We start from the raw sequence: 230686 nt of genomic DNA on the forward strand, positions 1-230686 counted from the left end.
GACGAGTTCACCCTCGCTGCAGCCGCTCAGAACCTTCGTAAGATGGCCAAGCTGATCCCGATGCCCGCGCTGACGCCCGCGTGAACCACAACGCGCCAATTCGTCCTCGAAACAGATGGCGTTCACGACGAAACTACTGCCGACTTTTTCAACGGAATCGGCTGAATGCGGACGCCGGTCATTCGGTCGCGAAGGTCTGCAGTTGACCAGTGGCAAGCTCGTCAACACGGGTCGGAAGTCAATCGTCTTCATCCGGCTCGCACGGTGAAGCGTCGAGCAGCCACGTGCGGCGAACGTCGCGGACGTCTAACGCCCAAGATCATCTTGCCGCGACATCTCCGCAGGCGTGCACGCCGCGCGCGAACCGTCCGAAGCGCAGCGCCAGCGTCGGCAGCACCAGCAGGTTGAGCGCCATCGAGGTCAGGAGACCGCCGAGGATGACCACGGCCATCGGCCCCTCGATCTCGCGGCCCGGCTCGCCGGCGCCGAGGGCGAGCGGCAGCAGGCCGAGGCCGGTCACCAGCGAGGTCATCAGGATCGGCACCAGGCGGTCGGCGGCCCCGGCGATCGCGGTCTCCAGAGTCCAGGCGCGGCCTTCGGCGACGACCAGATGCTCGTAATGCGAGATCATCAGGATCGAGTTGCGCAGCGCGATCCCGAACAGCGTCACGAAGCCGACCATCGAGCCCAGCGACAGCACGCCGCCGGTCAATGCGACCGCGATGACGCCGCCGACGAAGGCGAACGGCAGGTTGATCAGCACCAGCACCAGGTTGCGCCAGTGCCCGGTGACGAAGGACAGCAGCAGCACGATGCCGATCGTCGCCAGCAGCGAGTTCACCAAGAGGTCGCGGCGCGACTTGGCCTGCGCCTCGGCCGCGCCGGTGAACTCGACATGCGCGCCCGGCGGCAGCTTGACCTCCTTGGCGATCTTCCGCTTGGCCGCGGCGACGAAGGATTCGAGATCGCGCTCGGCCACGTTGGCGGTCACGGTCTGGACGCGCTGCCCATTGCGATGAAGCACGACGTAGCGCCCTGCGGTGCCGTAGACGTCCGCGACCTGCTTCAGGAGGATGTAGGCGCCGCTCGGCGTGCGGATCGGCATGTTGCCGATCTCGGTCGGGCGTGCCGTCGCATCGGGATCGAGCTTGACGATGACGTTGAAGACCACGTTGCCTTCATAGGCCTGGCCGACCACGTCGCCCTGATAGGCGGTGCGGATCAGCTCCAGCACCTCGACCGCATCCAGGCCCCAGGATTGCAGATCGGTCGGGCGCAGGGTCACGTTGACCTGCGGCATGCCCGGCGGCGACTGCTGCTGGATGTCGATCGCGCCCCGGACCTCGCCGAGTTCGCGCGCGATGTCGCGCGCCGCGCGCTCGAGATCGTCGAGATCGGGGCCGAACACGTTGATGACCACGGCGGCGTTGAAGCCGGACAGGGTCTCCTCGATGCGCTCGGTCAGGTAGGTCTTGATCGACAGGTTGATGCCGGCGAAGTTGGCGAGCGCGGCGCGGATACGCTGTTGCGCCAGCTCCTGCTGTTCGCCGGACAGGCCCGGCTTCAGGTCGACCTCGATCTCGCTCGAATGCGTGCCCGCGGTATCGACGCCGGCTTCGGCGCGGCCGGCATGCTGCGCCACGCTGCGGACCTCCGGCACGCCCTGCAGGGCTCCGGCGATCAGCGTGCCCAGCCGCAGCGATTCGTCGAGCGAGGTGCCCGGCAGCGTCGAGACGTGGAGGATCAGGTGACCTTCCTTCAGGTCGGGCAGGAAGGTGCCGCCGAAGAACGGAACCAGGCTTGCGCCGCCGGCGGTCACCAGCACGGCCGTCAACATGACGGATTTGGGAAAGCGGCCGAGCCGCCGCAACAGCATCTCGTAGGAGCCGCGCGACCAGCGCACCAGCGGCGGCTCGCGTTCCTCGCGCGGCTTCCGGCCGGCCAGCAGCAGCATCGACAGCGCCGGTGTGACCGTCAGCGCGACGATCAGCGAGGCCACCACGGCGAGGATGTAGGCGATGCCGAGCGGTCCGAACAGCCGGCCGGCGAGGCCCGGCAGCGCGAGTATCGGCACGAACACCAGGAGCACGGCGAAGGTCGCATAGGCGACCGCGCCGCGCACCTCGAGCATGGCATCGTAGATGACGCGCGCTTCGCTGCGCGGCGACGGCAGGCCTCGGTTCTCACGCAGCCGGCGCACCACGTTCTCGACGCCGATGACGGCATCATCGACGACCTCGCCGATCGCGATGGCGAGGCCGCCAAGGGTCATCGTGTCCAGGCTCTGTCCCATCCATTGCAGCGCCAGCACGGCCGATAACAGCGACAGCGGGATCGCGGTGCAACTGATGACGGAGGTGCGCCAGTCATAGAGGAACACGAACAGCACGATGATGACCAGGGCGCCGCCGATCAGCAGGGCGAACAGCACGTTCTGCGTCGCCGCATCGATGAAGGTCGCCGGACGGAACAGATCGGCGTGCAGCCTGACCTTCTCGCTGTCGAGCGCCGGCCGCAGCTCCCGCAGCGCGGCCTCGACGCGCGCCGCGACGGTGCGCGTGTTGGCGCCGAATTGCTGGCTGATCATCATCATGATGCCGGGCCGGCCGTTGATCAGCGCGCCCCCGATCGGCGGCTCCGGCGCGTTCACGACCGTCGCGACGTCGCCGAGCACCACGCTGGCGCCGCCCTGGTGCAGCAGGACCGTGCGCGCCAGCTGCTCGGGTGTGAGCGACTGGCCCTGCGTCTGCAGGATGACCCGTTGATTGGCGGTGTCGACGAAGCCGGCACCGCGCACGCCGGTGGCCTTGCGCGCGGCGGCGACGACGTCGTTCATACCGACGCCGAAGCGGACAAGGTCGTCGGATCGCACCTGCACCTGCAGCGACCGGATGTCCCGGCCATAGGTCGTGACCTGCGCCACGCCCGCGACGGCCAGCAGCCGCCGGCTCACGGTCCAATCGGCGATCGTGCGCACATCCATCAGCGAGCGCTGCTCGGAGGTCAGCCCGATCGCCAGCACGGTGCCGGCCGCCGGCACCAGCGGTGTCATCGATGGCGCCCGCACGCCCTGTGGCAGGCTGCCGGCGACGACCGCGAGTCGCTCGGTCACCAATTGCCGCGCCCGGAAGACCTCGGTGCCGGGCTGGAAGATAACCGAAATGACGGACAGGCCCTGGATCGACGACGACCTCATGCTCTCGACGCCGGCGAGACCGTTGATCGCGATTTCGATCGGCTGCGTGACCAGCACCTCGACCTGTTCCGGACTGAGCCCGGGGGCCTCGGTCTGGATCGAGACCTGCGGCGGCGCGAATTCGGGAAACACCGCGTAATTGGCGCTGCCTAGCGAGAAGATGCCGTAGCCGAGAATGGTGCAGGCCACCCCCAGCACGATGCCGCGGAAGCGGATGGCAAACGAGATCAGCGCCGCCTGGGGGCCGGTCGCGGCGCCGCGAACGCCGTCAATCATCGTCACCGCCGCCGCGCAACTCGCTCTTGGCCTCCTCCGACAACAGCACCTGCGCGCCGCGCAGAACGATCTCGGAGCCCGACGGAATGTCCTGCACGACATAGTCGTCGTCGGACACTGGCTGGTCGGTGCGGATCGGGTGGCGCTTGAAGATCTCGGGACCGGCGCGCAAATAGACCCACGAGCGGCCCTGCCATTGCACGATCGCGGTGTCCTCGATGAAGACGCCGTCGAACGACTTGCCCGAGGGCACGTAGGCGGTGGTGTTCATCCCCGGCAGCAGCCCGCTGTCGCCGGCGGCGACGAAGTAATAGCTCACGCCCTGGATGCGCGGATCGGTTCGCGGCGCAGCCGACAAATAGCGCAGATCGATGTTGGCGCTGCGGGTCGGCGCCTGCGCCAGCGCGCCGCGCGGCGGCCCGGCCAGAGTCACGCCGGGCGGCAGCGTGACCTGCACCAGCAGCTGCTCGCGTTCGATCAGTTGCACGACCTGCGGCGAACGCTCGATGATGCCCTTTCCGATGACCGCGCCCCATTCCTGCCGCGCCGTCGCCATCAGGGTCTTCACTTGCGATTCGGCGGCAGCCAGGCTGGCTTGATCGGTCCGGAACGTGCCCTCCGCCGCCTCCGCATCCTTCCGCGGCATCGCCGCCGACTGCACGAGGTCGCGGGCGCGCTCGAATGCGAGTCTTGCGACGTCGAGTTTCGCTTGTGCCGTCTGCAGCTGCGCCTGGGCATTGGCGTAGTTGTTGGTCAGGTCGGTCAGCCTGGCGACGTCCAGCACCGTGCCGTAAGCGCGAAACTGTTCGGGATGGGATTCCGCCGCCAGGACGGCGGTCTGGAGTCCGATCTGCTCCTGTTGCGTTGCGGAAAGCCTGACCGTTGCCGGCTCCCGGCCTGCCGCGCCGTCAGACTGCGTCTGCGCGCGCGACGACAGGGAAACCACCGTGAACAGCACGGCACCGCATGCGGCCGCAGCTCTCGTCCGTTGCCTCACCATGCAGTCCCAGCCCCATCGATCGGGGAAACGTCTGGATGACGTTGATGTCTCTACAACAACAGCTACTTCAGCTTCGAGGGTGTTTCAAGCAGCGCTCGCTGCAGGACGGTCGCGTCGGATCCGGCAACTCCCCGGGCTCTGTCCGGCTATCGCTTGCCAGCGCCGTTTCCGTCGGATGCGAGCCCGGTACTTGCGGAGGGGAGCGCGCAGCGCAATGCACGCAGTCGCCAATGCTTGTGGCGCCTGCCTTGCAAGCGAGCCGCATGCGCGGCGGGTTCGTGGCCGAACATGGACCGCAGCCGCGCTGCGGCGTGGAGATCGGGCGTTCGGCATGCGTCGGGATATTTCTTCTTGAGCGTTAGAAGTATTCTTAGACACATTCCAGCGTATTCGTCCGCAACCCAAGCTTGTTGCCGGCCACGCGCGCCGCGCTACACAAAAAGCCCAGACTAACAAACTTGTTAGGCACGATTTTCCTCATCGAATGACCCGGGATTTTTTCCCGATTCCCCGACAGGGGCGAGAATCGTCACATTCATCTACCTGTCGGGTCATTGATGTGACCTCACTTCGCCATACCCCTCCGCAACGAGTCGGGAGTTCCGTCGACGTTGCAGCGAGGCAAGCTTGTCCACTCTGAACCCACCCTTCGATCGCCCGGCGCACCGCAATCACGCGCAGGGCCATCCTTGTCGGTCAGCCTCTCGCCGAGCTCCCGCCGACGTCGCGGCCGACTTCAGAGAAGGATCTGTGCGATGAGCCAGCTGGTGAATGTGCGGCCCAACGAGGCCGGCGCGGGCGATCGCAAGGCGCAGAGCAGTGCAGCCGATCACGGCATGCGGCTGCTTGGTGCTATCGGCGCGGCGGCCCTGGAGCCGCAGTCGCCGACCGACGCCTGGGCGTTCTCGACGAGCGAAGCGCTCGGCACGGGATCGGTGGTCGAGCCGTTGCAGGACGTGCTCGGCAGTCTGACCGAGATCATTCGGGCCGAGGGCTCCCCGGCGGAGCGGCAGCCGGATCATCCATTCGCCGACGATCATGGCTTCGCGCTCGACCAGGAGGAGCTGGCGGGTCTGCCGGGCGTGGTGCTCAATACCTTCGATGTTGACGGCCCGGTGTGGCTCGCCGTCGAGGCGCTTGCTGCGACGCAGCCCCCCGCCATCGACTACGATCTCAAGATCTGGGTCGAGCCGTCGTCCGAGCCCGACCGTCGTCCATCGCCGTACGAGAGCATCGTGGTGACGGTCGATGAGATCGAGAAGAACCGCCTCACCTTCGCCCGCCACGCACGGCCCGAGGATTTTTCGCCCGCCCCGGCGCTGGGCGCCTGGACCGGACGGCTGCGTCTGGAGCAGCGTCCTGACCTCGTGCAGCGGATCGAGCGCTATATCAGCGGGCCATGGACCGCCTGGGCCGACACCGAGCGCATGCGCCGCCGGACCATGGCGATCCATCAGCGGCTGCGCGACATGGCGGCCACGGCCCGCGACGATCAGGCGATCGAGGTCATGTGGGGCATCGCGCTGTCATCGTGGCGGCAGGGCGGGCGCGAATTCGAGTTGCCGCTGTTCGAGCGCGCGGTCGAGATCGAGATCATTGCGCGTCCGGATGCCGAGGTCAGGGTCCGGCCGCGCTTCGTCGGCGCAACCGTCAATTTGAGGGCGCTCGATGCCGTGGCGCCGGACGTGGCGCTTGCTGTGCGCGACAAGCCGGATCGCCTGGTCGAGGCGCTCGAGCAGCGCGCAGAGCTGTCGCCGTTCACGCCGATCGGCCTCGATCAGATCCTGAGCGCCGCAGGCGCGCAATCCGGTTACAAGACGTCGCGCAAATTCGCGTCTTCGGACGATGCGCCGGCCATGGAGGCCTCGGAGGCCGCGCTCACGTCGGGACGCTGGGTCATATCCGCGCGGCGGCGGCCGGAGAGCCTCGCCCTGCGCGACATCGACCGTCTCAAGAACGCGATCGAGCATGCGCCGCAGAGTGAGTGCTGCCTGTCGGGAGCCGTGAGCGCGCTGCTCTCGCAGCCGGATGGACGTGGCCACGCCAATGCGCGCCGGCACCTGTCCGGCATCGTCGGCGGCCCGATCGACCTTGCGCCTGCGCCCAAGCCTGCTGCGGTCGAGCAGGGCGATCTGTTCTTCCCGCTGCCCGCTGTCGCGGAGGATGTCGAGGTCGTACGCGAACTGTCGCGGTCGGATGGCCTGATGGTCCAGTCTGTCGAACGCGACGATCGGATTACGGCGCTCGTCAACGTCGTCTGCCATCACCTCGCGCTCGGCTCGCGCGTCCTCGTCGTGTCCAGGGACGAGGCTGCACTTTCGCTGCTGCATCAGAAGCTGCCGCCGGCCATTCGCGAGCTGACCGTCAGCTCGACCGGCTCCGACAAGGACGTGCTCAGGAAGGCCGAAGCCCTGGCGGGCCGGCTGCAATCGATCCTGGATACGCCAAATCTGCGCGATCAGGTCGGTCAGATCGGCCGGCTCGAACGCGACATCATCTCGAAGCGCACGCAGATCGCATCGCTCGACGACGAGATCGCCGAGATCGTCCGGCGCAATCTGCGGCTCGCCGGCGGCTTGCCGGAGCTGCCGTTCGATCTGTTCAAGGCGCTGATCGGCGAGCAGGACGCGCATGCCTGGTTCACCGACCGGCCGAAGCACCTGCTCGCGGCCACCGACTCGCTCGTGACGGCGATCGACAAGGCACGCGAGGCGCGGCTGCGGCTTGCCGCTGATCTCAAGCACATCGATGTCGAGTTGCCGGAGCTCGCGGCGCTTCCCGACACCGCCGCTATCCTGCGTCTGCACGCGGAGCTGCAGCACCAGGCAGGCCTGACGTCGGACGCTGGCCGCGACGAGGATCTCGCGCTCGACGCCATCGCGACCTTCGGGCTCGACGCAACCAACCGCCTGGCGGCCGATCTCGATGCGCTGGTGGCTGGCCATCGCGCCATTGCCGAGGAGACCTGGCTTGCACGGCTGTCGCCGCTCGGCGCCGCAAAGGCTGACGCTCCCGCAGGTCTCGACAAGGTCGTGGGGTGGGCGCGTGATGCGTCGTTCCAGCTGTCGCGGAGTGCCGAATTCGCGAGGCGCCAGGTGCAGGCGCCGGTCGAGGCGTTCACCAGGAAGGACGCGATCCGCGTGGTCGAGCGGCTTGCGGCCGGCGAGAAGCCGTTCGCGCGGTTCTCGCCCTCGCGCCGCGCGCTGAAGGCCGCCGTCGAAGCGATCACGGTGGACGGTGCCTCGCCGTCGAAGCCGGCGGACTGGCAATATGTCGGGCGCTTCCTGCTGTGGCGCCACGACCTGCATGCGTTGCGCGCGCGCTGGACGTCGATCGCAACGCAGATCGGTGCACCCGCGCTTCAATTGGAATCGGCGCGGGCGTTCGATGACCTCGAGCACATCGTCAAGAGCGTCGAGGCCGCCATCGTGACGGCCGCGCTCGCCGTCCGCAGCGTGGCCGATGCCTGCTCCAAGCTGTCGGTGCCGGACGGCGACGTCAGGGCGATGCTGGCCGATGCACAGCGGCTGGCCGCGTTCGGCGCGGCGATTCGGACCGTCATGACGCGCGTATCGGGACCGCTGATCGAACTCGCTCGCCTCGGCGAATTGTTCGCCCGGGCGGGAGAACTCGCTGTCTCCGTTCAGGAGAACGTGCTGTCGCGGGTCGGTGACGCCGAGACGGAGCCGCAGGAGCTCGAAACGCGGTGGACAGGCATTCTCGCGACCATGGAGAAGATCCGCGAGGCCAGCCCGGACTACGAACTCGTCAGGACCGCCTGCCGGATGGTGACTGCAGCGGGCGCGCCGAGTCTGGCGCAGCGGCTGCGGTCCGCGCCGGGCGCGGGCGAGGCGAAGGATGCGGCGACGCTCGCGGAATGGGTGGCGGCCTGGAATTGGGCCGTGCTGATGCGGATCGAAAGTCCGGAGGAGCGGCAGCTGCTGCATGACCTCGCGGCTCAGCGCGCGCGGCTGGAGACGCGGTCGCTGGCCTTGTTCGAAGCGGTGATCGGCGCCCGCATGTCGCTGGGCATCGCGCAGAATGCGGGCGTCGCCGTCAGGCAAGCGGTGAGGCGGTTCAGGGACTCGATGCAGAAGATGGCGTCGGCCTGCTCCGGTCCGACCGCACGCCGACTTCGGCTTGCTGCGCGCAGGTCTCTCGACGGCTGGCTCGAGGAGATTCCCTGTCACGTGATGCCGGCCTGGCGTGTCGCCGAGTTGCTGCCGGCCCGGATCGGCACCTTCGATCTTCTGGTCGTCGACCACGCCTCGCGCTCCGATCTGCGCGAACTGACGGCGATGCTGCGGGCCCGCAAGGTTCTGATCAGCGACGAGCGTCACGACGACGGAGCCTTGGTCGAAGCCGGCCGCAACGATCCTGTTGTCAAACGCACCGAGACGAACACGCTGCGCCGCGTTCCACCAGCTCTGCGGCGGCTGCTGATGCCGGGTGCCTCGCTGCGCGATCTCGCCGCGATCCTGTTTCCCGATCGCATGATCGAGCTGCGCGCGCGCCCTGCCGGCGTCGAGGCAGCCTCGGTCACAGCTGCGCTGCTGCCCGCCGATACCTCCAGACCGGCCGATGCACCAGCCGCCGAGCTGCCGCGGCCGGCCCGCGCGGCAGCGCCCGCGCCGAAGCAGCGGCCGCAGCCACGGCAGGTCTTCACGACGCACTCGCTCGAAGAGGAGATCGCCACCGTCGCGAAATATCTCTCGATGGCTCGCCGCTCGGGGACGGACATCGTCACGGCTGCCGCCGGCAAGCCGGGCGCGCCCGCTATAGCGCAGCGTGCCGAGAGCCGCGCGGCTGCGCCCAAGCCCTCGCCGGAGATTCGCGTGCTGCGCCGGCGTCCGCCGCGCGATCCGGCCGCGGACATCGTGACGCCGGTTGTGACTCCGGCTCCGCCTGCGCTGCCGACCGTCGCGCAGCCAGCCACGGTCGAGCCGACCCAGCCGAGCGCGGCCGCCGTCGCTGAAGCGCCGGTCATCGTCGCCGATCGGGCTGCGGTGCCGCAGCGCCCTGCCGAAAAAAAGGTGGTCACGGCGGAGATCGAGGCGGAGTCCACGGGCGCCGCGCCGGCAGAGCCCGTGAAGCCTGCCGTCGTTGCGACACCCGCTGCGGCAGCGGCTTCTGCCACCACTGAGCCCGCCGCCGCTGCTGCGGCTACAGCCTCTGCTGCGACTTCTGCAGCGCCGGCGACCGAGATCAAGATTCATCCCTCCCTCGTCGCGATGGCGTTCAAGGCGACGGAGAACGCCGCGGCACCGCACCGCCGCCGGCCGAGCCGGCGGGTGATGGCGTTTGCCGCGGCCGGATTGCTGGCAGTCGTCGGTGCGGCAGTGTCCTGGGAGCGCGCGTCGGAATGGATCCAGCTGTCCCTGAGCGGTGCGACGGCAGCGTCGGCTCTGCCGAGCGAACCGGGCGCCCATAAGGTCAGTGCAGAGCGGATCACGCCGGAGGCCAAGCCGGTGGTTGAGGCCAAGCCGGTGGTTGTCGCCGCGGCAGAGGAGCATGCCACGGTCGGCATGAGCGTGCCGGTCAGCACGCCGGCGCAGGCGTTCCTCTATCATGAGGATCCGCAGGATCCGAAGGGCAAGCGTTATCCTGGCAAGGTCACCTGGTCGATCGAGCAGACCAAGGGGCCGCGACTCGATACGGCGCCGGCGATCAAGGGTGAGATCGAGATCGAGAACGGCACCAAGGCCACGATCTCGCTGCGGCGGAACGCCGACATGGAGATGCCGGCGAGTCACATCATGGAGCTCAAGTTCGACTGGCCGGATCAGTCGGTCAGCGGCCTGACCAGCCTGAGGGGCATCGGCCTGAAGGGCGAGGAGGCCGAGCGCGGGACGGCGCTGGTGACCCAGACCGCCCGGGTGACACCGAAATACTTCATGGTCGCGCTGTCGGCCAACGAGGTCGATACCAAGCGCAACCTGATGCTTCTCAAGGGCAAGCAGTGGTTCGACATTCCGATCGTCTACGAGGGCGGCAACCGGGCGCTGCTGTCGATCGAGAAGGGATCCGACGGCGACCGCGTGTTCAAGGACGTGTTCGCCAGCTGGGGTCAGTGACGGGGTTGGCGGGCATCACGAGCGAGGACAGCATGAGCGAGAGTTCAGCGTTGCAATGGCTGCGGGCTCCCAAGCTCGCCGAGGATGCGCTGCCGGAGGATTCCCGCGCGGTGGCCTGCCGGCGCTGCGGCCGCACGGTGCAGGTCTCGCTCAGCCCGATGCGTCCGCCGAGCTTCCTGCGCGTCGAGGATCAGGTCGAGTGTCCCGAGGTGCAGGAGCGCTGGACCGGCAAGAGCGAAGGCGGGCTGTTGCTGATGATGTGCGGCGCGCTCGAGCAGTCGCTCGATGCCGAATGGGAGATCGCAGAGCCGGAGAGTGCGGCTCGACGAGAACCTGCACCAGTCTCTCCGGTGCGCCCGTCACCCGCGCCGGCGGCGTCCCTTCCAGACAGATGGGACGACGGCAGCGACGGTGATCAGGAGGAGGCGGGTGAGGGCGGCCGGCTGAAGGCCGTGTTCGCACCGGCGGCAGGTGCGCGCAAGAAGCTGATCCGCGGAGCGCTCGGCGTCGTGGTCCTCGGCATCGTCTTCCTCGGCGGCGTGCTGTTGCCGTTACGCGAGATCAGGCTGCTGATTCAGGCGCCGCCTGGGTCGGCCGGATCGTCGAGCTCGCAGCAGGAGGCGCAGTCCGCCGCGCCGCTGCCTCCGCCGCGCCGGATCCTGCTGGAAGCCGCCGGCGCGCGCCAGGACGCCGCGCGATCGCCGTCCAGCGCCTTCATCGCGCCGCGCCAGGATGCTCCGGCACTCGAGGCGACGCTGGCGCGATCATCCGACACGGCAGCCATTCCGCGGCCCGCGCCGGCGCCGGAAGCCGGGCCGAAGCTGCGCGTTCCTGAGCTGGTTGCGATCGCCGGTGGCAGTTTTGCGATGGGCGGCGACGACGAGTCCGAGCAGCCGGCGCATCAGGTCAGCGTGCGACCGTTCTCGCTCGGCAAGCATCCCGTGACGATCGGCGAGTGGAAGCAGTGTGTCGCCGCGGCAAGCTGCGCCGACATCGCGGCCGGTGCGGATGATCGTCCGGTCACCAACCTGAGCTACGACGACACGCAGGCCTATCTCGCCTGGCTGTCGAAGGCGACCGGCAAGTCGTTCCGGCTGCCGACCGAGGCCGAGTGGGAATATGCCGCGCGCGGCGGCCAGCGCACCCGCTATTGGTGGGGCGATCGCATGCGCCCCGGCATGGCCAGTTGCAAGGGCTGCAACGGCACGGGCGACGCCGAGACCGACCAGCCGCCGAAGATCGGCAGCGTCCAGGCCAATCCTTACGGCCTGTTCGACATGGGCGGCGGCGTCGGCCAGTGGGTCGCCGACAGCTGGCACAAGAACTACAAGGGCGCGCCGGCGGACGGATCGGCCTGGCTCGAGGAAGGTAGCTATGCCCGCGTCATCCGCTCGGGATCGTGGAAGAACGGCGCCGCCGATGCGCGGGCCGGCAGCCGCGACCGCTATGACGGCCGCATCCGGCATCCGACCCTGGGTTTCCGCATCGCGCTCTCACCATAGGGGATTTGCATGCTGCCGAGGTCTGCGCGACTCTGCCTCATCCTGACCGCATCGCTCGTGCTCGCGCCGTCATTGGCGCCGGCCAAGGGGACGAAGGCTGCGAAGGATGCCCGCGTCTATTTCATCTCTCCTGCGGACGGGGAGACGGTGACCGGGCCCTTCATCGCTCGCTTCGGACTGCGCAACATGGGCGTTACCCATGCGGGCGACGATTTCGCCGGCAGTGGCCATCATCATCTTCTGGTCGACGTCGACGAGACGATGCAGGCCGGCGAGGAGATTCCGCGCGACAAGAAACACGTTCATTACGCAGCGGGGGAGACGGAGGCGCGGATCGAATTGTCGCCCGGCAAGCACACGCTGCAGCTCGTGCTGGGCGACACCAGGCATCTCAACTTCGATCCGCCCGTGATCTCCGAGAAGATCATGATCACGGTGAGCAAGCCGAACGGAGGCGAGCAGGAGGCGCGCGCGACGCGCAGCGTCACCGTCCGAAGCCGACCGCAGATCCGATCCGTACCAACCGAGCCGCCGGCCCAGCCCGAGCCGTCGCCGGAGATGACGAAGTCGCCCGAGAGCTCCGACTTCATCAGCCGCGTCTTCTCCGGAACGAAGTGACGAGCCTTCCATTCCCGACGGCCGGGCGCGTGATGCGCGTCGCCTTGCGCGCGACCGTGGGACGCAAGCTCGCTCGCTCCTCGAGGATCCATCGCTGAGGGCGGCGCTTGTCGCGCGATGGCGGCAAGGACGATCCATCATCATCCTGCCCCTGCCGCAGCGATGGAGTGACGCATGTCGAAATCCGCGCCAGGGCTCGCGAGGCATGCGCCGCACTGGGCGGCGCAAGCGCAGCTCACCCGGCAATGGCCGCTCGTCCTGGCGCGCGTCCATGGCAGATCCCGACGCAAGCGGGGACGTCGTTGCCGAGGCATCCGACACGTCGTTTTCCTGCAACGACTCGCCATCCTGGTCGGCAGTCAGTGTCGGCAAGGGCATCGCCCGCGCCCAGGATCAGGATGGCTGCGCCGCTGTCCGCACGGATGTGCGTTTGACGGCCGGACGATGCGTGCGCAAGCAGCCGCATCGTCATCATCCACCATCGATCTCGATCCGGTCGTGCGAACGATGGCGACGCTCAAAAAAAAATTTCTGAGGCTTAAGGTCGCAGCCTTGTAGCTGTCGGTTCCTTTCTCGCCTCACCATGGTCACAGCGGCAATCGGGCAGGAGTGTGGTCCCGCACACAGCGCCGTCCACGCCTTGTGCGGGAGCAAAGCGCATGCGCCTCGCGATGATGCTGCTACATCCTTGCGAATCAATATCAGTTGCAATGCGCGGGGAACCGCGCGCGTTGTCGAGTCCTGAAAAGATCAGCAGTCTGCCGACACGGTTCGATCCTGACGGGACCGCATGTGAGTTCGCATCTCAGCGACATTGCGGCCGGATGCGGAACGTTTCGAACCGCGCCTGCGTGATCGAGGCCATCCGCCGCGGATGATGATGTCCAAGTTTCGTTGAAATCTCCTCCCCTTTGTAGCCTGCGCATCGAGCGCTGTTGGCGCCGATGGCGCAGTCTTCGAGGAGGGATTTGATTATGAAGGTCATCAAGCTGATGGGCGTGGTCTTGGCTGCGGGTCTGGCGTCGGGCTCCGCGGCGCTCGCCGACGGCTACAAGGATTGCACCAAGCTCGACAAGGCGTCGTGGAAGACCACCGCCGAGGCCGAGGCAAAGGCGAAGGCCGCGGGCTACGAGGTTCGGCAGACCAAGATCGAGGGCACCTGCTACGAGGTCTACGGCGTCAAGGGCGGCAAGCTCTATGAGCTGTTCTACAGCCCCGAGGACCTCGCGCTGAAGCACACCAAGGCGAAGTGATCTGATGGTCATGCGTGACGCAGGCCAGGCACAGCGGAGCGTCTTCTCCGAGACGCCGGCGAACTCGGGTTCGGGGACCGTAGCGGTCTGGGATTTTCCGCTGCGCGTCTGGCACTGGTCGCTCGCGGCCTTCGTGCTCGTCGCCTGCGTCACGCCCAACACGTTCGATCGCCTGCATCGCCTGGCGGGCTATGCCGTCATCGGTCTTCTCGCCTTCAGGCTGATCTGGGGACTGATCGGCAGCCGTCATTCGCTGTTTGCGCGGATCAGCCTCAAGCTGCGGGCGGCGCCTCAGTACATCGTGGGCATGTTGCGCGGAGAGACGGGACGCTATCTGGGCCTGAACCCGGCAGGGGCCGCGATGCTGGTCGTGATGCTTGCGCTTCTGATCGTCTCGACCATCAGCGGCGTCATGCAGGTCTCGATCCGGTTCTTCGGCGTCGGCTGGATCGAGCAGGCGCATGCGCTGTCGTCCAATGCCATCATCGCCCTGATCGCCGTGCATGTGCTCGGCACGGTGTGGATGAGCGTGCTGCAGCGGGAGAATTTGATGCGCGCGATGGTGACGGGACGCAAGCGCGTGCCTGGCATCATGCGCGCCGCGCCTGCGGTGGCGCGCAGCGTCGCACGCCAGAGCCCGGAGCCCGAGCCGATGGCGGACGAAGAGCACGTATCCGTTGTACCCGATCTGCCGCCCCTGCGCGTGAATCCGGCCCCCGGCGCCGCGAAGCCTGCGCGTATGCCGCGATCCCTCAGCATTCACGACAGGCGGCTGGGGGTCGGCAGGTGAGACGGCGGGCATCGGTCGTGTGCGCTCGCCGGCGATATGTGCGTGCAGGCCCGCGCCTGATTTCATTTCTAGTGCGCGCAAGGCTTGTCCGCGCACGGCTCGAACTGGATGGACGCACACGCATATTGCGGTCCATGCCGCGTGAGACCAGCACGAGCGTGTCCCTTCGTGCATCTCGCTCGCACTCGTCTCGATGAGCGGGCGCATGAGGATCATGCATGTGCTGTGCGCAGCGTAGGCGGTCGATCGTGAGTCTCGTGTGGTTCGCGGCGCGCGACGGCGCTGCATGACCTGTCGTGTCTCATATCAGCACAGATGCGAACTAAGGCGATTGTGCTGCTACCGACCGCAGTGACCGCCGATTTTCGTCGTTGTCATTCGGCGCTGTGCATCGGCGATGATCGAGCCCACGCGTCTGCGCGGCGACTTGACGCCGTACAACTAATAAATTCGCGCGCTTTGTCGCACACACAGATGTTGTCAAATTTCGACACGGCAAATTGCCGCATTCGGGACTTTATAGTCGTTCTATGAAGTGTCGAAGACTCGTCGAAACAGGCGAGCGCGGGAAGACGTTCGGCACATTCGGGTGAATTCGGGACAGGGACATACAGCATGAATCTCTTTGGGAAGGTACAGGCAGCAGGAGCCGCCGTGCTGTTGATCGCGGCGTTCGCGCTGCCGGCAGGGGCGGCTGAGACGACCATCGAGATATCGGTCAAGGACAACAAGTTTCAGCCGGCGGAGATGAAGGCGCCGGCCAACACGCCGATCGTGTTCAAGGTCAAGAATCTGGATGGCGCGCCGGTCGAGTTCGAGAGCGAGCCCCTGGAGTTCGAGACGGTGATCAAGCCCAACATGGAAGGCGTCGTGAAGGTCAAGGCGCAGAAGCCGGGACGCTACGAATTCTTCGACGACTTCCATCAGGGCAACAAGGGCGCGCTGATCATCGAGTGATCCGACCTTCGACGCCGTGATGCCGGGATGCGTCACGCCGCGGGCGCCGCGCTTCGCGGGTTGCCGAACTCGACGGAGACGAGGCTCTTTGGAACGGGCAGCACGAGAGACGGTCGCTTCCAGACGTGGCATCGGTCGCGACGTCTCACGGTGCCAGCAGGAGACGGTTGCGATCACCGTGCTGCTCGTGACGCTGTTCGGAGTCGCGCCGTCCTACGGTCAGACCGTCACGCCGGGGAGCCAGGTCAGGGCCTATGCAGATCCGGGGACCAACGACGCCGGACCGGTGGTGGTCGTACCCAATCGCCGCCGCCAGCCGGTGAGGCCGGCGAACAGCAATGGACCGCTGGTCATTCCGCAGGTGATCGTTTCGCCGGGCGGGGTCGAGCCGGAGCCGAAGGCGGCCACGCAGGTGGAGGAGGCTCCACCGCCGCGGCCGCGGTCTCCGATCGATGCGGGCGCGGGCGCGCTCCCGCAGGCCGCGCGCCGCGAGCCGGCGCCGCGTCTGGCTCCGGTTCGAAACGGCTTTTTCGGTGCACCGTCCGCCGGCCTCCTGGTCGGCGGCTGCCTGTCGACGCCAGGCCGGCTGTCGGTCACGAACGTGCCCAATCGCTGCCTGGACGCGCTGGCGTTCGCCGTCAGTCCGCCGCCGGCGACGCGTGGCGTGCTGCCGCGTAACCTGCCGCCGATTCCGCGACAGGATGCGCAGCCGATTCCGCCCGTTCTGGCGGACAAGCCCAAGATGCGGCTGCCGCCGGTGAACAAGGGGCAGAAGCCGCAGGAGCAGCCGCAGCCGCCGATGATGGCGGAAGACCCCTATGAGCCCAAGGGCATCACGGTGGGAAACTTCATCCTGAAGCCTGCGTTCGAAATGTCCTCAGGCTTCGACAGCAATCCCGGCCGTGTGCCGCAAGGCAAGGGCTCGGCCTTCGTCAGCGTTGCGCCGGTCCTGCTCGTGCGCTCTCAGTTCGAGCGGCATCTGCTCAACGCCGATGTGCGCGTCGGCTACATCGACTATGCGAAGCTCCGGCAGCTCAGCAGGCCTACCGTCGACGCCAAGGTGAATGGGCGCTACGACATCACCGATACGTTTGCGCTCAACGGCGAGGGCCACGTTGCCGTCGATGCCGATGATCCCGGCACGCCGCGCTTCGCCGGCCGGTTCGCCAGGATTCCGCTCGCCTCCACCGTCGGCGGCTCGGCGGGCGTCACCAAGCGGTTCGAGGAGGTCGAGGTCTCGACCAAGGCCGCCATCGACCGCGTCGCGTTCCAGAACGCGCCGCTCGTCGACGGCCAGATCGTCAGCAATGCCGATCGCAACTTCGTCCAATACGGCTCGCAGAGCCGCATCACCTACAATCTGACGCCGGAGATCCGTCCCTTCGTCGACGTCGCCGTCGATCGCCGCGTTCACGACATCGCGGTCGATGCCGAAGGCTTCCGCCGCGACTCCACCGGGACGGCGGTCGAGGCCGGCGTGACCTTCAACTACGCCGACAAGCTGACAGGCGACGTCGCCGTCGGCTATCTGACGCGCCGCTATCAGGATCCGATGCTCAAGCCGGTCAACGGCTTCATTGCCGACGCCAATCTGACATGGCAGTTCGCCAAGGAGACGGCGATCGCGCTGGGGGCCAAGTCGCAGGTGGTGGAGATCACCGAGCCCGGCATTTCCGGCGTGCTCAAGCGCGACGTCACCGTCGGCATCGAGCATCAGTTCGAGCCCTGGCTCGTCGGCACGTTCCTCGCCGGCTATGGCGAGGACGCGTTCACCGGCACGACGCGGGTCGACAACCGCTATCTGGTCGAGCTCGGCATGCTCTACAAATTCTCACGCCTGCTGCAGCTCAGGGCCAGCGTCCGGCGCGAGGAGACGCGCTCCAACTTCCGCGAGAACAATCTGTCGGCGACCGTGGTGCAGGTCGGCGCGCGGGTACAGTACTAGACGAACGTTTCCATCCAATCGGCACGCGCGGTGGGCTGAGCCCTACAGTCTCCAACGCTGTCATGCTCCGCGAAAGCGGGGCATCCAATACTCCACGGCAGCAGATGCCGAACCGAAACGTCACGGCGTGCTGGATCGTCCGCCTTCGGACGATGACGGCGAGGATACCCGTCTTCGTATGAATATGAGAGGAGACGTTGGAAAAGGTCGTCCCGCGGGAATTCCGGCCGGATATGGAAAGGTCTCGGGTTCCTTCGTCCGCGCGACCTCGGCCCAGCAGACGCAAAAAGCAGCGCTCGCGCCATTGCGAGCGCTGCCAAGTCTTCAAGATACACGCGTCGAACGACGCACGGTCTACTTCTTCTGGTTGAAGTTCACGTCGAGGCTGAAGCTGAACTGATCGTCCGTCAGTCCGGACGGCGGCGCAGGCACAGGGTCGGAGCGGCGGATCATCGCCAGCGCGGCATCGTCGAACATCGAGTCGCCGGACGACTGCATGACGGACGCAGACACCACCTTGCCGGCCCGGCTCAGCACCAGCGCCACCTTGACCGTGCCATTGTGCTTCTTGCCTTCCGGATAGCGCTTGTGCAGCTCGAAATAGGCGCTGATCTTTCGGCCCCAATCGTTGGTCAGCTTCTGCTTGTCCTTGCCCATTCCCGGATTGGGGGCCTTGGCCGTCTCGGCCGGCGGCGCGGCCTCGTCCAGCGCCTTGCGGGCCGATTCTTCCTGCGCAGCAGATGCGACCGACGCCTCGGCCTGCTGGGTCGCCTGCTGCTGTTCCTCCTTCTCCGGCTTCTTGGGATCGTTCTGCGTGACGACCCGATCGGCCTCCTCCTCTGTCTCAGTCGGCTTGTCCTTGACGGCGTCGGACTCCTTGACTTCGGCGGTCTGCTGCATCTGCTCCGGCGCAGCTTCGGCCGCGTCGCTGTCGGGACCCGGCGGAAGATCGTTGTCCTCGACCTGGGGCGAGGCGATCTCGAGCGCGAATTCGGCGCCAGCCGCGCCGAGACCGCCGTCCGCGTCATTGCCGCTGAGATGGACGACCGCGAGCGCGGCGCCGCCACCGTGCAGCATGAGGGCGCCGATCGCGGCTGAGATCCACAAGCGGCGCGACGCTCCCTGATACTTGTGTTCGACCATTCTTCAGTTCCGTCGTTTCACTGGTTTCAATGTGCAGCCTGGGCGGCGGCCTGTGAGACGCCTTCGACAGTCACGAGCTTGATCTTCGGATAGCCGCCGGTCCGCAGCAGCTCCATCACGTCCATCAGCTCTCCATACGCCACGCCCCGGTCGGCGCGCAGGAAGATGAACTTGTCCTTCGCCGCCTCGGGGATGTGCTCGAGCGTGCTCACCAGGCTCGCCCGTTTCACCTGCTCCTCGCCGACGAACAGTGTCAGATCCGGCTTGATGCTGACATAGATCGGCTTGTCCGGCTTCTTCTGCGGCGTGGCCGTCGATGTCGGGAGATCGACCGGCACGTCGACCGTCGACAGCGGCGCCGCCACCATGAAGATGATCAGCAGCACCAGGATCACGTCGATGAAGGGCGTGACGTTGATGTCGCTCGTCTCACCGAGATCATCGTCGCCATCGCCTTCCGAGAGAGAGACGGCCATGGAGCTACTCCGCCGCCAGCGCCATCGGAGGCGCAGAGTGGACGTGGATGGGCTCGAAGCGCTCGCCGTGATGACTGCTGTGGTGGCTCTGGCCGCGATCCAGATCGCGCGACAACATCCGGGCGGTGGCGCCGGAGGACCGGTTCACGAGCTCCATGTAGCCCTTCGTCACCCGTGTGAAGTGATTGTAGATGATCACGGCCGGGATCGCGGCGACGAGGCCGATGGCGGTTGCGAGAAGCGCTTCGGCGATGCCGGGCGCGACGACCGCGAGGTTCGTGGTCTGCGACTTCGAGATGCCGATGAAGCTGTTCATGATGCCCCAGACCGTGCCGAACAGGCCGACGAAGGGCGAGATCGAGCCGATCGTGGCGAGCAGGCCCATGCCGGTCCGGCAACGCCGGCCCTCGGCACGTACGATCTCGGAGAAGCTCGACGCGGCGCGCTCGTTGACGCCGTGAGACGGCAGTTCGGACGACATTCTGATCTCGTGCATGGCGGCGTCGATCAGAGCCGTCAGCACGTTCTGGCGTGATCCCAGCGCGAGCTTGGCTTCCGACAGCCAGCGTACGTCGTCGACCTTGCGCAGCGCGCCGCTCAGCTTCCGGCGCAGGATGGAGAACTCGATGGTCTTGGCGATGAAGACGGTCCAGGTCGCAAGCGAGGCGAGCGCGAGCCCCATCATGACCGACTTCACGAGAATGTCGGCGGCCAGGAACATCGACCATGGCGACAGATCATGCGGCACGTGTGATGCCGCTTGCGCACCGCCTTGTGCCGCGCCCTGGGCCGGCTTCTCTGCCTGGTCCTTCGCCTTGTCGCCCGCTGCCGTGTCCGTGACGGCTTCGGTCGCGGTCGACGGTTGGGTGTCGTTCGTTGCGGCGGCCGGTGCCGGGTTCGTTGCACCAGCTTGCGGCGTGGTCGCGGCCGGAGCCGGCGAAGGCGCGGCCGCCTGCGCCGTGGGCGCGGGCTGGGCAACGGCGGGGGCTGTCTGCGCCTGTCCGACGGTCATCGGCTTCGGAGCCGCGCCCTGAGCTTGAGCTGCGTGCGCGACGGGAGCCGGCGCACTGGCGGCGTTGGCGAGCGCAGCTGCAGGCGCCTGCGTGGCGGCCGCCGTCGTCGGAGCCTGAACGGATTTCGCGCCGGTCGGAGTCGTGGGACTCGGTGCTGTGGTCTGCGGGGCGGTGGCAGCCTGGCCAGGTCTCGGCGACGTGGCCGGCTGCTCGGCATGCGCCATGGCGCCGGCCGAAACGGCTGCGATCACCGCTCCTACATGAAGAACGATCCTGAACATGTTGCTGCGTACCCCTTGGTAGTTATCTTCTCTGTAATGCTTCTAGTCGTAACCCGGCTGTTTTGAGACGGCGCGTTGACTCAAAGCGGGAACATCAATGTCGGCAGTCACTCCGGTGAGTGCGATGCCAGATGAAAAATCGAATCGTGTGATCTGCGTAAGAGCTCGCGATGCTGCCCATCGCGTCATAACTCCCTGAAAGTCCTGACCTGGGGCGCGACGAGCCGTGCACGGTTCCGCCAACGCGGCTGCCTGTCACGCAAATGCCGCCGTTCGGTCTTCCATCAATTCTAATTAGTCGGCGCCGGCGTGATGGTCCCGTTCGGTGGGAGCGAGGGCATCACGCGCGTTCTTCGAGACGTGATGCCGCCGGAAACGGCTCGAAAGCGTCGAGATCCGAATCAGGGTGCGGTGGAATCAGGTTTGTTTGAAAAAACGGGCCCCGCGCGATCTGGTCAAGCCGCGAGCGGTGGCTGAAGTTCGCGAATCGCACACGCTTGCCGGCGTAGAAAGATCGTGCTGCTCGCAAGCGGCGGTCTGCCGGCAGTCAAGGACGTGTGACAGCTCAAGGAAGAGACAGGCGGCCGCTTGTGAGATTGGACGGTGGTCCATCGCGAAGGCTGAGAACGGCTCCGCAGCGATGTGGTCATCGTCCGAACGAATGAGCCGGGCTGCATGTGTGCAACCCGGCTCGTAGACGATCGAAAACAACGTGAGCATGGCGACCGAAGGCGGATATTGAGACGCGCGTTTCCTTGGAAGCAGCGGTCGATGCCGGGTCTATCGCTTGCCATCTCGACCGCTGTCATGCTCCGCGAAGGCAGTGCATCCAGCAATCCGCGAAGATGATGAACCGAGATGTCACGGCGTACCAGATCGTCCGCGCTCGCGGACGATGACAGTGAGGGTCTACATATCTGCATCAATAGGGCTGGAACGTTGAAAACGGTCGTCTAGTTCTCGGCCCAGTAGCGGATCAGGTTGTGATAGAGGCCGGTCAGCCGCACCATCTCCGGATCGTCGCGTCCCATCCGCTGCGACAATCCCTGGATCGTCGTGTCGAGATCGAAGATCATGCTGCGCGCGAGGGGATCGCGGATCATGCTCTGCAGCCAGAAGAACGAGGCGACGCGGACGCCGCGCGTCACCGGGGTGACCATGTGCAGGCTCGAGGCGGGATACAGCACGAGGTCGCCGGCCGGCAGCTTGACCTCGTGCGAGCCGTACAGATCCTCGATGACCAGCTCGCCGCCGTCGTAATCCTCCGGCTCGGACAGAAACAGCGTGACCGAAAGGTCGGTGCGAATGCGCAGGCCGGTGAGCTTGTCGCCGCGGACCGCGTTGTCGACGTGGATGCCGAAATGGTGGCCCGACTCCGCGCTGTAGCGGTTGAACAGCGGCGGGAAGATCTGCTGCGGGATGGCGGCGGCGAGAAAGCGCGGATTGGCGGTCATCGCCGAAATGATGCGGTGGCCGAGCTTGCGCGCCACCTCGCTGTCGGGCGGCAACTGCTCGTTGCGCTTGACCATGGCCGACTGGGCGCCGGCCGTCGAGCGGCCGTCCTCCCAGTCGCTGTCGTCCATGATGTGGCGGAAGTCCGCCACATCGTCTTTGCTCAAAACTCCGGGGACACAGATCAGCATGAACTCATCACTTGATGTATGCCCAGGTTTGGGTGTGCGATCAGAACCGCCCGGACAGGACGATCGACGCGCTTCGTCCCGGACCGACGAGCACGAACGGGGTGGCACTCTGATAGAGAGCGTCGTAGTAGAGCTTGTCGAAGATGTTGGCAACAAACAGCTTCGCCGTCCAGTTCTTGTCGAGCTTGGCTTCCGCGAACGCATCGAAGCGCCAGTAGCTCGGCAGCTCCGTGCCCTGGTTGGCCGCCAGCCAGGTGCCGCCGAAGATCTTCGAGCGGTACACCGCCTGGCCGCCGATCTCCCAGGTGTCGTTGATCTGGTACTTCGTCAGCAGGCTGAACGACTGGTGCGCGGTGTTGGCGAGTTGCAGGCCGACATTGCTGGTGAACAGCGCGGTGTTGGCTGGCGGGATGTTCGACTTCGTCACCTCCGACTGCATCAGCACGATGCCGCCGAAGATGCTCCATTTGTCGGTCAGCTTGCCGCCCGCCTGCAGGTCGATGCCGCGGATGCGGTAGGCGGCACCGGCCGAGAGACACGGCACGGAGCCGATGGTGCCTGCCGGATACGGGCAGTCCGCGGTGGCCTGCGCGGCGCTGGTGATGTTGCGTGACTCGCGGGCGTTCTCCTTCTCGGTCTGGAACAGCGCTCCGGTGACCAGCAGGCGACCGTCGAGCAGCTCCCACTTGGTGCCGATCTCGATCGAGGTGTTCTTCTCGGGCCCGAAGATCTGGTTGGCGCCGCCATTGGTGACCGCCGACAGGCCGCCATATTGCGGGCTGAGGCCGTCGAACTCCGCGCCGACCGGATTCGACGAGGTGGCGTAGGCCGCATAGAAGCTGGCGTAGGGCACCGGCTTCAAGGTCATGCCGACGTTGAAGTTCGGCATGCCGCTGGAGGCCGCCGTCGAACCCGGCGTGTTGGCGACGCCGTTGACGGTGCCGAAGCCGTCGACCCGGACGTCGTATTTGTCGTAGCGCACGCCGCCGTTGAGGATGACGAGATCGCGGTAGTTGACGCTGTCGAGCGCGTAGACGCTCGCCGAGTCGATCTTCACGTTCGTCGGGAATTGTCCCAGCGACGGAATGCCGAACGGTAGGTTGGTGAACTGCGGGTTGAACACGCTCACGCCCGAGAGCGAGCCGCTGCCCGCGAACGCCAGGCCCTGCTGCTCGGATGTCAACCCGGTGTAGCTGTTGATGCGCGCCTTTTCCTGCGAGACTTCGAGCCCCGCGAGCACGGTGTGCCTGAAGTTGCCGGTATCGAACTTGTAGGTCGCCTCGAGCTGGTTGGCGAGCACGTCGGTCTGCTGGAAGCGGCTCTGCGGATTGGCCCGGATCGTCGAATTCGACAGCGGGTTGGTGAGCGTCGGGCCTTCCGGCAGCGTGCCGATGTAGTTCAGGGTCGAGCGCGACACCCGGATCTTGTCGGAGATAGTCAGGTCTGGGGTGACCTTCACCTCGGCATTGAACGTACCGATGTCCTGTCCGACACGCGAGAAGTCGCGGTTGACGAAGCCGTACCAGGCGTTGCGCGGCGAGCCGACCTCGGGGAACGGCGCGCCGGCGGTGAGCGTGCTCGGCCGATAGTAGGGAACGCCGAAGTCCGGACGGCCGGTCACCTCGTTGTGGATGTAGTTGGCGGACAGGGTCACGGTGTCCAGCGGCGTCCACTTGGTGGCGACGAAGCCGCCGTTGCGGTTGTCGGTGACGTAGTCGCGGCCGGCCACGCCGGCATCCTGGAACAGGCCGCCGACGCGGGCAGCGAAGGTCGGCGTGATCTTCTGGTTGACGTCGATCACCACGCGCTTGGTCCTGTCGGTGCCGAGCGTGGTGTCCATGTTGTAGAAGCTGTTCTCGGTCGTGGCCTGCTTGGTCACGATGTTGATCGCGCCGCCGGTGGTGCCGCGGCCGGCGAAGGACGACGCCGGGCCGCGCAGGATCTCGACCTGCTCGGTGAAGAAGTTCTCGCGCACGGAGACGCCGGCGTCACGCACGCCGTCGATGAAGACGTCGTTGCGGGCGTCGAAGCCGCGGATGAAGAAGCGGTCGCCGAACGCGTTGCCGCCTTCGCCGGTGCCGAGCGTCACGCCGGCGGTGGAGAGCACCGCGGATTTGAGGCTGGTGGAGTTCTTGTCCGCCAGGATCTCCTTGCTCAGGACGGTGACGGTCTTCGGCGTGTTGAGCAGCTTCTCCGGAAACTTGCCGGAGGCCTGCAGCCGCTCGCCCTTGTAGTCGGAGGCGGGGCTGGAATAGGGGTTGCGGTCGGGCGGCAGATTGCTCTTCGGCGCCGCGGCCTGCTGCTGTTGTTGCTGGCGGGCGGCGCGGCGCATCGCGTCGCGGGCGCGGACCTGGTCCGCGGTCGGGCGCGAGGCGGCCGGCTTGGGGCGCGCCACCGGGGCTTCGACGGTGACGGACGGCAGCGGCGCCTGTTGGGCTTCGGCACCGGAGAACGAGGCAACCGCGATCAGGCTCGCGACTGCCGAGACTTTCACACCGGAAATCTCGGGAGATGGATCCCACTCGTGTCCGCTTGCCCCTCGCAAGCTCCTTGGAAAGACTGCCTTACCCATACTCGACCACCCCATTCGTTACGCAAAACTTTGACTTGGGTTCGTTTCAACGCCCGCAACCGGCGCGCGCTTGTTGCGAATGCAAGTCAAGAAGCGGGGGAAAGCGGCCCAAAGCTGGTTCCGCCGGTGGCCGGAATGCGAAAAGTTTCCATCCATTTCTGAGAATGAGAGTTGTTTGCAGACTGTCGCCCCGTAGCAACAGTTGAAACCTCCTGGTTGAACCGATCTCCGTCATTCAATTGCTGATGAGAGAATTGGTGGTCTTTCACGTCGTCTCGCGAGGTGGATCGTTCGCTTGACGATCACTTCGGTCGATCTTCGGTTCGAGCTGCTCCCCGCCGCGTCGCGAGATGCGGCGGGAATCTGGCAAATCTGTTGCCTGATCGGGGCGCGTGTGCGGCTCGGAACTTCGCCGTGGTGATCAGGTAGAACGCGGCGCCCGGAGCGATCTGGGTGAACGGGACGTTGCCGCGGTGGCAGGTGTCGGAATGGAGCGGTTGGTGAGGTTCCGAGCGTAGACCTTCATGCGGGGGCCGGCATCTGCAGCGGTCTCGACCGTGAGATCAGCGGCGCTCGGCGATGATCGCGACCGGCCCGCCGCCGTCGGGACCCTGATGCTCGGCGCCGCCTGAGACGAACAGGTCGGTGAAGCCGAACAGCCCGGCCAGCGCGCCGCCGACGAAGGCGCGGGCATGGCGGGTCGAGGAGACGTCGCTGTCATCCAGCATGGTATGCCGCTGGCCGCGCAGCCGGCCGCTCTGCGCCGCCTCCGCCTTCGCGAGCACCGCGGCGATGCGGCTGCGATCGGCCGCCGCCACCTGGCCCGGCACGTTCAGGCCGAGCCGGGCGAGCGCCTGCCGGGCCGGCTCGATGTCGATGGCATCGCCCATGACGGCATGATCGATCGCGAGCGGCCCGCTCCACGTGGCCGACATGCCGGCCACCATGATCTCGTGGTCGAGCAGCTCGACGCCGCCCGAGGTGGCCGCGCGCGCGCTGTAGCGCGAGACGTCGGCGCAGATCGTCGCGTCGGAGACATCGGCGGCGGCGAGCTCGCCGAGCGCGATCGCGACACCCAGCGCCGAGGCGCCGCGCGAGAAGCCCATCGATTTCAGCGTATCGCGCACGGCGGTGCGCTGTCCCCGGGCCTCGACCGCCTCGATGCGCTCCATCGTCAGCAGCGGGCATTTCACCTGCACATAATGGACGTCGGAAGGATCGCTGATACCGGCGTCGGTCATTGCCGCGCGCACGCCGGCGGCCACGAGCTCGACCTGCGGCATGCGGCCGAGATGCTCGCCCGGCAGCGCCGGCGTGCGCGCGCGCCCCAGCGCCAGCGATGCCGGGAACGCGCGCGGCGCCGCGGCGTCATCCCCGTCGCGTGCCTCGAACACGATCATGTGCGGCGACAGCGCGCCCTCGGTGCCGCCCGACATCACCATCGCGATCTGCCGCACGGCGTCGGCTGCGAGATAGCGGCCGAGCAGCGTCTCCAGCGAGCGCACGGCGAAGGCGCGGGTGAAGTCGTTGACGCAGCCATTGCCCTCGGTCTTGCCGAGAATGGCGACGATGCCGGCGGGATCGATCGCGCCTTGCGCGATTCCGGTCTCGAGCGCGCCGACATCGTCCGGGCTCCGCATCGGCAGGCGGTGAACGTAGGCGCGGCGCAGCGTGGTCGGCATGTCGAGAACTCCTGTCGGGCGTCCGGCGACACTAGGCAATCACGAAGCCGCGCGCGACGGTGTTCCGGGATGGTCCGCGTGCTATCCTCCGCAATCCCATCTCGACGACCGGTGATCCATGCCTCTCTGGACCTGCTTTCAATGCGGCGCGCAGTTTCCCGATACGGTAGCGCCGCCCGGCCATTGCGTCGTCTGCGAGGACGAGCGGCAATATGTGAATTGGAAGGGACAGAGCTTCCTCAGCCGCGACGACCTTGCTGGCCGGCATCAGGTCATCTGGCGCGAGGATGACGGCCTGACCGGCCTCGCTCTGGACCCGAGCTTTGCGATCGGCCAGCGCGCGCTGCTCGTTCCCGAGCCGGACGGCTGCGTGATGTGGGACTGCATTCCCTTGGCGACCGATGCGGCCATCTCCCGCGTCCGCTCATTGGGCGGCCTGAAGGCCATCGCGGTGTCGCATCCGCACTACTATGGCGCGGTCGCCGATTGGAGCGCCGCGTTCGGCAACGCGCCGGTCTATCTCCATGGCGACGACCGCGCCTTCGTCACCCGGCCGCATCCGGCGATCGTGCCATGGACGGGCGATCGCCTCGCCATCTCGGATGACGTCGTGCTGCTGCGGACCGGCGGGCATTTTGCCGGCGCCACCATCCTGCATTGGCGCAAAGGTGCCGGTGGCAAGGGCGCGCTGTTGACCGGTGACATCGCGATGGTGGCGATGGATCGCCGCCACGTCAGCTTCATGTACTCCTATCCGAACTACATCCCGCTCGGCGCGGCCGCCGTGCGCCGCATCGCCGATGCGGTCGCGCCGCTGGCCTTCGATCGCATCTACGGCGCCTGGTGGCAGAAGAACATCGCCGACGATGCGAAGGCGGCGTTCGATCGCTCGGTGCGGCGTTATCTTCAGGCGATCGCTTGAGCCGCCAGCTTTGCGGAATCCCCGTAAAGTAACGGGGCATTAGGCACAACCAGAAGGTTGTTTCAGGGCATCTTGCAGTCTTTGGTCGGATGGTATCGAAGTATCCCGGGCGGAATGGGGTACCTCAATGCATTTGCCATCGTGCTCGTCGGCGACCGGCGCCATCGTGCCGGCCGGGCTCCTCGTGCATTCAGACCTCCGATCAGCTCCCCATCATCCGGTGTCCGCCTCCAGCGCCGGCGACCTGTCCTGGCGCTGGATTCTGTTGGCGCTGGTGCTCGCCATCGTGCTCGCGGTGCCGTTCCTGCTGGTCGATGTCCCGCCGGTGCTCGACTATCCCAACCACCTCGCGCGGCTGTTCGTGCTGGCGCATCCCGACGATCCCGTGCTGTCGCAGATATACGCGCCGAATTGGCGCATCCTGCCCAATCTCGGCATGGACGTGATCGGCGTCGCGCTGCTGCGCGTCACCGACGTTCATGTCGGCGGCCGCATCCTGCTCGCGCTCAGCCTGTTCGCGCCGCTCGTCGGCGTCATCACCTATCACCGCGCGGTGTTCGGCCGGCTGTCGTTGTGGCCGCTGGCGGCCGGCATCGTCGCCTATGACGGCGTCTTCCTGCTCGGCTTCATGAATTTCCAGCTCTCGCTCGGCTTGGCCCTCGGCGGCGCCGCCGGCTGGGTGGCGCTGCGCCGTCGGGGCGGCTGGCTGCCCGCGATCGCCTGGGGCGCCATCGCCGCGGCGGCCGCCTTCCTCTGCCACATCTTCGGCCTGCTGTTCTTCGCGGTCCTGATCGGCGCCGGAGAGGCCGACCGGCTGTGGCGGCTGCGCCGGTCGCCGGTCCTGGCGCGGGAGTTCGCTGTCGCTGCCTGTGCGCTCGGAGTCACGCTCAGCCCGGCCGTGCTGCTCTATGGGCTCTGTCCGCTGGGCGAGGGTGGATTGCAACTCGGCGACTGGGACGGACCGCCGAAGCTGTGGCGCATCATGACGCCGTTCCTGACAACCAGCGCCGAGCTGACGATCATCACGACGGTCGTGGTGATGTCTGTGTTGGTCCTCGTCCGGCGCCAGCTCGTCGTCGCGCCGGGCGTTCCGCTGGCGCTGGCGGCGCTGTTCGTCGCCTTCGTCGCCGCGCCGTGGACGGCGCTGGGAGGAACGTTGATCGACATGCGCTTTGCCGCGATGTGCGGCCTGCTGCTGTTCGCCGGCTTGCAGCCGGTCGTGTCCGGCAGGAAGGCGGTGCTCGTCGGCATCGTCCTCTCGGGGCTGATGTTGATTCGGACCGCGGATATCGCATCGGCATGGATCGATCACAGGGTGGACCTCGCCGAACTGCGCGCGGCGATCGCGCATGTGCAGCCCGGCGCGCGCGTCATCGCCGCGCATGGCCACGAGCAGCCCGTCTCCAGCCGGCGCGAGCGGATACTGCCCGGATTCCGCTACGTCGATTCCCATATGGCGGCGCTGCTCGTGATCGAGCGGCGGGCGTTCTGGCCGCTGATGTTCGCCCATCCGAACCAGCAGCCCATCACGGTCCGTCCCTCTTTCGCTCGTCTTGCGCAGCCGCTGGCCGAGCCCGCCGCGTGGCGCTGGCTGCAACCTGACACGCCGCCCGCCGACGTGTTGCCGCTCGCGCGCTATCTGGCCGGCTGGCGGTCGAACTTCGATGCTGTCCTGTTGCTCGACCCGCCAGTCCCTGAGCAGCCGGTCGCCGGACTCACGCCGCTCTATCTCGGCAGCTACATCCAACTGTTCCGCATCGGGCAGGGCACCGGCACCACCGCTGTGCAGGAGCCTCAGCCCGCTCCGCCGGCGGCCTCACCTTCGTGAAACCGGAACGACGGCCGCCGCTCCCCATCCGTCTCCGGTGATCCTTTGTCTCCGTTCGGCCGTTGCCTTGCGCTGGCCGGTCGCTAGGCGCGGTCGGTGGCGCCACAACGGAGAAGCGACATGCAACGCATCGTGCCGGGGCCGGGCCAGGAATCGGTATGGGACTATCCGAGGCCGCCGCGGCTGGAGCGCTGCATGGCGCGGCTGCGCGTCGCATTTGCCGGCGTCACCATTGCCGACACGCAGGATGGCCATCGCGTGCTCGAGACCAGCCATCCTCCAGTCTACTACATCCCGCCGCAGCATGTCGCGATGCAGTGGCTGCGGCGCGCGCCCGGCCGGTCGTTCTGCGAGTTCAAGGGCGTCGCCGGCTACTGGACGCTGGAGGTCGGCGGCCGCGTGTCCGAGCAGGCCGCCTGGAGCTACGAGCAGCCGACGGCGCCATTCGCGCCGATCGCGGGCCATCTGGCGTTCTATGCCTCGCGGGTCGAGGCCTGCTTCGTCGGCGACGAGCGCGTTGCCGCGCAACAGGGCGATTTCTACGGCGGCTGGATCACCTCTCGTGTCGTCGGACCGTTCAAGGGCGGGCCGGGTACGCGGCACTGGTAGACAGGCTCCCGTCCCGATGCATGATCCGGCCGCCGATCCTGATCGTATGGATGGATGGTGACGGCAGCCTGTGCATGCAGAGTGGCCTGACTTGGCAGGGGCCGCGATCCCTGCCGGACCAGATCTCATCTTCACGACGCCGGGGGAATGCCATGCGACGGTTGATGAAGTTCCTGCACACGATGGGCGCGATCGGCATGATGGGCGCGATGGCCTGCCTCGTCGTGCTGCTCGGCTTCATCCCGCAGCCCTCGGTGTCGCTGGCGCACTATGCCGAGATGCGCGCGGCGATGGGCGCCATCGTGCGCTACGTGTTCTTCCCCTCGCTCGGCCTGACCCTGGTCGCCGGCCTGCTTGCCATCGCCGTCAACCGCGCACTGCACAGCGCCGGCTGGGCGCTCGCCAAGCTCGCTTCCGGCATCCTCGTCTTCGAATGGGGCTTTGCCGCCGTGCAGGGGCCGATGCAGGAGGCCGCCGAGGAGGCCGCGCGCGCCGTCGCCGGCCAGATCGATCCGGCGACGCTTGCGCCCAACTTCGGCACCGAGCAGGGCGCCATCTGGGTCATGCTCGGCGTCGCCACCGTGAACGTCATCCTCGGCGTCTGGCGGCCGAGGTTTACCAACCTGCCTGATTGATTGAAGCAGGCATTCATCGGCGTTCTGCATTGAAGCGTGTCAGCATTTTCCATCGACACCACCGCTCTCTCCTTTCCCCTCCCCCTTGCGGGGAGGGGTCGGGGGTGGGGGTCCCCTCGGGCGGTGTCGATAGAAACTCGGGACCTTTTGAGCCGACGAGCCCAAACGAAACTCCGCGCCCGCGGACCCCACCCCCAACCCCTCCCCGCAAGGGGGAGGGGAGCGCACCGCCGCCGCCGCGTGATCTGCGGATTTTGCGAAATTGCTCTTGCTATTTTTCCGAAACAATGCTTATCTCCTCCCATCCCGCCTCGTGCAGAGGGACGTACGCGTCGTCACGAACGTGGAGGTGGGCTGCGATGGACGTGACGGCTGCGCCAGACGAGCGCAGTTCGGCGCGGACGGCGAAGTCGTGTGGTCCTGGCCTCTCGACGCTGAGGTCAAGTTCGCTTTCGATGCTGTGACGGCTCGGGGCGGGCGATGGGGGCAAGAACGCCGATCCCCAGGGAGAGCGCGAAGGACACCGTTAAAACCGATCGCGCGGGGGAGGCCGGTTGTCAGGCCCGACCTGTGGTGACTGCCGCCTGCTTTCTTGTTGCAGGCGGGCCATGGGCCGCGGTCAGCACCCGGCCTTCCCCGCGCCCTCTCATTTTCAGAGGGACGACTGCCGCATCACTCGGGCACCGATCGTGCCGCGGGATCGCGAACACGCATGCAAGATCACATGTTCAGGATGTCATCAGGGGGCGGGCCCGCAGCCTCCGACGACGCGCATTGTCTTCAGCTGGTCATGCCCGACGCCAGCGCCGCCGCGGCGCTGACGCCGGCCATGTCGACGTTTTCAGAGCTGCGTCGCCCGCAGCTCGATCGTGAGCGGTACGGTCGTGCGCTTGGCGGCCGGATCGGCCGGCATCTGCAGCACGCGGGCGCGCTGGCCGGTGGCGAGGTCGGTGACCTTGACGATTCGGCCATTGGAGAATTCGAGCGCATCGTGATGTTCGGTCGGCTTGTTGGTGTCGACCTGCCGGAAGCGGGCGAGATGGGCGCCGACCTTGCGCCGGAAGAAGAAGCCCTTGATGCGGACATCGTCTTCGAAGGCGAGCTCCGTGCCCGGCCGCAGGCAGACGGCGGTCAACGGGTCGTCCTTGGTGCAGAAGCCGCGGGTCTCCGTGCCGGGAAATCGACAGGAGACCAGCACGTCGGCAGTTTTGGCATCGCGGGAAGCAACAGTATGGAGGCTGTAGTCACACATGGGGAGCTCCTGAAGGCCGCCAGCACTGAGGCCGCAACGGCGCAGCAGGAGAGTTGTTCCATGTTGTTGCAGCCCGTCTGCTCAAGGACTCCCGCCGCGGGACCGGCCGGCGGCGGGAACTCGCGATCAGGTGAGATGCGCAGCTTCTTCGGCCTCGTCCTCGGCGGCGCCCCAATGCGAGGCGTCCTTGATGGTTGGATCGATCAGCTCGCCGCGCAGCAGCGCCAGCGGCGACTTCCAATACAGCGCGATGTTGTGGAACGGGTCGGTCAGCACCTTGAAGGCCCAGATCAGGCCCGTCGAGACATCCTGCATTGCAAACAGCTGGATGACGCGAAACAGGCCGCCGCCGATGCCGACCGCGAGCCAGAGCAGGCCGACGTGGCGGACGAAGTCCATCCGGCCGGTCGGCTCGGCGAACAGGCCGAACAGCGTCGGAAACGCGAACAGCGCCACCGGCACCAGGCCCCACACCGTCAGCAGCACGATCTTGCGGGTCTGATTGTAGCCGACCTTGACCGCTTCCTTGTAGTCGTTGCTGACGCCGTTGACGTGGTCATAGCCGTTCGGTTCGAAGAAGAAGTGCCCGGTCTGCCGCGTCAGCATCGCGAGCCAGCCGACCAGGCCGGCCATCGCCGGATCCTTGAACAGCAGCGCATAGCACACGAGGAAGATCACGGCGCTGACCAGGTGCAGCGTCTGATTGATCCGGCTCTGATGATAGTAGCGATAGTCGTCGAAGCGCTGCGTCTGCAGCGTCTTGTAGTAGCGCGACATGCGAATCCCCGTGCCGTTGTGGAACGAGGCGAAGACGTAGAGGGCCTCGGTGAAGGTGGCGTGACATTATGATGTTGTCACAATGAAACCGACCGGGATCGGATCGGGAGCCGCAATGTGCGCAAGCGAGCGGACTCTGCGCCGGCGCACGACTCGCCGGCTGGTCTCTCTGTCTGCCGCAAAATGCGGAGAAACGGCTTTGATCCGGATCAAAGCCGGCTGCCGATGTGACGTGTTGCGGCCTGCGTCAGCCGGCGGGCGACCTTGCCAGCCGGATCGCCTCGCTCAGGATCGCCCGGTCACCGATATGGTTGGCGAGCAGCAGCACCAGCCTGGCGTTCATGCGCAGCGCCTCGTCCTCGCCGAGGTCGCGCTGGCCGCCGATCAGCTCGGCATAGAAGTCGTCGGGATCGCTGATGTTCGGGGTGAGGGTCAGGCTCATGCTGCAAGCTCCTGCTGGACCGCGCCGCGCCTGCCGCAGGCGCGCCGAACCGCGTCCGTGATCGCGTCCCCGTCGAACTGCGGCCAGCGGGCGGTGACATATTGATCGGGACGGAACAGATAGGTCGTGCCGGCCGAGGCGCCGTATCGTGCCGCGAGCAGGCCCGTGGCATCGGCGATGTCGCGACCGACGACGATCACCTGCGCCGTGATGCCGTCGATGGTGAGCTGCTCGGCCGTCACGGCGGGGTCGAACGTGACCACGGTGAAGCTGGAGCCGAGACAGTTCAGCAACCAGCCGGGCTCGCCCGCGATCGTCACCGGTGCATCGGCGGCATTGGTGCCAGGCGTCATCGCGCCGGGGACGTTGCCGCCGTCAGGCGTATTCAACGACGACGCGACATAGGGCGTCGGCGTCGACAGCCGGCCGCTGTTGACCAGCGGCCGCGCAAAGCTGTGGTTCTGTGCGAGGTCGAGCACGGCGTCGCGGTAAAGGCGACTCGCTTGCGTCTTCGGCGTGATGAAGTCGGTCGCGCGCGTCGAGTTCAGGATGTTGTCGTCGGCGGCAAAGGCGCGCTCCTCGTGATAGCTGCCGATCAGGCTCTCCGGCGCCTCGCCGCGCAGCACCATTGCCAGCTTCCAGGCGAGGTTGTCGATGTCCTGCACGCCGGTGTTGGCGCCGCGGGCGCCGAACGGCGACACCTGGTGCGCCGCGTCGCCCGCGAAGAGGACGCGGCCGTGACGGAAATTGTCGATCCGGCGGCAGGCGAACTGATAGATCGACACCCATTCGAGCTCAAATTCGGTGCTCTCGCCGAGCATGGCCCGGATGCGTGGGATCACGCGCTCGGGCTTCTTCTCCTCGTCCGGATTGGCGTCCCAGCCGAGCTGGAAGTCGATGCGCCAGATGTTGTCGGACTGGCGATGCAGCAGCACCGACTGCCCCGGATGGAACGGCGGATCGAACCAGAACCAGCGCTCGGTCGGAAACTCCGCCTTCATCCTGACGTCGGCGATCAGGAAGCGGTCCTGAAAGAACTGGCCCGTGAACTCGGCGCCGACCATGCGCCGCGTATCGGAATTGGCGCCGTCGCAGGCGATCACCCACTGCGCCTCCATGGTGAAGATGCCGTCGGGCGTCTCCACCGCGAGCACAGCGCACTCGTCGGTTTGCTTGAGGCTGACGAGCCGATGCTTCCAGCGCAGATCGATCAGCGGAGTCCTGTTGCAGGCATCGACCAGAATCTCCTCGAGATAGTATTGTTGCAGGTTGATCATTGCCGGCCAGCGATGGTCGGGCTCGGGCAGCAAATCGAATTGATAAGAGAGCTGGTCGCGGAAGAACACCTTGCCGATGTTCCAGCTCACGCCCTTTTCCACCATCGGCGCGGCGCAGCCGAGCCGATCCCAGATCTCGAGCGGGCGCTTGGCGTAGCACACGGCGCGAGAGCCGATGCTGACGGTGTCGTTGTCGTCGAGCACGACCACCGGCTGGCCGCGGGCGGCGAGATCGAGCGCCGCCGTCAGGCCGATCGGCCCGGCGCCGATCACGACGATCGGATGGCGGCGGGTCTCGCCGCTGCGCTGCTCTACCGAGCAGACATAGGGAAATCGCGGATAGACATAGTTGCTCATGGCTGCCTCGCCTGGCGCGTTGCGGTCGGGACTGTCGGGACGAGCAATCGCTCAGTCGCTGCCTGCGAATTCCTTCTCGTGCATCCAGGCGGTGTGCCGCGGCGGCTTCTTGGTGGTCGCCCATTCGTCGACCATGGCGTGGGCGACCGACTTCATCCGCGCGATCTGCTCGGGCGTTGCAGTCCAGGCCGCGATCTCCAGCCGATGGCCGCTCGGATCATGGAAATAGATCGACTTGAAGATGGTGTGGTCGGTGATCCCGACGACGTCGAGGCCGGCGGCCTCGGCGCGCGCCTTGGCTTCTTCCAGCTCCTCCATGTCCTTGACTTGGAAGGCGATGTGCTGGGTCCATTCCGGGGTGTTCGGATCGCGGCCCATCGGCGGCGAGTTCGGCAGCTCGAAGAAGGCGAGGATGTTGCCGTTTCCCGCATCGAGGAAGATGTGCATGTAGGGATCGGGCGCCTTGGTCGAGGGCACCTTGTCCTCGGCGATGGCGCCGAGCAGGTCCATGTTGAGGACCTTCTTGTAGAACTCGACCGTGGCCTTGGCGTCGACGCAGCGATAGGCGACGTGATGGATCTTCTCGATCTGCATGATTGTCCTCCCGTTGTTGGCAGGATAGTAACGAATGATACGATTGCGCGGCATTGATCCAGATCAACCCGACCGGGATCGGATCGAGGTCGCCAGGGGCTGGAAGGACGAGGACAGAGACGCAATGACGAAGCCGGCCACCGACATGCGCGACCGCGAGCAGGGCGAGGCGGCCACGGAGCGCGAGCTCCGATTGCAGCGCTATTTTCCCTACCGGCTGGCCCGGCTCGCCGAACAGGTGTCGCTGGCGGTGGCGGAGGTCTATGCCGACCGCTTCGCGCTGTCGCGCCAGGAATGGCGCATCTTGGCGGCGCTGGGCGAGCAGCCGCAATTGCCGACCAAGCAGATCGGCCGGCTGACGACGCTCGACAAGATGAACGTCAGCCGCGCCATGCAGAGCCTGGAGGCGCGCGGGATCGTCAGCCGTAGCCGCGATCCCGAGGATGGACGGGAGCGGATCGTGGCGCTGACGGCCGCCGGGCGGGCTCTGTACCGCAGGATCGTGCCTCATGCGCTGGCGCGCGAGGCCGATCTGCTCAGCGTGCTTTCGGCCGCCGAGATCGCGACCCTCGACACGGTCATCGACAAGCTGCTCGCGGCCGCCGAACGATCGCTCGATGATCCTCCCGGCCGAAAGGCTTGATCGGTGCCGCCGCCGCGCTATATCGACGGTCTCTCTCCACCCCTGATAGCATGGGCCAACGTACGACGATGACCGACACCGCCACCGTTAGCCATTCCTTCCAGGCCGAAGTCTCCGAGCTGCTCCATCTGATGGTGCATTCGGTCTACTCCGAGACCGACATTTTCCTGCGCGAGCTGATTTCGAACGCCTCGGACGCCTGTGACAAGCTGCGTTACGAGGCGATCGCCAGACCCGATCTGATCGGCGACGGCGAGGCGCCGCAGATCCGCATCATCCCGAACAAGGCCGCTGATACGCTGACCATCGCCGACAGCGGCATCGGCATGGAGCGCCAGGAACTGATCGACCATCTCGGCACCATCGCCCGCTCCGGCACCAAGGCGTTCGTGCAGAAGCTGGCCGAGGCCAAGGACGGCACCGGCCTGATCGGCCAGTTCGGCGTCGGCTTCTACTCGGCCTTCATGGTCGCCGACCGCATCGTCGTGATCAGCCGGCGCGCCGGCGGCAGCGAGGTCTGGACCTGGACCTCGTCGGGCGGCGCGGGCTTCGAGGTGGCGCCCGCGTCCGAGGAGGATGCCAAGCGGGTGACGCGCGGCACCGAGATCGTGCTGCACCTCAAGGACGACGCCAAGAAATATCTCGAAACCTATGAGATCGAGCGCATTGTCACCGCCTATTCCGACAACATCCAGTTTCCGATCATGCTGGTGCCGGAGGAGGGCGAGCCGCGCCAGATCAACTCCGCCAGCGCGCTGTGGCAGCGCTCGAAGTCCGAGCTGACGTCCGACGACTACAGCAAGGCCTACAAGTCGATTGCGCACGCGTTCGACGAGCCGGCGATGACGCTGCACTACCGGGCCGAGGGCCGCTATTCCTACGCGGTGCTGCTGTTCGCGCCGTCGACCAAGCCGTTCGACCTGTTCGAGCCGGCGCGCAAGGGCAAGGTCAAGCTCTATGTCCGCCGCGTCTTCATCACCGATGACGCCGACCTGATGCCGGCCTATCTGCGCTTCATCCGCGGCGTGATCGACAGCGAGGACCTGCCGCTCAATTTGTCGCGCGAGATGCTGCAGAACAATCCGCAGCTGGCGCAGATCCGCAAGGCCGTGACCACGCGCGTGATCGGCGAGCTGGAGCAGCTCGCCGACAAGGATGCCGAAAACTTCGACAAGATCTGGGATTCGTTCGGCGCCGTGATCAAGGAAGGCCTGTACGAGGATTTCGAGCGCCGCGACAAGCTGCTGGCGCTGTCGCGCTTCACCACGACATCGGGCGAGCGGCGCTCGCTGAAGCAATATGTCGAAGGTCTCAAGGAGAACCAGACCGAGATCTATTTCCTGGTTGGTGACAGCATCGAGCGGCTGAAGTCCAATCCGCGGCTCGAAGCCGCCAAGGCGCGCGGCGTCGAGGTGCTGCTGCTCACCGATCCGGTCGATGCGTTTTGGACCTCGGCACGGCTGGAGTTCGACGGCAAGCCGCTGAAGTCGCTGAGCCAGGGCGACATCAACTTCGATCCGATCCCGGTGACCGAGCCGAAGCCCGAGGACGAGGCACAGCCGGCGGCCGACGAGGCCAATACGATCGCGCTGATCAAGGCAAGTCTCGGCGACCACGTCACCGACGTGAAGGTCTCGACCCGGCTTACCACCAGCGCGTCGTGCCTGGTGGCCGGCAGCCATGGTCCGGATCGCGAGTTGGAGCGCATCCTGTCGCAGCAGGCGCGCGGGGCGCGCACCAAGCCGATCCTCGAGATCAATCTGCGCCATCCGCTGGTCGTCGCCGTCGCCAAGGCCGCCGCCGACAAGGCCAAGGTCGACGATCTGTCGTTCCTGCTGCTCGAGCAGGCGCAGATCCTCGACGGCGAACTGCCGGAGGATCCGGCCGCCTTCGCGGCCCGTCTCAACCGGCTGGTGCTGCAGGGCGTCGCGGGGGCCTGAGGCAGGCGGGTCGCCGGGCGCGGAGGTCAGTTCTTCGCGCTCACCTGCGGGACCAGCTTGCGCCAGTGCATGATCTCGGCGCGGTAGGTCGCGGCATAGACGCCGACGTCGCCGGTGAGCGGCGTGGCGCCGACCTCGGCGAACTGCCTGCTGATGTCGGGATCGGCCAGCGCGGCGTTGATCTCGCGGTTGAGCAGCTCGACGATGGCTTTCGGCGTGCCGTGCGGCACCGCGACGCCATAGAAGCCGGAGGTTTCGAACGCCGGCAGCACGTCGGCGACCGGCGGCAGATCGGGGAAGGCGGCGGCATGCTCGCGCGTCGTGACGGCCAGCGCCCGGACCTTGCCGGTGCGCAGGAGGTCGGCGGCGGAAGCGGCGTTGTCGAACATCGCGTGGATATGGCCGGAGGCGAGGTCGGTCAGGGCCGGCCCCGAGCCACGATAATGCACGACGGACCAGGTGATGCCGCCGAGCGTCCGGAACAGCTCGGCCGACAGCAGCTGGACGGTGCCAGGACCGGCGGAGCCGACGCTGAGCTTGCCCGGGTTGGCCTTGGCATAGGCCAGGAATTCGGGCAGCGTCTCGACCGGCAGCTGCCGGCTGACCAGCAGCAGCAGCGGCATGCGCGCCATGCCGGCGACGGGGATGAGATCGCCCTCGGCGCCGGGCGAGCGGTCGGTCGAGGCCGTAATGACGTTGGCGGTCGAGGTCGCAAGGATCGTGTAGCCGTCCGGCGCGGCGCTCGCGACGCTCTTGGTGGCGGTCGCGCCGCCCGCACCCGGCCGGTGATCGAGCACGAAGGGCTGGCCCAGTCGGCGGGTCAGCCGATCGCAGATCAGGAGCGACAGCCGGCCGGTGGCTCCGCCCGGGGCAAACGGAATGACCCAGGTGACGGGCTGAGCCGGATAGGGCGCATCAACTCCGGCGAACGCCGTGGTCGAGGTCACGGCTGCAACGCTGCTCCAGGCGGCGCAGCGCAGCAATGCGCGTCGTGTCATCGTGTCCTTGGGCATGCCGGCCTTCGCGTTGGCATGTTCTGGGAGCGGTAGGATAACCGGCATTTCCGAGAACTTCGTAAAGGATCGCATTCGCATCAACAGCGACGCACTCTCGGCCGGTTAACCCTCCCGCTTAACGGCCGGTCAGGCCACCCGGCCTATAAGCACGCCGAATTGGGGTGAGGGCGTTCATGAACTCCGGGCAGTCGGATCGATCTGTGGAACTCAGCACGGCCCCTCGGAAGCCGTCGGCGGCGAAAATCTGGCTGAAGGCGATCGAGCTGACCTCGCGCATCGAGGCAGAGCCGGCGCGGCTGTTCGCCGACGTGGTGGACGACTGGGCCGCGAAGCAGCCCGAACGGCCGGCGCTGATCTCCGATCGCGAGACGCTGAGCTATTCCGCCCTGTCTGGGCGCATCAACCGATACGCCCGCTGGGCGCTGGCCAATGGCATCGGGCCTGGCCACACGATCGCTTTGATGATGCCGAGCCGGCCCGACTACCTGGCCGCCTGGCTCGGGATCAGTCGCGTCGGCGGTGTGGTTGCGCTCATCAATGCCAATCTCATCGGCCCGTCGCTTGCGCATTGCATCAATGTGGCTCGGCCAGTCCATGTGATCGTCTCCAAGGACTTCCATGAAGCCTATACGGAGGTTGCGCCGTTGATCGCGGGCGGGCCGCGTGTCTGGATTGCCGGCGGCGGCGATCTCGACGTCGCGATCGCCGCGATGGATACGCACGCGCTCGACGCGACTGAGCGCCGCGCCGTGACGATTAACGACCGCGCGCTGCTGATCTACACCTCCGGCACGACGGGCCTGCCCAAGGCCGCCAGTATCAGCCATCGCCGCATCATGAACTGGGGCGGCTGGTTTGCCGGCCTCACCGGCGCAGGTCCCGACGATCGCCTCTATGACTGTCTGCCGGTCTATCATTCCGTCGGCGGCATCGTCGCGCCCTGTAGCATGCTGCGCGCCGGCGGTGCGGCGGTGCTCGCGGAGAAATTCTCGGCGAGCAATTTCTGGCGCGACATCGTCCGTCACGATTGCACGCTGGTGCAATATATCGGCGAGCTCTGCCGCTATCTGCTGGCCGCCGCGCCATCCGATTTCGACCGCGCCCATCGGCTGCGGCTCGCCTGCGGCAACGGAATGCGCGGCGACGTCTGGGAGGCGTTCCAGGCGCGCTTCGCCATCCCCCAGGTGCTGGAATTCTATGCCGCGACCGAAGGCAACTTCTCACTCTACAATGTCGAGGGCAGGGTGGGATCGATCGGGCGCGTGCCGTCGCTGCTTGCGCATCGCTTTCCCGCCGAAATCATCAAGCTGGATGCCGACCAGCGCGCACCCTTGCGCGGACCCGACGGGCGGTGCCTGGTCTGCGCGCGCGGCGAGATCGGCGAGGCCATTGGCCGCATCGGTACGGCGGACCAGGGAGGCGGCCGCTTCGAAGGCTATACCGATACGGGCGAGACCGAGAAGAAGATCCTGCGCGACGTCTTCGCCAAGGGCGATGCCTGGTTCCGCACCGGTGACCTGATGCGCCAGGACGACCAGGGCTTCTTCTATTTCGTCGATCGTCTCGGCGACACCTTCCGCTGGAAGGGCGAGAACGTCGCGACCAGCGAGGTGAACGAGGCGATCCTGCAATGTCCCGGCGTGTTGGAAGCATCGACCTATGGTGTCGTCGTGCCCGGCAGGGACGGACGCGCCGGCATGGCTGCGCTCGTCGTCGGCGACAGCTTCGATCTCGATCGCCTCTCTCTAGAACTTGCCCGCCGATTGCCGCCCTATGCTCGGCCGGTGGCGCTCCGCATCACGTCGTCGCTGCAGTCGACCGAAACATTCAAGCAGAAGAAGCAGGCGCTGATGCGCGACGGCTTCGATCCGTCGATCGTGCATGAGCCGCTCTACGTGCGCGACGCCGGGACGGGTGCCTATTGCCTGCTCGATCGGGATCTCCATGCGCGGATCCTCGCCGGCGAGGTTCGTTTGTAGATGATTTTAATCATAGGCCATGATGGGTATTTACCAACGGTCCCGAAAGATGGCTGGCAAGTCCGGCTTCCTTCACCTTCTCGTCCTATGGTCGGTTTCATCGTTTGAACAGTGAGCGGATTGGCCCATGTCGGTACGGTTAAGAATCATTGCAGCGATCAAGCAGATTGCGGACGAGCAGAAGGTCAAGCTGCCGCCGCTGACCGACGAGCTGACGTTGCACGAGACCGGCTTCGACTCGCTCGCTTTCGCCATCCTGGTCGCCCGTCTCGAGGACGATCTCGGCGTCGATCCGTTCACCCTGTCCGAGGATGTGACGTTCCCCAACACGATAGGCGACTTCATCGGGGCCTATGAGAATGTCCCCGCGTGAGATCTTCGCCCTTCGCGACCATCTCGGGGCGGCGCTGACCGAACGGACGATCTCCGATCCGCGTCACGTCATATCGCTCGCCGAGCTGTCGCGCGGAAGCTGCCTCGGCGGCCGCGCCGCAGAGCTCAACGGACGTTCGGTGCTGCTGGCGACCTCCGGCCAGCTCCTCGCCGGCCTCGCGCTGATCGAGATCGACGGCGTCGCACGACGCATCCTGTTGTGTCCGCCGGATCTCAAGGGCGAGCATCTCGCCAGCATCATCGCCGATGCTGAAATCGACGTCATCGTGACCGATGAGGTCCAGCGTTTCGGCGCTTGCGGCGTCGATCTCGTGATCGAGGTCGCCCTGCCGCGGCCTTCTGCCGTGGTCGTGCAGACGGTGTGCGCCACCGAATGGCTGATGCTGACATCAGGCACGTCGGGCGTGCCGAAGATTGTCGGGCATACTCTGGATGGCCTGTGCGGCGCGATCATCGGCGACCGTCCGGGTCCTGGCGAAGCCATGCCGGTGTGGGCGACCTTCTACGACATCCGCCGCTATGGCGGCCTGCAGATCTTCCTGCGCGCCATCGTCGGCGGCGGCTCGATGGTGCTGTCGGATCCCGGCGAGGGGCTCGCGGACCAGATCGCGCGTCTCAACGCGCGCGGCGTCACTCACATGTCCGGAACGCCGTCGCATTGGCGCAAGCTGCTGATGAGCGGATCGGTCGAAGGCTTTGCGCCGCGCTATGTGCGTCTCTCCGGCGAGATCGCCGACCAGGCCGTGCTCGACGGATTGAAGCAGGCATTTCCCGACGCTTCGATCGGTCATGCCTACGCCTCGACGGAGGCCGGCGTCGGCTTCGCGGTCAATGATGGGCTGGAGGGTTTTCCTGCGACGCTGCTCGGCGAGGGCCGCGGGGCCGTCGACATGAAGGTCGTCGACGGCTCGCTGCGCATCCGCTCCAAGCGTGCCGCGCACGCCTATGTCGGACGCTCTGCCGCCGCCCTGACCGACACGGATGGCTATGTCGACACCGGTGACATGGTCGAGCTGCGCGGCGATCGCTACTACTTCGTCGGACGCCGCAACGGCATCATCAATGTCGGCGGGCTCAAGGTCCATCCCGAAGAGATCGAAGCCGTGATCAATGGCCATCCCGAGGTGCGGATGTCGCGCGCCAAGTCGCGGCGCAGCCCGATCACCGGGGGCATCGTCGTCGCCGAGGTCGTGCTGACGGCGGATGCCGATCCGGTACGGAGTGAGACGGTCCGCAATGAGATCCTGGCCGCGTGTCGCGCGCGTCTCGCGGCCCACAAGGTGCCGGCGATGATCCGCGTCGTGCCAGCGCTCGACGTCACTCCGGCCGGCAAGCTGGCGCGCGCCGATGCATAATGTTCTCGTCACCGGCGGCAGCCGTGGCATCGGGCTCGCCATCGCGCGCAGGCTCGCGGGAGCGGGCTATGACGTCATCGCGGTGGCCCGCCGGGAGAGCGACGAGCTGCGCGCCGCGATGGCCGAGTTCAGCGCCAGCAGCGCCGGCATTCATTTCCGCGCCTGCGACCTCAGCATCGTTGATGAACTACCGGCCTTCGTGAAGTCGGTGCGCGACGAGTTCGGTCCGCTCTATGGTCTCGTCAACAATGCCGGTCTCGGCACCGAGGGCCTGCTCGCGACCATGCATAATTCGGAGATCGAGGCACTGGTGCGGCTGAACGTGCTGGCGCCGATGATCCTGACGAAATACGTCGTTCGTCACATGATGGCCGCGGGCGAAGGCCGGGTGATCAACATCTCCTCGATCATCGCCTCTACCGGCTACAAGGGCCTGTCCGTCTACGGAGCGACCAAGGCGGCCGCCAACGGCTTCACGCGCTCGCTGGCGCGCGAGGTCGGCAAGGTCGGCATCACCGTGAACGCGATCGCGCCGGGCTTCATCGCCACCGAGCTGACGCAGAGCATGGACGAGGAGCAGCAGCGACGCATCGCCGGCCGCAGCGCGTTGCGGCGGCTGCCGGAAACGGATGACGTGGCCGCGATGGTTGAATTCCTGCTCAGCGACGGCGGGCGCAATGTCACCGGTACCGTGCTGACGGTCGACGCAGGCAATACCGCCTGAGGCCATTTGCGGCGATCGGTCGCTCTCGCCGTTGATTTCGCTCAAGCGTCCGACGCGCGGCAGCAGCGATAGTGCCGGCGCAATCCGGAACCGGTATCCATGTTCGAGCGCATTCTGCGGTGGACCCTCGTCGTGATCGCAATCGCGGGCCTCGCCGCGGGCGGCCTCGCGCATGTGCTCGGTCGCCCCGATCTTGCCGGGATCGCGTTCACGGCCTCGACCGTTCCTGTCATCCTGGGGCTGATCGTCTCGATCGTCCGCGATTTCCTGGCCGGCCGCATCGGCGTCGACGCGATCGCGCTGGTGTCGATGAGCGCGGCGATCATCCTCGGCGAGCCGCTGGCCGGCGCTGTCGTGGCGCTGATGTATTCCGGAGGCAACGTGCTGGAGGACATTGCCGTCGCCCGCGCCGAGCACGATCTGCGCGCGTTGGTCGATCGCGCGCCGCGTGAGGCGCATCGCCGCCGTGGCGACGAGATCGACAACGTTCCGATCGCCAGCGTCGCGGTCGGTGATCGCCTGATGGTCCGCGCCGGCGAGATCGTCCCGGTCGACGGCATGGTCGAAACAACCATCGCCGTCGTCGACGAGTCGGCGCTCACGGGCGAGCCCATCCCGGTGATGAAGACGCGCGGGATGGCGATCCTGTCGGGATCGGTGAACGCCGGCGACACGTTCGAAATGGCGGTCACGGCGACCGCGGGCGAAAGCACCTATGCCGGCATCGTCAAGCTGGTGACGACGGCCCAGACCGCGAAAGCGCCGTTCGTGCGGCTTGCCGACCGCTACGCGCTGATCTTCCTGCCCGTAAGCCTCGCTATTGCGGGGGCCGCCTATTTGGCCTCGGGCGATCTGATCCGGAGTCTTGCCGTGCTGGTGGCGGCAACGCCGTGCCCGCTGATTCTCGCCGCACCCGTCGCTTTCATTGCGGGCGTGGCGCAGGCGGCCCGAAGCGGCATTCTGGTCAAAGGCGGCGGCAAGCTCGAGGCGCTCGCGCGTGCCCATACCGTGCTGTTCGACAAGACGGGCACGCTGACCGTCGGCGGCGCGCGGCTGCTCTCGGTCGACGCCGCACCGGGCGAGGACGCCGATGCGGTCCTGCTGCTCTGCGCATCGCTCGAGCAGGCCTCGCACCACGTGGTGGCGCACGCGATCGTTCAGGCCGGCCAGGCCCGCGGGCTGAAGCTGAAGGTGCCCGAACAGGTCAGGGAAACCATGGGCTCGGGCCTCGAAGGTCTGATCGATGGCCGCCCTGTGATGGCCGGCTCGCGCGACCTCGTGCTCGGCAGCCGCACGCCGCCGGCTTGGGCGGCGCGCGCGATCCGCCGGGCGTCGTGGCGTTCGGCCCTGATCGTCTTCGTTGCCGTCGAGGGGCGCCCGATCGGGGCGCTGCTGCTGGCCGACGAGTTGCGCGCGGATACGCCGCGGGCGATCCGCTGGCTGCGCGAGGCCGGCATCGCGCGCATGGTCATGGTGACCGGGGATCGCGCCGCGGCCGCCCAGGCGATCGGCGCGGCGCTCGACCTCGACGCCGTGCTGGCGGACCGTGTCCCCTCCGACAAGGTGGAGGCGGTCAAGAGCGAGCAGCGGCTGCATCCCACCATCATGGTCGGCGACGGCATCAACGATGCCCCGGCGCTGGCCTCTGCCGACGTCGGCATCGCGCTCGGCGCCCGTGGTGCCAGCGCCTCGTCGGAAGCCGCCGACGTGGTTATTCTCGCCGATCGGCTCGATCGCGTCGGCGAGGCGATCGTGATCGCGCAGCGCGCCCGACGCATCGCCCTGGAGAGCATCTTCGTCGGCATGGGCCTGTCGTTCGTGGCGATGGGCGCAGCGGCCTTCGGCCTGCTGCAGCCGGTGCCTGCGGCCCTGGTCCAGGAGGCCATCGACGTCGCCGTCATCCTGAACGCGCTCCGCGCTCTGTTCCCGGCCAGGCGCGGCAAGGCCGGCCGGATCACGGCCGAAGACGGCCGAGGGCTCAGGCATGATCACCAGGCGCTGCTGCGCGGCCTCGACCGCCTGCGCTCGATCGTCGATGCGCTCGACGAAGCCTCGCCGGACGGCGCCGTGGCGCTGATCATGGAGGCAAACGGCTTGGTGCAGGACAAGGTCGTGGCGCATGAGCGCGACGACGAAGGATCGGTCTATCCGAAGCTCGCGCGGCTCCTGCAGGAGAGCCATGGCCTGTCGGCGATGAGCCGGGCGCATCGCGAGATCCTGCATCTGGCGCGCCTGCTCGGCCGGCTGGTCGAGGATCTGCCGTCCGAGCATGTGGACCGCTATCTGATCCGCGATGCGCAACGGGTGATCGAGGCGATCGAGACGCTGGTGCGCATGCACACGGCGCAGGAGGACGACATCTATGAGGCCGTGGTGGCGCGCTCGGCCGCCTGAACCGTTCGCGTCAGCCCGGATGCCGCGGCAGGTCGATCCGTTCGTTGGCGAATTCCGCAGGACCTTCGATCAGGCGGCGGATCCGCCGCTGGCGCTCCTCGGCCGACAGACTCGGATCGAGCATCCGATCGATCAGCCGGATCGCATTCTGCTCGATGGCGACGGGATCCCGCGACGTGGGCTGCCCGGCTGCTGCCGGCCGCGATGCATGCAGGCCGATCGTGAGCAACTGGCCGATGGCGTCGGAGCGTGTCATCTGGTGAGCCTCCGCCCAGGCGTCGATCTCGGCGGTGAGCTCCTGGGACAGCTTCACCGCACTCACCGCATCATGTCCCAGCCGGACGGCCGGGCTGTGATCCCTGCGGACGTCGGAGAATGGCGTCATGTGTTTGCCGGACGTCATCTGCCTGTTGATCATATCAGCCTAAAGTATGCGGGAGGGACTGGGATTTGATTTCGATCAAGGACGTCCTAAGAAAGCGGCCTCTCGCGGCGGTTCCGCCGCCGGATGCCACGCGTGTCGCTGCTGCCAGGCAGGCCACGGAGCTTAATACTGCAGACAGTCAGCAAGCCCATGCGATTCCTCCACACTTTCCAAGTCTATGATTTCCTCGACACGCTCGTCAGCCTGTTCGCAGCTTTCGTGCTGGGGACGCTGATCGGCGCCGAGCGGCAATACCGGCAGCGCAGCGCCGGCCTGCGCACCAACGTGCTGGTCGCCGTCGGCGCGGCCGCCTTCGTCGATCTCGGCAACCGCCTGACCGGCGCCGACGGCGCGGTGCGGATCATCGCCTATGTGGTGTCGGGCATCGGCTTCCTCGGCGCCGGCACGATCATGAAGGAGGGCATGAACGTCCGCGGGCTCAACACCGCGGCGACGCTGTGGGCGTCCGCCGCGGTCGGCGCCTGCGCCGGCGCCGACCTGATCGCGCAATCGGTGGCGCTGACCGTGTTCGTGCTGGCCGGCAACACGCTGCTGCGGCCGCTGGTCAACGCGATCGATCGCATCCCGCTCAATGCGCAGACGTCGGAGGCGCACTACGAGATCGTCCTGACCACCGACGGGCCGCGCGCCGCCGAGCTGCGCGAGGCGCTCGACGAGCGGCTGGAGGCGGCCAAATACCCGGTGCGGGAGACCGAGGTCGTCTATCGCTCCGAGGACATCGTCGAGATCGTCGCGACGCTGGTGCCGCTCGCGGTCGATACGGTCGATCTCGACCGCGTCGTGTCCGAGCTGGCGAAGCTCGCCGGGGTCCGTCATGCGACCTGGAACGTCAGGGCGTTGGTGTGACGGCATTGCCGGACCAGCATCGCCGCACCGGCGGCGGGGCGCTCGCCACACCTCGTGGCTGCCGGCCGCCGGCGGCCGTGGCAAGCTCCCCACCCACGTCATGGTTCGATATCCCCTGCATCGCTCATCGCGCCCATGCGAAAGTTCCATGTCGCGCCTGAACCATCGCTGAATGCAGCGCCGTCAGTCGTCAGGCGCGCGGCAGCTCCATCGTCAGTGCCCGCCGCGGGCGAAGATCTCATAGAAGCCGAGCACGATCTCGCAGGCGATCAGGATGACGACGATGACCTCGAGCCGCAGCGAGCGCTTGGTGTCGATGATGTCGGCGAGCGTGGTCGCCGTCTCGGCGATCACCGCGAGCTTGCGGTTGAGGGTGTCCTCGCGCTCTTTCAGCTCATACTCGTCCTCGAGCCGCGCATAGAGCCGCTCCAGATCTGGCCGGTCCCACAACACGTCCGGCTTTTCGCCGACGGCCACGCGGCCGGAGACGCGGTGCTGCACCAGCAGCGCCTCGCCGAGCAGCTTGAGCATCGCCACCCGGCTCTTCGATGTTCGTCCCAGCATCGCCAGCTCGCGCGCGAACGGCTCGATGGTGTCGAACACGTTGGCGATCTCGCGCTCGCTGCGGCCGAGCACGACGCTCTTCGCCAGCGCATCGGCGACGATGAGCAGCCGCTCCAGCGACAATTCCTTGACCAGGACCGGGCCGCCGACCGGGATCGGCTCGTCGGATTCGCGCGCGACCTGGACCTTGGCCGTCTCTTCCTCGTGGGGGGCGATCGGGCCGAACAGCCGCGCGCTCAGCCGGTCGAGGAAGTTGATCTCCTCGGCCACCGACAGGCCGATGAAGACGACGACGCCGTAGCGGAAGACCACGGCTACTCCCGTCTCGCCGATGCGGACCGCGAGCGGCGTCGCCGACAGCACCTGGCCTTCGAAGCCGGCGGTATTGATGCGGTCCGCGATCTGGAGCGCGCGGGCGGCGAGTTGTGGAACGGGGGAGGAGTCGGCCATGATGGTGAAAGGCTAGCACGTCGAGCCCGACAGAACGATAACGCGGCGCAAGCCTGGCGACACGTCCGTTGCCGAATATCGCTGCCTGAACCCGCTTGACAGGAAGGAACGTAGCTCCTCATTGGACGCGCACCCCGGATGGATGCCTCTCGATGTCGAAGACCAGTGCTGCGGACTACTATGCCTCGATCCCGGTGTTTCGCGGCTTCGCGCGCCTGATGGAGCCGCAGCTCTACCAGCCGGTGCCGGACGACTGGCTGATCGGCACGGCCGACATCGTCGAGTCGACCAAGGCGATCGCCGACAGGCGCTACAAGGCGGTCAACATGGCCGGGGCGGCGGTCATCGCCGCGGTCACCAATGCCTTGGAGGGGCGCGAATTCCCGTTCGTGTTCGGCGGTGACGGCGCCAGCTTCGCCGTCAGCCCGGATGACGAAGCGGCCGCGCGCGAAGCCCTTGCCGCCACCGCGACCTGGGTCAGGGAGGATCTCGCTCTCGCGATGCGCGTCGCGCTGGTGCCCGTGACGGCGATCCGCGCGCAGGGGCTCGACGTCCGCGTGGCGCGCTACGGTCCGTCGGCCAATCTGTCCTATGCGATGTTCGCGGGCGGCGGAGTGGGCTGGGCCGAGGCCGCGATGAAGCGGGGCGAGTTCGCGATTCCCCCGGCGCCGTCCGGTGCGCAGCCCGATCTGTCCGGACTCTCGTGCCGCTTCGAGGAGATTCCGGCGGCGCGCGGCGTCATCCTGTCGGTGCTGGTGCTGCCGGCTCCCGGCGCGGATGCGCAGGCCTATCGCAAGGTGATCGAGGAGATCATCACCCTCACCGAGCGCAGCCCCGATGCCGGGCGGCCGGTGCCGGCCGGCGCGCCGGCGTTGCGATGGCCGCCGCAGGGATTTGGCTACGAGGTCCGCGCCGCGCGCGGACCGCTGTTGTCGCGCTGGGCCCGCGTGCTCGGACGTACGCTGTTCGTCTATGCCGTGATGCGGTTCAACATCAGCATCGGCGGCTTCGTGCCGGATCTCTACAAGCAGCAGGTGGTCGAGAATTCCGACTTCCGCAAATATGACGATGCGTTGCGCATGATCCTCGACTGCACCGACGAGCTCGCGCAGGAGCTGGAGCGCCGGCTCGGCGCGGCGGCTTCGCGCGGCATCGTCCGCTACGGGCTGCATCGGCAAGATGCCGCGATGATGACCTGCTTCACGCCGTCCGCGATCCGGCCGGATCACGTCCACTTCATCGACGGCGCGCGAGGCGGCTATGCATCGGCTGCGACCGCGTTGAAGGCCGCGGTCGCCTGAGAGTGATCAGCGCGCGCGGGTCCAGGTCTCGCCGCCGCACAGCGATCCGACGCAGCCTTCCACCTTCAGCGTATCCGGGCCGGAGACGGAGATGTGGCTGGTGTAGCTCTGGCCGTCATCGGCGTTGTAGATCTTGCCGGACCATTTGTTCGGCCCCTCCGAGTGAACGCCTTCGAACAATTGCAGGCCGATGATCGGGCGGTTGGCCAGCGCGCGATTGGGATTCTTGTTGTCGACGGCCGGCTTGCCGGTGTCGGTGTCCATCGGCTCCTTCAGCCACACGACGGTGCCGCAGAGATTGGCGCCGCATTTGGCGACCTTGATCCTGGCGTCGCCCGCCTGGGTCAGCCAGGTGCCGGTCGGATCATCGGCGGCCAAAGCGGGCTGCGCCATCACGACGGTCGCCAGCGCAAGACCAGCCAAACGCAATTTCCAAATCATCTTACCCCCCGTTGAAGCCGCGTTTCCATAACAGCAAACGGCGCAGTTGCAATCGCAGAGGAGCGGTTGTCCAAAGCGGGATCATCACGATCAGGTGCATGGCTGCCGAGCCGTCTCAATTCCTTGTTCGGTTGTCTCATGCATGTGCCGGGAAATGGTTTTGATTGCGGCAACAAACTCGGCTGTCGTCCCGGCCCTTGAACCGGGATCCATACCCCCAGGGAGCGGTTCGAAACGCGCCGGCGATTGGCTTTTCGCATCTCGCGTCGCCGCCGCGTATGGGTCCTGGATCGGCGCCATGCCGCGCTGGCGCGCGTCACGGCTTGTCCGGGACGACGACGGCGGGTGAGGCGGTTTCACGGTTCAAACAGCGATGGACATGGCTTTGCAGTCTCGCGGCGCATCGCGCCCGAGGTCTGCGATCAGTTCGTCCCTCTCGAAATGCAGAGGGCGCAGGGAATGCCGGGTGAAGGCCTCACCCATGGCCCGCCTGCGAAAAGAATGCAGGCGGCAGGTACCACAGGCAAAGCCGATTCAACCGGCATTCCCTGCGCGACGGTCTTCACGCTTATACGCAGTCTCCCTGGTGCGCCGGGCTTGTTGGCCACCATCCCCAGCGCCATGCGTGAGCATTGCGCCAGGTTGACACCAGCTTCGGGGTGTCAGGACGCTGCGACTTCACGTCCGCGTGCTACCGTTCGTCCGCACGCCGAGTAAGCATGCTGCGGCAGCAACGCGGCCATCGCATCCCCACCTCGCGTGTCGTGACGATCGCGCGCTACGCCCCTCTGCGGTGAGGCGGGATGCCGGGATACAAGCATGATTTCTTGAAAAACGCAAGAGAATTATTTTTTTCGGAATACGGGCCATGTGATCCGCTGTCGTCCCGGCCTCGAGCGGGGACCCATCCTCCGCAGCGGACATCATGGGCAAAGTGCCATGACCAGCGTGCCTCAAACGTCTGCCTGGGGGTAGGTCGTCCCGGATCTGCGCGCGCGTACCGCGCGCTTGTCCGGGACGACAGGGGAGAGCGGCCTCACCACGGCAATCCGCAGAGGTCGATGGTGCCGCGGGTCGGCGCAGTGCGCTTGACGTCGTGCACGAGCGCAGACAGCGTGTCGAAGCGGATGCGGCCCTGGTCGGGCTGCTCGGCGTAGACGTCGCCGTCGAACGGGATGAAGCCCCTTGCGCCGTAGAAGGCGATGCGATCCGGCGCGCAGAACAGCACGGCGTAGTTGATCGAGTCTTCGTGCCGCAGGGTCTGGATCGCGGCGTTGAGTCCCACGGTGGCCAGGCCACGATTGCGCACGTCCGCGCGCGTCAAAACGCCGCCGATGCCGCCGATGTTGACGTTCTGCCCGTTCCATTTCACCAGGCGGCGATAGATGCCGACGTGGCAGAGCAGGTCGCCGCTCTCGTCTTGCACCAGCACGCGCAGATCGGCATGCGCAAAAGTGATACCTGCCCAGGGTAGGCTCGCGACCACCTCGGGCGGCCAGATCGCGTCATACAGCGGCTTCGCCAGCGGCCAGGACGTGTCTCCATTCAGGACCTCGATCTCGATGCTCATCAAATCGGCTCGCTTTTTCCAGAATCACGGTGTTTTACGGCGTCGGAACCTTCTATAAGGAGGTCCCGTTAAATCCCGTCTTCTCACAAGTTGCGGAACCGACCCCATGACCTTTACGCTCCCCCCTCTGCCCTACGCCTATGAAGCCCTCGGCCCCTACATGTCCAAGGAGACGCTCGAGTACCACCACGACAAGCATCACCAGGCCTATGTGACCAACGGCAACAATGCGATCAAGGGGACCGAATTCGAAGGCAAGTCCCTCGAGGAGATCGTCAAGGGCTCGTTCGGCAAGAACCCCGCCGTGTTCAACAATGCCGGCCAGCATTTCAACCACATCCATTTCTGGTCCTGGATGAAGCCGAACGGCGGCGGCTCCAAGCTGCCCGGCCGGCTCGAGAAGAAGATCGACGAGGATCTCGGCGGCTTCGAGAAGTTCAAGGCCGACTTCGCGGCCGCCGGCGTCGGCCAGTTCGGCTCGGGCTGGTGCTGGCTCTCGGTCAAGAACGGCAAGCTCGAAATCTCCAAGACCCCGAACGGCGAGAACCCGCTGGTGCACGGCGCGACCCCGATCCTCGGCTGCGACGTCTGGGAGCACTCCTACTACATCGACTATCGCAACCGCCGTCCCGACTATCTGAAGGCGTTCGTCGAGAACCTGATCAACTGGGATTACGTCGACGAGCTCTACGGCAAGGCGATCTGATCGCTGACGCAAGCAAGTGACCAGGGCGGCGGCTTCGGCTCGCCGCCCTTTTTCATGGCAAGGCTTTTGACGAGGGCGATCCTTGCAAGAGCGGCGCCCTTGCGGCAAGAGTTTTGCTCCATTCGCGACGAGGGCAGGGCATTCCGTCTCTCGATGCGGTCTGCAGGTAAGGTCCCGTGAATCAACTGGTCGGATTTCTTCTCGTCTTCTTCGGCGGCGGCTGCGGCGCCTCGCTACGGCACGCGATCAACATGGCCAGCGCCAAGGCATTCGGGACGGACTTCCCGTACGGCACCTTCATCATCAACATCACCGGCTCCACCGTGATGGGTCTGATCGCCGGGTATCTCGCCTTCAAGGGCGGCGCGCCCCAGCATTGGCGGCTGTTCCTGATGACCGGCATTCTTGGCGGCTACACCACGTTCTCGGCGTTCTCGCTCGACACCGCGCTGCTGTATGAGCGGGGCGCGTTGGGACTGGCTGCGGTCTACGTGCTGGGGTCGGTGGGGATCTCGATCGCCGGCCTGTTCGCCGGCCTGGCGCTGGTGCGGTATTTCAGCTGACGCGCTGGTTGACGCGCGGCGGTCTGTCTCCGCCGTCATTGCGAGCGCAGCGAAGCAATCCAGAATCCCTCCGCTTGGGCAGCCTGGATTGCTTCGCTGCGCTCGCAATGACGGGGTGAGAACCACGACCTCCGATGCCACAAACGCCCCGCCTGCGGTGGACAGCGGTGATGTTATAATGTAACATCATGACGAAATGACGCAGTCTGCCCTCGATAGCCACGGCCATTCGCATGCGCATGCGCACGCGCACGGGCATGGTCACGGCCATGCCCACAGCCACGGTCCCGCGGCGCCGCATCCGGCGCAGCCCGCGCCGTGGTCGATCCTGCGCATGCCGGTGACGACGCGGCTCGGCGCGGCGCTCGCGGCGAGCGCGGTGCTCTGGCTGATCGTCTGGCTGGCGATGCGGTGATGACGGTCATGGCCCAGCTGCAATTCCGCGACGTGACCCTGGGCTACGACCGCCACCCCGCCGTGCATCACCTTACCGGTGAGGTCGCGACAGGGGCGCTGCTCGCCGTGGTCGGCCCCAACGGCGCCGGCAAGTCGACGCTGTTTCGCGGCATCGTCGGGCTGTTGAAGCCGCTCGCCGGCACCATCGCCGCGGCCGGCCTGAAGCCGCGCGAAATCGCCTATCTGCCGCAGATCGCCGATATCGACCGCTCCTTCCCGATCTCGGTGTTCGATTTCGTCAGCACCGGACTGTGGCGCAGCACCGGCATGTTCGGCGGCATCGGCGCGGCCGCGCGCGAGAAGATCGCGCAGGCGATCGCGGCCGTCGGCCTCACCGGCTTCGAGGGTCGCGGCATTGGCACGCTCTCGGGCGGCCAGATGCAGCGCATGCTGTTCGCGCGCGTGCTGCTGCAGGATGCCCGCGTGATCGTGCTCGACGAGCCGTTCAATGCGATGGACACGAAGACCTCGGCCGACCTGTTGCAACTGATCGAGCACTGGCATGGCGAGCGGCGCACCGTGCTGGCGGCGCTGCACGACATGGACATGGTGCGCGCGCATTTCCCGCAGACCCTGCTGCTGGCGCGCGAGGCCGTGGCCTGGGGACCGACGGCGGAGGTGCTGACCGCCGATAACCTGTCGCAGGCGCGTCGGATGTGCGAGGCGTTCGACGATGCCGCCGCGCCCTGCGTGCCGGCGCAAGCCTCCAAGGCGGCATGATGCTGCGCGAGGTGCTGTTCGCTCCGTTCTCGGATTTCGAGTTCATGCGCCGCGCGCTCGCCGCGGTCGTCGCGCTGTCGCTCGGCTCCGGACCGATCGGCGTCTTCCTGATGCTCAGGCGCATGAGCCTGGTCGGCGACGCCATGGCACATGCGATTCTTCCCGGCGCGGCGATCGGTTTCCTGCTGTCGGGTCTCAATTTGTTTGCGATGACGACCGGCGGCCTGATCGCCGGCTTTGCCGTGGCGCTGCTATCGGGCCTCGTCTCGCGCTCGACCGGGCTGAAGGAGGACGCGTCGCTCGCGACCTTCTATCTGGCGTCACTGGCGATCGGCGTCACCATCGTCTCGGTCAAGGGCACCAACGTCGATCTCTTGCACGTGCTGTTCGGCAACATCCTGGCGATGGACGACCCGACCTTGCTGATGGTCGCGACCAACGCCACCATCACGCTCGTCGTGCTCGCCGTGATCTACCGCCCGTTGGTCGTCGAGAGCGTTGATCCCTTGTTCCTGCGCACCGTGAGCCGGGCGGGCGCGCCGGCGCATCTGATCTTCCTCGCCCTGATCGTCGTCAACCTCGTCAACGGCTTCCAGGCGCTCGGCACCTTGCTTGCGGTTGGCCTGATGATCCTGCCGGCGGGGATCGCCCGGTTCTGGTCGCGCGACGTCACGCCGATGATCTGCATCGCGGTCGCCTCTGCGATCGTCTCCGGCTATGTCGGGCTGGTGCTGTCGTTCCAGACCCGCATTCCCTCGGGGCCTGCGATCATCCTGGTCGCGTCCTTGCTCTATCTCGCCTCGGTGCTGTTCGGACGCGTGGGCGGCGTGCTTCCGCAACTGTTTCCGGGACGTCACCTCGAAGCCTGAAGTCGATGCCCATGAAACGCCTGTTGCCCACCCTGAGCCTGCTGTTTGGCCTTGTTCTGATCGTCCCCGCATCGGCCGAGACCCGGCTGAAGGTCGTCACCAGCTTCTCGATCCTCGCCGACTTCGTCCGCCAGGTCGGCGGTGACAAGGTCAATGTCGCCTCGCTGGTCGGGCCGGACAGCGACGTGCACGTCTACACGCCGACGCCGCATGATGCGAAGGATGTCGGCGCCGCGCAGCTCCTGATCGTCAACGGCCTCGGGCTGGAGGGCTGGCTGCCGCGGCTGCAGCAGGCCTCCGGCAGCAAGGCGCCGATCGTCGTCGCCACCCAGGGCATCACCCCACGCAAGCGCGGCTCGGATGCCGATCCGCATGCCTGGCAGTCGGTCGGCAATGCCAAGGTCTATGTGAAGAACATCCGCGATGCGCTGGTCGCGGCCGCCCCCGCAGACGCGGAGGTCTTCAAGGCCAATGCGGAACGCTATCTCGGCGAGCTCGATGCACTCGACCGCGAGGTCCGCGCCGAGATCGACAAGATCCCGGCCGAGCGGCGCAAGGTGATCTCGACCCATGACGCCTTCGGTTATTTCGCCGATGCCTATGGCGTCCAGTTCATCGCCCCGCTCGGCGTCTCCACCGAGACCGAGCCGTCGGCCCGCGACGTCGCCGAGATCATCCGCCAAGTGAAAAAAGCCGGGATTCCGGCCGTCTTCCTGGAGAATTTCAACGATGACCGGCTGGTCGGCCGGATCGCCGCCGAGACCGGCGCGAAGATCGGCGGCACGCTGTATTCCGATGCCCTGAGCGAGGAAAAGGGTCCCGTTCCCACTTACATTGCCATGGTCCGGCACAATATAAGGGCTCTGACGAGCGCGCTGGTCCGTTAGGGTTCTCGAGCCCTCGCGGTAGTGCGCTTTTGAGCCATTTTCGACGCGATCTGAGGTTTTCGGAGTGAGCATGTCCGACGCGAGCAAGACACCAGTGACGGTCCTGACCGGCTATCTCGGGGCCGGCAAGACCACGCTTCTGAACCGCATCCTCTCGGAAGACCACGGCAAGAAGTACGCCGTCATCGTCAACGAATTCGGCGAGATCGGCATCGACAACGACCTCATCGTCGGCGCCGATGAGGAAGTGTTCGAGATGAACAATGGCTGCATCTGCTGCACCGTGCGCGGCGATCTCGTGCGCATCATCTCCGGCCTGATGCGCCGCAAGGGCAAGTTCGACGCGATCATCGTCGAGACCACGGGGCTCGCCGATCCGGCGCCGGTGGCGCAGACCTTCTTCGTCGACGAGGACGTGCAGAAGAACGCGCGGCTCGACGCGGTCGTGACGGTGGCCGACGCGAAGTGGCTCTCGGACCGGCTCAAGGATGCGCCGGAGGCGAAGAACCAGATCGCGTTTGCCGACGTCATCGTGCTCAACAAGACAGACCTCGTCACCAAGCCGGAGCTCGCCGAGGTCGAGGCGCGCATCCGCGCCATCAACCCCTACGCAAAGCTGCATCGCACCGAGCGCTGCCAGATCGCGATCTCGGATGTGCTGGAGCGCGGCGCGTTCGATCTCGACCGCATTCTGGAGATCGAGCCGCAATTCCTCGAAGCGGGCGACGATCACGATCATCACCACCATGATCACGACCACGGCCATGATCACCATCATCATCACGATCACGGCCTGAAGCACTATCACGACGAGGAGATGCAGTCGCTGTCGCTGCGCTCCGACAAGCCGCTCGATCCGTCGAAATTCATGCCGTGGCTGCAGAACCTGGTGCAGACCGAGGGCGGCAAGATCCTGCGCTCCAAGGGCATCCTGTCGTTCCAGGACGATGACGACCGCTACGTCTTCCAGGGCGTGCACATGATGCTCGAAGGCGATCATCAGCGGAAGTGGAAGCCCGACGAGGCGCGCCAGAGCCGCGTCGTCTTCATCGGCCGCGAGCTGCCGGAAGACGCCATCCGCGAAGGCTTCGAACGCTGCATCGTGACCTGATGACGTCGTTCGACCAGGGCGGCGAGGCCGCATCGATCGTCTCCGTCACCGACAAGGTGAAGCCGGTCTCGCTCGGCATGGCCGTCACGGCCGTGCACTATCTCGGCGATCGCGCCGCCTTCGTCGGCACCGAGGAGAGTGTCGCTGTCGTCGACGGCGACGGCGAGATCAGCAAGGTGGATGTCACCGGCGGCGGCATCCTGTCGGCGGTGTCGGACGGATCGCGCATCCTGATCGGCGGCGATGACGGCAAGGTCTCGTCGCTCGACAAGGCGGGCAGCGTCAGCGTGCTCGTGACCGATCCGAAGCGGCGCTGGATCGACAACGTCGCCCTTCATCCGGATGGTGCGATCGCCTGGTCGGTCGGCAAGACCGCGTTCGTGCGTCAGCCCAAGGGCGAGGAGAAGTCGCTCGAGGTGCCGTCGACTGCGGGCGGACTTGCGTTCGCGCCGAAGGGCCTGCGGCTCGCGATCGCGCACTACAACGGCGCCACCTTGTGGTTTCCCAACATGGCGGGCGAGCCGGAATTTTTAGGCTGGGCCGGCTCGCATCACGCCGTCACCTTCAGCCCGGACAACAAGTTCCTGGTCACCGCGATGCACGAGCCGGCGCTGCATGGCTGGCGGCTCGCTGATAGCAGGCACATGCGGATGACCGGCTACCCCTCGCGGGTGAAGTCGATGTCCTGGGGCAGCGGCGGCCGTTTCCTGGCGACCTCGGGTGCCGACATGGTCATCCTCTGGCCGTTCGTCGGCAAGGACGGCCCGATGGGCAAGGAGCCGGCGATGCTGGCGCCGATGAAGGCCAAGGTCACCGCGGTCGCCTGCCATCCCAAGCAGGACATCCTGGCCTGCGGCTACGAGGACGGCACCGTGCTGATGGTGCGGATGCAGGACGGCGCCGAGATCCTGGTGCGGCGGAACGAGACGCCGCCGATCGTGGCGCTGGGCTGGAATGCCGCGGGAACGTGGCTCGCTTTCTCCGATGAAAGCGGCGAGGCCGGGCTGCTGCGGCTCTGATGAGGCACTGGGGCGCAGACCCCGATGGAACCTCGCAGGCGCGTGACCGTTGTTCCGCACACATAGGATGCGGATGATAAGCCATGGCCTCGATCAACAGCAAACAGACGTTGCGCCGGGACATGCTGCTGGCGGCGGGCCTGTTCGTCCTTGGCGTGCTCGTGGCCGTGGTCTCGCTGACCGAGATCAAGGCCAATCACCTCGACCAGGTTGCGCAGGCGACGCCCTCGGCCTCGCCTGAACCGTCAGCGACCCCGGCCGAGTCCAAGCCCGGCGGCACGCGCCCGACGACGCCGGCGCCAGAGCCCGCGCGCCCTGACGTGGAAGCTCAAAAGGAAGGCGCCAAGCCGGCGCTGCCGCCGGCCCCGGCCGAGAAGATCGCGCCGACGATGGAGCGGAAGTAGCTCGCTGTAGCAACGGCAGAGCGCGAGAGAGTTCGCGTGCTGCTTCCACGTCGTCATGCCCGGGCTTGTCCCGGGCATCCACGTCGTTCAACTGCGCGGCTTCGTGGATGGCCGGGTCAAGCCCGGCCATGACTGAGGAGCGAGTGCGGCCCAGCCAGTCATCGCACCAGGATGTTGCGGAACTGCCACGGATCGGACGTGTCGATATCCTCCGGGAAAAGCCCCGGGCGGTCGTTCAGCGGGGTCCAATCCGTGTAATAGCCCTTCACCGGGCCGAGATAGGGCGACTGGATCTCCAGGCAGCGGCGGAAGTCCATCTCGTCGGCCTCGACGATGCCGGCGGTCGGGTTTTCCAGCGCCCACACCATGCCGGCGAGCACGGCGGATGACACCTGCATGCCGGTCGCGTTCTGGTACGGCGCGATGCGGCGGGTCTCCTCGATCGAGAGCTGCGAGCCGTACCAATAGGCGTTCTTGCCGTGGCCGTAGAGCAGCACGCCGAGCTCGTCGATGCCGTCGACGATCTCGTTCTCGTCGAGAATGTGCCACTTCCCCTGCATCTTGCCGGTGGCGCCGAAGATCTCGTGCAGCGACAGCACCGCGTCATTGGCCGGGTGATAGGCGTAGTGGCAGGTCGGGCGGTACACCACCTTGTCGCCGTCGCGCACGGTGTAGTAGTCGGCGATCGAGATCGACTCATTGTGGGTCACCAGGAAGCCGTATTGCGCGCCCGGCGTCGGACACCACGAGCGCACGCGGGTGTTGGCGCCCGGCTGCAGCAGATAGATCGCGGCACCGCAGCCTTCGCTGTGGCGGCGGCCGTTCTCCGGCATCCATGTCTCGTGCGTGCCCCAGCCGAGCTCGGCCGGCTGCATGCCCTCCGAGACGAAGCCCTCGACCGACCAGGTGTTGACGAACACGTCCATCGGCTTCGGATTCCTGGAGCGCTGCGTGTCACGCTCCGCGATGTGGACGCCCTTGACGCCGAGCTTCTGCATCAGCTGCGCCCAGCCCTCGCGGCTCTTCGGCTCGACGATCTCGGTCTTGGTGTCCTTGGCGATGTCGAGCAGCGCCTGCTTGACGAACCAGGACACCATGCCGGGATTGGCGCCGCAGGTCGAGACGGCGGTGGTGCCGCCGGGGCTCTTGCGGCGGGCGGCGAGCAGCGTCTCGCGCAGCGCGTAGTTGGAGCGCTGCTCGACCCCCATCTGCTTGTCGAAATAGAAGCCGGCCCACGGCTCGACGACGGTGTCGATGTAGAGCGCGCCGATCTCGCGGCACATGGTCATGAGGTCGACCGAGGAGGTGTCGACCGACAGGTTCACGCAGAAGCCCTGGCCGCCGCTCGCGGTCAGCAACGGCACCAGCAGCTCGCGGTAATTGTCGCGGGTCACGCCCTGCTGGATGAAGCGGACGCCATGCTTCTTCGCCAGCGCGCCGTCGTCATGCGGATCGATGATGACGAAGCGGCTCTTGTCGTAGTCGAAATGGCGTTCGATCAGGGGCAGGGTGCCCTTGCCGATCGAGCCGAAGCCGATCATCACGATGGGGCCGGTGATCTTCGCGTGGATCTGCGAGCTCATGAATGGTTCTCCGCGAAAGGTGCGTGGGATGGATGGATTCAGGCGGCGCGCCGCCCTCGGATGCCGCGCCGCGTTAGCGGCTGCGGCGCTTGGCGGTGACTTCGATTTCCACCTTCATCTCCGGCTTGAGCAGCGCCGCGACGACCAGCAGCGTTGCGGCGGGGCGGATGTCGCCGAGGACTTCGCCGCAGACCGCAAAATGGGCATCGGCGTCGTTGACGTCGGTGAGGTAGTAGGTCGCGCGGACGATATCGGCCATCTCGAAGCCGCCCTCCTGCAGGGCGGCGGCGATGGTCTTGAAGCAGTTGCGTGACTGGCTCGTGACATCGGCCGGCATCGTCATGGTGGTGTAGTCATAGCCGGTGGTGCCGGCGACGAAGGCGAAGTCGCCATCGATGACGGCGCGGCTGTAGCCGGCGGTCTTCTCGAACGGTGATCCGGTAGAGATCAGGCGGCGGGACATGGCGGACCTCGTGGGGGGATTTTCGGGGGTTAAAGAGCTTTTGCTGCACCTGCGCAACCCCTGGCGGGGCGGGCAGGGTGCGGCCTGCCGGCATGCCTAACGCGGGCGGGTGACGTCAGGTCCGGCGGGCGGCGTGCTGGACCAGCGCCTGACCACGATGTCGCGGACGATCATGATCCCGAGCAGGATCAGCACGAGCGTCGGCAGCAGTGTCCGCCGCTGCGGCGCTGTCGCCCTGGCCTTCACGCTGCGCATCGCAGCGGCCGCTCGCGACGCGAGCGGCGGGCCTTGCGTTCGGCAGCGCCGGTCGCGACGATCATGCCCGACGCGCCGTCCAGCGCGCCTTCGACCAGTTCGAGCCCGAGCAGGCGCTCGCGCGCGAACGCGCCGGGCAGCTCCAGCGCGGCGGTCTGCGCGACCGAGAAGCCGAAGCGGGCGTAATAGGGCGCATCGCCGAGCAGGATCACCGCGCCATGGCCGCGCGACGCCGCGATCATCAGCGCGGCATTCATCAGCGCAGCGCCAACGCCGAGGCTGCGCGCCTCGGCCGCGACCGCCAGCGGCCCCAGCATCAGCGCGTCGCGTCCGCCGGCGCTGACGTGCCACAACCGCAGCGTTCCCACCAGCGTGCCGCCGCGCACCGCCGACAAAGCGAGGCCCGCGGCGGGCGCGCGTCCGTCGCGCAGGCGCTGGCAGGTGCGCTCATGGCGATTCTCGCCAAAGCACAGGTCGAGCAGCGTCTCGCGCGCCGCGACGTCGGAGGCCCGTTCGCTGCGGATCACGAACGGAGCGGCAGTCCGAGAGGGCGCAGTCGAAGGGATGCAAAAAGCGGTCATGGCACGTCAGTCCCCGGCCTGCGCGGCAAGCCTTCGCCCGCGCGCAAACACGTGATGTCAGGTTGAAGGTGACGGTCTATCGCTCCCTCCCCCGCTTGCGGGGGAGGGTCGGGGTGGGGGAACGCCCCACCCGAGCCTCTTGCCGGTCTCACCCGCGCTCGGGTGGCGAGGGCAGCCAGGTCAGATGTGATAGGTCTTCAGTGGGGGGATGCCGTTGAAGGCCACCGACGCGTAGGTCGACGTATAGGCCCCGGTCCCCTCGATCAGCACCTTGTCGCCGATCGAGAGCGTCACCGGCAGCGGATACGGCAGCTTCTCGTACATCACGTCGGCCGAATCGCAGGTCGGGCCGGCGAGCACGCACGGGGTCATCTCCGCGCCCTCATGCGGGGTGCGGATCGCGTAGCGGATCGACTCGTCCATCGTCTCGGCGAGGCCGCCGAACTTGCCGATGTCGAGATAGACCCAGCGCAGCTCGTCCTCGTCGCTCTTCTTCGAGATCAGCACCACTTCCGACTCGATGATCCCCGCGTTGCCGACCATGCCACGGCCCGGCTCGATGATCGTCTCCGGGATCTGGTTGCCGAAATGCTTGCGCAGCGCACGGAAGATCGAGCGGCCGTACTGCACGACCGGCGGCACGTCCTTCAGGTACTTGGTCGGGAAGCCCCCGCCCATGTTGACCATGGTCAGGTTGATGCCGCGCTCGGCGCAGTCGCGGAACACCGTCGAGGCCATAGCCAGCGCGCGGTCCCACGCCTTCACCTTGCGCTGCTGCGAGCCGACATGGAACGAGATCCCGCACGGCTCCAGGCCCAGCCGCTTGGCCAGGTCCAGCACTTCCACAGCCATCTCCGGATCGCAGCCGAACTTGCGCGACAGCGGCCATTCGGCGCCGGCGCAATCGTACAGGATGCGGCAGAACACCTTGGCGCCGGGCGCTGCGCGCGCGATCTTCTCGACCTCGGCGGCGCAGTCGACCGCGAACAGGCGGATGCCGAGCGCATAAGCGCGCGCGATGTCCCGCTCCTTCTTGATGGTGTTGCCATAGGAGATGCGGTCAGGCGTCGCGCCGGCGGCCAGCGCCATCTCGATCTCGGCGACCGTCGCCGTGTCGAAGGAGGAGCCGAGCGAGGCGAGCAGCGACAGCACTTCCGGCGCCGGGTTGGCCTTGACCGCGTAGAACACGCGGCTGTCCGGCAACGCCCGGGCGAAGTTGGTGTAGTTGTCGCGCACGACATCGAGGTCGACGACGAGACAGGGCTCGTGGTCCAGACCTTCCTCGCGGCGGTTGCGCAGGAATTCCCGGATACGTTCGGTCATAGCACCCTCCAAACGGCCCCAGCGACGGAGACCCGTTCAAAATGATCCCGACACGGGTGCCTTGGCGTTGCCGCCCGATGGAAAGGCGACAAAACCTCGAACCCGTAGCCGAATTGTGCTGCCGTGGATTGGTTGGGAATTTCCCGCCCGCACACCTGGCAATGAAGGACAAGCCTTTTCAGTAGCCCGCGCCGGCTTTGGACTGCCGGTAGAGACCAAAAAAGCCCGATCCGTCGTTGCTTTAAGTCGCGTCCCCCGTTGAGAGCGGGGTGCGCCGGTTCGCCTCCGGCTGCCAGTCACGGTTGCAAAAGATGGGGTGACCTTCAGCGGCATCTCTTGAGAGAGATGCTGGGCTCTGGAGCATGACGATCTCGATCATGGTGATCTTGATCGCAACGATCCGAGGGCCCCTCGGTTCCTCATCCCTTGGCGGCTGTCCGGCCTCTTGTCCGGATACCTACCGACTGACACACGACCACAGGCACGTGCGAAATTGGGCAGAAGCGGAAATAAGCGTTTTGAATTTCGTTCGCAAGGAATTTTTGGGCGCCGGGAAAGATTTCCCTAATCTGTGCTTACGCGACACACATGCTGCGCTGATGTCTGAACGAGCGTTAAGCGAGCTTAAACTTTCGTAACGCGCTCACGCTTGCAGGACAGTGTTTTTACGCTGTTCACGCGCGCCTGGTGAACGGCTCGATGCGCTGCGCGCCGCGGATGAAGCCGATCATCACGAACACGCCGATCGCGAACAGCACGGCCTGAACGATGTGCGCGCCGCCATCGCCGAGCCCGAACAGAATCGCGAGCGCCCAGCCGCCGGCGAAGGCCGCACCGAACACTTCGGCACCGATCAGGATCGCCGCCGAGATGACGGTGATCACGGTCGGCCAGGCGATCTGGCGGCCGGCTTTGGAGGTGGTCTCTGCGTTCATGGTCCAGGGTCCTGTTGCGGGCCGCAATCTCTCCGAAAAGGCCCGGCCCTTCAAGGGGAAATGACCCAAAAAGAGCCAGCTCCATGATATGAGGGGCGCATCGAACTTCCGGGAGAGGACGGACCCCAGCCGATGTCAGACACCACCGCTGTGATCGACGCCCAGACCAATCCGCTGCTCGTGGCCTGGGAGACCCCGCACCAGACACCGCCCTTCGACGCGATCAAACCCGAGCACTTCCTGCCGGCCTTCGAGCGCGCCTTCGCCGACCACGCCGCCGAAATCACCGCGATTACCCATGATCCGGCCGAGCCGGACTTTGCCAACACCATCACGGCGCTGGAGCGCTCGGGCAAGCTGCTGTCGAAGGTCGCGGCTGTCTTCTACGATCTGGTGTCGGCGCATTCGAACCCGGCGATTCTGGAGATCGACAAGGACGTGTCGCTGCGGATGGCGCGGCACTGGAACCCGATCATGATGAATGCCGTGCTGTTTGGCCGCATCGCGCTGCTCTACGACAACCGCAAGGACCTCAAGCTCACCGGTGAGGAGCAGCGGCTGCTGGAGCGCACCTACACCCGCTTCCGCCGTGCCGGCGCCGGCCTCTCGGACGACGACAAGGTGCGGATGGCCGAGATCAACGAGAAGCTCGCCCAGCTCGGCACCACCTTCAGCCACCACGTGCTCGGCGACGAGCAGGACTGGTACCTCGAGCTCGGCGAGGACGACCGCGCCGGCCTGTCCGAGAGCTTCGTGGCTGCCGCCAAGGCTGCGGCGGATGAGCGCGGCATGCCCGGCAAGGCGATCGTGACCCTGTCGCGCTCGTCGGTCGAGCCGTTCCTGCAGAGCTCAGGCAGGCGCGACCTGCGCGAGAAGGTGTTCAAGGCCTTCACCGCGCGGGGCGACAATGGCAATTCCAACGACAACAACGCCGTCATCGGCGAGATCCTGTCCTTGCGCGAGCAGGCCGCCAGGATCATGGGCTTTCCCAACTTCGCCGCCTATCGCCTCGAGGATTCCATGGCGAAGACGCCGGAGGCCGTGCGCGGGCTGCTGGAGCGCGTCTGGAAGCCGGCGCGCGCCAAGGCGCTGGCCGATCGCGACCAGCTGCAGGAGATGATCACGGCGGAGGGCGGCAACTTCAAGCTCGAGGCCTGGGACTGGCGCTATTACGCCGAGAAGTTGCGCCAGGCGAAGGCGAACTTCGACGACGCCGCGATCAAGCCGTATCTTTCGCTCGACAACATGATCGCGGCCGCCTTCGACTGCGCCACGCGGCTGTTCGGCATCACCTTCGCCGAGCGCAAGGACATCCCGGTCTGGCATCCGGACGTCCGGGTCTGGGAGATCAAGGACGTGGGAGGCCGCCACAAGGCGCTGTTCTATGGCGACTACTTTGCCCGCTCGTCGAAGCGTTCCGGCGCCTGGATGACCTCGCTGCGCGACCAGCAGAAGCTCGACGGCGACACCGCGCCCTTGATCATCAACGTCTGCAACTTCGCCAAGGGGGCCGACGGTCAGCCCTCGCTGCTGTCGCCGGACGATGCCCGCACGCTGTTCCACGAGTTCGGCCACGGCCTGCACGGCATCCTGTCCAACGTGACCTATCCGTCGCTGTCGGGCACTGCGGTGTTCACCGACTTCGTCGAGCTGCCGTCGCAGCTCTACGAGCACTGGCAGGAGCGTCCCGAGGTGCTGCAAACCTTCGCGCGCCACTACCAGACGGGCGAGCCGCTGCCGCAGGACCTGCTCGAGCGCTTCCTGGCCGCGCGCCGCTTCAACCAGGGCTTTGCCACCGTCGAGTTCGTCTCCTCGGCGCTGATCGACCTCGAGTTCCACACCCAGCCGGCGGCGGCCTCCAAGGATGTCCGCGCTTTCGAAAAGGCCGAGATGGAGAAGATCGGCATGCCCCCGGAGATCGCGCTGCGCCACCGGCCGACCCAATTCGGCCACATCTTCTCGGGAGACCATTATGCGGCGGGCTATTACAGCTACATGTGGTCGGAGGTGATGGATGCGGATGCCTTCGGCGCCTTCGAGGAAGCCGGCAACATCTTCGACCCCGCGGTCGCCAAGCGGCTTCACGACAACGTCTATGCGTCGGGCGGCTCGGTCGATCCGGAAGCGGCCTACATCGCGTTCCGCGGCCGCGAGCCCGAGCCCGACGCGCTGTTGCGCCGGCGCGGCCTGCTCGACGTTGCCAAGGCGGCTTGAGATGAAGGGGATGGCGCTGGTCCGGTTCGTCCTCGCTGCGCTGACGCTCGTGCTCGGCGCGAGCGTGGCGAGCGCCCATCCGCATGTCTGGGTCACCGCGACCAGCCAGCTGCTCTATGCGGCCGATGGCTCGGTGACCGGCGTGCGGCACGCCTGGACCTTCGACGACATGTTCGCGACCTATGCGCTGCAGGGGCTCGAGACCAAGCAGAAGGGCGTCTACACCCGCGAGGAGCTGGCGCCGCTGGCGCAGACCAACGCCGAGTCGCTGAAGGAATATGCCTACTTCACCTTCCTCAAGGCCGACGGGCGCAAGCAGAAGCTCGAGGACCCCGTCGACTATTACCTCGAATACAAGGACACCAAGCTGACCCTGCACTTCACCCTGCCGCTGAAGGCGCCGGTGAAGACGAAGCAGCTCCAAGTCGAGGTCTACGATCCCAGCTATTTCATCGATTTCCAGATGGCGGAGAAGGATCCCGTCACGCTGGTCAGCGCTCCCTCGGGCTGCAAGTTCGGCCTGGTGAGACCGAGCGACGGCGGCTCCGTCGCGCAGACCATGAACGAACAGACATTCCTGAGCGGCGGGGCGAACGCCAATTTCGGAATGAATTTCGCCAACAAGATCTCAGTGGAATGTCCATGACGCCTCGCCCCAGCTCTGCCCGACCGCTCCTCACCTGCGCCGCGATCGTCGCCGCGCTCGTTTCCGCGCTCTTGGCCGGCGACGCCGCCTCGCATGCGCTGTTCGCCAAATCGCCATTCGGCGCGCCGGCGGAGCCGCAGGTCGGCGGCATCGTCGGCTGGCTGCTCGCCAAGCAGTCGGAGTTCTACCGGCAGATGTCGGGGGCGATCCGCTCGGCCAAGCAAGATGGCTCGGCGGTCTGGTGGCTGCTGGCGATCTCGTTCGCCTACGGCATCTTTCATGCTGCGGGCCCCGGCCACGGCAAGGCGGTGATCGCGTCCTATCTCGTCGCCAACCAGGAGACGGCGAAGCGCGGCATCGTGCTGTCGTTCGCCTCGGGCCTGATGCAGGCGCTGGTCGCGGTCGTCATCGTCGGCATCGGCGCCGTGGTGCTCAATGCCACCGCGGCCACGATGTGCAGCGCCGAGAAGGTGGTGGAGATCGCGAGCTACGGGCTGATCGCGCTGCTCGGCGCGCGCCTGGTCTGGGTCAAGGGCGCGGCGTTCCTGCGCACCTGGCAGCCGGCGGCGCCGGCATTGGCGCTGGCCGGTGCGCCCGCGGCCGCGGTGGCGCCGTCGACCCATGATCATAGCCATGCGCATGATCACCAGCATCGCGCGCCTCATCATGATCATCACGGTCATGACCATCATGGTCACGACCACCACGGCCACGATCATCATCACCACGATCATGCGCACGCCCATGCTGCGGCGGCGCATGGTTCCGCCGCTCACGATCACGTCCACCACGATCACGTTCACGGCGATGACTGCGGTTGCGGCCATTCCCACGGGCCCGCGCCGAGCGAACTCGCCGGTCCCGGCGGCTGGCAGCGCGGCTTTCAGGCGATCTTCGCCGCCGGCATCCGCCCGTGCTCGGGCGCGATCCTCGTGCTGGTGTTCGCCTTGGCCCAGGGCATGTTCTGGGCCGGCGTCGCCGCGACCTTCGTGATGGGCATGGGCACGGCGGTGACCGTCGCGACCATCGCGGTGCTCGCCGTCGCCGCCAAGAACGTCGCCCGCCGGCTCAGCGCCGGCCGCGAGGGCGGCGGCGCCCTGATCATGCGCGGCCTGGAATTCGGCGCCGCCGGTCTGGTGCTGCTGTTCGGCGCGGGCTTGTTGCTGGGCTACATCGCGGCGGAACGCACGACCTGCTTCTGAGCGGCTCAGCGCTACTAGGGCACCTCCGCTGGAGACTGGCAGAGGATGGTATTTGCTGCTGTTGCTGTAAGTCCGTGTTGCAAATTAATTAGAATCTTTGCAGTGTTTCAACCACAGCGAGCGGGCTGATGTACGGCAGCATCGGTTGGAACAACATGTCTCAACTTTCTCAGTCACACATGAATTTGAATCGTGTGCCGGAAGCTCAGCGTGACCACGTAACGGCGGCTCTCTCAGAGTGGAAAGCAACATCGTTTTACGTGAGAAAAGCTCTTTCGGGCAAGTCAGGAGCATTTGCCCTGTTGGTTGACGTCAAACTGATCTCGCCAAAAGCCTACGAAGGCGTCGCTGTCTTAAAGTTCGGTAGTTCAGTCGATCTGGATCGAGAGCTGAAAAATTACGACGCCGTCCGGCGAATATCGCCCAATGTTTCGGCTTCAATCCCCCAAATAATCGCATCTTGTAACCTGTCGGAATGCACTCTTTGCTTGATGACCGTGACAGCTTGGAGCTTGCTCGAAGTCGACTCGATGATCGATCTTAAGGGGCCCGATCTAAACCTCGCGTGTCAGCTGGTATCAGACTTTCTGCTTACGGCCTTTAATAGGCAGGTCAAGTTCGATCCTGCTACGACTACTGTATCGTCTATTCTGATCAATATGGTGGAGCGTCAAGTAGGCCCCGATAGTCGCATACCCTTGTATCTTCATACCCATACCAATTTATCTTCACAGGCGAACTATTTCCGGTATCTTGGGACCGACTATCCAAATCCTCTTGTTATTGCGAAGAGTGATACGAGACTTGGATCGACAACTTTATGCTGTCCGCGTGGTGCTGTTCATGGCGATCTTCACGCTGGTAACGTGTTGATGAGTCGATACGGTGGAGACCAGGGAAAGAAGGTTTTCTTAATTGATTTTGATACGTTCCAGTCAGAAGGACCCCTTCTATTCGATCACGCGTATCTTGAGCTAAATCTGCTGTTGTCCGCGAGGTCGGAGGCCACGCCTCAGCGATGGAAGGACTTGTGTGATCAAATCTCAGATGCGTTCGAGCCAGCTGATCCGCGCGGAGCTCTTCATCGAGATGATGCTGGCTTGTTGTGGACCTGCAAGATGCTTCGACAGCCGCTATCAACTTGGGTAAAAAACAATCATGCTGGGCGAACAGAAGATATAAAGAAGCAAATACTGCTGGCGAGAATTGCAGCTGGGATTAACTTCTGCAACAAGCGTTCGCTTGGCGAAGACGACGTTCAATCTGACAAACTTAAGTTTTTCTCATTCATTTACGCAGCTACTTTTGCGAGATCGCTTTCGCTCTACTTGAAAGAAGAGGTTCCTTCCGACGGGCCATCTGTGCGCTATAATGAAGAAATGCCGCTTCCGAGTTCCAATGACTGGAGAGAGGCGTGGGACTCTTGTCGGGCGTTTAATGAAACTAGCGCTTCATATATCTTAGTTTCGAGTACCGAACTGGCTGATCAGGGCGAATTTGCAATTAAGATGTTGTCTCGCCTTCCCTGGAAGTTGGTAATAGATGCTAGTCTTGCGGGAATATCATCCCGTTTAGCGAGCATCGGATTGGAGGAGGCTAGGAGAGAGCGGTCAGTATTTCACGCCTTTCCGCATCAAGTTCTGACAGCGGATATTGTTAGTTCGAGCATTTGGATAGCTACTGAAACACAAGACGACAAGACCCAAAACGTTCCGGAGACTATCGCAACCTGGAAGGCTCGCACTCTCGGACCGTTAAGGAAAGTTGTTGCTAGCTTGTATGACAGCATTGTTCCAAGTCCGATTATTTTGCTCGCCATAAGTGATGGCAAGCAGACGGTCAAGCTTCGTAGCATCCTGTCTGCCGTCCAAGAGGCGGTTCCCAGAGGCTTGTCTGTAGTTTGGATTTCAGAGGAGGCCTGCACCGAAGCCCCTGCGTCGATTGGCGAGGAAGTCGAGTCTTTGCGTATAGTAAAATGCAAGATCGATGATCTGATGCTTGGCGCCTATCAGGACATCGGAGATGTCGATGGTCAGCGTTCTATCTGGGTGCCCGCGCGAGGTAATCCCGCGGGGGTGCGGTTCGAGAGATTAACCGATGCTGAGAATGCTCGCTACGCCGCAAGCTTTGAGCTGTTCCCTTCAAGCGTGTCAAATCTTGGCTTCGGCGATTCGGAAGAGGTTGACTCGTTTCTGCACGGAAACACAATAACTTGGCACGGGCTCGATACGCACGCGGATGCAGATCGTGAACTGACAAGGAATGTCGTTTCTGTTCTTAGAGAGCGTTTGGCGGGGTCGCCAAATGACTCGTACAGCATCGAGCACACCCCGGGGGCGGGCGGATCGACAGTAGCGCGAAGGATTTGTTGGGAGCTTCGTGATGAATTTCCGTGTGTGTCGATAGCTCGCGTGAATAGCGACTTGTTCGATGCGCTTGAGTCTCTCTTTCAGCGAACTGGTTTGCCTATCTTGGGAATAGTTGAGGCTGGCCTTGTCCCCGTAAACCAAAGAGACCTTTTGTTCAGTCAGCTAAAGGCTCGAAATGTGCGTTTTCTTCTTTTTGACGTTAAAAGACGAATTAAGCCGACACGTACTTCACATGGCGCTGCACTTCAGGATCCGATGCCGCTTCATGAAGCTCGTCGATTTCTGACAGTCTATTCTGCTCGCGCGCAAAAATCTAAAAGAGAGAGCCTGGCGCTTCTCGTCTCCGAAAGGCCAGAAGATCGATCGCATGCGGCATATAGGTCTCCATTTTTCTTTGGACTCTATGCTTTCGAGCGCGATTTCGTAAAAGTTGATAGCTACGTCCGGGGCTCGATGGAAGGGGCTTCGCAAGACGTTAAGGAGCTTGCGTGCGTCTTGGCTCTCGTATCGCGCTACTCCCAAGAACGTTTGCCATTGTCGGTTGTCAATATACTTGCTGGGCTCGACGCCACTTCAACGAAGGCGGATTTGGAGCGGATTATCGGCGACTCCGTCGCTCGGCTAATGTTCTCAGATGGGCGCACAATCGGTGTGAAGCACCCGTTGTTGGCAGAGGCTCTTCTGAAGCATCTGCTGCAACCTTTAGAGAACAGAAATCCGGACGCGTGGCGGGGGCCGCTTAACGATTTTTGTATGGCGACCGTCAGAAAATTAGTAGCTAAAGGTCTGTCAAAGAATAGTCATGTGCTCGAGATTTTGTATGATCTGTTTTTGGAGCGTCAAACGTCTGAGGGGACGACGAAGCAGCAGTTTTCCGCCCTGATGGAGGAATTTGGTTCGCCGCAAGGCGAGAAAATGATGTTGGAGGCGCTTTGCGAGCTAATTCCCGATAATCCGTATTTTATGAGCCATCTCGCAAGAAATCTGAACTATCGAAAAACTGGTTCTTTCGAAGAGGCGAAATCATTTGCAGAAAAGGCGATAGCTTTAGATGACAGTGATGACGACCATCATCATGTTTTGGGGATGATATACAGGTTTGAAATTGAAAGAAGGATTTCGTCTGATTACGATCGTCCGGCTAATTTAGATAGAATTATTTCGTCTATTGACGATCTCTTTAGTCGCGCCGTTGAGTCGTTTAGTAGGGCTAGGGCGCTGAGGGTAGACAATCAGTTTCCACTAATTACGCCAATACAAATGTCGCTCTACGTTTTGGAGAGTTTGTTTTCATTGTCGGCATGTGAAAATTTTATCGAGTTCATCAACGGGGAGAGTGGTGCTGCCTCGTGGTGTCGGGCAAAGCTAGACTATGCTGATGACCTCTTTGATGAATTGCATCAGCTGGAGGCGGATAGTCAGCCATCTGAACGTCGGGTTCGATGCGATTCTGAGAGGAGTCGTCTTCTCGGGAACGTTGGGCAGATGTTGCAACAGCTCAGGTCGCTCTTGGGTCGCTCGGATGTAAGTAAAGGGCCGGTTCGGCGATTGATATCGAAGTGGCATCTTGAAAGGCTGTCTATTGCTAATAATGTAGAAATGAAACATGTCCGTGAAGCTGTCGCGCTTTCGTTTGATAATTTAAACGATAATCCAGGCAGCGTGCACGATTTGCGCAATTGGTTGAGGGCATACAGAATGATGCCCGATTTTTCATTTTCAACTGCAATTGATCGCGTGACAAGGGCGTCTCTTGTCAGTGATAGTATCGAGCCGATCTACTATCTGATGATAATCAACTTTATGGCTTACCGGGCGGGAATACAGTCGGGTCTGCCGGAAGCGCGGAAGTATTTGGATCTTTGTCGTCGTAGGGCGAGTGCCCTTATATCAAAAAAGTCGTATGAATGGATTTCCACTAGAAAATTGGATCGAACTTTGCAGTTAGCGCATCACTCCGAGCTTGGTGGTTGGTCTAAAAAGGAAGATTTTTTTCGGAAGCGAGGTATGTTGGAAAAAGTAGAAGGTCGGATCGACGAGATTAGATCCCCGCAATCAGGAACTATCATTGTGAGCGGACTGCCCGCGTTTTTTACGCCACGATCAGACTTCAGAAAGATCAGCGACACCAATCGAAATGTCCGAGCTTATATCGGGTTTAGTTATGAAGGGCTTCGGGCATGGAGTGTGGAGCCAGCCTAGGTCTGTCGCCGTCAGTTAAGTCGCTTTCTTCGGGGAATCAGCAATAGATACAGCGCTCCGGCAATTCTGATGGTGCGACCGGCTCGTCGGACGTTGCCTCCAACCGCTCCAAGTGGTCACGGGTCTCGGCTCAACGCTCAAGGCCGGGACGACACCGAGTGGGTGCAGCATCCAACATGGCCGAGAGCTGATGGCCCCTACCCATGCCCCTGTGGCCGCAGCGCGCGGCCCAAGGCCATCAGCGGGAAGTAGTGGCGGTACATGCCGTAGCGGAGCATGAAGGCGCGGGACAGCTCCGGGCCCTGCATCAGCCGCTCCTGCAAAGAGGGATCGGTCAGCTTGATGGTCTGGCCGACGCCGTAGCCGGGGAAGCCGGTGCCGGTGAATTCCGGCTCGTCCCAGGTGCCGGCCGACTGGCGCTCGACCAGCCACATGCAGCCGCGCTCGATCGCCTCCTTGTCATCAGGACGGTTGGCGGCGAGCAGGGCCATCAGCGCCCACGCCGTCTGTGACGCCGTGGTGGTGCCGCGGCCGACCGCGCTGACATCCATGTAGGAGGCGCAGCTCTCGCCCCAGCCGCCGTCCGGCTGCTGATGCGCGACGAGCCAGTCGCAGGCGCGGCCGATATAGGGTTGCGTCATGTCCTCGCCGATCGCGGCCAGCGCCGGCAGCACCGCGCCGGTGCCGTAGACGTAGTTGACACCCCAGCGGCCGAACCACGGGCCGCTCGGCTCCTGCTCCCGTCGGATGTAGTCGAGCGCGCGCACCATGGCCGGATGATTGCGCGAGATGCCGAGCTTGCCGAACGCCTCGACGATGTGGGCGGTGACGTCGACCGACGGCGGATCGAGCGCCTCGCCGTAGTCGCAGAACGGAATCTTGGTCAGGATCTGCTGGTTGTTGTCCTTGTCGAACGCGCCCCAGCCGCCGCCCTGGCTCTGCATGCCGATCAGCCAGTCGACGCCGAGCTGAATCGCCTCGTCGATGCCCTTGGCTTGCCACTTCGGATCATGCCGCAGCGGCGCCAGCGCGATCAACGCCACGGCGGTGTCGTCCGTGTCGGGATAATAGTTGTTGGCGTATTCGAATGCCCAGCCGCCCGGCTTGACGTGCGGTAGCTTCATCGACCAGTCGCCGGGCACGCGGACCTGGCGGTCGAGCACCCAGTCGACCGCCTTGTCGACGGCCTCGGGGTAATCGCCGAGCACGCCGGCATCGTCGAAGGCGAGCAGCGTCAGGATCGTGTCCCACACTGGACTGTTGGTCGCCTGGATGTAGGTGGCGTCGCCGACATCGACTCGCCAGCCGGGATCGTTCAGGGCATCGAGGCCCTTGGCGAGAACGGGATGATTGAGCGGATAGCCCTCGGCGTAGAGCGCCATCAGGCCGTAGATCCAGGGCGGCTGGATGCCGCCCCAGGCGCCGTCGAAATCCTGGTGGCGGATCATCCATTCCAGCACGCGGCTGGTCGCCGCCGGGCGGAACAGGCCGAGATTGAGCTTGTTGCCGAGGTTCTGCAGGGCATGCAGCACCTTGTCGGCGCCGCGGAAGAATTTGTCCCAGCCGCCGGCATTGGCCTTGACCGGCAGGTCATAATCGAACGCGTTGCGCCCATGTGGAAACAGCGCGTCCAGCCGGTTCTCGGGCGGCAGCGGCCGGCTCGGTCGCCGCGCCGACAGCACCGCGATCGGCATCAGGGTTGCGCGTGCCCATTGCGCGAAATTGTAGATCGAGAACGGAAACCAGAGCGGAAACCAGATCACCTCGGGCGGGATGTTGGGGGTCTTCTCCCACGGCCATTCGCCGATCAGCGCCAGCCAATAGCGCGTGAACACGCGAATGTTGCGCAGGCCCCCCTTGGCTTCGATCCATTCGCGGGCGCGGCGCACCGGCGGCTCGTCGTCGCGGAAGCCGAGCGAGCGCAGCGCGGCATAGGCCTCGACGGTCGCGTTGATGTCGCCATTGGGGGCGCCGAAATAGACCTGCCAGGCGCCGTCCGGGCGCTGGCTGTCGAGCAGCGACTGGCCCAGGCGCTTGCGCAGCGGATGCTCCTCGAGCCCCATGAACCACAGCGCCAGGCACCATTGCGCCTCCATGCAGGCGTTGGATTCGGCGCGGCCGACCCAATGACCGTCGGGCTTCTGGTTGGCGATCAGCCAGTCCGCGGCCGCCCGCACCGTCGATTGCAGGGCGGTCTGGTAATTTCCCGGGTCGCGCGGCGCGCGCGCGGGGGCCGAGCTGGTCAAAGTCATCACGATCCCTCTGGCGGCCTCACAGTGCCGCTGCGGCAGTCCAATTCACTCCGCCCTATAGGGAATTTCGCCGTCAAATCCAATCAACTGGCCGCAGCAGACCGGATCAAAGGAGAAACGAATGGCGTACAGACGGAGGCCGCATGGCCGTTTTGGTTAGCATCCGGATGGGCATGGAGATGTGACGCTTCTCACGCCCGGAAACTGGGCCCACTCAAACCGGCAGGTATTGGCGCAGCAGGGGCAGGAAGAAGATCGCGACGGTGATCAGGAACCCGATCGCCCACAGGATCGAGCGCAGCGACGGCCGGTTGCCCACGTAGGTCAGCACATAGGCGGTGCGCACGATCACGAACAGCACCGACAGCTCGTTGATCAGGTTCTGCGGCGCGCCGCGGAACTCGGCCAGCAGCACCGCCGCGGCAAAGAACGGGAACGCCTCGATGCCGTTCTGATGGGCGCCCAGCGCCCGCTCGCGGATGCCGCCGGCGTAGAAGGCGGGATCTCGCGGCCGGGCGTTGTCATAGCGCCCGCCACCGTCGACGCTGATCCATTTCGCCGGCACGATCGTTAAGAGATAGAGCATTACGCTGGCGAAAATGCACAATTCGGCAATCGTCATGGCTCCTCCAGCCCGATGACAACAGTGAAATGGCCCTTATCTTGACAATGTCGAAACAAGCCGCCAAGCCACGCCCTTCAGCAGTCACGGGCATCATGACCGCCGCCATCTCTCTGGACAATGCCAGGCCTGTCGACGTCAGGCCGTTGCCGGCCGCGAGCACGTCCCGCGTCGGCGTGCTGCTGGTCAATCTCGGGACGCCGGATACGGCCGACGCCGCCGGCGTGCGGGTGTATCTGAAGGAGTTCCTGTCCGACCGCCGCGTCATCGAGGACCAGGGCCTGTTGTGGAAGATCATCCTCAACGGGATCATCCTCAATGTCCGGCCGCGCAAGAAGGCGAAAGACTACCAGTCGATCTGGAACACCGAGAAGAACGAATCGCCGCTGAAGACGATCACCCGCGCGCAGAGCGAGAAGCTGGCCGCTAGCCTGACCGACCGCAGCCACGTCATCGTCGACTGGGCGATGCGCTACGGCAATCCGTCGATCAAGGCTGGCGTCGATGGTCTCATGGCCCAGGGCTGCGACCGCATCCTGGTGGTGCCGCTCTATCCGCAATATTCAGCCGCGACCTCGGCGACCGTGTGCGACGAGGCGTTCCGCGTGCTGACCGAGCTGCGCGCGCAGCCGACGCTGCGGGTGACGCCGCCTTATTACAACGACGACTTCTACATCGAGGCGCTGGCCGTCTCGATCGAGGATCATCTGAAGACGCTGGCGTACAAGCCCGAGCTGATCGTGGCCTCGTTCCACGGCATGCCCAAGGAATATGTCGACAAGGGCGATCCCTATCGCGAGCAGTGCGTCGCCACCACCGAGCTCCTGCGCAAGCGGCTCGGCATGGACGACACCAAGCTGCTGCTGACCTTCCAGTCGCGCTTCGGCTTCTCGGAGTGGCTGCAGCCCTATACCGACAAGACCATCGAGAAGCTCGCCAAGGACGGCGTCAAGCGCATCGCCGTGGTGATGCCGGGCTTTGCCGCCGACTGCCTGGAGACGCTGGAGGAGATCTCCGGCGAGAATTGCGAGATCTTCAAGCACAATGGCGGCGAGGAATTCTCCGCCGTGCCGTGCCTGAACGATAGCGCGCCCGGCATGGAGGTGCTGCGGCAGCTCGTGCTGCGCGAGCTGCAGGGCTGGGTGTAAAAGGCTGGCTCTGAGCCGCCGGCGGTATTGCCGGCCCGCTAGGTGAGCCGCCCGCCGGCGCAAGGCGGACGACCGTCCGCCCGTCGAAAATACTTTCCTGAACCGCGCCTAGCGGACCCCCGACCAAATCATGCAGTAATCCCTAGATTGTGATGGCTGCAGAGGCTGGTGAGGGGACGATCGTCTCCTCCCTTGGAGGATCCATGAGCGGTTTCGACATTTTCGCCATAGCGCTGGTGCTGCTGGTCATCTTCACGCTGTATTCCGGCGTGAAGACCGTGCCACAGGGGTTCGACTGGACCGTCGAACGGTTCGGCAAATACACCCGCACACTGTCGCCGGGCCTCAACATCATCGTGCCCTTCTTCGATCGCATCGGGCGCAAGATCAACATGATGGAGCAGGTGATCGACATCCCCGAGCAGGAGGTCATCACCAAGGACAACGCCACCGTGACGGTCGACGGCGTTGCCTTCTACCAGGTGTTCGACGCCGCCAAGGCGAGCTACGAGGTGTCGAACCTCAACCAGGCGATCGTCACCTTGACCATGACCAACATCCGCTCGGTGATGGGCGCGATGGATCTCGACCAGGTGCTGTCGCATCGCGACGAGATCAACGAGCGGCTGCTGCGCGTCGTCGACGCCGCGGTGTCGCCATGGGGCCTCAAGGTCAACCGCATCGAGATCAAGGACATCGTGCCGCCGGCCGACCTGGTCGAGGCGATGGGCCGGCAGATGAAGGCCGAGCGCGTCAAGCGCGCCGACATCCTGCAGGCCGAGGGCCAGCGGCAGTCGGAGATCCTGCGCGCGGAAGGCGCCAAGCAGAGCCAGATCCTGCAGGCCGAGGGCCGCCGCGAATCGGCCTTTCTCGATGCCCAGGCGCGCGAGCGCGCCGCGGAGGCCGAGGCCAAGGCGACGCAGATGGTGTCGGACGCGATCTCCAAGGGCGACGTCGCCGCGCTCAACTACTTCATCGCCGACAAGTACATCAAGGCGTTCGGCCAGCTCGCCGACTCGCCGAACCAGAAGGTGATCATGCTGCCGCTGGAGGCGACGGGCATGCTGGCCTCGCTCGCCGGCATCGGCGAGATCGCCAAGGCGACGTTCGGCGAGAGCGCGGCTTCGGCCGTGGCAGCCGCGCGCCGCGGCGGCTCGGTGCCGTCAGCGGGGACGGCGCCGAAACCGCCGACGCCGCCGCAGGCTTGACGCAGGGGAGGACACTGATGAGCGACATGTTCGTGACGCTCGGCACCTGGAACTGGCTGATCTTCGGCATCATCCTGATGGCGCTGGAGCTGCTCGCGCCGGGCATCTTCCTGTTCTGGCTGGGACTCGCGGCGCTGCTGGTCGGGCTGCTGTCGTTTGCGTTTGCGCCGGGATGGCAACTGCAGATCCTGCTGTTCGCGCTGTTCGCGCTGTTCGCGCTCGCCGCCGTGCCGCTGTGGCGGCGCCTCGCGCGGGCGAGCGCGGCGCCGTCGCAGGACAATCCATTCCTCAACCGCCGCTCGGCGGCCCTGGTCGGTCGCGAGTTCACCCTGGAGAAGCCGATCGTCGGTGGCAACGGCACCGTGCGTATCGACGACACGGTGTGGCGCGTGGCGGGCCCGGACACGCCGGCCGGCAGCCGCGTCCGCATCGTGCAGGCGGACGGCGCGCAGCTCACGGTGGCCGCCGCGTAGTCCTGCGGGCGAGTTGACCGCTTTGAGCGACAGCCCCACCGCGTCATTGCGAGCGCAGCGAAGCAATCCAGAGTCGTTTCCAAAACCCTGGATTGCTTCGTCGCTGCGCTCCTCGCAATGACGGGGCGAGAGCTGGGTTCAATTCTGCAGCCTCACGCCGACCATCACCACCGTGCCGGAAGAACCGGCGCCGGTGATGTTCGAATCCAGTTTGTCGTAGCGCAGCGTGCCCTTGACCCAGACGTTCCGCGACATCTTGTAGACGAGGTTGCCTTCGGCCGAATAGGTGCGGTCGCTGCGGCCGTAGCCCTGATAGTCGAGCGTGCCGAAGCTGAACTTGCCGATGCCGGTCAGCCAGCGGCGGAAATCGTGGTCGACCTGCACCGTGTAGGTGCGCACCAGCACGCCGGAGGCGCCGGCCACCGTCGTTTCTGCGAGCTGGGTGTCGGAGAGAAACCGCGCGGTGGTCAGCGGCGTCGCCGACCACACCAGCGAGGCCGTGGTGAGGAAGCCCTGCAGCCGGTTGAGCCGCGGGTCGACATAGCTGCGCGTGGCATAGCCCATCGAGACCTCGCCGGTCAGGAGCCGGGTGAACTCGAACGAGGTGCCGGCCTTGGCATAGCCGCCCGAGGAGTCGCGCTGATAGCCCGAACGATCGACCCGCTGGTCGTGCACGCGGCTGTCGCCCTGGATCTCGGCGAACGGCTTCAGGCCGGGCATGACCTCGTAGGACACCCGGCCGATGCCGCCGAACTGATTGTAGTTGCGGTCGTCGTTCGACGTCATCGTGCCGTCGGTCAGCTTGCTCTGCTGATAGCTGGTGCGATCGGCGGTGGCGCCCGCCGAAATCTGCAGCCGGTTGAAGCGCTGGTCGATGCCGATGGTGGTGCCGAGCGTGGTGTAGACCGGATAGCGCGCCAATCCAGCTTGCACGCTGGGACTGCCGGGATTGTCGGTCGCGGCACGCAGCCGGAGCTGGGCGCCGACCGAGGTGTCGCGGCTGACGTCGAGGCGGCCGTCGACATGGCCGGTGAAGTCGGGGCGGTCGAGCGTGGTCGGCGCCGAATTGATGCCGCCATCCATCGTTGCCGGCAGGGTGCTGCCATAGCCGGTGAAGGAGCCCCGCAGGTCGGCGACGAGGGCGTGACGCTCCCAGTTCGACACCGCCAGGAATTCCGGCGCGATCACCCAGGCCGGCATGCCGCGCGGCTTGGCGAGGCGGGCCGGGTTGCTGTCATAGCCGGCCGAGAGCTCCACCGCGCCCTTGATCAGGAACGGGCCGGCGTAATCGCCGACCGCGCCGAACGGGTCGTCGTCGATTCTGAGGCGCTTGCGCGGCGGCTGGCCGGGCACGGTGCCGGCCATGGCAGGCGGGAGCGGCTGCCGGTTGGCGGAGGCCGAGGGCGGCAGGGTCGGGCGCAACTGGCCGGTGAGCTCGCCGGACGGCCGCGTGCCGGGGCCCGGCGCCGGCTTGGGCCGCGCCTGGGCGGGATAGTATCTCGGCTTCTTGCGGGTGCGATTCAGCGAATCATAGCCGACATCGGATGCGCCGCTGGCCGCGGGTACACCGGGCAGGGGGACCAGATTTCGTCGTGCGGCCGAGCTGGTCGGCGCAGGCGTCGCGGGCAGCCCTGGCGTCGGGACGGCATCGGTCAGGCCGCTGACCACGGTCCGCCGCAACGGGGAGTCCTGCGGAGCCAGGAAGCCGTCGCGCACCGGCCGGAACACGTCGATGGTCTGCGAGTGCGCCGCATCGGGGCCGAGCGCGCCGAGCAGCAGGCATGCGGCGGAGGCGCCGCGCCACACCGCGCGCCTTCGCGCGCGCCTCGCGCGGCCGCTGTCAGGCCTCCACCCCACGATGAAAATACTCCAACAAAATCAATTGCGTCGTCGGGACACCCGCGCCGCCCGGCAAACCGCGTCGTTAAGGGAGTAAAAACAAATATGGTTAATGGGCTGTTGATGGCGCCTTGCTGCCTTACCCATGCTAAAGAGCGGCGCCTGACTGTTCAGCCTTGGAAGTCCGCATGCCGAGATCGAAGCCGTTGCCCGACACCGCTCCCGCCAACGCAGATATCCAGTCGGCACTGCGCACGCTCGATGCCGGCAGCAACGGCATTGCCGCGATCTCCGCGGCGCTGTCGGGACCTCTGGGAGCGGCCTTCGCGGCCGCCGTCGAACTGATCCGCCAGGCGAAGGGCCGGGCGATCCTCACCGGTCTCGGCAAGTCCGGCCACGTCGCCCGCAAGATGGCCGCCACGCTCGCCTCGACCGGCACGCCCGCGTTCTTCGTGCATTCCGCCGAGGCCGGCCATGGCGATCTCGGCATGATCACCTCGGACGACGTCGTCATCGCGCTGTCGTGGTCCGGCGAGCAGCCGGAGATGAAGACGCTGGTCAACTATACCAAGCGCTTCGCCATCCCGCTGATCGCGGTCACCTCCAATGCGCAATCGTCGCTGGGGCAGGCGGCGCGCATCGTGCTGGAGCTGCCGAAGGCGCGCGAGGCCTGCCCGCACAATCTGGCGCCGACCACCTCGACCCTGATGCAGGCCGCGATCGGCGATGCGCTCGCGATCGCGCTGCTCGAAGGCCGCGGCTTCACCGCGCTGGAATTCGCCAATTTCCATCCGGGCGGCAAGCTCGGCGCCATGCTCAAGCACATCTCGGACCTGATGCGCTCGGGCGACGCGGTGCCGCTGAAGCCGCTCGGCACCGGCATGCCGGATGCGCTGGCCGAGATGTCGGCCAAGGGGCTCGGCTGCGTGGTCATCGTCGATGCTCGTGGTCACGTCGCCGGCATCATCACCGACGGCGACCTCCGCCGGAAGATGCGCGCCGATCTGTTGTCCGCATCGGTCGAGGAGATCATGACGGCGAACCCGCGCACCGTGCGCCGCGAGGCGCTGGCCTCCGAGGCGCTGGAGATCCTGAACTGCGCCAAGATCACCACGCTGATCGTCACCGACGGCGCCAGGCCGGTCGGCATCCTGCACATGCACGATCTGTTGCGGGCCGGGGTGGCCTAGCTCGAAGCGTCGTTTGCGGGCGCCCGGCTGCCGCGCGCTTGGGAAGACCGGTCAGCCTGCGTTGAATCGTGCCGCATCGGCCTCCAGCGGCAGCTGCAGTGCGTTCGCGACATACGACACGGTGCGATAGAAGCCGCACAGCAGGATGATTTCCAGCACCTGATCCTCATCATGATGCAGGCGGAGGCGGGCGAATTCGTCGTCGCTCAAGGTCGACCGTTGGTGCAAGGCATCGACCGCAGCGATCAGGGCCTGTTCGGGGGCCGACCAGCACGCCGCGTCGGCCGGTGCATTCACGGTGGCGTCGATCTGTTGCGCCGTCAGGCCGGCGTCTGAGCCAAAGATGCGGACGTGCACGCCCCATTCGTACTCGCACGCATTCAGCGCGCAGGTCCGATCGATGACGATCTCGCGCTGACGCAGGGACAGCGGGCCGCGGTCGAGCAGGCTGCCGCCGCGAAATTTGGTCCAGGCGCGCGCATGGCCGGCCATCACCCGGAACAGCATCAAGGGCGGCGCCCCGCGCATGATCTGGTCGAATTGCGCCTGGATGTCGGCCGGGTAGGGCGGCTGCAGCGGGGCGATCCGGGGCATGGCGGTTCCTCCTGTGCGGTGCTACATTTACTGTAGCAGTATGCTACGCTTTCCGTAGCGCTTGGCAAGCTGTTGGAGAGTTTTCGTGCCGAAAGACGTTCAACCGCGCCGGGTGCGCGGCTCGCGCTCGGGCCGGCCGGTCATGGCGCTGCTCGATCTGTTGGGCCGGCGCTGGTGCCTGCGCATCGTCTGGGAGCTGCGCGACGACGCCCTGACCTCCCGGGCGCTGCGCGCGGCCTGCGACGAGGCCTCGCCGACCGTGTTGCAGGCGCGGCTGGACGAGCTGCGCGAGGCGGGCTTCATCGTGCTGGGCGACAGCGGCTACGAGCTGACGCCATTGGGGCGCGAGCTGTTGGAGACCTTCCTGCCGCTGCATCGCTTTGCCGAGCGCTGGAGCCGGCAGACGGGATGAGCCGAGCTTGGGCACGTGCGCGGTCCCGTTCTGGCCGGGCACGGCGGCGTCGTGCTATGGGCTCGTCCGAGACAGGGAGCAGAGCCGATGCCGGGCGCATTCGATCTGGATAAATATCTCGTGCGCATCGGCTATCGCGGGCCGCTGGCGCCGACGCTCGAGACGCTGGCCGGATTGCAGGCCGCCCATGTCGATGCGATCGCCTTCGAAGGCATCGATCCGCTGCTCGGCCGGCCCGTGAACATCGATCTCGCCTCGGTCCAGGCCAAGATCGTCGACGGCCGCCGCGGCGGCTATTGCTTCGAGCAGAATGCGCTGCTGAAAGCGGCGCTGGAGGCGATCGGCTTTGCGGTGACGCCGCTCTCGGCGCGGGTGCGGTGGCGGCTCGATGCCGATGCGCCGCTGACGCCGCGCACGCACATGATGCTGAAGGTGGACCTGCCGGAGGGGCCTCATCTCGCCGATGTCGGTTTCGGCTCCTGCCTGCTCGATACGCCGCTTCAGATGGTTGCCGACATCGAGCAGCCGACCGCGATGGGTACGTTCCGTCTGACGCTGTCTGATGGGCTGTATTGGCTCGCGGCGAAGCAGCCGGCCGGCTGGCGCACGATGTATGTGTTTGATCTGGTGCCGCAGATTCATGCCGACTATGTGCTCGGCAACTGGTTCACCTCGACCAGCCCGTTGACGCCGTTCACCTCGATGCTGATCCTGGAGCGGTTGACGCGTGAGGCGCGCTACAAGCTGGTCAATCGCCGCCTGGTCATCGAAGCGCGCGATGGCGAGGTGAGGAGCGAACAGATCATCGAGACGCCCGAGACGCTGCGCAGCGTCATCGAGGAGGTGTTCGGGCTCACGCTGCCGGTGCCCGTCGATGTGATCTGGAAGCGCATCGAGAGCTGACGGGAAAGCGTTGCGATGGCCGGTGAGCTTCAGCTGGATTCCTATCTCGCCCGCATCGACTATCGCGGGCCGCTCGCGCCCGACCTGTCGACGCTCGCAGCGCTGCAGGCCGCGCATGTCGACGCGCTGCCGTTCGAGGCGCTCGATCCGCTGATGGGCCGTCCCGTCCATGTCGACCTGCGGTCCGTGCAACAGAAGCTCGTGCTCGGCCGCCGCGGCGGCTACTGCTTCGAGCAGAACGTGCTGTTCCAGGCGGTGCTTGAGGCGATCGGATTCAAGACCACCGGCCTGGCCGGCCGGGTGCGCTGGCGCTCGGCGCCGACCGATCCGCTCGGGCCGCGCCAGCACATGATGCTGCTGGTCGAGGTCGATGGCCGCCCGCATCTCGTCGATGTCGGCTTCGGCATCTGCATGATGGATGCGCCCATTCGTCTCGAGCTCGGACCCGAGCAGCAGACGCCGATGGGAACGTTCCGCGTCGGCACGTGGGACGGGCTCTATACGGTCAGCGCGAAGCAGCCGACGGGCTGGCGCATGATGTATGCGTTCGACCTCGCGCCGCAGATCCATGCCGATTATGTGCTCGGCAGCTGGTACACCTCGACCAGCCCGAACGTGCCGGCCACGCATACGCTGATGATGGAGCGTGTCGAGCCCGGCATACGTCACAAGCTGGTCACCCGCCGCTATCAGCGGCAGGCGCGCGATGGCGAAGTCGTCGAGGAGCGTTTGATCGAGAGCGCTGCCGAACTCGGCCGCGTCATCGACGAGATATTCCGGGTGACGCCGCCGGTGCCGGTCGAAGACATCTGGGCAAGGACCAAGGCCTGATCACTCTCCGATGACGCGAGTCAAAACGCGTATTCGCGTGATCAGCGCGGACATGATCACGCGCGAACTGCATTTGAATGGAATGCCGGCGCGGCCATTGTGCTTATCTTAAGAGTCGCAGCTTTAGGTTGCGGGAACCAAGGGGGCTCGCGGCGTCCTGCCGTCGAACAGTGGGGACCGTCCACATGGCTGACATCGTGATGCTCGCGGTGCGCGCAATCCTCGAAGGCACGCCCGCTGCCGAGCCGGGCCGCTGTCGCTGCACGCGGCCTCATCCCGCCTGACATCGGAGCCGCGCGAGGCGCGGCTCATCCGAGCTGGCCCGATGGCCAGAACGGGTGGGGGCTTCACGGTGACACGTCGACCCTGACGCTTCGACGCTCATCCGATCGATCAAGGACCGTCGACCTGACCTGCCACTTCAGGCCGTGCGGAGATTCATGTCGAGGAAGCCCCCACCCCTTTTTTGTTTCACGTTCTGCTGACTGGATGCGATCTTGACCCAACAGTCGGTGCAAGCCCGTCCAGTTAGCGAAATAGGGTGTTCACGCCACGGCTCAGCGCGGCAGCTCGGTCTTGCCCATCAGGAACTTGTCGACGGCCTGGGCGCACAGGCGGCCCTCGCGGATCGCCCATACCACCAGGGACTGGCCGCGGCGCATGTCGCCGGCGGAGAAGACCTTCGGCAGCGAGGTCTGGTAGTCCGTCAGGTTGGCCTTGACGTTGCCGCGCGGGTCGAGATCGACGCCGAGGCTCTTGAGCAGGCCCTCATGCACCGGATGGACGAAGCCCATCGCCAGCAGCACCAGATCGGCCGCGAGCACGAACTCGGTGCCGGGAATCGGCTTGAACTGCGCGTCGACGCGGACGCAATGCAGCTTCTTGACCGCGCCGTTCTCGCCTTCGAACTTCTGGGTCAGCACCGCGAACTCGCGCGCCGCGCCTTCGGCCTGGCTCGACGACGTCCGCATCTTCAGCGGCCAGTTCGGCCAGGTCAGCGCCTTGTTCTCACGCTCCGGCGGCGCCGGCATGATCTCGAGCTGGGTCACCGACAGCGCGCCCTGGCGCAGCGAGGTGCCGATGCAGTCGCTGCCGGTGTCGCCGCCGCCGATCACGACGACATGCTTGCCGCCGGCCAGGATGTCGGTCGCGTTCACGGGCTCGTTGCCGACTCGGCGGTTCTGCTGCGGCAGGAAGTCCATCGCGTAATGGATACCGGTGAGATCGCGGCCGGGAATCGGCAGGTCGCGCGGGGCTTCCGCACCGCCGGTCAGCGCCACCGCGTCGTAATCCTTCAGCAGCGACGTCGCATCGAGGCCGTCCTTGCCGCCGACATTGACGCCATAGTGGAAGGTAACGCCTTCGCCTTCCATCTGGGTGATGCGGCGGTCGATGATGCCCTTCTCCATCTTGAAGTCGGGAATGCCATAGCGCAGCAGGCCGCCGGCCTTGGCGTGCTTCTCAAAGACATGGACGTCGTGACCGGCGCGCGCCAGTTGCTGGGCGCAGGCCATGCCGGCGGGGCCGGCGCCGACGACCGCAATCTTCTTGCCGGTTTTCACAGCGGCCGGCTCCGGCTTCAGCCAGCCGTTCTCCCAGGCCTTGTCGACGATGGCGCATTCGATCGTCTTGATGGTCACCGGATTGTCGTCGATGTTCAGCGTGCACGACGCCTCGCACGGGGCCGGGCAGATGCGGCCCGTGAACTCGGGGAAGTTGTTGGTCGAGTGCAGATTTCGCGACGCCTCTTCCCAATTGCCGTTGTAGACGAGGTCGTTCCAGTCCGGGATCTGGTTGTTGACTGGACAGCCGGTGGTGCCCGGTGCGGCCGAGCCGGTGCCGTGGCAATAGGGAATGCCGCAATTCATGCAGCGCGCCGCCTGGTCGCGCAGCTCCTTCTCGGAGAGCGGTACCACGAACTCGTTGAAGTTCTTCAGACGCTCGGCAACCGGCGCGTACTTGCGATCGTGCCGCTCGATTTCGAGAAAACCTGTGACCTTGCCCATGACCTACGACGTCCCTTGTCATCGTTTCCGTCATTCCGGGACGGCGCGTTAGCGCCGGACCCGGAATCTCGAAGTTGTGGGGCGAGATTCCGGGTTCGCGCTTCGCGCGCCCCGAAATGACGCCGTCTCTCATTCGCTCCGTCATTGCGAGGAGTGTCAGCGACGAAGCAATCCAGACTTTCTCCTGGGCCCTGGATTGCTTCCGCCTACGCCCCAAGGGGCTCCGGCGGACAAGTCGCTGCGCTCGCAATGACGCCTTGGTTGTGGCCTGCGCCTCAGGCCCCGATCGCGATCTTGGGCTCGGCGTCGGCGTTGGCGGCGAGCTCCTTCAGGGCACGGCGGTATTCGACCGGCATCACCTTGCGGAACTTCGGCGCGAAGTCCTTCCAGTTCGCCAGGATGTCGGCGGCGCGCTTGGAGCCGGTCGCCTTGGCGTGGCGCGAGATCAGCACGTGCAGCCGCTCGACGTCGGACGCCAGCAGGTTCTTGAACACGTCGACCCGGCCATGCGCCTCGAGATCGCCCATCTGGTGATAGGTGTCCTCTGCGATCATCTCCTCGGACAGCACCGGCTCGAGCTCGACCATCGCCATGTTGCAGTGCTTGTCGAAGTCACCGGCCTCGTCGAGCACATAGGCGACGCCGCCCGACATGCCGGCCGCGAAGTTGCGCCCGGTCTTGCCGAGCACGACGACGATGCCGCCGGTCATGTATTCGCAGCAATGATCGCCCGCGCCTTCGACCACGGCGACCGCCCCCGAGTTACGGACCGCGAAGCGCTCGCCGGCGATGCCGCGGAAGAAGCACTCGCCGGAGATCGCGCCGTACATCACGGTGTTGCCGACGATGATCGATTCCTCCGGCACGATGCCGGAGTTGCGCGGCGGCTTGACGATGATGCGGCCGCCCGACAGGCCTTTGCCGACGTAGTCGTTGCCTTCGCCTTCGAGCTCGAAGGTGACGCCGTTGGCGAGCCAGGCACCGAAGGCCTGACCGGCGGTGCCCTTCAGGCTGACATGGATGGTGTCCTGCGGCAGGCCGGCATGGCCGTAGATCTTGGCCACCGCGCCCGAGAGCATCGCGCCCGCCGAACGGTCCGTGTTGTTGATCTCGGCCTCGATCTTGACGGGCGCGCCGCGGTCGAGCGCGGGTTTGGCCTGCTCGATCAGCTTGCGGTCGAGCACGGCTTCCAGATGATGGTCCTGCTTCTCGGCGTGATGGATCTTCTGGCCCGGCGCCTCCTTCTGCTTCACGAACAGCTTGGAGAAATCGAGGCCCTTGGCCTTCCAATGCGCGACCAGCTTGGACTGGTCGAGCATCTGGGTCTGGCCGACCATCTCGTTGAAGGAGCGATAGCCGAGGCTCGCCATGATCTCGCGGACTTCCTCGGCGACGAAGAAGAAGAAGTTGATCACGTGCTCGGGCTGGCCGGTGAAGCGCTTGCGCAGCACCGGATCCTGGGTGGCGACGCCGACCGGGCAGGTGTTGAGATGGCACTTGCGCATCATGATGCAGCCGGCGGCGATCAAGGGAGCGGTGGCGAAGCCAAATTCGTCGGCGCCGAGCAGAGCGCCGATGACGACGTCACGTCCGGTGCGGAAGCCGCCGTCGACCTGGACCACGATGCGGCTGCGCAGCCGCTCGCGCACCAAAGTTTGGTGCGTTTCGGCGAGACCGATCTCCCACGGCGAGCCGGCATGCTTGATCGAGGTGAGGGGAGAGGCACCGGTGCCGCCCTCGAAGCCCGCGATCGTGACATGGTCGGCGCGCGCCTTGGCAACGCCGGCGGCAACCGTGCCGACGCCGACTTCGGAGACGAGCTTGACCGAGACCTGGCCGTCGGGATTGACGTTCTTCAGGTCGTAGATCAGCTGCGCGAGATCCTCGATCGAGTAGATGTCGTGATGTGGCGGCGGCGAGATCAGGCCGACACCCGGCGTCGAGTGACGCACCTTGGCGATGGTGGCGTCGACCTTGTGGCCGGGCAGCTGGCCGCCTTCGCCGGGCTTCGCACCCTGCGCCATCTTGATCTGCATCATGTCGGAGTTGACGAGATACTCCGTCGTCACGCCGAACCGGCCCGAGGCGACCTGCTTGATCGCCGAGCGCATGGAATCGCCGTTCGGCATCGGCTTGAAACGGTCGGCTTCCTCGCCGCCCTCGCCGGTGTTCGACTTGCCGCCGATCCGGTTCATGGCGATCGCGAGCGTGGTGTGCGCCTCGCGCGAGATCGAGCCGAAGCTCATCGCGCCGGTGGCGAAGCGCTTGACGATCTCCTTGGCCGGCTCGACCTCGTCGAGCGGGACCGGCTTGCGCTTGTCGTCCTCGGCCGACTTGATCCGGAACAGACCGCGCAGGGTCAGAAGCCGCTCGGACTGCTCGTTGAGCAGCCTCGCGAACGCCTGGTAGCGCTCCCTGGAATTGCCGCGCACGGCGTGCTGCAGCGTCGCGACCGACTCCGCGGTCCACGCATGGTCCTCGCCGCGGGTGCGGAAGGCATATTCGCCGCCGACATCGAGCGCGGTCTTGTAGACCAGCGCGTCGCCGAACGCGTCGCGGTGGCGGCGCGTGGTCTCCTCGGCGATCTCGGCCAGACCGACGCCTTCGATGCGGGTGTGGGTGCCGTAGAAGAACTTCTGCACGAACTCGGCCTTCAGGCCGACCGCGTCGAAGATCTGCGCGCCGCAATAGGACTGGTAGGTCGAGATGCCCATCTTCGACATGACCTTGAGCAGGCCCTTGCCGATCGACTTGATGTAGCGCTTGACGACCTCGTAGTCGCTCAGCGCGCCCGGCAGCTTGTCCTTGAGCGCGATGATGGTCTCGAAGGCGAGATAAGGATTGATCGCCTCTGCGCCGTAGCCGGCCAGACAGGCGAAGTGATGCACCTCGCGCGGCTCGCCCGACTCCACCACGAGACCCACCGACGTGCGCAGGCCGGTGCGGATCAGGTGATGATGCACGGCGGCGCAGGCGAGCAGCGACGGGATCGGAATCCGGTCGGCCGAGACCATGCGGTCGGACAGGATGATGATGTTGACGCCCTCGCGCACCGCGGCTTCGGCGCGGCCGCAGAGATCGTCGAGCACCTGCTCGAAGCCGGCCGCGCCCAGGCTCGCATCGAAGGTGGTGTCGAGCGTGCGCGAGACGAAGTGGCTGTCGGACACTTGCGAGATCGAGCGGATCTTCTCGAGGTCCGCATCGGTCAGGATCGGCTGATGCACCTCGAGCCGCTTGGTCGAAGCGACGCCTTCAAGGTCGAACAGGTTCGGCCGCGGACCGATGATCGAGACCAGGCTCATCACCAGCTCCTCGCGGATCGGGTCGATCGGCGGGTTGGTGACCTGGGCGAAGTTCTGCTTGAAGTAGGTGAAAAGCAGCTTCGGCTTGTCCGACAGCGCCGAGATCGGCGTGTCGTTGCCCATCGAGCCCGTGGCCTCCTCGCCGGTCGCCGCCATCGGCGTCATCAGGATCGCGATGTCTTCCTGGCTGTAGCCGAACGCCTGCTGCCGGTCCAAGAGCGGCAGGTTGGTGCGCGCGCCCGTGGTCGGCGCATCCGGCAGCTTCTCGACCTGGATCTGTGTGCGCGCGAGCCACTCGGTGTAGGGATGGCTGGCGGCGAGCTGCGCCTTGATCTCGTCGTCCGGGATCAGGCGACCCTCCTCGAGATCGACGAGCAGCATCTTGCCCGGTTGCAGCCGCCACTTGGTGACGATCTGCTCCTCCGGAATCTTCAAGACGCCCATTTCGGACGCCATCACGATGCGGTCGTCCTTGGTGACGAGGTAGCGCGCCGGCCGCAGGCCGTTGCGGTCGAGCGTGGCGCCGATCTGGCGGCCGTCGGTGAAGGCGATCGCGGCCGGGCCGTCCCACGGCTCCATCAGCGCGGCGTGATATTCGTAGAACGAGCGGCGCTCCTCGCTCATCAACGGATTGCCGGCCCAGGCTTCCGGGATCATCATCATGACCGCGTGCGGCAGCGAGTAGCCGCCCTGCACCAGGAACTCCAGCGCGTTGTCGAAGCAGGCGGTGTCGGACTGGCCTTCATAGGAGATCGGCCAGAGCCGGCTGATGTCCTTGCCGAACAGCTCCGAAGACACCGACGCCTGCCGCGCCGCCATCCAGTTGACGTTGCCGCGCAGCGTGTTGATCTCGCCATTATGCGCGATCATCCGGTACGGGTGAGCCAGCGACCAGGTCGGGAAGGTGTTGGTCGAGAAGCGCTGATGCACCAGCGCCAGCGCGCTCTCGAAGTCCGGCTCGTGCAGGTCGGCGTAGTACTTGCCGAGCTGGTCGGCCAGGAACATGCCCTTGTAGATCACGGTCCGGCACGACATCGAGCAGGGGTAATAGCCCGACATGCCGCGGTCACGGCGCTGATAGATCGCCTGCGAGATCGACTTGCGGAGGATGTAGAGCTTGCGCTCGAACTCGTCCTCGGTCTTGGCGGCGCCGTTGCGGCCGATGAACACCTGCATGCTGCGCGGCTCGGTCGGCTTGACGGTCACCCCCAGCGAGGAGTTGTCGGTCGGCACGTCGCGCCAGCCGAGCAGCACCAGGCCTTCGTCCTCGATCTGGTCGGCGATGATGCTCTTGATGACGTTCCGCCACGCTTCGTCGCGCGGCATGAACAGCGCGCCGATGGCGTATTCGCCCGGAGCCGGCAGCGTGAAGCCGAGCTCCTTCGCCTTGCGCGAGAAGAAGGCGTGCGGGATCTGCACCAGGATGCCGGCGCCGTCGCCGAAGCGCGGGTCGGCGCCGACGGCGCCGCGGTGCTCCAGATTGCAGAGGATGCTGAGCGCGTCCGCGACGATCTGATGCGACTTCTGGCCCTTGATGTTGGCGATGAAGCCGACGCCGCAGGAATCCTTCTCCTGGCTCGGGTCGTACAGACCTTCGGCTTCAGGACGCCACGTATGCAGCTCGCGGGTGATTTCGGCCGGTTTCTCATGCGAATCCACAGCCAGCACCGCGCCGCCCAAAATTCCGTGCTCGACCTTCGATCCGCTCATATCCGTCCCCATAAATTATTGGTCAGGGCCTTCACCACAGTCCGGTACAGTCCGTCCGGCGCACCCCGGGCGCTGCGCGGGCCCCTCTCCGGAGCCAACGCTCGTCCTTCTCAGCGAGCCGCATTTGCAGAATTCAGGCCAGTGTCCGGGGGACCATGTCCCCGCTGGACGACCGCGGCCTGTTCATGTCGCAGCGCCCTCAGGCGCCGTAACATCATTGCAAAGTCTCGGTCACCTTTGCAACGAAATTTTAGACAGCATTTCTGTCCTAAACCGCAAGATGCCAAACTTTAACCTATCACACAAGCACTGCGGAGTCCTGAGGTCCGGGCGCCGCACACGCTCATTCCCCGGCAAATCTTCCGCTTCTGCCACTGACCGATCGATCCGGCCGGGCCGGCGATCACGCGCCGCGCTCGATTTTGAAACCTAACGCCCCGATCCCGCCCTCTCGCCGACCCAGGACCGCCGGAATCACGGCAGAACTTCCGCGGCACTTGAGAAGAAGCGAACAGCTTCACGTGCGGGGGCATGCAGGAGCTTTGAGCCATGAAGTTGCTAGTTGGAGTCGTCTCGGCCGCGTTGATCGCGCCGTTTGCCGCGCAGGCCGAGCCGTTGCCGCCACAGGGCGTCCGTGCGCCCTACACGGTGGTCTCCGATTTCGATACGCCTTATTCGGACCTGCCGCCGCCGGCCGTCGTGCCCGCACCGCCGCCGCGTTACGGCTATCGGCCGGGCCCTGACTACGGCTACCGCGACGAGCGCTATGTGCCGCCGGCGCCGGTCTACCGTCAGGACGGTTACCAGCAGGAGTATGGCTATGCACCGGCGTTCCTGCCGGTGCATGAGGTCTATGCGATTCTGCGCGACAACGGTTTCTCGCCGCTCGGCGCACCGCGCCAGCGCGGCAATGTCTGGGTCGTGGCGGTGCTCGATCGGCAGGGCGAGGACGGCAAGCTCGTGGTCGATGCGCGCTCCGGCCGCATCCTCCGCTTCGTGCCGGCGTTCCAATGGGGCGAGGAGTACGAGCGGATGCGCTATGAGCCGAGCCCGCGCGGCGGCCTCGACCGCCTGTCGCCGCCGAGCGTGATCCGGGCCGATCCGCGCCTGGTGCCGCCGATGCCGGCTGCGCCGCGCGTTGCCACCGCGGTGCCGGTCCAGCCGAAGGTGCCGACGCCTGCCGCACGGCCGAGTGCTCCGGCACCGCAGACCGCCGCGCTCAATCCGAAGCCGGCCGAGGCGGTCAAGCCGGTCGCGCCCAGCCCCGCGGACATCAAGCCGGCCGAGGCCAAGGCTTCAGAGGCCAAGCCTTCAGAAGCCAAGGCTTCAGAAGCCAAGGCTTCAGAAGCCAAGGCTTCAGACGCAAAGGCTTCAGACGCAAAACCCTCTGAGCCGAAGCCGGTGCAATCGGCCGCGGCCGCGCCGCAGACGACGGGCTCCGTCGCAGCGCCCACGGCGAAGCCGGTGCCCCAGATCCTGCCGACGGCAAAGATGCCGGCTGTACAGGGTTTGGAATAGAGGCAGTCTGACGGTCTGCCCGGCCGCTTGCCACCACCAAAGCTGTCATCGCCCGGCTCGACCGGGCGATAACGTAACCCCGGCATCTCGGTCAGTCACGACTGCCACGGCGACCTGGATGCCCGCTTTCGCGGGCATGACAGGTCGTTTGGAGCAGCCGATGAGATCCCAGCGCGATCGGTCGCACTACTCGTGCTGACCGGCGGCCTTCAGGATCAGATCAGCGATCTCCTTCGGATGCGACACCAGCGACAGGTGCCCGGCGTCCAGCTCGATCGTGGTCGCCTTCATGCGGTGGGCCAGGAAGCGCTCGAAATCCGGATCGATCGTCTTGTCCTGCTGCGACACCGCATAGAATGACGGCTTGTCGTGCCACGCCGCCTGGGTGGTGCGGTTGCCGAAGATCGTCGCCGCGGTCGGCCATTGCACCGCATAGAGCTCCTTCGCCGTCGTCGCATCGACACCATTGGCGAAGTCCTTCAGGAAGGCGTCCTCGTTGAGCTTGGTCTCGCCGTCGTGGTCGACGATGCCGGCGCGTGCCGGCGGTGTCGGATATTGCCCGGCGAGCTTGACGAAATCCTCGCCCGCATCGGGGGCCCGGGCCGCGACATAGACCAGCGCGCTGACCTTTGGATCGGTGCCGACCTCGCTCACGACCGTGCCACCCCAGGAATGGCCGACCAGCACGGCCGGCCCATCCTGCTCGGCCAGGGCGCGGCGGGTGGCGGCCGCAGAATCCGCCAGCGAGGTCAGCGGATTCTGCACGGCCGTGACCTTGAGGCCGGCCGCCTGCAGATAGGGGATGACCTTGGCCCAGCTCGAGCCATCGGCCCAGGCGCCGTGCACCAGCACGACGTTGTGGACCTTGGGCGGAAGCGCGGGCTCGGCGAGGGCGGGGCCTGCGGAGATCAGCAGCGCGGCGGCGCAGGTAAGGGTGCGAAGAAGGTCCATGTCACGGCTCCAAGCCCGGTTGACGAGGCGATCATTGGCGTCTTCGCGAGCTGAGAGCAGGCCGTTACCAGTGGTCACGATCGTTTGACTGCACTGCAGCGAGACATGAAAAAACGCCCCGGTTGCCCGGGGCGCTCCTATTCCAGAATGAGGATGTGCTGTTAGGCGGCGGCCTTCTCGGCCGAGCCTTCGATCACCGGCTGCTCGGCGGCCTGCGCGCCGGTCGAGATCGGAATCGAGCGGGGCTTCTTCGCTTCCGGAATCTCGCGTACGAGGTCGACGTGGAGCAGGCCGTTTTCGAGGCTGGCGTTCTTCACCACCACGTGGTCGGCGAGCTGGAACGAGCGCTCGAAGGCCCGGGCGGCGATGCCGCGGTACAGCACCTCGCTCTTCTTGCCGTTCTCGTTGGCGGCCTTCTCGCCCTTGATCGTCAGCGTGTTTTCCTTCGCGACGAGGGAGAGCTCATCCTTGCCAAAGCCGGAGACGGCGACGGTGATGCGGTAAGCGTTCTCACCGGTGCGCTCGATGTTGTAGGGCGGATAGCCGGGGGTGGGCTCGGCGGTGGCCTGGTCGAGCAGCGAGAACAGACGGTCGAAACCGACGGTGGAACGATAGAAGGGGGTGAGGTCGTAGGTACGCATGGTCAAAGTCCTCCATTGAGCGACTGTTGGCTAACCCGCCCGCCATCGGGCCGGGCTGTCGTGCAGCCTGACGCGGCCTGCACGATCTCGATATGGGCCGGACGTTTCGACCTTCAAGGGCGCCCAAGACCTGCTCTTTTTGCCGTTCCACCCCTTGATTCCCGCTGCCTTTCACCTATTCGATGGGCGCCTCATGACGCTCGTCTCGATTCCCGCCAATCCCGTTCCCGAAAACGTCACTGCCGGCACCATCAAGACCCCTGATGGCGCCGAGCTGCGCTTTGCGCGCTGGGCGCCGCCGGCCGGGCGCAAGGGCACGGTGTGCGTGTTCACCGGCCGCAGCGAGATGATCGAGAAGTATTTCGAGACGGTGCGCGATCTGCGCGATCGCGGCTTTGCGGTCGCCATCATCGACTGGCGCGGCCAGGGCCATTCATCGCGGCGCCTGCGCGATTCCCGCAAGGGCTATGTGCGCTCGTTCTCCGACTACGAGACCGACGTGGAGACCTTCGTCACGCAAGTCGTGCTGCCGGATTGTCCGCCGCCTTATTTCGCGCTGGCGCATTCGATGGGCGGCACGGTGCTGCTGCGGCTCGCGCATGCCGGCAAGCGCTGGTTCGATCGCGTCGTGCTGTCGGCGCCGATGATCGACCTTCCGGACAGCCGCACCGCGCTGCCGGCGCGGCTGTTGCTGCGGGCGATGCGCATCGCCGGACAGGGCGGCCGCTACGTGCCGGGCGGCAACGACGAGATCAGCGGGCTGGCGCCGTTCGTCAACAATCCTCTGACCTCCGATCCGGTCCGCTATGCCCGCAACGCCGCGATCCTCGAAGAAGATCCGACGCTCGGCATCGCCTCGCCCACGGTCGCCTGGGCCGACGCGGCGTTCTCGGCGATGATGACCTTCCGCGGCATGACCTATCCCTCCCAGATCCGCCAGCCGATCCTGATGCTGGCGGCGTCCAGCGACACCGTGGTGTCGACGGCTGCGATCGAGGAGTTCGCCTATCATCTGCGCGCCGGCTCGCATCTCGTCATCGCCGGTGCCAAGCACGAGATCCTGCAGGAGCAGGACCGCTACCGCTCGCAGTTCTGGGCCGCGTTCGACGCCTTCGTGCCGGGCACGCCGCTGTTCGGGTGAGCGTGCTGCCGTCCGCTGGACACCCCTGGGTCCTGCGGGCTAGAGCTACCGGCCCCCCTCGCGTTGTGACGGCTGGTCGTGAGCAAGGCGCAGAACAGATTGCAGGCGCAGGCGCTGCAGGAGGCGATCCACGCGCTGCGCGCGCGGCAGTTCGCGCGCGCCGAGCAGATCGCCGCCTCGATTCTGCGCACGGCCAGGACCGACCGCGCCGCGCTGCTCGTCCAGGCCCATGCGCTGCTCGGCCAACAGCGCGCGAGCGAAGCGATCGCGCCGCTCGAGAAGGCGGCGCTCCGCGGCAGCGATCCGGAACTCGAGACACTGCTCGGCGCTGCCTTGTGCGAATCCAGACGCGCCGCCGACGGCATCGCGCAGTTGCGCAAGACCGCGGCGCGGCGGCCGGCTTTTCTGCCGGCGTTCCAGGAGCTGGCGGGGCGGCTTGCCAAGTCGGGACAGCTTGGTGAAGCCATCGCCGTGATCGAGGAGGCGCTGACGCTGTCACCCGACAGCGTCGACCTCCAGCTCGATCTCGGACGCCTCTCTCTTCAGGCCAATGACCGCGTTCGGGCCCGCAACCACCTGTTGGCGGCGCGCGAGGCCGCCCCGGGACGGCCCGACATCCTGATCGAGCTCGCCTGGGTGCAGTTCCTCGACGGCGACTATGCCGAGGCCGCCGGCACCTACCGCCATGCGCTCGGCCTGCGGCCTGAGGACACGCAGACCCGCGCCAACCTCGCTATGTGCCTGATGGAGATGGGCGACCGCGCCGGGGCCGAGGCGGCGCTGCGCACGGTGGTGCGCGGCCGGCCGCATCTGTTGAGCCGCGCGGCCTATACGATGGTCGTTAGCTCGCATGGCCGCTTCTTTTTCCGGCCGAGCGATGCGGCGAAGTTCCTTCAGGTCGACGGCGCGGCCGCCCTCAAGCCCTGAACCGCTTGCGATAGACGCCGGTCTCGCGCTTCAGCGCCTCGCGCACCTCGTGGATCTCTGCGATTTCCTCTTCGGTGAAGGCCGAGGTCTGCATCGTCCACGCCTGCCGCTTCACCGGAATGCATTGCGCGACCGGCGTTCCTCTCGGGATCACGCCGCGAAACGCCGTGTCGTGCCAATGCGCCGGAAAATGCACGAACGAGTCGTGAAAGCGGTCGCTGTCGACCAGTCCGGTCACGGTGGTGAAGGGCAGGTCGAAGCGGTTGACGGGATGCGTGAACAGCAATGCCCAGCCCTCCGGCGCCTCGATCGTCCAGAGATTGTGAAACTTGAGCAGGAAGCGGTCGGCCTCGAACAGCGGCGAGCCCGTGACCTGCGCGGCGTCGTGGAAGCTGATCGGCGAGCGCGGAAAATCGATCGCGCCGCCCGGCGGCAGCTCGTTGTCCCAGCTGATCCCGCCATCCTCGACCGTGAGATCGCAGATCAGCGGAATGAGGAAGCCCGTCGTCATCGCGTCGATGAAGGGCGCGCAGCGCTTGACGGTCTGCTCCTCGGCCTGGTTGAGCGCGCTGAACGCGGTGGCCGGCATCGTCTTGACCCAGTCGGGAACGCCCATCGGCGCCGGCACCGGCTGCGGAATGAGGCCTTCCAGCTCCTTCGGACAGCGAAATTTCAGCGTGAGCGGATCAGTCTCGGACATGGGCGCCGCGGCTCTTTCGTGGTCGACGGTAGAGGTCTACGCCTTCGGCGCCGAAAGTCCAACGGCCGAGCCTGGGCTTGTCTCTGCTCTATCTCGTCAGATGCGCCTCGGACACCGCATGATTGAACATCGCGTTCAGCGCCGACGTGATGTCGGCGGGCGTGTTCGCCGTATAGAAGAATCCCGGCGAGGCGCAGGCCTTCAGGCTCGGCGGAATCGAAGGAATGTTGCTGTTGGCATAGTCGTCTTCGTCACCGGCGAAGGATGCGTTCACCGGATTGATCACCTGATAGGGAATGTAGAGAACTGAGATGATGATGCCGCGGTTCTTCAGCGGTGTGCAGGAGGTGTTCGGATCGATCACGGTGGCATGATTGCTGCCGGACCATGAGCCATTGGGCACGCCCTTCACTTGCGGGTCTTGCGCGCCGTCGGTGACCAGGAACACGTAGGGCAGGGTATTGGTCGAGGCGCTGCCGTTCCCGACATTGACGATCAGGTTGTTGACGCTGGACAGGGCCGTGTCGATATGCGTTCCGCCCGAGCCGAGAGATGCGTTGGTGTTGGTGTCGAGCAGCGTCGCAAGGTTGGCCGCCGCATAGTTGATGGTGGTCGAATCCGTCGTCGAGCCGTTGATGCTGCTGGTGAGCGGAAAGTAGGAATAGAGATATCGGATGAAGGGGTAGAGGCCGATCCGGAACTGGTTGTTGACCTTCTTGGTGTTGTTCGCCGTGACAAACAGCTGGTTCACGGCATAGCCCACGGCATCCAGCCGCAGCTGGATGCACGCATCCGTCCCATCGGTCGGGCAGTTCGCAACGGTCGCCAGGTTCTTGTACAGTGAGTTCGGCAGGCCGGACACGATCGACGACGGCAGTTGAACGCCCATGGGGTAGTTCTTGTTGGTGGTCAGCAGGTTCTTGTAACCGCTCTGGCTGACGCGCGAGATCGCATAGCCCAGGCAATAGTTGTTTGTGGGATATCCCTGGGTCCCTGAATCGGTGCAAGCGCTATTCTGCGGCGAAAAATGGCACGCCAGCGTGCATCCCGTGGGGTATTGCCTGTAGTTGTCCGGGCTGATGGCCTGCATGCGCTGTGCTTCGGACGACGTCGACGGGAGGCCCATCGAGCCCGAGACGTCCAGCGTCAAATAGAAGTCGAGATAGAGTGGCAACGTGACGGAGGAGGACGATTGGCCGCTGACCGTCAGATTCTGATAGCCGATCACCGTCAGGAACGTGGCCGGCACGTTGGCGGTGAATTGCACCTGCGACGTCAGTGTGGACCCGCTCTTGGTGACGGTGCTGGTCTCGGACGTCAATGTGTAGCCTTGAAAGGTAGAGGCGTTGCCCTTGAAGATGTTGTCCGCCTCCGCGACTCCGGCGGTAACGGTTCCGTCCGACGTCATCGCCATCGCCGCTGTATAGCCTGCCGAGTTGACCGAGATCGAGGCGATGCTCGCGGCATCCGCCGCAGACTGGAGCCTGATCTTCATGCGCATGGCCATGGAGTAGTCGGTCGCGCATCCGATCGCCGTGAGAATCGGCAACAGCGCCAGCGCGAATGTGACCGCGATATTGGCCTTGCTGTCGCGGGAGAAGCGCGCGATGGCGGCGCTCGCCCGGCTCGCTGGTCGGCTGATATCCGTCATGCTCTTCCTCAAAAGATCCCGTTGGGGCGGTGAGGACCTGTATTCTTTTCCTTGTTGGCGGTTCCCCCGCGGCGATCATCTCCGCGACTGCTTCAAGGAGACCTGCGGTGAGAACCGGGCAGGAGCCCGCCTCCGCCCGCTCCCCCGGCCGTGAGCAGAGGGTCACGCCGTCGCGCGCGGGACCACATGTGGATGTATGCGGACGCCGATTGCGACTTCGGTTGACCTGCGACGAAACATCGCAGGCGACTGTTGCGATTTTGTTTACGTGGCGAGAGAGAGGCGCCGTCCTCCAATACCGTGCCAGCCCATGCGTGCGCCTGTCGTCAGCGCGGAGCCGCGCCGACGATCCACGGAGCAGCCGCCGCTACTTGGTCGACAGCACCTCGCCGAACCGCTCCCACTGCTTGCCGGTGAAACGCATGAACTGCACCTGCTCGACCGGGAGGTGGTCGGTCTCTGACGTGTTGACCTTGATGCCCGGCAGCAGCATCGGCAGTTCGAGATCCTTGATCGACAGCGCCTGCCGCAAAATGTTCTCGCGCGACAGATCGTTGCCGGCCGCCTTCAGCACTTGCTCCAGTACCATGCCGTTGTTGTAGCCGTTGACGTAGTTGGAATCGCGGATGTCGCCGTCGGGCACGTATTTCGCCATATAGTCGCGCCAGCCCTTGACGCCGGCATCGTTGGCCCAGGCGGGATCCAACGGATCCTTGACGTAGGCTGTCGAGATGATGCCGGTGCCGGCCTCCAGTCCCGCCGGCTCCATGACCGATGACATCCACACCGAGACGTTGGTCAGGAACGTCAGCGGCCGCCAGTTGATCTCGAAGGTCTTGCGGATCGCCTGCGCGGCGAATTTCGGCGTCGCGGCGATGATCAGCGCATCGGCGCCGGTCGATTTCAGCTTCACGATCTGCGAGTCGATGGTCGGCTCGGTCGACTCGTAGCTTGCGACGGTCACCGTGCTGTCGAAGCGCTCGCCGAGCACGTCCTTCAGCCCGGCGAGATAGTCGCGGCCGAAATCGTCGTTCTGCGCGAGAATGGCAAAGGTCGAATCCGGCTTCTTCTGCAGCGCGTAGCGCGCATACATCCGCGCTTCGTTGCGGAACGGCGCCATCACGCCCATCAAGGCCAGCGGAAATTGCGCAGGGTCGCCGAACTTCGAGGCGCCCGAGGCCACGAACAGCTGCGGCACCTTCTTGCCCTGGAGATACTTGGCGATCGCGGTGTTGTGCGCGGTGCCCATGGTCGAGAAGATGAACGACACCTCGTCGCTCTCGACCAGCCGTCGCGTCTGCTCCACGGTCTTGGGCGGCACGTAGCTGTCGTCCAGCGAGATCAGGTTGACCTTGCGGCCGTTGATGCCGCCGCGGTCGTTGACCATCTTGAAATAGGCCACCTCGCCCTTGCCGAGGATGCCGAAGGCGGACACTGGCCCGCTATAGGGCATGGTCTGTCCAATGCGGATCTCGCTGGCGGTGACGCCCGGCTGATCCTGCGCCCGAGCGGGTACGGCGAGGACGGACGCGCCGACCAACAATCCTGCCGCTGCGATGGCGCTTCGCATGGATACCTCCCTGATGGCCGCGCTGCCGGCGGCGTTTTGGCGCTGAGCATAGGGGCATGGCGGAGGCCGTGCAATTAAAATATATTTTTTGATGAAAATATACTTTTAGGCTTTGCTAGTGTGAATCGATTGTCCCGCGAGAGTGAGTCGATGTCCGGCAGCGCCACCCAGACCGTCTACGAGCAGTTGCGTGCCAGCCTGCTCGCCGGCCTCTATCGTCCGGAGGAGAAGCTGAAGATCAGCGAGCTCGGATCAGCCTTCTCCGTCAGCACCGGGGCGATCCGCGAGGCGCTGGCGCGGCTCACGGCGGAAGGGCTGGTGACGGCGACGCCGCAGCGCGGCTTCCGCGTGGCGCCGGTCTCGGTGGCCGATCTGCGCGATCTGACCGACATGCGCGTCGAGATCGAGACCAAGTGCCTGCGCCGCGCCATCGCCAACGGTGATCTCGCCTGGGAGACCACGGTCGTTGCCGCGCATCACCGTCTGGCCGCGACGCCGATCGCGGCCCATGACGGCAGCTTCTCGCCGGCCTGGATGCTGGCGCATGCCGATTTCCATGCCGCGTTGGCCCAGGCCTGTGGCAGCGCCTGGATGATGCGGGTGCGCGATCTCCTGTTTGCGCACAACGAGCGTTATCTCGATCTCGCCCGCAAGACCGATCGCGGCAACCGCGATGCCGCGCGTGAGCATCGCGAACTGATGGAGGCGGCGCTGGCGCGCGACACCGAGCGCGCGGTGACGCTCATGATGGCGCATCTCGACAAGACCCGGGACACGATCGAGGCGGCGCTGCTCGCAGCGACGGCGATGAATGAGGCGAAGTAGGATCATATCAGGACGCAGACCGCGAACGTCTTCGCGATCCGTTCCGAGCCGGATGTCGCCAGCCGAATGACCGAGGGTCGCCTGACGGCTGTGGCCACTTCATTCGGGGTGACGATGTACTTCCGCTGGGAAACGGGAAGCGTCGAATTGCTCACGCCGCGTATAGATGCGATCGCTCAGCGCGACGCGAACCACCGCGCCTCGCGTGCGGCCGTCGTCCATCCTTGTCGTCGACATCGTGCTCCGTTCAGGGCGAGCTAATACGAAGATTCAACTTCTTCGAGCGTCGGCGCTTCCCCCGTCTCGATGCAACTGCAAATCCGCCGTCATTGTTAAGCGGCCTTCATGCCGGGCATGCTGTGCATTCAAGGATGCATTCACCACGCGCCGATCTCTCCAAATTTGGAAACGCCCCGGTAACGCACCGTCCCTCTAGTTAAGTCCACTAACGACATTCAGGAGGAGACATTGATGATGATGATTGTGCGGAAGCTGGTTGGTCCCCATGCGCTCAATTCCGGATTTGGTCTGGTGACCATGTTCTCATTGACGGGCGTGGTCGCTTCTCTCGTGCTGGTCCAGCACGGGGTGAATGTCAGTCCGCCCGCGATGTTCTGATCGGACGGCTCACGACTGCTGACCTTGCCCCAGTTCGGAACGAACTGGGAGTTGGTCCGCAAGACCGGTCCGTCCCGATGTCTTGCGGGCTGCCTGCAACCTATTTCAAGACGAAGTGCCACGGACAGGTCATTCAGGCCGTGAACCGCTCTTCCTGTCGCGTGATCCGATCAGCTCGGCGACGAGCGGATTGGGATAGCGGCGCTGCTGGCTTACGGCGAAGAACTGCTCCTTCAGCGCGCTCAGGCGGGCGCGTTCAACCAGCACGCCGGTACGCAGCTCGTCGATCACGACGATCGACGGCACCAACGTGACGGTGCCGCTCTCGCGGGCCATCAGGCGCAGCATCGCCATGTCGTCGACCTCGGCGGCGATGACCGGACGGATCCCGCTGGATCCGACCAGCGCATCGAAAGCCGAGCGCAGCGCGCTGCCTCGGCCGGGCAGGATCACCGGCGTCGTTGCCAGGTCCTGCGGGAATCGGAATCGCGCGGGCTTGGCCGGCTTGCGGCTAACGAGGCTGACGCGCTGCTCATCGATCAGCGTGTTGTCGAAATTGCTGCGCATGTCTGGCGCCGCCGGATGGTTGGCGAGCACGAGATCGAGCTTGTGGGCGTCGAGCTGCTCCAACAGGTCGCTGAACTGACCGGTGTGGATGATCAGCTCGACGTCGCCGCGCCCGATCAAGGGCTTCAGGAACGCGATCTGGAAGTTGCGCGACAGGTTCGCCGCGGCGCCGACCCGCAGCAGCTGCCGTCCCGGCCGCAGGCCCGACAAGGTCTCGATCAGCTCATGGCCGGACTTGAACACGCTGCCGGCATAGTCGAGCGCGATGCGCCCGGCCTCGGTGAGCTGCAGGGTGCGTCCAATGCGCTCGAACAGCTTCTGCCCGAGCTGCTCCTCCAGCGCCTTCACCTGCACCGACAGCGAGGAGGGCGAGACGTTGAGGCGCTGCGCGGCGCGGCTCATGCTGCCTTCGCCGGCGATGATCCAGAAGTAGCGTAGGTGGTGGTAATTCAGATGCGGCACACAATCATTCTATATTTTATAACGATCAGGTTCAATGATTGAAATTTTAGGAATGAACTGCAGCCCGTAAAGCAAGAGGGAGAGATCGTCCCCTGTGATCAAACGACCGGGCCGCCATGAACCAGCTCCTTCCCTGTCTTGCGGCGCTTGCGCCGCTCACGCTCGCGGTCGTCGCACTCGCCGGCACCGGCGGCAGCGCCAGAACCGTCGCACGTAACGCGATCGCGACCGCCGCGCTCGCATTCGCCCTTGCCACTCTCGCGAGCCTCGGCGCAGCGGTCATGGGGGCAGGGCGGACGCCACTGCTCGGCGGCTACGGCCTAGGGCTGTCGCTGCAGCTCGATACGCTCGGCGCCATCCTCATCATGCTGGTCAGCTTCATCGGCTTCGTCGTCGTGCGCTACAGCCGCAACTATCTCGACGGCGATCCCGGCCAGGTCAGGTTCACGCGCTGGCTGCTGCTCACCCTGGCCGCGGTGCTGACCTTGCTGATCTCCGGAAACCTGGTGCTGCTGCTGGCGGCCTGGATCGGCACCAGCCTGGCGCTCGGCAAGCTGCTGCTGTTCTACGACACCCGTCCGGCCGCGGTCCGCGCCTCGCGCAAGAAGTTCGTGGCGAGCCGGCTCGGCGATGCCTTCCTCGCGGTCGCGGCGCTGCTTCTCTACCTCCGCTTCGGCACGCTGGAGCTCGCCAGCCTCGCTGCGCAGGCCCGCGGCGGAGAAGGGGCGGGATCGGCGATTGTCACGATCGCCGCGCTGCTGATCGTCGCGACCGCGATGCTGAAATCCGCGCAGCTGCCGCTGCATGGCTGGCTTATCGAGGTGATGGAGACGCCGACCCCGGTGTCGGCCCTGCTGCATGCCGGCATCATCAATGCCGGTGGCTTCCTGGTGCTCAGGCTCAGCGACGTGCTGCTGCTGGCCACGCCCGCGCTCGACGTCCTCGCGGTCGTCGGTGGCGCCACCGCGCTGTTCGGCTCGCTGGTGATGCTGACGCAGACCTCGGTCAAGGTTCAGCTCGCTTATTCGACGGTGGCGCAGATGGGCTTCATGCTGCTGCAATGCGGGCTCGGCGCCTTCTCCGCGGCGCTGCTGCACATCGTGGCGCATTCGCTCTACAAGGCGCACGCCTTCCTGTCGTCGGGCAGCATCATCGATCTCGCCCGCGCGTCATGGACGCCGAGCCCCGGCGGCCAGCCGCACGCGGCACGACTGATCCTGGCCTTGGTCGCGGTAATCGGCCTCGCGCTGCTCACGGGGCTCGCCTTCGGCATGACGCTCCGCAGCAACCCGGCGCAGATCGCGCTCGGCTCGGTGCTGCTGATGGGGCTGGTGCACCTGATGGCCAACGCGATCGACGAGCGGCCGAACGCCTTCGTCATCGCCCGCGCCGCGGTGACCGCAGCGGGCGTCGCGATCGTCTACTTCGCGCTGCAGGCCGGCACGGCCTGGCTGGTCGGCGGCAGCATTCCCGCATCGCGGCCGGTCGATGGTGTCGTGCCGATGCTGATCGCGGCGGCCGTGGTGGTCTCGTTCGCGGCGGTGACCGTGTTCCAGAACCAGATGATGCGCCGCGCCGACGCGCCGTTCTGGATCGCGGCCTACGTCCACCTGCGCAACGGCCTCTATCTCAACACGCTCGCCAACCGCCTCGTGCTGACGGTTTGGCCGCGAAGCGCGAGCTCGCACCTTCCGTCCAAGCCGTGAGCCGGAGATGAAGATGACCCAGGCTGCCCTTGCCATGTCCATGACCGACCCGATCGACACCACCGCCGATGCCGGGCTGATGGCCCGCATCGACAGCGCCTGCCAGCGGGTCGCGCCGTTGTGGCCGCTGAAGCACTTCGTCGCCGTCAATCCGTTCCTCGGCTTTACCTCGCAGAGCTTCGCCGCGACCGCCGCGACGTTCGAGCGCGTGGTGCGGACGCGGATGCTGATGCCGCGCGGCTACTACCGGCAGGCGCTCGACGACGGCCGGATCGACGATGAAGCGCTGGCGCAGGCGCTCGCGCTGCATCCCTCGACCGGGCTCGATGTCGACGCGCTCAAGCAGAAGGCGCGCGCCGAGGCCGGGCTGTCGTCGCCGCCCGCTGTCGTGGCGACGGTCGCCGAGGTGCTCGACCGGCTCGCCGAGGGCGATCGGTACGTCTCGCTGGTCGCCTTCATGATCGACGAGATCTCGGCGTTCTGCGCCACCTATTTCGACGAAGGCCAGGCGAGCTGGCCAAGCCCGGTGCGCAAGCTGAAGCCCTATGCCGCGTGGCGGACGATCGCGGCCTATGACCGCAATCCCGAGGTGATGGGGCTCCCCGGCTTCCGCAAGGCGATCGCGGAGCTGCCGGCCGATCCGGTGCAGGCGATCGGTCTGATCGTCGACCGGCTCGGCATCCCCGAGCGGGCAGTCGAGGACTATCTGGTGCGGGCGCTGTTCGATCTCGGCGGCTGGTCGGCCTATGCCCGCTACATCGGTTGGAACGCGCAGCTCGACGGTCGGCGCGACGAGACCCTGCTGGAGCTGCTGGCGATCCGGCTCGCCTGGGGCTACGCGCTCTATCAGGCGCGCACCGACGACGCCTTCAAGGCGGCCTGGGCGGAGGCCATGGCGGAAGCGGCGAAGCTGCCGGCCGATCAGCGGCTCGACGAGACGCCGGAGCTTGCGATCGATCTCGTGCTGCACGAGGCCTATGAGATCGCCTTCCGGGCGCGGCTGGTCGGGCAGCTTGCCGCGCATGGCGCAGAGGCGGCGATCCCGCGGCTGCCGGCGCGGCCGGCGTTGCAGGCCGCGTTCTGCATCGACGTGCGCTCGGAGATCTTCCGGCGCGCGCTGGAGACCGCTTATCCGGAAGCCGAGACGATCGGCTTCGCCGGATTCTTCGGCTTCCCGATCGAATACGTCCCGATCGGCCATACCAGGGGCGGCGCGCAATGCCCGGTGCTGCTCAAGCCCGCCTTTGTCGTTTGCGAGGCCGTCAAGCATGCCGATGACGTCGAGGCGGCCGAGGTGCTGGGTCTGCGGCTGCTGCGGCGGCGGGCGGCCAAGGCCTGGAAGTCGTTCAAGGTCTCGGCCGTCTCGTCGTTCTCCTTCGTCGAGACCGCCGGCCTCGGCTTCGCCGCCAAGATCGCAACCGACAGCGCAGGTGTCACGCGTCCCGTGCCGTCACCCGTCGTTGATGGTCTCGATCCCGAGATCGCGGCCCGCGTCCAGCCGCGGCTGACACCGGGCGAGCTCGGCGGGCGGGCCACCGGCTTCACCGATCCGCAGCGCGTCGCGATGGCCGAGGCGGTGCTCAAGGCGATGTCGCTGACCGGGCCGTTCGCGCGGCTCGTGCTGCTGGCCGGTCACGGCAGCACCACCGTCAACAATCCGCACGCGTCGGGGTTGGATTGCGGCGCCTGCGGGGGCCATACCGGCGAGGCCAATGCGCGGGTCGCCGCAGCCGTTCTCAACGACTGGCGTGTGCGAGAAGGTCTGCGCGCCAAGGGCATCGACATCCCCGCCGATTGCTGGTTCATCGGAGCGCTGCACGACACCACGACCGATGCCGTGACCTTGTTCGACGAGGACGACGTTCCGGCCGTGCTCGCGCCGGATCTGTCCCGGCTGAAGGCACGGCTCGCGGACGCTGCACGGCTGGCGCGGCAGGAGCGCAGCGCGCTGCTCGGCATCAAGGACGTATCCGACATCGATGACGCGGTGATCGCCCGGAGCCGCGACTGGTCGCAGGTGCGGCCCGAATGGGGGCTCGCCGGCAACGCCGCCTTCATCGCCGCGCCGCGCGCCTTCACCCGCGGCCTCGACCTCGGCGGCCGCGCCTTCCTGCACTCCTACGAGGCCGCCCGTGACGACGGCTATCGCACCCTCGAGCTGATCATGACGGCGCCGATGGTGGTCGCGAGCTGGATCAACCTGCAATATTACGGCTCGACCGTGAACAACGCTGCCTTCGGCAGCGGCAACAAGGTGTTGCACAACATCGTCGGCCAGCTCGGCGTGCTCGAGGGCAACGCCGGCGACTTGCGTGTCGGGCTGCCCTGGCAGTCGGTGCATGACGGCACGCGCTTCATCCACGAACCCATCAGGCTCAACGTCTTCATCGCCGCGCCGGAGAGCGCCATGGACGAGGTCCTGCAGCGTCACCAGGGCGTGCGCGATCTCGTCGTCAACGGCTGGGTGATCTTGCATTCCCTCGGAGAGCAGGGAGCGATCCGGCGTTGCGTGCGTCCGGGCGGCTGGACCGCGGCGTGAAGCCTGCGGTGCGCCCCATGATCAGCAGGCCGCACCGTCGCGTGACCTCACAGCGTCTTCAGGTACTCGATCAGGTCCCAGCGCTCGTCCTCCGAGAAGGCACCGCCGATGATGCCGTTCGGATAATCCTTGTTGGGCTTCGTCGGCCCTTCGAAGGAATGGCCGAGCGTGCTGTTGCCCTTGATCGGCTTGCCGCTGGAATCGCTGGTCACGAACAGCGTCTGTCCGACCTTGCACGTGCTCTCGCCGCCCTTCGGCACTGCGAAGCCGACCGACTTCGGGTCATAGTCGCGCGCGCCCTGGCAGAACGACGTCGGCCGCTCGGCAGCCGGCGTCAGCAGCCAGTACAGCGACGGCACCGAGCCGTTGTGCAGATAGGGTGCGGTCGCCCACACGCCGTTGAGCGGGCGGGCGCGATAGCTCTTGCCGGCCGGGTTGGGACAGTTTCTGCGATCGCCCCACAATGCGGCCCGCTCCGCCTCGGAGATCTTGCGGTCCTCCATCCATTTGTCGCTGGCCTTCTGCACGACGGCCATCAGCGCCAGCGCATAGGGCATCTCCGTGGTCGAGCCCTGCGGCAGGTTGCAGCCCTTCAGGTCCTTGGCCGGATCGACCTCGAGGAAGCCTGCCACGTTGACCTTGCGGTTGGCGAGAATGCTCGCCTGTCCGGGGTCGGTCTGCATCGCCTCGACGGGCTTCTGCACGAGGTCGAGGATCGGGCCCTTGGCGTTCCAGCCCTTGCTCTCCCAGTCATCGGCCGGCTTGATCTTCCAGAAGCTCTTGTCCGGATAGGTCTTGTCGAACACGGTGTCGGCGACCGGGCCGAGATGGCACTCGACACAGACAGCGGCATAGAGCTTACGGCCGCGTTCGACGCGGACCGGATCGATCTTCCAGGCGTCGTCGCCGGCGAACAGCTTCTCCGGCCATTTCGGCGAGGTCAGCCCGCCGAACGCGGGCGTCGTGGTCGCGAACGGATCGGGACCGCGCAGCATGTTCTCGATGTAGAGCAGGTTATCGATCGCCATCGACGAGCGCCACAGTCTGTCGCTCGCGGTCTTCGGCGAGAAGTTGATCTGTGCGGAGACGCCGAGCGCCTCGCCGGCATTGCGGATCAGGGGCTGCGCGATCGATCCGTCATATTGCGCCCAGGAGAACCACGGCACGGTCCAGATCGGCGGATAGGACACCGGCGCGTCGATGGCCTCCTGGTTGTCGAGCATGTTGGGCAGACCGCTCGAGGCCATGTCGAGGTAGAATACCTGGTTGCCGATGCGGTTCAGCGCGTCGAGCCGGCCGAAGCCTTCCTCCGTCTCGGTCTGGCCCTTGGCTTCGATCGTGGTCTTGTAGTTGTTGGCCTGCATGTTGAGCGCGAAATCGATCGCGGCCTTCAGGCCCTTCTTCAGGCTCGCGCGATCGGCGTCGGACGCATTCGGTCCGAGCACGCGATCGGCAAAGCGCGTGAAGCGGCCGGGCACGTATTGCGTGAAGATCATCGCAAAGCCCATGGCCTCTTCAAGCTTGCGCAGGTCGACCATGCCGGGGCCGCCGTCGAAGCGTACGCTGACGCCCTTGTAGTGGATGCTGCCGGAGTGACAGGCCGCGCAGGTCAGGCCGATCTTGTCGGACTGCGCGGCGCCGGTGGCGGGATCGGTCGCGCCGGTGAGCCGGGCAAAGCCGACCGGCAGGCCGCCTTCGTTGCCGGCCGGGGTCGGCTTGAGGCCGGCGGGCAGCGGCGCTGCGGGCTCGGTCTTGGCAGCCGTCGCGGCGTAGCCGAACGGCCGGAGGACGCTTGGGTCGCCGTCGACGCTCTTCGGGCTCGGGATGAAGCCGAAACGTTCGAGATAGGCGCTGTCGGAGATCAGGCCGGGCGTGCCGAACGGCGCCAGATAAGGCTGCTCCATCGCCATGAACCAGGCGTAGGGAATCGGGAAGGTCGCGGTGCCCTGCGTCACGTGGTGAAACCAGTGCCGGTCCTGCGTGGTCCAGCCCTGATCGAGCCAATAGGCCGCCCTGGTCGGCTCGGTCTCGGGCAAAGCGGGCGGGATCAACGCCGCGACCTTCTTCGGCAGAACCTTGCCGAGCTTGTCGCTGACGGCGTCGGGCGCGGCCACCCAGGCGAGCAACACGGCGGCGCCGGCCAGCACTGCCGTGCCCACGAGCGCCTTGCCGATACGCCAGACGATGTTCGCGGGCTTGGGCTTGGCCATCAGCCGCGCGGCGATACGCTGCGGCAGGCGGCGGTCGACGAACAGCGTGCGGACCTCGGCAACGGAGAGATAGCGGCCGTCGCCCTCGCCCTTGCCGAGGATGTTGAGCAGCACCGGCCATTCGCCCTGCATCAGAATGGGGAAGTACCAGCGCGCTCGGTCGCCGTCGCGCGTCAGATTGGCCTTCATGAAAGTCTGGATCTGCGCCTCGTTGAGGCCGCGCTCGGTGCCCCCGTTGGGATCGGGATAGTCGCTGCCGAAGCTCGCGAACCGGTCGATCTCCTCGGGATGAACCTTGGCCTCGGCGTCGAGAATGCGCGATCCGCCGCCATGTTTGTCGAGCGGGCCGTTGCGCAACTGGTCGAGATCGGCGCCGGACCACAGGCTCTTCAGCAGCCGCAGCGGCGACAGGCCGTTGGCGATCAGCGCAACGCCAAAGGTCTCGATGCCGACGAGCCGCTTCTTGAAGCCGGTCTCGCCGCTCGCCGCCTCGACCCGGTCGCCGATGGTCTTCAAGGGGACGCTGTGGCCGTCGACGAAGCCGCCGGCGACGAGCGCGCGCAGGAAGGGACACGGGTTGTCGGACGAGACCGGAAGCTGTCCGGGCAGGGCGTCACGGGCGCTGTCTTCTTGCATCGAAGAACATCCTTGGAAAGCACCTGAGTGATGAAAACGAAATCACGCAAACAAACGAGGACGACGCCGAATTGCGCCGAGGAACGGGCGGATCGGCCGCCGTCTGAACGCTACAATGCAATCGTGAATGATTGGCGCAACCCGCCCAAGTGTCAACCTCAAGTCGCGATCGCGCTATTCGCCCGCGAACTTGGCCTTGGTGTCCACCAGAGTGAGCTTGGTCAACGGGATGCCGGCCTTGGTGAGGCCGTCGCGATAATGCGCGATGTCGGCGGGATTGCGCCAGCGGATGTTGCTCAGGAGGCGCTCGATCGTCATCCACGGATGCTGGCTCAAAAGTGCCGCGACGGCCTCGCCCGCTTCGACCGAGCGTCCGAGCTGCGCCAGCGCGGCGGCGCGGATGGCGAGGCACTGCAGATGGTTCGGGTTCTGATAGTGCGACTCTCGCGCCCAGGACAGCGAGGCGTCGTACTGGCCGAGCATGTAATGGCTGAACGCGCTCAGCACCGACCATTGATAGCGCGGATCGCTGTTGCCGCGCTGGGCCGCCACCGAGAACAGCTCGATCGCCTGGCGGTGCTCGCCGGCGACGAGATGGCAGACGCCGAGCACGCCGCGCGCGCCCATGTCATAGGGATTGAGCTGCAGCGACTTGCGCGCCGCCTCCATCCCGGCCTCGACCCGGCCCTGCATGGCATGGACATAGGCCAGCAGCGAATAGGAGAAGGACGAGCGGGAATCGAGCCGGACGCCGGCCTCGGCCAGCGCCATTGCCTCGTCCCACAGCTCCCGTGAGTTCCTGATCCAGCCGAAATGGATGCCCTGCAGCAGGATGGTGCCGAGATAGGTGTGGGCGATCGCAAGACCTGGGTCGATCCTGATCGCCTCGCGGAACAGCGCGATCGAGCTCTCGTAGTCGGCCTTGGTCGGCTGGTAGTAGTGCGACAGCCCGCGCAGGAAGCGATCCCACGCCGTGAGGTCCGTGGTCTTGGACCGCACCGGCACCGCCGCCTCGGCACGGTAGATCTCGGGGATCAGCGCGGTGCAGAGGTTGGCGGTAATGTCGTCCTGCACGGCGAACAGGTCGCCGATGTCGCGGTCGTAGCGGCCGGCCCAGAGCTGCTCGCCGTTCTCCGGCGCGACCAGCTCGGCGGTGACCCTGATCTTGTCGCCGGAGCGCCGCACCGAGCCCTGGATGAGATAGGTCGCATCGATCTCGCGCGCGATCAGGCGGGCGCTCATGCCGGCATGCTTGAAGGCGAAGGTGGAGTTGCGGCTGAGCACCCGGAAGAACGACTGCAGCGACAGCGCATGGATGAGGTCTTCGGCCAGGCCGTCCGAGAAGTATTCGTCGGTCTCGCCGCTGAGATTGGCGAATGGCAGCACGCCGACGATGGCGGTGCGGTATTGCGCCGGCAGGGTCGTGGCGGACCGCTGCTCGCGGCTCTTCTCCGGCGAGGACGGATCCCAGGTCCAGACGTTGATGGTGTCTTCGATGTTCTTGAAGCGGAACGGCCCGCGGTCGACGAAGGTGACCGTGAGGTGCTTGCTGGCTTCCTGGTAGGCCTTGTGGGAGACGGCAATTCCGCCGGGCGGTGCTGCGGCTTCAAGCCGCACCGCGGTGTTGACGCCGTCGCCGAACACCTCGTCCTCATCGAAGATGACGTCGCCCATGTTGAGGCCGAGGCGAAACTGCATCACCCGGTCGGCCGGCAAATGAGCATTGCGCTCGGCCATCAGCTTCTGCACCTCGACCGAGGCCGCGATGGCGCCGACGACGCTCGGAAATTCCAGGAGAAACCCGTCCCCTGTGTATTTCACGATGCGGCCGCCGTGATTGAGGATGATCGGGTGGATGGCGCCGCGATGGGCCTTGAACGCGGCATGGGTTCCCGCCTCGTCGGCGCCCATCATCCGCGAGTAACCGACCACATCGGCACAGACAATCGCGGCCAGCCGTCTCTCCATTCCGTCTTTGCTCCTACTCAGGGCGATACCACGGCAACAGCGGTCGAATCCAATCAATTTGCGGAAGCAATGTGTAGGCCATGTGGCGGGCCGGCGACATTGGACCCGATTGGCTCAGGTCAGCCCGGCCTTGATCAGTCCGTCGCGGTAGTGGTCGATGTCGTCCCGGCGTTTCCATCGGATGTTCTTGATGTGGCGGTCGAGCGTGAGCCAGGGGTATTGCGCGTGCAGCACGTCGACGGCGTCGCCCGCCTGGTCGGTCGCACCAAGCTGCGCCAGGGTCGCCGCGCGGATCGTCAGCGCCTGCAGATGGTTCGGGTAGAGAAACAGCTCCTCGCGGGCCCAGGACAACGCCGCCTCATAGCGGCCGAGCAGGTAGTGGCTGTAGGCATTCAGCGCCGGCCATTGGTAGCGCGGATCGCTGTTGCCGCGCTGGGCCGCGATCGAGAACAGATCGATCGCCTGCTGGTGCTCGCCGTTGACCATATGGCAGAGCCCGAGCACGCCGCGTGCGCCCATGTCGTAGGCATTGAGCTCGGTCGCCTTGCGCGCCGCCTTCATGCCGTCGTCATGGTCGCCCTGCATGGCCTGCACGAAGGCCAGGATCGCATAGGCGAACGAGGAGCGCCCGTCGAGCCGCACGCTGTCCAAGGCCAGATTCTTCGCCTCCTGCCAGAGCTCGCGCGAGCCCTTGATCCAGCCGAAATTGATGCCCTGCATCAGAATGGTCGCGAGATAAGCGTGCGCGAGACCGAGCGTGGGATCGAGCGCAATGGCTTGCCGAAACAGCGAGATGGAGATCTCGTAGTCGGCCTTGGTCGGTCGGTAGTAGTGCGACAGACCGCGCAGGAAGCGGTCCCATCCGGTCGGGTCGGTCGCCGGCGCGCGGACTGGAATCGAGGCTTCGACACGATAGATCTCCGGCATCAGCGCCGCGCATAGGCTGGTGGTGATCTCGTCCTGCATCGCGAAGAGATCACCGACATCGCCGTCATAGCGACCGGTCCACAATTGAGCGCCGGTCTCGGGCGCGATCAGCTCCGCCGTCACGCGGAGCTTGTGACGAGAGCGCCGCACCGTTCCCTGAATCAGGTAGGTCGCGTCGATCTCGCGTGCGACCAGGCGGGGATTGAGGCCGCGGTCCCTGAAGCGAAACGTCGAGGTGCGGCTCAGGACACGAAAGAACGATTGCAGCGACAGCGCATGGATCAGGTCGTCCGCGAGCCCGTCGGCGAGATAGGCGTCGGCGTCGTCGGAGAGGTTGACGAATGGCAGCACGCCGACGATCGCGGTGCGATATTGCGGCGGCAGGCCGGTGACGCTCGTCCCGGCCCGGATCGCCGCCTCGCTACCCGGCTCCCATGTCCACGCCTGCACCGGCTCCCGCAGGTTCTTGAACTGAAAGCTTCCGGCGCTGGTCAGCTTGACGGGGAGTTGCAGGCCGGCCTCCTCATAAGCCTTGGCCGAGACGGCAACACCGCCCGGGACGGCGATCGATTCCAGATTGACGGCGACATTGATGCCGTCGCCGAAGGCCTCGCCGTCATCGACCGTAAACTCACCCTGATGGATTCCCAGCCGGAAGCGCATGTTGCGGTCGGACGGCAGATCGGCGTTGCGCTCCGCCATCAGGGACTGCATCTCGATCCCGAACTGGATGGCGCTGGCGGCGTTGGCGAATTCCAGCAGAAAGCCGTCGCCGGTGTGTTTGACGATGCGGCCGGCGTGGTTGAGGATGATCGGATGGATGGCGCCGCGATGAGCCTTGAAGGCGGCGTGCGTGCCGTCCTCGTCAATCCCCATCATGCGTGAATAGCCGGCGACGTCGGCGCAAAGGATGGCAGCGAGGCGTCTTTCCATCACATCGTGCTCCCGCCTCGCGCATACCACGGCCGAGGCGGCCAAATCCAACGCTTTTCCAGAACCCATCGCGGCACCTCGCCATGCGGCCCCGCGCCGGCCTCTGCGGCGCGAGACGGCAATGCCGAGGCCAGGTATGGTTAGACCGTTATTGTTAGGAAATGTTCAATCATGCTCGGCATTCACGATCTGCCTTTGTTTCTCGTCTCCGGGCTGCTGCTCAACATCACGCCGGGTCCCGACACCGCCTACATCGTTGGCCGCAGCGCGCAGATGGGCTGGCGCGGCGGGGCCGCTGCCGCCTTCGGCATCAGCACGGGCTGCCTGGTTCACGTGTTCGGAAGTGCGATCGGGCTGTCGGCGCTGCTCACGGCCTCCGCGACGGCCTTCGCGACGGTGAAATGGGCCGGTGCGGCCTATCTGGTCTATCTCGGCATCACGCAGCTTCTGGCGCGGCGGCCGGACGCCGCCAGGGCGAGTGATGCGACGTCGATGCCGGTGGTGACGCTGCGCCAAGCGTTCTGGCAGGGCGCGCTCACCAACATCCTCAATCCGAAGGTCGCGATGTTCTTCCTCGCCTTCCTGCCGCAATTCGTCGCAGCCGAGGCGCCGCACAAGGCGATCGCCTTCCTGCTGCTCGGCACGATCTTCATCGTCAACAGCACGATCTGGTGTCTCGGCGTCGCCGTCGTCGCGGCCCGTGCAGCGCGCCGCGTGCGCGACTCGTCCGCCGCGCTGCTCTGGCTCAACCGCACGATCGGCGGGCTGCTGATCTATCTCGGCGTCCGGATCGCGATGCTCGAGGCGCGCTGACTTACCGGAGCAGCTCGACGACCGCCGTGCCGGCGAGATACAGGCCGAGCAGGATCATGGCGATCAGGAACACACGGCGGAACGCCTCGGCCGGCAGTCGGGATCGCGCCGCTTGGCCCGCGAACATGCCGACAAAGGCGCAGGCCATCGCGACCGCGCCGGGCAGGGCGGTGGCCGTGCTGAGCAGGCCGGAGCTCGTCAAGTTGAAGGCCAGCGTGACGGTGGCGACCGTGAAGAACACGCCGAGGGCCTGGACCAACTCGTCCTTCTCGAGCCCGATCGCCTGCATGTACGGCACAGAAGGTACGACCTGCACGCCGGTGGCGGCCGAGATCAGCCCGGTGACGAGGCCGACGATGCCGCCGACCCATTTCTCGTGCGGGGGCGCGACCTTGAAGGCGAGCTTGGTGAGACCGAGCAGGGCATAGAGCATCAGCAAGACGCCGAGCGCGACGTTGCCCCAGCGGGTCGAGGCATGGCTGAGCGCGCCGGCGTTGAGGCAGATGCCGATCGCGGTCCCCAGCATCAGCGGCCATAGGCGCCTGGCGATATCGCGCAGATAGGGGCCGGCGAAGGTCTGCCAGATGTTGGTGATCACGGCCGGTACGATGACTATGGCGAGCGCCCGGCCCGGCGGCATGGCGACCGCGAGCAGTCCGACCGAGATGGTCGGCAGGCCGAGGCCGAGCGCGCCCTTGACGAAGCCGGCCAAAGTGAGCGCGAAGGCGATGAAGATGAGGATGGGGTCGATCATGGTCGGCACATTGACCAGACTGCGCCGACGACACAATGTGGAGGTTACGGAGCAAGCCTTCGTCCAAGGCTGAGGCAGGATGACCATGCGTTTCGATCTGGTCGATCTCAGGCTGTTCATTGCCGTGGCCGAGGCCCGCAGCATCACCGGCGGCGCCGACCGGGCGCATCTGGCGCTGGCCTCGGCGAGCGCGCGGATCAAGGGTCTGGAGGACGCGTTTGGCGTCGAGCTGTTCAAGCGCGGCCGGCGCGGCGTGGAGCTGACCGCGGCGGGCGAGAGCCTGCTCGATCACGCCCGCATCATCATGGCCAATGTCGAGGCCATGCAGGGCGAGCTCTCGGGCTTCGCATCCGGCCGTCGCGCCAACGTGCAGCTGCTCGCCAACACGGTCGGCCTCGCCGAGCATCTGCCGAAGGCGCTGGCGGCCTTCCTGCGCGAGCATCCCGACATCAACGTCGATGTCGAGGAGCGCGAGAGCACCGAGATCGCCGAGGCGATCGTGTCCGGCAGAGCGGATCTCGGCTTTGCGGCGGAGCACGCGCTGCCCGAGACGATCGAGCGCTTCGCCTTCGGCGAGGACCGGCTGATCCTGGTGGCCGGACGGCGCAGCCCGCTCGCAGCGCGCCGACAGATCGACTTCAGCGAGACTGCGGGGGAGGATTTCATCGGCCTCACGCAGGGGACGGCGCTCAACGTCCATATCGGCCGGCACGCCGCGCGGCTCGGCATCCGCCAGCACGTGCGGGCCAGGCTGCGCGATTTCGACGCGATCTGCCAGATGGTGGCGGCCGGGATCGGCATTGCCGTGGTGCCGGAAGCGGCGGCGCGGCGTTGCGCGCGGTCGATGCCGATCAGCCTCGTCGCGCTGCGCGACGCCTGGGCCGATCGGCGGCTCGTGATCTGCGCCCGCAGCTTCAAGGCGCTGCCGCGTCCGGCGAAACTGCTCGTCGAGCATTTGCGCCGGGCCGCCGCGTGAGGCGCCCGACGACCGGCCGGATGTCTCCGTTCCGCGCGAGAGGCGGGGAGCCAGGCCGGTGGAGGCGGGCTCAGCCCGCTGCCAGCCGCTTCAGCGCCGCTTCGTGGACGCGCTTGTCGCCGGCGGCGACGATCCGGCCGCCGTTCTGCGCCGGGCCGCCTTCCCAGTCGGTGACGATGCCACCGGCGCCGTTGATGATCGGGATCAGGGCGGCGATGTCATAGGGCTTGAGCTCGGTCTCGATGACGAGATCGAGATGGCCGGCGGCCAGCATGCAATAGGAGTAGCAGTCACCGCCATAGCGCGACAGCCGCGTCTCGGCCTCGACCCGGCCAAAGGTGGCGCGATCGGCCTCGTTCATCAGCAGCGGGCTCGTCGTATAGCACACCGCATCCCCGAGACGCTCGCAGCGCCGGACCGAGAGCCGGCGCTCGCCGCCGCCGTTCTTGTAGTTGGCGGAGCCGTTGTCGCCGGCGAAGCGCTCGCCAATGAAGGGCTGGTGCATCATGCCGAACACCGGCGTGCCCTTGTGCAGCAACGCGATCAGCGTGCCCCAGGTCGGGAAACCGGCAATGAAGGATTTGGTGCCGTCGATCGGATCGAGCACCCAGACGTAGTCGGCGTCCTCGCGCTCATTGCCGAACTCCTCGCCGACGATGCCGTGCTGAGGAAAGTTCGCCTTGATCAGGCGGCGCATCACGGCCTCGGCGGCCCGGTCGGCCTCGGTCACCGGATCGAAATCGTGCCGGCTGCTCTTGTTGTCGACCAGCAGCGAGGTCCGGAAGAACGGCAGGATGGTTTCGCCCGACGCGGTCGCCAGACGACCGATGAAGGCGGAGAAATCAATGACCGTCACAACGCGTCCTTGGGTGAGGGAATCGGGTGGCTCTAAGCCCGGTTATGCCTAGCTCAAAGCGGTCGGGGGCGCATCCGGATATGGAACACCAGCGTGGCATCATGGATACCGTTTGGTGTCCGGCCGCGCTGGCCGGGCGCGGTTGAGCCGTCGCGGGCCTCTGATGTGAAACTGAAAGCGAAACCGGCGTCCCCCTCCGATCGTTTGGAATCTCCAATCAAGCCATTGACTTCTATGATGAAAAGAAGATCTGTTTCGCGCTGAACGCAACCCGGCCTATGTTTTTTTGCATGGAGAAAGGCGGAAAAACTCTTGCGCTTTGTGCAGCGCGATTGCATATTGTTGCGGTGCGGTAGCGCTTCGCGTTATCGCTGCCCTCCTTGGGCGTTTCCTCCCTAGACTTGGGCCGCTTGTCATTCAAGCGGCCCTTTTTTTTGCGCCGACGCCACCGGCCGAAATCGCTCGGACCGAACGCGCAGTCCTCTATTCCGCCGCCGCCTGGAACGGCCCGAGGTCGCCGAGCGGCACCGTCGCCAGCACCTCGGCGAGCACGGCGAGATCGGAGGCGACCTGGGCGAAGCGCGGTCCGCGCTCCCTGCGGCGCTCGTCCATGTAGATCGCGCGGTTGAGCTCGATCTGGATCGCATGCAAGCCCGTGGCCGGATTGCCGTAATGCTCGGTGATGAAGCCGCCGGCATAGGGCTTGTTGCGGCCGACCGAATAGCCGAGCCGGCCGAGCACGTCCTCGACCAGGTCCGGCAGCAGCGACGCGCAGCTCGTGCCGTAGCGGTCGCCGATCACCATGTCGGGCCGGCGCGGCTCGTCGCGCGAGACGCCGACCGACGGCATCGAATGACAGTCGACCAGCACCACGGTGCCGAACTGCTGGTGCACGCGGTTGATCAGCCGGCGCAGCGCGCGGTGATACGGCTTGTACAGCGTCTCGATCCGGTGCAGCGCCTCGTCGACGCTCAGCCGGTCGCGATAGATCTCCTGGCCGTCGCCGACCACGCGCGGGATCGTGCCGAGGCCGCCGGCCACCCGCATCGAGCGGGTGTTGGCAAAGCTCGGCAGCCGCCCGGTGAACATCCGCGGATCGAGCTCATAGGGCTCGCGATTGACGTCGACATAGCAGCGCGGGAAATGCACGCGAACGACCGGAAAGCCGCGCAACAGGAGATCGGCGATCAATTCGTCCATGAACGAATCTTCGGAGCGCCGCAGCGCCGGCAGATCGATTCGCGACGCCCTCAGGAAATCGTCGGGGTAGGCCGATCCGGAGTGAGGGGAATTGAAGATGATGGGCGCGCGCCATTCGGTCGGCTCCATGATCTCGAACGGCGGCAATTCGCCATCAAAGTCCGTCATCTCTGGGCGCCGTCCCCTTGGTCACGTGCGTCGATGTCACGTCCGTTGATGCGCCGGTATCCTCCGGCCGATTCGTTCTGGACAACGCAGGCACTGCTCTTGCCAACGCGCATCTTCGATAATCCGAGCCGGTCTGCCAAGCGAAAAGCAATGAAAAAGTTCATCTCGCGTTTGGAACAACTCTGAGCTGGCGTGCTGCTTCGGTCGAAGACCGCACCTTCAGCCCTCAAAATGCCTTGCCGATGTCGGATCAAAAGGCGCAATCTTTCACCCGAAATTTACCGCCCGTCAGGCTTAGTGGCGGCAACGCTCCGCCTCTCACCCGGACCAGACAACCCCTCGCCATGCACAAAATCCTGCTCGCCGAAGACGACAACGACATGCGCCGCTTCCTGGTCAAGGCATTGGAAAATGCCGGGTTCCAGGTCTCGCCCCACGACAACGGCATGTCGGCTTACCAGCGGCTGCGCGAGGAGCCGTTCGAGATGCTCTTGACCGACATCGTGATGCCGGAGATGGACGGCATCGAGCTGGCGCGCCGCGCCTCCGAGCTCGACCCGGACATCAAGATCATGTTCATCACCGGCTTCGCCGCGGTCGCCTTGAACTCCGATTCGGAGGCGCCCAAGAATGCCAAGGTGCTGTCCAAGCCGGTGCACCTGCGCGAACTCGTCAGCGAGGTCAACAAGATGCTGGCGGCCTGAGCCGCCAGGGACAGACCTCCGGAACTGGCGGATTATTCCCAATTTCGGCATTTTGCGTCCTTGCCTGCCTGCGTGGGAGCCGATATAGGGACGCCCACCCGAACGGATATTGGATTAGGGCACGTAGCTCAGCGGGAGAGCACTACCTTGACATGGTAGGGGTCACAGGTTCGATCCCTGTCGTGCCCACCATCGGCCGATCAGGCCGGTGACCCAGCCTCGTTCGATCTCACGATCATTGAAGATCCTCTGACGTCGAAGCCAAACATCAGCCGTGGCTCGCGTCGCGGGTCCGCCAGCCCCAGGGCAGGGCGACCATAGTCGTGAATTCATGCATCTGTCCTTCTGTCGCCGCGTCGTCCCGGCCGGGCTCGTCCCGCTTGCGCGGTCGCTTCGGCGCGGCAAAGGCCCGGCCATCCACATCGCGGGGCTTGCCCAGACAAGGGTGGGATGCCCGGGCGCTTCGCGGTGCCGCTCTTTCGCTTCATCGGCGGCCTGCTGATCGTCGGACGGGTGTGTCGGGTGGATGCTGCGGTCTGGATTTCAGACATGGCTTCGCTGTCTCGCGGCGCGCTTTGCGTCCGAGCTGTTCTGATCGACCACCCTCTTCGTCGAAGAGGGCACGGGGAATGCCGGGCGCTGGCCGCACCCATGGCCCGCCTGCAGAAAAAAAGCAGGCGGCAGTCACCACAGGTTCAGCCGAGAACACCCGGCATTCCCCGCGCGATGGTTTTGACGGCTGCTTCGCGATCTCCCCGGTGCGCCGGGCTTTCTGGCCACCGTATCGCACAACGTGCTTGCGCACATTGCGCTGGGCATCAGCATCGGGATGCCAGGACCACGCGACTTGACCGTGCGCATCGACGTCGTTCGTCGGCGCGGCTCAGCCACGCTGCAACATCGACACGCCCACCGCATCCCGCCTCGACGTTCGTGACGACCGCGAAGCGCCCCTCTTGTGAGACGGGACGGGGAGATAGAAGCATGAATTCTGGAAAAAAGAAACAAGAATCTTCATGCTCGGGAGACTGGACAGAGACATGTGTTTGAGGCCGCAGTCAAAACGAGTTTTTCTGGCGTAGGCGATCTGGATGCGGATGAGGGGCAAAGAGACGACCGCGCGCCAATGCCGACAAGACCGGCTCCCCGATCTGAACCGGACGAAAGCACTTGGCGCACTCTATTGGAAGGTCGCCGTTGTCATGCAAACGACCTCCAGCAAGAGGGTTAGACGGAGTGTGCCGCAGGTACGACTTTTACCATCTCGTTTTTGAGATCAAGTCCCTTCCATATTTCGAGTTCATCAGAGTCTTCATAGGCAATGCAGAGGCAGACATCGTCTCGCCCACCGGTTCTACGGGCAAATTCGATGCTGTGAATGGGGGCAGAGATAGATAGCGAAGAGTTTAGCGGCACGCTGACGATCATGCCGGCCTGAATCTGCCCACCTGCCATCTCGCCAGCCAGAACAAACAACCGGCGACTTTCAAGGGCGAAGGTCTCGTTCACACGAAAACTGAACATCAGGAAGACCTGCATCATGATATCGTGCTTGTCTCTTCCTTGCTCGAACCAGACATTGATAGCAGTCCCCAACTTGCTTCAGAACACGTCGATCGTCGGAAACCGTGGCTCTCCGGTGATGCAATCCCAGAGGTAGACGGCGAGGCCGACGTCGCCGGTCCATAACGAATAGCGTCCGCGGCCGGCGACCATCTGGCCGCCGCGAACCTGCACGATGGCGGTCATCGCGAACTGGCGCGCGCGGTCGAGCCAGACCGGGTCGTGGGTGCGGCGATAGAGCTTGAGGAAGGCGTAGCCGTTTCCGCCGGTGCCGTGGCAGAGGTTCGAGCCCTTGGTCAGTGGTCCGGCGGCCCAGGTGAAGCGTCCGCCGTCCAGCAGCAGCGCGTCGAAGTCCGGCGTCGCGAACGGCGCGTCGGCGAAGGTCGTCACCATGCCCGGCGCACCATGACAGTGCTGACAGAGGAATAGCCGCTTCTCGCGCTTGCTTCGCGGTCCCCATGTGGTTCCGATGTCGTAGCGCCATGCGTTGGCCGCGAGCGCCTTCGGGACGAAGGCGGCCACGTGAGCCTGCTGTGCCGCCGTCAGCCAGTCCCATCCGAGCAACAGCGGGATGACGTTGCCGGCGAAACCATGAACGGGTCCGAGGAAGCGGTCCTTGGCGCCATATAGATCCTGGGTCCAGAGCGGCCCCTGCGGGGTGTCCTCCAACTCGGCCAACAGCCGGGCCGCCTGCCCCTCGAACAGGCGGCGCCACCGCGCTTCCCCGGTCATCCCCGCCATGTGGACCGCCGCGACCATCGACCCCGGCAGGCCCCACATCAGCTCCCGGATCGGCAGCTCGTTGTTCTTCTCGGCGTGCCAATGAATGAGGTCGGCGAGGCTCGACAGTGGCGTGAGCCGCATGGCGAGCAGGGCGGCCCCCATCTCGCCACGGAGCAGCGAGCCATGTTTCTCGTAGTCGGCAGGCGAATTGGCTGCGTGGTCGATGACCGTCCGCTCCATCAGCCTGGACAGCACGGGGCGGAAATCCTTGGTCGCTCGGGTTGCGCCGACACGATGCAGGTAGTCGAGGGCCCAGATCACACCCGCGGCGCCCTTGTAGAAGCTGGGATCGCCGTCGGCGGTCCCGTCGTCGCTGGGGTGGGCCGGCCAGAAATGATCGGGATCGAATTGGGCGATCGCATCGGCCGCGATGTCTTCGATCGCGGCCAGGGCAATCGCTTCGTCCCAGGGAGTCTGGACCAGCGGCCGATGTCGTCCCAGGGTGATCATCGTGTCGGGCTCTCGGGTGCTGTCCGTCGGTCGCGTCAAGCAGGCAGGCCGCGGGGCGCATGATTGGCAACCAGCCTATCCAAAAGCCTGCCGTCGGTACACCATCGGTCCTATCGGATGATGGCTCGAGACGATGCCCAAGGTCCGCGGGGAATGAACATGCGCGAGACCCTTTCGATACGGTGCTACATCGCCGCGCCTCGGCCGGCGGTCTATCGAGCGCTGCTCGATCCGCGCGCGATCGCAAAATGGAAGGTGCCGGACGGGATGACCTGCGACGTGCATGCGTTCGACGCCCGTGAAGGCGGCGCGTTGCGGATTTCGCTTACCTATGACGTGCCGACCGGGACCGGCAAGACGACGGCGCACACGGATACGTATCGCGGTCGCTTTGTGAAGCTCGTCCCGAATGAGCAGGTTGTCGAAGTGGACGAGTTCGAGACCACGGATCCGGCGCTACGCGGCGAGATGACGATCACGATCACGCTCGCCGATGCGGAACCAAACTCCTTGCCACGCATGATGGACTGCCCCGTGGCGTATCGCCCGCCGACAACGAGGCCGGCTGGCGGATGGCGCTCGCGAAGCTCGCGGCGCTCGTCGAGGCGCGATAGGCCGGGCCTTCCGCTCATGCCCGCGGCAAACATGGGTATGCCGATCACCGGCCGCTGTTCACCGACGCGGAGGAAGAAAAGACCGATCAGAAAAAGCCGTGGCTCAGATCCGTCCCGTAGGTCAGCGCCATCGCCGACACCAGCAATATGGCGGCACAGAGCAGAAGGAACTGTTTGAGCAGTTCGTGTTTCGGACTGTCGGATGCTTCGGAAAATGCTTTATGAAATGCCTTGGTCAGAGCCGTCATTGCGACCTCGATCTCCTCCCGCCCTTGAGTAGGTCAAGGCAGCAGGCAGAAGGTTCAACTCGGCACAGATGCTGACCGGCATTGGACGCGGAAGTCCCGGCTGTACGAAGGCCGCCCGGTCTCCTCAGGCGCGGCGGCGGCAAGCCCGAGCAGGACGACGAAACCGCCGATCGGCGGCAAATGCTGGAAATCGCGGTGGCGCAGGACGGTCGCTCCTGCCGCGGCAATGAGCGCCGTGCCAAGCGCCAGGCCGACGGTGGGACGGTCGCTCAGTGCTTGATCGCCATCCAACCGCCTTCTTGCGAGATCCGGAGCCGCACGCTTATTGAAACACCTTCACGGTGCGACGCTGTTTGGTGGAGACGGTCCAATTGACGTCGCAGGAGTCACCCGCGTTGATGCTGAGCGTCACGTTGAAGCAGACCTTGCTTTCGTCGGCGACCGCGCTCTTTCCGGTAAAGCACCCCGGACGTGTTTCGGAAAAGGAAAGAGCAGCGGTATCGGGTATCAGCTCCCAACCTGCGTCCGCCGCAGCGCATGTTTGCACCGGGCCTGCTGATTTGCCGACCGGCGCGCCTGTAGGATGATCGAGATGCATAGGTCCGCCATTGACCGATATGCCTTTTGTCTGCACGATCTCCTTCAAGACCGGTGGTGGAGGTAACGAAACGTCATTTGCAGCGAGACTGAGCGACGGCATCTGTACGACGGCGACAAATTCCGAGTTTGGTACTCGCTTGAAGACGTAGATCCGCTCTCCGGGACCGACGCTAGCCTCGACGATCTTGTCTTTCTGGTCGCCGACAACGCCAAACGACTCTCCGCCAATGACCTGAATGATGAGGGGATTGGGGTTCGGGATCGCGCTCTTAGGCTCGAAGCGGATTCGTAAGCTGACGATCTGCTGGCTGGGGCTCTTGGTCACCACAGCGGTCAGGGGCGATCTCGACTGAAGGCAGGCCGTGTAGGCGGCAAGGCCATTTTCATCGACGCCAGACGTCACCAGATGCTTCGCTTCGTCAACGCTATAGTTGAACCGCGTCTCTTGGTACATGCTGGCGCGCTTTGCCGCGAAGCTCTTGAAATCTCCAGCGAAATATTCGGGGATGATTGCGGAGGCAGACTTCTTTGCCTCTTCATAGTTCGCCTCATTGATCAACTTGAGTTGGGCGAGCATGACTGCAAGGGAAGAATCCTCGATGCGCATCGCCTTGAAAGCTTCGATATTGCAATCGCTCGCCTCACTGAAAGCCGCGCCCGAAGATCCCAACAGGGCCACGACAACAAAAATCGCAAGTCTCACGACAATTCTCCCTTTTCGAATGAGATTGAAGGGGCCAGAAAAGAATGTTTTGGTGAAATCGTGAGGCCAACGAAAAGTCGGCCATCCAGTGTCGTCAGATTGCGCCTTGCCAACAGCCAAAGCAATATCAAAACGCGTCGCAATCTCTGCCGGCAGCCCCGCCGTCAGGCGTCTTGAGGCGAGCAAGTGCAAAGGAACGAATTCATCAGCTGCCCGGATCGGCAGTTCGTCGTTCTTCTCGGCGTGCCAATGAATGAGGTCGGCGAGGCTCGACAGTGGCGTGAGCCGCATGGCGAGAAGGGCGGCCCCCACCTCGCCACGGAGCAGCGAGCCGTGTTTCTCGTAGTCGGCAGGCGAGTTGGCTGCGTGATCGATGACCGTCCGCTCCATTAGCCTCGACAGCACGGGGCGGAAGTCCTTCGCACGGCCTGTCGCACCGATACGGTGCAAGTAGTCCAGCCCCCAGATCACCCCCGCCGCGCCCTTGTAGAAGCTGGGGTCACCGTCTGCCGTCCCGTCGTCGCTGGGATGGGCCGGCCAGAAATTGTCGGGATCGAACTGGGCGATCGTGTCGGCTGCAATGTCGTCGATCGCGACCCGAACGGCCGCTTCGTCCCAGGGGGTCTGGATCAGCGGCCGGTGGCGTCCGAAGGTGATCGTGATGTCGGGCTCCCCTGTGCTGCGCGCATCTCATCAGCTCGTGACTGCGGCCCATGCCGCCATCGCCTTGAATGGGAGAACCGATCGATCCCAGCAGCTCGGTTGTCAGGTGCTGTCAGCCGCACGACTGAAGTCGAGCGCCATGTGCGCCTCGTCGTAGTATCGGCCGCCGTCCTTCGCGGCTTTCAGCTCCAGGCCAAATTCCACGAAGCCGATGCTTTCGTAGAGCCGTCGCGCCGGCACATTGTCCTGGACGACGATCAGCTGAACGATCTCGACCTGCTCGCGCGCGACATCCAGGATGTCATTCGCCAACAGGCGCGCGAGCCCGCTCCGTCGAAAGGCTGGCTTAACGTACATGCCGAACAGCCGGCCCTTATGGGCGTGCTTCGGCCCCTGCTGGACGACGAAGCCCAGCGTGCCGACAAGCTCGCCGTCTCGAAAGGCGCCGAGGGTGTGGGTGTCCTCGAGCCGCCTGGCGAACCATTCGACGCCAAGCCCGTTCTCCAGCTCGAAGGTGCTGCCCATCGATTCCGGGTTGATCGTCAGCGCCTCCAGACGAAGGGCCTTGAAGCATGCCGCATCGTCGGCCCGCAGGCGCCGGATCGTTGCAGCAGGGCTCATGGACCGGCTTTCCATCGTCCTCGCGTGAAAACATCTTCGCGTGAAAGCGCCGCCCTTGGGCGGGCGCTTCGCCGCATGCCCGTGCTCGACTCCCTCGGCCAGTGGGCCTTCACAGGCCGACATGCCGGCCGGCCTGCAAACAATGCGGCCTGCCGCAAGCGCAGGCCGCCGGGACGTCACCTCACAGGACCTGACCTCAGATGAGGCCGAGAGGTGAAGCCATCAAACTACTGGGCGCGCTTCAACCGCTTGATCTCGGCGACCTGAAACTTGCCGCCGGCCAGCAGGCTGCTGCAATGCAGCCAGACCTTGTTGCGATCCCAGCCCAGGAACGCCTTGGTCTCCGCACAGTCCGCGTAGTGCTTGTACCTGAGCGTGTCGGAGCAGGTCGTATCGAAATGCGAAAATTCTTGACCAGACAAGGCGCATCCGACCCAAGGCGCATTGCCCGACTTGAAGCTGGTCTCGCAGCCGCCGTTGCAGCTGCTGGCGGCTCTCTCCAGCTTGGCGATCCTGGCTTCCACGGAGTCCGACGCAACTGACGGCGCGCGCGCCGTCGACGACGCCGTCGACCGCGTGCGGCGCGAGATCCCGGTGTCGGCCGTGGTCTTCGACCTGTGGAGCTTTGTCGCCTGCTTCGGTGCGTCGACCGTTACGCCCGGAAGCGAGGGGGCGGAGCCTGGTGTGATTTGCGATGCGGCAGGACCGCACAGCAGGACGGTTGCCAGCACGGCGGCAGCCGAGGACACGACGACACTCGACGACAATCTCATGACAATATCCCTTCAGGGACGAACCTGCCGTCCCAATACATTGTGACCGCACTATATTACCTATCCGAAAATGGGAAACTTGGCTACTCAGCGCCGAAAAAATTTTGCGAATGATCGTCGTTTGCATCGCGATCGGGTGATGTGCCGACGACGCATCCAGAGACTGCCGTGTCGCGATGGGACGCGATTTTCGGATCGACAGAAATGCGCGCAGGCTGGGCCGGGGCGGTTGGCCTGATGTCACCCGCCGGGAGGCGGAGCTATCAACGCAGTGCGGCAATAGGCTTCCACGCGGCATTGAAAGCAGGCCGCGTCCCGCGCGGCAGGCTGCAAGTTCCTTGTGGAGCAGCTTCGCTGGAAACTGCTAGAAGCGATCACGCACTCACAGGGGATGACGAGCTCAATGACAGCCAAGCGCGTGGTGTTCACCGGGGGAACAGGCAAGGCGGGCAGGCATGTACTGCCGCATCTGCAGAACAAGGGCTACGCGCTCCTCAACGTCGATCTCAAGCCGTTCGATCACCCCGGGATCAACACCCTGATCGCGGATCTGACGGACAGCGGCCAGGCCTTCAACGCGCTGACCACGCATCATGGCTTCGGCGGCTTCAACGCCGGCCGGCCGCCACGGGCGCCGGATGCGGTGGTGCATTTCGCCGCGATCCCGCGGGTGCTGATCGAGCCCGACAATGAGACCTTTCGCGTGAATACGATCAGCACCTACAACGTCATCGAGGCCGCGGCGAAGCTCGGCGTGCGCAAGATCATCATCGCCTCCAGCGAGACCACCTATGGCGTATGCTTCGCGGAGGGCGACAAGGACTTCAGGAGCTTTCCGCTCGAGGAGGACTACGACACCGACCCGATGGATTCCTACGGGTTGTCCAAGGTCGTGAACGAGAAGACCGCGCGCGCCTTTGCGATGCGCTATGGCATCGACATCTACTGCTTGCGCATCGGCAACGTCATCGAGCCGCATGAATACGACATGTTCCCGCGTTTCCTCGCCGACCCGCCGTCGCGCAAGCGCAATGCCTGGTCCTATATCGACGCTCGCGACCTCGGCGAGATCGTGCATCTGGCGATCCAGAAGGACGGGCTCGGCTTCCAGGTCTTCAATGCCGTCAACGACACCGTCACCGCAACGATGCCGACGCGCGAGTTGCTGCGGCGCTATTGCCCGAATGTGCCGGTGACCCGCGAGATGGGTGACGACGAGGCGCCGCTGTCGAACCGCAAGACGCGCGAGGTGCTCGGGTTCAAGGAAGCGCATGATTGGCGGAAATATGTGAAGGTGGGATAAGGGTTAGGGTGCATCGGCGAAATTGGTCTCACCGACTTGTTTGGAATGTAAAGATGTATTGGTGGCCACTTTCACGCGCTGAGACGCTGCAAGCGCTTCCTGTGCTGAGCGCGGTGATTGCTCTGTTTGCTGCGGTTACGAGTGTATGGTTTTCAACACGAACATTGGGGCTTGCGTACTTTAAGCAGAAGCTTGATGTGATGACCACCGAGCTCAATTATTTCGAGGACATTCGAGAGTGGGGGGAGGAAGTCGTCGATGCTCTATCTGAGGCGGTTCATCTCTGTGATCTCGATCCAAAGCGATTGGATCCGGTAAGTGGATTCAAGGGAGAGTCCTTCTTCGAGCGACGTCATAGACTCCTAGTCGCGATTTCATCGATGATTGATCGTGGACGATGGTTCTTCCCCAATACTCGGGTTGAAGATCATGGAATGGATAAGGAGCCTGGGTACCAAGGATTTCGGCATGAGGTGCTTGATGGACTTGTGAGTGCCTACAAGAGCTTGGGTAGAGTCGATTGCCAGAACAAACAGAACAACCAGGCTCGTCGAGATGAATTGACCGGCTGCAAAAGGCATTTCGTCGGTCGGCTACAGATTATTCTCGATCCCACCCGGCGGTCGGAGGTCTTTAAGGAGTTGCGCAATAAAGCCGCGAAGGTGGAGAAGCATCCTGGTTGAACCGCTTTGGAAGGACCTTGATGTAGAGGGCAATCATCTACGATAAGCTCTCGCTCACGTCATCCGCCGCCGGAGCGCGAGCATCGCGAGCGACAGCACGATCGTCCCGACGATGAACACGGCCGCCGCCGAGACGATCGCCGGGCTGATGTTCTCGCGGATGGTGGCGAACATCTGCCGCGCCAGGGTGCGTTGATTGGGGCCGGCGACGAACAGCGTCAGCACCACCTCGTCCAGCGACGTCGCGAAAGCGAACAACGCGCCGGAGATGATGCCGGGCAGCGCGATGGGAAACGTCACCGAGCGCAGCACCACGGCAGGCGAGGCGCCGAGGCTCGCGGCGGCCCGCTCGAGCTGGATATCCACGCCCTGCAAGGCCGAGGAGACGTTGACTAGCACGAACGGCACGGCGACGACGGTGTGCGCGATGATCACGCCGAGATAGGTGTTGGTGAGCCCGTAGCGCGAAAACATCAGCTGCATGCCGACGCCGAGCACGACCGCCGGCACCACCATCGGCAGCAGGAACACGGTGCGCAAGGTCGAGATCAGCAGCGAGGCGCGCCTGCCGCGCAGGCCGAGCGCGGCGAGCGTGCCGAGCAACGTTGCAACGGCTGTGGTCCCCGAGCCGATCAGCAGGCTGTTGACGATCGACAGTCGCCAGGACTCGGCCGTGACCAGCTCGCGGAACCAGCGCGTCGAGTAGCCGGGAATGGGATAGTTCAGGAACACGCTGTCGGTCAGCGATAGCGGCAGCACCGCGATCAGCGGCCCGAGCAGGAACACGATGACGGCGATCGCGAACAGCAGTTTGACGAGCGGCAGCCATTTCATGCGCGCTGCTCCTCGGCCGAGGTCAGCCGGATGTAGACGGCGTAGAGCAGGATCGTCATCGCGAGCAGGACGAGGCCGAGCGCGCCGGCCATGCCCCAGTTCGCGGCTCCCGTGGCGTAGTAGGCGATCACCGAGCTGATCATCTGGTCGTTGGCGCCGCCGATCAAAGCGGGCGTGATGTAGTAGCCCAGCGCGGCCATGAACACGAGCAGCGCGCCCGAGACGACGCCGCGCATCGACAGCGGCAGCAGCACGTGGACGAAGGCGCGCAGCGGATGGGCGCCGAGCGAGGCCGCCGCCGGCATCAGGTTGCGCGGGATCGCGATCAGCACGCTGAAGATCGGCAGCACCATGAACGGCAGCAGCACATGCGTCATGGCGATGACGACGCCGATCCGGTTGAACATCAGCGGGATCGGCGCCGACGTCAGGCCGAGCCCCTTCAAGGTGGCGTTGATCAGGCCGTTGTCCTGCAGCACGACATACCAGGCGGCGGTGCGTACCAGCAGCGAGGTCCAGAGCGGCAGCAGCACCGCGCCGAGCAGGATCTGCCGTCGCCAGCCGTCGACCGAGGCGGCCACCATCGCGAACGGCAGGCCGATGAGGATGCAGGCCAGCGTCACCAGCGCCGAGGTCACGAAGGTCCGGATCATGATCAGGCGGTTGGCCGAGGCGCCCTCCGGCATCGCAGCGATATTGCCGGCGGCGTTGTGCTCGAGGTCGACGGCGGCGAGCAGGTTCTTGTCGGTCCAGGGCGAGGCGACGGCCTCGGCGATGGTCGTCCAATAGGAGGTCTCGCTCCAGCGCGAGTCGATTGCGGCGAGGTCGACCGCGCCGGTGCCGTCGAGCGCGCGGCGGGTCTTACCAAGCAGGCTGCGGAATCCGGACTGCGCGCTGTTCAGGCGGCGAACGAGATCGCCGAACTGCTCGTCATTGGTCAGCTTGCGGATGTCGTCGATGAACGCGGCCTGTGCGGTTGCAGGAGGCACGCTCGTGCGGTCCCAGCGCGCCAGCGCCTTGTGGGTGCGGGGCAGGGACTCGGTCGCGACTGGATCGGATACAGCCGACTTCATCATCGTCACCAGCGGCACGACGAAGAACGACAGCATGAACGCCAGAAGCGGCGCCAGCAGCAGAAATGCCGTCAACCGTTGGCGGAAGACTGGTCGCATGATCCCACCACCCAGACGTCCGACGCCGCGAACGACAGCGCGACCTCGCTGCCGACCTCCGCAGCCTGACCGGCACGATCGCCCTTGATGATCAGCCGCTGCGCGCCGACCGTGGCGACCAGACGCACGTGATCGCCGAAATACACCGCATCCAGGATGCGCGCGGTCAGGCGGTTCGCGGTCGCCGCTGCATGATCGTTGATCCGGATGGCCTCGGGACGGATCGAAACCTGCACCCTGCCGCCATCGATGCGGACGGCGCCGGCATGCGCCGACAGCGTGAGGCCCGAGTCTGTCGTCAGCCGCACCGCGTCGCCCGCGTGCTCGTCGACCTTGCACGCCAGCAGGTTGGTCTCGCCGATGAACTCGGCGACGAAGGGCGTGCGCGGCAGCTCGTAGATCTCGCGCGGCGTGCCGATCTGCTCGATCCTGCCGTGGTTGAACACGGCGATGCGGTCCGACATCGTCAGCGCCTCGTCCTGATCGTGGGTGACGAACACGATGGTGAGGCCGAGCCGGCGGTGCAGGTCGCGGATGTCGAGCTGCATCTGCTCGCGCAGCTTCTTGTCGAGCGCGCCGAGCGGCTCGTCCATCAGCACCACCTGCGGCTCGAACACCAGGGCGCGGGCAAGCGCGACGCGCTGCTGCTGGCCGCCGGAGAGCTGCGCCGGCTTGCGCTCGGCCATGGCCGACAGCTTGACCATGTCGAGCACGCGGGCGACGCGCTGCGCGATCTCGGGCTTGGACGTGCCGCGCATCCTGAGCGGAAAGGCGATGTTGTCGCGCACGCTCATATGCGGGAACAGCGCGTAGTTCTGGAACACCACGCCCATGTTGCGCTTGTGCGGAGGCAGCCCGTCGACCCTGGCGCCGCCGACCTCGATCGTGCCGCTGGTCGGCTGCTCGAAGCCTGCGAGCATCATCAGGAGCGTGGTCTTGCCGGAGCCGGAGGGCCCGAGCAGGGCGACGAACTCACCGCGCGCGATATCGAGATCGAGATCGTCGACCACGGTCAGCGCAGCGAAGCGCTTGACCACATGCCGGAACGAGATGAAGGGGGTATCCATGACGGAGGCTTTCGGCGCGGACCTCGCCGGGACTCATGCACGAGGAGGGCAGGCGCGCGTCGCGACGACGATCATCGCGCGCCCGGTTTGCTGAAGCGGCGAGCCTCAGCGCGCGAGCCAGGCGTTGAAGCGCTTCGACAGCTCTTCCGAATTGTCGGTCCAGAAGCCGACGTCGAGCGCGATCGCCTGCTTCAGATTGTCCGGCGTGGTCGGCAGCTCGGCGGCGAATTTTTCCGGCACCAGCTTGGCGGCGGCGATGTTCGGCAGGCCATAGGCGATGTATTCCGGCAGCTTGGCCTGGTTCTCGGCCTGGCTCGCAAACGCGATGAAGTTCATCGCGGCGTCCTTGTTTGGCGAGCCCTTCAGCACCACCCAGCTGTCGACAGCGTAGATGCTGCCCGGAAACACGAAGCCGAAATGCTTGCCCTCGGTGCGGTTGATGGCGCTGATGCGGCCGTTATAGACCGAGGTCATCGCGACCTGGCCGGATGACAGGAGCTGCAGCGGCTGCGCGCCGGCCTCCCACCACACGATGTCGGCCTTGAGCGCGTCGAGCTTCTTGAAGGCGCGCTCGACGCCCTCCTTGGTCTTCAGCACCTTGTAGACGTCGGTCGCCGGCACGCCGTCGGCCATCAGCGCGAATTCGAGCGTGTATTTGGCGCCCTTGCGCAGGCCGCGCTTGCCCGGAAACTTCGCCGTGTCCCAGAAGTCCGCCCAGGTCTTTGGCCCATCCTTGATCTTGTCGCCGTCATAGGACATGCCCGTCGACCACACGATGGCGCCGACGCCGCAATCGCTCACGCCGGCCGGGATGAAGCCTTTCTTGTCGCCGATCTTGCTCCAGTCGATCTTCTCATAGATGCCGTCGCTGCAGCCGAGCTCGAGCTCCTCGGCCTCGACCTGCACCGCATCCCAGTTCGGCACCCCGGCCTTCACCTTGGCCTGCAGCACGCCATAGCCGCCGTCCCAGCTCTCGTCGAGCACGGTGGCGCCGAGCTTGGCGGCGAACGGCTGGAAGTAGATCTTGCGCTGCGCGTCCTGATAGTTGCCGCCCCAAGACACCACCGTGAGATCGCGCGCCTGCGCCGCCGCGGCGACGCTCAGCATGGCTGCCGCCGCCACCAGCACCGTCTTCGAGACGGGGAGGGCCGCGCGTGGCGTCCCGTTCGACACCTTCACACCCGTGGGGCTGGTCCGCCGTGAAAACATGCTCGATGATCCGTCGCGCTTTGAAAGGTTCAAAAAAGCTATCGGCTGTTCCCAGCCGTGGCAAGCGCGAGTTTTGATCGTGAGATGATGCCATTTTGGCGCTAGGCGCCGCGCCGGCCGCGTTGCGGCAGGGCGTGTTGAGATCGTCCGCTGCCGGCGCATGGTCTGGTCCGGCGGGGGTCACGCCCCCGGGGACGTGTTTGGAGCGTTGCGGTCCTACAATCCGGCGCTGCAACCTTGATCGTCCGGGCAGGCAAGCGCCGGCACCGGTTCGCTCCCCGCCGAATTGTCGACGACGAGACCGAGCGCCGGTGTGCTCGTCGCCCGCGCACGGGTCGGAGCCGGCAGCCGCCGCGATGCACCGTGGGCGCCGATGCGTTCAAAACCCTCTGCTGTCTTCATCAGTCTGGCGGCGACAAGATGATTCAAAAAATCCATGTTGCAACTCCGTGTGGTCAAATGACCCGGCGGCCTGGTGCGGGACAGGCCGCCGGGTCGGCGCAACGTGCTGGAGTTGGCGTCCTCCATCTCGCTGCGCTGGTCTGTGATCCGTTTCACAGTCGTGTAGAATTGATCGTGAATCGGATCATCCGTGGAGCGTGATCGGGACGCCGGCTGCCATTTGTCTCTACGAATCAAGAGACGATCGCGTTTCCGGGCGCTCGACATCACGCGCGTTCACATTCTTGTTTACTCCGCGGGTTGAGCCGCCACCGTGCCGTGGCCGCCATGCTGGGTGAGGGGCTTCATGCCGGTCAGCGTCCGCAGCAGCACGTAGAACACGGGCGTCAGGAACAGGCCGAACACGGTGACGCCGATCATGCCGGAGAACACCGCGACGCCCATCGCGCGCCGCATCTCCGAGCCGGCGCCGGTCGAGAGCACCAGCGGCAGCACGCCCATGATGAACGCCATCGACGTCATCAGGATCGGCCGCAGCCGCAGGCGGCTGGCCTCGATCGCGGCGCGCAACGGCGTCCGCCCGGCGAATTCGAGCTCGCGCGCGAATTCGACGATCAGGATCGCGTTCTTGGCGGAGAGGCCGACGAGCACGATCAGGCCGATCTGGGTGAAGATGTTGTTGTCGCCCTTCGAGAGGTAGACACCGAACATCGCCGCCAGCAGGGCCATCGGCACGATCATCAGGATCGCCAGCGGCAGGGTCAGGCTCTCATACAGCGCGGCCAGCACCAGGAACACCAGCAGGATCGCGAGCGGAAACACCCACAGGCCGGAGTTGCCGGCGATGAACTCCTGGTAGGTCAGGTCGGTCCATTCGAAGGCGAAGCCGGGCGGCAGCACCTCGGCCGCGACCCGCTCGGCGGCCGCCTGCGCCTGGCCGGAGGAGAAGCCGGGCGCCGCTGCCGCGTTGATATCCGACGACAGGAAGCCGTTGTAGCGGATGGCGCGTTCGGGACCTGCGCTCTGTCGCACGTTGAGCAGCGCCGACAGCGGCACCATGTCGCCGGAGGCGGAGCGCACCTTGAGCTGGCGGATATCGTCGGCACGGGCGCGGAACGGCGCGTCGGCCTGCACGCGCACCGAATAGGTGCGGCCGAACTTGTTGAAGTCGTTCACGTAGTAGGAGCCGAGGTAGATCTGCAGGGTGTTGAACACCTCCGTCACGGGGACGCCGAGCTGCAACGCCTTGGTGCGGTCGATGTCGGCGAACAGTTGCGGGACGTTGACCTGGAAGCTCGAGAACACGCCGGCGATCTCCGGCGACTTCTGCAGGCCGGCCATGAACGCCTTGGTGACGTCGTTCAGAGCCTCGTAGCCGAGGCCGGCGCGGTCCTCGATCTGCAGCTTGAAGCCGCCGATGGTGCCCAAGCCGTTGACCGGTGGCGGCGGGAACATCGCGATGAAGGCGTCCTGGATGCCCGCATATTTCTTGTTGAGCTCCATCGCCAGCGCGCCGCCGGACAGCGATGGATCCTTACGCTCGTCGAACGGCTTCAAGGTCGAGAACACGATGCCGGCATTGGAGGAGTTGGTGAAGCCGGAGATCGACAGGCCGGGGAAGGCGACCGAGCTCTCGATCCCGGGCTGCGTCAGCGCGATGTCGCTCATCTTGCGGATCACCTCCTCGGAGCGGTCGAGCGTGGCGCCGTCCGGCAGCCGCGCGAAGCCGACCAGATACTGCTTGTCCTGGCCCGGCACGAAGCCGCCCGGCACCTGCTTGAACAGCACGGCGGTGGCGCCGACCAGCAGGACATAGAGGATCATCACCGCGGCCTTGCCGGTGATCACCTTGGACACGCTGCCGCTGTAATTGTTGGAGGCGCGGACGAAGGCGCGGTTGAAGCCGCGGAAGAACCAGCCGAGACTCTGGTCGAGGATGCGGGTGAGGCGATCCTTCGGCTCGTGGTGGCCCTTGAGCAGCAGCGCCGACAGGGCCGGCGACAAGGTCAGCGAGTTCACCGCCGAGATCACGGTGGAGATCGCGATCGTCAGCGCGAACTGCTTGTAGAACTGGCCCGTGAGGCCGGAGATGAAGGCGAGCGGCACGAACACGGCGACCAGCACCAGCGCGATCGCGATGATCGGCCCCGACACCTCGCGCATCGCTTGGTAGGTGGCGTCACGCGGCGACAGCCCGCTCTCGATGTTGCGCTCGACATTCTCGACCACGACGATGGCGTCGTCGACGACGATGCCGATCGCGAGCACCAGGCCGAACAGGCTGAGCGCGTTGATCGAGAAGCCGAACAGATGCATCACGGCGAAGGTGCCGACGATGGAGACGGGCACCGCCAGCAGCGGGATGATCGAGGCGCGCCAGGTCTGCAGGAACAGGATCACCACGATCACGACCAGCACGATCGCCTCGAACAGCGTGTGCACGACGGCCTCGATCGAGGAGCGCACGAACTGGGTCGGGTCGTAGACGATGTGATACTCGACGCCCTCCGGCATCGTCTTCGCGATCTCCGCCATGGTGGCGCGGACGTTGTCGGAGATCTGCAGCGCGTTGGAGCCCGGCGCCTGGAAGATCGGAATCGCCACCGCCTGCTTGTTGTCGAGCAGCGAGCGCAGGCCGTATTCGGAGGCGCCGAGCTCGATGCGGGCGACGTCGCGCAGCCGCGTGATCTCGCCGTGAGCGCCGGTCTTCACCACGATGTCGGCGAACTGGTCCTCGTTCGACAGCCGGCCCTCGGCATTGACCGAGAGCTGCAGGTCCAGCCCCTTCACGCTCGGCGAGGCGCCGACCACGCCGGCAGCGGCCTCGACGTTCTGCGCCTGGATCGCCTTGACGATGTCGCTAGCGGAGAGACCGTGCTCGGCCGCCTTCTGCGGATCGACCCAGACCCGCATCGAATAGTCGCCGGCGCCGAACAGCTGGACGTCGCCGACGCCGTCGATGCGCGCCAGCCGGTCCTTGACGTTGAGCACCGCGTAGTTGCGCAAATAGGTGGTGTCATAGCGGCCGTTGGGCGAGATCAGATGCACGACCATGGTGAGGTCGGGCGAGCTCTTCTTGGTGATCACCCCGAGCTGGCGCACCACGGCGGGCAGCCGCGGCTCGGCCTGCTGCACCCGGTTCTGCACCAGCTGCGTGGCCTTGTCCGGATCGGTGCCGAGCTTGAAGGTGACCGTGAGCGTCATCGCGCCGTCGGTGGTCGCCTGGCTGCTCATATAGAGCATGTTCTCGACGCCGTTGATCTGCTCCTCGATCGGCGTCGCCACCGTCTCGGCGATCACCTTCGGATTGGCGCCGGGATAGGTCGCACGCACCACCACGGAGGGCGGCACGACGTCGGGGTATTCGGAGATCGGCATGGAGAACAGCGCGATCAAGCCGCCGAGGAAGATCAGCGTCGACAGCACGCCTGCGAAGATCGGCCGATCGATGAAGAATTTGGAGAGGTTCATGGGAGGCCCCGTGGTCGGGAGAGGTCGGTCGTCGTTATCTGACTTGGTCTAAGGGCTGGCGCGGTGCCCACCCTCCCCTGGAGGGGGAGGGTCGGCTCGCATGAGCGCAGCGACATGCGAGACGGGGTGGGGTGGCGGCCCCTCCGCGCGTGCGGTGCTCGACTGAGACGAACCCGCGACGCACGGATGGCTGAGGAGGTGCGAGCAGGTTTTCACCAACTGAGACCGTCACCCCACCCCGCCGCGCGCTGTGCGCGCGTCGACCCTCCCCCTCCAGGGGAGGGTGGGCATCGCGTGTGTGGTGACCGCCATTGTCGATCATGATCAGCGCTGCGCCAGTCGCTTGTTGTCAGTGGCCGCCCCATCGCGTGCGCCCATCGCGGCCACCTGCGTCTTCAACAACGCACCTGGCCGCACCCGCTGGAGGCCGTTGACGACCACGCGCTCGCCGGGCTTGAGGCCGGCGGAGATGATGCGCAGGCCATCGACGCTGCCGCCGAGGCTGACCGGGCGATAGACAGCGCGCTCGTCGTCGCCGACCACCATCACGAATTTCTTGTCCTGGTCGGTGCCGATGGCGCGCTCGTCGAGCAGCACCAGCGATTGCTGCTGCGGCTGGCCCATGCGCACGCGCGCGAACTGGCCGGGGATCAGCCGGCCGTCCTCGTTCTTGAACACGGCGCGGACGCGGATCGTGCCGCTCTGCCCGTTGACCTGATTGTCGATCAACTGGATATGGCCGGATGCCGTGATGCCGCCCGAGGTCGTCATCTCGACCGGGATGCGGTCGAGATTGCCGCGTTTGCCCGAGCCGTCGGCAATCGCCGACAATGCGCGCAACACCAGCTCTTCGGTGGCGTCGAAGCTCGCATAGATCGGGTTGACGGACACCAGCGAGGTCAGCACCGGCGAGGCCGACCCGGCGGCGACGAGGTTGCCGACCGTGACCTCGATCCGGCCGACCCGGCCGTCGACCGGCGCGCGCACCTGCGTGTAGTCGAGATTGAGCTTGGCTGTCTGCAAGGTCGCTTCGGCGGCCTTGACGTTGGCGATGGCTTCGCGATTGCCGTTGTCGCGCTGGTCGTAATCGCGCTTGGTCACGATGGAATTGCCAACCAGCTGCGCGCCGCGCTCCAGTTCGTTGGCGGCGAAGGCGGCGCGGGCGCGCGCCGCTTCCAGTTGCGCCTGCGCCCGGTCGACCTCGGCGGCGTAGGGCGCCGGGTCGATCTTGAACAGGACGTCGCCAGCCTTGACCAGCGAGCCCTCGGTGAAATTGGTGCCGAGAATGGCACCGGCCACCCGCGGCCGGATCTCGACCCGCTCGACGGCTTCAAGCCGGCCGGAGAACTCGTCCCACAGGCTCGCCTGGCGCGGCTCGACGACGGCAACCGTAACGGGGACGGCCTGTTCGGGGGCCGCAGCGCGGGCCGCATTCGGCGCGGAACTGAAGTGGAAATATTGGGAGCCGGCGTAGGAGCCGGCGGCAATCACCAAGCCGGCGGCGGCGACGGTGCTCAGCCACCGCTTCAGGCGGCCGGAAGAACGAATTTCGGACGAAGGCATTGGCGCGCTCCAGATTTGTAGTGCTCGCTACAAATGTGGCGCTGGCAACCCGTTCGCAAGAGACTTATGTAACGGATACTACGAAAATAGTAGCCCGACTTTCGGCGGACTGCGCCAGATCAAAGAAATCGCGTTCAAGAACAACTAGATAAGAATCAGACGGGGCGGAGACGGAACAGGAGTTTTGCAGATGGGCATCGGACGGCCCCGGACTTTCGATCGCGACACCGCGTTGGACCAGGCGATGGAGGTGTTTTGGCGCCATGGCTATGAGGGCGCCACCATCGCCCAGCTCACCGACGCCATGGGCATCAACCCGCCCAGCCTCTATGCCGCGTTCGGCAGCAAGGAGGCCCTGCTCAGGGCCGCGCTCGACCGCTACACGGCGCGACGGGAGGCCTGGATGGACGAGGTGCTGAGCGCGCCGACCGCCCACGAGGTCACCGCGCGGATGCTGATGGGCGTCGCCGAGAAACAGACCGATCCTTCCAATCCGCCCGGCTGCCTGCTGGTGCAGGGCGGTCTCGCCTGCGGCTCCGGCTCTTCCAACGTGCCGTTCGAGCTCGCGGCCCGCCGCGCGCAGACCGAGGAGCAGCTCCGGCACCGTTTCGAGCGCGCCAAGCGCGAAGGCGATCTGGCTGAAGCCGCCGACCCCGCTGCGCTCGCGCGCTATGTTTCCGCCGTGATCACCGGCATGAGCGTGATGGCGTCGTCAGGCGCCGACCGCGAGGCATTATCCCAGGTCGCCGTCGTCGCGATCAAGGCGATCGAGGATCAGTCGGTGAGGGCGCCGGCGGCGGCGAACTGATCGACATCATGCGCTGAGCGACGGGTGCTCTGCCGTCGCAAAGTCTTGTGCTCGTGGGCGCGATGCGATCCCCTGCGGCCGCCTCATTGTCATCGCGCGAACCAAGAGCAATTCCTCCATGCGTGTCTTCTCCGCCGCCCTTGCCACCGAGACCAACACTTTTGCGCCGATGCCGACGGGGCTCGCGACCTTCCACGAGCGCGCCTACTTCCCGGCCGGAACGCATCCGGACAAGATGCAGATGCATGGCGGGCCACTATGGGCGGCGCGGCAGGTCGGGCCATCGAAAGGTTGGACCTTGATCGAGGGGCTGGTCGCCGCAGCGGTGCCGAACGGGCTCGTCACCCGCGCCGCGTTCGAAACCCTGCGCGACCAGATCCTCGCCGACCTCGAAGCCGCGCTGCCGGTCGACATGGCGTTGATCGGCCTGCACGGCGCGATGATCGCCGACGGCTATGATGATTGCGAGGGCGAGCTGCTCGCGCGCATCCGCGACATCGTCGGACCCGATGTGGTCATCGGTGCGACGCTCGACCCCCACGTTCACATGAGCGAGCTGATGGTCAGAAGCGCCGATCTTCTGATCTGCTGGAAGGAATATCCGCACACCGACATTCTCGAGCGGGCCCAGGATCTGGTGAAACATTGCACCGAGCTCGCCGAGAAGCGGCTGAAGCTGCAGAAGGCCCTGGTCGACACCGACATGATCGTGACCCTGCACACCACGCGCGAGCCGGTGCGCAGCTTCGTCGACCGCGTCACCGCGCTGGAAGGCAAGGACGGCATCGTCTCGGCCTCGATCGTTCACGGCTTCGGCTGGGGCGACACGCCGTCCATGGGCACCAAGGTGCTGGTCTATAGCGATGCCGCCGTCGATCCCGATGGCGCCAAGGCGCAGGCGCTGGCGCGCAAGCTCGCGGACGAGCTGATCGGCATGCGCGAGGCGGTGACCGAACGCATGCCCGGCGTCGATGCTGCGCTCGACCAGGCCTTGGCGAAGGACGGCACCATCGTGCTCGGCGATGCCAGCGACAATCCCGGCGGCGGTGCGCCCGGCGATTCCACGTTCATCCTGCGCCGGCTGCTCGACCGCAACATCGGCAATGCCTGCCTCGGTCCGCTCTGGGATCCGATCGCGGTGCGCATCGCCTTCGATGCCGGCGTCGGCGCCAAGCTGCCGCTGCGGATCGGCGGCAAGATCGGGCCGCTGTCGGGTGATCCCGTCGATGCGACCTGGGAGATCAAGGCGCTGAAGGAGAATATGGTGATGACGGGCCTTGCCGGCACGCCCGCCAAGCTCGGCGATTGCGCGTTGATCGGGAGCAATGGCGTCGAGGTCGTGATCACCACGTTCCGCTGCCAGGCGTTCGGCACCGACTTCTTCACGCAGCTCGGCTGCGATCCTGCCGCGCGCAAGCTCGTCGTGGTGAAATCCGCCCAGCATTTCCGCGCGGCATTTGCGCCGATCGCGGCCGACATCATCATGGTCGATGCGCCCGGCGTGGTCGCGCGCGACGTCACGACGTTGCCCTACAAGAAGATCAAGCGTCCGAAATGGCCGCTCGACGAGTTGCCGCAATCATCGCGAGCATGATGTCCCAGAATGCGACGATCATCGCACCGCCGTTAACGTTCGGAACGCGGCTGGAACGAACCGCGTCCGAATCGCTTGCGAATCACGGTTTGAGATCTGTTCACGGCTAGATGTCGTAGCTCTCGGAGATGGCGCGCAACATGCAGCGCTGGCGATTCTGATCGTGCGGCTCGGCTTTCGTCAGAAGGTTAAAGACGCAGAGGCGCGCCGGCGTTGTTGGAGAGAAGGCGACGACCCCGCATGCTGCGGGCGGGCCCGCTCACGTCGTCGACGTTCCGAACCGTCGCATCCACGCCGCCCTCAGACCGATCGGTGCTGGCGAGAACGGGCCCGAAGGCGCGCGCGTGATCAGGGCGACCAGCAGGAGCGCGGCGATCGCGAGCCAGAAGCACAGCCAGAACGCATCGAGATAAGCGAGCACGTTGGCCTCGCGCTGCACCTGCGCGGCCAAGGTCCCGACGGCGCGGGCCTTGGCCTGGCCGCCGCCATGCGCGGCGAAATAGCCGGTCAGTCGTTGCAGCGCGCGCGCGACGTCGAGATCGCCGCTCTGGATGTTGAGGCCGAGATAGGCCGAATGCACCTGCTCGCGCACCCGCAGCCACGTTCCCATCAGGGCGACGCCGATTTCGGCGCCGCCGAGCCGCATCACCTGGATATAGGCCGCAAAGGACGTCGCCCGCGCCGGATCGGAATTCGACAGCGCGACGATGATGATCGGAAGCAAGGTCAGGGCCTGTCCGATCGACTGCAGCACGACGATGACGATGAAATCCTCGCGCGCCCAGGCATGGGTGATCTGAGTGCCGAGCAGATTGGCCGCCGCGAAGGCACTGAGACCGAGCACGACGACGATGCGGGGATCGAGATGGCGAAGCAGGACGATCGACAGCGGCACCAGCACGACCATCGGCAGCGCGCCGTAGAACAACAGCAGCGAGCCGCTCTGCTCCGGCCGCAACTGCGTGATGGTGACGAGGAAGTTCGGCACCAGCGACGCATTCGAGAGGCTGGTCAGCGTGTAGAGCAGGATCACGACCAGCGACAGCCCGATGTTGCGCGAGAACAGCACGTTGAAATGCGCCCATGGCTGCGGGGCGAGCGCCTCGTTGACGAGGAACAGGACGAACAGCGCGGCGCCGCCGCACAGCAGCGCCATCACCGTGCCCGATTGCAGCCAGTCGAGTCGGTTGCCCTGGTCGAGACCGGCATAGATCATCGCCACGGCGCTGCCGAGCAGCAGCATCCCGCCCCAGTCGGCGTTCTCGAGCAGCGCGCGGTTGACGGGCTCGGCCGGGGTGCCGAGATAGACCATCAGCGCCATCAGCGGCGCCAGCACGACGCCCTGCCAGTACAGCCACTGCCAGCCGAGATGCTCGACATAGAAGCCGACCAGCGAGGTCGAGGTATCCAGCGCGAAGCCGACCCGGATCGCATAGATCGAGATCGCCGGCAGCCACCAGCGGATCGGCAGGTTGCGGAAGATGATCATGAGCGTGGCCGGCACGAAGGTGCCGAGCAGCATGCCGTGCAGGATCGCGAGCGCGATCAAGGTCGGATAGTCGCGCACGAACGGAATGATCAGGGACAGCACCGCATAGATCAGGCTGGGAATACCCAGCACACGGCGCAGACCGAACACGGTCGCGAGCCACGCCACGGCCGGCGCGATCACGATCTGCGAGCCGATCGCCGCGGTGGACAGCCAGGCGCCCTCGTCAAAACCGAGCGAGAACGCGCCGCGCAGATCGGGCAGGCCGACCGAGGTCAGCCGGCTGTCGAAATTCGCCAGGAACGAGCCGAGCAGGACGGCGCCGACGGCAAACAGCGGATGCGCCGCCTGGCCGCCGCGCGACAGCGGTCCGCGATCGGTCTCACTTGGCGCCATCGGCCTGGCCGGTGGTGCGGATGTGGGTCACGACCGACATGCCCGGCAGCAGCCGCGCGAGCAGCGGCTGGTCGCCGTCGAGGGCGATGCGGACCGGAATGCGCTGCACGACCTTGGTGAAGTTGCCGGTGGCATTGTCGGGCGGCAGCAGCGCGAATTGCGAGCCGGAGGCCGGCGCGATCCGCTCGACGCGGCCATGCAGCCTCTGGCCCGGGAACGAATCCACGGTGATCTCGACCGGCTGGCCGGGCGCGACATGGGTGAGCTGCGTTTCCTTGTAGTTGGCGATGACGAAGACATGCGGCAGCGGCACCACCGCGATCAGGCTGCTGCCGATATTGACGTAGTCGCCGACCTGCACCTGGCGCTGTCCGACGACGCCGTCGAATGGCGCGGTGATCCTGGTGTAGCCGAGCTTGAGCCGCGCGGCGGCGAGCGCGGCCTTGGCGCCGGCGAGATCGGCGCCGCGCTGCTTCTTGGTGCCGGTGAGCACCTCGAGCTGATGACGCTGCGCGGCGATCACCGCGCGGCTCGCGCGCACGTCCGCCTGTGCCTTGGCATAGGCGGCGGTGGCCTGTTCCAGCCGCTGCTTGGTACCTGCCTCGCTCTGTGACAGCGACTGCTGGCGCTCTTCCTCCTGCCTGGCCTGCACCTCGGCCGCGCCGGCCGAGACCTGCTGCGCTTCGGCCTGGGCGATGGTCGCGTATTGCAGCTCGACCTGGTTGCTGAGGTTGTCGAGCGCCGCCTGCGCCGCTTCGACATTGGCCTCGGCCTGCGACACCTGTGCCTCGTAGTCGGCCGGATCGATCTGGACCAGCAGGTCGCCGGCCTTGACCTGCTGGAAATCGCTGACCGCAACCTTCGTCACCTCGCCGGCCACGCGGCTCGAGAGCTGCGTCAGGTCGGCGCGCACATAGGCATCGTTGGTCGATTGGGTCGTTGCGTTGCCGGTCCAGGCGTTCCAGCGCGTGGTCGCGAGCGCCACGAAGGCGAGCGCTGCGATCACCGCAAGCAGCGGAATGCCGAGACGCGCCCAGAGCCCGGGCGCCGCGGCGGGCGGCGTCGATGCAGCGCGCGCCGCCGCGTCGACGTTGCTCGGTGTTTCACTCAAGGGACGCCTCCTGCATCGGCCGACGCTGATCAGTCCGACGACTCGTATCCCATTCTGCGCCGCGTGCCACCTGGACTCTGGGTTGTGAGCCGTGCGTCGCGGGGCATGGACATCTGCGCGCCGAACGGAACCCGCGGGCGATCGGACCGTGATGAACCAGCTAACAGGCCAGCAGGTTGAGCACAGGCACAGCCCGCGATCGCCGCGCCGGGATCGCGCCAACGACATCGGCGCCGGATTCGCTGCCGCGACCAGCCCGCGCCTGATGTCCCAGAATGCGACGTCGCGCGCGCTCACGTTAACGTTCAGAACGTGACTTGAACGAACCGCGTCCGAATCAGCGGCGCAGCCCGGTACGAGGTCTGTTCACGGCTAGATGTCGTGCCGTCATCGCGTGACATCAGCTATTCGGCGTCACTTGACCGCAATTTGGACGACCGGCTGGGTGCGAGAGCGTTAAGAGCACGGAGCGGCCTGCCGCCCAGCGGTTGTCGGTGACGCCGGCCGGCGCGCGCTGCCCGGTTGCAGCGGTCGCCTCGCTGGGTCACATTTCTCATCCGCGACTTGGGTCCAGCCGTTTGCTGATCAGAAGGCTTTCATGCATGGGTCACAAGGGAGCGATCCTGGTTGCCGGCGGCGCCGGCTACATCGGGGCTCATTGCTGCAAGGCTGTCGCCGGGGCTGGCTACGTGCCGATCTGTTACGACAATCTGTCCACCGGCCATCGCCGCTTCGTGCGATGGGGACCGCTCGTGGTCGGCGACATCGCCGACAGCGCCAGGGTGGCTGACACCATCCGCGCCCACGCGGTCGACGCGGTGATGCACCTGGCCGGGCCGAGCACGATCGGCGAATCCGTCGCCGATCCGCACAAATATTATCTGAACAACGTCGTCGGCACGTTGGGCCTGCTGCAGGGCATGCGCGAGGCCGGCTGCGCGCGGCTGGTGTTCTCCTCGACCGGCGCGGTCTATGGCGACGCCGGGCGGGATCCGATTCCCGAGAGCGCCGCGGGATCGGCCCTGAATCCATACGGCCGCTCGAAATACATGATCGAGCAGATCCTGGCGGACTATCAGGCAGCCTACGGCCTGTCGGCCATCGTGCTGCGCTACTTCAACGCCGGCGGCGCCGACGCGTCAGGCCTGATCGGTGAGTTGCGCGATCCTGAGACGCACCTGATCCCGCGCGCGCTGATGGCGATCCTCGGCCACGTGCCGGACTTTGCGATCTTCGGCACCGACTATGACACACCCGACGGGACCGCCGTGCGCGATTACGTTCACGTCGACGATCTCGCGGCAGCCCACATCGCGGCGATGGAGCGTCTGCTGCAGACCGGTTCGGGTGGCACCTACAATCTCGGGACCGGCCGCGGCCATTCGGTGCGCGAGATCGTCGATGCAATCGGCAGGGAGACCGGCGAACGGGTCCCGCTGGTGGTGCGCGCGCGCCGCGCCGGCGATCCTCCGGTCCTGGTCGCAGATCCCCATCTTGCCCAGCAGGAGCTCGGCTTCGCGGCGCATCGGTCCGATCTCGGCACGATCATCCGCTCGGCCTGGACCTGGCACCAGACCGCGCACCCCCGGATCGCATGAGGCCGATGCCGCGTGCCGGGGGCTCGTCGGGGAAGCTGTTACGCCGCGGCCGGCGGCGTGTGGGCGAACTCGTCCGCGAAGCTCATCTCCGCGCGCTCGTCGTCGACCGACCAGCAGCCGATCTCGGAAGCGCCCCGGAAGAAGTGGACGCTGTGGACCGGTGAGCGGAAGTCGTCGCCGCGAATGATCCGGAGCAGGGTCTGCGCCACGCGGCGGTGATCGCCGGGGAGCCTGAGGTCGAAGAATGCGTCGCCATAGCCCGGCAGGATGGTGCCGGCCGAATCGCGAACTTCCATGCGCAACTGTGCCATGCTCGCATTCAACGACAGCAACGGTTTCCGCCCGGTAAATGCCGCCGTGCCTGCGCAGGTGGTCTCACCATGGAGCGCGTCGCGCGCTGGTCGCCATCAGCGAAGCGTGGACGAGGTGCTCTGACAAGAGGCGCCGTTCGAGCAAGCGGCCAGCCTTGTCAGCAGCGGATCGCATCGGCCGCGGTGGCCGTTGGGATGATCGCGCAAGGGATCACCGGGCCTTCTCCAGCACCGGGCGCTCTGTGGTGACGAGGGCTGCCGGGACAACCGCTTCATTGCGGGGGAAGATCGGCAGTTCGAACAGGACACGCGTGCCAGTCGGCTGGTTGGCGCTCAGGGTGAGACGGCCGCGAAGCTGCTGGACCATCCCCTTGATCATCCGGAACCCCAGGCTCGTGCGCGGTTGATCGATGTCGAAACCATCGGGCAGACCGACGCCCTGATCGGACACGCTGAGCTGCAGGCAACCGTCGATGTCGCGGGCGGAGATGTCGATCGGTCCGTCCTGGCCAGGATAGGAATGTTTCACGGCGTTGCTGACCAACTCATTGAGCAGGAGACCGAGAGGCACGGCGTGATCGGCCGACAGCCGCATCGGATGGGCATCGCAGTTCAGGATATGCGCTCCCGCGACGCGTTGCAGCCTCTTGCAGAAGTCTATGAGGAAGACGTCGACGTCGATGAAGCCGATCTGTGATGCCCGCGAGAGATGATCATGAACCTGGGCAATGGCTGCTACGCGCGATCCGGCCTCGCCGAGGGCAAGCTTGGCCTCAACGGAATCCGTCCCGAATGCCTGCACCCGGAGCATGGCCACGACGGAAGACAGGCTGTTCTTGACGCGGTGACCCATTTCGCGCGTCAGCATGGCTTGATGGTCCAAGGCGTCCCGGAGCCGCGTCTCCTCATGCAGGCGCTCGATTGCAATCCCGACGATGTCGGCGAATTCGGTGAGGAAGGCAGCGTCCGCCTCGTCGAAGCGGCGGGGGGCCGGACTGTCGACCTGGAGCACGCCGAAATAGCCGCCGCCTCGTCCGCCGCGTTCGATCCGGACGCTGATCGACGTCTTGATGCCGCGGTCTACTGGAAGCCCCGGTATCTCGAAGCGACCATCCGGGGGGGCGCGACCGGTGATGATGGCTTGACCCGTCTGGAAGGCGCGTCCGGCAGGCGAGGTACTGTCCACGACGAACGATGATTGTTCGACCGAGCTCGGCCATCCGTACCCCGCGCGGACCAGCTGTCTCTTTCCGTCCGCCACGAATTCCATCACCATCGCGAACGGTGCATTGAGGCCCTTGGCACCGAGCGCGGCGGCGCGCTGAAGAGCGACGTGGATGTCGCGGGTCTGCAATGCAGCACGACTGAATTCGGCGAGCGCAGATTGTTGGATGAGCCTGTAGCTGCGCATGTCATTCCGGACGCCCGCGCGCTCGAGAAAGATCGGAAAAGCGGTATCTTGGCTCTGATGTCCCAACACGCGGATTCTCCAAAACAGAACGCACCCCGACTACAAATTCCCCGCGGCTCTCTTCCTTACGATTTGATATTGTAGGGCTATTGTGTTGCCGTTCACCGGCCGGAGTCTGAGCAAAAGCGGACATGGTCCAGTTTGCCGCAGCGCAATTCGTCGCGAGCCGGATCGAGGCGAAAGGCGCCCCGGCTCGCGCTTGGCAGTTGCACCTGACGCTTGCCGTGCCCGCGCGCTCATCCAGAGGACCTTCCACGGAGAGCGGGCACCGGCGCCGCGGCGCGACGCGCGCTCTTGCAGCCCGTCAGAGGGTGGGCGGCACCATCCTCACGGAAACCGCCATATGCGCGATCGGCCAGCCTTGAGCCGGGCGGCAGGCCGGGTTGGCGCGCCGGCCAGATCCGCTCATTCGGCGGCCATTCTTTTGGGCCGCTCGGTGGTGTGGCCCACCGACAGCGAGCCGGGGGGCGTGTGACAGATGGATCCCGTCGAAGGGGTGTGTCCTGTCCGAATCCGTCAACGACCTCAATTTCATCCGTGAATGCCTGCGTCTGGCGGCGGATTTCACGCAACTTGCGCGCGATGCCGTCGATCCGGACCTGCAGGCGCATTGTCTGCGGATGGCCGCCTTCTGGACCGATCGGGCCGCCGGAAATCCCGGCGCGGAATCGGACGATCCGAGTCAGTGAAATCGCCGGATGCGCGATGAGCGAGCAGGGCCGTTGTTGCGGCGCGGCGGGGGAGCCTTGCGTGCGGGAGCTCGTGAGCAATTTTGCTCAGACTTGCCGGTCGAGAGCGCCCAAGAAACGGGGGCGACGGCGCGGACAGCCGCCTCTGCGCCGTGGCCTCCGTCCCTCATCGTGGCTTGTCAGTTTTGGAATGATCAAGGCGCAAACCGATCGCGATCTGCGGAGCAATCAGCTGCTCGATGCCCTGGCGCCGGACAGCCGCGGCCGGATCGAGCCGCACCTCGAGCCCGTTGATTTCAAGCTCGGCGCCGTGGTCTGCGAGGCGGGCGGCCATCTCCGGCATGCCTATTTCCCGAGAGGATCGGTGTTGTCGCTGTTGACCGTGCTGGAGAACGGCGACGCCATCGAGACGGCCAATATCGGTCGCGAGGGCGCCTTCGGCCTCTTCGCCGCCATGTACAGCCGGGCCTCCTTCAACCGTTGCATCGTTCAACTCGAAGGGCATACCGTCCGGTGTCCGATCGAGCTGCTGCAGCACGAGTTCGATTCCAGCGAACATGTGCGCAATCTTCTCGTCAGCTACTCGGAGACGCTGCTGTCCCAGGTTCAGCAGACGGTGGCCTGCAATGCGATGCATTCGACGGAAGAGCGCATCTGCCGATGGCTGCTGATGATGCACGACCGGGCCGAAGGGGCGGTGCTTCCGTATACGCACGAGTTCCTGTCGCAGATTCTCGGGGCCAATCGCAAGTCGGTGACGCTTGCCGCGCAATCCATGCAGGCGGCCGGCCTGATCAGCTATCGTCGCGGCACCATCCAGGTGCTCAACCGGCCCGGCCTCGAGAAAGCCTCGTGCGAATGCTACGCCATCGTCAAGCAGCGGTTCGATGCGTTTCTCCAGCCGCCCACGACGGCGGTGCGCAGTCAGCTGCAGTGATGTGACGGTGGCAATGATGTGATGGTGGCGTGGATCGAGCCGAGCAGGGCGGCCCCAGCTCGATCTCGCGATGCCCGGTCACAAGCTCTTCAGCGGACCTTTGCCTCCGACCGACTTGTCGCCTGCGATATGCGGCTGATCGTGCAGGACGACGTTCAGCAGGGAGCTGTTGATCTCGAGGTGGCCGTTGTAGTCGATGAAGCCCAGCTTGCGGAACTTGTTCATGAAGTGACTGACGCGCGAGCGGGTGGTGCCGATCATGTCGGCCAGCATCTCCTGGCTGACCTTCGCGATGACCCGCTGCGGCTTGCCGTCATTGCCGAAATTGGCCAGCAGCAGTAGCGCCCGCGCAAGGCGCTTCTCGCTCGAATTGAACAGCTGATCGATGAGATCGGCCTCGACGCGGATCGTGCGGGCGAGAATGTGCGAAACGAAGATCTCGGAGAACGCCGGCTGCTCACGCAGGGCGCTCAGCGCGGCCGATTTGGTGATCCGCAGGATTTCGCTGTCCGTGATGGCCGACGCCGCCGACAGCCGATGAGACTGGCCGGCCAGGCAGCCTTCGCCGAAAAAGTCGTCCTGCCCGAGCAGCGCGATGACCGCCTCCTTGCCCTGCTCGGAATGGACGACGATCTTGACCGTGCCGGTGATGATATAGAACAGCACATCGGCGGGGCCGCCCTGAGAAAAGATCTGCTGGTCCTTTCGGTATTTCCCGATCGTCCGGCCTGGGCCTTCGGTCTTGAGGAACACCGCCGGATCGAAAGCCTACTTCTTTGGCGGCGGCTTTGCGGCCGTCGGCGGCTTTACGATGGGTCGCTTCGCCATGTGTTCTCCCGGGTGAAACGCGAGTGTTGGATACTTCGAAGCCGGATCTCGGCATCACGGTTGGGCAGGCGCGAACACAGCATAGCGCCTTTCGCGGATGCTTGACAGCGCGGCGTCTATTTCAACGGGACACGCACAGCCGCTTCGTGTTCCAGTGACGCAGCGGAGCGAGAATTAGTTAATTCATGTTATCAAGCATTAGCATCGCACCGCTCATGCAGCGCGAACAGGCCCAGGGCCTCGCGGACGTCACGCAAGGTCGCATCGGTGACGGTGCGCGCCAGTTGGGTGCCGCGCCTGACGATCTCGAGAACGTGGCCGGGATCACGCGCAAACGCCGCCCGCCGGTCGCGGATCGGCGCGACCACGGCCTGCAGCACGTCATCAAGTCGCTGCTTCACGACGCTGTCGCCGAGGCCGCCGCAGACGTAGCGCGCCTTCAGGTCCGCGACCGCCGCAGGATCGTCGTCGAACGCGTCGAGATAGGTGAAGACGACATTGCCTTCGACGCGGCCCGGATCGGCGGCCCTGACGTGGCCGGGATCGGTGAACATGCGGCGGACGGCATCGCGAATCTGGTCCGCAGTGGCGGAGAGCGGAATCGTGTTGCCCTGTGATTTGCTCATCTTGGCCTTGCCGTCCACGCCAGGCAGGCGCCCGACGCTCGGGATCAGCGCGCGTGCCTCGGGGAGCACTTCCGTGCCCGCCTGGCGGTTGATGCGGCGGACGATCTCGTTGGTCTGCTCGATCAGCGGCGCCTGGTCGTCTCCGACCGGCACGATGGTCGCCTTGAAGGCGGTGATGTCGGCGGCCTGCGCAACGGGATAGCACAGGAAGCCGGCCGGAATATCGCGGCCGAAGCCGCGCGCCTGGATCTCGTCCTTGATGGTCGGGTTGCGCTCGAGCCGCGCCACCGTGACGAAGTTCATGTAGAGCAGCGTGAGATCGGCCAGCGCCGGCAGGTGCGATTGCAGGCAGATGGTCGTCATCTCCGGATCGATGCCGACGGCGAGATAGTCGGTCGCGATCTCCAGGATGTTCCGGCTCACCTTGGCCGGATCGTGGGCGTGGTCCGTGAGCGCCTGGGCATCGGCCAGCAGCAGGAATTGCCGATGCGTCGATTGCAGCGCGACGCGGGTCTGCAGCGAGCCCACATAGTGGCCGAGGTGCAGCGGGCCGGTGGTTCTGTCGCCGGTCAGGATGACGGGACGTTCTGGCATTGAGAGAGGCATCGTGGTTCTCCAGGAGTGAGAACCGCCGCTCGATCGAACTCTTCGATGCTGTTGATGACAAGAACCGCGTCGCAGGCCGATGAACGGCGGCGACGGGCGAATGAATGACGAGGCCGTGCCGCTCCTAGATGGAGCGCCACCACGTGTTCGCGTGCAAGGTCTCAGTCTTGATCATGCGACCGATATGGCCGAAACCGCCGATGAATGCAACCCGCTCAGGCACGCTGCGCAGAGCGCGGCCCCAGGCCAGTTCAGCCATTCCGCCTATTCGAGATCAATCGCGTGATACTGGCCGGACTTGTCGAGCTGCGTGCCCCAGACCTTGTGCAGCGCCTGGTGGTCGGAGGGGCCGAAGCTCACCTTCGATCCGACGCCCAGCTCGTAATTCTGCATCGATTCGAGGACATCGACCAGCGTTTCCGTGTCCACCGCGGGACCGGCGCGGCGCAGCCCTTCGATCAGGATGTTGGCGGTGAGATAGGCTTCCAGGGACGAGTAATCCGCCGGCTCTCCCGGAAAATATCTGTCGAGCGCCTTCTTGTAGTTCAGGGTGACGGAGGCGTAGCCGTCGACCGCCGGCGTGACCTGGGTGCAGATGACGCCGTCCGCATAGCGCGGGCCGAGCACCATCAGCTCACTGGCGAGGCCGGTGCTGCCGACGCCGGAGATCGTCGCGTAGGTCATGTCCGGATAGAGATCGCGGGTCTTCTCGATGAACTTGGCCGCGGCGCGAAAGGTGGCGACCAGCACCACCGCCTTGATCGCATGCTTCTGCCGCCGCAGTTGCGCGATGGCCTCGTCGACATTGACGGTGTTGCGGCTGTAGCTCATGCGGAAGGCGTCGCCCGCGCCGCCGCGCAGCCCGTGCATCGCCTTGCTGACGCCCTCCCACCCCGCGTCGCCATAGGCATCCTGCTGGGTGAGAACTCCGATCTCCTGCGGACGCAGCTTGCGGATCTTGACGAGATAGTTCACGAGCGCATGGGCTTCCTCGGCGTAGCCGGCGCGGTAGTTGAAGACGTAGCGGTCCGGCGGATCGCGGCGAAGCGAAGGAGCCCCGGTGAAGGCGCCGAAATACAGCGCATGATGCTCGAGCGCGTACGGCACCGAGATCAGGGCCGTCGGACTGCCGTAGTTCTCGACGAATCCGAACACCTTGTGCTGCTCGTAAAGGTCCTTCATCGCGTTCAGCGTCCGCGTCGGCTCATAGGCATCGTCGGCCGTGTAGAGCTTGAGCTGCCGGCCATGCACACCGCCTTCCTCGTTGACCTGAGCGAATGCGAGGTCGATGCCGAGCTTGAGTTGACGGCCCATCTCCCTGGCCGGCCCTGAAAACGGCGCCGCCATTCCGAAGCTGATTTCGGTATCGGTCACGCCCTGGACCGGGGCGCGCGTGCTGGTCGGCTGCGCCGACGCGGCATTGGCCACTCGCGTGTCGAACTTCGGCACACGGTCGTCCTCCCTCAGCGGCACGTTCTGGTCCGGCGCGACCGCCGGAGCGGCGCTCGCGAGCGCTCCGGTCCGGAGAGTATCCTGGACTGGCGCAACGGTCTGCGCGGCTTGGACCGGCGGCGATGGGACTGTTGCCGTCGTTGTCGCCGCCGCGCTGCTCTTGGCGGAGAGCGCAGCGGTCCACCGCGTCGGAAGTCTCGTCGCTGCAAAGCCGGCCACGCCCGCGGCAACAGCCACGAGCCCCATCACGCTCAACGCGCCGAGGAGACGCCGTTCCCGTGGCGGCGGAGGAACCTCCTGCACGCCGTAACGGGACGCGAATTCAGCAGGGGTAGGCCGATCGTGCTCGTCGCGCCACGGTTGTTCATACAGCGGACGCCGGCCGTCGTCGTAGCCGGACGGGAATGGCGGATCGCGGTCGTCATTGGGCGCACGCAGATGTCTCACGATTTTCCCCTTGGCTCGCGCGTCATGGACTCGTTGGAGTTTTTTCTGGATCGCGCGGCATACGCTGCAGGTTCTGCCGGCCGGATGAGCGTGGCCATGCGCCGAGATCTGCACATGTCACACGAACTAACACTCGTCGTCGAGCGTCGGTGGAACGGCAGTTCCAGACATGTTGTCTGGAACAAGTCCGAACGTCGGCATGATACTGCGAAGCAATGGGGCGGTTGTTTGTTCTCGCCGTCAATTCCAGCTGAACAAGGAGGGAGCCGCGCCGCCATGGCAGCAAATTGGCTCTGACAGCAAGCAGGAGAGAAGTGCCGTGAAGCAGTCGGACTTGTTGTTGGCATCAGCATCCGATGACGCTGCGCCCCCGACGCCGAGCTCCGCGTCACCGGCCGGTCGTCTCCTCCGCCACCAGTCCCGTCACCATCGCCTTCACCATGGTCGCGATCTGCGCGCGCAAGGCCGCGAGCGGCACAGCGATCAGCTTCTGCTCCAAGCCGAGCGCGACCATGCCGTGGACGGCCGAGAACAGGCTGCGCGCGGTGACGCTGATGTCGTCGAAAGAGCGCCGTGGAAACAACGCCGCCAGTGGCTGGTGGATGTGACGGAACAGGTGCATCTGGTCGGCGATCGCCCAGTCGGGCAGCGGCTTCTCGGGCGGCATGCGGTGCTCGAACAGCGCGCGCCAGAGCTCGAGATTGTGGGCGGCGAAGTCGCAATAGGCGATCGCGATGCGCACCAGCGCAGCCTCGGGGCCGGGAGGGCCCGCGCTCTCGGCTGCGGACAGGTCGGCGTCGAGCCGCGCCAAGGTGCGTGATCCGACCATCAGCACCAGTTCGTCGACGTCGGCGACGAGATTGTAGACCGCGCCATTGGCGACGCCGATCTCCTGGGCGAGATCGCGCGTCTTCAGACCCGCGAGACCCCGCGTCCGGATCATCCGCTCGGCGGCCTCGATCAAGGCTTCGCGCTGTTTCGCACGTCTTTCCAGTGTCTTGGACATTGTTAACCAAAATATTGAGCGGTGCTCAAAATAATTCTTGAGCGTCGCTCATGGGTGCGCTAGAAGAAACGTCATGAGCGATGCTCATAACAGGGAGTTCACAATGTTCAAGACCGTTCTCACGCTGTTTCGGGGCACCGTGGCCGTCGCGGAGGAGGAGCTGCAGGACCGGACCGCGCTGGTGATCCTGGATCAGCAGCTGCGTGACGCCGCCGCCGCCGTCGATCGCAGCAAGCGCGCGCTGGCGCTGGCCATTGCGCAGGACCAGCAGGAGGGCAAGCGGCTCGAGGCGACCTTGGCACGGATCACCGATCTCGAGGTGCGCGCCACCGCAGCGCTCGACGGCGGCCGCGAGGATCTGGCCCGCGAGGCGGCGCAGGCGATCGCCGGCCTCGAGGCCGAGTGTGACGCGGCGCGGACGGCGCGGGCGCTGTTCGCGACCGAGATCACCAGGCTGAAGAAACATGTCGCCAACGCCGAGGCGCGCATTGCCGAGCTCGATCGCGGCCGGCGGATTGCGCGCGCCTCCGAGGCCGTGCGCAATCTGCGCCGCGGCGGCATCGAGGCGGCGCGTCCTTACGAGTGCACGCTGCCCGAGGCCGAAGCGACGCTGAAACGGCTGCGGGAGCGGCAGATCGAGGCGCAGGCCGCCGACGAGGCGCTCATGGAGCTCGATGCCGCGACGGGGCCGATCACCACGGCCGAGAAGCTCGCCGAGCAGGGCTTTGGCCCACGCATCAAGACCACTGCCGACGACGTGCTGGCGCGGCTGAAGGCCGGCCGCGCCGCACCGGCCAACTGATTTTCGTCACGACCGATCGAACGCATCAACAACCACGTCATCATAGGAGCCGACCATGAACCAGAACACCCAGCCGCACAGCAGCGCCTTCATCACCTTCTCCTACGCCTCGTTCGCCGCCTCCGCCTTCCTCGTCGCTCTCGGCGTCTTCTTCATGCCGATCGATCTCTGGATGAAGGGCTATCTGACGATGGGCATTGTCATGCTGGTGCAGACCTGCGTCACCCTGACCAAGACGCTGCGCGACCGCCACGAGAGCGGCAAGCTCGTCAATCGCATCGAAGACGCTCGCGCCGAGCGCCTGCTGATGGAGGTGTCGAAGGCAGCTTAGGGCGGCCGCAGTCGTCTCGCTCTCTTGGCCTCTCCCCGCTCTTGTCCACCGTAGCTCGACGAGCGAAGGCGGATGCGGGGAGAGGCCGGATTGCATCGAAGATGCAATCCGGGTGAGGGGAAGTTTGCGGGGCAAGCTCCGACTTCGGCGAGACAGCGCCGGCAGGCGGTGGGCGCGAAGGCGTCCGCCGCTCACGTCGTTCAACCTGCGTTTACCCTCGCTCACGCTCCGTCCCGCGTCGTTATCGTGAATTAACAGCACCAGGGCATAAGGCGGCCAGGGCGGCCGTGATCCCGGCTGCGCCGCTTCCTGATCACGCCGTGCTAGGTTGAGGCATGAACATCGTCGCAGCAGTGGGGCGTATCCGACGCAGCATCGGCTTCTGGCTGACCGCGCTCGGCCAGGAGGCGATGGACCTGTCGCTACGCACCCATGCGGAGTTGCGCACGCGCATCGTCGAGAGCCCGGGCACGACCCTGGACGATGCGGCGCTGGCGGCGCTCGTGGCCGATCTCCGCACCATTGCCGGCAAGACGCTGCCCGCCGGCGAGCTCACCTACGGCATCTTCTCCGGAGCGCGCGAGCCGCTCGCGCGCGCCATCATCACGGTGGTGTCGGAGGAGGCGGGCGGCCGGCCGATCGCCTTCAATGCGCTCGCGGTGATGCAGGTCGAGCGCGATGGCGACAGCCAGCAGGTGATCCATCTCGGATTGGTCATGGTCGATCCGGAAGCGCGCGGCAAAGGCCTGTCCGGCGTGCTCTACGGCCTCACGACGCTGCTGCTGTTCGTCCGCGACGGGCTGCGGCCGAAATGGATCTCCAACGTCACGCAGGTGCCGGCGGTGGCCGGCATGGTCTGCGAGACCTTCTCCGACGTCTATCCGTCGCCGCTGCCGCAGGCCCGACAGAGCTTTGCGCATCTTCAGCTCGCGCGCGGCATCATGCGGGCGCATCGCGCGGTGTTCGGTGTCGGCGACGAGGCCGGGTTCGACGAACAGCGCTTTGTCATCACCAACGCCTATACCGGCGGCTCCGACGCGCTCAAGAAGACGTATGACGATGCGCCGAAGCATCGCGACGCCGTCTACAACGGCTTCTGCGCGCGCGAGCTGGACTACACCAGGGGCGACGACCTGCTGCAGCTCGGCCGGATCGATCTCGCCGCCGCCCGGCGCTATCTGCTGCGCGAAATCCCCTCGGGCTCGCTGCCGGCGCTGCTGGCGACCTCGGGCGTGCTGGCGCTGCAGCGGATGATCCTGCCGCTGGTACATTGGCTCGACGACACCAGGACGTTCGGCACGCTGCGTCCGCGCCTGCCGCCCGGCGAGCCCGCGCCATGACGGCCGGCATCGTTGCGGACTCCGTCGTCAACCTCTGCGGCGCGATCGGCCTCGCGGTGGCCGCCGCCATGCTGCACCGGCGCGACCCGAGGGGACCGCTGACGGCGCGGCTCGTCGTTCTGCTCGGGACCGTCGCCTCGCTGTTCCTGCTGCGCGGCGTCGCCTGGTGGACGGACAATGCTTTTCTCGACCGCATCTCGCTGGTTCCGGCGGCGCTGATCCCGCTCGGCGCGCTGGTGGTGACGGAAGGTCTGCTGCGCCGACACGCGCATCGCGCGCTCAAGGCGATCGCGCTGGCCGGCGGCGTGGTGCTCGCGCTCGCCGGCGCGCTCGGTCCGGCCGAGTTCGAAAGCCACCACACGGTCGTGCTGTCGGCCTTTCAGCTCGCGGGCTTTGCGACCTGCGCCTGGCTGCTGCTTCGCCGCGACCGCGCGCGCCTGCTGGCCTGGGAGAACCGCGCCATCGATCGCGTCGCGTTCGGCGCCATCATCGTCATCCCCTTCATCATCACCGATTTTCGCGTACTGGCGCCGAGCATGCCGGTGCGGCTCGGCGCATTGGGCGCGCTGCTGGCGGTGACCGCGATCCTCATCGCCGGCGCCAGCGCGGAGACGCAGCGTCAGGGCGGGCTGCTGACATTGTTGCGGATCCTCGGCGCCGCCCTGCTCGGCGCTGCCGCGGCCGCGCTGTCGCCGGACGTCGATGCGGCGCAACTGATGCGCTTCTGCGCGGTCGCGGTGGCCGGCGTGCTCACGATCGGGCTGATCGGCGATGCCTTGCGCGCGATGCTGCAAGCGCGCGAGCCGGGCGTACTCGACTCGATCGGGGCGTCGATCGCGGCGACGCCCGACGAACTGATCGCCGAGCTCACGCGCCAGCCGGTCTTCGAAAGCGCACGCCGCTGTCGCGAGGCTGAGCTGACCGCCTATGATCCGCCGCTGCTGCGCGACTTTCTCGCGTCAAGCCGCGTGCTGCGCCTGGCCGATGCGCCGTGGCGCCGGGCGGCCACCGACCCCGCCGTCGAGCGCATGGTGGCGCTGATGGATGCGCGGCATGCGACGCATGTGATCGTGCTGTCGCACCAGCCGGTCGATCTCATCGTGCTCGCGGTCTCCGTGATCTCGGCCGATCCGGCCACGGAAACCGCGCTCGCGCTCGTCAGGCGCCTGCTGGTGCAGGCGCCCGAGCGACAGGTGATCACGCCCACATGTGATGATGCTGATGCTGTGACATCTCCATCATCGGCCCCTCCATCATCGGACCGTCCATGACCAGGGTTGCCGGGGCGGCGCTGGCGTGTGCTGCCGGCGCGGCGCTGGGAAGCATGATCACGTTCGAGGCCGGCGCGCTGGTGACCGCGGCCAGCAGCGCGGCGGCGTCGGCACTGTTGCCGCCGCCGGTGGTCGCCAGCACCTGGCCGATCGTGGTGCCGTCGACATTGTAGGCGCCGCCATTGACCGGGATGTTGTTGCCGCCGACATCGGCTGCGTTCTGGTGCATCTGGTCGGCGGCCGCGGCGACCAGCGCCTTGTTGCCGGCCTGGAAGCCCTCGAGGATCTTGGCGATCTCGGCGCCGAGCGTGCTCTGGTCGCCGAGCAGCTCGTTGTCGAAGCGGGCCTGGAAGATGCCGCCCTGCGCCGCGTCGAAATCGGTGACGTCCTTCTTGAAGGTCATCAGGTCGGCGGTGACCTGCGCCATCGCGGCGGCGTCGCCGGAATTGACGGCCGCGATCGCAGCCTTGCCGAGCGCGTTCGACTGGGCGATGAACATGGCCCAGAAATCGGTCTGTGCCTGGTTGTCCTGATAGGCCGGCGTCGGGTTGAGGAAGCCGCCGAAGCCGCTCCAGCCGTTCAGGCCGTTCTGCTGCGCCATGTTGGCGAGATTGGTGTCGCCGGCGACGATGTCGATGATGTCGAGGAAGTCGTCGTTCAGCGCGCGGCCGATGTCGACATTGCCGGCCGCGCCGTTGATGTGGGTGTTGACGAGCGCGAGCTGGTCGATGATGGCGAGCGCGTGCACGCCGGTCAGGCCGCCGAACTGCAGCGGATTGGCGGCGACCAGCGCATTGAGGCCGGCGATCAGCGCGTCGACATCGTCCTGGATGACGTCGACGTTGCTTTCGTTGACGCCGCCGATCAGCCGGTTGGCGGCATCGTTGAAGATCAGGCCGAGCTCGGCCAGTGTGCCCTTGGCGGCGGTTGCGGCCGTCACGCCTCCGGGCAGCAGCGCCGGCGCCTGCAGGAAGCCGGTGACGCCGTCGGCGTTGGTCGCATTGCCCGCAAGGTTCGGATCGTTGTTGACGACGTTGAGGATGTCGAGGTGCGCGTTGCGCAGCGCGGTCTCCGCGGCGGCGATGCTGCCGAATGCGCCGCCGCCGGTCACCGAAGCCATCGCGGCATCCTGCGCGACCGTGATGTCGGCGAGGATCTTGTTGATGTTGGTGAGCGTCTGCCCGGTGAACTGGCCGGCGGCAACCATCGCCTTCAGACCATCCTGAATCACGGTGAGATCGCCGGTGTAGTTGTAGACGCTGCCAAGCCCCTGGCCGCCTTCCTCGACCACGTTGCGCCACAGCCCGCCTTCGAGAAAGCGCGTCGCGTCGTTGAAGACGACGCCGAGATCGGCAAAGCCGAGCGCGGGCGTCGGCGGCGTGGGTGTGGGCGGCGTCGGAGGCATCGGAGGCATCGGCGCAGGCGCCGGCTGGCAGTGATGATCGTGATGATGATGGTGGTGGTGGTGGTCGCTGTGATGATGGTGACCGTGGTGACTGTCGTGATGGTGACGGTGATGGCGCGACATGTCCGACGTACTCCCCAAAGCTGCGCACCACTGCGGATGAGCCGAAGCAATGCGGCGCGGCTGACGCGGGTGCGGATGATGAGGGCCATCTGCTGCCTGCTTCGTGGCTGCTTCGCGCAGGGATTGTGGAATGCGTCTGCGTCAGATTGTCGTGCGGCGTACGGGTGGCGCTCCCGCAGAGCTGCGACATCTCACCGCTTGACGGTCGAGGCGCGCTTCGGGAGCCGGCTCTCAGCGACGATGTCGCGCCCGCGGCAAATCAGTGAGTTGCAAGAGCGTTCGACCGTAGCGATTCGGTCGATGGTAGACGTTCCGAGCGCACGCGGACCGCCTTGCGACGATCCGACGCGTCCGGGAACTTGTGATGAGACCGGGAGCAGCTACGCGCCGCCGCTCCGATGTGGCCGGATCATGGCGATTTCTTTACGAACGCGGCGAATGCGTCGGCGTAGTCGGCATGCCAGCGCGACAGTGGCGGCCGGTTCTCGACGATGTCGCCGGCCGCCCACAGGATGCGCCGCTCGTCCAGCGCGCGCGGCACGTCGTTGTCAGGGCACAGCACGTAGAAGTCGCCGGCCGCGACGCGCTCCAGCATGAAGTCGACCGTCTGCTCCGGCGTCCAGGCGGCGGCCGGCTTCTCGACGCGGCCATTCGCCGTCAGCGGCGTGAACACGAAGCCCGGAATGAACAGATGCGCCGTCACCTGGCAGCCGGGCGTGTTGCGCAGCTCGTGCTGCAGCGCCTCGGTGAACGCCTTCACGCCGGCCTTCGAGACGTTGTAGGCGGGATCGCCGGGCGGCGTGGTGATGCCCTGCTTGGAGCCGGTATTGATGATCAGCGCCGGCTTGCTCTGCGCGATCATGTTGGCTGCGAACACCTGCGCGCCGTGGATGATGCCCCACAGATTGACGTCGAGGATGCGCTGCCAATTGTCGTCGGCAAGCATCTTGCTGCCCGGCTGGATGCCGGCATTGTTCATCAGCACGTCGATCGCGCCGAAGCGCTGCCGCACCGCCGTTTCGAGCGCGACCACGCTGTCCCGGTGGCTCACATCGACCGTGGCGGTCATGACCGCAGCCTCGCCACGCTTGGCCGCAGCCGCAAGCCTGGCGGCGGCGTCGCGCAGCCGGGCCTCGTCGACATCGGCGATGCAGACGTTCATGCCGCGCTCTGCGAAGCGCGTGGCGGCGGCGAGCCCGATGCCGGAGGCGCCTCCGGTGACGACGGCGGTGTGGTCGGCGGACAAGGCAGGGTGAGACACGGCAGGTTCTCCGGCATGACGACGAGATGCTGGTGTATGACGTCTTGGCGCGGCCGCAAGATCATCCGGCTGACGGCAAGACGGTTTTTTGCGGCTGCAACGCGAGGCGCATCAGTCCGGTCGCGGATGCATCGCGTCGGCTGGAACCGGCTTACGACGCGGCCCTGGCCCCGCGGGTCTTCCTTGGCTTCTCGATGTCGCTGCGCAGCGCGGCGAGATCCTTCCTCACGGCGTCAGCTGCGTCACGCTCGATGCGCCGGTAACGTTCGACCAACTGCGTGCCGAACGCCGTCAGCGCCGCGCCACCGCCATTGCGGCCGCCGGTCTGGCGCGCCACCGCCGGCTGCCGGCACACCCGGTTGATCTCGTCGACGAGGTCCCAGGCCCGCTTGTAGGACATGTCCATCGCGCGCCCGGCCGCAGAGATCGAGCCGTGTCGCGCGATGTTCTCCAGCAGCGCGATCTTGCCCGGCCCGATCCGGCCGCCGTCATCGAGATCGATGCGCAGGCTGAGCGAGGGCAGGGCGTTCGCTTTCGGCATGGAGGGTCTGCTCGTACTGACGTGGGGCGGACATTGCCACCATCATGTTTTGCGAACAAGATGATCCAAATCGACAATCGCAACGACATCTGGGGACGAAATGCTGCCTGCGCTGTTTTCACCACTCACGATCGGTCCTTATCGCCTCAAGCACCGCGTCGTGATGGCGCCGTTGACCCGCATGCGCGCCGCAAGGGAGACGCTCGCGCCGCGGCCGCTCAACGTCGAGTATTATGCGCAGCGCGCGACGCCGGGCGGCCTGATCATCGCCGAGGCCTCGCCGGTGCTGCCGACCGGCACCGGCAGCCCGAACGTGCCGGGCATCTACAGCGCGGTGCAGATCGCCGGCTGGAAGCAGGTCGTCGACGCCGTGCATGCCAAGGGCGGATTCATCTTCCTGCAGCTCTGGCACGTCGGCCGCGTCTCGCACTCCTCGTTCCAGCCCGGCGGCGTGCTGCCGGTGGCGCCGTCGGCGATCGCGATCGGCGACGATCTCAAGGCGATGACGGCGGAGGGCAAAGGCGCAGCTTACGAGACGCCGCGTGCGCTCGACACCGACGAGATCCCCGCGCTTGTCGCCGCCTATGGCCAAGCCGCGCGCAATGCGATGGCCGCCGGCTTCGACGGCGTCGAGGTGCACGGTGCGAACGGTTACCTGATCGAGCAGTTCCTGCAGACCCGCAGCAACCAGCGCACCGACCGCTACGGCGGCGCAATCGCGAACCGCTGCCGCTTCCTGCTCGAGGTGACCGAGGCCGTGATCGCCGCCTGCGGCGCCGACAAGGTCGGCGTGCGGCTGTCGCCCTATGGCATCGCCAATGGCTCCGGCGAGGCCGAGCCGATGCCGCTCTATACCTACGCGATCGAGGCGCTCAACAAGCTCGGCATCGCCTATCTGCATCTGATCGAGCCGCGCTCCTCCGGCGCCGGCCGCGCCGACGTCAACTGGCAGAACGTGCCGTCGGCCATCGCTCTGTTCCGGCCGGTGTGGAAGGGCGTCCTGATCGGCGCCGGCGGCTTCACGGGCGAGCCGGCCGACGCCGCGATCCGGGCCGGCCTCGCCGACGCCATCGCCTTCGGCCGCACCTTCATCTCCAACCCGGACCTGCCCGCCCGGCTGCAGCACGGCTGGCCGCTGACGCCCTATCACCGCCCGACCTTCTACGGCGGCGAGGAGAAGGGCTACACGGACTATCCGGTGTATCAGGAGATGGCGAAGGTGTAGTCCGCGCTCTCTCCACCGTCATTGCGAGGAGCGCAGCGACGAAGCAATCCAGAGTCGCGTACGCCGCCCTGGATTGCTTCGCTTCGCTCGCAATGACGGAGAGAGAGCTCGCCCGCATACTGAGGCCGCGTTGCTCGGAGGAAACCTGAATGAAGAACCGCATCACCGGACGCTCGGCCTTCCTCACGCTGCTCAAGGACGAGGGCATCACTCATCTGTTCGGCAATCCCGGCACCACCGAATTACCGATCATGCATGCGCTGAAGGATCATCCCGATCTCACCTACGTCATGGCGATGCAGGAGAGCCTGGTGGTGGCGATCGCCGACGGCTTCAGTCGCGCCTCGGGACGCCTCGTCGCCTGCAACGTCCACGTCGCGCCGGGTCTCGGCAACGCCATGGGCGCGCTCTACAATGCGCAGTTCACCGGGACGCCGATGATCCTCACCGCCGGCCAGCAGGAGCAGGGCCACGGCCTGATGGAGCCATTGCTCTACGGCCCGCTGGTGCGGATGGCCGAGCCGCTGGTGAAATGGGCGGTCGAGGCGACGAGGCTGGAGGACCTGCCGCGCATCATCAGGCGCGCCGCCAAGGTGGCGACCACGCCGCCGACCGGTCCCGTCTTCATCTCGCTGCCCGGCGATATCCTCAATGCCGAAGCCGGCATCGAGCTCGGCCGTTCCACCCGGGTCGATGCGCGCGTGTTGCCGGCCGCGGACGCTTTGCAGGGGCTGGCGCAGCGCATTCTCAAGGCGCAGCGGCCGGTGGTCATCACCGGCGACGAGGTCGTCAAGAGCGATGCGCTGCGGGAGGCGGCCGAGTTCGCGTCGGCGATCGGCGCTCCCGTGCATCAGCAGTCCGCGCCCTATGGCGCGCATTTTCTGTCCGAGCATCCCTGCTACATCGGCTCATTGTCGCGCGCGCAGCAGCAGGTCCGCGACCTGCTCGCGCCACACGATCTTCTCATCGTGCTCGGCGCCGATCCCTTGCGGATGTCCGTGCACAGCGAGATCGAGCCGCTGCCCGAGGGCTTGCCGATCGTGCAGATCGGCCTCGTCGATTGGGAGCTGGGAAAGAATTTCGGTGCCGAGATCGCGCTGAAGGCCGACGTTCGCGAGACGCTGCTTCAGCTCACGCCGCTCTTGCGCGAGCTCGGCGGCGCGGCCCTGCAGGCGCGTGCGCAGGAGCGCGTGGCCGAATTGTCCTCGAAGAACTGGAGCGCGCGGCGGCGCAAGCTGGCCGCGCAGATCGAAGCGGCGCGCGAGCGGACGCCGATCGATCCGGACTACCTGGCGCTGCAGGTCGCCGAGGCCATGCCGGAGCACGGCATCATGGTCGACGAGGGCCTGACCTCGGCGCGCTACATGACGGCGCTGTGGCCGTATCGCGACCGCTACAACTATCACGCGCTCGCCTCGGGGGGCATCGGCTGGGGCCTGCCGGCCTCGGTCGGCGTCAGCCTCGCCAATCCCGATCGCCCCGTGGTCTGCTACTCCGGTGACGGCAGCGCGATGTATTCGATCCAGGCGCTGTGGACCGCGGCGCATCACAAGCTGCCGCTGTCGGTCGTCATCGTCAACAATGGCGGCTACCGCATCATCAAGCAGCGGCTGCTGTCGTTCCACGGTGACGACAACTATATCGGCATGGATTTTGTCGATCCGCAGGTGGATTTTGCGGGATTGGCCAAGTCGCTCGGCTGTGAGTCGCTGCGTGTCAGTGATCCGCGCGAGCTGAAGTCGGTGTTATCGGAGGCCTTCCGGCGGCCGGGCGCGAAGCTGATCGAGGTGATGGTGAGCAACGCGGTGAACTGAGCAGGCGTCAAGCTCAGAGGGGCGGTCCATCCACGACCACAGTCGTCATTCCGGGGCACGCGGGTCTACGACCCGCGTGAGCCCGGAATCCATAGCCACAGGCGGATGTTGTGACGCGAACTGGTCATGACCATCCGTTTCTCCTCACAATAGCTTGTGGTTATGGATTCCGGGCTCATCCGAGTTGCAGGGCGGCTGCGCCACCCCGCACTCGGATGCCCCGGAATGACGACTTCATGAGCAGCCGCTAAAGAAATCGCTTTACGAATACCCGAAGATATGCTTTATTTCCGAAATCCCGCCTCATACGGAGGGGCGCATCGCGATCGTCACGACACGCGAGGTGGGGGCGACGGCTGTCGGCATGCCGCAGCGTGGGGAAGCCCGCGCCGACGAACGGCATCTGGCGGACGCAAAGGCGTGTGGTCCTAGCACCCCGACGCTGGTGCCAAGTCGCGGGTGATGATCCCGCCGATGACGGTGGCTATCAAGCCGGACACCGGGGAGAGCACGCTATACACGTGAAAACCGTCGCGCGGGGAATGCCGGATGCTCGGCTGAACCTGTGGTGACTGCCGCCTGCTTTTCTTTCTGCAGGCGGGCCATGGGTGAGGCCTTCACCCGGCATTCCCCGCGCCCTCCGTCTTTCGAGGGTGTTCACGCCAATAGCTCGGGTGCGCGACCGCACCGCGAGAACGAGAGCGCGTAGGTCGGGACAATGCAGCCGGTCGGGGCAGGTCCCGGGCATGCAGTTCCAAAATCCGAGACGCGTGCGCTTGCCCACTGAATTCAAAGCGAGCCCCTTCCGCTCGTCGCGCGATCCCGATATGACGCCGCCTTCGTTGTGACTGGAAAAGCGCCATGACCAGGATTGATGCAATCGCCCGTGCCCGTCAGACGCTGACGAGCGGTGACTTCTTGGCCGAGCTCGGTCGCCGGGTCGCCTATCGCACCGAGAGCCTCAATCCCGAGCGCAAGGACGAGCTCGCGGCGTATCTGACCAACGAGCTGACGCCGTCCTTTGCCGCCCTCGGCTTTTCCTCCGAGGTCGTGCCCTCGCCGAGCGGCAAGTCGCCGTTCCTGATCGCGACCTACCACGAGAGCGACAGCGCCCCGACGATGCTCAGCTATGGCCACGGCGACACCGTCGACGGCATGGCCGGCGAATGGCGCGACGGCCGCGATCCCTGGGCGGTGACGCCAGCGGGCAATCGTCTCTATGGCCGCGGCACCGCCGACAACAAGGGCCAGCACAGCATCAACATGGCGGCGCTGCGCGCGGTGCGCGAGGCCCGCGGCGGCAAGCTCGGCTTCAATGCCAAGTTCATCATGGAGATGGGCGAGGAGATCGGCTCGCCCGATCTCGCCAAGGTGGCCGATCTGCATCGCGACGCCTTGAAGGCCGACGTCTTCATCGGCTCGGACGGCCCGCGGCTGTCGACCGCACGCCCCACCATCTTTCTCGGCTGCCGCGGCGGCATCCGGTTGCATCTCGACGTCAACCTGCGCGAGGGCGGCAACCATTCCGGCAATTGGGGCGGCGTGCTCGCCAATCCCGCGACCATCCTTGCCAATGCCATTTCCACACTGGTCGACGGCCATGGCCGTATCAAGCTCGATACCTTGAAGCCGCCGCGCCTCACCAATGCCATCCGCGCCATCCTCGCCGACGTGAAGGTGGAGCCGACCGCCGACGAGCCGGCGCTGTCGGACCATTGGGGCGAGGAGGGGCTGACGCCGGCGGAGCGGCTCTATGCCTGGAATACGCTCGAGGTGCTCGCGATCTCCTCCGGCAATATCGACAAGCCGGCGAATGCGATCCCCGGCCGCGCCCGCGCCGTGCTGCAGCTGCGCTTCGTGGTCGGCACCAAGGTCGACAGCATCGTGGAGGACGTGAGGAGCCATCTCGCCGCGCACGGCTTCCCGATGGTCGAGGTCAGCATGACGCAAGGTTTCGCGGCCTCGCGCGCCGACATCGACAGCCCCTGGATCAAATGGGCCGCGGAGTCCATCAAGATGAGCACCGGCAAGGCGCCCGCGGTGCTGCCGAACTTCGGCGGCTCGCTGCCCAATGACGTGTTTGCCGACGTGTTGAAGATGCCGACCATGTGGGTGCCGCATTCCTATCCGGGCTGCTCGCAGCACGCGCCGGATGAGCACATCCTGCTGGATGTCACGGACGAGGCGCTCGGCCTGATGGCCGGGCTGTTCTGGGATCTTGGTGAATTGCGGAAGCCGCTGTGAGCCGAGAAGGAGGCATGAGCACACATCGCCTGGCGTCTGGTGAGGAGCGCGCGCCGGCCAGGAAGACGGAAGGCGGGCTTGCTGGGCGCGGCGCGTCTCGAACCATGAGGTCCGTGTGCCGTGCGGTTGCATTGCCGCGTGCGGGAACCCGCCTGCAACTTTCGTCTGGTCGCGGGGCCTGCGAGCCCCTCGTAGTTTACCATCCCGACGTTCGGCGCTGCCGTTTCAGCCCGGACGTCTTGTCGAAGGGGACGCGGGACAGGCAATTTGTCGCAATCGTCCGAGGACGTCCCGCCGCGGGGCGGTCTATGGTGCCCGCGCTCGTCCGGCCGGAGATCGTCCGGGGGCGGGGGCCATTTTGAGTTCGCTGTGGTTTATGCAAGCATCCGGCGATCAGCCGGATTGAGGAGATCAGTTATGAAGCAGCTTCGCCTATTCGGTCTTGCCGTCGCCGCCGCGCTCTGCGCCGGCCAGGTGCAGGCCGAGGACCTGACGGGGACCCTGAAGAACATCAAGGAGACCGGCACCATTACGCTCGGCGTCCGCGACTCCTCGATCCCGTTCTCCTATCTCGACGACAATCAGAAGCCGATCGGCTTTGCCATCGACATCTGCATGGGCATCGTCGATGCCGTGAAGAAGGAGCTCAAGCTCGACAAGCTCGATGTGAAGCTCAACCCGGTGACGTCGTCGACCCGCATCCCGCTGCTCGCCAACGGCACCATCGATCTCGAATGCGGCTCGACCACCAACAATGCCGAGCGCCAGAAGCAGATCTCCTTCACCAACACCCACTTCCTGACGGCGAGCCGCTACGTCTCGAAGAAGGCGAGCAAGATCAACTCGATCGACGATCTGAAGGGGAAATCGGTCGTGTCGACCGCCGGCACCACCAACATCAAGCAGTTGACCGAGGCCAATGCCGCGCGCAATCTCGGCATCAACATCATTCCGGCCAAGGATCATGCCGAGGCCTTCCTGATGGTGGAGACCGATCGCGCCGTCGCCTTCGTGATGGACGACATTCTTCTGGCGAGCCTCGTCGCCGGCTCCAAGGATCCGGCCGCCTATGTCGTCTCCAAGGACGCGTTCTCGAAGCCCGAGCCCTACGGCATCATGCTGCGCAAGGACGATCCGCAGTTCAAGAAGGTGGTCGATGCGGCGACCGCCAAGATCTACACCAGCGGCGAGGGCGCCAAGCTGTATGACAAGTGGTTCATGCAGAAGATCCCGCCGAAGGGCCTGAACCTCAACACCCCGCTGTCGGCCGAGCTGAAGGCCGAGTTCGCCAAGCCGTCGGACTCGCCGGATCCGGATTCGTACAAGCCGTAACGTGAGGCCGCAGCTCTCGCGCCGAATTCGATGTGCTCCCCTCCCCCTTGCGGGGAGGGGTCGGGGGTGGGGGTCTCAGGAAAGACTGCCCGTGTGGACCCCCCACCCCGACCCTCCCCCGCAAGGGGGGGAGGGAGCGCAGCGAGTTTTTGGCAAAGACTGTGTAATGCGACTTGCGAGCTAATTCCCTCTCAGGATGTCCCCGTGAACTACACCTGGAACTGGCACATCTTCCTGGAGCCGAACCCGACCGGGGCCGGCACCTATTTCGACATGCTGCTGGCGGGGCTGAAGGTCACCATCGTGACCTCGCTGTCGGCCTGGGTGATCGCGCTGATCTGCGGCACGATCGTCGGCATCCTGCGCAGCTTGCCGTCCAAGCTGGCGACCTGGATCGCCTTCGCCTATGTCGAGTTCTTCCGCAACATGCCGCTTTTGGTGCAGCTGTTCCTGTGGTTCTTCGTGCTGCCGGAGCTGTTGCCGCCCACGATCGGCCTGTGGCTGAAGCAGATGCCCAATGCGCCATTCTATACGGCGGCCGTCGGCATCGGCCTGTTCATGTCGGCGCGTGTCGCCGTGCAATTGGCGGCCGGCATCGGCTCGCTGCCGCGCGGCCAGAAGCTGGCGGCGACCGCGCTCGGCCTCACCACCTTGCAGGCCTACCGCTACGTGCTGCTGCCGATGGCTTTCCGCATCATCCTGCCGCCGCTGACGTCCGAATTTCTCAACACGGTCAAGAACAGCGCCGTCGCAATCACGATCGGTCTGATCGAACTGACGGGCGCTGCGCGCGCCATGCAGGAATTCTCGTTCCAGGTGTTCGAGGCCTTCAGCGCCGCCACCTTGATGTATCTCGTCATCAACGTCATCGTCGTGATCGGCATGCGGCTCTTGGAGCGCGCGGTGGCGGTCCCTGGCTACATCACGGGCAAATGAGATGCTGGCCAATTTCGATTTCGACGTCATCCGCCGCTCGCTGAGCTATCTTTTCATCGACGGCATGACCTTCACGCTGACCTTGACGGCGCTGTCGGCGACGGGCGGTCTTGTGTTCGGCACCCTGATCGCGCTGATGCGGCTGTCCGGCTATCGGGTGATGGGCTTTATCGCCGGGCTCTATGTCGACTTCATGCGCTCGCTGCCGCTGGTTCTGGTGATCTTCTGGTTCTACTTCTTGGTGCCCTATATCGGGCAGTGGATCACCGGCTCGTCGCGGCCGATCAAGGTCGGCGCGTTCGCGTCCTCCCTGATCACCTTCATCCTGTTCGAGGCGGCCTATTTCTCCGAGATCATGCGCGCCGGCATCCAGTCGATCTCGCGCGGCCAGCCGGCCGCGGCCTCGGCGCTCGGCCTGACCTATGCGCAGACCATGCGCTACGTCGTGTTGCCGCAGGCGTTCCGCAACATGCTGCCGGTGCTGCTGACCCAGACCATCGTGCTGTTCCAGGACACGTCGCTGGTCTACGTGCTCTCGATTCCGGACTTCCTCGGCGCTGCTTCGAAAGTCGCCCAGCGCGACGGCCGCCTGGTCGAGATGTACCTGTTCGCGGCCCTGGTCTACTTCACCATCTCCTGTGTCGCGTCCTACGGCGTCCGCCGCCTGCAGTCGCGCATCTCCATCATCAGATAGTCGGCTCCCATGATCGAAATCAGCCACGTCAACAAATGGTACAGCCCGAGCTTCCAGGTGCTGAAGGACTGCACGACCTCGGTCGCCAAGGGCGAGGTGGTGGTGGTCTGCGGCCCCTCCGGCTCCGGCAAGTCGACCCTGATCAAATGCGTCAACGCGCTGGAGCCGTTCCAGGACGGCGTGATCACGATCGACGGCCTCAAGGTCAATGATTCCAAGACCAACCTGCCGAAGCTGCGCTCGCGGGTCGGCATGGTGTTCCAGCACTTCGAGCTGTTTCCGCATCTCAAGATCATCGACAACCTCTGCCTCGCCCAGCAGAAGGTGCTGGGTCGTGGCCATGAGGAAGCGACCGCGAAGGGCATGAAGCTCCTGGATCGCGTCGGTCTCAAGGAGCAGGCGCAGAAGTTTCCGGCGCAGCTCTCCGGCGGCCAGCAGCAGCGCGTGGCGATCGCACGTGCGCTCGCCATGGATCCGATCGCGATGCTGTTCGACGAGCCGACTTCGGCGCTCGATCCGGAGATGATCAGCGAGGTGCTCGATGTCATGGTTGATCTCGCCCGCGAGGGCATGACCATGATGGTCGTGACCCACGAGATGGGCTTCGCCAGGAAGGTCGCCCACCGCGTCATCTTCATGGACCGCGGCGAGATCGTCGAGGACGCCAAGAAGGAGGAGTTCTTCGGCCAGCCGCGCAGCGAGCGCGCGCAGCAGTTCCTGTCGAAGATCCTGTCGCATTAGTCCGGTGAGTAATTCCGGGGCGCCCGCAGGGCGAACCCGGAATCTCGAGATTCCGGGTTCGATGCTGCGCATCGCCCCCGAATGACGGCGAGAGTAACAATTGGTGTACGCAGATGGCTTTGCGTGCGCAGATGAGAATGGAGACACGTCCTTGGACCCGATCGCTTACGTCAACGGCGCCTTCGTGCCCCTGTCCGAGGCCAAGGTCTCGGTCCTCGATCGCGGCTTCCTGTTTGCCGACGGCATCTACGAAGTGGCGGCGGTGCTCGATGGCAAGCTGGTCGACAGTGCCCCGCATCTTGCCCGCCTGAAGCGCTCGGTCGGCGAGATCGGGCTGGCGCTGCCGGAGAGCCTGGCGCGGATCGAGGAGCTGCAGAAGGAGCTGGTCGCACGCAACCGGCTCGACCAGGGTATGGTCTATCTGCAGGTGACGCGCGGCGCCGACAAGGGCCGCGACTTCCCGTTTCCCAAGGGCGACGTCAAGCCGACCTTGGTGATGTTCGTCACCGCCAAGGACATCATCAATGCGCCCTCGGCGAAGACGGGAATTGGCGTCATCACCGTGCCCGACATCCGCTGGGCGCGCCGCGACATCAAGAGCGTGGCGCTGCTGGCGCAGGTGCTCGCGAAGCAGGCGGCCGCCGCGGCCGGGGCCGGCGAGGCGTGGATGGTCGAGGACGGTCATGTCACCGAGGGCGGCTCGTCCTCGGCCTTCATCCTGACCAAGGACGACGTCATCGTGACGCGGCCGAACTCGAACGCGATCCTGCCGGGCTGCACCCGCAAGGCCGTGGTGAAGCTCGCCGAGGAGCGCCAGCTCAAGGTCGAGGAGCGGCTGTTCACGGTGGAGGAGGCGCTCGCGGCGAAGGAAGCCTTCATCACCAGCGCGAGCTCGTTCGTGCAGCCGGTGGTCACGATCGACGGCAAGCCCGTCGGCGACGGCAAGCCGGGACCGGTGGCGGCGCGGCTGCGCGAGATCTATGTCGATTTTGCGCGCGCCACGGCGGTGTAGTTGGAGGAGACGATAGAGCAGGTGCAGCATCGAAACCCGTTTGCATTGTCCGGCGCTTTGCTATCGTGGCGACGAACGAAACAGAAATCAGGGAGGAGTTTCGATGCGGTATCGCTTGAGAGGGCTCGCGGCCGGACTATTGATTGCGGGCGCAGGCATGACGGGAGCGGCATTGGCCGATGACGGCTGGGTGACCCTGGTCGACTCCACGACCAAGGCCGACTTCACCGAGGTCGGCAAGGCCAATTGGGAGATGAAGGACGGCGCGCTGTCGGCCGACAAGCTCGATGGCAAGGATCCATCGTATCTGGTGACCAAGGAGAGCTACAAGGACTTCCAGATCAAGGCCGAGTTCTGGGTCGATGACGCCGCCAACAGCGGCATCTTCATCCGCTGCGACCAGTCGGCGAAGATCGACTCCAACATCTGCTACGAGGTCAACATCTTCGACAAGCGGCCCGATCCGAAATACGGCACCGGCGCGATCGTCGACGTGTCCAAGGTCGATCCGATGCCGAAGGCCGGCGGCAAGTGGAATACCTATGAGATCACCGCCAAGGGCACGCGGCTGACCGTGATCCTCAACGGCGAGAAGACCGCCGATGTCGACGACAGCAAGCACGCGGCGGGACCGATCGCCCTGCAGTACGGCTCGGGCGTCGTGAAGTTCAGGAAGGTGCAGATCAAGCCGCTGTAGCGGCCGTGCATTCCGGGCAGCGGCGCTGGCCGCGGCTGGCGCGGTAGAGGCTCTTGCAGTACCAGCGGCGCGCTATCATCTGCAGGGGATGGCGGGCCAACCGGGCCAGCGTCACCAGTTCGAGCATGGCGGGCATTGCAGACTCCTTGGCATCCTTCCGACTTTTGCGAGATGGGGCGGCACTTCGTTTACGGAAGTGCCGCCCCAGTCGCATCAGCCATGCAGCTTCTTTGCGGTCTCGGCGATGACGCGGCCCTGATAGCGCGCCCCCGCCAGCTCGTTCGCGCTCGGCTGCCGGCTGCCGTCACCGCCGGTGATGGTGGTGGCGCCATAGGGCGAGCCGCCGGTCACCTCGTCGAGCTTCATCTGGCCGGCGAAGCCGTAGTTGAGGCCGACGATGGTCATGCCGAAATGCAAGAGGTTGGTGATGATCGAGAACAGCGTGACCTCCTGGCCGCCGTGCTGGGTCGCGGTCGAGGTGAAGGCGCCGCCGACCTTGCCGTGGAGCGCGCCCTTGGCCCACAGGCCGCCGGCCTGATCGAGGAAGTTGGCCATCTGCGAGGCCATGCGGCCGAAGCGGGTGCCGGTACCGACGATGATCGCGTCGTAGTCGGCGAGCTCCTCGACCTTTGCTATCGGAGCGGCCTGGTCGAGCTTGTAGTGGGAGGCCTTGGCGACGTCGGCCGGCACCAGTTCGGGCACGCGCTTGACGTCGACGGTGGCGCCGGTCTCGCGGGCGCCTTCGGCCACCGCGTTGGCCATCGCTTCGATGTGGCCGTATGCGGAGTAGTAGAGAACGAGAACCTTGGTCATGGCAGTCTCCGTGGGGACGAGGATGATCGGGGAGAGCGTCCCGGCCGGATGCCCGGCCGGGATCGCGTGAGAGGTCAGGCGGCGTCGACGAGCACCAGCTCGGAATCTTCGAGCGCGGTGATCTTGAGCGTGGCCTCGTCGCGGATGGCGGCGCCGTCACGGGCGTTGACTCGGACGCCGTTCACTTCGACGCTGCCGGCTGCGGGCACCAGATAGATGTGCCGGGCCTTGTCGGCGCTGTACTCGGCGGTCTCGCCGGCCTTCAGCGTGGTGCCGAGTACGCGCGCCTTGGCACGGATCGGCAACGCGTCGCCGTCATCTGCGAAGCCGCTCGCCAGCGTGACCAGCTTGCCGGAGCGGTCGGACTTCGGGAACGGCTTGGCGCCCCAGGTCGGTTGTCCGCCATCGGTGGTCGGCTCGATCCAGATCTGGAAGATCCGCGTCGTGGTCGGCTCCAGATTGTATTCGGAGTGGCGGATGCCGCTGCCCGCACTCATCACCTGGACGTCGCCGGCCTCGGTGCGGCCCTTGTTGCCGAGGCTGTCCTGATGGGTGATCGCACCCTCGCGGACATAGGTGATGATCTCCATGTTCCGGTGCGGATGCGCCGGGAAGCCGGTGTTCGGCGCGATCTCGTCGTCGTTCCAGACGCGCAGGGCGCCGTGGCCCATGTTGCTGGGGTCGTAGTAGCTCGCGAACGAGAAATGGTGCTTGGCCTTCAGCCAGCCGTGGTCGGCGCCGCCCAGCGCCGCAAAGGGCTTCAATTCGATCATGGGTCTGCTCCTGTGGTTGCAACGGACGGCCGGGGCCGCCGTGCTGTTGGGCATTGGAATAAGGAAGCGACCGGAGTATAGAAATAGAAACTATTGAAACCTATTGTTTCCAAAAACGAGATTTGAGGCGATGGCGCGACTTCCGGATTTCGAGGCGATGGCGATCTTCGCCAAGGTCGTCGAGCTGCGCTCCTTCGCGGGCGCCGCGCAGGAGCTGGGCCTCTCCAAGGCCTCCGTCTCCAAGGCGGTGAGCCGGCTGGAGGAGCGTCTGGGCACGCGGCTGTTCAACCGCACCTCGCGGCGCTTGGCGCTGACGGACGCCGGCCAGCGCCTGTCCGAGCGCGCCGCGCAGCTGCTCGCCGATGGCGAGGCTGCCGAGACCGAGGCGCTCGCGCAGTCGCTGACGCCGCGCGGCCTGGTGCGCTTCGCGGTGCCGATGACGTTCGGCGTCAAGAAGATCGCGCCGCTGCTGCCGGCGTTTCTGGAGCAATATCCGGAGGTCTCGATCGACCTCCACATGAGCGATGCCACCGTCGATCTCATCGGCGAAGGGTTCGACCTCGCGCTGCGGATCGCGCGGCTTCCGGACTCGTCGCTGGTCGCGCGCCGCCTTTGCCCCATGCCGCGCTACACGGTGGCGGCGCCGTCCTATCTGAAGCGCCACGGACGGCCGACGCATCCGATGCATCTCGCCGAGCACAAATGCTTCGGCTACGCCTATCTCTCCACCGCCGGCGTCTGGCACTACACCAATGCGGCCGGCGAGCAGGCCAGCGTACGGCCGGCGGGACAGCTGCGCGTCAACAATGGCGAAGCGCTGTTGCCGGCGGTGCTCGCCGGGCTCGGCATCGCGGACCTGCCGGATTTCATCGTTGGCGACGCGATCGCGTCTGGCGAGGTCGAGGTGGTGCTGAAGGGCTGGAGCCAGCCCGAAGGCGCAATGCATCTGGTGATGCCGCCCGGCGGCCCGCGCCCCGCGCGGGTCGAGGTGCTGACGGAGTTTCTGGTGAAGGAACTCGCGAAGGGGAAGAAGCGATGATCGCGGCCGCCGATCCCAGCCGATCAGGACTGCACCTCGCACACATCGACCCATGCGGCTCCCGTCAGCTCGGCCAAGCGATCCGGCGTGATCTTCACCGCGCTGTGGGTCGAGCCCGCGGCGGGCACCACGATGTCGAAGGCCTTCAGCGAGACGTCGCAATACACCGGTAGCGGCGACTTCAAGCCGAACGGGCAGACGCCGCCGACCTCGTGTCCGGTGATGTCGGCGACCTCGTCGAGGCCGAGCATCTTCGGCTTGCCGCCGAACAGTGCCTTCACCTTCTTGTTGTCCATGCGCGCGTGGCCTGCGGCGACGATCAGGATGACGCGCTCGCCGACGCGCAACGACAGCGTCTTGGCGATGCGGGCCGGCTCCACGCCATAGGCTTCCGCCGCGAGCGCCACGGTTGCGGAGCTCTGGCTGGAGACGAGAACGTCGATGTCGGGGGCTTTTTCGGCGAAGAAGGCGCGGACGGATTCAAGGCTCATGCGTGTTGACGATCTCAGGCAATTCGGAAAGCGCAGCAATACGATGATCGGGCGCAAAACCCAACTCGTCCATCTGGGTCCGCAGCGCCTTGAACATCGTGAGCGGGGACACGAGATCGGTCTCGATGCAGGCCGCCGCCATGGCTTCGGGAGTGACGCGCTCGATCCAGGCAACGTTGAGGCCGAAGGCCTTGGCGCCGCAGACGTCCCAGGGATTGGAGGACACGAACAGCACCTCGTCGGGCGCAAGCCCGAGTGTCTCCTCGATCAGCGCATAGGCTTGCGAACTCGGCTTGAAGATCTTGTGGGCATCGACGCTGATGACGGCATCGAGCAGCGTGTCGAAGGCGCTGGCTTTCACCAGGCCGTCGAGCATCGCTGGGCTGCCGTTGGAGAGGATCGCGAGCCGGCGGTCCTTCATCGCGGCGAGCGCGGCACGTGCATCAGGGTAGGGATCGAGATCGAGATATTTGGCGATGATGCGATCGCGTGTGATCGCATCCGCCTGCAGGCCGAGAACGCGCAGCGTATAGAGCAGCGACTCGCGGGTAACGACCGAAAAATCCTCGTAGCGCTGCATCAGCGAGCGCAGCCAGGTGTATTCGAGCTGCTTGATGCGCCAGATCTGGGTGATGATGTCGCCGTGGCCGGGAAAGGCCTGCTCGGTGACCGCCGCTACCGACTGGACGTCGTACAGCGTGCCATAGGCATCGAAGACCACGGCTTTGAAGGGCACGGCGCTCACCTCATCAGAGAGGCAGGCGCGATGGCCGATGGCCACCGCGCCCGCGGATGATAGCACGATCCTCGACGATACGAGCCGTCGGACGGCCTCAGATCCCGAGCAGCCTGCGCGCGTTGGCCTTCAACACTTTCGGCCGGATCTCCTCGCGGATGTCGAGCTTGGCGAAATCGGCGAGCCAGCGGTCGGGCGTGATCACCGGCCAGTCGGAGCCGAACAGCATCTTGTCCTGCAGGATCGAGTTGATGTAGCGCACCAGGATCGGCGGGAAGTACTTTGGCGACCAGCCGGAGAGGTCGATGTACACGTTCGGCTTGTGGGTCGCGACCGACAGCGCCTCCTCCTGCCAGGGGAAGGAGGGGTGGGCGAGAATGATCTTGAGGTCGGGGAAGTCGGCCGCGACGTCATCCATGTACATCGGGTTCGAGTACTTCAGCCGCATCCCCATGCCGCCCGGCATGCCCGAGCCGACGCCGGTCTGGCCGGTGTGGAACAGCGCGATCGCGCCGCCGTCGTTGATCGCCTCATACAGCGGATAGGCCAGCCGGTCGTTGGCGTAGAAGCCCTGCATGGTCGGGTGGAACTTGAAGCCGCGGACGCCATACTCCTCGATCAGCTTGCGCGCCTCGCGGACGCCGAGCTTGCCCTTGTGCGGATCGATGCTGACGAAGGGGATCAGCACATCGAGATGGTCGGAAGCGACCTCGAGCATCTCGTAATTGTTGTAGCGGCGGAAGCCGGTCTCGCGCTCGGCGTCGACCGGGAAGATCACGGCGGCGATGTTCTTGGAGCGGTAATAGGCCGCCGTCTCCGGCACCGTCGGCGGGTGCTTGTGCGGCGACTTGAAGTAGTCGGCCATCTGGGCCTGGAAATCGTCGTAGCCGTCATCCGCATGCATGCCGCAGGGCTCTTCGGCGTGGGTGTGGATGTCGATGGCGACGACGTCGTCGATCTTGGGCAGAGCGAGCTTGGGCATGGGCGTTCCCGGCGGTTGGTTCTTGGCTTTGGAAAATTGATTATAGGATATAACAAATTTGGCAATCGCCAAGTTGGATCGAGGGGCGCGTCGCCGGCCGGTTCTGTTGAAGCCGGGGCCCGCCATGATTGACATCCGGCGGGCTGGTGGTTAGAAACCGGCCAATCCGGGCGACTTGGTCGCTTGCGGAACTCCCTTTGTATTTGCCACTTCCGGCCTGTCCAACACGGCCTTTCAACGTATCAGGATGTCCCATGAAGGTCCGTAACTCGCTGAAGTCGCTGCGTGGCCGCCATCGCGCCAACCGTCTGGTCCGCCGCAAGGGCCGCGTCTACGTGATCAACAAGGTCCAGCGCCGCTTCAAGGCGCGCCAGGGCTGATCCCGTAGATCTCCCCTCGAGAGGAGGGGCCTCCTCACAGGTCTTTGAGGCGCGTGCTGCTTTGCAGGACGCGCCGACTGCGTTTAGACTTGGAGCATGGCCAAGCGATCCTTGCGGGCGATTCTTCTCGCCGTTGTCGTCATTTCGGTACCGCATCTTGCCTTTGCGCAGGGCGAGCCGCGCGCGACGCCCAAGCCAAAGCCGCCCGAGGCTCCGGCCAAGCTGCCCAAGGTCGGAGCCGACAAGACCAAGGGCCTCGATTTCCTGTTCGGCGCCCTGAAGGCCGCACCCGACGAGATCAGCGCCAAGCACGTCGAGGCGCGGATCTGGGCGATCTGGCTGCAGACCCCCAGTGACACCGTCGCCCTGCTGATGGCGCGGTCCAAGGCGGCGATGGACGCGAAGCAGAACGAGGTTGCGCTCAAGCTGCTCGATTCGGTCATCAAGCTCCGGCCGGACTACGTCGAGGCCTGGAACCGTCGCGCGACGATCTATTACCTCCAGAACGATTACGGTCGCTCGCTTGCCGACATCCAGCAGGTCCTGCTGCGTGAGCCGCGGCACTTCGGCGCGCTCGCCGGTCTCGGCATGATCATGCAGGACCTCGGCGAGGAGAAGCGGGCGCTGGACGCGTTCCGCAAGGCGCTCGAGGTCAATCCGCACCTGGACAAGGTGCCGGAGCTGGTCAAGACGCTGACCGAGAAGGTCGAAGGCCGCGACATCTAGCCTTGGCGGTCGATTAACCATGTCAGGACGGCCGTCCTTGCCGGCCGATCCGCGCCATCCCACCTGCCGTTGATCGGAGGACATCCGGCGAGGAGGTGGCGCAATGACGCGTGCAGTGCTGACGGCAGCGCTCATCGGAATGACGGCGACGGCCGCCTGGGCCGAGGATCCGGATATGTTCTGGGTGGTCGGCAACCGCGCCACCAATCGCTGCGAGATCGTGACCAGCAATCCGATCGTCACCCCCACCATGGGTGACATCTGGTTCGCGTCCGGGCCGTTCAAGTCGAAAGACGACGCCAAGCTGGCGCGATCGACGATCAACGCGTGCCCGAACAAGGACATCACGTCCGAGGACTGATCGGCGCAATCCGGCCCGGTCAGCCGGCTCAGTGAAATGCGGTACTGCGGCGGTCCGGCATGCCGTACTGCGCGGCTGCGGCATACAGCTGCGCGATCTCGGCCTCGAGATGCTCGTTGACCAGCAGCAGGGCCTTCAGCGCGCCGCGGAGATCGCCATTGCAACTTGCGACGATCTCGTCGATCGCAGCCTCGCTCGAACGAAAACTCATCGGTAACCCCCTCCCAAAACACCAAACAAAACACAGGGCCGGTCATCGTGTTCAAACGACGCAATGATCTGACCGCAAGTAATTCACGGGCATCAGCCGATTGCGAGGAAATGTCCCGACCATGGTTATAAAATGGCCGACGACGCCATGATGACAGGACTGGCTTGACGGGACGTGGAATTGCGCGCTTGCCCGCGCAACCGCCTTCGTTCTGCACCGTATCTGTCAGCGTGACACGTAGAAAAGTATCAATGATTTCAATCACTATTGCTGTCGTCCTGGGAGGGCTCGCGCTGGCCACGCGGGCCGGTATAGCGATCGTCGAAAAGCGCTATCCGCAGCAAGGGCAGGCGATCCCGGTCGCCGGTGCGACCATCAATCTTGTGGATATCGGGCCGCGCAACGCGTCTGGACCGCCGCTCTTGCTGCTCCATGGGGCGAGCTCGAACCTCGAAGCCATGCGCCGCCCGCTGGGTGATCTCCTGGCGCAGCGCCACCGGGTGCTCCTGGTCGACCGTCCCGGCCACGGCTGGAGCCCGCGCGCGCGGCCGGAGGATTCCACGCCCGCCGCCCAGGCCCGGATGCTGGACGAGGTGCTGGCCCGGCTCGGCGTCGGCCAGGTCGTCCTGGTGGTGCATTCCTGGAGCGGCGCGCTCGGCCTGCGCATGGCGCTCGACTTCCCCGACCGGGTTGCGGGCCTCGTGATGCTGGCGCCGGTCGCCTATCCCTGGCGGGGCGGGGTCGGGCGCTACAACGAGGCCGTCACGACGCCGGTGGTCGGGCCGTTGCTGGCGCACACGATCACGCTGCCGCTCGGCCTGGCGCTGATGGCGCCTGGCGCCCGCGGCGTGTTCGCGCCGCAGGCGATGCCGGACGATTTCGTCGACCGGACCGCGACGCCGCTGCTGCTGCGCCCGCGCGAGTTCATGGCCAATGCCCGCGATCTCGTCACCCTGAAGCAGGCGGTGATCGAGCAGGCGCCGCGCTATGGCGAGATCAAGGTCCCGGTCACGATCGTGGCGGGCGAGGCCGACCGGACGGTCCATACCGACATCCATTCCCGCCCGCTCGCGCGGGTCGTGCCACAGAGCCGCCTGATCGTGCTGCCCGACCTCGGGCACATGGTCCAGAACGCGGTGCCGGAGCTGGTGGCGGGCGAGGTCGACCGGATCGTCGCCGCGGTGATCCCGGTCGACGCCCTGGCGCCGTGATGTGAAAAAGCCCCGGCGGTCCGCCGGGGCTTTGCAGTCGAGGTGACGTGTCGGCCGGCGGCCGCTTACTGCTTCTGCTTGCCGTCCTTGTCGAACGACGAGACATAGGCCCAGAGGTTGTTGATCTCGGTCTCGTTCTTGATGCCGGCGAAGGTCATCTTGGTGCCGGGGATCTTGGCCTTCGGGTCCTTGATGTATTCCTTGAAGACCGCCTCGTTCCAGGTGATGCCCGAGTTCTTGTTGGCTTCCGAATAGTTGTAGTCCGGCGCGCTGCCCGACTTGCGGCCGTCGAGGCCGTTGAGTTCCGGGCCGACCTTGTTCTTCGCGCCCTCGCCGATCGCGTGGCAGGGCAGGCACTTGTTGAAGGACGTCTTGCCGGCGGCGGCATCCTGCGCCAGCGCGGCAGATGCCAGCGACGACGAGGCGAGGACGACGAGCGCGCTCAAAGTCATTTTCTTCATGGATCAGGCTCTGTGGGTTACGAGACGAGTTTGCGCGCAGGTTGTGGCATGGCCTCAGGCGACGCACAAGCGGGGAAGCACTGAGGCAAATCAGCATAATGGCGGAGCTTGTTGCTCTGCCGCAAACTCCGATGCGGATCCGCTGCCTATCCAAACCGTTTCCGTTGTGATTGATATGCCAGCACAAATCGAGGGCCGGAGGAACGCGATGGCGATCATGATGCCGGAAGCTGATCGGGCGGTGCTGGCGCGCCGCGACGAGATCGTTGCTGCACTGCGTGCGATCGTGCCGGGCGAAGGCGTCATCGACAGCGCCGCCGAGATGCTGCCCTACGAGTCCGACGGGTTGATGGCCTACCGCCAGCCGCCGATGGTCGTGGTTCTGCCGGAGACCACCGCGCAGGTCTCGCAGGTCCTGAAGTATTGCCACGGGCAGGGCATCAAGGTGGTTCCGCGCGGCTCGGGCACCTCGCTGTCCGGCGGCGCGCTGCCGCTGGCCGACGGGGTGCTGCTCGGGCTCGGCAAGTTCAAGCGCATCCGCGAGATCGATTTCGACAACCGCGTCGTCGTCACCGAGCCAGGGGTCACCAATCTCGCCATCAGCCAGGCGGTGGCGCATGCCGGCTTCTACTATGCGCCGGACCCGTCGTCGCAGATCGCCTGCTCGATCGGCGGCAACGTCGCGGAGAATTCCGGCGGCGTGCACTGCCTGAAATACGGCATGACCACCAACAATGTGCTCGGCTGCGAGCTCGTGCTGATGACCGGCGAGGTCCTGCGCATCGGCGGCAAGTGCGCCGAGAACGCGGGCTATGACCTGATGGGCCTGATCACCGGCTCGGAAGGGCTGCTCGGCGTGGTCACCGAGGTGACGGTGCGCATCCTGCAGAAGCCGGAGACGGCGCGCGCGCTGATGGTCGGCTTCGCCGAGGTCGAGGCCGCCGGCGAATGCGTCGCGCGCATCATCGGCGCCGGCATCATCCCCGGCGGCATGGAGATGATGGACAAGCCGGCGATCCACGCCGCCGAGGCCTTCGTCCATGCCGGCTATCCGCTCGACGTCGAGGCGCTGCTGATCATCGAGCTCGACGGCCCCGGCGTCGAGGTCGACGAGCTGATCGGCCGCGTCGAGGCGATCGCGAACGGCTGCGGCTCGACCACCTGCCGGATCTCGACCTCGGAGGCCGAGCGCAACCTGTTCTGGGCCGGCCGCAAGGCGGCGTTTCCGGCCGTCGGGCGCATCTCGCCGGACTATCTCTGCATGGACGGCACCATCCCGCGCGGCGCGCTGCCGAAGGCGCTGGCCCGCATCCGCGAGCTCTCGGAGAAGTACCAGCTCGGCTGCGCCAACGTGTTCCATGCCGGCGACGGCAATCTGCATCCGCTGATCCTCTACGACGCCAACAAGCCGGGCGAGATGGAGCGTGCGGAGGCGTTCGGCGCCGACATCCTGCGGTGCTGCGTCGAGCTCGGCGGCGTGCTGACCGGCGAGCACGGCGTCGGCATCGAGAAGCGCGACCTGATGCCGGAAATGTTCACCGAGATCGACCTCAACCAGCAGCAGCGGGTGAAGTGCGCCTTCGATCATTTGGGCCTGCTCAATCCCGGCAAGGTGTTCCCGACCCTGCACCGCTGCGCCGAGCTCGGCCGCATGCACGTCCACGGCGGCAAGCTGGCGTTTCCGGACCTGCCGAGGTTCTGAGGCGGGCGGAGGGCAGGGCGGCCTCATCCGACGTCTGCCCGATCAACTACGTCTGCTGGATCTGACGCGAACCTCTCTCCCCGCGTCATTCCGGGGCGCCCGCAGGGCGAGCCCGGAATCCATAACCACAGGCCGCTGTGGGGGGCGCGCGGTTCGCTCCATCTCGCTCCGACAACGCCCGCTCGTGGTTATGGATTCCGGGCTCATCGCTGCGCGATGCCCCGGAATGACGACGGAAAGAGTCGTCCTCATCGCATCCATCTCCACTCCGCAGACACACGTCCGCATCCCCGCGGCGTGCTCCGCCCGAGTGATGCCATCGACACCGCCCTCCAAAACCAATCGAGAGGGCGCAGGGAATGCCGGGTGAAGGCCTCACCCATGGCCCGCCTGCGAAAAAAATGCAGGCGGCAGGTACCACAGGTTCAGCCGATCAACCGGCATTCCCTGCGCGGCGGTCTTAACGCTTATACGTGCTCGCCCCGGGGATCGGCGTTCTTGTCCCCGTCGTCGGCCCGCCCCGCAAAGGGCACGACACGCTTGGCCTCAGCACCGGGAGGCCAGGCCCACACGATTTCACGTCCGCGTCGACGTCGTTCGTCGGCATGATCAGATCACGCTGCGACCCGACACGGCCACCGCATCCCCACCTCGCATATCGTGACGACCGCGCGTACGCCCCTCTCGGTGAGGCGGGATGGGGGGAGGATGACATTATTTCTGTAAAAGCGAAAGAGAAAAATCGCCTCACTGCGAACGGGCTGGTCGTTCGGCATTGAAAGTGCTCGCGAAATGAGTTTTTCCGCGCGAGGCGATTTGGCGTCGGCGTGCCAATTTATGCAGTGACAATCGCTCAAAATTGCTGAGGTGATTTGCCCGACGCCCCGGAGAGGGGCCCCTCTTCCAAGGCTTCCATCCATTTCGCGAAGGCCGCAGTCTCACATTGTGTCGGGATGAGCCTACTCATTCGCAGAGTTTGCCTTTCCAATTCACGTCGACTCCTTCTGCGTTCGGCAGCCATCAAACGATAAATCCCTCACGGCCATAAATTTCGTAGAGGAATTGAAGTGACCTGTAGAAAGGTGAGCGCGGCTGGAACGCCGATGAGCGACAGGCCGACTGAGAAAAGCACATATAAGAGGATCCGCAATCCTCTTCGTTGCATGTCTTGTATTCTCCATCGGAGAATCAAAAATTTTGATAGATACGCCTCTGGATTCGGAAATGTGCCAACGTCGATTTCGTGATTCATGTTGTTCATGTCGAAATAAGAATACATCCATCGAGGCATTTGCAAGTACATTGCCCTGGTCTCGCGTTGAACAATTGAAGCTTCATTGATGTTGAAATGGTGCTTGGCTTCGGCGTCGGCCATCTCAAAAGCACTGGAATATAGCTTGACCTCTTGAGGACAAAAGGCGCTGTACAGGATGGTCGCAGCCGCCAAGGAAAAGCTTCCATAAAACAAAAGCCAAATCCGCCACACGTTGGGAAGGTAGTTGAGAAGCCAGCCGTCATATTTGACGGCTAGGTACTGGTGTACTTGATCGTTCAGTAGCAGCATGTATCCGAAAGCAGGCATAAGCACGGATGCCCGAACAAGGTTCGAACTACCTAGCGACTTCAGTTGGCTCCAGCGTGAATGTCCTTCTAGCCAGTCACGCAAGTACAAATGAAAATGTCGCATCTTACGACCATCTTCCTCTGTAGAGCTTGGTTCTTGGAGGTGTCTCGTCGCGAAACAGCCGAGTGTTGGATAGTGTCGCAAGGTGCTCAAACATCTGTTCGTGGCTATTCAGAAATTCCGGGATCGGGCCGCCGAATCCATCGGCTCCAGGGGTCTGGGACCCTATTTTTCGTTGGATATAAACGGCTGCGAGTTTGCTGATAGCTTCCATAAACTGATCATGCAGTTCCTTTGGCATGAAAATCCGCTGCTTGCGCAGCAACAATCTCGCTTCATGCTGTTCACGACCGGCGCGCGAGATTTGCTGCCATGTTACGATCGCTGTATATTCTCTGTTCTGGTCCGCTGTTCTACGCAGGCGGTATTTTTCGCGCTCAGAAAAATCGCTCTGAGAGATGAACGCCTCCTTGTCGGCATCGGACATCAGCGTGAAGTCGGGATGCTCGACAAGCGCCAGTGCGCAGGTGGTCGTTGCTAGATACGCCTCGACAAACTTTTCCCAGACCAGCTTAATCGCAGCAAATTCCATTTCGTTTGACCGTTTCCCGCGGTCGCTAAAATGAGCGAGTTGCTCCTTAAGAGTCTCGATCTGTTGGTTTTGTTGGCCTTTTAGGCCTTCGAGTTTTTGGTCAAAATGAAAGCTGAGATATTTCTCTGCAAGCTTTGTGGGCAATAGGATGACAAAAGCGACAAAGGCGGCGATGGTAGCGGTCGCCGTTTGCAGGAGCCACGATGCGACATCCCCCCAACTGATCATTGCAGCAAACCCCGCGCCTCGGTGTGGAAGGAGAAAATCTCGATGCCAATTTTGCTACTGACGGCCCGGCGTGATTCACCATGCAGGGTGGATCGGCGAAGCATTGCATCTCAAATCTCGTTTGAGGACGCTATCTTACCGACAACAGCCTGATAGGCCCTCGACCCTGGAACATTTGCAAAAAGCCTTATCTTGGCGACGAGATATGTTCGGCCAGAGCATGTTTCTCTCGACAATGATATCTCGTATGGCTTATCGGCGATGGGCATTTCCGTCGCGCCTGGAAACCCACCAACGAAGTGATAAAAGTTCGTAGCGTTACCTAGAATAATCGGTTCTAGAAGCGGAACGAAAGAATGAAGCCCGACTTTCGCAGCAGCGAAAGCATGCGCAATTTTTGCGATCATTCGACAAAAGGAATGAAGATCGAGAGACGGTGTGGAGAAAGTCGTGAGGTTTTCCGAAGTAACTGGCGGATCAACACCAGTCGCTTGTAGCCTCAGCCAACGATACTTCAGGCCATATTCCCATTCAGGAAGGATGCCGATTAGAATGCCAGGAGTAGGAAGATCAAAGAAGAAGCTAACATAGGGATATTCGGCGAGAGGGACCATTCGCCTTATATCCCGGCCACCAGCGGGATCAGGTAGAAAAATTGGAAGCTCAGTCGGCTGCTCGTTTTTCTTTCTGTGCTTCCACCCTTGCTGAATACGCAATCCTCGATAGTGTCCTCGAAGGACGATTTGCTCCGTCGTTCCTGTTATCTTTTGGCAGCGCTCACAACTTGCATCCGGAAGAATTAGATCACCATTCAGCGCGAGTGGTACTATATGTTCCGTACTCAGGGGCTTAAGGTAGCCGGTAGCGTTGCTCGCGCCGCAATATATGCAGCAACTAGCGCGAGGTAAAACCTCAGCGTTCATACGCCCCTCCAGGAAAGCTGGAATCAAGTTACCACCAGAAGAGGAGCGCGAAAAGATGTTCTCGCTGCCCGCCGCTCAAGCTCCCTTCGCGCTTGCCAACTCTTAAAGGCCTGCTTACCCGTCTCACGCTCGGCCTCCTTCAGATCCTTCGTCCGGTGGCCGACGAGCTTCACCGGCTCCGACTCTTTGCTCGGGTCGAGCCTCGCACTGTCTGATTTCGATCGCCATACCGAAGCGCACTGACCGTAGTGCGACCAGCGATGCCGATCTACGCCAAGTCCTCTTGGGGCCTCATCGTCAATGATCGCCTGAATGGCCGTCTTGAAAGGCGCCTCATCGCCGTCGAAGCTCGCAATCATCGCCTGCGGGAAAGCGTCCGGATCGAGTGCGTCGAGGTCGATGGCGTAGCCGGCCTGATCTGCCAGCAGAAGAAAGGACGACAGCTGCGAATTACGGTGACAGTGCACTCTATTGAATGGCTCAGCGGGCGTTGCCACTGAAAAAGCGGCCTCTGAAGGCGGCCCCCCTTCATCGCAGGAAAGGGACGGGCCGCTCTCCACCCAGTTTCGATCTTGACGGGTTCCCAGGCTTAAATCAGCCCGTACTGCATCCGCTCGCGCCGTGCCAGCAGCGGCAGGGCCTGGCCGGCGATGTAGGTCTTGAAGTGATCGCTCTCCTGGTGGGCCTTGAACGCGGCTTCGTCGCGGAACAGCTCGTAGAACAGGAACTGCGCCGGGTTGTCCTTGGCGCGGGAGATCAGGAACAGTTTTGCGCCGGGCTCGCGCTGCGCCTCGGGCAGGAAGCGCGACAGGATCTCGGCGACGCGGTCGGCCTCGCCGTCCCTGGCCTCCCATTGCGCCACCACCAGCAGGCCGCCGCCGCTGACGGCCTCGTTCACGGTTTTCGTTGAGATGGCATATCCGGTCATGGGGATCGGTCCTTTCGTTGAAGTGCTGCAAGGGCAACGATACCGCAGTTCCTGCATCTGATCCTTCGATGGCGGACGAAGGATGGATGTGCACATGAGGGCGTAGGGCGCATTAGCCGAAGGCGTCATCCGCCATGTGTCTCGGAAGGCGGCGGGTTACGCTTCGCTTACCCGCCCTACGGGCTGGGGAGTACGCGATGCCCGGGCTTGTTCCGCCTGCGCGGCCCGGCGCCTCGCGGGGCGAAGCCCGGCATCGACGTCTTTCCTTCTCCGGGTTCGACGACGTGGATGGCCGGGCCTTCGCCGCGCCGAAGCGGCTTCGGCCGCGCAGGCCGGGACAAGCCCGGCCATGACGACGTTGAAACAGCTCGGCCGGACTCTGACGGCGTCATATGCGATGGTCCTGCAGGGCAGCGAGGTCTCGATGCCGCAGAGCACGACGGCGGGGCCATGCAGATTGCGCGTGAACGTTCCGTCGTGGCCGCCCTTGTGTCCGGCCGGCAACGCTTTAGAAGGGCTGCAACGCCGGTGGCCGCGCGTCGCGCTGGGCCGCCGGTCATCATCAACGAGCAAGGCGAGCAGTGGTGGACGCCCTGAAAGTACGCAACGCAGCCGACGTGGAGGAGGTGGTCCGCTCGGCCATCGCCAATGAGCAGCCGCTCGACGTGATCGGCCATGGCTCGAAGCGTGGGATCGGCCAGGTCACCGCGACCAATGCCGTGCTCGACCTGTCGGCGCTGAGCGCGGTCGTCGCCTACGAGCCGAACGAGCTGATCATCACCGCGCAGGCCGGGGCGCCGCTCGCCGACCTCCTGTCGCTGATCGATTCGAAGAGCCAGCAATTCGCGTTCGAGCCGATGGATACGGGGCCACTGCTCGGCACCACCGGGCGCGGCACGCTGGGCGGCATGATCGCGGCGGGGCTGGCCGGTCCGCGGCGCATCCGCGCCGGCGGGGTGCGCGACCATCTGCTCGGGGCGCATGCCGTCTCCGGCTTCGGCGAGAGCTTCAAGACCGGCGGCAAGGTGGTCAAGAACGTCACCGGCTACGATCTCTGCAAGCTGCTGGCGGGCTCCTGGGGCACGCTCGCGGTGATGACCGAGGCGACCCTGAAGGTGATGCCGCGGCCGGAATCCGAGCGCACCCTGGTGCTGCGCGGGCTCGACGACCTCAAGGCCAACCGGGCCATGACGGCGGCGCTCGGCTCGCCGTTCGATGTGTCCGGAGCCGCGCATCTGCCGGCCTCGACGTTGCGGCCGGAGGTCGCCGGGCTGAGCCCGACCGGCTCGCCGCGCGAGGCGGTCACGGTGATCAGGCTGGAGGGCATCACGGCGTCCGCGGCGCATCGGGCGGCGTCGCTCGCCAAACAGCTCGCGGCCTACGGTGCGGCCGAGATCATCGCGGACGACGCCTCCGCCGATGTCTGGAGCGCCGTGCGCGACGTGCTGCCGTTCGCCGCCAACGGCCCGCTCGGGGCCTGGACGGTGTGGCGGATCGTCTGCCCGCCGGTGTCGGGCGGCGCCATCGGGCAGGCCTTGACGCGCCAGACCGGCGGCGAGGTGATCTATGACTGGGGCGGGGGGCTGATCTGGGCCGCGCTGCCGCCGCAGCCTGATGCGTCCGCGGCGCTGGTGCGCAAGCAGGCCGAGGCCGTCGGCGGCCACGCCACCCTGCTGCGCGCGTGGGACGAGATGCGTCTGGCGGTCGACGTCTTCCACCCGCAGCCGCCGGGTGTCGCCGCGCTGGAGGAGCGGGTGCGCGTCTCCTTCGATCCCAAGACCATTCTCAACCGCGGCAGGATGCGTCGGAGCGTTGCGCCATGAAGACCGAATTCACCTTGGCGCAGCTTGCCGATCCCGACATCGCGGTCGCCGACAAGATCCTGCGCGCCTGCGTGCATTGCGGCTTCTGCACCGCGACCTGCCCGACCTACGTGCTGCTCGGTGACGAGCTCGACAGCCCGCGCGGGCGCATCTACCTGATCAAGCAGATGCTCGAGAAGGATCAGGCCCCGACCGCCGACGTGGTCAAGCACATCGACCGCTGCCTGTCGTGCCTGTCCTGCATGACGACCTGCCCGTCGGGCGTCCACTACATGCATCTGGTCGATCAGGCGCGGGTGCGAATCGAGCAGCGCTACCAGCGCCCGCTGACCGACCGGTGGCTCCGCGCCGTGCTCGCCTATGTGCTGCCGCGGCCGCGCGAGTTTCGGCTGGCGATGACCCTGGCGCGGCTCGGCCGGCCGTTGAAGGCGCTGCTGCCGGCGTCCTCCGCGACGCGAACACCTGCGCCGGGCCTGCTGCGGCGCGTCAGGGCGATGCTCGACCTGGCGCCTGCCGCGGCGCTGCCGCCGCCGGGGCCGGCGGGCGGCAGCGTGTTCGCGGCGCAGGGCGCGCGGCGCGGCCGCGTGGCGCTGCTGCAGGGCTGTGCGCAGGCGGCGCTGGCGCCGCGCATCAACCAGGCCGCGATCAGCGTCCTGACACGACACGGCGTCGAGGTCGTGCTGGTCAGGGACGAGCAATGCTGCGGTGCGCTGACCCACCACATGGGGCAGGATGCCGACGCGCTGGCGCGGGCGCGCGCCAATGTCGACGCGTGGACCGGGGAGATGAAACGCGGCGGTCTCGACGCCATCCTGGTGACGACCTCGGGCTGCGGCACCGTCATCAAGGACTACGGACACATGCTGCGCGAAGACCCGCAATATGCGGCGGCCGCGGCCGCCGTGTCGGCGATGGCGAAGGACATCACCGAGTATCTCGCCGGTCTCGAACTGGCCTCCGCCTCTCGGCGCGACGACATCGTCGTGGCCTATCACTCGGCTTGCTCACTGCAACATGGGCAGAAAATCACGAGCATTCCGAAAGAATTGCTTTCCAAGTCCGGATTCGTGGTGAAAGATATACCGGAGAGTCATTTGTGTTGCGGTTCGGCGGGGACCTACAACATTCTCCAGCCTGACATCGCGATGGAGCTGCGCGATCGCAAGGTCGCCAACATCGCGACCGTCAAGCCGAATGTGATCGCGGCGGGCAATATCGGCTGCATGATGCAGATTGCCAGCGGCACCTCTGTCCCCGTCGTGCACACCGTTGAGCTTCTCGACTGGGCGACGGGCGGTCCGCGGCCAGGAATGATTTGACGGATGGGCGCGTGCTGACTGCCGGCCCGTCCCGCCGGACGAGCTGATCGAACGGCGGCAACTGGAGGGTTTCTGATGGCGAAGGACAAGAAGGCGAAGAAGGACAAGAAAGAAAAGAAGAAGCTGATGGCGCAGGCCAAGTCAGCGAAGAAGGCGACGAAGAAGTCCGCCAAGAAGGCTGCGAAGAAGTCTGCACCGAAGTCCGCGAAAAAGGCCGCCAAGAAGGCTGCCAAGGCGCCCGCCAAGAAGGCGAAGAAGACCGTGAAGGCCGCGGCGAAGAAGGCGGCCAAGGCGCCTGCCAAGAAGGCTGCTGCGAAGAAGGCTCCCGCCAAGAAGGCCAAGACGTCGGCCGCAAAGGCTCCTGCCGCGCCGAAGAAGAAGGCCGCCAAGAAGCGGGCTCCCAAGATGGCTCCGCTGGTCGAGATCCCGGCGGTGAACGAGACCGAATCGGCTGCCGAGACCAGCTGGGCGATGCCGAGCGCGGCACCCGAGGAGCACGAAGACGGCGAGGGGACCGCCCCCGGAAACTGATCTTTCCGGTCCGGATCGTTCTCACCACCAGACGAATTCACATCGGGAGGCCGCGGCGGCAACGCTGCGGCCTTCTCGTTTGTTGCCGGCGCCTGTCGTCTGGCTTCTGGCGTCTGCGTCGGCTCCTAATTGCCGATGGATCTGTTCGTCGGAGCCGTCGCCCCCGCAGATCTACGGCCGGGCGAATCCGACCTCGCTACGCCGTGTCGTTTTGCTTGGGACACCACGATTCCAGCGCGTCGGCACAACCGAATGTGCGTCCTGGCGTGCGTTCGGACACGGAGATTTGTTGTTCAAATGCAACACGCGCTGACTACCTGCCGTAGAATTGTCAAAACGCCCAAAAAGGCGGCAGATGCCGCGCTTTTTTGCTTCACGTGCGGCGAGACCCTGGCACAAATTGCGTCTGGATGACGCAGCCGGTCTTGTTTGCGCCCTGGGGGGCCAAGGTGGGGCAGGCTTTTCGAAATAGGTAATGGGGATCGTCATGAAGAAGTGGGCTTTGCTGGCAACGGCGCTGGCAATGGTTTCGGGATCGGCTTCGGCGGCGGACATGGCGGTCAAGGCCTACAAGGCTCCGCCTCCGGTCGCGTTCGATCCCTGGGATATCGCGTTCGGCGCGGCGATCATGAACGACTACGTGTTCCGTGGCGTCACCCAGTCGAACCACAAGCCGTCGGTGGCCGCCTATTTCGAGCCGCGCTTCAACGTCAACAAGGACCTGCAGTTCTACGTCGGCGTCGCCGGCGAGAGCATTTCCTTCCCGAACCGCGCTGCTGCCGAGATCGACATCTACGGCGGTGTCCGCCCGACCTTCGGCGCCTTCGCCTTCGACATCGGCGTCTGGGGCTATCTGTATCCGGGCGGGACCTGCTATTACGGCGGTGGCGCCACGACGGACTTCGCCGGCCGCGCCCTGAGCGCCGAGTGCCAGGCCAACACCCTGACCAACCTCAACGTGATGAAGAAGGACGTCTCGTTCTTCGAAGTCTACGGCAAGATGAACTACACGGTGAACGATAACTGGACGTTCGGCATCACCGAGTTCTACTCGCCGAGCTTCCTGAACACCGGCGCCTGGGGCAACTACGCATCGGTCACCGGCAAGTGGACCGCGCCCAGCACCACCTTCGGCTCCAGCGGCGTCGGCATGTATGTGTCGGGTGAGTTCGGCCGCCAGTGGTTCGGCACCTCCGACTCGTTCTACGGCACGGCCGCCTTCCCGAATGGTATCAAGTATGCCGACTACAACACCTGGAACATCGGTGTCGGCTTCACCTACAAGGTGTTCACGCTGGACCTGCGCTACTCCGACACCAACCTCTCCAAGGGTGATTGCAACGCCTTCACCAGCGACTTCACCGGCAGCGGCACGACCAACGTGACCGCGATCAACCCGACCGGCGTCGGCTCGAAGTGGTGCGGCGCGACCGGCATCGCCAAGCTCTCGGTCGACCTGACGGCGATGACCAACCTGAAGTAATCACCGCAAGGCGGATCGAACTCATCACGAAGGGCGGCAGAGCAATCTGCCGCCCTTCTGCTTTGCTAGCGCAGCGGCGCTCGCGTCAGCTGCCTCCATCCGCGGTCGCGTCGGCCGCCTGTCCGGCCGGCCGCAGCGAGAACCGGTCGCCATCCCGAATCAGCTCGACCTTCCGATCGTGAAACTCGTGCAGGGTCGAGCGGTGGCCGATCGAGACGACGGTGGTCTGCGGCAGCCGTTCGGCGATGACCCGATAGAGCCTGGCTTCGCTCGGCTCGTCGAGCGAGGCCGTGGCCTCATCGAGGAAGAGATATTGGGGCGCGTGCAGCAGCGCGCGGGCAATTCCGAGCCGCTGCTGCTCGCCGAGCGACAGCATCCGGTTCCAGTGCGAGTCCTCGTCCAGGCGGTCCGCCAGTTGCGGCAGACCGACGGCCACCAGCGCCTCCCTGACCTGCTCGACGCTGAAAGCGTCCGCCGCCGCGGGATAGACGATCGCCGCCTTGAGCGCGCCGATCGGGAAGTAGGGCCGCTGCGGCAGCATCATCAGCTTGGCATGCGAGGGCACGCTGATGGCGCCGCTGCCGAACGGCCAGACGCCGGCGATGGCGCGGAACAAGGTCGATTTGCCGGCGCCGGAGGGCCCGGTCAGCAGCGTGCGCTCGTTGTTGCCGATGCTGAACCCGTCGGCCGCGACCAGCGGCAGGCCATTGGGCAGCTTCAGCAGCAGCTGGGCGAGATCGATGCTGTCGCCGGCATGGTCGACGACATCGATCGTCTGCGGCTCGCCCGAGAGCTTGTGCGCGCTCTCGATGGACATGTCGAAGCCGTCGAGGCGGGCGACGGTCGAGCGCCAGTCGGCAAGCGTCCGGTAAGTCGTCACGAAGAACGACAGCGCGCCCTGCACCGTCGAGAACGCGGACGCCGTCTGCATGATGCCGCCCATCTGGATCGACTTGGCGAAGTAGGCAGGCGCAACGAGCACATAGGGAAAGATCACGGCCGCCTGCGAATAGCCCGCCGTGAAGGCCGTCAGCCGCTTGGTCCGGCTCATGATCTGGTACCAGTTCTGCACGACCCGGCCGAAGCGGGTTCCGAGCTGACCTTGCTCGGCGCCTTCGCCGCGCAGCAGCGCGATCTGCTCGGAGCTTTCGCGCACCCGCACCAGGTTGAAGCGGAAGTCGGCCTCGTAGCGCTGCTGCTCGAAGTTGAGATTGACGAGCGGCGAGCCGATCCAATGCGTCAGGATGGTCCCGAAGATCGCATAGATCAGCGCGATCCAGACCAGGTAGCCGGGGATCGCGATGTCGGTGCCGAACAGCTGCAGTGGGGCATCGGTCGACAGCCCCCAGAGCACCACCATGAACGATGCGAGCGAGACGATCGAGCTGAGCAGGCCGATGGTGATGTTCAGCGTCTTGTCGACGAACAGCTGCACGTCGTCGGCAATGCGCTGGTCCGGGTTGTCGGCGATGTCGCCCTTGAGCTGCATGCGATAGTGCGTGGCGTTGTCCAGCCAGCGGCGCAGGTAGACGTCGGTCATCCACCGCCGCCAGCGGATCTGCAGCCATTGATTGAGATAGAGCTGGTAGACGGCCAGGATGATGAAGATGGTCGCCAGTACGGCGAATACGCCGATTTCCCAGATGAAGCTGTTCCAATCATACTGCTGCAGCGCGTTGAAGAACCTGTTCTGCCACTGGTTCACCAGCACCTGGATCGCAACGAGCGACAGTTCGATCGCAATGACGGCGGCGAGGAGGATGCGGCCGGCGACCTTGTCCTCGGAGCGGAAGTAGGGAATGGCGATCCGCCAGACGGTGGCGACGGTCGAGCGCAGATTGTTCACAGAGGGGCTGCTCCTGAGAAAAGGTCTTAACAGGCTGGCGAAAAACGAGAAAATCGCGGTTGGCACCGCCTGCCTAGACTAAAGTCGTAATCTGGCGGGTGGCCGCCGGCTTGTCGGTCGCGTGTGACAAACCGTAGCATGGGGCAGGGGAGAGGGACTGCGACCGCCGCCAGATTTCGCGAGAATTTGAGCAGAGTTGGGCGTTGCCGGTTTTGTGATCTGCTTTTCCGACCTTTGCCAGGCTTGGGGGCCTGGGCGAGCAGACCTGATCCGTCCCGCCGGCCTCAGGTCCAACAACAAGAACGTGGGGGGAGAAGTCACGATGTGGAATCAAATCTACGACCCGTTGGGGAGCCCGGCGCTGTCGACGCTGGCCGCCGCCGTCCCGGTGGTGACGCTGCTGGTGCTGATCGCCAGCGGCAAGGTCAAGGCACACATCGCGGCGATCATCGCCGTGATCCTGACCAACCTGATCACGATCTTCGTCTTTACGATGCCGGCCAACATGTCGCTGCGCGCGACGTTTCTGGGCGTCATCACCGGGTTCTTTCCGATCGGCTGGATCGTCCTGAACGTCATCTTCCTCTACCAGGTCACGGTTTCCACCGGACGGTTCGAGCTTCTGAAGCGCGCCATCGGCGGCGTCACGGAGGACCGGCGGCTGCAACTGTTGCTGGTCGCCTTCTCCTTCGGCGCGTTCTTCGAAGGCGCGTCCGGCTTCGGCACCCCGGTGGCGATCACCGGTGCCGTGCTGATCGGTCTCGGCTTCTCGCCGCTCGCGGCCTCCGGCCTGTCGCTGATCGCCAACACCGCCCCGGTCGCCTATGGCGCGCTGGGCACGCCGATCCAGGGCCTCGCCTCGGTCACCGGTCTCGACCCTTACATCCTCGGCGCGATGGTCGGCCGGCAGCTGCCGGTGTTCTCGCTGATCGTGCCGTTCTGGGTGATCTGGGCGTTCGCGGGCTGGAAGGGCATGAAGGACATCTGGCCGGCGATCCTGGTCACCGGCGTCTCCTTCGCGGTGCCGCAATTCCTGATCTCGAACTACATCAATCCGTGGATCGTCGACATCGGCGCCTCGCTGATCTCGATGGGCGCGCTGATCCTGTTCCTGAAGGTCTGGCAGCCCAAGCAGCTGTGGCTGTCGCCGGCGCTGCGCGGGCGTGACGAATCGGCCGCCACGATGACGGCGGCGAAGCCGCTGGACCGCACGCCGCTGACGCAAGCCGAGCTCTGGGGCGCGCTGCTGCCCTGGATCATCGTCTGCGTCATCATGCTGATCTGGGGCAACGGCGCCTTCAAGGCCTGGGCGAACTCGATCTTCACCTGGAACTATCCGGTGCCCGAGCTCGACAAGCTGATCAACAAGATGCCGCCGGTGGCTGCGAAGCCGACGCCGGAAGGCGCGGTGTTCTCGTTCACCTACCTGACCTTCACCGGCACCGGCATGCTGATCGCCGCGATCATCTCCGGCTTCCTGATGGGTGTCGGACCGGGCAGACTGATCGCGGAATACGGCCGCACCATCCGTCTCTGCGCGATCTCGCTGATCACGATCTCGGCGATGCTCGCGATCGGCACGCTGACCCGGCTGTCCGGCGTCGATGCCACGCTCGGCTTGGCCTTCGCCGCGACAGGCGTACTCTATCCGTTCTTCGGCACCTTACTCGGCTGGTTGGGCGTGGCGCTGACGGGATCGGATACGGCCTCGAACGTGCTGTTCGGAAACCTGCAGAAGATCACCTCCGAGCAGCTCGGCCTGTCCCCTGTCCTGATGGCGGCCGCCAACTCCTCCGGCGGTGTCATGGGCAAGATGATCGATGCGCAGTCGATCGTCGTCGCCTCGACCGCCACCAACTGGTACGGCCACGAGAGCTCGATCCTGCGCTACGTCTTCCTGCATTCGATCGTGCTGGCCTGTCTGGTCGGCCTGTTCGTCACCTTGCAGGCCTATGTCTATCCGTTCACGGCGATGGTGCTGAAGTAGCAACACCGGCAGCGACAAAAGCCCCGCGCCGTAGCTGCGGCGCGGGGCTTGCTATGTTTGGAACACATTTGTGCGGGAGCCGTGCTGGCGGTCGCCGGGCCGATCGCTTAAGAGGCGAGCCCTGCACGTGATGATGTGTCGAGAGGAACGATGCGAGTAGTGAAGCGAGCTTGCGCCAAACTGGCTGCGGCCCTGTTGATGTCGGCCGTGCCCCTTGCCGCCGCCTCGGCGGAGGAATTTCCCTTCGGCATGGAGATGACGCTGGATGCGCTGCCGCAGCCGGGCTCGAAGCGGGTGCCGGATCTCGACATCGGCGACAACGGTGATGCTGTGCTCGAGCTGTGGTGCAAGGGCGGCAAGGGGCAGTTCTCGGTCGCCGGCAACACCATCGTGTTCATCGCCGGCAAGATCGAGGACCGCAACTGCCCGGCGGCGCGCGCGCAGGCCGACGACGAACTGATCGCGGCGCTGAGCGCGGTGACGAACTGGAAGCGTCAGGGCGACCTGATCATCTTCATCGGACCGAAGACGCTGCGCTTCCGGCTCAACACCAATTGAGCCGAGACGGCCGTTTCCAAAGTCCTGGTGGGGACTGTCGAGGGCTCAAGCTCGAGCATGATGCGTTCCACTTTCCGCATCATGATTTGAGCAAACAGCCTTGCGCACGCTCGCGCTTCCGCAGTGTGCACCCTTGAGGTCTGCCCCGCGGTCACCCTCCCCTGGAGGGGGAGGGTCGCCTCTCATGAGCGCAGCGAATGGGAGGCGGGGTGGGGTGATCTCTCCACGTGCCCCGGTGCCCGCGGCGTCACCCCGCTCGCCCGCTTCGCGCGCGATCGACCCTCCCCCTCCAGGGGAGGGTGGCATCTGAGATCGCGGCACCATGCCGTCATGGCTCGCTTTACTTCCAGACCGAGTTGTCCGCATCCCAGCGCTTGGCCTTGAAGGCCTTCGCCAGCTCGTCGATGGCGCCGCCATCATCCCGCGTGTCGCCTTCCTCGTCGCCCGAGGATTCGTCCGACAGGATCAGCTTGGCGCTCGAGGCCTCATCGATGGTGGTCGTCGTCGGGCTGCTGATCCAGAGCATCAGCGCGTCGGCGCCGCCCGGCTTGTCCGCCGAGACGAGGCCGGTGACCTCGATGACGTCGGTCAGCTCGAGCGCCGGCATCAGCTGGCTCGGCCGCTTCAACGTCAGCCTCAGCTTGCCGCTGACCGGATTCCACGCCGCACTCGTCGGCTTGGCATTGTAGGTCTTGGCCAGCACGTCGGAGATGGCGCCCGCCAGCTTGTCCTTGTTGATCTTGTCACCGTCGCGCCAGTCGGCCGCCGCAAAGCGGATGGTGCGGTCCATCTCGACCGTGCCGGCGGTCCAGCCGGCAGTGACGACGCCGTTCATGGTCCGCGCCTTCGCGATCAGCGCGCCGGCTCGTTCGGGGTCGACGGTCATGCTGATGGTCTGCTCGCCCGCGCGCAGTGCGTCGCAGCTCACGATGAGGCTCGACAGCGAAACTTCGACGTTCTCGCCCTTCAGGCTCTTGAGGAAATCGGTCACCGCGTCGAGCTTGAGCCGGACCGAGATCGCCTCGGGCGAGACGTCAGTGAAGTCCTTCGGCTGGGCGCTGATGCCGTCGTCGCTCGACTGGCTCTCCTGGAACTCTTTCTCGCTGACGTCGGAATTGTCGGTCGACGCCACCTCGGTGACGGTCTTGCCGATCGCGATCTGTCCGCGGAACTCGAACGTGTCGCCGGTCGGCTTGCGATTCAGCTTCACCGTGACCGGCTCCTTGGCGCCGTTGCTCTGGGTCGCACCGGTCAAGGTCTGGCCATTGACGGTGAGGCTGACCACGAAGCGGTCCTTGCGATCCGAATTCTTTGCGACGGGATAGCAGACGTCGAGCGTGGCGGCGGTGACGGTTTTGCCCTGGCGCGTCTCCTTCAGGATCACGTCGGCATTGCCGTCCATCAGGCCGTCGATCGCGGTGAAATACCGAGTCTCGTTGGCGGGGGCCTTGGTCCCGCTCTTGCTCTGGGCCCAACCGAGTTCCGGCGCGGCCGCTGCAATCACGGCCAGCGCAAGCAAAATCGCGCGCATCTGAAAATCCTTGTGGGGGCAGAATCGGCCTTAAGCTGTAGCGCCGATTTGCGGTCGCTGCACCCCCGGTGCGGACACTCGGCCAAAAAGAAGGCCGCCCGGAGGCGGCCTTCCTGAATGTGAGATGTCGAAAGCAGGGCTCAGAAGCCCATGCCGCCCATGCCACCCATGCCGCCGCCGGCCGGCATCGCCGGAGCAGCATCCTTCGGCAGCTCGGCGACCATGGCCTCGGTGGTGACCAGGAGGCCTGCGACCGACGAGGCGTCCTGCAGCGCGGTGCGGACCACCTTGGCCGGGTCGATGATGCCCTTGGCGACCATATCGACATAATCCTCGGTCTGCGCGTCGAAGCCGAACGTCTCGGACTTCTCGTCCAGGATCTTGCCGACCACGATCGAGCCTTCGACGCCGGCGTTCTCGGAGATCTGGCGAATCGGAGCCTCGAGCGCCTTCAGCACGATGTTGATGCCGGCCTGGACGTCCGAATTGGCGTTGGTGATGCGGCCGACGGCCTTCTTGGCGCGCAGCAGCGCCACGCCGCCACCAGGGACGATGCCTTCCTGCACCGCAGCGCGGGTCGCGTTGAGGGCGTCCTCGACGCGGTCCTTCTTCTCCTTGACCTCGATCTCGGTCGCGCCGCCGACGCGGATCACCGCGACGCCGCCGGCGAGCTTGGCCAGACGCTCCTGCAGCTTCTCACGGTCGTAGTCCGAGGTGGTCTCCTCGATCTGCGCCTTGATCTGGCCGACGCGCGACTCGATGTCGGCCTTCTTGCCGGCGCCGTTGACGATCGTGGTGTTCTCCTTGTCGATCACGACCTTCTTGGCGCGGCCGAGCATCTTGATCGTGACGTTCTCGAGCTTCATGCCGAGATCTTCCGAGATCAGCTGACCACCGGTCAGGATCGCGATGTCCTCGAGCATGGCCTTGCGGCGATCACCGAAGCCCGGCGCCTTGACGGCGGCGACCTTGAGGCCGCCGCGCAGGCGGTTGACGACCAGCGTCGCCAGCGCTTCGCCCTCGACGTCCTCGGCGATGATCAGCAGCGGGCGGCCCGACTGCACCACGGCTTCGAGCACCGGCAGCATGGCCTGCAGGCCCGACAGCTTCTTCTCGTGCAGGAGCACGTAGACGTCGTCCAGCTCGGCGGTCATCTTCTCGGCATTGGTGACGAAGTAGGGCGAGAGATAGCCCCGGTCGAACTTCATGCCTTCGACGATGTCGACCTCGGTATCGAGCGACTTGTTCTCCTCGACCGTGATGACGCCCTCGTTGCCGACCTTCTGCATCGCCTGGGCGATCATCTTGCCGATCGCGGCGTCGCCGTTGGCGGAGATGGTGCCGACCTGGGCGACCTCGGAGGACGAGGCGACCGGCTTGGCGCGCTTCTCGATGTCCTTGATCACGGCGGCCACCGCGATGTCGATGCCGCGCTTGAGGTCCATCGGGTTCATGCCGGCGGCAACCGCCTTGGCGCCCTCGCGCACGATGGCCTGGGCCAGCACGGTCGCGGTGGTGGTGCCGTCACCGGCGGTGTCGTTGGTCTTGGAGGCGACCTCGCGCAGCATCTGCGCGCCCATGTTCTCGAACTTGTCCTCCAGCTCGATCTCCTTGGCGACGGTGACGCCGTCCTTGGTGATGCGCGGAGCGCCGAAGCTCTTCTCGATGACGACATTGCGGCCCTTCGGGCCGAGCGTCACCTTGACGGCGTTGGCGAGAATGTCGACGCCGCGCAGCATGCGGTCGCGTGCGTCGCCGGCGAATTTGACGTCCTTGGCTGCCATTTCAGAATTCTCCTGGAGTAGACCTCGACGGCGAGGGGCGTGATCGCCCGTCTGTCGCCGGAACGAGGTTGCAGAGCATTTTCGCCCGGGGCGGCTGATCGCCGCCCCCGACAGGTCGGGATCAGGCGACGACGCCCATGATGTCGGACTCCTTCATGATCAGGAGTTCCTCGCCGTCCAGCTTGACCTCGGTGCCGGACCACTTGCCGAACAGCACGCGGTCGCCGACCTTGACGTCGATCGGGATCAGCTTGCCGCTCTCGTCGCGGCCGCCCGGGCCGACGGCGACGACTTCGCCCTGCGAGGGCTTTTCCTTGGCGCTGTCGGGAATGATGATGCCGCCCTTGGTCTTCTCTTCGGCGTCGATGCGCTTAACCACGACGCGGTCGTGCAGGGGACGAAACTTCGATTTGGCCATGACGGATCCCTTTTGGGGTGCTTGGATAAGTGTTGCTGTCGGAGGAAATCTGAATGCGGCCACATTGAACGCCCACTTGGCGCCAACTGGCTCGCAGCCTTAGCAATCCCGCCCTCCGAGTGCTAAAGACCGCTCGGGGAAATATGGCTTGCGGCTGTTCCTGTCAAGCAACGGCCAGCCGTTAAGCCGTTCTTGAGGCTGTTAGGGGATGTTGTCCCGGGCCAGACATGTTAGTGGAGCGGCGTCGTCATCCGACGTCATTGCTCTGACGAGCGTTTTGCGCTTGGTTGCCGGACGGGGCAGCCATGATCTTGTTCCTAAGGGGATGCCATGACGAGTTCACGGTGCGCGCGGCCGGTTGCCAATCTCGCGATCGCGTCGGCGCTCACGATGCTTCTGGGAGCGTGCACGGGCTTCAGCCTGTCGCCGTCGACCCCCATGCAGCAGACCGAGGCGCCGGTCGAGCCCGAGGTGCCGGCCACGATTCGCGCCGAGGATCTCGTGGGCAAATGGGGGCTTGCCGCCTACAACAACCCGAATGACCGCCCGCGCACCGAAAAGATGGCTTTGGCGCAGTGCAAACAGCCCTACGTCATCGGGGCAGGCACGTCCGGTGGTGTCGTGATGCACCTGGCCGACCAGGCGACTCCCCAGGAACTGCGCTTGAAGGGATCGGCCAGCGGCAAGAACTACATCGGCCCGGCCGGACCGCCCGGCGGCGAGCAGGACCGCGAGGTCGTCTCCTTCGACGGCCGTGTGCTGATCACCCGCTTCGTCGACAAGGATGCGGCGACCCGTTACCAGACGATGGTCTACGTCCGCTGCGGACCGCGCGCCTGAGATCAGGGCGAACATCCCGCAAAGGCCGAGAGTCGAACGAAAAACGCCGGCGATAGCGCCGGCGTTCCTGTAGGGTGACGTTGCCTGGAGCGGTCGCTGGGACTGGCCGACGAGGTCAGTTGAACATCGCGTCGATGTCGTCCTGCGAAGCGTGGCCGACGTCGCCTTCCGCCTTCGGGCCGTTCAGCAGCCGGGCGTCGCCCTCGCGGTGGTCGACGATCGGCGGCGTATGCGCCTTGATGGCGTCGACGCCGCCCCAGATGTCCATCATCACCACGATGTGGTGCTCGATGAACTTCATCGTGGTCATGACCTTGTTGATGCGCTGACCGGTCAGGTCCTGGAAGTTGCAGGCCTCGAAGATCGAGACCACGCGCTCCTGGATCTCTTCGCTCAGGATCTTCTGCTGGTCGGCCGAGTCCACCTTGGACAGCGCGCTGGCGGCCTGGTCGATCGCCTCCGCGGCTTCGAGGATCTGCTGCGTCGCCTGCTCGGTGCCGCCGACGACCGCGCCGAGCTCGCCGTTGACCTTGGCCATCTCCTCGCCGTTGAAGCTCTTGGCATGGAGGGTCGCGATCTCGCCCTTGGTGCGGTTGATCGCGTCGTGGATCAGGTCGAGCTCGACCTTGAGCTTTTCGCACTGCTCGATCTGGGCGCGATAGGTCTCGAGCAGCGCGCGCGCTTCGGCGACCTCGCGTGCGGCGGACTCTTCGATGGCGGCGTTCGCCGTGTTGCTGCCGCCGCTGCGGATCGCATTGGCCATCTGGGAGCGGATCGCGCGCAGCTCGTCCATGATTTCCTTGTGGTTGGGGCCGATCTCGCCGCCCACGAATTCAGGCTCCGGCATATGGCCGACGATTGCTTCTTCGATACGGAAACGCTTGCGAACAGCCATGATAGTATCCCTGACCTTTTGCTCGGATCAGTTCTACGCAGAGGCTATTTAACATCGCGTTCACGCCAGGAACCGCCGTTGAGCAACGCTGGCGTGCATCGTGCGTCAACTATTAACCACGCTGCGCCGGCCTTCACGCAAAATAAACGCTAGCGATCAAAACCGCCGACGTATGCAGCGATGGTGAATCCCGGCGCCTCCCGCGTTTACCAAAGCGATCGGGTTTTGCTCTTTATTGACGATACGCGGCGGCGTTGCCGCCTCGCGCGACGAACAGTCTCCAGACGAAACAGTACAGAGTACGTCGATGTTCAAATCATTCTCCACAGCGCTGCTGGCCGGCGCATGCGCATTCCATTCAGGTCTGGATCGGGCTGCGGCCCAGGGATTTCAGCAGCCGACCGTGATTTACAGCGGGCCGCCGCAGCAGTCCGCGCCGGTGCGCACCGCCTATGTCGAACGCTCGCGCATGGGTGGCGGCTTCATCGAATTCCTGTTCGGGGATCCGCAAGGCGGCCGCGGCGTGCCTCCGCCGGGACAGCCGATGTACCAGCAGCAGCCGTCCTACTACGAGCCGCAGCGGCTGGCGCCGGGCATGGTCCCGCAGCAGGGAGTACCGGATGAGGAGGCCTATGAGCAGACGCAGCGGCCGCTCGATCCGAAATACGAGAAACAGATCGTTGACTACGACGGCAAAGAACGGCCGGGCACGATCGTCATCGATACGCCGAACAAGTTCCTCTATCTGGTTCAGGGCGAGGGCAGGGCGCTCCGCTACGGCATCGGCGTCGGCCGCCCCGGCTTCACCTGGTCGGGCGTGAAGACGATCTCGGCCAAGCGCGAATGGCCGGACTGGACGCCGCCGCCGGAAATGCTCGCGCGCCGGCCCGACCTGCCGCGGCACATGGAGGGCGGACCGCAGAACCCGCTCGGCGCACGCGCGATGTATCTCGGCTCGTCGCTGTATCGGATCCACGGTTCGAACGAGCCATGGACGATCGGCACCAACGTTTCGTCAGGCTGTATCCGGATGCGCAACGAGGATGTCATCGACCTCTATGGCCGCGTGAACGTCGGGGCTCGGGTCATCGTGCTCTGACGACCGCCGCTGCACGACATCCGCAACTGAAAAAGGCCGCCCGTGGGGGCGGCCTTTCGCATTCTTCAGTTCGCTGCGACCCGGGAGCATCAAGCGTAGTCGCTGCCACCGTCGTCGTCGCCATAGCCGTCATCGGCATCGAAGTCGGCCGCGTCGTTGTCATTGCCGCTGTCGTCATAGTTCGCCTGGTCGAACAGGCCGGCACGCCCGCCGTCGCCGCCCGAGCGGCCGATGTCGTCGAGACCGGCGTCGCGCGCCAGCGAGCCGCTGGACTGGTCGCCGCTCCACGGGCCGGCACCACCGCCGCGCTCCTCGATGATCGTGGTGTCACCGAACGCCTGATGCGACCCGCCGCCCATCATCGAGCGGATGCCGCCGAGCAGCAGCGAGCCGCCGACCATGCCCGCCGCAGCGGCCGCCGCCGTGCCGAGGAACGAGCCGCCTCCACCGCCGAACATGCCGCCACGCGGCTGGCCGAAGCCGCCCTGATCGTAAGGGCCGGGCTGACCGGGATAGCCGGGCTGGCCCTGGTAGCCCGGGGGCATCGCCTGACCGCTGTTCCAGACCGGTCGGCTCTGCGACGGCGGCGGCACGTTGGGGACCGAACCGCGGCTGCCCGAGCCGAAGATGCTGTCGCGCATCGAATCGAGGAAGCCGCCGGACTGGGCCTGCTGCGGGGCCTGGGCGTGCTGCAGCTCCTCGATGCGGGCATTGGCGCGCTTCAAGGCTTCGTCCTGCACCAGCACCGTCTGCACCAGCGCGTAGACGGCATTGGGAGCCCGCTGCAGCGCCTGGGCGATGGCGGCGGCGGCCTCCGGATCACGCGGTGCACTCTCCAACTTGGCAAGCCGGTCGAACAGATCGTCGATGAGTTGGCGTTCTTGCGGTGTCATGTCGTTCTCCTGCCGCTTGCCTTGTTCCGGCCAAGCGCGGCCAAGATTTAGGGGGACTTTGTGGCCCGGCCAGCCGGGGCGCGGATTAAATTTCCGTATGCGACACAGCGTCTCTCGGGCTTGCGCAGCGTTTTGGACCTCGATGTTGCCCGCACTACAGGAGGAACGCAGCCGGGCGGCCTTTTGTTCGTCGCAGACCCGCAAGATCCGTTCAGGCCAGCGTCATCCGCCGGCGGTCGAGCAGCGCTGGAAAATGCTCGCCGGCGAGATAGGCGTGCTCGTGCTCGCGCTGGACGGTCAAAGGATCGAGCTCGATCAGGACGTCGTCGACGAAGCCGGGGTGGCACATCACCAGCCCGTCCTCGGGCAGCTCGTCCAGGAAGCCGTCCATCAACGTGGCGAAATCCGAGGTCTTGCTGAAGTCGTAGGCGCCGGCGAAGGCAGGATTGAAGGCGATCTCGGCCCGCTTGGCATGACGGCGGAATTGTGCGCTCAGGACGTCCAGCAGCAGCGCCTTCGGTGCCGTCAGCCGCTGCATCAGCGGTACGTTCCGTCCCCCCTGGCGCACCCAGGCCGCCGGCGCGGCTTCCTTGACCGCGGCGAGGAAGCCCTCGCGCACCTGCGGATAGAGCTGGGCGTGCTGATGGCCGTCGACGAAATCCGGGGCGCGGCCGAACAGCTCGCCGAACGCCGCAAGCTGGACCAGCACCTCGGCGCGGATCAGCTCGGGATCGAGCCGGCGGGACATTCCGGCGCGCAGCAGCTTGGGAAAGGGCAGGAACATGCCGCCTTCCGACGGGCGGAAGTGCATGGTGAGGGGCCGGAATGGCGCGGTCAGCGTGACATGCAGGCCGATGGCGCAGCGCGGGCTGTCGGACGCGACCTTGGTCAGCTCCGTCACCTCGTCGCGTCCGATCGCGGCGCCCACAGTCATCACCGAGGTAGCGTTCAGCCGACCGCGCGCGATCAGGTCGCGGATGGCGCTGTTGACCCCGGGGCTGATGCCATAGTCATCGGCGCACAGCCAGATGCGCCGGTGCGGCGTCGCGTTCATTCGGCGGCGTTCCTCTCGGCGCCGTCGCTCCGCGCATCGAGCGCTGCACGCTTCTCGCTGTGCTCGGCGACGAAGTAGATCGGACGCGCTTTCAGCTCGGACAGGATCTTGCCGATATACTCGCCCATGATGCCGATCATGATCAGCTGCACGCCGCCGATCGTCATCAGGCCGACCATCAGCGAGGGATAGCCAGGCACCGATTTGCCGGTTGTGAAGGTCTCCCAGAGGATCGAGAGGCCGAACAGGAACGCGGCCGAGGCCAGCAGGATTCCGAGCAGACTGGCGAAGCGCAAGGGCGCGACCGAGAACGAGGTGAGACCTTCGATCGACAGGCCTAGCAGGCCGGTCAGGTTGAAGGTTGTGACGCCATGGGCGCGGGCCGCTGGCTCATAGTCGACGCGGATCTGACGGAAGCCGATCCAGCTCGCCAGGCCCTTGAAGAAGCGGTTGCGCTCGGGCAGCTGCCGTAGCGCGGCCACCGCGCGCGGCGAGAGCAGGCGGAAGTCGCCGGCATCCTCCGGAATCTTCTGCCGCGCCCCCCAGTTGATGAGCGCGTAGAAGCCGTGAACGGCGACCCGGCGCAGGAACGGCTCGTTGTCGCGATGCGCCTTGGCGGTATAGACGACGTCGTAGCCGTCCTTGATCCAGTGCGTGACGAGTTGCTCGACCAGGGCCGGCGGATGCTGGCCGTCGCCGTCCATGAACAGCACCGCGCCGCGCCGGGCATGATCGAGGCCGGCCATCAGCGCGGCCTCCTTGCCGAAATTGCGCGACAGCGACACGACCTGCACATCGAGCGCATCGGCCTGCAGGGTCCGGGCAATCGCGAGTGTGTTGTCGCGGCTGCCATCGTCGACATAAACGAGCTCACAGGCGAGACCGAAGCGCTGACGCAGGGTGCGTGCGAGATTGTTCAGCCGCTCGTGCAGCGCCGTCAGTCCCGCGCCCTCGTTATAGACGGGGATAACGATCGACAGTCCCTGCGACGCGGCGTCGGCCGCGGTCGTGGTCAGGTCGGACACGTCAGTTCCCAGCATCGCTCAGAGTCCTCGTTCTCCTACCAACATATGGTAGTCGCGCTCACCTGTCGCTACGATGAACGGCGATTTATGATCGCAGGAAGGCCTCGAGGCGGGCAAACAGCGGATTCTCGCGGTCGAGCACGTAGTCGAGCGAGGCGACCGAGACGGTCTCGGCACCATGCGCGCGCAGAAAGCTGCCGAGCGCGTAGATCTGCGCCGGCGGGCAGTGCAGGGTGAGCATGCCGGACGAGGTCGGGCCGCCGAACGGCGCCACGACGCCGAAACGGTTGTGCGCCTCGGTCAGCATTGCTGCGTCGCACCCTTTGAAGCGGGTGCGGACCTCGCGGTATTTGCTGGCGCGGGCGCGGGCATGGATGTGGTCGAGAATGATCCGGGCGCTCTCGCGCGGACCCTCCGACCAGTCGGCGTCGCGCGAGGCGACCAGGTTGGCCTGGCTGCGCAGGATCACGCCGTCGTCCAGCACCTTCAGCCCGTTGGCGGCGAGCGTCGAGCCGGTGCTGGTGATGTCGACGATCAGCTCGGCCGTGCCGACCGCGGGCGCGCCCTCGGTGGCGCCGGCGCTCTCGACGATGCGGTAATCGACGATGCCGTGGGCGGCGAAGAAGCTGCGCGTCAGGTTGATGTACTTGGTGGCGACGCGCATCCGGCGATTGTGCTGAGCGCGAAAACCGGTGGTGACGTCATCGAGATCGGCCATGGTCCGGACGTCGATCCAGGCCTGCGGCACCGCGACGACGACGTTGGCGCCGCCGAAGCCGAGCGTGTCGATCAGCAGCACGCGCTTGTCGGCATCGGTGATGCTCTCGCGCACGAGATCCTCGCCGGTGACGCCGAGATGCACGCTGCCGCGCGCCAGTTGCGAGGCGATCTCACTCGCAGAGAGATAGGCGATCTCGACATTGTCGAGACCTGCGATGGTGCCGCGATAGTCGCGCGCGCCGCCGGGCTTGGACAGGTTCAGCCCGGCGCGGCCGAAGAAGGCTTCGGCATTCTCCTGCAGACGTCCCTTGGAGGGAACGGCGAGGACGAGGGGGCCGCTCATGATGCTCTCCCGACCGGGGACTTGCCCACGGCGCTGCTCTGGGCCAGGCGCTCGATCCAGATCGAGAAGCCGACGGCCGGAATCGACTCGGCGGCGCCGAGCTGGCTCAGCAGGCCGTCATAACGGCCGCCGGCGACCAGCGGCTCGTCGCCATTGTCAGGATGATGCAGCTCGAACTCGAAACCGGTGTAGTAGTCGAGGCCGCGGCCGAACGACGTGGCGAAGCGCACCTTGGCGATGTCGATGCCACGCTGGGCCATGAAGCCCGCGCGGGCCTCCAGCGCGTCGATCGCGGCTGAGATGTCGAGCTTGGCATCGGCGGCGAGGGCGCGAAGCTGCTGGACGGCTTCGGTCGGGCTGCCGCTGATGGCCAGGAAGCGCTTGATGCGGTCCAGCGCGTCACGCGGCAGCGCCCCGCTCTTGAGGGTGGACTGCTCGAGGAAGCGGTCGGCGATCTCCGCCACCGTGCGGCCGCCGACGGCGGTTGCGCCGGCAATCGACATCAGGTCGGTGACCAAAGCGAGCGCCGCCTTGCGGTCGGAGCCGGCCAGAGCGGCGAGCACGCCCTCATACTCGTTGCGCGGCGCCACCGAGGCGATCGCCAGCCGCTCGAGGTCCTGCGCCAGGGTGCGCTTGCGGTTGAAGTCCTTGATCAGCCGCCGCCGCCAGACCGGATAGAGATCGAGGGCGTCGATCAAGGCCGTGAACAGCGCGACGTCGCCGGTACGGATATCCACCGCGGCAAGGCCGGCGGCGGCGGTCGCCTCGATCGCCAGCGCCAGCATCTCGGCATCGGCAGCGGGCCGGTCCTGGCGGCCGAACGATTCGATCCCGGCCTGCAGGAACTCGCTCGGGCGGCCCTCGCGGTAGCGAAATACTGGACCAAGGTAGCTGAAGCCGGCCGGCTGCCCGGCGCGGGCCGAGGCGAGGTAGTCACGGGCGACGGGAATGGTCAGGTCGGGGCGCAGGCACAGCTCTTCGCCAGCGGCGTCGCTGGTCAGATAGAGGCTCTTGCGGATGTCCTCCCCGGAGAGGTCGAGGAACGGCTCGGCCGGCTGCAGGATCGCCGGCTCGGCCCGCTCATAGCCGGCCTGGGCGAAGGATTGCAGCAGCGTGTCCGCCCACGCGGCGGGTCCGGTCGGAGCGGGTCCGGTCATGTCGATTCGAGTTCCAAAATGGCTTGGGCGCCCGCTGGAAGCGGCGGCTGCCCCTTAGCATGGCCGTTTGACGGTTTCGACTGGGAATGGCCGCGGCGCGCCACAATTGGTCGGATGCCTTAACCGCGGGCTCCGGCCCAGTCTCCGAGCGTCGCCTGAATTACGGCGAGGGCGGCAACGCCGGCCGTATCCGCGCGCAGGATGCGTGGGCCCAGGGGCAACCTGATCACATGCGGCTGGCGCAGCAGCAGCGTCCGTTCATCGTCGGCGAAACCGCCCTCCGGTCCGATCAGCAGGTCGATGCCGGCCGCATTCTGGCCGCCGCGCAGGGCCTGCAGCGGATCGGCCAGTTCGGCCGCCTCGTCGCAGAACACCAGCAGCCGCTCGGGTTGCCGCTGCGCGAGGAAGCGCTCCAGCGGCACCGGGTCCTTGACGTCGGCGAGGCTGAGGATGCCGCATTGTTCGGCGGCCTCGACCACGTTGGCGCGCATGCGCTCGCTATTCACGCGCGACACCTGGGTGCGACGGGTGATCACCGGCTCCAGCCGCGCGGCGCCCATCTCGACCGCCTTCTGCACCATGTAGTCCAGCCGCGCGTGCTTGAGCGGTGCGAAGACGTAGGCGATGTCCGGCAGCTGATCCTGCGGCCGGCTCTGCTGCTGGATCGTCAGGCCATCCGGCCGCTTGCGGCCCTCGATCACGGCCAGCCATTCGCCGTCGCGGCCGTTGAAGGCCAGCACGTGATCGCCGGCGCCAAGGCGCAGGACGTTGCCGAGATAATTTCCCTGGTTGCGGTCGAGCGCGACCGAGCCTCCCTCCTGCAGGGGCGCGTCGACGAACAGGCGCGGGGCGTTGAAGTCGTATGCGGGCATGGAGCGAAGCGGAGCCGATGATGGACGTTGCTTACCGGACCCACGCGCCAGCCGCAAAGCCGGAAGGGCCGTCACGTGGTGTTGTATCGGATATCGGCGATGGCGCCTTTCGGCCGTGCTGTCGACAGATTTTACCGTTTCGATCCCGCCGGTCGTCCCCCGGGACGGACATCCGACGATTCCGTAAGCCTCGATGCGGAGAACGGCCTTGATCTTGAGACATTCGACTTCGGCGCTTGCGATCTGGGCGCTGGTCGCGATCATCGCGGTGATGGTCGCCGCGCCGTCCCGGGCCGATGACAAGGCGGTCGCCGCGCCGCCGCAACGGGCGGCCCCCGCGGTTCCGGGCGGTGCCGGCGTGGCTGGCTTCCGCCCGCCCGAGACCTGCCTGAAGGAGTTTACCCCGCTGCGGGACGAGACCGCCCGCCGGGCCAAGCTGCTCAAGGCGGCGACCGAGCGGCGCTTTGCGCCCGGCGAGGCCTGTCAGCTGGTGCATGACTACGAGCTCGCCCAGACCAAGATGATCGACTACGCGGTCGCGCATGCCTCGCTATGTGGAATCCCCGCCAAGATCACCGATCAGCTGAAGGCGAATCACGAAAACACCCTGGCCGTGATGCGCAAGGTGTGCACGGCGACGTGAACCGTCCCGCCGGCCGCCGAATTGGCGACTCCGGCTTGGGCGAGGGCGCGGAGTGAACGGATTTTTGGGCTCCGACGTTCGGGAAGGGCCTCGTTTTGGGCCTTTGCGCCGGTTGGAACCCGGCTGCGTCTCTGCGCCGCGGATGTGATCAAATCCGCGGTTGTGCTGGACGGGCGAGAATCGTAAAAGCCCCGGATCGGATCGTGCTTTCATCCGGAAGTGTTGAGGATTCTTGGTCTTGCCGGAGAACCAGCCTTGATCGTCCGCCAGTCTTTCATGCCGCTCGCCATTGCAGCGCTGGTGCTCTCCACAGGGCAGGTCTTCGCGCAGAGCTCGTTTCCCGCGCCGATGCCTGGCCAGGCCCAGACCAGCAATTCGCCGTTTCCACCCATCAACGGTGCGGCGCCGACCCGGGCTGCAGCCCCGGCAAGTCCGTTCCCCAGTCCAGGCGCCTCGGCGTTCGGCGGCGGTGGCGGTGGCGGCTTCCAGCCGGCCCCGATGGGAGCCGCGCCGCAGGGTGGCCCGCCGGAGAGCTGCATGAAGGAGTTCATGCCGCTGCGCGAGGAAGCCGAGCGTCGCGGCAAGCTGATCAAGGCCGCGAGCGACCGCAAGGCCTCGCCTGACGAGGCCTGCAAGCTGATCGCCAATTTCGGCAAGGCCGAAGTGAAGATGATCAAATATGTCGAGGCGCATGCGGCGAGCTGCGGCATCCCCCAGCAGATCTCCGATCAGCTGAAGGCCGGTCACAAGAACACCGACGCGCTGGAAAAGAAGGTCTGTGCCGTGGCGGCGCAGATGCAGTCGGGGGCCGGAAGGCCCGCGGCTCCGAGCCTGAGCGACGTGCTGGGCTCGTCGGCTGCGCTGCCTGAGGCCAACACGACGAAGAAGGGCGGTTCCGCCTTCGACACCATGACTGGCAACGTTCTCACCCGATGAGCACGACCGCCGTCCGCGTTGCTGACGCGACCGGCAACTGGGTCGACACGCTGGCGCCGGTGTGGAGCCGGCCTTACCTGCGGCTCGCCCGCTTCGATCGCCCGATCGGATCCTGGCTGCTGCTGATGCCGTGCTGGTGGTCGGCCGCTCTGGCGGCCGGGATCGGCGGGGACCTGTCCATGCTGCCGGCGTGGATCGGGCTCTATTTCGTCGGCGCGTTCGTCATGCGTGGCGCCGGCTGCACCTGGAACGACATCACCGACCGCGATCTCGACGCCAAGGTGGAGCGCACCCGTTCGCGACCGATTCCGGCCGGACAGGTCGGCGTGAAGCAGGCGCTCGCCTTCCTGGTGGCGCAGGCCCTGATCGGCTTGGTGGTGCTGCTACAGTTCAACCGGTTCGCGATCGCCACCGGCATCGCCTCGTTGCTGATCGTCGCGATCTATCCGTTCATGAAGCGTGTCACCTGGTGGCCGCAGGTCGTGCTGGGTCTCGCCTTCTCGTGGGGCGCGCTGATGGGATTTGCGGTTGCGTTCGGCCGCATCGATGCAACCGCGCTGCTGCTCTACGCCGGGTCGATCTCGTGGGTGATCGCCTATGACACGATCTACGCGCATCAGGACGCCGAGGATGACGCGCTGATCGGCATCAAGTCGACCGCGCGCCTGTTTGCCGAGCGCACCCATCTGGCGCTGGTCGTCTTCTACAGTTTGGCCGTGATGCTGATAGGGGCCGCCTTCGCGACCGCCCATGTGCATGTCGCGGCGTGGCTCGGGCTCGCGGGTTTTGCCGCGCATCTCGGCTGGCAGATCTGGCGTCTGGATATCGCCGATCCGGCGCTGTGCCTGCGGGTGTTCAAGTCGAACCGCGATGCTGGGCTGCTGCTGTTCGCAGCGCTGCTGGTCGATGCCGTGCTGCGCGCAACCTGATCAGTTGCGCGCGATGATCTCGCGCTCGCCGCGATGGACCGAGGCCGGATTGAGCTGGTAGCCGACACGGCGGCGCATCAGGAAGCGCGGGCGGCGCGAGCGGATCGCGTTGCGGCGGCGGCGGCGCGGCGTCGCCTCGCGGCGCGCGTCCTGCAACTGCGGCAGCGCGAACGTCTCGCTCCACATCGCCCACGCAGCAACGATCTCGTTCTGGTCGTCGCTGACGCAGAGCGGGATGGTCAGGGAGGGGTCGCGGTGGACGAGCACCAGCATCACCTGCGTGGCGTCGATTTCGCGCACGCCGATGCCGAGGAAGTCGCTGACGCGGAGGTTCAGGGCCATGCGCATGCCGCTGACGGCACGCCGCAGGACCACGCGCTCCCGGTGCAATTCGATCTGCCGGATCCCGCCATCGGCACGGGTATCGTGCGCGCTGTACGAGACGGGTAGGGAAAGAGGGTCGAGCCGCAGGACGCGGCCCGACCCAGCGGAATTGCTTCCGCCTGTTGCTGTTTGACGCCTCACGGCTTGGTCTCCCCGCCGGGATTATGCTCCCGGTCGATGCGTGTGACCTTGCCACGCGGATCGCCCGTATCGGCTTAACAAGCCTGGTTAATCAGATCTCACGCATGATCCTCTCACCGTCATGATTGACAAGCGCTTGCCCCGCATGATTGACGAGACCTTGCCGATTTGCCGACAATCCGATGTGCCGTCTGCCGTCCTGCTTGAAGTCGGCGTGAACAGGCCACATTTCGTTTGGATTGAGCCGTCTTCGCCGCCCACCTGACATCGATCGGATCGTGTTCGTGACCTCTTCCCCAGCCTCATCGTCGACATCAGCCCAATCAGATCTGCTCGACCAGTCCGCCCTGCGAACGCTCGCCGAGCGGCTGGTGGAAGCCGCGAGGAAGGCCGGCGCCGATGCCGCCGATGCCATCGCGGTGCGCGGCATCTCGCAAGGCGTCGAGGTCCGTGACGGGCGAGTCGAGGAATCCGAGCGCTCGGAAGGCGACGATGTCGGCCTGCGCGTTCTCGTCGGCAAGCGCCAGGCCGTGGTGTCGACCAACGACGTCAGCGGCGACGGTGTGGCGCGGCTGGCCGAGCGGGCCGTGGCGATGGCGCGGGTGGCGCCTGACGACCAATATGTCGGCCTCGCCGATCCGGCGCTGCTGGCGCGCGATATTCCCGAGCTCGACCTGCTCGATCCGCAGATTCCCTCGACCGCAGAGCTGGAGCGCCGTGCCCAGGAGGCGGAGGCCGCCGCGCTCGGCGTGAAGGGCGTGACGAAGTCCGGTGGTGCGTCGGCCTCGACCGGCATCGGCGGCATGGTGCTGGTCACGAGCGACGGTTTTCACGGCGCCTATCTGCGTTCGAGCCAGAGCATCTCGACGACCGCCATTTCCGGCGAAGGCACCGGGATGGAGCGCGACTACGACTACACGGCGGCTCCGCACGGCGCCGACCTGCTGGCGCCCGCGGCCGTCGGGCGCAGCGCTGGCGAACGCGCGGTGGCGCGCGCCAATCCGCGCAAGGTTGCGACGTGCCAGGTGCCGGTGGTGTTCGATCCCCGCGTGTCCGGCTCGCTGGTCGGACATCTGGTCGGCGCCATCAACGGCGCCTCGATCGCGCGCAAGACCAGCTTCCTCAAGGACAAGCTCGGCGCGCAGCTCTTCGCCAAGGGCATCCGCATCATCGATGATCCGCTGCGCAAGCGCGGACTGCGGTCGCAACCGTTCGACGCCGAGGGCGTGAAGGTGAAGCAGACCGCGCTGGTCGACGACGGCGTGCTGACGACGTGGCTGCTGGACTCGGGCACCGCGCGCGAGCTCGGCATGGTGACGACCGGCCACGCCCATCGCGGCGTGTCGTCGTCGCCTTCGCCCGGTCCGTTCAATCTGCATCTCGAAGCCGGCGTCGTGACAGCCAAGGAGCTGATCTCGGACATCAAGCAGGGCTTCTACGTCACCGACCTGATCGGCTCGGGCGTCAACGGCGTCACCGGGGACTACAGCCGCGGCGCGTCCGGCTTCTGGATCGAGAATGGCGAGATCGGCTATGCCGTGAGCGAGGTGACGATCGCCGGGCATCTGTTCGAGATATTCAAGTCGATGACGCCCGCCAGCGATCTGGAATTCCGCTATGGCGTCAATGCGCCGACGGTGCGCATCGAAGGATTGACGCTTGGCGGACGATGAGATCGAGAAACCGAACGAGACCAGCCTCGCGGCAGACGCCAGGCTCCTGAAGGAGGCGGTCCGCGAAGCCGGCGAGCTCGCACGTTCGATGTTCGGAACGGAGCTGCGCAAATGGACCAAGGGGGCGTCGTCGCCCGTCTCCGAAGCCGACATGGCGGTCAATGCACTGCTCGAACGCAGGCTGCGATCCGCAACGCCGGATTACGGCTGGCTGTCCGAGGAAAGCGCGGATGATCGGGAAAGACTCGGCCGGTCACGGGTCTGGATCGTCGATCCGATCGACGGCACGCGGTCCTATCTCGGCGGCCGCAACGATTGGTGCGTGAGCGTTGCGCTGGTCGAGCACGGTGCGCCGATACTCGCCGCCGTGCATGTCCCGGTCAGCGAGGAGTTCTTCTTCGCCGCCCGCGGTAGCGGCACCACGTTGAACGAACAGCCGGTTCGGGTGGCGCCCGGACGAGAGCTCGAATTCTCGCGCGTGGCCGGTCCAAAACCGTTGGTTGAGCGGCTGGCTCCGGATTCTGCGCGGATTGAACTCCATCCGCGAATCGGATCATTGGCGCTGCGCCTTTGCCGTGTCGCGCATGGCGGGCTCGATGCCGCTTTTGCAGGCGGGCAAAGCCGCGATTGGGATCTTGCGGCGGCTCATTTGATCGTGCAGGAAGCGGGGGGTAAAATGACCGCGTTGTCCGGCGAGGCGATCCTCTATAATCGTCCGGAGGTGGTGCACGGGGTGCTGGTGGCAGCGGGCCGCGACCGACATGCCGACATCGTCGCGCAGTATCGCAGGTTACCGCCGGACTGATCGCCCTGGATCGCCCCCTCCACGTCGCCTGCAAGGCGTTGACTAGGAAACGATACCGATGACAGATAGCGCCTCGCAGCAGCTCCTTCACCTCGTGATCGGCGGCGAGCTCATCAATCTCGACAAGAACGAATTCAAGGATCTCGACAAGGTCGATATCGTCGGCGTCTATCCGAACTACGCGGCGGCCCACGCCGCCTGGCGAGCCAAGGCGCAGATGACGGTCGACAACGCCCACATGCGCTATTTCATCGTTCACCTGCACCGGCTGCTCGATCCCGGTCAGGATGCGAAGTAAGACGCAAAGCTCGCGACTTGAAACATCTGATCCGTAATACGCTGCGTAGCGGCTGGTTCCAGCGTGCCGTCGGGTTCCTCGCGGCCGAGTACCTGCGGTTGGTGTGGCTGACCAACCGCTTCACCTATGAGCCGCCGGAGGTCTACGACATCGTCGAGCCGCAGATGCCGGCGATCTTCGCGTTCTGGCACGGCCAGCATCTGCTGACCCCCTTCATCAAGAACAAGCCGAGCTATCGCGCCAAGGTGCTGATCTCCCGGCATCGCGACGGCGAGTTCAACGCGATCGCCGCCGAGCGGCTCGGCATCGGAACCATCCGCGGCTCCGGCGATCATGGCTCCTCCTTCCACCGGAAAGGCGGGGTGGGGGCGTTCAAGGAGATGGTGCGGGCGCTCGAAGACAACTATAATGTTGCATCGACCGCCGATGTGCCGAAGCGGGCGCGGATTGCGGGTCTCGGCATCATCATGCTCGCGCGCGAATCAGGACGTCCGATCATGCCGTTCGCAATGGTCACGAGCCGCTTCATCCGCCTGAAGAACTGGGACAGCACCACCATCAATTTGCCATTCGGCCGCGGCGCATTGGTGGGAATCAAGGAAATCAACGTGCCGCGCGATGCCGACGCCGCGATGATGGAAGAGGCACGTCTCGACCTCGAGGCGACGCTGAACGAATGCATGCGCCGCGCCTATGAGATCGTCGGCCGTCCCGAGGCCTGTCCTCCGCCGGTCGCGTCGGGAGCATCGAGTGCCTAGCCCGCTGCCGATGGCCCTGCGTGTCTACCGCGGGTTGTCCTCGGCGGCGGTGCCGCTTGCGCCGGCACTGATCAGACAGCGGCTCAAGCACGGCAAGGAGGATCCCGAGCGGACCGACGAGCGGCGCGGCCTGAGCCATGACACGCGCCCGCTGGGTCCGCTGGTCTGGATTCACGGTGCCAGCGTCGGCGAGGTGCTGGCGGCGGCGGCGCTGATCGAGCGGCTGCGTGAGCTCAACATCCGCATCCTCATCACGTCCGGCACCGTGACGTCGGCCGCCATCGTGGCCAAGCGCTTCCCGCCCGACGTGATCCACCAATACGTGCCCTATGACACGCCGCGCTTCGTGGAGCGGTTTCTCGATCATTGGCGTCCCTCGCTCGGGCTGTTCATCGAGTCGGACCTCTGGCCGAATCTCATCCTCGCCGGCGCCTCGCGGCGGGTGCCGATGGTGGTGATCAACGGCCGCATGTCGCCGCGCTCGTTCCCGCGCTGGCGCCGCATGTCCGGCACCATCTCCGCCTTGCTCGGACGCTTTGATCTCTTCCTGACGCAGTCGCAGGCGGATGCCGACCGGTTCGCCGCGCTCGGCGCGCGCAACGTCATCACCACCGGCAATCTCAAGCTCGACGTGCCGGCGCCGCCCGCCGATCCGGCGAAGCTCGATCGGCTCACGGCGATGACGCGCGGCCGTCCGGTCGTCGTCGCCGCCTCCACGCATCCCGGCGAGGACGAGATCCTGATTGCGGCCCACAGGGCCTTGTCGGTGTCCTATCCGTCGCTGCTCACCGTGATCGTGCCGCGCCATCCGCATCGTGGCCCGGCGGTCGCCGAGCTCGTCGCAAGTGCCGGCCTGCGGGGCGCCTTGCGGTCGCGGGAGGACCAGCCGCTCGCCGGCACCGACATCTACGTCGCCGACACGATGGGTGAGCTCGGCCTGTTCTACCGGCTGGCGCCGGTCGTGTTCATGGGCGGCTCGCTGGTCGAGCATGGCGGCCAGAATCCGATCGAGGCCGTCAAGCTGGGTGCGGCCATCGTGCACGGGCCGCACGTGTTCAACTTCACCGACGTCTATGAGTCGCTGGACAAAGCCGGGGGAGCCAGGCTCGCCCACGATCAGGAGGCGCTGATCCGCCAACTCCGGCAACTGCTCGCTGATCCCGCAGCCGGCAACAGCCTGGTTGCGGCAGGAACGCGGGTGGTCGATCAGCTCGGTGGCGCGCTGGAGCGGACGCTGTCAGCGCTCGAGCCGTATCTGTTGCAGGTCAGGCTCGAGATGGGGGCCGCCGGCGATGCGTGAGCCGGCCTTCTGGCATCGGCCGGCCTCCTGGCAATCGCGTCTGCTGTCTCCGCTCTCGACACTCTACGGCGCCGTTGCCGCACGTCGGATGGCGCAAGGCGGCGTCGATGCCGGCCTGCCGGTGATCTGCGTCGGTAATTTCCACGTCGGCGGAGCCGGCAAGACGCCGACCGTGCTGGCGCTGACGGATATTCTGCGTGACCTCGGCGAGCGGCCGGTGGTGCTGAGCCGTGGCTATGGCGGCCGGCTGGGCGGTCCCGTCGTCGTCGATCCTGCGGTCCATGAGGCTGCCGATGTCGGCGACGAGCCGCTGATGATGGCCGCGCGGGTGCCGGTCGTCGTGGCGCGCAATCGCGCCGACGGCATCGGTCTCGTCAAGGCGCAAGGCGCCACCGTCATCCTGATGGACGATGGCTTCCAGAATCCGTCGATTACGAAGGATCTCGCGCTGATCGTGATCGACGGCGCGCGCGGCCTCGGCAATGCCGAGGTGTTTCCCGCCGGACCGTTGCGCGCGCCGCTGCCGCCGCAACTGGCGCGCACCGACGCATTGGTCGTGATCGGCAGCGGCGGAGCCAGCGAGGCGGTCGCCTCACATGTGTTGGCGGCCGGCAAGCCGGTGTTTTCAGCCGCGTTGCGGCCAGATCCGCAGATCGTTGCGGCGCTGCGGGGCAGGCCGTTGCTGGCGTTTGCCGGGATCGGCGACCCCGCCCGCTTCTTCCGCACCCTTCGCGGCGCTGGTCTCGACGTCAGGCGCGAGCGTGCCTTTCCGGACCACCACCCGTTCACGGCGGGCGACGTCGTGGCCCTCGCCAACGAAGCCAGGCGTGATGGATTTGCCCTGGTGACCACGGAAAAAGATCTCGTGCGGTTCCGCGGCCACGAGGCCGCGCCCGATGTCATGGCATTCCCGGTCACACTGCAGTTCGACGATCTCGCCGCGTTGCGCGCGCTGGTTGTGCAACGGCTGTCAGCGAAGCGCAAAGATCAGCCGTTGGCCTTCAATGCGCCAGGATAATGCCGCTGCAGCACGGCGCTCGGCAGGGCGTAGGCTTCCTGCAGATCGACACTCCAATACTTCAGCTCGTCCAGCGGAATCCGCACATCGGTGACCGCGCAGCGCACATAGCTTCCCGGTGAGATCACCCGGAAATCGCCATCCAGATACTGCACCTGCGCCTCGCCCTGGCCCGAGGGACCAAACTTGTTGAGCACGTCCGCGATCTCCAATTCCTTGACGTGAAGTCCCCCTACGCGGGCGCCGCGCGCACACGACAGGCCGAATTTCGATGATTTCCTAGCATAGATGGGGGACGCTGTCCCCCCGCGCAAACCCACTGATTTGTGATGCTTCTGCTCGAAACTCCGTGCTAGCTAGATTGCGATATCCGCCGCTTGTCCCGCCCGGCTGGTTTGATGCGCTCCCTCGTCGCCATCGTCGTCTCACTGCTCTGCGCCACGGCGTTTCCAGCCTTGGCAGAGCCGTTGCCAGCGCCCGTCGCGGTCGAGATCCCCTCGGGAAGCTATGTGCTGCACGCCCAGCTCTACCGGCCGAAGGGGGCCGGCCCATTTCCGGTCGTCGTCGCGCTCCACGGCTGCGGCGGGCTTTCCGGCCGCTCGGAGCCGGTGCTGCCGCGCTATCGCGACTGGGCCGAGGAACTCGTCAGGGACGGCAAGGCCGTCCTGCTGCCGGACAGCTACGGCTCGCGCGGGTTGGGCCCGCAATGCCGCGTCAAGGAGCGTCGTATCAGCGGCCGGCGCGAGCGTGTCGCCGACATCGTGATCGCGCAGAAATGGTTGGCCGAGCAAGCCTGGGCGATGCCCGACCGGGTCAGCCTGGTCGGCTGGGCGGCCGGCGCGAGCGCGCTGTTGTGGGCGGTGCGCCCGCAATTGCCCGAGCATGTCTCGCCGGATTTTCGCTCGGCGGTGGCGTTCTATCCGGATTGCCGCGCCTCGTCCGGCCTCGGCTGGAGCACGCGCGTTCCGACATTGGTGCTGATCGGCGGCCTGGACGACGTCTATTCGCCGCCCGCGTGCCGGCAGATGATCGATGGCGCGCGCGGCCGCAGCGCGCTGACCCGCATCGTCATCTATCCCGGCGCCTATCACGATTTCGATCGTGTGAACCTGCCGCTGCATCAGGTCGCGGGATCCGACGCCGGGGCGCCCGAGCGCGGCCATGTCGGCTCGGATCCCGAGGCGCGCGCCGATGCGCAGAAGCTCGTGGCCGATTGGCTGGCGCGCTGAAGGCTACTCAGAACAGGCTGCCTTGGTCGGCGGGATCGGGCGTGCGCTTCGGTGCCGAAGGCTTGGCCTCGCGCGCAGGTTTCGGCGATGACGGCGCTGCCGGCGGAAGCGGGCGGTCCGCGCCCGCCGTGGCCGCGACCTTGCCGTCCGCAAATTCGATCGAGAGCGCGGCGCCCGGACCGATGCTCGCGGCATGGTGCAGCGGGTGGCCGGCCTCGTCACGCACCAGGGCAAATCCACGGGCCAGCACGCTGCGATAGGACAGCGCGGTGAGGAGCTTCTCGTTCTGGCCGACGCGGGCCGACAGGCGCTGAAGCTGGGTCAGCAACGCGCGCCGGGCCCGCTCGGCAAGACGTTCGGTTCGGTCGCGCTCGCGACCGATGGCCTGGCGCTTGGCCTGGGCGTAGGCTTGGCGCGAGGCCTTGAAGCGGGCGTCGAGCGCCTCGAATCGCTCGCGCCGCCGGTGCAACTGGCCGCGCGACGACAGCGACAGCCGCTCGGACGACGCGATGAGACGATGGCGTGATTGCGCGATCTGCGCGTGCAGCACGCGCAGAGTGAGCTTGGCGCTCGCCGCCGCGAATTGGCGAAAGTGTACATGCGTGTTGGTCTTCAGCGCGCGTGGCAGGCCGGCGGCCGCCGAATCCAGCCGCTGCCTGGGAATGGCGAGCAGATCGCTAGGGCCGGGCAGGGCGCGCGCGGCGGCGCGCAGCTCGTTGCGGCGGCTCTCCTGGCTGCGCTGCCAGCAGACGCCGACACGGCGCGCGAGGCTTGCGACCTCCTGCATCAGCTCGCTGCGCACCGGCACCGCCATTTCCGCGGCTGCGGTCGGCGTTGGCGCACGTTTGTCGGCGGCGAAATCGATCAAGGTCACGTCGGTCTCGTGGCCGACCGCCGAGATCAGCGGGATCATGCTCTCGGCCGCGGCGCGGACCACGATCTCCTCGTTGAACGACCACAGGTCCTCCAGCGAGCCGCCGCCGCGCGCGACGATCAGCACGTCGGGCCGCGGGATCGGGCCATCCTGCGGCAAATCGTTGAAGCCACGAATCGCGGCGGCAACCTGCTCGGCCGAGCCTTCGCCCTGCACCTTCACGGGCCAGACCAGCACGCGGCGAGGAAAGCGGTCCTCGAGCCGGTGCAGGATGTCGCGGATGACGGCCCCGGTCGGCGAGGTGACCACGCCGATCACCTCGGGCAGCCATGGCAGCAGTTGCTTGCGTGCGGGATCGAACAGTCCTTCGGCCCCGAGCTTCCGCTTGCGCTCCTCCATCAGCGCCATCAGCGCGCCGATCCCGGCCGGCTCCAGCGCCTCGATGACGATCTGGTATTTCGACGAGTTCGGATAGGTGGTGAGCTTGCCGGTGGCGATCACCTCGAGCCCCTCCTGGGGCTTGAAGCGCATGCGGCCATGCACGCCCTTCCAGATCACCGCCTCGATCTTGGCGCTCTCGTCCTTGAGCGCGAAATAGCAATGCCCCGAGGAATGCGGCCCGCGAAAGCCGGTGATCTCGCCGCGCACCCGGACGTGGCCGAACTGGTCCTCGACCGTGCGCTTCAGCGCCGAGGACAGCTCGGTGACGGTGAATTCGGGCGCGTTGGGCAAGGCTTCCGCAGGCGGCATCGCTGTTTGATTCGGTTCGGGGAGCAGCAGCCAAGGTAGGGGCTTTCCGCGTCCGCCGCCAATCAAGCCATTGCCTTTTCGATAACTCTATAATACAGAGTACTCTGTATAATGCAGAAAAGTTGGAGGACAGCGTGCGACGCGGCGTGAAGTTCCTGTTTCGGGTCCTAGGATGGGGGCTCTGCCTCGTGGGCGTGCTCGCTTTGGCCCTGGCTGCGATGATCGCGACGCCACTGGTGCGCCCGCCCGAGCTCAAGTCGATCTCGGAGACGGCCGGCCAGGTCGACCGCAGCACCATGCCCGGCCTGCAGCGCTTCAGTGCCCGCGATGGCACCGAGCTCGCCTATCGCCACTACCCGGCGCGCGGAACGGCTGTCGGCAAGGTCGCCATCGTGGTCCACGGCTCCTCCGGCTCCAGCGTCGCCGTGCATGCCCTTGCCGATGCGTTGGCGGCGCGCGGCATCGATACCTTCGCGCCCGACATTCGCGGCCATGGCGGTTCCGGCACCCGCGGCGACATCGGCCATCTCGGACAGCTCGAAGACGATCTCGCCGACCTCGTCGCCGAGGTCAGGAGGTCGATTCCGGCCCAACCGATCGTGTTGCTCGGCCATTCGGCTGGCGGCGGCTTCGCGCTGCGCGCGGCGAGCGCCCCGATCCAGGATCTGTTCACGCGCACCGTGCTGCTCGCGCCCTATCTGGGTTACGACGCGCCGACCAACCGGGAGAATTCGGGCGGCTGGGCCGGTCCCGACATTCCGCGCATCCTGGCGCTCGGCGTGCTCAGGCGCATCGGCATGCCGTGTTGCGAGGCACTGCCTGTGCTGGCCTTTGCTGTCAGGCCGAACTCGGAGAAATTCCTGGCGCCGACCTACAGCTACCGGCTGTTCCGCAATTTCGCGACCCGTGGCTACAAGGCCGATTTCACTGCGGCGAAGCACCCGGTGACCGTCATCGCCGGCGCCGATGACGAGCTGATGCTCGCCGACAAATATGCAGATGCGGTGCACGCCGTCGTGCCGGGCGTTGACGTGAAGCTGATCGCTGGCGTCAATCACATGGAGATCGTGTCGGCGCCGCAGGCGGTGAGCGCGATCGCCGAGGACGTGGCGACGCACTAGAGGTCCAAACCGCATGATTGACAGCCTGGAAGCCGCGCGGGCGCTCAGCGACATCGAGGATGTGACGAAGCGCGTGCGGCAGTCGCAGATCTATCGGCTGTCGAGCCTGCTGATGATCCTCTGGGGCGTTCTCGTCTTCGCCGGCAATCTCGTGACCTATCTCGCGCCCAACTACGCCGACAAGGCCTGGCTATCGGTCTATGTCCTCGGTCTGGCCGGGTCGCTGGGGTTGGGCGCGACGGAGAAGGCGCGTTCCGGCGTACGCAGCTTCGATCTCCGGGCGCTGCTCGCCTTCGTCATGTTCTTTGCGTTCGGCTTCTTCGTCGAAGCGATCGGCCATTTCGGACCGCGCGAGATGGGCGCATTCTGGCCGATCTATTTCATGCTGTTCTACGGCCTCGCCGGCTTGTGGTTCGGCGCGGCGTTCACGGTGTTCGGCCTTTGCGTCACCGCGTTGACCCTGGTCGGCTACCTCTTCATCGGCAAGGCTTTCCCGTTGTGGATGGCGTTCGTCAATGGCGGTGGCCTGGTTCTCGGCGGCTTGTGGATGCGGCGGAGCTGACGGTTTGGCGGAGCTCGACGAGATCATCCACCAACCGCTGCGGCTGAAGATCATGGCGGCGCTGAATGCCCTGCCTGCCGTGGCCGGGCTGGAATTCGTCCGGCTGAAGAAGCTGACCGGCGCCACCGACGGCAATCTCGGCGCGCATATCGACACGCTGGCGCGGGCCGGCTACGTCGCCGTGGACAAGGCCTTCGTCGGCAAGAAGCCGCAGACCACGGTCACGGCGACCGCGGCCGGCCGTGCGGCCTTCGCCCGCTATGTCGCGAACCTGCAGGGCATCATTGCCGGCGCTGCCGCGAAGCCGCCGGAGCCATGATTTGACTCCGTTGCGAGGGCCGGGCAATTGGGGCGTCCAAATTGGCCCACCCCTCTGCGACGGCATCGACGATGAACATTCTGCTCCTTGGTTCCGGCGGCCGCGAGCACGCGCTCGCCTGGAAGATTGCCGGCTCGCCGCTGCTCACCAAGCTGTGGTGCGCGCCCGGCAATGCCGGGATCGCCAAGGAGGCCGAATGTGTCGCGCTCGACGTCGCCGATCATGCGGCGGTGATCGCCTTCTGCCGGGCGAACAAGGTGGATCTGGTGGTGGTCGGCCCCGAGACGCCGCTCGCCGCCGGCATCGTCGATGATCTCGAGGCTGCCGGCATCAAGGCGTTCGGCCCATCCAGGCTCGCCGCCAAGCTCGAGGGCTCCAAGGGATACACCAAGGATCTCTGCGCCGAATACGACATCCCGACCGGCGCCTACTGCCGCTTCGACAATGCCCCCGAGGCGCTCGCTTATGTCCGCGAGCACGGCGCTCCGATCGTCGTCAAGGCGGACGGGCTGGCGGCCGGCAAGGGTGTCGTCGTGGCCAAGACGGTTGCCGAGGCCGAGGACGCCATCAAGATGATGTTCGAGGGCGGCTTTGGCGTCGCTGGCGCCGAGGTCGTCATCGAGGAGTTTCTCGAAGGGCGGGAGGTGTCGTTCTTCGCGCTGTGCGACGGTGAGACCGCGATACCGCTGGCCTCCGCCCAGGACCACAAGCGGGTGTTCGATCACGACCAGGGACCGAACACCGGCGGCATGGGAGCGTATTCGCCGACGCCGTTCGTGACGCAGGAGATTCATGACGAGATCATGAATCAGATCATTCAGCCGACCATTGCCGGGATGAGCGCCCGGGGCACACCCTTCAAGGGCATTCTCTATGCCGGCCTGATGCTGACGGCTCAGGGGCCGAAGCTGTTCGAATACAACGTGCGCTTCGGCGATCCGGAATGTCAGGTGCTGATGCTGCGGATGATGTCGGATCTCGTGCCCGCCATGCTGGCCGCCTGCGATGGGCAGTTGAAGAATTTCGACCTGCGCTGGTTTCCCGACGCCGCCGTCACCGTGGTCATGGCCGCGAAGGGCTATCCCGGCGACTACGCAAAGGGCGGTGTCATCGAGGGACTCGACGATGCCGCGAGGATCGAGGGCGTGGAGATCTTCCACGCCGGCACGGTGGCGAAAGACGGCGCCATTCTCGCCAATGGTGGGCGCGTCCTCAATGTCTGCGCGTCGGGAAAGAGCGTCGCCGAGGCTCAGGCGCGGGCCTATCAGGCCGTCGACCGCATCAAATGGGCTGACGGCTTCTGCCGGCGCGACATTGCCTGGCAGGCGGTGGCGCAGGAAAGCGGTCGGGGCTGAGCATCGTGATCGCCGCAGGCGGCCCCGGAAGGCTATTTTTCCCGCGAGAATTGTGGCAGTTCCATAGACTCATGCCGTGATGGGATGAATCAGTTCCGCCGTGGAACGGAGGGGCCATGGAATGCGCGCGGTGCGGCAGGCAGAATCAGCCCGGGAGAGCCTCGTGCGACCGGTGCGGCGAGCCGCTCAGCCTCAGATGTGAGGCGTGCAACCAGACCAACAGCCCGTCGAATCGCTTCTGCGGCCAATGCGGCGCGCCGTTGCCGGGCCGGCTGGCTCAGCCGGATCAGAACGCCCAGCGGGTGCTGCGGACCCTGAGCAGCAAGGGCGGTGAGCGCAAGCGACTCACCATCCTGTTTGCCGACATTCGTGACTCGACCCAGCTGATCGATAGTCTCGGCGATCCCGAACTCGCGATGCAACGGCTCGATCCGGTCCTCAACCTCATGAAAGAGGCCGTTCACCGCTATGACGGCGTCGTCAACAAGACACAGGGCGACGGCGTCATGGCCCTGTTCGGCGCGCCGGTGCCGCACGAGGATCACGCCGTGCGTGGCTGCCTCGGTGCGCTCGCGATGCAGGACTCGATCGCCCGCCTGGCGGATCCGCATCTGCAGGTCCGCGTCGGACTGCACACCGGCGAGGTGATCGTCCAGGTCGTCGAGAACAGCATGTACCAGACCTACGATGCGGCCGGCGCCAACGTGCATCTGGCCAATCGTCTGGAGCACATGGCCGAGCCAGGGACCATCCTCATCAGCAAGGAGACCTACACCGGCGCCAGGCAGTTCGTCGAAGCCGAGCCGCTCGGCACCCACACGCTGCGCGGCATTGCCTCGCCGGTGTCGATCTACAAGCTGATCGGCCGCCTGAACGCGCCGGCGAGCGACGTCTTCCGCAGCGGCCAACGCCTGTTGCCGCTGATCGGGCGCAACGCTCAGCTTGCGGTGCTCGAACGCGAGCTCGACGACGTCCTGGCGGCGCGTGGCGCTGTGGTCGGCATCGTCGGCGAGGCCGGCATCGGCAAGAGCCGGCTGTGCTTCGAGTTCGCCGAGCACTGTCGCCGCCAGGGCATTCGCGTCTACGAGGCGCGCGTGCTGGCACATGGCCGCGCCACCCCGTTCCAGCCGGTGCTCGAATTGTTGCGCGACTTCTTCGGCATCCGGGCGAAGGAGCCCGTCGAGGTGTCGCGACAGCGCGTGGTCGACAGACTCGAAGCCCTCGGCATTCCCGATACGGCGCTGGTGCTGCTGCTGGACTTCATGAGCCTTGCCGATCCGTCTCGTCCTGCGCTTCGGCTCGATCCGGGCGTGTTCAAGACGCGTCTCCTCAACGTGTTCAAGACGTTGTTCCGCTCGGCGCCGGCGGATGGCGCCGTGGTGATCATGATCGAGGACCTGCATTGGCTCGACGAGGCCAGCGAGGAGTTCGTCGAGGCGCTTGCGGAGGCCTCGATTGGCACCAAGACGCTGCTGGTCGTGAACTACAGGCCTGGTTTTGCCGCGTCCTTCATGCAGCGGGCTCCGTTTCACGAGCTGCACATCGTGCCGCTCGCATCCGCCGAGGCGCGCAAACTGCTGCGCGGCGTCTTCGGCGACGACGCATCGCTCGAGGCGCTGGTCGGCGACATCATCGAGCGCGCGCAGGGCAATCCCTTCTTCCTCGAGGAGTTGGCGAGCGCGGTCTCGGAGAGCGGCGGGTTCGAGGGTGAGCGCGGCGCCTATCGGCTGAAGGGCGGGATCGGCCCGATTCCGCTGCCGCCGACGGTGCATGCCGTGGTAGCGGCCCGCATCGACCGTCTGAGCGAGACCGCCAAGAGCGTCCTGGAAACAGCGGCTGTGATCGGCCGCTCGGTCGCGCTCGCCGTGCTCAAGCCTGTCGTGGGGCTCAGCGAGGCGGACCTGTTCGACGCGCTCGCACAACTGAGGCATGCCGATCTTCTCTATGATATGCCGCCGTTCGACATGGGCGTGCTCGCCTTCCGCCATCCGCTGATCCAGGAAGTGGCCTATGCCATGCAGCTGCGCTCGCGCCTGAGCGGCGTGCACGTGGCCGTGGCCAAGGCGATCGAGGCGCTGGATTGGGGCACGCAGGACGAGTTCGCCGCCCTGATCGCCTCGCACTACGAATTCGCCGGCCAGACCATGCAGGCCGTCGAGCATCTGCAGCGCGCGGCGCGCTGGATCGGCCGCACCAATACGGCCGAGGCACTGCGGCTTTGGAAAAAGATCCGCTCCATGCTGCAGACGGTGCCGCCATCCGAGCACGTCGATCGCCTCAGGGCGCTTGCCAGCGGCCAGATCCTCAATTGCGGATGGCGGGAGGGCATCTCGGCCGAGGAGGTGAGGCCTTTCGCCGAGGAGGCGCTGCGCTATGCGCGCTCCTCGGACAAGATGCACGAGCCGATCCTGCTCGGCGCTTACGGCCGCGTCCTCGCCTCGACCGGCGCAGCCGACGACTACGTCAACCTCGTGCAGAATGCGGTCAAGCTGACCTCGGAGGAGGGCGATGTCGGCCGCTATGCGACCGTCAACGCCATGCTGGCGCAGGCGCTTCTGCTGTCGGGGAGAGCACGAGACGCGCTAGCAGCGGCGAACACGGCGCAGGCGACGATCGCTAACCAAGGTGGTTTTGACAGTAGTGTAACCCTGGGGCTGACGCCAAATCAGATCCTGGGATTCGATGTTGAATATTGGATCAAGTGCCTCAGGACGCGAATCCTGGTCCAGCTCGGCTGTTTCGCTGAGCTCGAAATTCAGCTTTTCGAATTGTTGAATACCCCTCCCGAACAGTTGGCTCCGGTGGTCCGTTTTATCCCGCACTTTGCCGCTGTTGAATTTGCTCGATGGCAAGGTCGTGCTGAGGCCGCGGCTCTGCACTCGGCCGAGCTGCTTCAGATCGCTGAAGCGTCGGGCATGCCGTACATTCGGGTGCAGGCGTTGGCAGGGGCTGGTCTTGCTCGGGCGGCTGCAGGCGATTTCACTCACGCCGCGTATGATCTCAGGGAAGCGATCGAGTACTCGAGGCGCGCCAGGGCAGGCCTCGAGTTCGAAGCGCGCATGATGAGCGATCTGGCTGACGTCCTTTATCGCGCAGGAGACCTCCGTGGTGCACTCGACGTTGCTGAGGAAGCCAGCGTCATCGCCCGACGCAGGACGGATAGGATCGGTGAACTCCACGCGGTGCTGCTGCGATGTTTGATCAGTTCGTCCGACTCCGATTTTCGGAACGACGCAGAAGCTGTCGGATCGCTGCTCGACGCCGAGCGCCTGCTGGAAGTCTCGGGTGCCGAGGTCTACAAACCCATGTTGATAGCGTGCCGATCCTCCCTTGAAGGTACTAGATGACCCGTGCAGTATGCCCGCTTTCCATGAAGCATTATTAGGAGGCTGGGCACATGGGGATGATGATTAAAGACAGTACGACGCTCGATATTCTCGTGCAGTTGAATAGGCGTTTCGAGGCTGAAGCTTTGCCGGAAATGGTCGAGCTGCAGCGCGAGTTTGGAGTTTTTTCATTGCAGCATGGCTTGCAGCAATCGTTCGCTTTGCTGGGGATCGTGCCGCAGGATTGGACTGAGCGTCGCCGGTGGTACCGTTTCTTGGAACACCTCAGGACCTATCCCTCCGATCTAGATGGTGTGAATGGTCACGACCGTGTCATCCGGGCGTTCAAGGACGACCTGGAATCCGAGAAGCCGCTTCCTGTTTCGATTGTCTGCCATTCGGCAGCGGACGATCCTCGGGTGACGGTTACGCAAGGCCGTCCGGTCGTGTTCTCGCTCGAAACGCATGTGATCGTTTCGATCCCGACCACTCCCGGACGAGAGGCGCGTCAGAATCTGGCGGAAGTTGCTCGCACTAGGCGTGTTCAGAAGCGCGGCAAGAAATGAGCCTGACCGCAGGCGACGGCGCCGGACAAAAGGCTCCTTCTATTCAGGCCATTTGCTCCGACGTCGATGCCTACTACACCGCATGCGTCGCGCGTCATGGCGCGACGCCGCGGGGCGTCGACTGGTCATGCGAGGCGACGCAGGGCCTGCGCTTCGTGCAGCTGATGAAGCTGTGCGATGCGTCGGCGCCGTTCAGCCTCAACGACATCGGCTGTGGCTATGGCGCGCTGGTGCCCTTTCTGGCTGCGCGCTATCCGACCTGCGAGATCGACTATCTCGGCATCGATCTGTCGCGCGCCATGATCAGCCGCGCCCGTCGGCGCTTTGCTGGCCCGCAGCGGCGTTTCGTCGTTGCCGCGGAGAGCCCGCGCATCGCCGACTACTCGGTCGCGTCCGGCATCATGAACGTCAATGTCGGCTATCCGCGCCAGGCCTGGGAGAGTTACATCAAGGGCCTGTTGCGGCAGATGTTCGCCACCAGCCGCCGCGGCTTCGGCGTCAACTTCATGCGGGCCCACGGTGACGATGACGACGAGGCCTCCGATGCCGCGACGGCGCGGCTGTACCGGACCACGCCCGAGATCTGGGTGGCCCATTGTGAGCGCGAGTTTGCCGCGCCGGTCGAGGTCATCGGCGGTTACGGCATGAAGGAGTTCACCCTGCTGGTGCGCCGCAGACCCGAGGCGGCCGTCTCGGACGGCGATCCGTCGCACTGATGTCCGCAGCTCCGTTGCTCTCATCCAAGCCCGGTGGACACGCTGCCGCGATCGCGCGCGCGGTGGATGTGCTGATCTCCTCGAAAGGTCACGCCAGCCCCTTGCGGCTTGAACGGGCCTGCGCACTGCTGCGCCAGCATGCGCCGCTGCACTGGGTCGAGCGCCCGGGCGTGCGTCCGTTCTGGGCCGTCACGCGCTACGCCGACATCGTCGCGATCGAGACGCGGAGCAGGGATTTCGCTGCGGGACCCCGCACCTATCTTGCCAGCGAAGCCTCGGAGGCCGTGCTGCAGCGGGTCACCGGCAAGCCGCAGGCCGTCCGCAGCCTCACCGAGATGGATGCCCCGGATCACGCTGCCTATCGCGCGGTCATCCAGGGCGCCTTCGCGCCGCCGGCTCTGCGCGCGATGGAGAGCTGGCTGACGCAATGGGCCGCCGAGATCCTCGACCGGGTTGCTGCGCGTGGTGATGCTTGCGATTTCGCACGCGACGTCGCGCTGCCTTTCACCTTCCGCGTCATCGGTCGCATGCTGGGCACGCCCGAAGCCGATGACGCACGGCTTGCCCGGCTCGCCCAGGCGTTCGTGGCCGCCGAGGATCCGCAGCGGCGTTTTGCCGAGGCGCCCGGCGACACCATGCGCATGGCCATGCTGGCGCTGCGCGACTACTTCGAAGCCGTGGTCGCCGACCGCCGCGCCAGCCCGCGCGACGATCTCGCCAGCCTCATCGCGGAGAGCGCGCCGCATGGCGCCGCAATGCCGCATTACGAGCTGATCTCCTATTTCATCCTGCTGGTTACGGCCGGCCACGACACCACCTCGCTCGCTTTGGCCGGCGGGCTCGAGGCGCTGCTCGCGGACCCGGGCCAGCTCGAGCGGTTGCGCGCCGAGCCGGAGCTGCTCGATCCGGCGATCGAGGAGATGCTGCGCTGGACCACGCCGGTGCGCCATTTCATGCGGACGGCAGTCGGCGACACCGAGGTCGCCGGCCAGGTCATTCGCGAGGGCGAGGCGCTGGCCTTGTTCTTCCATTCCGGCAACCGCGACGAAGCCATGTTCGACGACGCCGGCACGTTCCGGATCGATCGCAGTCCGAATCCGCATATCGCCTTCGGCCGCGGCCCGCATGTCTGCATGGGGCTGCAGCTGGCGCGGATGCAGATGCGCGCGATGTTCGCGGAGCTGCTCCGTCGTACGTCGCATATCGCGCTCGCCGGACGGGTGCGCCGGGTCGAGTCGCCGTTCATGAGCGGGGTCAGCGGCCTTCCCATCCACATCCGCTTTCGCGAATGATGCGGCCGGGGCGAGGTCTCGTCAGCGCCGCGCCTTGAAGAACTCCTTCAGCATCTGGGACGCCTGCTGCTCGCCGACGGCCGAATAGACCTCCGGCGCGTGGTGACAGGTCGGTGAGGCGAAGAAGCGGACGCCGGATTCGACGGCGCCGCCCTTGGGATCGGCGGCCCCATAATACAGCCGGCGGATGCGGGCGAAGGAGATGGCGCCGGCGCACATCGTGCACGGTTCCAGCGTGACGTAGAGGTCGCAATCGACCAGCCGCTCGCTGCCGATCGCCTGCGCGGCCTGGCGCAGCGCCAGGACCTCGGCATGGGCGGTGGGGTCGCGGTCGGTCAGCGTACGGTTGGCGGCGGTGGCGATGACCACATTGTCCCGCACCACGACGCAGCCGATCGGCACCTCACCGGAAATTGCGGCCGATTCGGCCGCTTTCAACGCCAGATCCATGAAAGAAGGAGCGTTCATGGCTCGTAATGCCCGGATAAGTCTGGTACTGCATCGCCCTTCAGCAAAACCGGACCTCGATTTCCCGCGTGACAGGCGCTGCTCAGAGCGCGCGTACCACGCGACGTCCCGCACCTCAAAGTGAGACCTTCATGCCCCGCGACACCGACAAAGACAACGATTCCCGCGGCCGCCGCGGCGGCGCCCCGCGGGGGCGTTCCGAAGGGACTAAGGGACGCTCGGGCGCCGCGCGCGGCCCGGAGAAGAAGTTCGCCAAACGCGGCTTCGGCGACAAGGCGGCGGGGGCCAAGGGCAAGCGCTCGTTCGACGAGGGCCGTGCACCGCGCCGCCGCGACGACGGCGACGCGCCGCGCAAATCCTTTGGCGAAAAGCCGCGCTTTAACCGCGATGAGCGTCCGCGCGGCGACCGTCCGTTTGCCGCGCGTCCGCCGCGGGGTGAGAACGGCGAGAAGCGCGCCTTCAAGCCGCGCGGCGATCGGCCGAAATTCGACCGCGACACGGGCGGCGGCAGCAAGCGTCCCTACACGCCGCGCACGGATCGCGACGAGGCCCGTCCGGCGGCGCGATCCTCCGAGCGCAAGTTCGGCGAACGCAAGCCCTACGCGCCACGCGAGCGTGACGGTGAGAAGCGCCCCTATACGCCGCGCAGCGGGGGCGCCCGCGATCGCGGCGACCGTCCGCGCACCGAGCGCAGCTTCGGTGACCGGCCGCCGCGTGGCGATCGGCCGGAGCGGAAGTTCGGCGGCGAGAAGACATTTTCCCGCGGCGCTGACGGCGATCGCGGCGAGCGCAAATTCGGCGCCGGCCCGCGCGGTCCGCGCAAGGAATTCGGCGACCGTCCGGCCCGCGGCGAGTCCAAGCCGTGGCAGAAGCGTGAGGGCGGCGATCGACCGGAGCGCAGCGCCCGCCCGCCCCGCGATGGTGCGCGCAGCTTCGACCGTCCCAAGTTCGACCGTCCCAAGTCCGACCGTCCCAAGTCCGATCGCCCACGCGAGGATCGCCCCAAATTCGATCGTCCGAAGTTCGACCGTTCTGCCTCCGATCGGCCGCGCGGGGACCGTTCCAAGTTCGACCGGCCCACATCCGACCGTCCGAAATTCGACCGGCCGCGCGATCGCGGCGACGACCGCAAGTTCGATCGCCCGCGTCAACGCCCCGAAGGCCGCAGCGAGTGGCAGGAGCATCCGCGTGGCGAAGGTCGGGGTGGTGATTTCGCCGACCGGCCGCGCCGCGACAATGAGGACGAGAGCCGGGTCTTCGCCAAGCGCCCGGCGTTCGGCGGCCGCGGTCCGTATCGCGAGCGCAAGCCCGAGACCGACAAGCGCACCAAGCGCGTCGTGCCCGACGAGGCGCCGAAGCCCGGCAAGGCTGGCGAGCGCATCGCCAAGGTGCTGGCGCGTGCTGGCCTCGCCTCGCGCCGTGATGCCGAGGAGATGGTGACGCAGGGCCGCGTCACCGTGAACGGCCGCATCATCAACTCGCCGGCGCTCGACGTCACCGAGAACGACGTGATCCAGGTCGACGGCGCGCCGTTGCCGGAGCGTGAGCGCACACGGCTGTTTTTGTACCACAAGCCGCGCGGGCTGATGACGACGCACAGCGACCCCGAGGGGCGCCCGACCGTGTTCGACAATCTGCCGGAAGGGCTGCCGCGCCTGATCTCGATCGGCCGGCTCGATTTCAATACCGAGGGGCTGCTGCTGCTCACCAATGACGGCGGGCTGGCGCGCGTGCTCGAACTGCCGGACACCGGCTGGACACGCCGCTATCGTGTCCGCGCCCATGGCGAGATTACGCAGGCGCAGCTCGACCAGCTCGCTGCAGGCGTCGAGGTCGACGGCGTGAAATACGGCCCGATCGAAGCGACGCTGGAGCGCGACCAGGGCGCCAATGTCTGGCTGGTCGTTGCGATCCGCGAAGGGAAGAACCGCGAGGTGCGCAACGTGCTCGCCCATCTCGGCCTCGAGGTGAACCGCCTGATCCGCGTCTCCTACGGTCCGTTCCAGCTCCTGGAGCTGCCCGAGGGCGAGGTGCAGGAGGTTAAGACGCGGGTGCTGCGCGAGCAGCTCGGCGAGAAGGTCATCGCGCAGTCGGGCGCCGATCTCGGTCCGGCCGGCAAGGGTAATCGCGAGCCGTTGCCGGATCCGAAGCCCAAGCCGAAGCGCGAGGTGGTTGCCGACCGCAAGGGCCGGCGCGTGCTGGTCCAGCGCACAGGCAGCGAAGAGGCACGCGAGCGCCACGAGGCCGAGGCGCGCTTTCCCGGGCCGCCGCGGCGGCCGAAGCGCGGCTATCACGGCAAGCGCGATATCACGCCGCAGGACGAGTAGGGTGGTGCGATGCGTGTCGTCGGTGGACGGCTGAAGGGCCGCAACATCGCCTCGCCCGCCTCGCGCGACATACGGCCGACGCAGGACCGGCTGCGCGAGGCGCTGTTCAACATCCTCGTGCACGCCTACGAGGATCCGATCGAGGGCGCACGCGTGCTCGATCTGTTTGCCGGCACCGGTGCGCTCGGCATCGAGGCTGTCTCGCGCGGCGCGGCGTTCACGCTGTTCGTCGACAACGGCGCCGAGGCAAGGGCGCTGCTGCGCAACAATGTCGAGGCGCTCGGCCTCGGCGGTGTCACCAAGGTCTACCGCCGCGATGCCACCAATCTCGGTCCGGCGCGCCCGGTCGAGCCGTTCTCGCTGGTGTTTCTCGATCCGCCCTATGGCAAGGGTCTGGCCGAGAAGGCGTTGGCCTCGTTGCGCGACGGCGGCTGGCTGGTGCCATCGGCGCTGCTCGTGGTGGAAGAGTCCAAGGCCGCCGCGTTCAAGGCGCCCGAGGGGTTCGAAGAGCTCGAGCGTCGCGCCTATGACGACACGGAGTTC

Annotated in this window: 202 protein-coding genes, 1 tRNA gene and 1 pseudogene (1 of these 204 cut by a window edge); 107 read left to right on the forward strand and 97 right to left on the reverse strand. The window is 65.7% G+C overall.

What is annotated here, in order from left to right; translation table 11 throughout:
* From ACQR13_RS26980 to ACQR13_RS26990, 3 genes are all read right to left on the reverse strand, one after another.
* A partial coding sequence (locus tag ACQR13_RS26980) for a hypothetical protein (RefSeq protein WP_434863414.1) occupies positions 1–252 on the reverse strand: 252 nt, incomplete at its 3' end.
* A 67-nt stretch (positions 253–319) separates the two neighbouring features.
* A complete protein-coding gene (locus ACQR13_RS26985; RefSeq protein WP_315753757.1) occupies positions 320–3472 on the reverse strand; it encodes an efflux RND transporter permease subunit in 3153 nt (1050 codons plus the stop codon).
* Complete coding sequence (locus ACQR13_RS26990; RefSeq protein ID WP_315753755.1) at positions 3465–4472, reverse strand: efflux RND transporter periplasmic adaptor subunit; 1008 nt, start codon at positions 4470–4472, stop codon at positions 3465–3467. Before ACQR13_RS26990 ends, ACQR13_RS26985 begins: the two co-directional genes overlap by 8 nt.
* A 755-nt stretch (positions 4473–5227) precedes the next feature.
* Between ACQR13_RS26990 and ACQR13_RS26995 the strand changes: the two genes are divergently transcribed.
* The 8 genes from ACQR13_RS26995 (at position 5228) to ACQR13_RS27030 (ending at position 17611) form a co-directional block, all read left to right on the forward strand.
* The gene (locus ACQR13_RS26995; protein WP_434863415.1) at positions 5228–10546 is read left to right on the forward strand and encodes an AAA family ATPase; all 5319 of its coding nucleotides are present in this window, start codon (positions 5228–5230) and stop codon (positions 10544–10546) included.
* Positions 10547–10578: 32 nt separating this feature from the next.
* On the forward strand, positions 10579–12048 hold the full coding sequence (locus ACQR13_RS27000; protein ID WP_316226935.1) for a formylglycine-generating enzyme family protein: 1470 nt from the start codon (positions 10579–10581) through the stop codon (positions 12046–12048).
* Between the two features lie 9 nt (positions 12049–12057).
* Positions 12058–12666, forward strand: a complete 609-nt coding sequence (locus ACQR13_RS27005) for a DUF4399 domain-containing protein (protein WP_315716490.1) — start codon at positions 12058–12060, stop codon at positions 12664–12666.
* 271 nt (positions 12667–12937) lie between these two features.
* Entirely contained in the window at positions 12938–13201 is a 264-nt protein-coding gene (locus ACQR13_RS27010) for a hypothetical protein (RefSeq protein ID WP_315716491.1), read from the forward strand.
* Between the two features lie 439 nt (positions 13202–13640).
* Positions 13641–13919: a PepSY domain-containing protein gene (locus ACQR13_RS27015; protein ID WP_315716492.1), complete on the forward strand. Its 279-nt coding sequence runs from the start codon at positions 13641–13643 to the stop codon at positions 13917–13919.
* Positions 13920–13929: 10 nt separating this feature from the next.
* A complete protein-coding gene (locus ACQR13_RS27020; protein WP_315716493.1) occupies positions 13930–14709 on the forward strand; it encodes a cytochrome b/b6 domain-containing protein in 780 nt (259 codons plus the stop codon).
* 615 nt (positions 14710–15324) lie between these two features.
* Positions 15325–15666: a cupredoxin domain-containing protein gene (locus ACQR13_RS27025; protein WP_315716494.1), complete on the forward strand. Its 342-nt coding sequence runs from the start codon at positions 15325–15327 to the stop codon at positions 15664–15666.
* Positions 15667–15754: 88 nt separating this feature from the next.
* Positions 15755–17611, forward strand: a complete 1857-nt coding sequence (locus ACQR13_RS27030) for an outer membrane beta-barrel protein (RefSeq protein ID WP_316226934.1) — start codon at positions 15755–15757, stop codon at positions 17609–17611.
* A 354-nt stretch (positions 17612–17965) separates the two neighbouring features.
* On the opposite strand, the gene ACQR13_RS27035 is transcribed toward ACQR13_RS27030, so the two are convergent.
* The 6 genes from ACQR13_RS27035 to ACQR13_RS27060 form a co-directional block, all read right to left on the reverse strand.
* The gene (locus ACQR13_RS27035) at positions 17966–18754 is read right to left on the reverse strand and encodes an energy transducer TonB (RefSeq protein WP_315753745.1); all 789 of its coding nucleotides are present in this window, start codon (positions 18752–18754) and stop codon (positions 17966–17968) included.
* 26 nt (positions 18755–18780) lie between these two features.
* A complete protein-coding gene (gene exbD / locus ACQR13_RS27040) occupies positions 18781–19230 on the reverse strand; it encodes a TonB system transport protein ExbD (protein ID WP_315736414.1) in 450 nt (149 codons plus the stop codon).
* A 4-nt stretch (positions 19231–19234) separates the two neighbouring features.
* Positions 19235–20242 (reverse strand): tonB-system energizer ExbB, encoded by a 1008-nt coding sequence (exbB, locus tag ACQR13_RS27045; protein ID WP_409977998.1) that lies wholly within the window; start codon positions 20240–20242, stop codon positions 19235–19237.
* A 1235-nt stretch (positions 20243–21477) separates the two neighbouring features.
* Complete coding sequence (locus ACQR13_RS27050) at positions 21478–22167, reverse strand: Fe2+-dependent dioxygenase (protein WP_315716500.1); 690 nt, start codon at positions 22165–22167, stop codon at positions 21478–21480.
* 40 nt (positions 22168–22207) lie between these two features.
* Positions 22208–24739, reverse strand: a complete 2532-nt coding sequence (locus ACQR13_RS27055) for a TonB-dependent receptor (RefSeq protein ID WP_316186071.1) — start codon at positions 24737–24739, stop codon at positions 22208–22210.
* Positions 24740–25302: 563 nt separating this feature from the next.
* Complete coding sequence (locus ACQR13_RS27060; protein WP_315753737.1) at positions 25303–26421, reverse strand: ring-opening amidohydrolase; 1119 nt, start codon at positions 26419–26421, stop codon at positions 25303–25305.
* 118 nt (positions 26422–26539) lie between these two features.
* Here ACQR13_RS27060 and ACQR13_RS27065 point away from each other — a divergent pair, with 118 nt between their 5' ends.
* From ACQR13_RS27065 to ACQR13_RS27080, 4 genes are all read left to right on the forward strand, one after another.
* A complete protein-coding gene (locus ACQR13_RS27065) occupies positions 26540–27343 on the forward strand; it encodes an MBL fold metallo-hydrolase (protein ID WP_316171295.1) in 804 nt (267 codons plus the stop codon).
* Between the two features lie 220 nt (positions 27344–27563).
* Positions 27564–29171 (forward strand): hypothetical protein, encoded by a 1608-nt coding sequence (locus ACQR13_RS27070; RefSeq protein ID WP_434863416.1) that lies wholly within the window; start codon positions 27564–27566, stop codon positions 29169–29171.
* Positions 29172–29291: 120 nt separating this feature from the next.
* Entirely contained in the window at positions 29292–29780 is a 489-nt protein-coding gene (locus ACQR13_RS27075) for a DUF427 domain-containing protein (RefSeq protein ID WP_316167904.1), read from the forward strand.
* 152 nt (positions 29781–29932) lie between these two features.
* Positions 29933–30415, forward strand: a complete 483-nt coding sequence (locus ACQR13_RS27080; protein WP_316175007.1) for a hypothetical protein — start codon at positions 29933–29935, stop codon at positions 30413–30415.
* A gap of 841 nt (positions 30416–31256) precedes the next feature.
* Here ACQR13_RS27080 and ACQR13_RS27085 read toward each other — a convergent pair.
* The 5 genes from ACQR13_RS27085 to ACQR13_RS27105 all read right to left on the reverse strand — a co-directional run bounded on the left by ACQR13_RS27085 (position 31257) and on the right by ACQR13_RS27105 (position 35114).
* The gene (locus ACQR13_RS27085; protein WP_315753724.1) at positions 31257–31667 is read right to left on the reverse strand and encodes a hypothetical protein; all 411 of its coding nucleotides are present in this window, start codon (positions 31665–31667) and stop codon (positions 31257–31259) included.
* 126 nt (positions 31668–31793) lie between these two features.
* Positions 31794–32444 (reverse strand): Mpo1-like protein, encoded by a 651-nt coding sequence (locus ACQR13_RS27090; RefSeq protein WP_316171297.1) that lies wholly within the window; start codon positions 32442–32444, stop codon positions 31794–31796.
* Positions 32445–32691: 247 nt separating this feature from the next.
* Positions 32692–32886, reverse strand: a complete 195-nt coding sequence (locus tag ACQR13_RS27095) for a DUF2783 domain-containing protein (RefSeq protein WP_315716512.1) — start codon at positions 32884–32886, stop codon at positions 32692–32694.
* Positions 32883–34520 carry an FAD-dependent oxidoreductase gene (locus tag ACQR13_RS27100; RefSeq protein ID WP_434863417.1) on the reverse strand — a complete coding sequence of 546 codons (1638 nt, stop codon included), beginning with the start codon at positions 34518–34520 and terminating at the stop codon, positions 32883–32885. The genes ACQR13_RS27095 and ACQR13_RS27100 overlap by 4 nt, the downstream gene beginning before the upstream one ends.
* Positions 34521–34571: 51 nt before the next feature.
* Positions 34572–35114, reverse strand: coding sequence for a VOC family protein (locus ACQR13_RS27105; RefSeq protein ID WP_315716514.1), 543 nt, complete (start codon positions 35112–35114; stop codon positions 34572–34574).
* A gap of 124 nt (positions 35115–35238) precedes the next feature.
* Between ACQR13_RS27105 and ACQR13_RS27110 the strand changes: the two genes are divergently transcribed.
* Together ACQR13_RS27110 and htpG are read left to right on the forward strand one after the other, a co-directional pair.
* The gene (locus ACQR13_RS27110; protein ID WP_434863418.1) at positions 35239–35757 is read left to right on the forward strand and encodes a MarR family winged helix-turn-helix transcriptional regulator; all 519 of its coding nucleotides are present in this window, start codon (positions 35239–35241) and stop codon (positions 35755–35757) included.
* Positions 35758–35825: 68 nt separating this feature from the next.
* A complete protein-coding gene (htpG, locus tag ACQR13_RS27115; protein ID WP_315753715.1) occupies positions 35826–37697 on the forward strand; it encodes a molecular chaperone HtpG in 1872 nt (623 codons plus the stop codon).
* A gap of 26 nt (positions 37698–37723) precedes the next feature.
* On the opposite strand, the gene ACQR13_RS27120 is transcribed toward htpG, so the two are convergent.
* Entirely contained in the window at positions 37724–38710 is a 987-nt protein-coding gene (locus ACQR13_RS27120; protein WP_315753713.1) for a Bug family tripartite tricarboxylate transporter substrate binding protein, read from the reverse strand.
* A gap of 176 nt (positions 38711–38886) precedes the next feature.
* On the opposite strand from ACQR13_RS27120, the gene ACQR13_RS27125 reads away from it, so the two are divergent.
* From ACQR13_RS27125 to ACQR13_RS27145, 5 genes are all read left to right on the forward strand, one after another.
* The gene (locus ACQR13_RS27125) at positions 38887–40692 is read left to right on the forward strand and encodes a long-chain-acyl-CoA synthetase (protein ID WP_315753711.1); all 1806 of its coding nucleotides are present in this window, start codon (positions 38887–38889) and stop codon (positions 40690–40692) included.
* Positions 40693–40819: 127 nt separating this feature from the next.
* Entirely contained in the window at positions 40820–41065 is a 246-nt protein-coding gene (locus ACQR13_RS27130; RefSeq protein WP_315716519.1) for an acyl carrier protein, read from the forward strand.
* Positions 41052–42440, forward strand: a complete 1389-nt coding sequence (locus tag ACQR13_RS27135; RefSeq protein ID WP_315753709.1) for an AMP-binding protein — start codon at positions 41052–41054, stop codon at positions 42438–42440. The genes ACQR13_RS27130 and ACQR13_RS27135 overlap by 14 nt, the downstream gene beginning before the upstream one ends.
* Positions 42433–43164 carry an SDR family NAD(P)-dependent oxidoreductase gene (locus ACQR13_RS27140; protein ID WP_315753707.1) on the forward strand — a complete coding sequence of 244 codons (732 nt, stop codon included), beginning with the start codon at positions 42433–42435 and terminating at the stop codon, positions 43162–43164. Before ACQR13_RS27135 ends, ACQR13_RS27140 begins: the two co-directional genes overlap by 8 nt.
* A gap of 99 nt (positions 43165–43263) precedes the next feature.
* Positions 43264–45558 (forward strand): heavy metal translocating P-type ATPase, encoded by a 2295-nt coding sequence (locus ACQR13_RS27145; protein WP_315753705.1) that lies wholly within the window; start codon positions 43264–43266, stop codon positions 45556–45558.
* Positions 45559–45568: 10 nt separating this feature from the next.
* Here the strand turns inward: ACQR13_RS27145 and ACQR13_RS27150 are convergent, their stop codons facing one another.
* Complete coding sequence (locus tag ACQR13_RS27150) at positions 45569–45976, reverse strand: hypothetical protein (protein ID WP_315716524.1); 408 nt, start codon at positions 45974–45976, stop codon at positions 45569–45571.
* Between the two features lie 156 nt (positions 45977–46132).
* On the opposite strand from ACQR13_RS27150, the gene ACQR13_RS27155 reads away from it, so the two are divergent.
* On the forward strand, positions 46133–46849 hold the full coding sequence (locus ACQR13_RS27155; RefSeq protein ID WP_434844724.1) for an MgtC/SapB family protein: 717 nt from the start codon (positions 46133–46135) through the stop codon (positions 46847–46849).
* Between the two features lie 213 nt (positions 46850–47062).
* Here the strand turns inward: ACQR13_RS27155 and ACQR13_RS27160 are convergent, their stop codons facing one another.
* Positions 47063–47863: an RMD1 family protein gene (locus ACQR13_RS27160; RefSeq protein WP_409977997.1), complete on the reverse strand. Its 801-nt coding sequence runs from the start codon at positions 47861–47863 to the stop codon at positions 47063–47065.
* A 152-nt stretch (positions 47864–48015) separates the two neighbouring features.
* Here ACQR13_RS27160 and ACQR13_RS27165 point away from each other — a divergent pair, with 152 nt between their 5' ends.
* Positions 48016–49164 (forward strand): DUF3095 domain-containing protein, encoded by a 1149-nt coding sequence (locus ACQR13_RS27165; RefSeq protein ID WP_315716526.1) that lies wholly within the window; start codon positions 48016–48018, stop codon positions 49162–49164.
* 6 nt (positions 49165–49170) lie between these two features.
* Here the strand turns inward: ACQR13_RS27165 and ACQR13_RS27170 are convergent, their stop codons facing one another.
* Positions 49171–49605 (reverse strand): DUF2147 domain-containing protein, encoded by a 435-nt coding sequence (locus ACQR13_RS27170; RefSeq protein ID WP_315716527.1) that lies wholly within the window; start codon positions 49603–49605, stop codon positions 49171–49173.
* Positions 49606–50641: 1036 nt separating this feature from the next.
* Positions 50642–51175: a GNAT family N-acetyltransferase gene (locus tag ACQR13_RS27175; RefSeq protein WP_315753701.1), complete on the reverse strand. Its 534-nt coding sequence runs from the start codon at positions 51173–51175 to the stop codon at positions 50642–50644.
* 106 nt (positions 51176–51281) lie between these two features.
* Here ACQR13_RS27175 and ACQR13_RS27180 point away from each other — a divergent pair, with 106 nt between their 5' ends.
* From ACQR13_RS27180 to ACQR13_RS27220, 9 genes are all read left to right on the forward strand, one after another.
* Positions 51282–51881: a superoxide dismutase gene (locus ACQR13_RS27180; protein WP_315753699.1), complete on the forward strand. Its 600-nt coding sequence runs from the start codon at positions 51282–51284 to the stop codon at positions 51879–51881.
* A 176-nt stretch (positions 51882–52057) separates the two neighbouring features.
* Positions 52058–52444: a fluoride efflux transporter CrcB gene (gene crcB, locus ACQR13_RS27185; protein ID WP_315753697.1), complete on the forward strand. Its 387-nt coding sequence runs from the start codon at positions 52058–52060 to the stop codon at positions 52442–52444.
* A 196-nt stretch (positions 52445–52640) separates the two neighbouring features.
* Complete coding sequence (locus tag ACQR13_RS27190; RefSeq protein ID WP_434863419.1) at positions 52641–52859, forward strand: hypothetical protein; 219 nt, start codon at positions 52641–52643, stop codon at positions 52857–52859.
* Positions 52859–53620, forward strand: a complete 762-nt coding sequence (locus tag ACQR13_RS27195; protein ID WP_316171305.1) for a metal ABC transporter ATP-binding protein — start codon at positions 52859–52861, stop codon at positions 53618–53620. Before ACQR13_RS27190 ends, ACQR13_RS27195 begins: the two co-directional genes overlap by 1 nt.
* Positions 53617–54489, forward strand: a complete 873-nt coding sequence (locus ACQR13_RS27200) for a metal ABC transporter permease (protein WP_434844725.1) — start codon at positions 53617–53619, stop codon at positions 54487–54489. The genes ACQR13_RS27195 and ACQR13_RS27200 overlap by 4 nt, the downstream gene beginning before the upstream one ends.
* An 11-nt stretch (positions 54490–54500) precedes the next feature.
* Complete coding sequence (locus ACQR13_RS27205) at positions 54501–55376, forward strand: metal ABC transporter substrate-binding protein (protein WP_316226924.1); 876 nt, start codon at positions 54501–54503, stop codon at positions 55374–55376.
* A gap of 70 nt (positions 55377–55446) precedes the next feature.
* Entirely contained in the window at positions 55447–56487 is a 1041-nt protein-coding gene (locus tag ACQR13_RS27210) for a CobW family GTP-binding protein (RefSeq protein WP_409997649.1), read from the forward strand.
* The gene (locus tag ACQR13_RS27215; protein ID WP_315716535.1) at positions 56487–57506 is read left to right on the forward strand and encodes a WD40 repeat domain-containing protein; all 1020 of its coding nucleotides are present in this window, start codon (positions 56487–56489) and stop codon (positions 57504–57506) included. The genes ACQR13_RS27210 and ACQR13_RS27215 overlap by 1 nt, the downstream gene beginning before the upstream one ends.
* A gap of 83 nt (positions 57507–57589) precedes the next feature.
* Positions 57590–57910, forward strand: coding sequence for a hypothetical protein (locus tag ACQR13_RS27220; RefSeq protein WP_315716536.1), 321 nt, complete (start codon positions 57590–57592; stop codon positions 57908–57910).
* A 158-nt stretch (positions 57911–58068) separates the two neighbouring features.
* On the opposite strand, the gene ACQR13_RS27225 is transcribed toward ACQR13_RS27220, so the two are convergent.
* From ACQR13_RS27225 to ACQR13_RS27250, 6 genes are all read right to left on the reverse strand, one after another.
* Positions 58069–59493 carry a homospermidine synthase gene (locus ACQR13_RS27225; RefSeq protein WP_315753686.1) on the reverse strand — a complete coding sequence of 475 codons (1425 nt, stop codon included), beginning with the start codon at positions 59491–59493 and terminating at the stop codon, positions 58069–58071.
* A 73-nt stretch (positions 59494–59566) separates the two neighbouring features.
* A complete protein-coding gene (locus ACQR13_RS27230; RefSeq protein WP_315716538.1) occupies positions 59567–59956 on the reverse strand; it encodes a RidA family protein in 390 nt (129 codons plus the stop codon).
* 96 nt (positions 59957–60052) lie between these two features.
* Positions 60053–60211 (reverse strand): hypothetical protein, encoded by a 159-nt coding sequence (locus tag ACQR13_RS27235; RefSeq protein WP_316202669.1) that lies wholly within the window; start codon positions 60209–60211, stop codon positions 60053–60055.
* Positions 60199–60792 (reverse strand): GNAT family N-acetyltransferase, encoded by a 594-nt coding sequence (locus ACQR13_RS27240; protein WP_434863420.1) that lies wholly within the window; start codon positions 60790–60792, stop codon positions 60199–60201. The genes ACQR13_RS27235 and ACQR13_RS27240 overlap by 13 nt, the downstream gene beginning before the upstream one ends.
* Before the next feature lie 180 nt (positions 60793–60972).
* The gene (locus ACQR13_RS27245) at positions 60973–62115 is read right to left on the reverse strand and encodes a type III PLP-dependent enzyme (RefSeq protein ID WP_316195291.1); all 1143 of its coding nucleotides are present in this window, start codon (positions 62113–62115) and stop codon (positions 60973–60975) included.
* Positions 62116–62789: 674 nt separating this feature from the next.
* Positions 62790–63050 (reverse strand): hypothetical protein, encoded by a 261-nt coding sequence (locus ACQR13_RS27250; protein WP_315716541.1) that lies wholly within the window; start codon positions 63048–63050, stop codon positions 62790–62792.
* A gap of 132 nt (positions 63051–63182) precedes the next feature.
* On the opposite strand from ACQR13_RS27250, the gene ACQR13_RS27255 reads away from it, so the two are divergent.
* The 4 genes from ACQR13_RS27255 to ACQR13_RS27270 all read left to right on the forward strand — a co-directional run bounded on the left by ACQR13_RS27255 (position 63183) and on the right by ACQR13_RS27270 (position 71683).
* The gene (locus ACQR13_RS27255) at positions 63183–65264 is read left to right on the forward strand and encodes a M3 family metallopeptidase (protein ID WP_316202671.1); all 2082 of its coding nucleotides are present in this window, start codon (positions 63183–63185) and stop codon (positions 65262–65264) included.
* Between the two features lie 10 nt (positions 65265–65274).
* Entirely contained in the window at positions 65275–65910 is a 636-nt protein-coding gene (locus ACQR13_RS27260) for a DUF1007 family protein (RefSeq protein ID WP_315753765.1), read from the forward strand.
* The gene (locus ACQR13_RS27265) at positions 65907–67112 is read left to right on the forward strand and encodes a nickel/cobalt transporter (protein ID WP_434863421.1); all 1206 of its coding nucleotides are present in this window, start codon (positions 65907–65909) and stop codon (positions 67110–67112) included. The genes ACQR13_RS27260 and ACQR13_RS27265 overlap by 4 nt, the downstream gene beginning before the upstream one ends.
* Before the next feature lie 128 nt (positions 67113–67240).
* A complete protein-coding gene (locus ACQR13_RS27270) occupies positions 67241–71683 on the forward strand; it encodes a hypothetical protein (protein ID WP_316202673.1) in 4443 nt (1480 codons plus the stop codon).
* Positions 71684–71880: 197 nt separating this feature from the next.
* Here ACQR13_RS27270 and shc read toward each other — a convergent pair whose 3' ends face one another.
* Both shc and ACQR13_RS27280 read right to left on the reverse strand, forming a co-directional pair.
* Positions 71881–73935, reverse strand: a complete 2055-nt coding sequence (shc, locus tag ACQR13_RS27275) for a squalene--hopene cyclase (protein WP_316201618.1) — start codon at positions 73933–73935, stop codon at positions 71881–71883.
* Positions 73936–74149: 214 nt separating this feature from the next.
* Positions 74150–74557, reverse strand: a complete 408-nt coding sequence (locus ACQR13_RS27280) for an MAPEG family protein (RefSeq protein WP_315716545.1) — start codon at positions 74555–74557, stop codon at positions 74150–74152.
* A 95-nt stretch (positions 74558–74652) separates the two neighbouring features.
* Between ACQR13_RS27280 and hemH the strand changes: the two genes are divergently transcribed.
* From hemH to ACQR13_RS27295, 3 genes are all read left to right on the forward strand, one after another.
* Positions 74653–75705: a ferrochelatase gene (hemH, locus tag ACQR13_RS27285; RefSeq protein ID WP_434863422.1), complete on the forward strand. Its 1053-nt coding sequence runs from the start codon at positions 74653–74655 to the stop codon at positions 75703–75705.
* Between the two features lie 203 nt (positions 75706–75908).
* Complete coding sequence (locus ACQR13_RS27290) at positions 75909–76913, forward strand: SPFH domain-containing protein (protein WP_315716547.1); 1005 nt, start codon at positions 75909–75911, stop codon at positions 76911–76913.
* A 17-nt stretch (positions 76914–76930) separates the two neighbouring features.
* On the forward strand, positions 76931–77386 hold the full coding sequence (locus ACQR13_RS27295) for an NfeD family protein (RefSeq protein WP_434863423.1): 456 nt from the start codon (positions 76931–76933) through the stop codon (positions 77384–77386).
* Positions 77387–77524: 138 nt separating this feature from the next.
* On the opposite strand, the gene ACQR13_RS27300 is transcribed toward ACQR13_RS27295, so the two are convergent.
* Positions 77525–79243 carry an outer membrane beta-barrel protein gene (locus ACQR13_RS27300; protein ID WP_434863424.1) on the reverse strand — a complete coding sequence of 573 codons (1719 nt, stop codon included), beginning with the start codon at positions 79241–79243 and terminating at the stop codon, positions 77525–77527.
* A gap of 170 nt (positions 79244–79413) precedes the next feature.
* Here ACQR13_RS27300 and ACQR13_RS27305 point away from each other — a divergent pair, with 170 nt between their 5' ends.
* Positions 79414–80415, forward strand: a complete 1002-nt coding sequence (locus tag ACQR13_RS27305) for a KpsF/GutQ family sugar-phosphate isomerase (protein ID WP_434863425.1) — start codon at positions 79414–79416, stop codon at positions 80413–80415.
* Between the two features lie 51 nt (positions 80416–80466).
* Here the strand turns inward: ACQR13_RS27305 and ACQR13_RS27310 are convergent, their stop codons facing one another.
* Positions 80467–81009 (reverse strand): carboxymuconolactone decarboxylase family protein, encoded by a 543-nt coding sequence (locus ACQR13_RS27310; RefSeq protein ID WP_315769287.1) that lies wholly within the window; start codon positions 81007–81009, stop codon positions 80467–80469.
* 142 nt (positions 81010–81151) lie between these two features.
* On the opposite strand from ACQR13_RS27310, the gene ACQR13_RS27315 reads away from it, so the two are divergent.
* The 3 genes from ACQR13_RS27315 to ACQR13_RS27325 all read left to right on the forward strand — a co-directional run bounded on the left by ACQR13_RS27315 (position 81152) and on the right by ACQR13_RS27325 (position 83155).
* Positions 81152–81421: a winged helix-turn-helix transcriptional regulator gene (locus tag ACQR13_RS27315; RefSeq protein ID WP_315716709.1), complete on the forward strand. Its 270-nt coding sequence runs from the start codon at positions 81152–81154 to the stop codon at positions 81419–81421.
* An 87-nt stretch (positions 81422–81508) separates the two neighbouring features.
* The gene (locus ACQR13_RS27320; protein ID WP_315716552.1) at positions 81509–82324 is read left to right on the forward strand and encodes an arylamine N-acetyltransferase family protein; all 816 of its coding nucleotides are present in this window, start codon (positions 81509–81511) and stop codon (positions 82322–82324) included.
* Between the two features lie 15 nt (positions 82325–82339).
* On the forward strand, positions 82340–83155 hold the full coding sequence (locus ACQR13_RS27325; RefSeq protein WP_315769289.1) for an arylamine N-acetyltransferase family protein: 816 nt from the start codon (positions 82340–82342) through the stop codon (positions 83153–83155).
* Positions 83156–83712: 557 nt separating this feature from the next.
* Here the strand turns inward: ACQR13_RS27325 and ACQR13_RS27330 are convergent.
* Together ACQR13_RS27330 and gltB are read right to left on the reverse strand one after the other, a co-directional pair.
* The gene (locus ACQR13_RS27330; protein ID WP_315716554.1) at positions 83713–85161 is read right to left on the reverse strand and encodes a glutamate synthase subunit beta; all 1449 of its coding nucleotides are present in this window, start codon (positions 85159–85161) and stop codon (positions 83713–83715) included.
* 275 nt (positions 85162–85436) lie between these two features.
* Positions 85437–90173 (reverse strand): glutamate synthase large subunit, encoded by a 4737-nt coding sequence (gene gltB, locus ACQR13_RS27335; protein WP_315753660.1) that lies wholly within the window; start codon positions 90171–90173, stop codon positions 85437–85439.
* Between the two features lie 549 nt (positions 90174–90722).
* Between gltB and ACQR13_RS27340 the strand changes: the two genes are divergently transcribed.
* Positions 90723–91691, forward strand: coding sequence for a hypothetical protein (locus ACQR13_RS27340; RefSeq protein WP_315753658.1), 969 nt, complete (start codon positions 90723–90725; stop codon positions 91689–91691).
* Positions 91692–91877: 186 nt separating this feature from the next.
* Here ACQR13_RS27340 and ACQR13_RS27345 read toward each other — a convergent pair whose 3' ends face one another.
* Together ACQR13_RS27345 and ACQR13_RS27350 are read right to left on the reverse strand one after the other, a co-directional pair.
* A complete protein-coding gene (locus tag ACQR13_RS27345; RefSeq protein ID WP_434863426.1) occupies positions 91878–92642 on the reverse strand; it encodes an alpha/beta fold hydrolase in 765 nt (254 codons plus the stop codon).
* A 161-nt stretch (positions 92643–92803) separates the two neighbouring features.
* Entirely contained in the window at positions 92804–93283 is a 480-nt protein-coding gene (locus ACQR13_RS27350; RefSeq protein ID WP_434863427.1) for an Hsp20 family protein, read from the reverse strand.
* Positions 93284–93476: 193 nt separating this feature from the next.
* On the opposite strand from ACQR13_RS27350, the gene ACQR13_RS27355 reads away from it, so the two are divergent.
* A complete protein-coding gene (locus ACQR13_RS27355; protein WP_315769296.1) occupies positions 93477–94424 on the forward strand; it encodes an alpha/beta hydrolase in 948 nt (315 codons plus the stop codon).
* 78 nt (positions 94425–94502) lie between these two features.
* Positions 94503–95351 (forward strand): tetratricopeptide repeat protein, encoded by an 849-nt coding sequence (locus tag ACQR13_RS27360; RefSeq protein ID WP_434863428.1) that lies wholly within the window; start codon positions 94503–94505, stop codon positions 95349–95351.
* On the opposite strand, the gene ACQR13_RS27365 is transcribed toward ACQR13_RS27360, so the two are convergent.
* From ACQR13_RS27365 to ACQR13_RS27375, 3 genes are all read right to left on the reverse strand, one after another.
* Positions 95341–96051: a hypothetical protein gene (locus ACQR13_RS27365; RefSeq protein WP_434863429.1), complete on the reverse strand. Its 711-nt coding sequence runs from the start codon at positions 96049–96051 to the stop codon at positions 95341–95343. The two genes, ACQR13_RS27360 and ACQR13_RS27365, sit on opposite strands and share 11 nt — an antisense overlap.
* A gap of 88 nt (positions 96052–96139) precedes the next feature.
* On the reverse strand, positions 96140–97702 hold the full coding sequence (locus ACQR13_RS27370) for a TadE/TadG family type IV pilus assembly protein (RefSeq protein WP_316174975.1): 1563 nt from the start codon (positions 97700–97702) through the stop codon (positions 96140–96142).
* Positions 97703–98069: 367 nt separating this feature from the next.
* Positions 98070–99272, reverse strand: coding sequence for an ABC transporter substrate-binding protein (locus tag ACQR13_RS27375; protein WP_434863430.1), 1203 nt, complete (start codon positions 99270–99272; stop codon positions 98070–98072).
* Between the two features lie 150 nt (positions 99273–99422).
* On the opposite strand from ACQR13_RS27375, the gene ACQR13_RS27380 reads away from it, so the two are divergent.
* Together ACQR13_RS27380 and ACQR13_RS27385 are read left to right on the forward strand one after the other, a co-directional pair.
* Positions 99423–100097: a GntR family transcriptional regulator gene (locus ACQR13_RS27380; protein ID WP_315769302.1), complete on the forward strand. Its 675-nt coding sequence runs from the start codon at positions 99423–99425 to the stop codon at positions 100095–100097.
* Positions 100098–100568: 471 nt separating this feature from the next.
* Complete coding sequence (locus tag ACQR13_RS27385; protein ID WP_315716719.1) at positions 100569–100715, forward strand: hypothetical protein; 147 nt, start codon at positions 100569–100571, stop codon at positions 100713–100715.
* A gap of 129 nt (positions 100716–100844) precedes the next feature.
* Here the strand turns inward: ACQR13_RS27385 and ACQR13_RS27390 are convergent, their stop codons facing one another.
* Positions 100845–101744, reverse strand: coding sequence for a LysR family transcriptional regulator (locus ACQR13_RS27390; RefSeq protein WP_316167855.1), 900 nt, complete (start codon positions 101742–101744; stop codon positions 100845–100847).
* Positions 101745–101860: 116 nt separating this feature from the next.
* On the opposite strand from ACQR13_RS27390, the gene ACQR13_RS27395 reads away from it, so the two are divergent.
* Both ACQR13_RS27395 and ACQR13_RS27400 read left to right on the forward strand, forming a co-directional pair.
* Positions 101861–103450, forward strand: coding sequence for an NADH-quinone oxidoreductase subunit L (locus tag ACQR13_RS27395; RefSeq protein ID WP_315825437.1), 1590 nt, complete (start codon positions 101861–101863; stop codon positions 103448–103450).
* 13 nt (positions 103451–103463) lie between these two features.
* A complete protein-coding gene (locus tag ACQR13_RS27400) occupies positions 103464–105989 on the forward strand; it encodes a YbcC family protein (RefSeq protein ID WP_434863431.1) in 2526 nt (841 codons plus the stop codon).
* A 47-nt stretch (positions 105990–106036) separates the two neighbouring features.
* Here the strand turns inward: ACQR13_RS27400 and ACQR13_RS27405 are convergent, their stop codons facing one another.
* The 3 genes from ACQR13_RS27405 to ACQR13_RS27415 all read right to left on the reverse strand — a co-directional run bounded on the left by ACQR13_RS27405 (position 106037) and on the right by ACQR13_RS27415 (position 112663).
* On the reverse strand, positions 106037–108835 hold the full coding sequence (locus tag ACQR13_RS27405) for a di-heme-cytochrome C peroxidase (protein ID WP_434863432.1): 2799 nt from the start codon (positions 108833–108835) through the stop codon (positions 106037–106039).
* Positions 108836–109009: 174 nt separating this feature from the next.
* Positions 109010–110803 (reverse strand): adenylate/guanylate cyclase domain-containing protein, encoded by a 1794-nt coding sequence (locus ACQR13_RS27410; protein ID WP_315716569.1) that lies wholly within the window; start codon positions 110801–110803, stop codon positions 109010–109012.
* Positions 110804–110917: 114 nt separating this feature from the next.
* Positions 110918–112663 (reverse strand): adenylate/guanylate cyclase domain-containing protein, encoded by a 1746-nt coding sequence (locus ACQR13_RS27415; protein WP_315716570.1) that lies wholly within the window; start codon positions 112661–112663, stop codon positions 110918–110920.
* A gap of 171 nt (positions 112664–112834) precedes the next feature.
* Here ACQR13_RS27415 and ACQR13_RS27420 point away from each other — a divergent pair, with 171 nt between their 5' ends.
* Complete coding sequence (locus ACQR13_RS27420; protein ID WP_316167848.1) at positions 112835–113476, forward strand: LysE family translocator; 642 nt, start codon at positions 112835–112837, stop codon at positions 113474–113476.
* A 1-nt stretch (position 113477) separates the two neighbouring features.
* On the opposite strand, the gene ACQR13_RS27425 is transcribed toward ACQR13_RS27420, so the two are convergent.
* Positions 113478–114230, reverse strand: a complete 753-nt coding sequence (locus ACQR13_RS27425; protein ID WP_315825434.1) for a sulfite exporter TauE/SafE family protein — start codon at positions 114228–114230, stop codon at positions 113478–113480.
* Positions 114231–114315: 85 nt separating this feature from the next.
* On the opposite strand from ACQR13_RS27425, the gene ACQR13_RS27430 reads away from it, so the two are divergent.
* On the forward strand, positions 114316–115206 hold the full coding sequence (locus tag ACQR13_RS27430) for a LysR substrate-binding domain-containing protein (protein WP_316171344.1): 891 nt from the start codon (positions 114316–114318) through the stop codon (positions 115204–115206).
* Positions 115207–115276: 70 nt separating this feature from the next.
* On the opposite strand, the gene hisN is transcribed toward ACQR13_RS27430, so the two are convergent.
* Positions 115277–116062 (reverse strand): histidinol-phosphatase, encoded by a 786-nt coding sequence (gene hisN, locus ACQR13_RS27435; RefSeq protein WP_315716573.1) that lies wholly within the window; start codon positions 116060–116062, stop codon positions 115277–115279.
* 483 nt (positions 116063–116545) lie between these two features.
* Positions 116546–117430 (reverse strand): N-formylglutamate amidohydrolase, encoded by an 885-nt coding sequence (locus ACQR13_RS27440; RefSeq protein WP_315716574.1) that lies wholly within the window; start codon positions 117428–117430, stop codon positions 116546–116548.
* 344 nt (positions 117431–117774) lie between these two features.
* Here ACQR13_RS27440 and cpdR point away from each other — a divergent pair, with 344 nt between their 5' ends.
* Both cpdR and ACQR13_RS27450 read left to right on the forward strand, forming a co-directional pair.
* Positions 117775–118134 carry a cell cycle two-component system response regulator CpdR gene (gene cpdR / locus ACQR13_RS27445; RefSeq protein WP_006610087.1) on the forward strand — a complete coding sequence of 120 codons (360 nt, stop codon included), beginning with the start codon at positions 117775–117777 and terminating at the stop codon, positions 118132–118134.
* A gap of 117 nt (positions 118135–118251) precedes the next feature.
* Positions 118252–118326: transfer RNA gene (locus tag ACQR13_RS27450), tRNA-Val, on the forward strand.
* A 1035-nt stretch (positions 118327–119361) separates the two neighbouring features.
* Here the strand turns inward: ACQR13_RS27450 and ACQR13_RS27455 are convergent.
* Complete coding sequence (locus ACQR13_RS27455) at positions 119362–119676, reverse strand: hypothetical protein (protein WP_434863433.1); 315 nt, start codon at positions 119674–119676, stop codon at positions 119362–119364.
* Positions 119677–119736: 60 nt separating this feature from the next.
* The gene (locus ACQR13_RS27460; protein WP_316168075.1) at positions 119737–120930 is read right to left on the reverse strand and encodes a lanthionine synthetase C family protein; all 1194 of its coding nucleotides are present in this window, start codon (positions 120928–120930) and stop codon (positions 119737–119739) included.
* Positions 120931–121089: 159 nt separating this feature from the next.
* Here ACQR13_RS27460 and ACQR13_RS27465 point away from each other — a divergent pair.
* A pseudogene (locus ACQR13_RS27465) lies at positions 121090–121371 on the forward strand (SRPBCC domain-containing protein); the annotation flags it as partial.
* A 259-nt stretch (positions 121372–121630) separates the two neighbouring features.
* On the opposite strand, the gene ACQR13_RS27470 reads toward ACQR13_RS27465, so the two are convergent.
* The 4 genes from ACQR13_RS27470 to ACQR13_RS27485 form a co-directional block, all read right to left on the reverse strand.
* Positions 121631–121792: a hypothetical protein gene (locus ACQR13_RS27470; protein WP_315753328.1), complete on the reverse strand. Its 162-nt coding sequence runs from the start codon at positions 121790–121792 to the stop codon at positions 121631–121633.
* Positions 121793–122114: 322 nt separating this feature from the next.
* On the reverse strand, positions 122115–123566 hold the full coding sequence (locus tag ACQR13_RS27475) for a hypothetical protein (protein ID WP_315753330.1): 1452 nt from the start codon (positions 123564–123566) through the stop codon (positions 122115–122117).
* Positions 123567–123860: 294 nt separating this feature from the next.
* Positions 123861–124502, reverse strand: a complete 642-nt coding sequence (locus ACQR13_RS27480) for a GNAT family N-acetyltransferase (RefSeq protein WP_315753332.1) — start codon at positions 124500–124502, stop codon at positions 123861–123863.
* 104 nt (positions 124503–124606) lie between these two features.
* Positions 124607–124801 (reverse strand): hypothetical protein, encoded by a 195-nt coding sequence (locus ACQR13_RS27485; protein ID WP_315716598.1) that lies wholly within the window; start codon positions 124799–124801, stop codon positions 124607–124609.
* A gap of 31 nt (positions 124802–124832) precedes the next feature.
* On the opposite strand from ACQR13_RS27485, the gene ACQR13_RS27490 reads away from it, so the two are divergent.
* The 3 genes from ACQR13_RS27490 (at position 124833) to ACQR13_RS27500 (ending at position 127138) form a co-directional block, all read left to right on the forward strand.
* On the forward strand, positions 124833–125198 hold the full coding sequence (locus tag ACQR13_RS27490; RefSeq protein ID WP_315716599.1) for a hypothetical protein: 366 nt from the start codon (positions 124833–124835) through the stop codon (positions 125196–125198).
* Between the two features lie 357 nt (positions 125199–125555).
* Positions 125556–126455 carry an NAD-dependent epimerase/dehydratase family protein gene (locus ACQR13_RS27495; protein WP_315753334.1) on the forward strand — a complete coding sequence of 300 codons (900 nt, stop codon included), beginning with the start codon at positions 125556–125558 and terminating at the stop codon, positions 126453–126455.
* A gap of 53 nt (positions 126456–126508) precedes the next feature.
* Complete coding sequence (locus ACQR13_RS27500; RefSeq protein ID WP_315753336.1) at positions 126509–127138, forward strand: hypothetical protein; 630 nt, start codon at positions 126509–126511, stop codon at positions 127136–127138.
* A gap of 54 nt (positions 127139–127192) precedes the next feature.
* On the opposite strand, the gene ACQR13_RS27505 is transcribed toward ACQR13_RS27500, so the two are convergent.
* From ACQR13_RS27505 to ACQR13_RS27535, 7 genes are all read right to left on the reverse strand, one after another.
* Positions 127193–127972: an ABC transporter permease gene (locus ACQR13_RS27505; RefSeq protein WP_434863434.1), complete on the reverse strand. Its 780-nt coding sequence runs from the start codon at positions 127970–127972 to the stop codon at positions 127193–127195.
* Positions 127969–129081 carry an ABC transporter permease gene (locus ACQR13_RS27510; RefSeq protein ID WP_434863457.1) on the reverse strand — a complete coding sequence of 371 codons (1113 nt, stop codon included), beginning with the start codon at positions 129079–129081 and terminating at the stop codon, positions 127969–127971. Before ACQR13_RS27510 ends, ACQR13_RS27505 begins: the two co-directional genes overlap by 4 nt.
* A 35-nt stretch (positions 129082–129116) precedes the next feature.
* Positions 129117–130211: an ABC transporter ATP-binding protein gene (locus tag ACQR13_RS27515; protein WP_434863435.1), complete on the reverse strand. Its 1095-nt coding sequence runs from the start codon at positions 130209–130211 to the stop codon at positions 129117–129119.
* Between the two features lie 105 nt (positions 130212–130316).
* Positions 130317–131318, reverse strand: coding sequence for an ABC transporter substrate-binding protein (locus tag ACQR13_RS27520; protein WP_315716713.1), 1002 nt, complete (start codon positions 131316–131318; stop codon positions 130317–130319).
* 318 nt (positions 131319–131636) lie between these two features.
* Positions 131637–131858, reverse strand: a complete 222-nt coding sequence (locus ACQR13_RS27525) for a hypothetical protein (RefSeq protein WP_315769322.1) — start codon at positions 131856–131858, stop codon at positions 131637–131639.
* Between the two features lie 252 nt (positions 131859–132110).
* Positions 132111–135293 (reverse strand): efflux RND transporter permease subunit, encoded by a 3183-nt coding sequence (locus ACQR13_RS27530; protein WP_315825428.1) that lies wholly within the window; start codon positions 135291–135293, stop codon positions 132111–132113.
* Positions 135294–135617: 324 nt separating this feature from the next.
* The gene (locus ACQR13_RS27535; protein ID WP_315753346.1) at positions 135618–136856 is read right to left on the reverse strand and encodes an efflux RND transporter periplasmic adaptor subunit; all 1239 of its coding nucleotides are present in this window, start codon (positions 136854–136856) and stop codon (positions 135618–135620) included.
* A 190-nt stretch (positions 136857–137046) separates the two neighbouring features.
* On the opposite strand from ACQR13_RS27535, the gene ACQR13_RS27540 reads away from it, so the two are divergent.
* Both ACQR13_RS27540 and ACQR13_RS27545 read left to right on the forward strand, forming a co-directional pair.
* Entirely contained in the window at positions 137047–137664 is a 618-nt protein-coding gene (locus tag ACQR13_RS27540) for a TetR/AcrR family transcriptional regulator (RefSeq protein ID WP_315716607.1), read from the forward strand.
* A gap of 118 nt (positions 137665–137782) precedes the next feature.
* Positions 137783–139258, forward strand: a complete 1476-nt coding sequence (locus ACQR13_RS27545) for a M81 family metallopeptidase (protein WP_316193603.1) — start codon at positions 137783–137785, stop codon at positions 139256–139258.
* A 259-nt stretch (positions 139259–139517) separates the two neighbouring features.
* Here the strand turns inward: ACQR13_RS27545 and ACQR13_RS27550 are convergent, their stop codons facing one another.
* Positions 139518–141143 (reverse strand): MFS transporter, encoded by a 1626-nt coding sequence (locus tag ACQR13_RS27550; protein WP_316193605.1) that lies wholly within the window; start codon positions 141141–141143, stop codon positions 139518–139520.
* The gene (locus ACQR13_RS27555; protein ID WP_315810741.1) at positions 141130–142254 is read right to left on the reverse strand and encodes an HlyD family secretion protein; all 1125 of its coding nucleotides are present in this window, start codon (positions 142252–142254) and stop codon (positions 141130–141132) included. Before ACQR13_RS27555 ends, ACQR13_RS27550 begins: the two co-directional genes overlap by 14 nt.
* Positions 142255–142856: 602 nt before the next feature.
* Between ACQR13_RS27555 and galE the strand changes: the two genes are divergently transcribed.
* Complete coding sequence (galE, locus tag ACQR13_RS27560) at positions 142857–143852, forward strand: UDP-glucose 4-epimerase GalE (RefSeq protein ID WP_316193607.1); 996 nt, start codon at positions 142857–142859, stop codon at positions 143850–143852.
* 38 nt (positions 143853–143890) lie between these two features.
* Here the strand turns inward: galE and ACQR13_RS27565 are convergent, their stop codons facing one another.
* From ACQR13_RS27565 to ACQR13_RS27575, 3 genes are all read right to left on the reverse strand, one after another.
* Positions 143891–144148 (reverse strand): hypothetical protein, encoded by a 258-nt coding sequence (locus ACQR13_RS27565; protein WP_316193608.1) that lies wholly within the window; start codon positions 144146–144148, stop codon positions 143891–143893.
* Positions 144149–144374: 226 nt separating this feature from the next.
* On the reverse strand, positions 144375–145643 hold the full coding sequence (locus ACQR13_RS27570) for a sensor histidine kinase (protein WP_434863436.1): 1269 nt from the start codon (positions 145641–145643) through the stop codon (positions 144375–144377).
* Between the two features lie 846 nt (positions 145644–146489).
* Positions 146490–146666, reverse strand: a complete 177-nt coding sequence (locus ACQR13_RS27575) for a hypothetical protein (RefSeq protein ID WP_315716614.1) — start codon at positions 146664–146666, stop codon at positions 146490–146492.
* Between the two features lie 21 nt (positions 146667–146687).
* Here ACQR13_RS27575 and ACQR13_RS27580 point away from each other — a divergent pair, with 21 nt between their 5' ends.
* Positions 146688–147260 carry a Crp/Fnr family transcriptional regulator gene (locus tag ACQR13_RS27580; RefSeq protein ID WP_315810755.1) on the forward strand — a complete coding sequence of 191 codons (573 nt, stop codon included), beginning with the start codon at positions 146688–146690 and terminating at the stop codon, positions 147258–147260.
* Positions 147261–147338: 78 nt separating this feature from the next.
* On the opposite strand, the gene ACQR13_RS27585 is transcribed toward ACQR13_RS27580, so the two are convergent.
* The 5 genes from ACQR13_RS27585 to ACQR13_RS27605 all read right to left on the reverse strand — a co-directional run bounded on the left by ACQR13_RS27585 (position 147339) and on the right by ACQR13_RS27605 (position 152225).
* Complete coding sequence (locus tag ACQR13_RS27585) at positions 147339–148013, reverse strand: Crp/Fnr family transcriptional regulator (RefSeq protein WP_434863437.1); 675 nt, start codon at positions 148011–148013, stop codon at positions 147339–147341.
* A gap of 266 nt (positions 148014–148279) precedes the next feature.
* Positions 148280–149320: a tryptophan--tRNA ligase gene (trpS, locus tag ACQR13_RS27590; protein WP_434863438.1), complete on the reverse strand. Its 1041-nt coding sequence runs from the start codon at positions 149318–149320 to the stop codon at positions 148280–148282.
* Between the two features lie 124 nt (positions 149321–149444).
* Positions 149445–149579, reverse strand: coding sequence for a hypothetical protein (locus tag ACQR13_RS27595; protein ID WP_315716618.1), 135 nt, complete (start codon positions 149577–149579; stop codon positions 149445–149447).
* A 5-nt stretch (positions 149580–149584) separates the two neighbouring features.
* The gene (locus ACQR13_RS27600; protein WP_434863439.1) at positions 149585–151219 is read right to left on the reverse strand and encodes an ABC transporter substrate-binding protein; all 1635 of its coding nucleotides are present in this window, start codon (positions 151217–151219) and stop codon (positions 149585–149587) included.
* 388 nt (positions 151220–151607) lie between these two features.
* Positions 151608–152225, reverse strand: coding sequence for a TetR/AcrR family transcriptional regulator (locus ACQR13_RS27605; RefSeq protein WP_315716620.1), 618 nt, complete (start codon positions 152223–152225; stop codon positions 151608–151610).
* Positions 152226–152328: 103 nt separating this feature from the next.
* Between ACQR13_RS27605 and ACQR13_RS27610 the strand changes: the two genes are divergently transcribed.
* From ACQR13_RS27610 to ACQR13_RS27625, 4 genes are all read left to right on the forward strand, one after another.
* Positions 152329–153027 (forward strand): PspA/IM30 family protein, encoded by a 699-nt coding sequence (locus ACQR13_RS27610; RefSeq protein ID WP_315716621.1) that lies wholly within the window; start codon positions 152329–152331, stop codon positions 153025–153027.
* A gap of 55 nt (positions 153028–153082) precedes the next feature.
* Positions 153083–153358 (forward strand): YiaA/YiaB family inner membrane protein, encoded by a 276-nt coding sequence (locus ACQR13_RS27615; protein ID WP_315716622.1) that lies wholly within the window; start codon positions 153083–153085, stop codon positions 153356–153358.
* Between the two features lie 335 nt (positions 153359–153693).
* Positions 153694–154698, forward strand: coding sequence for a hypothetical protein (locus ACQR13_RS27620; protein WP_315716623.1), 1005 nt, complete (start codon positions 153694–153696; stop codon positions 154696–154698).
* A complete protein-coding gene (locus tag ACQR13_RS27625; protein ID WP_434863440.1) occupies positions 154695–155969 on the forward strand; it encodes a hypothetical protein in 1275 nt (424 codons plus the stop codon). The genes ACQR13_RS27620 and ACQR13_RS27625 overlap by 4 nt, the downstream gene beginning before the upstream one ends.
* On the opposite strand, the gene ACQR13_RS27630 is transcribed toward ACQR13_RS27625, so the two are convergent.
* The 3 genes from ACQR13_RS27630 to ACQR13_RS27640 form a co-directional block, all read right to left on the reverse strand.
* Positions 155896–157497: a hypothetical protein gene (locus ACQR13_RS27630; RefSeq protein ID WP_434863441.1), complete on the reverse strand. Its 1602-nt coding sequence runs from the start codon at positions 157495–157497 to the stop codon at positions 155896–155898. The two genes, ACQR13_RS27625 and ACQR13_RS27630, sit on opposite strands and share 74 nt — an antisense overlap.
* A gap of 409 nt (positions 157498–157906) precedes the next feature.
* On the reverse strand, positions 157907–158758 hold the full coding sequence (locus tag ACQR13_RS27635; RefSeq protein ID WP_316171333.1) for an SDR family NAD(P)-dependent oxidoreductase: 852 nt from the start codon (positions 158756–158758) through the stop codon (positions 157907–157909).
* Positions 158759–158909: 151 nt separating this feature from the next.
* Entirely contained in the window at positions 158910–159299 is a 390-nt protein-coding gene (locus ACQR13_RS27640) for a winged helix-turn-helix domain-containing protein (RefSeq protein ID WP_316171334.1), read from the reverse strand.
* A 100-nt stretch (positions 159300–159399) separates the two neighbouring features.
* On the opposite strand from ACQR13_RS27640, the gene ACQR13_RS27645 reads away from it, so the two are divergent.
* The 9 genes from ACQR13_RS27645 (at position 159400) to ACQR13_RS27685 (ending at position 169994) form a co-directional block, all read left to right on the forward strand.
* Entirely contained in the window at positions 159400–160524 is a 1125-nt protein-coding gene (locus ACQR13_RS27645) for an alkene reductase (RefSeq protein ID WP_316171335.1), read from the forward strand.
* 149 nt (positions 160525–160673) lie between these two features.
* Complete coding sequence (locus ACQR13_RS27650; RefSeq protein WP_316193614.1) at positions 160674–162338, forward strand: thiamine pyrophosphate-binding protein; 1665 nt, start codon at positions 160674–160676, stop codon at positions 162336–162338.
* An 861-nt stretch (positions 162339–163199) separates the two neighbouring features.
* The gene (locus ACQR13_RS27655) at positions 163200–164582 is read left to right on the forward strand and encodes a M20 family metallopeptidase (protein WP_434863442.1); all 1383 of its coding nucleotides are present in this window, start codon (positions 163200–163202) and stop codon (positions 164580–164582) included.
* A 417-nt stretch (positions 164583–164999) separates the two neighbouring features.
* Entirely contained in the window at positions 165000–165914 is a 915-nt protein-coding gene (locus ACQR13_RS27660) for an amino acid ABC transporter substrate-binding protein (RefSeq protein ID WP_315753374.1), read from the forward strand.
* 204 nt (positions 165915–166118) lie between these two features.
* On the forward strand, positions 166119–166850 hold the full coding sequence (locus tag ACQR13_RS27665) for an amino acid ABC transporter permease (protein WP_315736524.1): 732 nt from the start codon (positions 166119–166121) through the stop codon (positions 166848–166850).
* 1 nt (position 166851) lies between these two features.
* Positions 166852–167544, forward strand: coding sequence for an amino acid ABC transporter permease (locus ACQR13_RS27670; protein ID WP_315736525.1), 693 nt, complete (start codon positions 166852–166854; stop codon positions 167542–167544).
* Between the two features lie 9 nt (positions 167545–167553).
* Complete coding sequence (locus tag ACQR13_RS27675; RefSeq protein WP_315753377.1) at positions 167554–168285, forward strand: amino acid ABC transporter ATP-binding protein; 732 nt, start codon at positions 167554–167556, stop codon at positions 168283–168285.
* Between the two features lie 151 nt (positions 168286–168436).
* Positions 168437–169297, forward strand: coding sequence for a D-amino-acid transaminase (locus ACQR13_RS27680; protein ID WP_316226963.1), 861 nt, complete (start codon positions 168437–168439; stop codon positions 169295–169297).
* A 103-nt stretch (positions 169298–169400) separates the two neighbouring features.
* A complete protein-coding gene (locus tag ACQR13_RS27685) occupies positions 169401–169994 on the forward strand; it encodes a 3-keto-disaccharide hydrolase (RefSeq protein WP_315753381.1) in 594 nt (197 codons plus the stop codon).
* Here ACQR13_RS27685 and ACQR13_RS27690 read toward each other — a convergent pair.
* The 3 genes from ACQR13_RS27690 to ACQR13_RS27700 form a co-directional block, all read right to left on the reverse strand.
* Positions 169981–170130, reverse strand: coding sequence for a hypothetical protein (locus tag ACQR13_RS27690; protein ID WP_315753383.1), 150 nt, complete (start codon positions 170128–170130; stop codon positions 169981–169983). The genes ACQR13_RS27685 and ACQR13_RS27690 overlap by 14 nt on opposite strands.
* 77 nt (positions 170131–170207) lie before the next feature.
* A complete protein-coding gene (wrbA, locus tag ACQR13_RS27695) occupies positions 170208–170807 on the reverse strand; it encodes an NAD(P)H:quinone oxidoreductase (protein ID WP_315825412.1) in 600 nt (199 codons plus the stop codon).
* A gap of 74 nt (positions 170808–170881) precedes the next feature.
* Positions 170882–171580 carry a pirin family protein gene (locus ACQR13_RS27700; protein ID WP_315753387.1) on the reverse strand — a complete coding sequence of 233 codons (699 nt, stop codon included), beginning with the start codon at positions 171578–171580 and terminating at the stop codon, positions 170882–170884.
* A 130-nt stretch (positions 171581–171710) separates the two neighbouring features.
* Between ACQR13_RS27700 and ACQR13_RS27705 the strand changes: the two genes are divergently transcribed.
* Positions 171711–172619, forward strand: a complete 909-nt coding sequence (locus tag ACQR13_RS27705) for a LysR family transcriptional regulator (protein WP_315716640.1) — start codon at positions 171711–171713, stop codon at positions 172617–172619.
* Between the two features lie 23 nt (positions 172620–172642).
* Here ACQR13_RS27705 and ACQR13_RS27710 read toward each other — a convergent pair whose 3' ends face one another.
* The 3 genes from ACQR13_RS27710 to ACQR13_RS27720 all read right to left on the reverse strand — a co-directional run bounded on the left by ACQR13_RS27710 (position 172643) and on the right by ACQR13_RS27720 (position 174828).
* Positions 172643–173110, reverse strand: a complete 468-nt coding sequence (locus tag ACQR13_RS27710; RefSeq protein ID WP_315716641.1) for a YbaK/EbsC family protein — start codon at positions 173108–173110, stop codon at positions 172643–172645.
* On the reverse strand, positions 173100–173846 hold the full coding sequence (locus ACQR13_RS27715) for a haloacid dehalogenase type II (RefSeq protein WP_315825410.1): 747 nt from the start codon (positions 173844–173846) through the stop codon (positions 173100–173102). The genes ACQR13_RS27710 and ACQR13_RS27715 overlap by 11 nt, the downstream gene beginning before the upstream one ends.
* A gap of 97 nt (positions 173847–173943) precedes the next feature.
* Complete coding sequence (locus ACQR13_RS27720; RefSeq protein ID WP_315716643.1) at positions 173944–174828, reverse strand: amidohydrolase family protein; 885 nt, start codon at positions 174826–174828, stop codon at positions 173944–173946.
* 254 nt (positions 174829–175082) lie between these two features.
* Here ACQR13_RS27720 and ykgO point away from each other — a divergent pair, with 254 nt between their 5' ends.
* The 3 genes from ykgO to ACQR13_RS27735 all read left to right on the forward strand — a co-directional run bounded on the left by ykgO (position 175083) and on the right by ACQR13_RS27735 (position 176295).
* Positions 175083–175208 (forward strand): type B 50S ribosomal protein L36, encoded by a 126-nt coding sequence (gene ykgO, locus ACQR13_RS27725; protein WP_006611362.1) that lies wholly within the window; start codon positions 175083–175085, stop codon positions 175206–175208.
* Positions 175209–175304: 96 nt separating this feature from the next.
* Entirely contained in the window at positions 175305–175934 is a 630-nt protein-coding gene (locus tag ACQR13_RS27730) for a tetratricopeptide repeat protein (protein WP_315825409.1), read from the forward strand.
* A 103-nt stretch (positions 175935–176037) separates the two neighbouring features.
* Positions 176038–176295, forward strand: coding sequence for a hypothetical protein (locus ACQR13_RS27735; RefSeq protein WP_315825408.1), 258 nt, complete (start codon positions 176038–176040; stop codon positions 176293–176295).
* Positions 176296–176323: 28 nt separating this feature from the next.
* On the opposite strand, the gene ACQR13_RS27740 is transcribed toward ACQR13_RS27735, so the two are convergent.
* The gene (locus ACQR13_RS27740; protein ID WP_315716646.1) at positions 176324–176506 is read right to left on the reverse strand and encodes a hypothetical protein; all 183 of its coding nucleotides are present in this window, start codon (positions 176504–176506) and stop codon (positions 176324–176326) included.
* 251 nt (positions 176507–176757) lie between these two features.
* On the opposite strand from ACQR13_RS27740, the gene ACQR13_RS27745 reads away from it, so the two are divergent.
* Complete coding sequence (locus ACQR13_RS27745) at positions 176758–177717, forward strand: alpha/beta fold hydrolase (RefSeq protein WP_434843225.1); 960 nt, start codon at positions 176758–176760, stop codon at positions 177715–177717.
* 65 nt (positions 177718–177782) lie between these two features.
* On the opposite strand, the gene cycA is transcribed toward ACQR13_RS27745, so the two are convergent.
* Positions 177783–178178 (reverse strand): cytochrome c-550 CycA, encoded by a 396-nt coding sequence (gene cycA, locus ACQR13_RS27750; protein ID WP_315716648.1) that lies wholly within the window; start codon positions 178176–178178, stop codon positions 177783–177785.
* A 208-nt stretch (positions 178179–178386) separates the two neighbouring features.
* Here cycA and ACQR13_RS27755 point away from each other — a divergent pair, with 208 nt between their 5' ends.
* The gene (locus tag ACQR13_RS27755) at positions 178387–179880 is read left to right on the forward strand and encodes an FAD-linked oxidase C-terminal domain-containing protein (protein WP_434863443.1); all 1494 of its coding nucleotides are present in this window, start codon (positions 178387–178389) and stop codon (positions 179878–179880) included.
* Between the two features lie 1036 nt (positions 179881–180916).
* Here the strand turns inward: ACQR13_RS27755 and ACQR13_RS27760 are convergent.
* From ACQR13_RS27760 to ACQR13_RS27780, 5 genes are all read right to left on the reverse strand, one after another.
* Complete coding sequence (locus tag ACQR13_RS27760) at positions 180917–181444, reverse strand: hypothetical protein (RefSeq protein ID WP_434863444.1); 528 nt, start codon at positions 181442–181444, stop codon at positions 180917–180919.
* Between the two features lie 124 nt (positions 181445–181568).
* Entirely contained in the window at positions 181569–182324 is a 756-nt protein-coding gene (locus tag ACQR13_RS27765; protein ID WP_434863445.1) for a hypothetical protein, read from the reverse strand.
* Between the two features lie 110 nt (positions 182325–182434).
* Entirely contained in the window at positions 182435–183247 is an 813-nt protein-coding gene (locus tag ACQR13_RS27770; protein ID WP_434863446.1) for a hypothetical protein, read from the reverse strand.
* A 23-nt stretch (positions 183248–183270) separates the two neighbouring features.
* Positions 183271–183744: a hypothetical protein gene (locus tag ACQR13_RS27775; protein WP_434863447.1), complete on the reverse strand. Its 474-nt coding sequence runs from the start codon at positions 183742–183744 to the stop codon at positions 183271–183273.
* A gap of 92 nt (positions 183745–183836) precedes the next feature.
* Complete coding sequence (locus ACQR13_RS27780) at positions 183837–184175, reverse strand: putative quinol monooxygenase (protein WP_434863448.1); 339 nt, start codon at positions 184173–184175, stop codon at positions 183837–183839.
* Positions 184176–184759: 584 nt separating this feature from the next.
* Between ACQR13_RS27780 and ACQR13_RS27785 the strand changes: the two genes are divergently transcribed.
* From ACQR13_RS27785 to ACQR13_RS27800, 4 genes are all read left to right on the forward strand, one after another.
* A complete protein-coding gene (locus tag ACQR13_RS27785; RefSeq protein ID WP_434863449.1) occupies positions 184760–185998 on the forward strand; it encodes an FAD-binding protein in 1239 nt (412 codons plus the stop codon).
* Positions 185995–187317, forward strand: a complete 1323-nt coding sequence (glcF, locus tag ACQR13_RS27790; RefSeq protein WP_434863450.1) for a glycolate oxidase subunit GlcF — start codon at positions 185995–185997, stop codon at positions 187315–187317. The genes ACQR13_RS27785 and glcF overlap by 4 nt, the downstream gene beginning before the upstream one ends.
* Positions 187318–187392: 75 nt before the next feature.
* Positions 187393–187848: a hypothetical protein gene (locus ACQR13_RS27795; RefSeq protein WP_315716660.1), complete on the forward strand. Its 456-nt coding sequence runs from the start codon at positions 187393–187395 to the stop codon at positions 187846–187848.
* 487 nt (positions 187849–188335) lie between these two features.
* Entirely contained in the window at positions 188336–189331 is a 996-nt protein-coding gene (locus tag ACQR13_RS27800) for a TorF family putative porin (RefSeq protein WP_315716661.1), read from the forward strand.
* Between the two features lie 85 nt (positions 189332–189416).
* Here the strand turns inward: ACQR13_RS27800 and ACQR13_RS27805 are convergent, their stop codons facing one another.
* On the reverse strand, positions 189417–191177 hold the full coding sequence (locus ACQR13_RS27805; RefSeq protein WP_315825402.1) for an ABC transporter ATP-binding protein/permease: 1761 nt from the start codon (positions 191175–191177) through the stop codon (positions 189417–189419).
* A gap of 322 nt (positions 191178–191499) precedes the next feature.
* Here ACQR13_RS27805 and ACQR13_RS27810 point away from each other — a divergent pair, with 322 nt between their 5' ends.
* Positions 191500–193164 (forward strand): L-lactate permease, encoded by a 1665-nt coding sequence (locus ACQR13_RS27810; RefSeq protein WP_316174939.1) that lies wholly within the window; start codon positions 191500–191502, stop codon positions 193162–193164.
* A gap of 150 nt (positions 193165–193314) precedes the next feature.
* Positions 193315–193722: an META domain-containing protein gene (locus ACQR13_RS27815; protein WP_409977975.1), complete on the forward strand. Its 408-nt coding sequence runs from the start codon at positions 193315–193317 to the stop codon at positions 193720–193722.
* 340 nt (positions 193723–194062) lie between these two features.
* On the opposite strand, the gene ACQR13_RS27820 is transcribed toward ACQR13_RS27815, so the two are convergent.
* From ACQR13_RS27820 to groES, 3 genes are all read right to left on the reverse strand, one after another.
* Entirely contained in the window at positions 194063–195253 is a 1191-nt protein-coding gene (locus tag ACQR13_RS27820; RefSeq protein ID WP_434863451.1) for a hypothetical protein, read from the reverse strand.
* A gap of 140 nt (positions 195254–195393) precedes the next feature.
* A complete protein-coding gene (groL, locus tag ACQR13_RS27825) occupies positions 195394–197037 on the reverse strand; it encodes a chaperonin GroEL (RefSeq protein ID WP_315716666.1) in 1644 nt (547 codons plus the stop codon).
* A 121-nt stretch (positions 197038–197158) separates the two neighbouring features.
* Complete coding sequence (gene groES / locus ACQR13_RS27830) at positions 197159–197455, reverse strand: co-chaperone GroES (protein ID WP_008961387.1); 297 nt, start codon at positions 197453–197455, stop codon at positions 197159–197161.
* Between the two features lie 330 nt (positions 197456–197785).
* On the opposite strand from groES, the gene ACQR13_RS27835 reads away from it, so the two are divergent.
* Positions 197786–198295 carry a hypothetical protein gene (locus ACQR13_RS27835; RefSeq protein ID WP_315716667.1) on the forward strand — a complete coding sequence of 170 codons (510 nt, stop codon included), beginning with the start codon at positions 197786–197788 and terminating at the stop codon, positions 198293–198295.
* 115 nt (positions 198296–198410) lie between these two features.
* On the opposite strand, the gene ACQR13_RS27840 is transcribed toward ACQR13_RS27835, so the two are convergent.
* Positions 198411–199190 carry a protein phosphatase CheZ gene (locus tag ACQR13_RS27840; RefSeq protein WP_315716668.1) on the reverse strand — a complete coding sequence of 260 codons (780 nt, stop codon included), beginning with the start codon at positions 199188–199190 and terminating at the stop codon, positions 198411–198413.
* Positions 199191–199497: 307 nt separating this feature from the next.
* Between ACQR13_RS27840 and ACQR13_RS27845 the strand changes: the two genes are divergently transcribed.
* Entirely contained in the window at positions 199498–200289 is a 792-nt protein-coding gene (locus tag ACQR13_RS27845; RefSeq protein ID WP_434863452.1) for a L,D-transpeptidase family protein, read from the forward strand.
* Between the two features lie 89 nt (positions 200290–200378).
* Here ACQR13_RS27845 and ACQR13_RS27850 read toward each other — a convergent pair whose 3' ends face one another.
* The 6 genes from ACQR13_RS27850 to ACQR13_RS27875 form a co-directional block, all read right to left on the reverse strand.
* The gene (locus ACQR13_RS27850; RefSeq protein ID WP_315716671.1) at positions 200379–201182 is read right to left on the reverse strand and encodes a DUF2076 domain-containing protein; all 804 of its coding nucleotides are present in this window, start codon (positions 201180–201182) and stop codon (positions 200379–200381) included.
* 211 nt (positions 201183–201393) lie between these two features.
* A complete protein-coding gene (locus ACQR13_RS27855; protein ID WP_316201668.1) occupies positions 201394–202236 on the reverse strand; it encodes a ChbG/HpnK family deacetylase in 843 nt (280 codons plus the stop codon).
* Complete coding sequence (locus ACQR13_RS27860) at positions 202233–203276, reverse strand: glycosyltransferase family 2 protein (RefSeq protein WP_315716673.1); 1044 nt, start codon at positions 203274–203276, stop codon at positions 202233–202235. Before ACQR13_RS27860 ends, ACQR13_RS27855 begins: the two co-directional genes overlap by 4 nt.
* A 70-nt stretch (positions 203277–203346) precedes the next feature.
* Positions 203347–204324, reverse strand: coding sequence for an ATP phosphoribosyltransferase (gene hisG / locus ACQR13_RS27865; protein WP_316184194.1), 978 nt, complete (start codon positions 204322–204324; stop codon positions 203347–203349).
* Positions 204321–205481, reverse strand: coding sequence for an ATP phosphoribosyltransferase regulatory subunit (locus ACQR13_RS27870; protein WP_315716675.1), 1161 nt, complete (start codon positions 205479–205481; stop codon positions 204321–204323). Before ACQR13_RS27870 ends, hisG begins: the two co-directional genes overlap by 4 nt.
* A gap of 119 nt (positions 205482–205600) precedes the next feature.
* On the reverse strand, positions 205601–206353 hold the full coding sequence (locus ACQR13_RS27875) for a 16S rRNA (uracil(1498)-N(3))-methyltransferase (RefSeq protein ID WP_315753460.1): 753 nt from the start codon (positions 206351–206353) through the stop codon (positions 205601–205603).
* 208 nt (positions 206354–206561) lie between these two features.
* On the opposite strand from ACQR13_RS27875, the gene ACQR13_RS27880 reads away from it, so the two are divergent.
* The 3 genes from ACQR13_RS27880 to ubiA all read left to right on the forward strand — a co-directional run bounded on the left by ACQR13_RS27880 (position 206562) and on the right by ubiA (position 208861).
* On the forward strand, positions 206562–206996 hold the full coding sequence (locus ACQR13_RS27880; RefSeq protein WP_315716677.1) for a hypothetical protein: 435 nt from the start codon (positions 206562–206564) through the stop codon (positions 206994–206996).
* Positions 206997–207254: 258 nt separating this feature from the next.
* Positions 207255–207932: a hypothetical protein gene (locus ACQR13_RS27885; protein WP_409998679.1), complete on the forward strand. Its 678-nt coding sequence runs from the start codon at positions 207255–207257 to the stop codon at positions 207930–207932.
* Positions 207929–208861 (forward strand): 4-hydroxybenzoate octaprenyltransferase, encoded by a 933-nt coding sequence (gene ubiA / locus ACQR13_RS27890; RefSeq protein WP_315753422.1) that lies wholly within the window; start codon positions 207929–207931, stop codon positions 208859–208861. Before ACQR13_RS27885 ends, ubiA begins: the two co-directional genes overlap by 4 nt.
* On the opposite strand, the gene ACQR13_RS27895 is transcribed toward ubiA, so the two are convergent.
* Entirely contained in the window at positions 208862–209386 is a 525-nt protein-coding gene (locus ACQR13_RS27895; RefSeq protein WP_315753424.1) for a DUF6101 family protein, read from the reverse strand. It abuts the gene before it with no gap.
* A gap of 284 nt (positions 209387–209670) precedes the next feature.
* On the opposite strand from ACQR13_RS27895, the gene ACQR13_RS27900 reads away from it, so the two are divergent.
* Genes ACQR13_RS27900 through lpxK form a run of 6 tightly spaced genes read left to right on the forward strand, consistent with a single transcriptional unit; the run spans position 209671 to position 215238 of the window.
* A complete protein-coding gene (locus ACQR13_RS27900) occupies positions 209671–211059 on the forward strand; it encodes a TldD/PmbA family protein (protein WP_409998678.1) in 1389 nt (462 codons plus the stop codon).
* A gap of 1 nt (position 211060) precedes the next feature.
* Entirely contained in the window at positions 211061–211864 is an 804-nt protein-coding gene (locus ACQR13_RS27905) for a 3'(2'),5'-bisphosphate nucleotidase CysQ (protein ID WP_315753464.1), read from the forward strand.
* Positions 211865–211922: 58 nt separating this feature from the next.
* A complete protein-coding gene (locus ACQR13_RS27910; protein ID WP_009031572.1) occupies positions 211923–212162 on the forward strand; it encodes a DUF4170 domain-containing protein in 240 nt (79 codons plus the stop codon).
* A 17-nt stretch (positions 212163–212179) separates the two neighbouring features.
* A complete protein-coding gene (locus tag ACQR13_RS27915; RefSeq protein ID WP_315716682.1) occupies positions 212180–212920 on the forward strand; it encodes a lysophospholipid acyltransferase family protein in 741 nt (246 codons plus the stop codon).
* The gene (locus tag ACQR13_RS27920) at positions 212913–214220 is read left to right on the forward strand and encodes a 3-deoxy-D-manno-octulosonic acid transferase (protein WP_316168031.1); all 1308 of its coding nucleotides are present in this window, start codon (positions 212913–212915) and stop codon (positions 214218–214220) included. The genes ACQR13_RS27915 and ACQR13_RS27920 overlap by 8 nt, the downstream gene beginning before the upstream one ends.
* Positions 214213–215238 carry a tetraacyldisaccharide 4'-kinase gene (gene lpxK, locus ACQR13_RS27925; RefSeq protein WP_315716684.1) on the forward strand — a complete coding sequence of 342 codons (1026 nt, stop codon included), beginning with the start codon at positions 214213–214215 and terminating at the stop codon, positions 215236–215238. The genes ACQR13_RS27920 and lpxK overlap by 8 nt, the downstream gene beginning before the upstream one ends.
* Here the strand turns inward: lpxK and ACQR13_RS27930 are convergent.
* Positions 215208–215435, reverse strand: a complete 228-nt coding sequence (locus ACQR13_RS27930; protein ID WP_315716685.1) for a DUF2093 domain-containing protein — start codon at positions 215433–215435, stop codon at positions 215208–215210. The genes lpxK and ACQR13_RS27930 overlap by 31 nt on opposite strands.
* Positions 215436–215636: 201 nt before the next feature.
* Between ACQR13_RS27930 and ACQR13_RS27935 the strand changes: the two genes are divergently transcribed.
* Positions 215637–216467, forward strand: a complete 831-nt coding sequence (locus ACQR13_RS27935; protein ID WP_315716686.1) for a dienelactone hydrolase family protein — start codon at positions 215637–215639, stop codon at positions 216465–216467.
* Positions 216468–216474: 7 nt separating this feature from the next.
* Here the strand turns inward: ACQR13_RS27935 and xseA are convergent, their stop codons facing one another.
* A complete protein-coding gene (gene xseA / locus ACQR13_RS27940; protein ID WP_316171665.1) occupies positions 216475–218091 on the reverse strand; it encodes an exodeoxyribonuclease VII large subunit in 1617 nt (538 codons plus the stop codon).
* Between the two features lie 218 nt (positions 218092–218309).
* On the opposite strand from xseA, the gene ACQR13_RS27945 reads away from it, so the two are divergent.
* The 8 genes from ACQR13_RS27945 to ACQR13_RS27980 all read left to right on the forward strand — a co-directional run bounded on the left by ACQR13_RS27945 (position 218310) and on the right by ACQR13_RS27980 (position 227348).
* Complete coding sequence (locus tag ACQR13_RS27945) at positions 218310–219212, forward strand: alpha/beta hydrolase (RefSeq protein ID WP_315716716.1); 903 nt, start codon at positions 218310–218312, stop codon at positions 219210–219212.
* A 13-nt stretch (positions 219213–219225) separates the two neighbouring features.
* On the forward strand, positions 219226–219774 hold the full coding sequence (locus tag ACQR13_RS27950; protein WP_315753434.1) for a hypothetical protein: 549 nt from the start codon (positions 219226–219228) through the stop codon (positions 219772–219774).
* Between the two features lie 4 nt (positions 219775–219778).
* Complete coding sequence (locus tag ACQR13_RS27955; protein WP_315716689.1) at positions 219779–220093, forward strand: transcriptional regulator; 315 nt, start codon at positions 219779–219781, stop codon at positions 220091–220093.
* Positions 220094–220164: 71 nt separating this feature from the next.
* Positions 220165–221448 carry a phosphoribosylamine--glycine ligase gene (gene purD / locus ACQR13_RS27960; RefSeq protein ID WP_315716690.1) on the forward strand — a complete coding sequence of 428 codons (1284 nt, stop codon included), beginning with the start codon at positions 220165–220167 and terminating at the stop codon, positions 221446–221448.
* Between the two features lie 116 nt (positions 221449–221564).
* Positions 221565–224795, forward strand: coding sequence for an AAA family ATPase (locus ACQR13_RS27965; protein WP_315753436.1), 3231 nt, complete (start codon positions 221565–221567; stop codon positions 224793–224795).
* Between the two features lie 50 nt (positions 224796–224845).
* Positions 224846–225340, forward strand: a complete 495-nt coding sequence (locus ACQR13_RS27970) for a hypothetical protein (protein WP_315716692.1) — start codon at positions 224846–224848, stop codon at positions 225338–225340.
* Positions 225337–226056, forward strand: a complete 720-nt coding sequence (locus tag ACQR13_RS27975) for a class I SAM-dependent methyltransferase (RefSeq protein ID WP_434841676.1) — start codon at positions 225337–225339, stop codon at positions 226054–226056. Before ACQR13_RS27970 ends, ACQR13_RS27975 begins: the two co-directional genes overlap by 4 nt.
* Positions 226056–227348: a cytochrome P450 gene (locus ACQR13_RS27980; protein WP_434841677.1), complete on the forward strand. Its 1293-nt coding sequence runs from the start codon at positions 226056–226058 to the stop codon at positions 227346–227348. Before ACQR13_RS27975 ends, ACQR13_RS27980 begins: the two co-directional genes overlap by 1 nt.
* A gap of 21 nt (positions 227349–227369) precedes the next feature.
* On the opposite strand, the gene ACQR13_RS27985 is transcribed toward ACQR13_RS27980, so the two are convergent.
* Positions 227370–227816 (reverse strand): nucleoside deaminase, encoded by a 447-nt coding sequence (locus ACQR13_RS27985; protein ID WP_315753444.1) that lies wholly within the window; start codon positions 227814–227816, stop codon positions 227370–227372.
* A 131-nt stretch (positions 227817–227947) separates the two neighbouring features.
* Between ACQR13_RS27985 and ACQR13_RS27990 the strand changes: the two genes are divergently transcribed.
* Complete coding sequence (locus ACQR13_RS27990; protein ID WP_434863453.1) at positions 227948–230143, forward strand: pseudouridine synthase; 2196 nt, start codon at positions 227948–227950, stop codon at positions 230141–230143.
* 9 nt (positions 230144–230152) lie between these two features.
* Positions 230153–230686: the 5' portion of a 16S rRNA (guanine(966)-N(2))-methyltransferase RsmD gene (gene rsmD, locus ACQR13_RS27995; RefSeq protein ID WP_316201689.1), read on the forward strand. It continues 21 nt past the right edge of the window; only the first 534 of its 555 coding nucleotides appear in the window; the start codon lies at positions 230153–230155; its stop codon lies off the right edge, out of view.

The sequence above is a fragment of the Bradyrhizobium sp. HKCCYLRH3059 genome, assembly GCF_051168035.1.
Taxonomy (GTDB): Bacteria; Pseudomonadota; Alphaproteobacteria; order Rhizobiales; family Xanthobacteraceae; genus Bradyrhizobium.

Excerpts from the sequence above, each read along its gene's own strand:
- ACQR13_RS27595 (WP_315716618.1), bottom strand. The coding sequence starts at position 149,579 with ATGGCTGAACTGGCCTGGGGCCGCGCTCTGCGCAGCGTGCCTGAGCGG.
- ACQR13_RS27075 (WP_316167904.1), top strand. The coding sequence starts at position 29,292 with ATGCAACGCATCGTGCCGGGGCCGGGCCAGGAATCGGTATGGGACTAT.
- ACQR13_RS27505 (WP_434863434.1), bottom strand. The coding sequence starts at position 127,972 with ATGAAATGGCTGCCGCTCGTCAAACTGCTGTTCGCGATCGCCGTCATC.
- ACQR13_RS27765 (WP_434863445.1), bottom strand. The coding sequence starts at position 182,324 with ATGATCAGTTGGGGGGATGTCGCATCGTGGCTCCTGCAAACGGCGACC.
- ACQR13_RS27110 (WP_434863418.1), top strand. The coding sequence starts at position 35,239 with ATGACGAAGCCGGCCACCGACATGCGCGACCGCGAGCAGGGCGAGGCG.
- ACQR13_RS27210 (WP_409997649.1), top strand. The coding sequence starts at position 55,447 with ATGTCCGACGCGAGCAAGACACCAGTGACGGTCCTGACCGGCTATCTC.
- ACQR13_RS27010 (WP_315716491.1), top strand. The coding sequence starts at position 12,938 with ATGGCAGATCCCGACGCAAGCGGGGACGTCGTTGCCGAGGCATCCGAC.
- ACQR13_RS27255 (WP_316202671.1), top strand. The coding sequence starts at position 63,183 with ATGTCAGACACCACCGCTGTGATCGACGCCCAGACCAATCCGCTGCTC.
- ACQR13_RS27250 (WP_315716541.1), bottom strand. The coding sequence starts at position 63,050 with ATGAACGCAGAGACCACCTCCAAAGCCGGCCGCCAGATCGCCTGGCCG.
- ACQR13_RS27175 (WP_315753701.1), bottom strand. The coding sequence starts at position 51,175 with ATGAGCATCGAGATCGAGGTCCTGAATGGAGACACGTCCTGGCCGCTG.
- ACQR13_RS27655 (WP_434863442.1), top strand. The coding sequence starts at position 163,200 with ATGACCAGGATTGATGCAATCGCCCGTGCCCGTCAGACGCTGACGAGC.
- ACQR13_RS27315 (WP_315716709.1), top strand. The coding sequence starts at position 81,152 with ATGGCGCTGCTCGATCTGTTGGGCCGGCGCTGGTGCCTGCGCATCGTC.
- ACQR13_RS27615 (WP_315716622.1), top strand. The coding sequence starts at position 153,083 with ATGAACCAGAACACCCAGCCGCACAGCAGCGCCTTCATCACCTTCTCC.
- ACQR13_RS27355 (WP_315769296.1), top strand. The coding sequence starts at position 93,477 with ATGACGCTCGTCTCGATTCCCGCCAATCCCGTTCCCGAAAACGTCACT.
- shc (WP_316201618.1), bottom strand. The coding sequence starts at position 73,935 with ATGACTTTGACCAGCTCGGCCCCCGCGCGCGCGCCGCGCGACCCGGGA.
- ACQR13_RS27760 (WP_434863444.1), bottom strand. The coding sequence starts at position 181,444 with ATGCTGCTACTGAACGATCAAGTACACCAGTACCTAGCCGTCAAATAT.
- ACQR13_RS27265 (WP_434863421.1), top strand. The coding sequence starts at position 65,907 with ATGACGCCTCGCCCCAGCTCTGCCCGACCGCTCCTCACCTGCGCCGCG.
- ACQR13_RS27515 (WP_434863435.1), bottom strand. The coding sequence starts at position 130,211 with ATGGATACCCCCTTCATCTCGTTCCGGCATGTGGTCAAGCGCTTCGCT.
- ACQR13_RS27235 (WP_316202669.1), bottom strand. The coding sequence starts at position 60,211 with ATGCGCAGCGTGAAGGCCAGGGCGACAGCGCCGCAGCGGCGGACACTG.
- ACQR13_RS27700 (WP_315753387.1), bottom strand. The coding sequence starts at position 171,580 with ATGATCGAATTGAAGCCCTTTGCGGCGCTGGGCGGCGCCGACCACGGC.
- ykgO (WP_006611362.1), top strand. The coding sequence starts at position 175,083 with ATGAAGGTCCGTAACTCGCTGAAGTCGCTGCGTGGCCGCCATCGCGCC.
- ACQR13_RS27740 (WP_315716646.1), bottom strand. The coding sequence starts at position 176,506 with ATGAGTTTTCGTTCGAGCGAGGCTGCGATCGACGAGATCGTCGCAAGT.
- ACQR13_RS27735 (WP_315825408.1), top strand. The coding sequence starts at position 176,038 with ATGACGCGTGCAGTGCTGACGGCAGCGCTCATCGGAATGACGGCGACG.
- ACQR13_RS27495 (WP_315753334.1), top strand. The coding sequence starts at position 125,556 with ATGACAGCCAAGCGCGTGGTGTTCACCGGGGGAACAGGCAAGGCGGGC.
- ACQR13_RS27225 (WP_315753686.1), bottom strand. The coding sequence starts at position 59,493 with ATGAGCTCGCAGATCCACGCGAAGATCACCGGCCCCATCGTGATGATC.
- ACQR13_RS27125 (WP_315753711.1), top strand. The coding sequence starts at position 38,887 with ATGAACTCCGGGCAGTCGGATCGATCTGTGGAACTCAGCACGGCCCCT.
- ACQR13_RS26995 (WP_434863415.1), top strand. The coding sequence starts at position 5,228 with ATGAGCCAGCTGGTGAATGTGCGGCCCAACGAGGCCGGCGCGGGCGAT.
- ACQR13_RS27535 (WP_315753346.1), bottom strand. The coding sequence starts at position 136,856 with ATGCCTTCGTCCGAAATTCGTTCTTCCGGCCGCCTGAAGCGGTGGCTG.
- ACQR13_RS27130 (WP_315716519.1), top strand. The coding sequence starts at position 40,820 with ATGTCGGTACGGTTAAGAATCATTGCAGCGATCAAGCAGATTGCGGAC.
- ACQR13_RS27425 (WP_315825434.1), bottom strand. The coding sequence starts at position 114,230 with ATGATCGACCCCATCCTCATCTTCATCGCCTTCGCGCTCACTTTGGCC.
- ACQR13_RS27550 (WP_316193605.1), bottom strand. The coding sequence starts at position 141,143 with ATGGCGCCAAGTGAGACCGATCGCGGACCGCTGTCGCGCGGCGGCCAG.
- ACQR13_RS27320 (WP_315716552.1), top strand. The coding sequence starts at position 81,509 with ATGCCGGGCGCATTCGATCTGGATAAATATCTCGTGCGCATCGGCTAT.
- ACQR13_RS27660 (WP_315753374.1), top strand. The coding sequence starts at position 165,000 with ATGAAGCAGCTTCGCCTATTCGGTCTTGCCGTCGCCGCCGCGCTCTGC.
- ACQR13_RS27290 (WP_315716547.1), top strand. The coding sequence starts at position 75,909 with ATGAGCGGTTTCGACATTTTCGCCATAGCGCTGGTGCTGCTGGTCATC.
- ACQR13_RS27135 (WP_315753709.1), top strand. The coding sequence starts at position 41,052 with ATGTCCCCGCGTGAGATCTTCGCCCTTCGCGACCATCTCGGGGCGGCG.
- groES (WP_008961387.1), bottom strand. The coding sequence starts at position 197,455 with ATGGCCAAATCGAAGTTTCGTCCCCTGCACGACCGCGTCGTGGTTAAG.
- cpdR (WP_006610087.1), top strand. The coding sequence starts at position 117,775 with ATGCACAAAATCCTGCTCGCCGAAGACGACAACGACATGCGCCGCTTC.
- ACQR13_RS27875 (WP_315753460.1), bottom strand. The coding sequence starts at position 206,353 with ATGCCCGCATACGACTTCAACGCCCCGCGCCTGTTCGTCGACGCGCCC.
- ACQR13_RS27420 (WP_316167848.1), top strand. The coding sequence starts at position 112,835 with ATGCTCGGCATTCACGATCTGCCTTTGTTTCTCGTCTCCGGGCTGCTG.
- ACQR13_RS27910 (WP_009031572.1), top strand. The coding sequence starts at position 211,923 with ATGACAGATAGCGCCTCGCAGCAGCTCCTTCACCTCGTGATCGGCGGC.
- ACQR13_RS27460 (WP_316168075.1), bottom strand. The coding sequence starts at position 120,930 with ATGATCACCCTGGGACGACATCGGCCGCTGGTCCAGACTCCCTGGGAC.
- ACQR13_RS27640 (WP_316171334.1), bottom strand. The coding sequence starts at position 159,299 with ATGCCGAAAGCGAACGCCCTGCCCTCGCTCAGCCTGCGCATCGATCTC.
- ACQR13_RS27325 (WP_315769289.1), top strand. The coding sequence starts at position 82,340 with ATGGCCGGTGAGCTTCAGCTGGATTCCTATCTCGCCCGCATCGACTAT.
- lpxK (WP_315716684.1), top strand. The coding sequence starts at position 214,213 with ATGCGTGAGCCGGCCTTCTGGCATCGGCCGGCCTCCTGGCAATCGCGT.
- ACQR13_RS27245 (WP_316195291.1), bottom strand. The coding sequence starts at position 62,115 with ATGACCGAACGTATCCGGGAATTCCTGCGCAACCGCCGCGAGGAAGGT.
- ACQR13_RS27105 (WP_315716514.1), bottom strand. The coding sequence starts at position 35,114 with ATGCAGATCGAGAAGATCCATCACGTCGCCTATCGCTGCGTCGACGCC.
- ACQR13_RS27410 (WP_315716569.1), bottom strand. The coding sequence starts at position 110,803 with ATGGAGAGACGGCTGGCCGCGATTGTCTGTGCCGATGTGGTCGGTTAC.
- ACQR13_RS27710 (WP_315716641.1), bottom strand. The coding sequence starts at position 173,110 with ATGAGCCTTGAATCCGTCCGCGCCTTCTTCGCCGAAAAAGCCCCCGAC.
- ACQR13_RS27295 (WP_434863423.1), top strand. The coding sequence starts at position 76,931 with ATGAGCGACATGTTCGTGACGCTCGGCACCTGGAACTGGCTGATCTTC.
- exbB (WP_409977998.1), bottom strand. The coding sequence starts at position 20,242 with ATGACCGTCGGACAGGCGCAGACAGCCCCCGCCGTTGCCCAGCCCGCG.
- ACQR13_RS27870 (WP_315716675.1), bottom strand. The coding sequence starts at position 205,481 with ATGACCGGACCCGCTCCGACCGGACCCGCCGCGTGGGCGGACACGCTG.
- ACQR13_RS27170 (WP_315716527.1), bottom strand. The coding sequence starts at position 49,605 with ATGATTTGGAAATTGCGTTTGGCTGGTCTTGCGCTGGCGACCGTCGTG.
- galE (WP_316193607.1), top strand. The coding sequence starts at position 142,857 with ATGGGTCACAAGGGAGCGATCCTGGTTGCCGGCGGCGCCGGCTACATC.
- ACQR13_RS27140 (WP_315753707.1), top strand. The coding sequence starts at position 42,433 with ATGCATAATGTTCTCGTCACCGGCGGCAGCCGTGGCATCGGGCTCGCC.
- ACQR13_RS27845 (WP_434863452.1), top strand. The coding sequence starts at position 199,498 with ATGTTCAAATCATTCTCCACAGCGCTGCTGGCCGGCGCATGCGCATTC.
- trpS (WP_434863438.1), bottom strand. The coding sequence starts at position 149,320 with ATGCCTCTCTCAATGCCAGAACGTCCCGTCATCCTGACCGGCGACAGA.
- ACQR13_RS27975 (WP_434841676.1), top strand. The coding sequence starts at position 225,337 with ATGAGCCTGACCGCAGGCGACGGCGCCGGACAAAAGGCTCCTTCTATT.
- ACQR13_RS27980 (WP_434841677.1), top strand. The coding sequence starts at position 226,056 with ATGTCCGCAGCTCCGTTGCTCTCATCCAAGCCCGGTGGACACGCTGCC.
- groL (WP_315716666.1), bottom strand. The coding sequence starts at position 197,037 with ATGGCAGCCAAGGACGTCAAATTCGCCGGCGACGCACGCGACCGCATG.
- ACQR13_RS27675 (WP_315753377.1), top strand. The coding sequence starts at position 167,554 with ATGATCGAAATCAGCCACGTCAACAAATGGTACAGCCCGAGCTTCCAG.
- ACQR13_RS27080 (WP_316175007.1), top strand. The coding sequence starts at position 29,933 with ATGCGACGGTTGATGAAGTTCCTGCACACGATGGGCGCGATCGGCATG.
- ACQR13_RS27690 (WP_315753383.1), bottom strand. The coding sequence starts at position 170,130 with ATGCCCGCCATGCTCGAACTGGTGACGCTGGCCCGGTTGGCCCGCCAT.
- gltB (WP_315753660.1), bottom strand. The coding sequence starts at position 90,173 with ATGAGCGGATCGAAGGTCGAGCACGGAATTTTGGGCGGCGCGGTGCTG.
- ACQR13_RS27160 (WP_409977997.1), bottom strand. The coding sequence starts at position 47,863 with ATGGCCGACTCCTCCCCCGTTCCACAACTCGCCGCCCGCGCGCTCCAG.
- ACQR13_RS27545 (WP_316193603.1), top strand. The coding sequence starts at position 137,783 with ATGCGTGTCTTCTCCGCCGCCCTTGCCACCGAGACCAACACTTTTGCG.
- ACQR13_RS27145 (WP_315753705.1), top strand. The coding sequence starts at position 43,264 with ATGTTCGAGCGCATTCTGCGGTGGACCCTCGTCGTGATCGCAATCGCG.
- hemH (WP_434863422.1), top strand. The coding sequence starts at position 74,653 with ATGACCGCCGCCATCTCTCTGGACAATGCCAGGCCTGTCGACGTCAGG.
- ACQR13_RS27345 (WP_434863426.1), bottom strand. The coding sequence starts at position 92,642 with ATGGACCTTCTTCGCACCCTTACCTGCGCCGCCGCGCTGCTGATCTCC.
- ACQR13_RS27400 (WP_434863431.1), top strand. The coding sequence starts at position 103,464 with ATGACCCAGGCTGCCCTTGCCATGTCCATGACCGACCCGATCGACACC.
- ACQR13_RS27085 (WP_315753724.1), bottom strand. The coding sequence starts at position 31,667 with ATGTGTGACTACAGCCTCCATACTGTTGCTTCCCGCGATGCCAAAACT.
- ACQR13_RS27645 (WP_316171335.1), top strand. The coding sequence starts at position 159,400 with ATGCTGCCTGCGCTGTTTTCACCACTCACGATCGGTCCTTATCGCCTC.
- ACQR13_RS26990 (WP_315753755.1), bottom strand. The coding sequence starts at position 4,472 with ATGGTGAGGCAACGGACGAGAGCTGCGGCCGCATGCGGTGCCGTGCTG.
- ACQR13_RS27525 (WP_315769322.1), bottom strand. The coding sequence starts at position 131,858 with ATGGATTTTTTGAATCATCTTGTCGCCGCCAGACTGATGAAGACAGCA.
- ACQR13_RS27430 (WP_316171344.1), top strand. The coding sequence starts at position 114,316 with ATGCGTTTCGATCTGGTCGATCTCAGGCTGTTCATTGCCGTGGCCGAG.
- ACQR13_RS27340 (WP_315753658.1), top strand. The coding sequence starts at position 90,723 with ATGAAGTTGCTAGTTGGAGTCGTCTCGGCCGCGTTGATCGCGCCGTTT.
- ACQR13_RS27630 (WP_434863441.1), bottom strand. The coding sequence starts at position 157,497 with ATGTCGCGCCATCACCGTCACCATCACGACAGTCACCACGGTCACCAT.
- ACQR13_RS27480 (WP_315753332.1), bottom strand. The coding sequence starts at position 124,502 with ATGTCGGCCTGTGAAGGCCCACTGGCCGAGGGAGTCGAGCACGGGCAT.
- ACQR13_RS27270 (WP_316202673.1), top strand. The coding sequence starts at position 67,241 with ATGTACGGCAGCATCGGTTGGAACAACATGTCTCAACTTTCTCAGTCA.
- ACQR13_RS27860 (WP_315716673.1), bottom strand. The coding sequence starts at position 203,276 with ATGCTGGGAACTGACGTGTCCGACCTGACCACGACCGCGGCCGACGCC.
- ACQR13_RS27220 (WP_315716536.1), top strand. The coding sequence starts at position 57,590 with ATGGCCTCGATCAACAGCAAACAGACGTTGCGCCGGGACATGCTGCTG.
- ACQR13_RS27800 (WP_315716661.1), top strand. The coding sequence starts at position 188,336 with ATGAAGAAGTGGGCTTTGCTGGCAACGGCGCTGGCAATGGTTTCGGGA.
- ACQR13_RS27780 (WP_434863448.1), bottom strand. The coding sequence starts at position 184,175 with ATGACCGGATATGCCATCTCAACGAAAACCGTGAACGAGGCCGTCAGC.
- ACQR13_RS27470 (WP_315753328.1), bottom strand. The coding sequence starts at position 121,792 with ATGACGGCTCTGACCAAGGCATTTCATAAAGCATTTTCCGAAGCATCC.
- ACQR13_RS27745 (WP_434843225.1), top strand. The coding sequence starts at position 176,758 with ATGATTTCAATCACTATTGCTGTCGTCCTGGGAGGGCTCGCGCTGGCC.
- ACQR13_RS27240 (WP_434863420.1), bottom strand. The coding sequence starts at position 60,792 with ATGACCGCTTTTTGCATCCCTTCGACTGCGCCCTCTCGGACTGCCGCT.
- ACQR13_RS27650 (WP_316193614.1), top strand. The coding sequence starts at position 160,674 with ATGAAGAACCGCATCACCGGACGCTCGGCCTTCCTCACGCTGCTCAAG.
- ACQR13_RS27935 (WP_315716686.1), top strand. The coding sequence starts at position 215,637 with ATGCGCTCCCTCGTCGCCATCGTCGTCTCACTGCTCTGCGCCACGGCG.
- ACQR13_RS27205 (WP_316226924.1), top strand. The coding sequence starts at position 54,501 with ATGAAACGCCTGTTGCCCACCCTGAGCCTGCTGTTTGGCCTTGTTCTG.
- ACQR13_RS27350 (WP_434863427.1), bottom strand. The coding sequence starts at position 93,283 with ATGCGTACCTACGACCTCACCCCCTTCTATCGTTCCACCGTCGGTTTC.
- ACQR13_RS27440 (WP_315716574.1), bottom strand. The coding sequence starts at position 117,430 with ATGACGGACTTTGATGGCGAATTGCCGCCGTTCGAGATCATGGAGCCG.
- ACQR13_RS27565 (WP_316193608.1), bottom strand. The coding sequence starts at position 144,148 with ATGGAAGTTCGCGATTCGGCCGGCACCATCCTGCCGGGCTATGGCGAC.
- glcF (WP_434863450.1), top strand. The coding sequence starts at position 185,995 with ATGAAGACCGAATTCACCTTGGCGCAGCTTGCCGATCCCGACATCGCG.
- ACQR13_RS27985 (WP_315753444.1), bottom strand. The coding sequence starts at position 227,816 with ATGAACGCTCCTTCTTTCATGGATCTGGCGTTGAAAGCGGCCGAATCG.
- ACQR13_RS27190 (WP_434863419.1), top strand. The coding sequence starts at position 52,641 with ATGACGCAGTCTGCCCTCGATAGCCACGGCCATTCGCATGCGCATGCG.
- wrbA (WP_315825412.1), bottom strand. The coding sequence starts at position 170,807 with ATGACCAAGGTTCTCGTTCTCTACTACTCCGCATACGGCCACATCGAA.
- hisG (WP_316184194.1), bottom strand. The coding sequence starts at position 204,324 with ATGAGCGGCCCCCTCGTCCTCGCCGTTCCCTCCAAGGGACGTCTGCAG.
- ACQR13_RS27065 (WP_316171295.1), top strand. The coding sequence starts at position 26,540 with ATGCCTCTCTGGACCTGCTTTCAATGCGGCGCGCAGTTTCCCGATACG.
- ACQR13_RS27510 (WP_434863457.1), bottom strand. The coding sequence starts at position 129,081 with ATGCTGTCGTTCTTCGTCGTGCCGCTGGTGACGATGATGAAGTCGGCT.
- ACQR13_RS27035 (WP_315753745.1), bottom strand. The coding sequence starts at position 18,754 with ATGGTCGAACACAAGTATCAGGGAGCGTCGCGCCGCTTGTGGATCTCA.
- ACQR13_RS27620 (WP_315716623.1), top strand. The coding sequence starts at position 153,694 with ATGAACATCGTCGCAGCAGTGGGGCGTATCCGACGCAGCATCGGCTTC.
- ACQR13_RS27610 (WP_315716621.1), top strand. The coding sequence starts at position 152,329 with ATGTTCAAGACCGTTCTCACGCTGTTTCGGGGCACCGTGGCCGTCGCG.
- ACQR13_RS27195 (WP_316171305.1), top strand. The coding sequence starts at position 52,859 with ATGACGGTCATGGCCCAGCTGCAATTCCGCGACGTGACCCTGGGCTAC.
- ACQR13_RS27165 (WP_315716526.1), top strand. The coding sequence starts at position 48,016 with ATGTCGAAGACCAGTGCTGCGGACTACTATGCCTCGATCCCGGTGTTT.
- ACQR13_RS27455 (WP_434863433.1), bottom strand. The coding sequence starts at position 119,676 with ATGATGCAGGTCTTCCTGATGTTCAGTTTTCGTGTGAACGAGACCTTC.
- ACQR13_RS27795 (WP_315716660.1), top strand. The coding sequence starts at position 187,393 with ATGGCGAAGGACAAGAAGGCGAAGAAGGACAAGAAAGAAAAGAAGAAG.
- ACQR13_RS27395 (WP_315825437.1), top strand. The coding sequence starts at position 101,861 with ATGAACCAGCTCCTTCCCTGTCTTGCGGCGCTTGCGCCGCTCACGCTC.
- ACQR13_RS27375 (WP_434863430.1), bottom strand. The coding sequence starts at position 99,272 with ATGCGAAGCGCCATCGCAGCGGCAGGATTGTTGGTCGGCGCGTCCGTC.
- purD (WP_315716690.1), top strand. The coding sequence starts at position 220,165 with ATGAACATTCTGCTCCTTGGTTCCGGCGGCCGCGAGCACGCGCTCGCC.
- ACQR13_RS27950 (WP_315753434.1), top strand. The coding sequence starts at position 219,226 with ATGATTGACAGCCTGGAAGCCGCGCGGGCGCTCAGCGACATCGAGGAT.
- ACQR13_RS27200 (WP_434844725.1), top strand. The coding sequence starts at position 53,617 with ATGATGCTGCGCGAGGTGCTGTTCGCTCCGTTCTCGGATTTCGAGTTC.
- ACQR13_RS27540 (WP_315716607.1), top strand. The coding sequence starts at position 137,047 with ATGGGCATCGGACGGCCCCGGACTTTCGATCGCGACACCGCGTTGGAC.
- ACQR13_RS27095 (WP_315716512.1), bottom strand. The coding sequence starts at position 32,886 with ATGAGCCTGACCCTCACCCCGAACATCAGCGATCCCGACGACTTCTAT.
- ACQR13_RS27155 (WP_434844724.1), top strand. The coding sequence starts at position 46,133 with ATGCGATTCCTCCACACTTTCCAAGTCTATGATTTCCTCGACACGCTC.
- ACQR13_RS27810 (WP_316174939.1), top strand. The coding sequence starts at position 191,500 with ATGTGGAATCAAATCTACGACCCGTTGGGGAGCCCGGCGCTGTCGACG.
- ACQR13_RS27730 (WP_315825409.1), top strand. The coding sequence starts at position 175,305 with ATGGCCAAGCGATCCTTGCGGGCGATTCTTCTCGCCGTTGTCGTCATT.
- ACQR13_RS27020 (WP_315716493.1), top strand. The coding sequence starts at position 13,930 with ATGCGTGACGCAGGCCAGGCACAGCGGAGCGTCTTCTCCGAGACGCCG.
- ACQR13_RS27365 (WP_434863429.1), bottom strand. The coding sequence starts at position 96,051 with ATGTCCGAGACTGATCCGCTCACGCTGAAATTTCGCTGTCCGAAGGAG.
- ACQR13_RS27990 (WP_434863453.1), top strand. The coding sequence starts at position 227,948 with ATGCCCCGCGACACCGACAAAGACAACGATTCCCGCGGCCGCCGCGGC.
- ACQR13_RS27330 (WP_315716554.1), bottom strand. The coding sequence starts at position 85,161 with ATGGGCAAGGTCACAGGTTTTCTCGAAATCGAGCGGCACGATCGCAAG.
- xseA (WP_316171665.1), bottom strand. The coding sequence starts at position 218,091 with ATGCCGCCTGCGGAAGCCTTGCCCAACGCGCCCGAATTCACCGTCACC.
- ACQR13_RS27945 (WP_315716716.1), top strand. The coding sequence starts at position 218,310 with ATGATCGCGACGCCACTGGTGCGCCCGCCCGAGCTCAAGTCGATCTCG.
- ACQR13_RS27840 (WP_315716668.1), bottom strand. The coding sequence starts at position 199,190 with ATGGCTGTTCGCAAGCGTTTCCGTATCGAAGAAGCAATCGTCGGCCAT.
- ACQR13_RS27100 (WP_434863417.1), bottom strand. The coding sequence starts at position 34,520 with ATGAGCAACTATGTCTATCCGCGATTTCCCTATGTCTGCTCGGTAGAG.
- ACQR13_RS27755 (WP_434863443.1), top strand. The coding sequence starts at position 178,387 with ATGGCGATCATGATGCCGGAAGCTGATCGGGCGGTGCTGGCGCGCCGC.
- ACQR13_RS27685 (WP_315753381.1), top strand. The coding sequence starts at position 169,401 with ATGCGGTATCGCTTGAGAGGGCTCGCGGCCGGACTATTGATTGCGGGC.
- ACQR13_RS27415 (WP_315716570.1), bottom strand. The coding sequence starts at position 112,663 with ATGGAAAGACGCCTCGCTGCCATCCTTTGCGCCGACGTCGCCGGCTAT.
- ACQR13_RS27705 (WP_315716640.1), top strand. The coding sequence starts at position 171,711 with ATGGCGCGACTTCCGGATTTCGAGGCGATGGCGATCTTCGCCAAGGTC.
- ACQR13_RS27370 (WP_316174975.1), bottom strand. The coding sequence starts at position 97,702 with ATGACGGATATCAGCCGACCAGCGAGCCGGGCGAGCGCCGCCATCGCG.
- ACQR13_RS27720 (WP_315716643.1), bottom strand. The coding sequence starts at position 174,828 with ATGCCCAAGCTCGCTCTGCCCAAGATCGACGACGTCGTCGCCATCGAC.
- exbD (WP_315736414.1), bottom strand. The coding sequence starts at position 19,230 with ATGGCCGTCTCTCTCTCGGAAGGCGATGGCGACGATGATCTCGGTGAG.
- ACQR13_RS27575 (WP_315716614.1), bottom strand. The coding sequence starts at position 146,666 with ATGCCGGAGATGGCCGCCCGCCTCGCAGACCACGGCGCCGAGCTTGAA.
- ACQR13_RS27405 (WP_434863432.1), bottom strand. The coding sequence starts at position 108,835 with ATGCAAGAAGACAGCGCCCGTGACGCCCTGCCCGGACAGCTTCCGGTC.
- ACQR13_RS27815 (WP_409977975.1), top strand. The coding sequence starts at position 193,315 with ATGCGAGTAGTGAAGCGAGCTTGCGCCAAACTGGCTGCGGCCCTGTTG.
- ACQR13_RS27670 (WP_315736525.1), top strand. The coding sequence starts at position 166,852 with ATGCTGGCCAATTTCGATTTCGACGTCATCCGCCGCTCGCTGAGCTAT.
- ACQR13_RS27305 (WP_434863425.1), top strand. The coding sequence starts at position 79,414 with ATGCCGAGATCGAAGCCGTTGCCCGACACCGCTCCCGCCAACGCAGAT.
- ACQR13_RS27850 (WP_315716671.1), bottom strand. The coding sequence starts at position 201,182 with ATGACACCGCAAGAACGCCAACTCATCGACGATCTGTTCGACCGGCTT.
- htpG (WP_315753715.1), top strand. The coding sequence starts at position 35,826 with ATGACCGACACCGCCACCGTTAGCCATTCCTTCCAGGCCGAAGTCTCC.
- ACQR13_RS27055 (WP_316186071.1), bottom strand. The coding sequence starts at position 24,739 with ATGGGTAAGGCAGTCTTTCCAAGGAGCTTGCGAGGGGCAAGCGGACAC.
- ACQR13_RS27530 (WP_315825428.1), bottom strand. The coding sequence starts at position 135,293 with ATGAACCTCTCCAAATTCTTCATCGATCGGCCGATCTTCGCAGGCGTG.
- ACQR13_RS27280 (WP_315716545.1), bottom strand. The coding sequence starts at position 74,557 with ATGACGATTGCCGAATTGTGCATTTTCGCCAGCGTAATGCTCTATCTC.
- ACQR13_RS27970 (WP_315716692.1), top strand. The coding sequence starts at position 224,846 with ATGGGGATGATGATTAAAGACAGTACGACGCTCGATATTCTCGTGCAG.
- ACQR13_RS27215 (WP_315716535.1), top strand. The coding sequence starts at position 56,487 with ATGACGTCGTTCGACCAGGGCGGCGAGGCCGCATCGATCGTCTCCGTC.
- ACQR13_RS27965 (WP_315753436.1), top strand. The coding sequence starts at position 221,565 with ATGGAATGCGCGCGGTGCGGCAGGCAGAATCAGCCCGGGAGAGCCTCG.
- ACQR13_RS27090 (WP_316171297.1), bottom strand. The coding sequence starts at position 32,444 with ATGTCGCGCTACTACAAGACGCTGCAGACGCAGCGCTTCGACGACTAT.
- ACQR13_RS27385 (WP_315716719.1), top strand. The coding sequence starts at position 100,569 with ATGATGATGATTGTGCGGAAGCTGGTTGGTCCCCATGCGCTCAATTCC.
- cycA (WP_315716648.1), bottom strand. The coding sequence starts at position 178,178 with ATGAAGAAAATGACTTTGAGCGCGCTCGTCGTCCTCGCCTCGTCGTCG.
- ACQR13_RS27625 (WP_434863440.1), top strand. The coding sequence starts at position 154,695 with ATGACGGCCGGCATCGTTGCGGACTCCGTCGTCAACCTCTGCGGCGCG.
- ACQR13_RS27015 (WP_315716492.1), top strand. The coding sequence starts at position 13,641 with ATGAAGGTCATCAAGCTGATGGGCGTGGTCTTGGCTGCGGGTCTGGCG.
- ACQR13_RS27230 (WP_315716538.1), bottom strand. The coding sequence starts at position 59,956 with ATGTCCCGCCGCCTGATCTCTACCGGATCACCGTTCGAGAAGACCGCC.
- ACQR13_RS27820 (WP_434863451.1), bottom strand. The coding sequence starts at position 195,253 with ATGCGCGCGATTTTGCTTGCGCTGGCCGTGATTGCAGCGGCCGCGCCG.
- ACQR13_RS27150 (WP_315716524.1), bottom strand. The coding sequence starts at position 45,976 with ATGATCAACAGGCAGATGACGTCCGGCAAACACATGACGCCATTCTCC.
- ACQR13_RS27380 (WP_315769302.1), top strand. The coding sequence starts at position 99,423 with ATGTCCGGCAGCGCCACCCAGACCGTCTACGAGCAGTTGCGTGCCAGC.
- ACQR13_RS27260 (WP_315753765.1), top strand. The coding sequence starts at position 65,275 with ATGGCGCTGGTCCGGTTCGTCCTCGCTGCGCTGACGCTCGTGCTCGGC.
- ACQR13_RS27050 (WP_315716500.1), bottom strand. The coding sequence starts at position 22,167 with ATGCTGATCTGTGTCCCCGGAGTTTTGAGCAAAGACGATGTGGCGGAC.
- ACQR13_RS27180 (WP_315753699.1), top strand. The coding sequence starts at position 51,282 with ATGACCTTTACGCTCCCCCCTCTGCCCTACGCCTATGAAGCCCTCGGC.
- ACQR13_RS27855 (WP_316201668.1), bottom strand. The coding sequence starts at position 202,236 with ATGAACGCGACGCCGCACCGGCGCATCTGGCTGTGCGCCGATGACTAT.
- ubiA (WP_315753422.1), top strand. The coding sequence starts at position 207,929 with ATGAGCACGACCGCCGTCCGCGTTGCTGACGCGACCGGCAACTGGGTC.
- ACQR13_RS27520 (WP_315716713.1), bottom strand. The coding sequence starts at position 131,318 with ATGCTGAGCGTCGCCGCGGCGGCGCAGGCGCGCGATCTCACGGTGGTG.
- ACQR13_RS27770 (WP_434863446.1), bottom strand. The coding sequence starts at position 183,247 with ATGAACGCTGAGGTTTTACCTCGCGCTAGTTGCTGCATATATTGCGGC.
- ACQR13_RS27835 (WP_315716667.1), top strand. The coding sequence starts at position 197,786 with ATGACGAGTTCACGGTGCGCGCGGCCGGTTGCCAATCTCGCGATCGCG.
- ACQR13_RS27310 (WP_315769287.1), bottom strand. The coding sequence starts at position 81,009 with ATGCCCCGGATCGCCCCGCTGCAGCCGCCCTACCCGGCCGACATCCAG.
- ACQR13_RS27000 (WP_316226935.1), top strand. The coding sequence starts at position 10,579 with ATGAGCGAGAGTTCAGCGTTGCAATGGCTGCGGGCTCCCAAGCTCGCC.
- ACQR13_RS27005 (WP_315716490.1), top strand. The coding sequence starts at position 12,058 with ATGCTGCCGAGGTCTGCGCGACTCTGCCTCATCCTGACCGCATCGCTC.
- ACQR13_RS27120 (WP_315753713.1), bottom strand. The coding sequence starts at position 38,710 with ATGCCCAAGGACACGATGACACGACGCGCATTGCTGCGCTGCGCCGCC.
- ACQR13_RS27500 (WP_315753336.1), top strand. The coding sequence starts at position 126,509 with ATGTATTGGTGGCCACTTTCACGCGCTGAGACGCTGCAAGCGCTTCCT.
- ACQR13_RS27605 (WP_315716620.1), bottom strand. The coding sequence starts at position 152,225 with ATGTCCAAGACACTGGAAAGACGTGCGAAACAGCGCGAAGCCTTGATC.
- ACQR13_RS26985 (WP_315753757.1), bottom strand. The coding sequence starts at position 3,472 with ATGATTGACGGCGTTCGCGGCGCCGCGACCGGCCCCCAGGCGGCGCTG.
- ACQR13_RS27060 (WP_315753737.1), bottom strand. The coding sequence starts at position 26,421 with ATGCCGACCACGCTGCGCCGCGCCTACGTTCACCGCCTGCCGATGCGG.
- ACQR13_RS27025 (WP_315716494.1), top strand. The coding sequence starts at position 15,325 with ATGAATCTCTTTGGGAAGGTACAGGCAGCAGGAGCCGCCGTGCTGTTG.